The organism is Blastochloris tepida, from assembly GCF_003966715.1.
Classification (GTDB): domain Bacteria; phylum Pseudomonadota; class Alphaproteobacteria; order Rhizobiales; family Xanthobacteraceae; genus Blastochloris; species Blastochloris tepida.
The window spans coordinates 3,448,300-3,678,985 of sequence record NZ_AP018907.1; the positions used below are offsets into that span (position 1 = coordinate 3,448,300).

Consider the following 230,686-nt stretch of genomic DNA (forward strand, 5'->3'; position numbering starts at 1 on the left):
GGCGCGGCCGAAGCCGAGATGCGGCTCGATGCGCTCGGCCATGACGCGGGTGAAGACGTCCGACCATGTGTCGTCGGCGGCGACCCGCACCCCGGCGAGTTCGGCCGCAGCGGCGAGCGCCTCGCGGTTGCCCTCGCTGCCGTCGAGCGTGGCGAGGAGGTCGATGCCGGCGAAATGCGCGAATGCATCAGCAACCGCGAGCCGCTCGGGCGCGGCGAACGGGTCGGCGCTGGCGCCGCGCCAGATGAGACGTTCGGCACCGGCCGCCTGCGCCGCCACCGCCAGCAGCGCCGCGCAGTCCGCCATCAGCGTCTCGTAGCCCTCTCCGGCGCGATACCATTCGAGCATGGTGAACTCGGGATGGTGCAGCGCCGTGCGCTCACGGTTGCGGAACACCCGGGCGAGCGTGAAGAGCCGCGTCTCGCCAGCCGCCAGCAGCTTCTTGCAGGCGAATTCCGGCGAGGTGTGGAGGTGGAGCGGCGCCCGCCGCCCGTCGGTGGCGGCGATCTCGGTGGCGAAGGCGTGCAGGTGCAGCTCGTTGCCGGGCGAGACCTGCAGCGCCGGGGTCTCGACCTCGACGAAATCCTGCCCGGCGAACCACGCCCGGAGCGCAGCGATGATGCGGTTGCGGCCAAGCAGGACCGGCCGGCGATCGGCATGGCGGCGGGGATCCCACCAGCGGGAAGGAGTGGACATTGCGCGCGACCTCGGGCAGATGAAGCCCGGCCCCTATCATATCCAGCCGCGCTGCGCCGCTTTCGAAGCCGCGCCGGTGCGCAGCCCGAGGAATTCCCGTGAGAGTCATCGCCAGTTCCGTCCGCAAGGGCAACATTCTCGAAATCGACGGCAAGCTTTATGCCGTGATCTCCGCCGAGAGCTTCTTTCCCGGCAAGGGCACGCCGACGACCCAGATCGACATGCGCCGGATCAGCGACGGGGTGAAGACCACCCAGCGCTACAAGACCACCGAGCAGGTCGAGCGCGCCCATGTCGAGGATCGTCCCTATACCTTCCTCTACGAGGACGGCGACGGCTTCCACTTTATGAACAAGGAGACCTACGACCAGATCGCGGTCTCCAAGGACGTGATCGGCGACCAGTCGGTCTATCTCCAGCCGGAGATGGAGTGCATGCTGTCGGTGTTCGAGGGCAATGCGGTGGCGATCGACCTGCCCCAGCGCGTGACGTTGGAGGTCGTCGAGACCCAGGCGGTGGTGAAGGGTCAGACCGCGTCCTCGTCCTACAAGCCGGCGATCCTCTCCAACGGCGTCAAGACCCTGGTGCCGCCGCACATCGAAGCCGGCACCCGCATCGTGGTGATGACCGCCGACGGCGCCTACTGCGAGCGCGCCAAGGACTGATACGGTTTCCGGCGGGTGCCGCCGCGCGACGTTTTCCGGCTATCCCGCCCGCACCGGGCGGGATTTGCGGCGCGGCGCCGGGGTCGCCTTGGAAAGGGCCTTCGCGCCGGATTTGGACGGGGACTTGGGCAGCTTCTCGGCGATGCCCATCGCCTGCTCGCGCCGGGTCATCTCCGACCATACGTCCTTCGGGGTGATGCCGGCGTCGGCCCACATCACCACGAGGTTGTACATCAGGTCGGCGCTCTCGCGGATCACCGCCTCGCGGTTCTCCAGCACCGCCTCGAAGCTGACCTCGGCCGCCTCCTCCACCACCTTCTTGGCGATCTTGATGCGCCCGCTGTTGAGCAGCTTGGCCGTGCGCGAACGGCCGTTGCCGCCCGCCTGCGCGGCACGGACGGCCTGGAAGAGGCGATCGATTGAATCGGCCATGCGCGGGCGAATCTGAGCGGACAAGACGAAGCCTGAGAGAACGGTCCGGCCGGCGGGCTGTCAACACGCTTGCGGCCGGCGACAGTCCCTGTCGGGTGATCGCCGGGTGTTGCCACTCCGGGTCTTGCCCTGATGGACCTTGCCACCGCCGCCGGCAGGGTCACATTGATAGAAACCAGCCGGCAGCGACCCGCCGGCTGTCCCGCCTGCCCAACCGGCCTCCCCGATGAACCTGATCCGTCTCTACGGCCGCACCATTTCCGCGCTCGGCCCCGAGCTGCGGCTCGGCATCATTCTCACCGGCGCCAATCTGGCGCTGGCCTGCGCCCAGTTCGCCGAGCCGATCCTCTATGGCCGCATCATCGACACGCTGATCGGCGCCCAGAGCGCCGGCCGGCCGCCGGCCTTCGCCGACATCACGCCGTGGCTTCTGGCCTGGGCCGGCTTCGCGCTGTTCACGGTGGTGGCGGGCGTCCTGATCGCGCTGCATGCCGACCGCCTCGCCCACCGCCGCCGGCTCGGCATCGTCACCACCTATTTCGAGCACGTGCTGCAACTGCCGCTCGCCTATCACGGCGCCACCCATTCCGGCCGGCTGATGAAGGTCATGCTGGAGGGCGCTGACACGCTGTGGAGCCTGTGGCTGTCGTTCTTCCGCGAGACCTTCGCGGCCATGGCCGCGCTTATCGTGATGATGCCGGTGGCGCTGTGGATGAACTGGCGGCTGGCGTCGCTGCTGATCGGGCTGGCGGTGCTGTTCTCGGCCCTCACCTCCTATGTGATGCGCAAGACCGAGGGCATGCAGGCGGTGGTCGAGGATTTTCATTCCGACCTCGCCGAGCGCGCCTCCGACACGCTCGGCAATGTCGCGCTGGTGCAGTCCTTCACCCGCATCGAGGCCGAGGTGCGCGGCCTGCGCGACGTCGCCGCCAACGTGCTGCGCGCCCAGATGCCGGTGCTGTCGTGGTGGGCGGTGGTGTCGGTGGCCACCCGCGCCTCGACCACGCTCACAGTGCTCGCCATCTTCCTGTTCGGCACATGGCTGCATCTGCAGGGGCTGACCTCGATCGGCGAGATCGTCACCTTCGTCAATTTCGCCGGCATGCTGATCGGGCGGCTCGAACAATCGGTGAGCTTCGTCAACCACATGGTGATGGACGCACCGCAGCTTCGGCAGTTCTTCGAGGTGATGGACACCGCTCCCGCGGTGCGCGACCGCCCCGGCGCCCGCGCGCTCGAGAAGCCGAAAGGCGCGGTCGCCTTCCACGACGTGTCGTTCTCCTATGACGGCAAGCGCCCGGCGCTGGCCGACGTCAGCTTCTCGGCCGAGCCCGGCGAGACCGTCGCCCTGGTCGGCTCGACCGGCGCCGGCAAGTCGACGGCGCTCGCTCTGCTCCACCGCGCCTACGACCCGCAGTCGGGCGCCATCACCATCGACGGCATCGACATCCGCGACATCACGCTGGCGTCGCTGCGCCATTCCATCGGCGTGGTGTTCCAGGAGGCGCTGCTGTTCAACCGGACGATCCGCGAGAACCTGCTGGCCGGCAAGGCGGACGCCACCGAGGAGGAAATCCGCATCGCCTGCGAGCGCGCCCAGGCCGCCGAGTTCATCGGCCGCCAGAGCGAGGGCCTCGATTCGATCGCTGGCGAGCGTGGCCGCGCGCTGTCCGGCGGCGAGCGCCAGCGCCTCGCCATCGCCCGCGCGCTGCTGAAGGATCCGCCGATCCTGATCCTCGACGAGGCGACCTCGGCGCTCGATGCCGCCACCGAGCACAAGGTGCAGCTGGCGCTCGATGAGGTGATGCGCGGCCGCACCACCTTCGTCATCGCCCACCGGCTTGCCACGGTGCGCAATGCCGACCGCATCCTGGTGTTCGAGGGCGGGCGCATCGTCGAGGCCGGCAGCTTCGACGAGCTGGTGCGGCTCGGCGGCCGGTTCGCGGCGCTGGCCAAGGCGCAGTTCATGGTGCCGGGTGAGCCGATCGACCTCCGCCCGCCGGTGGAGACTTGATACTGTTTCCGGTTGATCCCTTCGGGATCGAAGGAAACGGATTCCGGCAGACCTCTCGCATCGATCCAGGCAATATCCGTTCACCATGCCGGAGGGTTGCCGCAGCCGGCGCTGCACCCCGGCAAGGCCTTGCGGGTTTGGTCACCATTGCACCGGCACTGTGCCGTTGCGGGACCCCGAACGCGGAAGGATCGGATGACGGCAACCTACACGGCGACCGGCGGGCACGACGGACGGGTCGATTGGGTCGACTACGCCAAGGGTTTTTGCATCGTCTTCGTGGTGATGATGCACGCCACCTATGGCGTCGAGGCCGCGCTCGGCCAGCAGGGCTTCATGCACCCGCTCGTCGAGTTCATGACGCCGTTCCGCATCCCGGACTTCTTCCTGCTGTCGGGCCTGTTCGTCGGGCGGGTGATCGACCGCGACCTGCGGACCTATCTCGACCGCAAGGTGGTGCACTTCGTCTATTTCCTGCTGCTGTGGAGCGCGATCATCTTCCTGGTGAAGGGGCTGCTGTTCGGCGACGCCTCACTGAGGGAGCTGCCGATGGCGCTGGCGATGGCGTTCATCGAGCCGTTCGGCACCTTGTGGTTCATCCACATGCTGCCGATCTTCTTCATCGTCGCCCGCCTCACCCGCCGGCTGCCCATGCCGCTGGTGCTGGGGGTGGCGGCGGTATTGGAGATCGCCCACATCGACACCGGCTATTTTGTGGTCGACCAGTTCTGCGCCCGCATCGTCTATTTCCTCGCCGGCTACTATGCCTGCCGCCAGGTGTTCCAGCTTGCCGCCTGGGCGCAGGGCCATGTCCGCCTCGCTCTGGCCGGGCTCGCGGCCTGGGCGGTGATGGAGGCATTGGCCGTCCATTTCGGCATCTCGGCGCTGCCGGTGGTGTCGCTCGTGCTCGGCATGGCCGGGGCGATGGCGGTGGTCGCGGCCTCGGCGTTGATGGCCGGGCGCGACGTGTTCGCACCCTTGCGCTATTGCGGCCGCAACACGCTGGTCATCTATCTCGCCTTCTTCCTGTTCATGGCCACCAGTCGCGTGGCGCTGATCAAGCTCGGCCTCGTCACCGATGCCGGCTGGCTGTCGGTCATCGTCACGCTGATCGCCGTCACCGGACCGCTGCTGCTGCACCTGGCGGTGAAGAACACCCCGGCGCGCTATCTGTTCGTGCGGCCGGAGGCGTTCAAGCTGGTGCCGGGCCGGCCGAAGCTGCAGCCGGCGGAATAGGGCAGCGCTCCGGGACTGGCCAGGAGCGTCTCGGGGTCTATGATCCGGCACCAAGAGTGAGATCCGGATCGTCTGATGAGCGACGCCCCTGCCCTGAAGCCCGGCGACCATGTCTTTCTGGTCGACGGGTCTTCCTTCGTCTTTCGCGCCTATTTCCAGTCGATGAACCAGGACCGCAAATACAATGCGCGGTCCGACGGTCTGCCGACCGGCGCGGTGCGGCTGTTCTGCACCAAGATTTTCCAGTTCGTGAAGGACGGCGCCCTGGGGGTGAAGCCGACCCACCTCGCCATCATCTTCGACAGGTCGGAGAAGACCTTCCGGACCGAGATCTATCCCGACTACAAGGCCCACCGGCCCGATCCGCCGACCGAGCTGGTGCCGCAGTTCCCGCTGATGCGCAAGGCGGTGACGGCGTTCGGGCTGGAGCCGATCGAGCTGGAGGGCTTCGAGGCCGACGACCTCATCGCCGCCTATGCCCGCGAGGCCACGGCGGCCGGCGCCAAGGTGCTGATCGTGTCCTCCGACAAGGATCTGATGCAGCTGGTCGACGGCTCGGTCGCCTTCTACGATCCCGAATCGGGCATCAAAGGCAAGCCGGGCTACCGGCCCGAGCGCCTCTTGCACGCCGCCGAGGTCGCCGAGCGCTGGGAGGGCACGCCGCCCGGAAAGATCCCCGACGTGCAGGCGCTGGCCGGCGATTCCACCGACAATGTGCCGGGCGCGCCGGGCATCGGCATCAAGACCGCGGCCCAGCTCATCGCCGAATATGGCGATCTCGACACGCTGCTGGCGCGCGCCCACGAGATCAAGCAGCCCAAGCGCCGGGCCACCCTGACCGACCCCGAGATCATCGAGAAGATTCGTATCTCCAAGCGGCTGGTGACGCTGGACGTCAACGCGCCGCTGCCGGTGCCGATCGAGCGCCTGCGGCTGGTCGCGCCCGAACCCAAACCGCTGATCGGCTTCTTCAAGGCGCTCGACCTGACCACGCTGACCAAGCGGGCCGGCGAGATCTATGAGGTCGACCCCAGCGAGATCGAACCGGACCCCGACCTCGCGCCGGGCGGGCCGACCTCCGACCGGCTGCTGGCGCTGCTCGGCGCCGGACCGGCGACCGGGGAGGATACCGGCGAGACGGCGGGAAGCGTCCCGGCCGCGAGATCCGCGGCACGGGCCGCGCCGGCACGCCCGCCCGAGATCGCCGCGGCGCTCACCCCGGCGGCGCTGGCCAAGGCGCGCGCCGCCGCCATCCGCGCGGTGCCGTTTGAGCCGTCCCGCCATGAGACGGTGGCCGACCTTGCCGCGCTCGATGCCTGGATCGCCCGAATTCGCGATGCCGGGGCGGTGGCGCTGGCCGCGGCGCTGTCCGCCGCCGACCCGATGCGGGCCGAGTTGGTCGGGCTGGCGCTGGCGGTCGAGCCCGGGCGGGCGGCCTATGTGCCGCTCGGCCACGTCTCCGGCGAGGGTCTGTTCGGCGATGGCCGCACCGCCGGCCAGATCGAGCCCAAAGCTCTGCTCGACCGGCTCGGGCCGGTGCTGGCGGACGCGTCGGTGCGCAAGATCGGCCACGACATCAAGGGGCTGTGCGTGGTGCTGGAGCGCGCCGGCATCGAGTGCGCCGCGGTCGAGGACGTGATGACGGTGTCCTACGTGCTCGACGCCGGCCGCGCCGCGCACGACCTCGCATCGCTCGCCGGCCACTGGCTCGGCTTCGAGCCGAAGAGCCGCCAGGAGGTCACCGGCACCGGCAAGGCGGCGGTGGCGCTGGAGCGCGCGGCCATCGACGACGCGAAAGCCTACGCCGCGGGCAGCGCCGATGCGGCGCTCCGGCTGTGGCGGGTGCTGGAGCCGCGCCTCGTCGCCGAGGGCATGAGCCGGGTTTATGCCCGGCTGGAGCGGCCGCTGCTGCCGGTGCTGGCGCGCATGGAGACGCGCGGCATCGCCATCGACCGGCAGGTGCTGTCGCGGCTGTCCGGCGAGTTCGCCCAGAAGGCGGCGGCGCTGGAGGCCGAGATCCACCGGCTGGCCGGCGAGAGCTTCAATGTCGGCTCGCCCAAGCAGATCGGCGACATCCTGTTCGGCAAGATGGGCCTGCCCGGCGCCACCAGGACGCCGACCGGGGCGTGGTCGACCAAGGCCACCATTCTCGACGACCTCGCCGAGCAGGGATACGAGCTGCCGGCGCGCATCCTCGACTGGCGCCAGCTCACCAAGCTGAAATCAACCTACACCGACGCGCTGCCGGCCTACGTCAATCCGGCGACCAGGCGCGTGCACACCTCGTTTGCGCTCGCCGCCACCACCACCGGCCGGCTGTCGTCGTCCGAGCCCAATCTGCAGAACATTCCGGTGCGCACCGAGGACGGCCGCAAGATCCGCAAGGCCTTCGTCGCCGCCGAGGGCTGCCGACTGGTGTCGGCCGACTATTCGCAGATCGAGCTGCGCCTGCTCGCCCACGTCGCCGACATCCCCCAGCTGATCCAGGCCTTCGCCGACGGCATCGATATTCACGCCTTGACCGCGTCGGAGATGTTCGGCGTGCCGGTAGCCGGCATGCCGCCGGAGGTGCGCAGGCGCGCCAAGGCGATCAATTTCGGCATCATCTACGGCATCTCGGCGTTCGGCCTCGCCAACCAGCTCGGCATCGGCCGCGAGGAGGCCGGCGCCTATATCCGCAGGTATTTCGAGCGCTTCCCCGGCATCCGCGACTATATGGAGGCGACCAAGGCGTTCTGCCGCGCCCACGGCTACGTCGCCACGCTGTTCGGCCGGCGCGCGCACTATCCCGACATCAAGGCGTCGAACGCCTCTGTGCGGGCGTTCAACGAGCGCGCCGCCATCAACGCGCCGCTGCAGGGCTCGGCCGCCGACATCATCCGCCGGGCGATGATCCGCATCGAGCCGGCGCTGGCCGAGGCGAAACTGTCGTCGAAAATGCTGCTGCAGGTGCACGACGAACTGGTGTTCGAGGTGCCGGTGGCCGAGGTTGAGCGGATGATCCCGGTCGTCTGCCGAGTGATGACGGACGCGGCGCTGCCGGCGGTGGCGCTGAAGGTGCCGCTCAAGGTCGATGCCCGCGCCGCCGCCAATTGGGACGAGGCGCATTGACGCGGTTTCCGGCGGATCGCCCGGAAGCCCTATGAATCGCACGTCCGCGCCCGCCGGCCCGAGTTGACAGCGGATGCGCGGATGGCGGAGCTTGCGGTTCGATCGTGTCCGGGCGGGCGAGCCCGCTTCGTGCGACGTGACAGACCAAGGACAGTTGCCCCCATGCATGGCGGTTCCGGCACGTTCGTGCCGCACGTGATCTTCGGCCTCGATCCGCTCTGGGTCTCGACCGCCGTTCTCGCCACCACCTACGCACTGATCATCAGCGAGAAGGTCAACCGCTCCATCGTCGCGCTGCTCGGCGCCGGCCTGATGATCGTGGTCGGCATCCTCGATCAGGCCGAGGCGGTGCGCGGCATCGACTTCAACACCATCGGCCTGCTGACCGGCATGATGATCCTGGTGTCGATCTCGCGCCGCTCCGGCATGTTCCAGTATGTCGCGGTGTGGGCGGCAAAGAAGGCCCACGCCAGCCCGTGGGGCATCCTGCTGCTGTTGCAGGTGGTCACGGCCGTGCTGTCGGCGCTGCTCGACAACGTCACCACCGTGCTGCTGATCGTGCCGGTGACGCTCGCCGTCACCCGCGAATTGAAGGTGCCGGCCTATCCGTTCCTGTTCGCCGAGATCTTCGCCTCGAACATCGGTGGCACCGCGACGCTGATCGGCGACCCGCCCAACATCCTGATCGGCTCGCTGGTCGGGCTCGACTTCAACGCCTTCATCTATCACCTCGCGCCGGTGGCGGCCGTGGTGCTCATGGTGCAGGTGGTGATGATCCATCTCCTGTGGGGGCGTTCGCTCGCCGCCGCGCCGGCCGATCGCGCCCACGTCATGGCGATGCGCGAGATCGAGACCATCGAGGACTGGACGCTGCTGAAGCAGTCGCTCGGGGTTCTCGCCCTCACCATCCTCGGCTTCGTCTCCGCCCGCTTCATCGACATGGAGCCAGCCTCGATCGCGCTGGGCGGCGCCGCCATATTGATGCTGCTCGACAATTGGCACCACCACGGCGAGAAGGCGGCGACCAACATCCACAAGACGTTCTCCGACGTCGAGTGGATCACCATCTTCTTCTTTCTCGGCCTGTTCGTGGTGGTGCACGGCGTCGAGGTCGGCGGCCTGCTCGGCCTGCTCGGTCATGAGCTGGTGGCGCTCACCGGCGGGGATCTGGCGCTGACCGGCTATGCCATCCTGTGGACCTCGGCGGTGCTGTCGGCGATCATCGACAACATCCCGTTCGTCGCCACCATGATTCCGCTGGTCAAGACCATGGCCCCGGCCTTCGGCGGGCCCGAGCACATCGAGCCCCTGTGGTGGTGCCTGTCGCTCGGGGCGTGCCTGGGCGGCAATGGCACGCTGATCGGCGCCTCGGCCAATCTCACCGTCGCCGGCATCGGCGAGCGCAACGGCGTGCCGTTCCGGTTTGTCACCTTCACGCTCTACGCCTTCCCGATGATGCTGGTATCGATCGCCATCGCCCACCTCTATGTGTGGCTGCGGTATTTTTGACACGCTTGACGCGCGGCCGCGGGGGCCGGCGCGTCTTGGGCTTGCCTCCGCCACCCGAAGCGGCAAGTCTTGAGAAGACGGAGGTTCCCCCCGATGGACGCGCTCTTTATCGGCCACACCTATATTGACGTCACCCTGCTGTCGAAGGTGATCCCGACCGGCGACCAGAAGGAGGTGGCGGACGACTACGCCGTCTCGTTCGGGGGCAATGCGGTCACCGCCGCCTTCTGCTGCTCGCGGCTCGGCATTCCCGCCGACCTGCTGTGCACGCTGTCGGACGACTGGCTCGGCCACATGTTCCTGGACATGGCCCACAAGTACGGCGTCACCGTCCATGGCCGCCGGGTCCAGCACGGCTCGCTGTCCTTCGTCATCCCGAAGGAAGGCAAGCGCGCCATCCTGCGCGCCCGCGACGACGTCTATCTCGAGCGCTTCCCGGCCCTGAAGCTCGACGGCTGCCGGGTGCTCCATCTCGACGGGCACCAGTCCGACGCGGCGCTGCACTACGCCAAGGTGTGCCGCAAGCTCGGCATCCCCACCTCGCTCGACGGCGGCAATCTGCGCCCGAACCTGGAGGAACTGATCGGCTATATCGACATCGCGGTGGTCGCCGAGGCGCTGTGCGCCCAGATGAACATGAACCCCGAGGAGATGCTGGCCTACCTCAAGCGCCGCGGCGTCAAGATCGCCGGCGTCACCATGGGCGAGCGCGGCATGCTCTGGTTCGACGAGGCGGGGAAGGTCCAGACCCTGCCGGCGCTGCAGGTACCGATGGACAAGGTGATCGACACCTCCGGCGCCGGCGACATCTTTCACGGCACCTATGTCTATTCGTTCCTCGCCTATCCCGGCGCGCGCTGGGAGGAGCACTTCATCCGCGCCCGCGCCGCCTCGGCCAATGCGGTGCAGCGGCTCGGCAATGAATCGAAGCTGCCGACCGAGGCCGACATCATGCACATGCGCGCGCTCTACGAGGACGACGCGGCCCCGCTCGCCCCCGCCGCCCAGTGAGGCGGCGTCAGGGCGGTCCGGCTGCCAGCGGTCCCTCTGTCGCCAGGGCTACGGCATTCACGGATCTGATTCTGTGCCGAGCCATCAATGGCTTAATGGACAGGCTGCGGATGTCTCATCGAGAACGCGGTGGATCGGCAGTTACCGGGGGCCGCAGGATTGAACTCGTCATGCCCGCGCTTGCAGCCAAGCTTGCGCAGGCTGCATGAATTTGCCTGCGCGGGCATCCACGTCTTGAAAACCTATTTGAAAACAAAGACGTGGATGGCCGGGACAAGCCCGGCCATGACGACGGCGGGCTTGTGCCAGACGCCGCAGGCGCAAGTCACGCCGAAAGAGATCGCGTTTCGGCTCGATCTCTCTCGGCCCAGGCGATTCAGATCCGTGAATCCCGTAGGTCACCAGGGCGGGGCCTAATCGATGCTCTCGTTGGGGTAGACGCCCCACAGCCGGTCCTGCTGCACCCAGCCGTCGAACCCCTGGCCGCTGATGCGGCACCAGCCGGCGCGACAGGCGCGCACATTGCCCAGCACCCCCGGCTCCAGGCGGGCGGCGATTCGCGCCTCCGCCGAGCGGTCGGCCCGCAGGGTCACCGTCTCCTTGGACACCCACGGCGCCACCATCGCCGTGCGGCGGCCCGACAGCAGCGAGTGGTAGACCCAGCCCTCCTGGCCGTCGACGTCGCGGATCCGGCGCCACGTCTCGAACTCGGCGACGATCTCCACCGGCAGATGCGACCGGGTGAACACCCAGGTCACGTCATGGTCGCGCGACGGCCCGCCGCGGACATTCACGCGGTCGGTCTTGAGGCTGACGAAGCGCGGGACGGGCAGACCGGAATAGGTGCCAAGGTTGGTTTCCGCAGCCGGCCGGGCCGGCGCCGACGCCTTGGTCGCGACCATGCCGGCCGCAGCGGCAGCCAGCGCTCCGATCAGCACCACAACCAGCCAGCGCATCGATGGACACCCCCCTTTGCGTGCGGCGGGCGCCCCCGCTCCGTCCTGCCACCGAAAACGCCCTTCGGACAGGCACTTCGGCGAGGTCGTTGCCGGGATCGGACCCCGAGGGTTTCGTCCGGAAACCGTGGCGGGCCCCGGACCCGGATGGCACCGGTTCGGCAAGCTGCCTTGAGTTTCCGAACCCGTCTGCTAGGAAGGGTCTGCCGCCGCCGACGGCGACAGTCGGCTCGGCCGGTTAATTTTGCCTTAATGGGCTCCGGAAGATCCCCGATGCCGGCCAAGAAAAAACCTCTGGTTATCGTAACGCGAACCCTGCCGGCGGTCATCGAGACCCGCCTGCGCGAGCTGTTCGACGCCCGCCTGAACGAGGACGACCACCCGATGACGCCGGCCGAGTTGGCCGAGGCGGTGCGGGAGGCCGACGTCCTGGTGCCGACGGTCACCGACCGGATTGATTCGGCGGTGCTGTCCCATGCCGGGCCGAACCTGAAGCTGATCGCCAGCTTCGGCACCGGCGTCGACCATATCGACGTGCAGGTGGCGATGTCGCGCGGCATCACCGTCACCAACACCCCCGGCGTCCTCACCGACGACACCGCCGACATGACGATGGCGCTGATCCTCGCCGTGCCGCGGCGCCTCGCCGAAGGGTTCGAGGTGCTGAAGCAGGGCGAATGGGCCGGCTGGTCGCCGACCTGGATGCTCGGCCGCCGCATCACCGGCAAACGGCTCGGCATCCTCGGCATGGGCCGCATCGGCCAGGCGGTGGCGCGCCGCGCCCGCGCCTTCGGCATGCAGATCCACTACCACGACCGCCGCCGGCTGCCGGCGACGATCGAGGAGGCGCTGGAGGCCACCTACTGGGAGAGCCTCGACCAGATGCTGGCGCGGGTCGACATCGTGTCGGTCAACTGTCCGCACACGCCCGCCACCTATCACCTGCTGTCGGCGCGGCGGCTGAAGCTGCTGAAGAAGGACGCCTACATCGTCAACACCGCGCGCGGCGAGGTGATCGACGAGGCGGCGCTGATCCGCATGATCGAGGCCGGCGATCTGGCCGGCGCCGCGCTCGACGTGTTCGAGAACGAGCCCGAGGTGAACCCCCGGCTGATCAAGCTGGCGCGCGCCGGCCGAATCGTCATCCTACCGCACATGGGATCGGCGACGCTGGAAGGCCGCCTCGACATGGGCGAGAAGGTGATCGTCAACATCAAGAGCTTCATCGACGGCCACCGCCCGCCCGACCGCGTGCTGCTGAGCATGCTGTGAGGCGGTCTCCGGCCTGACCGGGCTGGTTTTCCGCATGTCGGTCGCCGGAAATTCCCGTTCCGACCCCAGATTTTCGGGGGGAATGTCCGGCACCGCGCCAGATCGAGCGGGAGGCCCGATGAAGAAGACGCTTGCCGACATCCCGCCGCGCACCGGCACCATCTACCCGCCGCCGTTCGACCGGGTGACGGCGGGGCGGGCGAAGTTCGCGCTGGGCGACGCCTTCGGCCTCTCCCAGTTCGGCGTCAATCTCACCGAGCTTGCGCCCGGCGCCGCCTCGGCGCTGCGCCATTGGCACTCGGACGAGGACGAGTTCGTCTATGTGCTCGACGGCGAGCTGGTCCTGATCGACGAGACAGGGGAAGAGGTGCTGCGGCCGGGCGACTTCGTCGGCTTCAAGGCCGGGGTCGCCAACGGGCACCACTTCGTCAACCGGTCGGACCGGCCCGCGCGCTATCTCGAGGTCGGCACCCGGGCAACCGAGCGCGACCACGTCAGCTATCCCGACGACGACTTCGCGATTCATCCGGTGGACGGCAAGCGCGTCCTGTTCCGCAAGGACGGCTCGCGCTGCTGAGACGTTTCCGGCTGATCCCTTCGGGATACCGGAAACAGTCTTGCCGAAAACCCCTTGTTCGATAATGGGATTTTCGGCGAACAGCATACGGTTCTTCGGCTTGATCAGCCGGAAACCGCATCAGAAGCGGTAGTTGAGGCCGACACGCAGCAGATCCACGCCGCTCTTGTAGGTGGAGGGCTCGGAGCCGGCGCCGACATCGCGGAAGCTGCCGAAATCCAGCCGCAGATATTCGACGCGCGCCGACAGATTGCCGGCCAGCGCCGTCTCGGCGCCGCCGCCCGCCACCCAGCCGGTGCGCGCCACCGCCATCACGTCGCCGGCCGCGGCCGTGCTCTGGTCGAGTGCGAGGCCGCCGGTGCCGTAGAACAGGATGCCGCCGAGGTCCTGGCCGGCGCGGCCGCGCAGCGAACTCCAGCCGCCGCCGAACTCGCTGCGATAGGTCTGGCCGTCCCAGATGCTGCGGACGGCCTCGGGAGTCGCGTTCGTGGTGTCGAGGCTGGTGTCGCCCTCGACGCCGACCATCAGCCCGCCGAACTGGAGATCGTAGCCGGCGCGGCTGCTGCCCTGGAACGCCCAGCCGGTGGCACGGCCGGTGATCGCCGGCTCGTCCTGGTTTTCCGGCACCGCCTGACCCGTCTGGGTTGCTTGGCTGGTTCGGCTTGATTGGGTGGCTTGCGCTGTCTGGACTCGCTCGTCCGCCGGGCGTTGCTGCAGCCCGGCCGCCTGCCCGACATCCGCGGCTGCGGCCAGCAGAACGGCCGCAGAAAGACTTGTTTTCAGAAGGCGTGTCTTCAGAAGACGTGTCTTAAAAAAACTCGGCCTCGAAAGGCTTGATTTCACAAGGCTTGGTCTGACCATGTCGGCTTCCCCCTGCCTCGCCTGACGCATACCCAAGCGCACTCCGCCCGCCCGGCATACCCGTGGGCGGAGCCGTTACCCTTGGCATGAAAAGCCGGCATTTTTTCGACCGCAATCGGGATCGCCATACTCACGCCCACGCTTCACCCCGAAATGTTCCGTTATTGTTCTTGCGCGGGCCGACAACCGCACGCTACTCTGAAGCGAAGGCGGGGGAGCGGGCATGGTCCAGCGCGTGGCGACGGTGGCGTTCCAGGGCGTCGAGGCGGTGCCGGTCGACGTCCAGGTCCAGGTCGCGCCGGGCCTGCCGGCCTTCACCCTGGTCGGCCTCGCCGACAAGGCGGTGTCGGAGGCGCGCGAGCGGGTGCGCGCGGCGCTGATCGCCTCGGGCCTCGCGCTGCCGGCGCGGCGCATCACCGTCAACCTCGCGCCGGCCGATCTGCCCAAGGAAGGCTCGCACTACGACCTGCCGATCGCGCTGGCGCTGATGGCGGCGATCGGCGCAATTCCGTCGGACGCGCTCGACGGCTTCTCGGTGGTGGGGGAGCTGGCGCTCGACGGCCGGATCGCCCCGGTGGCCGGCGTGCTGCCGGCGGCGATCGCCGCCAATGCGAGCGGCCGCGGCCTGATCTGCCCCGGCGCCTGCGGGCCGGAGGCGGCGTGGGCCAGCCCCGACATGGAGATCCTGGCGCCCGCCTCGCTGATCCAGCTCGCCAACCACTTCAAGGGCACGCAGGTGCTGGCGCGGCCCCGCCCGCAGGTGGTCTCGCCCACCACGCCGCTGTCGGATCTCGCCGACATCAAGGGCCAGGAGAGCGCCAAGCGGGCGCTGGAGATCGCCGCGGCCGGCGGCCACAATCTCCTCATGCTGTAGGCGTCAAGACCCATCAAAAGCACCTACACCGGCGAGAGGCGATATTCGCGCGGGGTTTTCTCGTATTGGCTGCCCACCGGACAACAGCATTCCAGCGGTTGCGGGCGGGGACGTGCCTGCTTAAATCGGATGCGGGTTCCTGACGAGGCGTCATTATGTTTGGGTTCAAGAGCAAAAAACAGCGGATGGCTGAGTTATTTCAAAATTTCGCTCTCGCTGAGATGCAGGGCGAGCGCCTGAAGCGGTTTGAAGAGACAATGGTTGCTCAAGGTTATCAGCCTCCATGTGGAGAGCGAAGAGACCAGAAACTCTGTGGCGCGGTCGCTGCTTTGTTCGCGCGGCAGGTAAACTTGGGCCAAGCAGTCCCCCCGTTGACGCCCCTATCTGATCACGACTTTGCGGTTGTATGGGTGGCGCTTGTGGCAACGGACATGGCCTCCCAACTCACTGGTGCCGACATGGAATTATCGATGGTGGCAATGCCGGTTTGGCTCTGTACCCCACATGTGTTGTCGACATCGGAGGATGTTGTCCGGCTGATTAAAAGGCCGATGAATGCACACAATCGCATGATGCAGGCGCCCGGATCGCAGAAGATTTCAGAAGACGTAGCTAGTCGATTTTACGACTGGTCTATCAAGGGCTACAAGGAACCTATTGATGTGACCAGGAGCCGTCTTGCTGACTATGTTGAAATCCTTCGAGATTTCCGAGAATAACAGGACGGCATCTAAAAAGACAGATGCTGAGACACGGTCACAAGGAAAATCGCCCGCAGCCTAGGGTGTGAGTGGTGCGTAGTGGTGGGACAGCCCTATGGGGTCATCACCCGATGAGTACCCTTCTCGTCCTCGGCGAGCGGCGATGCCGGTACGGGGGACTTGGCGCAGCGACGAAATTCGAGTGGACGTCTCACATGCCGGCGCCGAAACATTGCCGGGGGCCATTTCCTACAGGGTCCCATCCACGGTTCCCCCCGGCGCTCTCTTACGCTCACGAACGAGCGTGAAATGATGCCGAGGTCCGCGACACTGTGCCGGCTGAACGGGTGTGAAATCTCTGTCGATCAGACCATGCCTATGTGACTGATAAGGTGGCATTTTTAGCGTTCTTCACCGTTCACGGCCCATAATGAAAATGAACAGTGAAATGTCGCTCCGGGCGTAAGCACGAGGTGCTTCCTCGGGCGTCCTGAAGCCCCTGAAGGGTACCTGCCGAGGGCGGGGGTCGGACCCGCTCGTTCCCGGCTGGCGGTGGCCCTAGAACTCGCTGTCGGCCTCGTCAGTGTCATCGATGGGGTCGAAGGCGTCGATGCCGGCTTCGCTGGCACGGGCGGCTTCCACGCATCGCTGCCAATCCGACGCCGTGATGAGCTTCTTGGCGATGGCCATGTTCTTCAGCTTCGACATCTTGCCGGTGGACACCTCCATCGCCTTGGCGATGTCGGCGTCTCTCGCGTACTGGCACGACCTTACGAGCGTCACGACCCGCGCCAACTCGGCGTCCTCGCTCTCCTTCCAGCGCCACCGCAACACGCCCTTGGTGTTCTCCTCCAGCCACGCCGTCGTCTCGACGATGGTGTCGTTTCGGACACCCCGGAACTTCGTGAACGCCAGATCGAACGCGGCGGTGTGCCGGGAGGCAACGCCGTGGTTCTGCTTCAAGCCGACGATCACCTCGAAGGTCGTGGCGATCTTGGACGACCCCCGGTAGCTCTCGCCGCCCTTGTTGGAGTGGTGGACCAGGATGGTGGCGATACCGGCCTGCTTCATGCGCAGCAGGAAAGTCAGCACCGGCTGCATCGCTGCCGCGTCGTTCTCATCGTCCACCCCGGCGAGCACTGAGAAGTTATCGAGAATGACGAGGTCGGCCTTCATGCATCGGGCACGGGAGAAGACCACGTCCTGGCCTTCCTCGTCGGCGATGTCGGGGAATGGTGCGTTCGGGTCCTGATGGCTGCGCACCAACAGCCGCAGGTTCTTCGCCGCAGCGTCGGCGTCCAGGCCCTCCACGGCGTCCTTCAACGCCACGAGGCGATCCTTCAAATCCTGAAGGGCCATCTCGCCGTCAATGTAGAGGACGCGGAAGGGACGCGGCGCTTTCCAGCCGAGGAACTTGCCGCCGCCGGCTGCCGCGAGTGCGATGGACAGGCCCACCATGGTCTTGCCGACGCCGGGTGCGGCCCAGAGCATCATGCTCTCGCCCTGCTTCATCAGCGGGTCGAGGATGTAGTCGCGGACGGGGAGGTCCGCGCTCAGTAATTCACCGAGGGACAGGGAGCGAAGGCGAGCGCCATCGTTTGCCCGACGGTCATTCCGTTCGGTCATGTTCACCTATTGAAGGATGGGAGATGTTCGCCAAGCGGCCAGCCAAGCCCTGTCGAGGGCAAGGCGGTGCGCGTTGGCCTGTTACGTCACCTATCGCGGCACCAAGTTGAGCGCGTCAGGAGCGTCGGGAGACGCGACAGCAGGGGTGAGGGACACGGTGCGCGATAGTCAATTGTCGCCCCTATTTCCGTTACCGGCCTGACTTTAATGGTCATGCCGGCTGCGGGAGCATCGTCAAAGACGTCCATCAGGCGACGAGCCCGGTCCTTTGTACTTGGAAGCTGCCCAGATCACGAGAACCTGAACTAGGATTAAGCCGATGACGATGGGGTCCACGATTGTGTTGCCTCTTGAGAAGCGGAAAGCCTGCCGTATGAGACGATAACACGGCGGAGAATGGCCCGGCCCTCGGTGAACCGGTGGAGCTGCATCGCGTAGTCGGCGTCGTCCTGGGTGAAGGGAACCGGCTTTGCCTTGCCTTCGGCGGTGGCCTTGGTGGCCTCGCGATAGGCTTGGCGGATGTGGGTGGGGTGGTTGTTGTCAACGGCGTTGCCACCGCCCCAATCTCAAATCCCGCTGTACGGCCCGCAACGAGTCCGTGGCTGGCGCCTGTCGTTTCCTGCTCCCAACCTAGGGCTTGACCATAAGGCCTCTCCTGGAGCCGCTACGGGCCGTCCAGAGCCCTCAGGGGTTTTCAGGGAACACGATGTGCCAGACGGCGGTGGGTGCGGCCACGATGTCGTTGAACCCGGACGCATTCAGGTCGTCGGATGCCGGCAACAGGATCGCCGGCAAGCCCACATCATCGGCGACACGACGCGCCTTGAGGTCGTCGGCCACGAGGCCGCGAACGGGATCGGTCATCAGGCCCAAAACCCAAGGTTCGGTTCGCGCCAGGAAGCTCCAGGCCGTCTCATAGCCGGCCGGGAGGGACGGCGAGAGGAGAGCAGCGGGGAGCGTCAGTGACGGAAGAACGGGCGGGGTCGTCTCGTAAGCGATCATAGCATGTCCTCTGTTGTCCTGGCGGTTAACACCAGACGGAAGGACATTGATACGATCAACCGAGCCAGAAAAAGTTAGGTGTGGCCTGGATTTTGGGGAGATGGCGGGTTAGACATCCTGTCGTTCTGGCGAAGAAGCCTGCCAAATCGGGAGAGGCCGTCAGATGTCAGGCAATTTAACATTCAACCCATGAACCTGGACTAAGCCGCTTGGGTTCTGACACGCTCCACAAGCTGCGACGCTCCCGCATCGTTCGGCACGGTCCTACTATCCGGAAGGGCTGCGGCGCGGTCTGATGGGCTTGACCCAGAGGAATTCTCTGGGTCAGTAGGTCTGCGCATCATACAGTCGTGCCGGGGGGAGGGCAGTAATGGCGGGGATGATTGGCCTAGTATCTGTCGTGGGGATGGTCTTGCTCATACCAGAATGGCCATGGTGGAAAGCAGCCGCGCTTGGAGTCGTGGTCGGGCTCGTGGGGAGCTTTCTCGTTGGATACGCTCAGGGGCGTATGATGCGATAGGCCAAAGTCAATCGCGGCGCCATTTCCCTTGTCCATGAGGACACCGATTGAACGCAGATCAATCTTCATCGACCCACATGAACATGATGGAGGTAAACCCTCCATGCTTCCAATTCATGTCCATCACCCCTCGTCGATAATCGACAATCACGCTCGAAAAGCACTCTCGGAGGCGTAGGTTGGCCTTGGCTTGATCGAAGGGTTCCGCAGTTAACGCCGACTCCAGTTCGTCAACTCGCCGAATTAAGAGGGCGGGGGTTGATGCTGATGCCAGTTCGATAAGTTTGGCCTTCTCCGCTTCGCATTGTTCAATATCCCGTTCCAATTCGCGAATGGTCCGAACGATCTCCGCAGAGGTTCCCTTACGCAAAGCCATAACCAGTCGCCGAACCTCTTCCCGCTTGCGGTCAATTTCGTCTTCCAGCCCCGATATTGAAGCATCGAGATACGCTCCATCGCCCCCCGAAGTTGGGCAAGTCCCGCAAAGGAAGCTTGCATGTTGGCGTAGGGCCTCTTCAACAAAGTCCAGCTTCACTGAACGATACTGACAGCCGTTGCCAGACTTCGCCGCGTCGCAGACGAGGTAGGGGCGGCCAGCTTTCTTGCTCGCTCCCTTGGTTACGCGTGTCATCGTGGCACCGCATACGGGGCATTTAGCCAATCCCCCAAGTACATTTCGGACGACGCCAGACTGTGCATGCCTCCCCCTCAGTGGCGCCGAGGTGCCAGACTGGAGCGCTTTCACGCGCTGGTACAGTTCCTCTTCGATCACGGCGGGATAATAGTTCGGCACGGGGTCGAGCGGCTTGCGCCTCTTCCTATAGTCTCCCGCGTCCTCAACGATGTGTGGCACGAGTGTGCCGATCACGGCGGGGTTGCTGATGATCTTGGCAACATAGGAGCGATGCCAGCGGGTCGCCGGTTGACGCTTGCCGTCGCCCCAGGTGGGCACTCCATCGCGATTGAGTGCCTCTGTGATGGCGTGTTGTCCCTGCCCGGCTGCCAAGGCTGCAAAAATGCGCCGGACAACCTCTGCCCGATCCGGGATGATGTCGAAGCCGCTCCTATCCGCCCTGGGCTCAAGCCATGCTGGACAACGGGTGGTGAGGATCTTTTCCCCTACGTCCCGGCGTTTGCGTGACCATGCCTCCTTGAGCCGCCGCGCCTTAGTCTGGCTCTCCTCATGGGCTCGCATCATGACGAGCAGGCTTTCCATGATCCGGAAGGGGTTCGCCTTCACGATCTCCAGTGTCCATTCGCGGCCATCCGCGAGGGTCACGATTGTGATGCCGGCGTTGATGATCTCCTGGAAGATCGGCAGTGCCTCCCAGGGGTCCATCCGGCTGATGCGATCGAAACTCTCGACCAGCAGATAGCTCCCTGGCTCAACAGTTCCGGTCTGAACGGCCAACCGAAAATCAGCGAGGCTGCCACGTTCAGCGTTGCGGCCACGAAAAGCGGACACGCCGAGGTCTCGAAAGGTAAGGTCTTGGTCGAGTGTCAGCCCGTGACGGTCGGCGTACAGCTTCGCGGCTTCCGTCTGCCGACGGAAACTGTCGCCTTTCATCTGCTCGGGGGTGGAGAACCGGAGATAGGAGTAGGCTTTCGGCATGGCGTCCTCGGAGCATGACCATAACGACGGGTCTCCAGAACTACAACATGCTGCTGATCGGCCCGCCCGGCGCCGGCAAGTCGATGCTGGCGGCCCGCCTGCCCTCGATCCTGCCGCCGCTCGCCCCGGCCGAGCTGCTCGACGTGTCGATGGTGATGAGCGTCGCCGGCGAGCTTTCGGGCGGCGCGCTCACCGACCGCCGGCCGTTCCGGGCGCCGCACCATTCGGCCTCGATGGCGGCGCTGGTCGGCGGCGGCCTCAGAGCCCGCCCCGGCGAGGTGTCGCTCGCCCACAAGGGCGTGCTGTTCCTCGACGAGCTGCCGGAGTTCCAGCCGCAGGTGCTGGATTCGCTGCGCCAGCCGATCGAGACCGGCGAGGTGGTGATCGCCCGCGCCAATCACCGCGTCACCTACCCCGCCCGCTTCATGCTGGTGGCGGCGATGAACCCCTGCCGCTGCGGCGAGGCCGACACGCCCGGCTACACCTGCCGGCGCGGCCCCAATGCCCGCTGCAAGGCCGAGTATCAGAGCCGGCTGTCCGGCCCGCTGCTCGACCGCATCGACCTCACCATCCAGGTGGCGGCGGTCACCGCCGCCGATCTGGTGCAGCCGGCCCCGGCCGAGGGCAGCAAAGAGGTGGCGGCGCGGGTGGCGGCGGCACGGGCGCGGCAGGCCGAGCGCTTCGCCGCGCTCGGGCAGCCGCACCTCCTCACCAATGCCGAGGCGGCCGGTCCGCTGCTCGATGAGATCACCCGCCCCGACGCCGCCGGGATGACGCTGCTGCGCGAGGCGGCCGAGAGCCTGCGGCTCACCGCCCGCGGCTATCACCGGGTGCTGAAGGTGGCCCGCACCATCGCCGATCTCGACGGCGCCGAGACGGTCGGCCGCCGGCATCTGGCCGAGGCGCTGTCCTATCGGGCTGCGGCCGACCGGGCGGCGCAGGCAGCGTGATCCGGGTTTCCGGCCGATCCCCTCGGAACGACCGCCGGCCGTTTACCGCGCCCTAACCATCAGGCCAGGTTCGCCCGCCGAAACCGGGCCGGCCTGCCGTTTCGACACCTCCGGGCAAGCTTCCCCCGTCACCGTTACGGGAACGCTGGCGCAGTCGCGGCAGAGCCGGGTACCGGTTCTGCGAACGAGAATGTGATAAGCCAAAAACTCGACAAACCAAGAACTTGACAAAGCAGGAACTTGGAGCGAACGCCGGATCCGAACGGCGGACGCTCCAGAAGGCCCGAGGTCTGCCATGCTCGATACCCCCGATGCCGCCTACGCCCTGGCCGGCGTGACCGCGCTTGTGGCCCTGGCGCTGCTGCTGGGGATCGGCCTGCTGGCGGCCTCGCGCGCCGCGCTGAGCCGCCGCGCCGCGGTCCAGGAGCAGACCATCGCCGGCCTGACCCAGCGTCTGGCGGTGGCCGAGCACGCCGCGAGGGCCGCGACGGCCGAGGGCGACGAGGCCCCGGCGGCGCCCGCTGCCGGCCCCGCCGCGCCCGAGCTGATCCTCGCCCAGCTCGCCGATGCCCGCGAGCGCGCCGAGGCGGCGAGCCGCGCCAAGAGCCGGTTCCTCGCCATCGTCAGCCACGAGGTGCGCACGCCGCTCAACGGCATTCTCGGCATGGCCGACCTCCTGCTCGACACCGCCCTCACCCCCGAGCAGCGCAGCTACACCGCGGCGGTGAAGACCTCCGGCGAGGCGCTGCTCAGCCTGATCGAGGAGATCCTCGACTTCTCCAAGATCGAGGCCGGCCGGCTCGACCTGCAGGAGACCGCCTTCGATCCGGGGCGGCTGGTGGTCGAGGTGGTCGAGCTTCTGGCGCCGCGCGCCCAGGCCAAGGAGATCGAGCTCGTGGCCGACCTCGACGACGCCCTGCCGCGCCGCGTGCTGGGCGATCCGATCCGCCTGCGTCAGGTGCTGCTCAATCTGATCGGCAATGCGGTGAAATTCACCGAGGCCGGCGGGGTGAGCGTGGCGGTGGCGCGCGCCGATGACGGCAAGCTGGCGTTCAAGGTCGCCGACACCGGCCCCGGCATCCCGGTGCAGGACCGTGCCCGCATCTTCGCCGAGTTCGAGCAGGCCGACGTCACCGCCACCCGCCGCCACGGCGGCGCCGGGCTCGGCCTCGCCATCGCCGAGCGCATCGTGCGCGGCATGGGCGGCTCGATCGCGCTGGAGAGCGAGGCCGGCCGCGGCTCCAGCTTCGCGTTTGCGCTGGCGCTGCCGGCGCTCGCCGAGGCCGACCCGGCGGCGTGGCCGGACCTCACCGGCCAGACCTGTCTGGTGATCAGCGATTCGCCGGTGCTGGGGCCGATCCTGCGCACCCGCCTCGCCGCGTGGGGCGCCACCGCCACCCTGGCCCCCGACGCCATGACCGCCGGCCTGGTGCTGCGGGAGCGCACCTGGGACGCGGTGATCGTCGATCGCGGCATCGGGCTGGAGGCGGCGATGGCGCTGGGCGCCGCCGCGCGCTCCCGGGCCAGCCGCCGCGTCGTGCTGCTGAGCCCGGCCGAGCGCGGCGACCTCGCCGGCCTGCAGCAGGCGGGCTACGACGTCTATCTGGTCAAGCCGGTGCGGCCGGGCTCGCTCGCCGAGCGGCTGCGGCCGGGCCTGCCGGACGTGACGGCCCCGGCCATCCAGCCGGCCGATGCCCTGCCCGGGCTGGCGCCGCCGGAGCCGGAAGTCCGGCTGTCGGTGCTGGTGGCCGAGGACAACGACATCAACGCCTTCCTGGCGCGGGTGATGCTGACCAAGCTCGGCCACCGCGTCGAGGTGGTGGGCGACGGCGAGGCGGCGGTGGCGGCGGTGGTCGAGGCGCACGCCGCCGGTGCGCCGTTCGATCTGGTGCTGATGGACGTGCAGCTGCCGCGGCTCGACGGGCTGGAGGCGGCTCGCCGCATCCGGGCGCTGGGCGAGGCCGGGCAGGTGCGCATCATCGCGCTCACCGCCAACGCCTTCGCCGAGGACCGGCGCGAGGCCGAAAGCGCCGGCATGGACGGCTTCCTCACCAAGCCGCTCGACGCCGACGCGCTGAAGGCGGCGCTGGCCGCGGCCGGCGGCGCCCGGCCTGCCGAAGTGGCGTGAGACGGCATCCCCGCCCCGCCGCCGCGGACTGCGCGCGCAGGTCGGGCCGCCCCGGCCGGCCGTACCCCGCGCGGTTGTCACGGAACTGTCCGACACTTATGTTCTAACCGTCGCATTGAGATGCTTCAGTGACGGTTCGCCGTGATTCGCCCGATTGCGTGTCGGGGCGGCCGGTCAACAATGGCCGATCAAGAACTGTCGGCACGTCCACGGCAGCCGTGGCGAAACGCCGGGTGGGGAGACGTCATGCCGAAGCGCGCGCAGGGGGTTGGGGCGCAAGGATCTCTTGGGACGCAAGGATCTCTTGGGGCGCAAGGAACTGGAGCGAAAAGATTTGGCGCGAGCCGGCTCGCCCCCCTTGGCCCCAAGGCGATCATGGCGAAATTCCTGCCGCTTCATCAGGCCAGCGCCGGCTTTATCCCGCTGCTGCGCGCCTATAGCGGCATCCGCCACCGCGACACCCGCCAGCATCCCTCGGGCACCGCCACCCTCGGCCGCATCGGCCCGCTGGAGGTGCGGCTGGCGCGCAATTCGGCCGATGTCCGCCAGGCCCAGAAGCTGCGCTACAAGGTGTTCTACGACGAGATGTCGGCCATCCCCGACGCCGCCACCCGGCTGGCGCGGCGCGATGTCGACGGCTTCGACGCGGTGTGCGACCACCTCTTGGTGTTGGACCACGACGCCACCACCAATGTGCTCGGCCGCCAGCAGCCGAAGGTTGTGGGCACCTACCGGCTGCTGCGCCAGTGCGTCGCCACCCGCCATGGCGGCTTCTATTCGGCGGCCGAGTTCGACATCGGCAGCCTGATGCGCCGCCACAGCACCCTCAATTTCCTCGAACTCGGCCGCTCCTGCGTGCTCAAGCCCTACCGCAACAAGCGCACGGTGGAGCTTCTGTGGCACGGCATCTGGGCCTATGTGCTGCGCCACGATATCGACGCGCTGATCGGCTGCGCCTCGCTGGAGGGCACCGATCCCGACGCGCTGGCGCTGCAATTGTCCTTCCTGCACCACCACGCCCGGGCGCCGGAGGAATGGCGGGCCAGCGCCCTGCCGCAGCGCTATGTCGAGATGAACCGCATGCCCAAGGAGGCGATCGACGCCAAGGCGGCGCTCCATGAGCTGCCGCCGCTGGTGAAGGGCTATCTGCGGCTCGGCGGCTATGTCGGCGACGGCGCGGTCATCGACCATCAGTTCGGCACCACCGACGTGCTGATCATCCTGCCGCGCACCGCCATCAGCCCGCGCTACATCGAGCATTTCGGCGCCAGCGCCAACCGCCACGCGGCCTGAGCGCGGGACCACGGTCTTCGCGGCCCTGAATCTGCCGAGGCGGAGAGATCGAGCCGGCAGGCGCTCTTTCAGCAAGAGCTGCGCCGGCCGTGTCTGCCGCAACTCCACCGTCGTCATGGCCGGGCTCGTCCCGGCCATCCATGTCTTTGTTTGAATATACGTTTTAAGTCGTGGATGGCCGGGACGAGCCCGGCCATGACGGCGGCGGGTCAGCGGCAAGGGCCGCCGTCTCAGCCGTTGCCGCGCACGATGTCCTCGCCGGCGGCCGACCAGTCCAGCATGCTGCCGTTATAGACCTTGAGGCCGGGCCGGCCGGCGGCCATGGCGCGCACGAAGGCCATGCGGGCGCGGGCGCCCGAGCGGCACATCAGCACCACGGTGCGCCCGTCGTTCGGCAGCAGGTCGATCGAGAACCTGGTCAGCGGCACATTGACCGCGCCGGGCACGTGGCCCGACTCGAACTCGCCGGCCTCGCGCACGTCGACCAGCGCCACCGTGCCGGCGTCGAGCTCGCCCTTCAGCGCCTCGCGCTCGATCGCCTCGGGCTTCGGGCCGAACCCGAAGATGGCGCCCACCTCTGACAGAAATCCCATGTGACCCCTCTCCTGTCTGATCGAAATCCGGCCGGACCCGCTTGGTTCCCGATTTCAGGCCGGAACCCGGGTCAGCCGCGTGCCGCGCGCCAGCTCGACCAGCCGGTGGGTGAGCGCGCTGTCGGGATCGGCGAGCGGCGCCAGGATGCTGAAATGGTTGGCGCCCGGCGCCACCACCACCTGGGCCGCGACCTCGCGCTCGCTCCAGGCGGCGACCAGCTCGCGGCTCTGGCGGTGATATTCGCTGCTCTCGTCCTCGCCGACCCAGGCGTCGAAGGTGCGCCCGGCAGCGACCTGCCAGTTGATCGGCGACAGCCGGTGCGCCTCGTTCTCGTCGAGCCGCAGCTTGGCATTGATGCTGGTGGAGACCAGCGGCCGCAGGTCGAACACCCCGGACAGCGCCACCCCGGCCGAGACCAGATCGGGCGGCAGCGTCGAATCGATGGAGTTCCAGTCGGTCGCCACCAGACAGGCGGCGAGGTGGCCGCCCGAGCCGTGGCCCACCACCACCACCGCGCGGCCGATGCGCCGGTGCAGCGCGATCGCCGCGGCCCGCACCTGGCCGATGATGTTGAGCACGGTGACCTCCGGGCAGAGGTCGTAGCCGGCGACCGCGAACGCCAGCCCGCGGGCATTGACGCCGCCGGCGAGGTGGCTGAAGTCCGCCGCCCCGTGCGACTGCCAGCCGCCGCCATGGATGAACAGCACCGCGGCGCCCACCGAATCGATCGCCGGCCGGAACAAATCGAGCGTCTGGCGCGGCGAGGGGCCGTATTTCAGCCCGAGCTGGGCGCGGCCGTGGCCGGCGCGGTAGGCGGCGGCATCGCGCTCCCACGCGGCCAGAATTTCGGCATGCTCCGGAACCCGGGCGCGATTGTCGTATTCTGCTTCGAAATCGAGCGTCACCATCTCACCGACCGGCCCTGGAAGGAGGCGCAGGAGGAACCTGGAGCCACGCGTGGGGCGCGCCTGCCGGTCCCGCATCCGCGGCCTCGTTGCACGACAAACCGCGCCGCCATGGCGTCGAGTCTCCCCTGGGTCGCCCCCGAGTCGTCCCCGAGCGTCATGCGCGTCGCGCACGGTGCCATCCTGCCGCGGATCGCAATTCGATCCCAGTCCGGCACCGCCGCGCCACCATAGCGGGCGGCGCGCGAGGAGGCTATGGTGCGCGCCATGCAGATCGACGGCAAACCCTGGCGCACCATCTGGCGCGACCAAGCGGGCGGGGTCGGGATCATCGACCAGACCTGCCTGCCCCACAGTTTCGAGACCCTCACGCTCGCCTCGCTCCAGGATGCGGCGGTGGCGATCCGCACCATGCAGGTGCGCGGCGCGCCGCTGATCGGGGCGGCCGCCGCCTACGGGCTGGCGCTGGGCCTCGACGAGGATCCCACCGACATCGGCCTGGAGCGCGCTCACCGCGCGCTGGCCGAGACGCGGCCGACCGCGATCAATCTGCGCTGGGCGCTGGGGCGGGTGGTCGATTCGGTCTGCGCGCTGCTGCCGGAGGCGCGCGCCGAGCGGGCGTTCGCCGAGGCCGACGCCATCGCCGAGGAGGATGTGGCCATCAATGCCGCGCTCGGCCGCTTCGGCGCCGAGCTGATCAAGGAAATCGCGGCGAAGAAGCCGGGCCGGACGGTCAACATCCTCACCCATTGCAATGCCGGCTGGCTCGCCACCGTCGACTGGGGCACCGCCACCGCGCCGATCTATCAGGCGTTCCAGGCCGGCATCCCGCTCCATGTGTGGGTGGACGAGACCCGCCCGCGCAACCAGGGCGCCTTCCTCACCGCCTGGGAGCTGAACCATGCCGGCGTGCCGCACACCGTGATCGCCGACAATGCCGGCGGCCACCTGATGCAGCACGGCCAGGTCGATCTGGTGATCGTCGGCACCGACCGTACCACCCGCACCGGCGACGTCTGCAACAAGATCGGCACCTATCTCAAGGCGCTGGCGGCGCACGATTGCGGCGTGCCGTTCTATGTGGCGCTGCCGTCCTCGACCATCGACTGGACGCTCACCGACGGCCGCAAGATCCCGATCGAGGAGCGCTCGGGCACTGAGGTCAGCCACATTTCCGGCCGCACGGCGGATGGCCGCATCGTCGAGGTGCAGCTGACGCCGGACGGCTCGGGCGTCGCCAATCCCGGCTTCGACGTCACGCCCGCCCGGCTCATCACCGGCCTGATCACCGAGCGCGGCATCGCCCCGGCCTCGGCCGAGGGGCTCGCCGCGCTGTTTCCCGAGCGGGCCAAGTCGCGGGCGGCGTGAGGCGGTTTCCGGCGGGGTCGTTTCCGGCGGATCGGCTCGGAACACCGGCGAGCCGGGACCCGTCTCGGTTTGCCACCGGAAACCGGACACGCCGGGGCGTTCTGGGTACCCCTCACCCCCGACCCCTCCCCACCGCTCGCGAAGCTCGCGGGGGGAGGGGAGAAGCGGGATGCCTCTTCTCCCCTCCCCCCATGAACGTAGTGAATGGTGGGGAGGGGTCGGGGGTGGGGGGCATCTTCCAAGCGCGCGCAGCGAAGCCGGAAACCAGAAATTGGCCGGAAACCGTATGAGGTGGCCACCGGAATTCCGACCCGCCGACGATGAAAGCGCCTCGCCGCCGGGAGCCGTTGGAGTGGGGTTGGCCCGGACGCTTTCGGTTTTGGACGACATCCGGTTGGGGCGGACGGCAGCCTTCGCCGCCGTCGCCCCCACCCCAGCTTCACTCACCCGCCGATATTGTAGGCGGCAAGCGCGGCCATGTTGACGATGTCGGTGTCCTTGGCCGACAGCGGCAGCACCTGCACCGACTTTTCGAGCCCCACCAGCAGCGGTCCGATCACCGTGGCGCCGCCCAGCTCCTGCAGCATGCGGGTCGAGATGCCGGCGGCGTGGATCGCCGGCATCACCAGCACATTGGCTGGGCCCGACAGGCGGCAGAACGGGTAGGTGCCCATCAAGGTGCGGTTCAGTGCCACCTCGGCGCTCATCTCGCCGTCATATTCGAAATCGACGCCCCAGGAATCGAGGATCCGCACCGCCTCGATCACCTGCGCCGAGCGCTCGCCGTGCGGGTGGCCGAAGGTCGAGAAGGCGAGCAGCGCCACGCGCGGCTCGGTGCCGAGCCGGCGGGCGGCGGCCGCCGCCTGCACCGCGATCTCGGCGAGATCGGCGGCGGAGGGCATCTCGGTCACCGCGGTGTCGGCGACCAGCAGGTTGCGGCCGCGCGCCAGCACCATGGACAGGCCTATCAGCCGCGCCCCCGGCTTGGTGTCGATCACCTGCCGCACATATTCCAGCACCACCGAGAAATTGCGGGTGACGCCCGACACCATGGCGTCGGCGTCGCCCAGCGCCACCATCGACGAGGCGAAGTGGTTGCGGTCGTTGTTGATCATGCGCTGGCAATCGCGCAGCAGATAGCCCTGGCGCTGCAGCCGCTCATAGAGGTGCTGGGCGTAGGCGCCGCTGCGCGCCGACAGCGCGGCATTGACGATCTCGATGCCCTCCGGCAGTTCGAGGCCAATCTCCTTCACCGCCGCCTTGATCTTGTCCTCGCGGCCGACCAGCACGGCGGTGCCGAGCCGCTGGTTGACGAAGCTCGCCGCGGCGCGGATCACCTGCTGTTCCTCGCCCTCGGCGAACACCACGCGGCGGGGGCGGCGGCGCAGCCGTTCGAACACCCGGTGCAGCACGCCGGCCACCGGATCGCGCCGCTGCTGCAGCTGCTGGCGGTAGCCCTCCATGTCGACGATCGGCCGGCGGGCGACGCCGGTCTTCATCGCCGCATTGGCCACCGCGGTCGGCACGGCGTGGATCAGGCGCGGGTCGAACGGCACCGGGATGATGTAGTCGGGGCCGAAGATCGGCCGCTGGCCGTAGGCGGCGGCGACCTCGTCGGGCACGTCCTCGCGCGCCAGCGCCGCCAGCGCCCGCACCGCTGCGAGCTTCATCTCCATGTTGATGGTCGAGGCCCGCACATCGAGCGCGCCGCGGAAGATGTAGGGGAAGCCCAGGACGTTGTTGACCTGGTTGGGATAGTCCGAGCGGCCGGTGGCGATGATGGCGTCACTGCGCACCGCCGCCACCTCCTCCGGCGTGATCTCCGGGTCCGGATTGGCCATGGCGAAGATGATCGGGTTCGGCGCCATCGACGCCACCATCTCGGGGGTGAGCGCGCCCTTCACGGAGAGGCCGAAGAACACGTCGGCCCCCACCAGCGCCTCGGCCAGCGTGCGCGCCTCGGTCTGGGCGGCGTGGGCCGATTTCCACTGGTTCATGCCCGAGGTGCGGCCCTGATAGATCACGCCCTTGGTGTCGCACAGGATGACGTTGTTGGAGGCGAAACCCAGCGCCTTCAGCACCTCGACGCAGGCGATGGCCGCGGCGCCGGCGCCATTGACCACCAGCTTGGTGCTCTTGATGTCGCGTTCCGTCAGGTGCAGCGCGTTGATCAGCCCGGCATTGGCGATGATCGCGGTGCCGTGCTGGTCGTCGTGGAACACCGGAATGTCCATCAGCTCCTTGAGCTTCTGCTCGATGATGAAGCACTCCGGCGCCTTGATGTCCTCCAAATTGATGCCGCCGAAGGAGGGGCCGAGATACTTCACCGCATTGATGAACTCGTCCGGATCTTCGGTGTCGACCTCGATGTCGATGGCATCGACGTCGGCGAAGCGCTTGAACAGCACCGCCTTGCCTTCCATCACCGGCTTCGACGCCAGCGCGCCGAGATTGCCCAGCCCGAGGATGGCGGTGCCGTTGGAGATCACCGCCACCATGTTGCCGCGGGCGGTGTAGTCGTAGGCGCGCGCCGGGTCCTCGGCGATCGCCAGCACCGGCACCGCCACGCCCGGCGAATAGGCGAGCGACAGGTCGAGCTGGGTGGCCATCGGCTTGGTCGGCGTGATCTCGAGCTTGCCGGGCCGCCCCATCTGGTGGAAGTGCAGTGCCTCCTGGTCGGTGAATGTCGGGCGCGGACGGCGCTTGCTGGTCTTGGGCGGCATCGAAAAATCCTAGCGAATCTCTTGGCGGGGAGGGCCGGCACCGTAGGAGGTTCGTTCCGCTCCCTCAAGCGAAGGCGCAACCGGCCTCGCGGTGCATCGTGGCTAGGTTTTGGGTCTTAAAGCCGCGGCGGCAATGGCACGGGCTCGACAATCGGCAGAACGGGCGATTGCGCTTTCGTATTATACGGTTTCCGGTTGATCCCTTCGGGATACCGGAAACGGTCTCGCCGAAAATCCTTGTTCGATAACGGGGTTTTCGGCGATCGGGATACGGTTTTCCGGCCCTGTAGGCCGGAAACCGTATTACCCACAGCCGGCCGGCGCCGGTCGCGTGAATCCGCCTCCCCGCTCTGATAGCGTCCCGGCATGACCAGACCGGCCAACACCAAACCGGACAATACCACAGCCGAAGACACCGGCGGCGCGGAGGCGGCGGACGAGCGCGTCACGCCGCTGATGGCGCAGTATATCGAGATCAAGACCGCCAATCCGGACTGTCTGCTGTTCTACCGGATGGGCGATTTCTACGAACTGTTCTTCGAGGACGCGGAAGTTGCCTCGCGCGCGCTCGGCATCGCGCTCACCAAGCGCGGCAAGCACAAGGGCGCCGACATCCCGATGGCCGGCGTGCCGGTCGAGCGCGCCGGCGACTATCTGCAGCGGCTGATCGCGCAAGGCTTCCGCGTCGCGGTATGCGAGCAGACCGAGGACCCGGCCGAGGCGCGAAAGCGCGGGTCGAAGTCGGTGGTCAGGCGCGACGTGGTGCGCCTCGTCACCCCCGGCACGCTGACCGAGGAGCAGCTTCTCGATTCCCGCCGCAACAACTGGCTCCTGGGGGTCGCCCGCGCCCGGCCGTCGTCGGGCGAGGCGAACTTCGGCCTCGCCTGGGCCGACATATCCACCGGCGCCTTCCACGTCGCCGAGGTCGGCGCGGGCCGGCTCGCCGCGGAAGTGGCAAGGCTCGATCCCGGCGAGATCGTCCTCCCTGATACTCTTTATTCCGACACCGAGCTTGCCGAGTTCTGGCGCGAGCAGCGGGCGGTGACCCCGCTCGGCCGCGACGCCTTCGACGCCATGACCGCCGAGCGGCGGCTGTCCGCCTTCTTCGGCGTCGCCACGCCCGAGGCGTTCGGCGCGTTCTCGCGCCTGGAGCTGACGGCGGCGGCCGCCATCGCAACCTATATCGAGCGCACCCAGTTCGGACAGCGCCCGCCGCTCGCTCCGCCCCAGCGCGAGGCGCTGGGGCAGACCATGGCGATCGACGCCGCGACCCGCGTCAATCTCGAACTGCTGCGCGCGCTGTCGGGCGCCCGCCAGGGCAGCCTGATCGCCGCCATCGACCGCACCGTCACCGCCGCCGGTGCCCGCCTTCTGGCCGACCGGGTGTCGAGCCCGCTGGCCGAGCCAGCCGCCATCAACGCCCGGCTCGACGCCGTGGCCTGGGCGGTCGAGGCGGCCGACCTGCGGCTCGGCCTGCGCACCCTGCTGGAGAGCGCGCCCGACATCGAGCGCGCTTTGGCCCGCCTCGCGCTCGGTCGCGGCGGCCCGCGCGATCTCGCGGCGCTTGCCCGCGGCCTCGGCGTCGCGTCCGAACTGGCCGGCCGGGTCGCCGCCGCCGCGCCGCCGGCCGAGATCGCTCTCGCTGTGCGCGACCTCACCGCGCCCGATCCTGCCCTTTCCGCCGCCATCACCGCGGCGCTCGCCGACGAGCTGCCGCTGCTCAAGCGCGACGGCGGCTTCGTGCGTGCGGGCTACGATCCCGACCTCGATGCCCTGCGGCGGCTGTCGGAGGATTCGCGCAAGGTGATCGCCGAGACCCAGGCGCGCTATGCCGAGGAGACCGGCGTCAAGTCGCTGAAAGTGCGCCACAACGCCCAGCTGGGTTACGTCGTCGAGGTCGCGGCCCAGCACGGCGACAGGCTGCTCGGGGCCCCGTTCAACGCCACCTTCGTCCACCGCCAGACGCTCGCCGGGGCGCTGCGCTTCTCCACCGTCGAGTTGAGCGAGCTTGAATCGCGGATCGCCACCGCCGCCGACCGGGCGCTGGCGATCGAGCTGGCGATCTTCGAGCGGCTGGTGGCGCAGGTGCAGGCCGAGGGCGACGCCATCAAGGCGGCGGCGCGGGCGCTGGCCGTGCTCGACGTGACGGCCGCACTCGCCACCCTGGCCGCCGCCGAGGACTGGACGCGGCCGGTGGTGGATTCGTCGCTGGCGTTTCGCGTCGAGGGCGGCCGCCACCCGGTGGTCGAGCAGGCGCTGCGCCGCGGCGGCGGGCCGTTCGTCGCCAATGACTGCGATCTGTCGCCGCCGACGCCCGCCGGGGAGGCCGGCCGCATCTGGCTGGTCACCGGCCCCAACATGGCCGGCAAATCCACGTTTCTCCGCCAGAACGCGCTGATCGCGGTGCTGGCGCAGACCGGCGCGTTCGTGCCGGCGAAGCGCGCCCATGTCGGCGTCATCGACCGGCTGTTCTCGCGGGTCGGCGCCGCCGACGACCTCGCCCGCGGCCGTTCGACCTTCATGGTCGAGATGGTCGAGACCGCGGCCATCCTCAACCAATCGGGGCCGCGGGCGCTGGTGATCCTCGACGAGATCGGCCGCGGCACGGCGACCTTCGACGGCCTCTCCATCGCCTGGGCGAGCCTGGAGCACCTGCACGAGACCAATCGCTGCCGGGCGCTGTTCGCCACCCACTTCCACGAACTGACCGCGCTGTCGGCGCGGCTGAAGCGGCTCACCAACGCCACGGTGCGGGTGAAGGAGTGGCACGGCGAGGTGATCTTCCTGCACGAGGTGGCCGAAGGCGTCGCCGACCGCTCCTACGGCATCCAGGTCGCCAAGCTCGCCGGCCTGCCCGCCTCGGTGGTGGCGCGTGCCAAGACCGTGCTGGCCGAGCTGGAGAAAGGCGACCGCGGCGCCCCCATCCACCGCCTCGCCGACGACCTGCCGCTGTTCGCCGCCGTGCGGCCCAAGGCCGCCGAAGCGCCCGCGCCGGCCCCCGACCCGGTGGCCGAGCTTTTGGCCGGGCTCGACCCCGACGACCTGACGCCGAAGGCGGCGCTGGAGGCGCTTTACCGTCTCAAGGCGGCGGCCCGCAGCCCGTCGTGACGCCCCCGGTATCTCCGGATGACAGCGCCGCTGCGGTCCGCTATCCCCGTGCCATGCCGCGAAGCCCAGCCCGCAGCCGTGTCCAGCGTCCGCGCCCGTTCGAGGCGATCTTCGACGAGGCGGCGTTCGCCGCCGATCTCGACGCCATCGCCACCCGCCTCCGGGACGACCCCGCCGGGCTCAAGATGGCGGTGGTGCAGCGCGCCAAGCAGCTCTTGGCCGACGGCCGCCGTCAGGCCGAGATCTGGCTGACCGAGGACGGCGAGGGCCGCGCCTGCGCCGCCCGCCTCAGCGACCTGGAAGACGGCCTGATTCGCGCTCTCTACGAGCATGTCGGCTCGGCCCTCTACGGCTCGGACGAGCACTCCACCTCCGAGCACATGGCGGTGGTGGCGACCGGCGGCTATGGCCGCGGCCTGCTGGCGCCGGGCTCGGACATCGACCTGCTGTTCCTCCTGCCCTACAAGCAGACCGCCTGGGGCGAGAGCGTCGCCGAGTCGATCCTCTACACGCTGTGGGACATCGGCCAGAAGGTCGGCCACGCCACCCGCTCGATCGACGAATGCATCCGCCAGGCCAAGGCCGACATCACCATCCGCACCGCCGTGCTGGAGGCCCGCTTCGTCTGCGGCGACCGCGCGCTCTACGACGATCTGGTCGCCCGCTTCGACCGCGAGGTGGTGTCCGGCACCGCGTCGGACTATGTCGCCGCCAAGCTCGCCGAGCGCGACGAGCGCCACCGCCGGGTCGGCGCCTCGCGCTATCTGGTCGAGCCCAACGTCAAGGACGGCAAGGGCGGCCTGCGCGACCTGCACACGCTGTTCTGGATCGCCAAATACGTCTACCGCGTGCGCGAGCCGGCGGGCCTGCTGCAGCAGGGCGTGTTCTCCAAGGCCGAATACGCCACCTTCCGCCGCGCCGAGGACTTCCTGTGGTCGGTACGCTGCCATTTGCACTTCCTCACCGGGCGGGCGGAGGAGCGGCTGTCCTTCGACGTCCAGCGCGAGATGGCGCTGCGGCTCGGCTACACCGAGCATCCCGGCCAGCGCGACGTCGAGCGCTTCATGAAGCACTACTTCCTGATCGCCAAGGACGTCGGCGATCTCACCCGCATCGTCTGCTCGCAGCTCGAGGAGAACGAGGCGAAGTCGCTGCCGGTGCTCAACCGCTTCGTCCAGCGGCTGATCCCCCGCCGCCGCCGCAGCCTCGGCGAGACCGGCGACTTCATCGTCGACCACAACCGCATCAGCATCGTCGATGACGAGGTGTTCGAGCGCGACCCGGTCAATCTGATCCGGCTGTTCTGGCTCGCCGACCGCCACGACCTCGCCTTTCATCCCGATCCGATGCGGCTGATCACCCGCCAGCTTCGGCTGGTCGACGACGCGCTGCGCGCGAACGAGGAGGCCAATCGCCTCTTCCGCGACATCCTGGTGTCGAAGAACGATCCCGAGACCGTGCTGCGGCGGATGGACGAGGTGGGGCTGCTCGGCAAATTCGTGCCGGAGTTCGGCCGCATCGTCGCGCTGATGCAGTTCTCGATGTACCACCACTACACGGTGGACGAGCATCTGATCCGCTGCATCGGCGTGCTGTCGACCATCGAGCGCGGCACCGATCCCTCGCTTGGCCTCGCTAACGAGCTGTTCGCCGGCATCCAGAACCGCGAGCTGCTCTATATCGCGCTGTTCCTGCACGACATCGCCAAGGGCCGCGCCGAGGACCACTCGATCCTGGGGGCGCGGGTGGCGCGGCGCTTCTGCCCGCGGCTCGGCCTCACCCCGGCCGAGACCGACACCGTGGCCTGGCTGGTCGAGCATCATTTGACGATGTCCACCATCGCCCAGTCGCGCGATCTGTCCGACCGCAAGACCGTCGAGACCTTCGCCGGGGTGGTGCAGAGCCTGGAGCGGCTGAAGATGCTCACCGTGCTCACCACCGCCGACATCCATGCGGTGGGGCCGGGGGTGTGGAATTCCTGGAAGGCGCAGCTTCTGCGCACGCTCTATTACGAGACCGAGCCGGTGCTGACCGGCGGCTTCTCCGAGGTCAACCGCAGCGAGCGCGTCGCCGCCGCCCAGGATCTGTTCCGCGCGGCGCTGCCGGAGTGGACCTCGACCGAGATCGAGGCCTACATCGCCCGCCACTATCCGCACTATTGGCTCAAGGTCGATCTCGCCCGCAAGCTGTCGCACGCCCTCTTCGTGCGAGAGTCGGAGGCTGCCGGCCGGCTGCCGGCCACCAAGTTCGACCTCGCCGGCCGGCCCGGCGTGGTCGAGGTGACCGTGCTGGCCGTGGACCATCCGCGGCTGTTGTCGGTGATCGCCGGCGCCTGCGCCGCGGCCGGCGCCAACATCGTCGATGCCCAGATCTACACCACCACCGACGGGCTGGCGCTCGACACCATCGCCATCTCGCGCGAATTCCCGGACGAAACCGACGAGACCCGCCGCGTCGGCCGGGTGTGCGACGCCATCGAGAAGGCGCTGACCGGCGACGTGCCGCTGACCGCGGCGATGGTGCGCCGCGCCGCGCCCAAGACGCGCCAGAAGGCGTTCGACGTGCCGCCCGAGGTGACGCTCAACAATCAGTGGTCCAACCGCTTCACGGTGATCGAGGTCACCGGGCTCGACCGGCCGGGCCTGCTGCACGATCTCACCGCCACTTTGTCGCGGCTCAACCTCAATATCGGCTCGGCCCACATCGTCACCTTCGGCGAGAAGGTGGTGGACGTGTTCTACGTCACCGACCTCACCGGCGCGCCGATCACCAGCGCCCAGCGTCAGGCGGCGATCAAGCGGGCGCTGATCTCGGTGCTGGCGCCGCCGGCCGGCGACGAAGGGTCCGCGCGCACCCGCACGATGTGACGCGATCTGCGCTCACCCGGCGCCTTCTTCCCTCTCCCACCCGGGGCGCGCTTGCGCGTGCTCGGGCGCAGGCACTTGCGGGAGAGGGCGCCGAGCGATCGATGGATCGCGAGGCGGGTGAGGGTAAATCTTCCTGCGTTCACCGGTACATACCCCTCACCCGGCTCGACCTCGCATTGCTCGGTCTCGCCACCCTCTCCCGCAAGGGGAGAGGGAAGGAACGCAGCGCCCGGCCGGCGGATGCTCTAAGTTCTTGTCTTATCGCATTTTCTTTCGCAAAGCCGGTATCCACTTTTGCGGAAAATGCTCTATCGCCGGCCCTCCAGCGCCGACAGCAATTCGGGCGTCGGATAGCCGTCGGCGGGCAGGCCGAGCTGCATCTGCGCGGCGCGCACCGCCGCGCGCGTGCCCTGGCCGAAGCGGCCGTCCGGCGCGTCGCGGGTGAAGCCGGCGCTGCGCAGCAGGCCCTGCAAATGGCGCATCTGCTCGGTGGTGAGCGGGGTCACGGTGGCGCGGCCGCGCGACATGGCCGGCGCGCCGTCGAGGCGCGCGGCGAAGTAGGCGGCGGTGGTGGAATAGACCATCGCCTTGTTCCAGCCGAGATAGGCCTTGAAGTTGGGATAGGCGAGGAAGGCCGGGCCGTTCCGGCCCATCGGCAGCAGCAGCGCGGCCGGCGGGCCGCCCGCCGCCAGCGCGCCGCCGGCGGGGGTGCGCACGCCCATGCGCGACCACGCCGCGCGCGGCAGCATGTTCTCGAGGTCGGCCTGCGACCAGTCCATGTCGGCCGGCACCGACACCTCCTCCAGCCACGGCTCGCCGCGCCGCCAGCCCAGCCCGCGCAGGAAGTTGGCGCCGGTGGCGAAGGCGTCGGGCACCGAGCGCATGACATTGATGCGGCCGTCGCCGTCGCCGTCGCCGTCGGCGGCGTAGCGGTAGAGGTCGGTCGGCGTGAACATCAGGTGGCCGAGCTCGCCCGCCCAGTCGCCGAGCATCTCGGACGGCTTGAGGTCGCCGCGCGCGACGATGCGCAAGAGGTCGATCAGCTCGGGGCGGAAATAGTCGGCGCGGCGGCAGTCATAGGCCAGCGTCGCCACCGCGGTGGGAGCGTGGTACTTGCCCATGTCCGAGCCGAAATCGGTCTCGAGCCCCCAGAACGCCACCAGCACCTCGCCCGGCACGCCATAGGTCGCCTCGATGCGCGACAGCACGCCCGAATACTGCGCCAGATATTTTTTGCCGCGCACCATGCGGTCGTTCGACACCATGCGGCCGGCGAAGGTGAGGAGCGTCTGCTGGAACACGCCCTGGCCCTGGTCGCGGCGGATGATGGCGGGGTCGTAGGCGACGCCGGCGAGCCCGGCCTCGATGGCCGAATTGGGCACGCCCTCGGCCCGCGCCTGGGCCTTCACCCCTTCCAGCCAGCTTTCGAAACTGCCGGAGGTGCGGCACGGCACGCCTGCGGCCGCGGCCGGCGCCGGGGCAAGGCTCCAGGTCAAGCCCGAAGCGAGGAAGGCTGCCACCGTGGCCGCCGCCGCGGCCCGCGCCGCCCGGCGCCCGATGCCGTCCGCGGGATGTCTTGCCGCCGAATGTCCTGCGGCCGAATTTCCTGCCGTCAAGTTCCTGCCCGCCAGTGCCCGCCCGGCCATGCCGTCCTCCGTCGCCCGTGAATCACTTCGGCGCATCATACGGGATCCGGCTGCAGGAGCATTTTCCGCGCGTGCGGGAACCCGTCTCGGGACCAATCCTCGGGGTCAATAATACAATCACGACAAGGTTATTTATATAAAACCTGAAACTGGACGTATATTATGCCGATCAGGGAGGACATCATGGTTCAGGCCGCACACCAGCACGCCACGCACGCGCAGTTCGAGCCCGCCCGCACCCCGGGCCGGGGCCGCGTCTACGACTCGATCACCGACACCATCGGCGACACGCCGCTGGTGCGGCTCAACCGCCTGCCGCAGATCAAGGGCGTGAAGGCCACCGTCCTGGCCAAGCTCGAATTCTTCAACCCGATCTCCTCGGTCAAGGACCGCATCGGCGTGGCGATGATCGACGCGCTGGAGGCGCAGGGCATCCTCACGCCCGACACCGTGCTGGTGGAGCCGACGTCGGGCAACACCGGCATCGCGCTGGCGTTCGTCGCCGCCGCCCGCGGCTATCGCCTGATCCTGGTGATGCCGGAATCGATGTCGATCGAGCGCCGCAAGATGCTGGCGCTGCTCGGCGCCGAGCTGGTGCTCACCGAGGCCGCCAAGGGCATGAAGGGCGCCGTCGCCCGCGCCGAGGAGCTGGTGAAGGAGCTGCCGCGCGCCATCATTCCGCAGCAGTTCAAGAACCCGGCGAACCCGGACATCCACCGCCGCACCACCGCCGAGGAGATCTGGAACGATACGCAGGGCAAGGTCGATGTGGTGATCGCCGGCGTCGGCACCGGCGGCACCATCACCGGCGTCGGCCAGGTGCTGAAGGCGCGAAAGCCCGGCGTCCGCGTCATCGCCGTCGAGCCGGAGGATTCGCCGGTGCTGTCCGGCGGCCAGCCGGGCCCGCACAAGATCCAGGGCATCGGCGCCGGCTTCGTGCCCGACGTGCTCGACCGCGGCGTCATCGACGAGGTGGTCACCGTCGGCAACCAGACGGCGTTCGACACCGCCCGGGCGCTGGCGCGCTACGAGGGCATTCCGGTCGGCATCTCGTCGGGCGCGGCGGTGGCCGCGGCGCTCGAGGTCGGCGCGCGGCCCGAGTTCGCCGGCAAGACCATCGTCGTGATCATCCCCTCCTTCGCCGAGCGCTATCTGTCGACGGCGCTGTTCGATGGGCTCTGAAGCATTTTCCGCAAAAGTGGGCACCGGTTTTGCGAAAGAAAATGCGACAGGCGAAGAGACCGGAACGCCCGGCTGTTCCGGGCGGGCGGTGACGGTCTGATCCCATTCGCGCCGCCGGTCGCTGAACGCCGGCCGGCGGCCGAAATTCCCCTTCTGCGGGGAGTCCCCTCGGGGTTACAGTGACGGCGATTCGAGGCGTGGCCTCGACAGGCGGGATTCTCGCGCTCGGCGGCGGGAGCGGGCGTCTTGCCGGCAGTCGGTCTTGCGGACATGCGCGGAACGGATGGCGATCCGGGCCGCGCGGTTCTGCGGGATCGCTGGCGTCGCATGAATTCCCCGAGGTGATGCGGATGGCGGAACGAGGTCGGACCGCGCATGGGTGCCGTCGCCTGCTGTCGGGAGCGGCGGCCGTCGCGGCCGTTTCTCTGTCGGCCGGGGCGCCGGGGATCGCGCGTGCCGACACGTTGCGCGAGCAGGCCTCCACTTTGGTGGCCCAGCTCGGCCCGCATCAGATGCTGGCCGCTGCCCTCACCTGCGGCGCGTCGCTGTTCGCCATCCTGTTGGCGCTGCAGTATGTGCGCCTGCGCCGGCGCACCCGCAAGGAGCGCGCCGCCACCCGCGCCCAGCTCGCCACGCTGCGCGCCGAGACCGACCGCGTCCGCACGCTGCTGCAGCTCGACCGTCAGGTCATCGCCGTGTGGGGCGGCGGCGAGGATCCCGAGATTTCCGGCGACATCGAGATCGTCGGCGCCGCCCAGCCGCTGCGCGTGCTGGCGTTCGGCGCGTGGCTCGCGGCCGAGCAGGCGGGCGCGCTGGAGACCGCGGTCGAGCGGCTGCGCGAGCGCGGCGAGGCCTTCTCCATGATCCTCGCCACCCATGCCGGCCGCCACATCGAGGCCGACGGCCGCGCCATCGGCGGCTGCGCCGTGCTGCGCCTGCGCGAGGCCACCGGCGCGCGCGGCGAGGCGGCGGATCTGGCCGAGCGGCTGCGCCGTGCCGAGCGCGACGCCACCATTCTGCGCAGTCTGGTCGAGAGCCTGCAGGTGCCGATGTGGGTGCGCGACGCCGCCGGCCGCCTGACCTGGGCCAACGCCGCCTATGCCGCCGCCGTCGATGCCGGCACGGCGGAGGCGGCGGTCGGGCGCGGCATCGAGCTGCTCGACCGCGCCGACCGGCAGGCCGCGGCCCAGGCCTGCGCCAAGCAGGGCCGGTTCGAGAAGCGCCTCGCCGCCATCGTCGCCGGCGAGCGGCGCCAGCTCGACGTGGTCGAGATCGTCAACCGCAGCGGCGTGTGCGCCGGCATCGCCCTCGATGCCACCGAGGCCGAGCAGGTGCGCACCGGCCTGCAGCAGACCATCACCGCCCACCGCCGCATTCTCGACAGCCTCGCCACCGGCGTCGCCATCTTCGATTCGTCGAAGCGGCTGGTGTTCTACAATCCCGCCTATCAGCGCCTGTTCGGCCTCGACCGCGCCTTCCTCGACGAGCACCCGGCCGATGCCGACGTGCTCGACCGCCTGCGCTCCGAGCGCAAGCTGCCCGAGCAGGCCGACTTCCGCAAATGGCGCGACAACTTCCTCACCGCCTACCAGTCGCTGGAGCCGCAGGAGCAGGGCTGGCATCTGCCGGGCGGGCGCATGCTGCGCGTCGTCATCAATCCCAATCCCGATGGCGGCCTGACCTATCTGTTCGACGACATCACCGAGCGCATCGATCTGCAGAGCCGCATCAACCAGCTCTCCGGCCTGCATCGCGAGACGCTCGACAATCTCGCCGAGGCGGTGGCGGTGTTCGGCTCGGACGGCCGGCTCAAGCTGCACAACCCGTCCTTCACCCGGCTGTGGCGGCTGTCGCCGGATTCGCTGGCGGCGCATCCGCACATCGAGGTCATCGCCGCGTGGTGTCAGGCGATGTGCAACGAGGATGTCTGGCCGGTGCTGCGCGCCACGGTCACCGCCATCGGCGGCCGCCACGAGCCGGTGGCGCGCCGCATCGAGCGCGCCGACGGCAGCGTGCTCGACGCCACCGCCGCCAAGCTGCCGGACGGCTCGACCCTGGTGACGTTCCGCGACGTGACCGACTCTGTGTCGGTCGAACGCGTGCTGACCGAGAAGAACGAGGCGCTGGAGCAGGCCGACGCGCTGAAGACGCGCTTCATCCACCACGTCTCCTACGAGCTGCGCACGCCGCTCACCAACATCATCGGCTTCGCCCAGTTGCTCGGCGATCCGGCGATCGGGCCGCTCAACGCCAAGCAGCACGATTATGTCGGCCACATCACCGGCTCGAGCGCGGCGCTGCTCGCCATCATCGATGACATTCTCGATCTCGCCACCATCGATGCCGGGGCGATGAATTTCGAGCCGTCCGAGATCGACATCCGCGAGACCATGCGGGCGGCGAGCGATGGCGTGCAGGACCGCATCGCCGAGAAGGGCCTCAAGCTGGTGCTCGACGTGCCCCCCGGTGCCGGCACCATGCAGGCGGACGGCAAGCGCCTGCGGCAGGTGCTCTACAATCTCCTGTCCAACGCCGTGGGCTTCTCGCCGCCCGGCGGCACCGTCACGCTGTCGGTGCGCGTCGAGGCCGATGCCGTCGAGTTCCGCGTCGCCGACAAGGGGCCGGGCATTCCCGACGAGCTGAAGGACAAGGTGTTCGAGCGGTTCGAGTCGTTCGCCAATGGCGACAGCCAGCATCGCGGCGCCGGGCTCGGCCTGTCGATCGTGCGCTCGCTGGTGGCGCTGCACGGCGGCGAGGTCCGCATCGAAAGCGCGCCGGGGCGCGGCACCGCGGTGGCGGTGCGCTTCCCGGTCAAGCCCGTGACCGCCCCGGAATAGGTGGCAAATGACCGACGTGCCCGCCGGGTCCGCCTGGGATGTGGAATTGCCCGACGAGCGCGCGACGCTCCGGCTGGCGCGCGATCTGGCGGCGGCGCTGCGGCCCGGCGATCTCGTCACGCTGGCCGGCGATCTCGGCGCCGGCAAGTCGACGCTGGCGCGCGCGGTGATCCGCACGCTCGCCGGCGACGAGACGCTGGAGGTGCCGAGCCCGACCTACACGCTGATGCAGATCTACGATCACCTGCCGGTGCCGGTGGTGCATGCCGATCTCTACCGCGTGCGCAGCGCCGACGAGCTGGAGGAGATCGGCTTCGAGGAGGCGGCGGAAGGCGCCGCCGTGCTGGTCGAATGGCCGGAGCGCGCGGCCTCCGTGCTCGCCGCCGACCGGCTGGAGATCGTGATGGCGCTGGCGCCGAGCCGCGGCCCCGATGCGCGCCATGCCCGCCTCGTCGGCCACGGGGCGTTCGCGGCCCGGCTGAAGCGCATGCGCGAGATCCGGGTCTTTCTTCATGGTGCGGGCTGGGGCGATGCGGTGCGCCGGCCGCTTGCCGGCGACGCATCGAGCCGGCGCTACGAGCGGCTGAGCGAGCCCGGCCGCCACGCCGTGCTGATGGATGCGCCCGCCCGGCCGGACGGGCCGCCGGTGCGGGGCGGCCTGCCCTACAGCCGCGTCGCCCATCTCGCCGAGACCGTGACGCCGTTCGTCGCCATGGCGCGCGCTCTGCGCGAGCGCGGCCTGTCGGCGCCCGACATCCTGGCCGCCGACCTAACGAAGGGCCTGCTCATCGTCGAGGATCTGGGCGACGGGCGGGTGGTGGAGGGCGCGCCGCCGCAGCCGATCGTCGCGCGCTATCGCGCCGCCATCGAGCTGCTCGCGGCGCTGCACGCCACGCCGCTGCCGCCGCGCGTGCCGGTGGCCGTGCGCCTCGACCACGTCCTGCCGCGCTACGATTTCGACGCCTTCCTGATCGAGGTCGAGCTGCTGATCGACTGGTACCTGCCGTTTCGCGCCGTCGCGCTGGAGCCGGGGGAGCGCGAAGCGTTCACGGCGCTGTGGCGCGATGCGCTCGGCGCGGTGATCGGCGCCGCGGACGACGAATCGACGAATGACGAGGCGGCGAAGAGCGACTCGGCGAAACCCGACACGACGAAGTCAGGCATGACGAAGCCGGGAATGACGAAGTCCGAGATGACTTGGGTGCTGCGCGATTTCCACTCGCCCAATCTGATCTGGCTGGAGGGCCGCGAGGGTCTGGCGCGGGTCGGCGTCATCGATTTCCAGGATGCGGTGATCGGCCCCGCCGCCTACGACGTCGCCTCGCTCGCCCAGGATGCCCGCGTCGATGTCGCCGAGGATGTCGAGCTTGCGCTGCTCGGCCATTACGTCGCGCTGCGCCGCCGCGGCGATTCCGCCTTCGACGCGAAGCGCTTCGCCCGCGACTATGCGGTGCTGGGCGCGCAGCGCGCCACCAAGATTCTCGGCATCTTCGCCCGCCTCGCCAAGCGCGACGGCAAGCCGCTCTATCTCGCCCATATGCCGCGGGTGGCGCGCTATCTCGGGCGCTGCCTCGCCCATCCGGATCTGGCGCCGCTCAAGGCGTGGTACGCCGCGCATGTTCCGCTCGACGATCTGCCGCTCGACGGTCTCCCCGGCGGTGCGGCGCGATGACCGTGGCCCTGCCGACATCGGCGATGGTGCTGGCGGCGGGCCTCGGCCTGCGCATGCGCCCGCTCACCCTCACCACGCCCAAGCCGCTGATCGAGGTTGCGGGCCGCACTTTGATCGACCACGTGCTCGACCGTCTGGCCGAGGCCGCAATCGAGCGTGCGGTGGTCAATGTCCATCATCTCGCCGACCGCATGGAAGCGCATCTGAAGGGCCGCCGCCGGCCGCGCATCATCCTGTCGGACGAGCGCGCCGAGCTGCTCGACTCGGGCGGCGGCGTCGTCAAGGCGCTGCCGCATCTCGGCCAGCGCTTCTTCGTCACCAACGCCGATTCGTTCTGGATCGACGAGGCCGGCGCCAATCTTCGGGCGCTGGCGGATGCGTTCGATCCCTCGACCACCGACATTCTGATGCTGGTGGTGCCGCGCGAGGCCGCGGTCGGCTTCGATGGCGCGGGCGACTTCTTCCTGCAGCCGGACGGCCGGCTGGCGCGGCGCGGCAGTGCGCCCACCGCCCCCTTCGTCTATGCCGGCTGCTGCCTGATGGAGGCGCGGCTGTTCGCCGGGGCGCCTGCCGGGCCGTTCTCGCTCAACCGCATCTTCGATGCGGCGCTGGCGCAGGGCCGCCTGCACGGCCGCGTGCTCGACGGGCTGTGGCTGCATGTCGGCACGCCGCCGGCCATCGCGCTGGCCGAGGCGGCGATCGCCGGCCGCCGCCGCGCCGCGTCGTGAGCGGGCGCGTCGGTCGGCGACATTGGCAGCGAAGCCGATCTATCCTAGCATTCCGACATGTCTGACGGCCTGGACCAAGCTCAAGCAGCCTTCCACGTTTCGGCCATCTGGGACGAGGAGGCCGGCGTGTTCTTCTCGCAGTCGGATATTCCCGGCCTGCACGGCGAGGCGGAGACGTTCGAGGCGTTCGTGACGCTCGTTCACGCGCTGGCGCCGGAGATGATCGCCGACAATACGGCGCTCGGCGGCAAGCCGGTGGCGATCCAGATCGTTGCACGCCGCGACGTGGTGCTGAGCGCCGCCTGAGCATGACCAAGGATTTCTATGCAGAACTGGCGCGCCTGCTGCGGGATGCCGGCTGGCAACCCGTGCCGGGTGGCAAGGGATCGCATGAGAAATGGCGCCATAGGGACACCGGCCGCACCTTGATCGTGCCGCGCACCAAGAGCCGGCACACGGCGAACGAAATCTTGAAGGACGCGGGACTCCCCAAGGCGTTTTGAGCACCGGCCGCCATACCCGCGGCGTCATCCCGGCAAGCGGCCTCGAGACCCGGAATCGTTCGCAGGGTGGACGGACTCTCGCCGCCCGCCTCCCACCTTGCCAAGTAGGCGGAATCGCCGGAATCTCGGCCGGCCGTGAAGCGTCCGGCGCAATCATCCGGTTTCCGGCACGCCGTTTCCGCGATCCCGAAGGGATCAACCGGAAACCGCATCAAAGCGGAGTTCGACCCCTTCCGTGAGCCCGCGCGTCTTCACCATTCCCCCCGGTGCGCCGTTCCTCGCCACCTTCGCCGCGGCGCTGCTGGAGGGCCGGCTGGTGGCGGACTTTCCCGATGCCGGCGATCCGGCCGCGCTCGCCCGCGCCACGCTCTATCTGCCCACCCGGCGCGCCTGCCGGCTGGCCGAATCGGCGCTGCTGGAGGCGCGCGGCGGCCGCGCCACGCTGCTGCCGCGGCTGGTGCCGCTCGGCGAGGTCGGCGAGGACGAGATCGATTTCGGCGCGGCCGATGACGGCATCCCCGACCTGCCGGATGCGATCGCGCCGCTCGCCCGCCGCCTGCTGCTGGCGCGCCTCGTGACGAAGCTTGCCGTAAGCCCGGAGCTGCGGCTCGACGGCACGGCGGGGCTCGCGACCGCGCCGGCCGCGGCGCTGGCGCTCGCCGACGAGCTTGCCCGGCTGATCGACCGCATGGCCACCGGCCGCGTGCCGTGGTCGCGGCTCGACGGGCTGGTGCCCGAGGAGCTCGACCGCTACTGGCAGATTTCGGTGCGCTTCCTCAAGGCGGTGGCGCAGGATCTGTGGCCGGCGATCCTGGCCGAGCGCGGCCTGATCGACCCGGCGGCGCGGCGCGACCTCCTGGCGGCGCGCGAAGCCGCGCGGATCGCCGCCGGCGCCCCCGGCCCAGTGATCGTCGCCGGCTCGACCGGCTCGATCCCGGCGACCCGCGATCTCATCGCCGCCGTCGCCCGCCATCCTTTGGGCGCGGTGGTGCTGCCGGGCCTCGATACGACCCTCGACGAGGCCGCCTGGGGCCTGCTCGATCCCGGCGACGACGGCGAGCCGCTGCCGACCCATCCGCAGTTTGGCCTCGCCCAGACGCTTGCCGCCATCGGCATCGGCCGCGACGCGGTGGAACCCCTCGCCGAGCCCGCTTCGCCCGGCCGCGAGCGGCTGCTGTCGCGGGCGCTGCGCCCGGCCGCCACCACCGAGCAGTGGGCGGTGCCCGAACCCGGGCTCGACCCGAAAGCCGCCCTCGACAGCGTGATGCTGGCGGTCGCCGCCGAGCCGCAGGAGGAGGCGCTGGCCGCGGCCCTCGCGCTGCGCGAGGTGCTGGAAACGCCGGGCCGTCACGCCGCGCTGATCACCCCGGACCGGGCGCTGGCGCGCCGCGTCGCCGCCGACCTCACCCGCTGGGGCATCGCGGTGGACGACTCGGCCGGCGTGCCGCTCGCCGACACCGCCGCCGGCCTGCTCGCCCGCCTCGTCGCCGAGGCGGCGGCGTCCGATCTCGCGCCGGTGCGGCTGATGGCGCTGCTCAACCAGCCGGCGGTGGCGTTCGGCCTGCCGGCGCCGGCCTTCGCGAAGGAGCGCGAGGCGCTGGAGGTCGCGGTGCTGCGCGGCCCCCGCCCCGGCGCCGGGGTCAATGGTCTGCGGCTGGCGCTGGCCGAGATGCGCACCTCGCCCGAGGCCCGGCGGCGCAACCTCGCGCCCTGGCTGTTCGAGCAGGCCGAGGCGCTGGCGGGGCGGCTTGGCGCCGCGCTTGGCGCGTTCCTGGCGCTCGGCGGCGGCGCGGTGCGGCCGCTTCGGGTGCTGGTCGATGCCCACCGCGCGGCGATCGAAGCCGTCACCGCGGGGCCGGACGGCGCGGCGGGGCTTGTGGGCGACGACGCCGAGGCGCTGGACGAGCTGTTTACGGCGCTTCTGGAGGCGGCCGACGACGCCGCGCCGATGTCCTTAGCCGACTACGCAGAAGCGGTTCCGGCGCTGATGAGCGGCATTGCCGTGCGCGCGGCGTTCGACGAGGGCGCGCGGGTGCGCATTCTCGGCCCGCTCGAAGCCCGCATGGTGCCGCTCGACCGGGTGGTGATCGCCGGCCTCGACGAAGGCCGCTGGCCGCCCGACACCTCCAACGATCCCTGGCTCAGCCGGCCGATGCGGCGGGCGCTGGGGCTCGATCTGCCGGAACGGCGCATCGGTCTCGCCGCCCACGATTTCGTTCAGGCGTTCGGCGCGCCGGAGGTGGTGCTGACGCGGGCCCGCAAGGCCGGCGGCGCGCCCACCGTGCCGGCGCGCTTCCTGCAGCGGCTTGCCGCGGTGTCGGGCAAGGCGTGGACGGAGGTCGAGGCGCGCGGCGAAACGCTGCTGGCGCTGGCCCGGCTGGTCGATGCCGCGCCGCCCGCGAAGCCGGTCGCCCGGCCGATGCCGGCGCCGCCGCTGGCGCTGCGGCCGGCCCGGCTGTCGGTGACCGAGATCGAGGATTGGGTGCGCGACCCCTACACCATCTTCGCCCGCCACGTGCTGAAGCTGCGCCCGCTCGATCCGCTGGAGGCCGATGTCGCCGCCCCCGCCCGCGGCACCATCGTGCACGAGGCGCTGGCAGCCTTCCTGAAAGCCTATCCCGACAACCTGCCGCCCGACGCCCTGGCGCGGCTGCTCGCGTTCGGGCGCGATGCGTTCGCCCGCATCGACGGCTTCCCCGAGCTTCGGGCGGTGTGGTGGCCGCGTTTCGTGCGGGTGGCGCGCTGGCTGGTGGCCGAGGAGATGGCGCGCCGCGCCGAGACGCAGGTGACGAGCCTCGTCGAGATTTCCGGCAGCTATGTGGTGCCCGGCACGGCGTTCACGCTCACCGGCCGCGCCGACCGCATCGATCTTTCCGCCACCGGCGCGGTGGTGATCGACTACAAGACCGGCCAGCCGCCCTCGAACCCGCAGGTCGCCTCCGGCCTCGCGCCGCAATTGCCGCTGGAGGCGGCGATGGTGACCGGCGGCGGCTTCGCCGACATCGCCGCCGGCACGCCGGTCGAGGCGATGATCTATGTGCGGGTGTCGGGCGGCGAGCCGCCGGGTGCCTGGCTGCCGGTCAAGCCGCAGGACGTGGCATTGGCCGATCTCGCGCCGCAGGCGGTGGCCGGGCTCGCCCGGCTGGTGGCGCGCTTTTGCGATCCCGCCCAGGGCTACGTCGCGCACGTGCGCCCGAAATTCGCCGGCCGCCACGGCGACTACGACCACCTCGCCCGCGTCGCCGAATGGTCGGCGACCGGCGGTGGCGGCACCGAGGAGGGCGAGGCGTGAGCGGCTTCGTCATCCCCGAAAAGACCCGGCTCGACCAGACCGCGGCCTCCGATCCCGCCCGCTCGGCCTGGGTCGATGCCAATGCCGGCTCCGGCAAGACGCACGTGCTGGCGCGCCGGGTGGTGCGGCTCCTGCTGCGCGGGGTGCCGCCGGGCCGGCTTTTGTGCCTCACTTATACCAAGGCCGCCGCCGCCAATATGGCGAACCGCGTGCTGAAGGATTTGGCGAAGTTCGCCACGGCGCCGGACGACGAACTCGACCGGCTGATCGTCGAGACCGATGGCGGCGTGCCGGGCGAGGCCCGCCGCGCCCGGGCGCGGCGGCTGTTCGCCGAGGCGCTGGAGACGCCGGGCGGGCTCAAGGTGCAGACCATCCACGCCTTCTGCGACCGGGTGCTGCACCAGTTCCCGTTCGAGGCCGGGGTGCCGGCCGGCTTCTCGGTGCTCGACGAGCGCCAGGCCGGCGAGCTTCTGGCCGAGGCCCGCGCCCGGGTGATGGTCGAGGCCGCGGCCGACGTCGACGGCGATCTCGGCCGGGCGCTGGAGAGCGCGATTGCCGCCGCCTCCGACGACGGGCTGAAGAGCGCGCTCGACGAGGCGGTCAAGAACCGCCACGCCATCGCCGAATGGCTGGCGTCGGCCGGCGGCATCACCGGCGCGGTGGCGCAGATCGCCGCCGCCCTCGGCCTCAGCCCCGGCGACACCGTGGCGGCGATCGAGGCCGACATGCTGGCAAGCCCGCTGATCGCGCGCGGCGACTGGCCGGCGCTGGCCGCGCTGTTTGCGGCCGGCGGCGTCAAGGACCAGCAGTTAGCCGGCTATCTTGAGACCGCTGCCGCAGCCGAGAACGGCGACGTGGCGCTCGCTTCCTATCTGCGCGTGTTCCTGACCGACAAGGACGAGCCGCGCAGCGACAAGGTGTTTCCGTCGAAGCGCATCCGCGACGGCCACCCGGCGTTTGCCCAGGCGCTGACGGCCGAGCGCGACCGGCTGGTGGCGCTGCTCGACCGCCGCCGCGCCGCCGTGGCCAGCGAGCGCAGCGCCGCGCTGCTCGTGCTCGCCGCCGCGGTCATCGCCCGCTATGAAACAGCCAAGGCGCGCCGGGCCTTGCTCGATTTCGAGGACATGGTCGGCCGCACCCGCGACCTGCTGCACCATGTCGGCGCGAGCTGGGTGCTCTACAAGCTCGACCGCGGCATCGACCACGTGCTGGTCGACGAGGCGCAGGACACCTCCGCCGCGCAATGGGCGATCATCCAGGCGCTGGCGGCCGAGTTCTTTGCCGGCAAAGGAGCGAGCGAGCGGTCGCGCACGGTGTTCGCGGTCGGCGACGCCAAGCAGTCGATCTACGGCTTCCAGGGGGCGGCGCCGGCCATGTTCGGCGCCATGCAGCGCCACTTCACGCGGGCGGCCGGCGAAAGCGGCCTCACCGCCGTGCGGCTCGACGTGTCGTTCCGCTCGGCCCAGCCGGTGCTCGATGCGGTGGACACCGTGTTCGCCAACCCCGCGGCGCGCGCCGGGCTTTCGATCGCCGACGATGCGGCGCTGGTCCACCAGTCGGTGCGGGCCGGCGCGCCGGGCGTGGTCGAGCTGTGGCCGCTGCTTGAGCCGGACACCGCCGCCGAGGCCGGCGAGGCGTGGGACCTGCCGCTCGACGCCGCGACCGAGGCGAGCCCGCAGGTGCGGCTCGCCCGCAATATTGCCGCGAGCGTCGCTTCCTGGACCGGCGGAGCCCGCCGCAAGGCAAACGGTGCGCCGATCCTGCCCGGCGACATCCTGATCCTGGTGCGCCGGCGCGGCGTGCTGTTCGAGGCGGTGCTGAAGGCGCTGAAGGATCTCGGCCTGCCGGTGGCCGGCGCCGACCGGCTGGTGCTGGCCGAGCACATCGCGGTGATGGACCTGATGGCGCTCGGCGACGCGCTGCTTACCGCCCATGACGATCTTGCCCTCGCCTGCGTGCTGAAGAGCCCGCTGTTCGGCTTCACCGACGACGAGCTGGTGCCGCTCGCCAATCCGCGCACCGGCACGCTGGCCGACGCCCTGGCCGCCAGCACCGACCTTAAAGCGCGCGACGCGGCGGCCCGGCTCGCCCTTTGGCGCGACGAGGCCCGCGCCTTGCGGCCGTTCGACTTCTACGCCCGCGTGCTCGGCCGCGACGGCGGCCGGCGGGCGATGCTGGCAAGGCTCGGGCCCGAGGCCGCCGACCCGCTCGACGAGTTCCTGGGGCTGGCGCTCAATGACGAGGCGGTGGGGGTGCCGGCGCTGGCCGGCTTTCTGGCGCGGGTGCGCGCCGCCGGCGCCGAGATCAAGCGCGACATGGAGGTGGCGTCCGCCGCCGTGCGGGTGATGACGGTGCATGGCGCCAAGGGCCTGGAGGCGCCGGTGGTGATCCTCGCCGACACGGTGGCGCGGCCGGAGGGCTCAAAAGACCCGCGCCTCCTGCCGCTCGCCCGTCCCGGCGCGCCGGAGGGGGCGCCGCGCCCGCTGCTGTGGGTGCCGGTGAAGGCCGGCGAGCCGGTGGCGGCCGCGGCGGCGCGCGCCGTGGTGCGGGCCGAGGCTGCGGACGAATACCGCCGCCTGCTCTATGTGGCGCTGACCCGCGCCGCCGACGTGCTGGTGGTGGCCGGCGCCCGCGGCAAGGCCAAGCAGCCGGACGGCTGCTGGCACGATCTGGTGACGGCGGCGCTGGAGCATGCCGCAACCAAGGAGCCGGCCGACGGCTGGGACGGCACGGTGTGGCGCTGGAGCCGCTGGCCGCAGCCGGAGGCCCCGGCGGCGGTGGCGGCGGCGTCCGCGCCCCCGGCCCGGCCTGATTGGCTCGACCGGCCGGCGCCCATGCCGCCCGCCCGGCCGGGGCGGCTCAGCCCCTCGCGCCGCGGCCCGCCGCAGGATGAAGCCGCCGTCGCCCGCGGCCTCCTCGTCCATCGCCTGCTGCAGATTCTGCCCGATATCGAGCCGGCCGGCCGCGCGTCGGCCGCCGCCGTCATCGCATCCCGCGCCGGCCTCGACGAGAGGGCCGCGGCGGCGCCGATCGCCGACACGCTGGCGCTGATCGCCGATCCCCGGCTCGCCCGCCTGTTCGGCCCCGGCAGTCGCGCCGAGGTGCCGATCGCCGGCAGGGTGGCGCAGGCCGGCATGGCGGAGACGGTGAGCGGCCGCATCGACCGGCTGTGGATCGGCGACGACACGATTTTGTTTGCCGACTTCAAGACCGGCACAATGGTGCCGGAAAGCGCCGAGGCGGCGTCTCCCGCCCACCTCCGCCAGCTTGCGCTCTATCGCGCCTTGTTGGCGGATCTCTTTCCCGGCCGGCCGGTCGCCGGCTGGCTGGTGTTCACCGCCGGCCCCGCCGTCCTGCCGGTGCCGGACACGCTGCTGGAGGCGGCGCTGGCCCGCCTCGGCATCGCGCCGGGCCTGCCTTGACGCTCTCCCGGCCGGTCCCTAGTTTCACGTAATCACTGCCCCGCCTTCGATTGAAAGGACCGATCATGGCCGTCGCCAAGGTGACCGACGCGAGTTTCGACCAGGATGTGCTGCAGGCGACCGACGCCGTGCTCGTCGACTTCTGGGCGGAATGGTGCGGGCCGTGCCGGATGATCGCGCCGGTTCTCGACGAGATCGCCGCCGAGATGGGCGGCAAGCTGCGGATCGTGAAGCTGAACGTCGACGAGAACCCGGCCACCGCCGCCAAATACGGCGTGATGTCGATCCCGACCTTGATGCTGTTCAAGAACGGCGAGCTCGCCTCGCGCCAGGTCGGCGCCGCGCCGAAGGCCAAGCTGGTGCAGTGGGTGCAGTCGGCGGTGTGAGCGGCGGCTGAGGCCCCGTCCCCGTCGTCCCGGGCAAGGGCCGCAGGCCCGCGACCCGGGACCGTTCGCCGGAAATGCAAGAAGTGTGTGGGCGGAATAGCGCAGCGCATTCCGCCCTTTTTTGCGGCATCGGCGGATCACGCCTTCGGCTGATCCGCCCTACGCGCTGGCAGCGCCGCCCCTTGGCAAGGCGCGAGAATTGCCTTGCCGCTGCCGGTAGCCTTGCGGCAAAATCTGGTCGTAATGACTAGAAAGTCGGGCCATGACCCAGCCGGCAGGCTCCAAGCCTTCAACACGCTCCAAAACGTCCAGACGCTCCAAGACCGGGGCCGGCGGCCGGACGCCGCCGCCCGCCGGCAACCGCTGGCGCCTTCAGGACGCGAAGGCCCGGCTGAGCGAGGTGGTGCGCGAGGCCCAGGAGCATGGCCCGCAGCGGGTGACCCTGCACGGCCGCGACGCCGTGGTGGTGGTCAGCGCCGCCGAGTTCGACCGGATGCAGCGCCCCGTCACCGGCCATGACATCGTTCGGGCTCTGCAGGCCTCGCCCCTCGCCGAAATCGAGTTCGAGCGGCTGTCGTTCGACGCCCCCGTCCGAGACGTCGAGCTGTGAGGGGCTGGCTGCTCGACACCAACGTCATTTCCGAGTTGCGAAAGGCGCGGGCCGATCCGGGCGTGCTGGCGTTCGTCGAAGCCCAGCCGGGCGAGCTTCTCTATGTGACCGAAATCACCTTCGGCGAAATCCGCTACGGCATCGAGCGGCTCGACGCCCCATCGCAGCGGACCGACCTCAATCTCTGGCTTGATCGCACCGTCCGGCCGCTGTTCGCCGGCCGCATCCTGCCGGTGTCCGAAGATGTCATCGTCCGCTGGAAGACGATGGTGGTCGACGGCCAGAAGCGCGGCCACACCTTCGGCCAGCCCGATCTGTTCATCGCGGCGATCGCCGCCCTGGAGGATTTGGTCGTGGTGTCGCGCGACACCCTGCATTTTGTCGAAGCCGGGGTGCCGGTTTTCGATCCCTGGCGCGGCAAGCTCCATGCCGCCGGAAAGGTCCGTGCCCTGAAATCCCCGGTCAGGGCCGAGGATGTGGCCAAGATCCTCTCGGCAAGAGCGACTCGGCGATAGCAAGGGCGCAATAGCGAAGCGTATTGCGCCACCCTTGGGCACCGCCATCGGCGGATCACGCCTTCGGCTGATCCGCCCGACGCGTTACGGGTCGGCACCGCGCATCGTGTCCCTCAAGGCCCCTCACGCCCCGTTCGCCAGCTCCCCCGCCAGCGCCTTGTCGATCAGCGCCACGGTCTCGGGCAGGCCGTAGATCGCCACGAACGAGCCGAAGCGCGGCCCCTTCTCCTGGCCGAGCAAAAGGCGGTAGATGGCGGCGAACCATTCCTGCGACACGCCGGGGCGCTCCGGCGTCGCGCCCTTGGCCTTGAGGTCGTGGTAGCGCGGGATGGCGCGGCCGATGTCGTAGACCTGCACCTGGATGTCCTCGGCCGGGGTGCCCGGCGGCAGCGCCGCCAGCGCGGCCCGCAGCGCCTCCAGCGCCGCCCGCTCCACCTCGTCGGCGACGGCGAACTTCTTCGCCGGCTTCACGAAGTCGTGGTAGTAGCGCACCGCGTAGCCGACCAGCTCGTCGAGCTTGGGGTGGGTGGCCGGCCCCGAGCCCGGCGCGTAGCGCTGGATGAAGCCCCACAGCACCGCCTTGTCCTCGGCGTGCGACACGCTGGCCAGATTCAGCAGCATCGAGAACGAGATCGGCACGTCCATCTTCGGCGGAGTGCCGGAATGGATGTGCCACACCGGGTTGGCGAGCTTCGTCTTGTCGTCCTGGCCCGGATACTTGTCGAGGAAGGTCAGATAGTCGTCCACCGTCTTGGGGATGACGTCGAAATAGAGCCGTTTTGCCGCCTTCGGCTGCTGGAACATGTAGAGCGCCAGGCTCTCCGGGCTGGCATAGGTCAGCCACTCCTCAATGGTCAGGCCGTTGCCCTTGGACTTCGAGATCTTCTGGCCCTTCTCGTCGAGGAACAGCTCGTAATTGAACCCTTCCGGCGGCGTGCCGCCGAGCGCCCGGCAGATCTCGCCCGACAGCTTGACCGAGTCGATGAGGTCCTTGCCGGCCATCTCGTAGTCGATGCCGAACGCGGTCCAGCGCATCGCCCAGTCCGGCTTCCATTGCAGCTTGCAGTGGCCGCCGGTGACCGGCACCGTGACGCGTTCGCCCGTCTCGGGGTCGTCGTACGAGATGGTGCCGGCGGTCACGTCGCGCGCGACGATCGGCACCTGCAGCACCACATTGGTGCGCGGGCAGATCGGCAGGAACGGCGAATAGCTCTGCGCCCGCTCTTCGCGAAGCGAAGGCAGCATGATCGCCATCACCTGATCGAACCGCTCCAGCACGGTGAGCAGCGTCGCGTCGAAGCGGCCCGACGTGTAGCAGTCGGTGGCCGAGACGAACTCGTAGTCGAAGCCGAAGGCATCGAGGAACGCGCGCAGGCGCGCATTGTTGTGGGCGCCGAACGAGGGGTGGGTGCCGAACGGGTCGGGCACCTGGGTCAGCGGCTTGCCGAGCGCGGTCGCCACCAGCTCCTTGTTCGGGATGTTGTCCGGCACCTTGCGCAGGCCGTCCATGTCGTCGGAGAAGGCGATCAGCCGGGTCGGCACCCGGTCGTCGGTGAGCACGCGGAAGGCGTGGCGCACCATGGTGGTGCGCGCCACCTCGCCGAAGGTGCCGATGTGCGGCAGGCCCGAGGGGCCGTAGCCGGTCTCGAACAGCACGGCCTCGCCGTCTGTCTTCGGCCGCCGCTTCAGCCGCTCGACCACCTTGCGCGCCTCCTCGAACGGCCAGGCGGTGGCGGATTCGGCGAGCGCCTTCAGGGCGGCGGTGTCGATGGTCATGACAAATCTCGAATGATGGGGCGCGGCAGATAAACCGCGCTCTCCTTGAAGCGTCAATCAGGCCGGTGCCCGGGCGGGAACGCCGGAGCGGATGACCGCGCTCAGAAGAAGCCGATCGGGAAATAGCGGAGATAGAGGTCGGTATAGACCCCCCTCTCCCACAGCTTCTGCAGCGCCCAGTCGAAGGCGCGCCGCAGCGGCTCGTTGCCGGAGCGCACGGCAATGCCGACGCCCTCGCCGAAATAGCGGCTCTCCAGGAACGGCCCGCCGCGGAAGGCGCAGCAATTGGCCGAGTCGCTGCCATTGAGCCAGAACGCCAGCGCGATGCCGTCGCCGAACAGCAGATCGACCTGACGCGCCTTCAGCGCCTCCTTGGCGGCATCGAGCGTGGGGAAGGTCTTGAGGCTGGTCTCGGCGAAGAACGCCCGCAGATAGGCCTCGTGCGCCGTGCCGGCCACCACCGCCACCGCGCGGCCGGTGATGGTCTCCGGCCGGATGTCCTTGAGGTCGAAATCGCTGCGGGCGACGAAGCGCGCCGGCGAGCGGTAGTAGCGGTCGGTGAAATCGGCCCGCGCCCGGGTCTGCGGGGTGATGGCGATCGAGGCGATCACCGCGTCGCCGCGGTTCTCGTTCAGCGCATCGAGCAGCGTGTCGAAGCGGCGCATCTGCACCGTGCAGGCGACCTTCAGCTCCTCGCAGATGGCGCGGGCGAGATCGACATTGAAGCCGGTGGGATTTCCGTCCCCACCCTTGAAGTTGAACGGCGGATAGTCCTCCTCGGTGAGGAAGCGGATCAGCGCCAGACGCCCCAGCTCCGGCTTCTCCGGCCGGTGCTTGGGGTCCCAGAAGCTCGGCACGCGGACAGCGGGGTCCGCCGCAGCGGGCGGCGCCGCCGGCGCGGCCTGCACCGATGCCGCGAGCAGCGCCGCCGCAACCAGCCAGCCCGCGCGCATTCCTCGCATCGACATCGCGCCACGCGCTCCGCGTTTGTCCGCAGTTTTCATGGGCCGCACGCTTACAGACGATTGTGGCGGGCGCAAGCGGGCGGGGACGCGGTGTCGGCGGAAAATTCCAGGGCGTGGCCTCGGCAGGCGCGGCTGGCCGGCCTGCCGGTGGAGCTCGTGCCGATGATCGGCACGCTGCCACTCGCCACCCTGTTCGATGCCGCGGACCGCGCCGAGCGGATCGGCGTCGGCGGCGATGAGGTGCTGGTTGCCGCCGGCATCATCGGCCGCGAGGCCTATCTGCGCCGGCTCGCCGCCTGGCTCGGCCTGCAATTCGCGGCACTCGACGGCGAGGACGACCGCCCCGGCGACCTGATCCCGCCGCCGCAGGCGCTGGCGGCGGGGTTCGTGGCGCTCCGGCGCACGCCCTCGGGCCTTCTCATCGCCGCGGCGCCGCAGGGGCGGCGGATCCGCGACCTCGTGCAACTGGCGCGCACGCTGCCCGCCACCGGCAACACCCTCCACCTGACCTCGCCCGAGCGGCTTGAGGCGTATGTGCTGCGGCACGCCGGGCGGCGGCTGGCCGAGGCCGCGGCCTTCGACCTCAAGCGGCGGGCGCCGGACCTGTCGGCGGCGGTGCGCCGCGGGCGGCGCCATCTGCCGGCGGCGATCGGCGGCGGGATCATTCTTGCCGCGCTGCTGGCGGCGGGTGCGGCCGGCGCGGTGACGCAGATCGTGCTGTCGTTCGTCTTTCTCGGCTGGATCGCCCTGCGCGTCCTGGCGCTGATGCACGCCGACAACGCCCGCCCGCCGCGCCTCACCTGTCCCGACAGCGACCTGCCGCGCTACACCATCGTCGTGCCGCTCTACCGCGAGGCGCCGATGGTGGCGCCGCTGCTCGCCGCCCTCGGCGCCCTCGACTATCCGCGCGAGAAGCTCGACATCCTGCTGGTGATCGAGGCCGACGACGCCGAGACCCGGGCCGCGATCGAGAAGGCGGGGGCGGCGCCGCACGTCCGGGTGGTGGTGTCGCCGGCACCGGGCCCGCGCACCAAGCCCAAGGCGCTCAATGCCGCGCTGGCGTTCGCGCGCGGCGAGCATCTCGTGGTCTACGACGCCGAGGACCGGCCGGAGCCCGGCCAGTTGCGCCACGCCGTCGCGGCCTTCCGCGAAGGCGGGCCGGCGCTGGCCTGCGTGCAGGCGCGGCTCGCCATCGAGAATGCCCGCGACGGCTGGCTCACCCGTCTGTTTGCCGGCGAATATGCCGGCCAGTTCGACGTGCTGCTGCCGATGGTGACCGCCCATCACCTGCCACTGCCGCTCGGCGGCACCTCGAACCATTTCCGGGCCGACGTGCTGCGCCGGGTCGGCGGCTGGGATGCCTTCAACGTCACCGAGGACGCCGATCTCGGCATCCGTCTGGCGCGGTTCGGCTGGCAGACCGGGCTGATCGCCTCGACCACCTGGGAGGAGGCGCCGCGCCGCCTGCCGGCCTGGCTCCGGCAGCGCACCCGCTGGTTCAAGGGCTGGATGCAGACCTGGCTGGTGCACATGCGCCGGCCGCGCCGGCTGCTCGGCGAGCTGGGCCTCACCGGCTTTCTCGCCTTTCAGCTGATGATCGGCGGCAGCGTGCTGTCGGCGCTGGTGCATCCGCTGTTCGTGCTGGTGCTGGCGCTGCACGCGGCCGAAGGGTTCGCCACCGCCAGCGGGGGCGTCGGCGTCCTGCTCGCCGGGCTCACCGTCGCCACGCTGACGTTCGGCTATCTCACCTCGGCGGCGCTGGCGCTGGCCGGTCTGGGGCGGCGGCGGCTTCTGTCCATCGGCTGGGTGGCCGCCACCATGCCGGTCTATTGGCTGCTGCTGTCGGCCGCGGCGTGGCGGGCGGCGTGGCAGCTCGCCGTCGATCCGTTCCACTGGGAGAAGACCGAGCACGGCCTCGCGCTGACCTCGGTGCGGCAGGCCGGCGCGCCCGAAGATGAGCGCAAACGCGACGGGCGCCGGATCGGCGGCGACGTGTTGGCCGGAAAAGCCGGTTGAAGATCACGCCTGCGCGGCGGCCCGGCCGTTGCGGCCGGCCACGGACTCGACATTGCCGATGAACAGCTTCGCGCTCGCCTCCCAGCTGTGGGCCAAAGCGTAGTCGCGGCAGCGCTGGCGCGGGATGTCGAGTGCGGCGAGGCAGGCGCGCCGCAAATCCTCGTCGAGCACGCCGACCGGCGCGTCGCCGATGGCGTCGAGCGGGCCCGGCACCGGAAAGGCGGCGACCGGCGTCCCGGCCGCCAGCGCCTCCAGCATCACATTGCCGAACACGTCGGTGCGGCTCGGGAACACCAGCACGTCGGCGCAGGCATAGTGCGCCGCCAGCTCCTCGCCGTCCTTGGCGCCGACGAACCGCACCTCGGGATAGCGCCGCTCCAGCGCCGCGCGCGAGGGGCCGTCGCCCACCACCAGCTTCGAGCCCGGCAGATCGAGTTCGAGGAAGGCCTCGACGTTCTTCTCGACCGCGACGCGGCCGACATAGAGGAACACCGGCCGCTTCAGCCCGAGATCGACGCCGGGGCGCGGCCGGAACAGGTCGGCATCGACGCCGCGGGTCCAGCGCATGACATTGCGGAAGCCGCGCGCCCGCAGATCCTTCTCGAAGCTCGCCGTCACCACCATCACGCCCGCGCCGGCATTGTGGAACCAGCGCAGCGCGGCATAGGTGAGGCCCTGCGGCACCGGCGCGCGGGCAGCGATGTATTCGGGAAACTTGGTGAGATAGCTGGTGGTGAACGGCCGCCCCGCCTCCAGGCAGGCGCCGCGGGCGAGGAAGCCGAGCGGACCTTCGGTGGTGACGTGCACATGGTCGGCACCCGAGTCGCGGATGCGCCGCGCCACCGCCGACGGCCGCGCCAGCGACAGCGGAATTTCCGGATAGAAGGGCAGCGGAACCGTGGAGAATTCCTGCGGGGTCAGGAACTCGAAGGTGACGCCCAACCGGGCTGCGGCGGCGCTGGTCTGCTGGAGGGCCCGAACGACGCCGTTGCGCTGCGGTTGCCACGCATCCGTCGCAACCAGGATCTTCATCGGGCCGTCCCTCGCATCCGACTCGTCGGCTCCGGTGTGGCTGACGCCGATGCCGTGGTCAACCCGATGCGCGTGCGTCATTCAAGTCCGCAGGAACCGCAAGCCGGTGCACGGAACCCGTCAGACGTGCCCACGCGGATCGCCACCGTGCACGGGCCTCTTTCGCTGGTGCAGCAGCCTGTCCGCTTCGTTCGCCGGCAAACCAGCGAACGTCGCGGGCAGGACACTGGCCTTTGTTTTCCGTGGCCTGCTTGTCCGCTTCGCTCGCTGGCAATCCAGCGAACGAAGCGGGCAGGGCACTAGGCGGCCGCCCGCGCCGGCACCGCGGCCGCCTCGGTCTCGGCTTCCTCGTCCGGCTCGGCCGCCGCCGCCCGCGTCGTCCAGGTGATGATCTCGAAGCGGCCGTCGGCGTGCTCGGCCACCGCGGTGCAGCTTTCCACCCAGTCGCCGCAATTGATGTAGTGGGTGCCATGCTGGTCCGTGATGGCCGCATGGTGGATATGTCCGCAGATCACGCCGTCGACCTGATGGCGCTGGGCCTCGCCGGCCAGCGTCGCCTCGAAGTCGCCGATGTAGTTGACGGCGTTCTTGACCTTCAGCTTGGCCCACTGCGACAGCGACCAGTAATTGAGGCCGAACATGCGGCGCACGCGGTTGAGATAGGTGTTGACGCCGAGCGCGAAGACATAGGCCCAGTCGCCCAGGAAGGCGAGCCAGCGGGCGTGGCGCACCACCATGTCGAACACGTCGCCATGGATCACCAGATAGCGCCGGCCGTCGGCGGCCTCGTGGATCGCGGTCTCCTGCACCTCGATGCCGCCGAAATGCGTGCCGTAATAGTCGCGCAGGAACTCGTCGTGATTGCCCGGCAGATAGATGATGCGCGCGCCCTTGCGGCCCTTGCGCAGCAGCTTCTGCACCACGTCATTGTGCGCCTGCGGCCAGTACCAGCCGCTGCGCAGCCGCCAGCCGTCGATGATGTCGCCGACCAGATAGATGGTGTCGGCGTCGTGGTGGCGAATGAAATCGAGAAGCAGGTCCGCCTGGCATCCCTTCGTCCCGAGATGGACGTCGGAGATGAACAGCGACCGGAAGTGCCGCGCGTCTGCCATGGCGTCTCACGCACTCTGCGCCCCGTCGCCCGGGGCCTGATTTGCGGACACATAGCGTGACTCGCATCACGGATTTATGACGTTGCTGCGATGCAACGGTCAGTCGCTGTCATCACGATATGGAATTGCCGGCCCGAAACGTTGCATAGGCGCAACAGCTGCGGCCGAATTATCACGCATTCGCCGGCTCGAACTTGCACGCCCGGAATGGGCGACGCAAGATCGCCGGGCTCGCGGCACGGCCGCTCCCCAACGACTTGGTTCCCATCATGAAACTCTGCCGCCACGGTCCTCGCGGCCGCGAGAAGCCCGGTCTTGTCGCGCCCGACGGCACCATCCGCGATCTCTCCGGCGTCATGGAGGAATTGACGGGCGTGGCGGATCTCGCCGGCGCGGCGCTGGCGCCGCGCAACCTCGCCAAGCTGAAGAAGCTCAAGCCGGAGCAGCTGCCCAAGGTGTCGAGCCGCGCGCGCATCGGCGCCTGCGTCGGCGGCACCCGCAACTTCATCGGCGTCGGGCTGAACTATGCCGACCACGCCGCCGAGACGCATGCCGAGGTGCCGAAGGAGCCGATCCTGTTCAACAAGGCGCCCTCCTGCATCAACGGCCCCGACGACGACGTGATGATCCCGAAGGATTCCAAGAAGACCGACTGGGAGGTCGAGCTCGCCGTCGTCATCGGCACCAGGGCACGCTATGTCGACGAGAAGGACGCGCTGAAGTTCGTCGCCGGCTTCTGCATCTGCAACGACGTCTCCGAGCGCAGCTTCCAGACCGAGCGCTCGGGCCAGTGGATGAAGGGCAAGGGCTGCGAGACGTTCGGGCCGCTCGGGCCGTGGCTCGTCACCCCCGACGAGATCAAGGACGTGCAGAACCTCGACATGTGGCTCGACGTCAATGGCGAGCGCATGCAGACCGGCTCCACCCGCACCATGGTGTTCGGCGTGTCGACGCTGGTCTCCTATGTCAGCCAGTTCCTGGTGCTGGAGCCCGGCGACGTCATCACCACCGGCACGCCGCCCGGCGTCGGCATGGCCAAGAAGCCGCCGAAATATCTGCGCCCCGGCGACGTCATCACGCTCGGCGTCCAGGGGCTCGGCATGCAGTGCCAGAAGGTGGTGGCGTGCGCGTGAGGTGAGGGGCGCCGCCGGCCTGTCGCCTTCGGCGCTCGCCGGGGACGACCGCGTGCCAACGTCGCGGCGAAACTCACGCCGCCGCCTCGGCCTTCGTCTCCGCCGCCCCCGGATCGCCCACCCGGAACCACAGCGCCGCGAACGCCGGCAGGAACACCAGCGTCAGCACCGTCGCCATGGTCAGGCCGCCGATCATCGCGTAGGCCATCGGCCCCCAGAACACGTTGGTGGTGAGCGGGATGAAGGCCAGCACCGCCGCCAGCGCGGTGAGCACCACCGGCCGGGCGCGCCGCACCGTCGCCTCCAGGATCGCCTCGCTTATGCTGGAACCGTTCGCCAGATCCTGGTCGATCTGATCGACCAGGATCAACGTGTTGCGCATGATCATGCCGCCCAGCGCGATGACGCCGAGAATGGCGACGAAGCCGAACGGCTCGCGGGCGATCAGCAGCGCCGCCACCGCGCCGATCAGCCCGAGCGGGAAGGTGACGAACACCAGCACGGTGCGCGAGAAGCTCTGCACCTGGATCATGATCAGCACCAGCATGGTGACGACCATCAGCGGGAACACCGCGAACAACGCACCATTGGCGCGCACGCTCTCCTCATAGGCGCCGCCGGCCTCGATGCGCACGCCGGGCGGCAGCGGCTTCATCTCGGCCGGCAGCCGCTTGAGGAGATCGGCGGTGACGTCCGGCCCCTGCACACCGGGCGCGACGTCGGCGCGCACGGTGAGCACCATTTCGCGGTTGCGCTTCCAGATGATCGGGTCTTCCGCGCCATAGGCGACGCGCGCCACCTGGCTCACCGGAATCGCCCGGCCGTCGCGCGTCGCCACCACCAGATCGCCGATGCGGTCGAGCGCCATCCGGTCCTCGGGGGCGGCGCGCAGCATCACCGAAACCTGCCGCGTGCCGTCGCGCACCTGCGTCGCCTCATAGCCGGACAGCAGCATCTGCAGCGCCAGCGCCACGTCGCTGGTGTCGAGCCCGAGCAGCCGCGCGCGGTCCTGATCGACCTTGAGCTCGATGGTCTTGGCGCGCTCGCCCCACTCGAGATCGACGTCGCGGGTGCGGCGGTCGGCACGCATGACGTTGCGCAGATCCTCGGCGGTGCGGCGGATGTCAGCAAGCTCGGTGCCGGAGACGCGCAACTGCACCGGATAGCCGACCGGCGGGCCGAGCTCGAGCCGGCTGACGCGCAGCGTCGCCGCGCCCTCCGCCTGTCCGGCCTGCTGCAGCAGCTTGGCGTGCACGCGCTCGCGCGCCGCCTCGTCCCGGGTCTGGATCAGCACCAGCGCGTAGTTCGGATTGGGCAGCGTCGGATTGAAGGCGAGGAAGAAGCGCGGCGCGCCGGCACCGATGAAGGTGGTGTACCACGCGACATCCGGATCGTCGGCGATCAGCGCCTCGATCTTCTTCGCCTCGGCGTCGGCCAGCGCGAACGAGGCGCCCTCCGGCCCGCGCAGCTCGGCCAACAGCTCGGGGCGCGTCGAGGATGGGAAGAACTGCTGCGGCAACAGCTTCAAGCCGATGCCCGCGCCGACCAGCAGCAGCAGCGTCGCCGCCACCACCATGCGCTTGCGGCGCATCGCCAAGCGGATGATGCGGCGCAGCCGCTCGTAAGCCGGCGTGCGATAGATGGCGTGCTCGTCATGGCCGAACCGCTTCGCCTTCGCCTCCAGCGATTTCGGCAGCAGATGCAGGCCGAGGAACGGCGTGAAGATCACCGCCACGAACCAGGAGATGATCAGCGCGATCGCGATCACCTTGAAGATGCCGCCGGCATATTCGCCGGTCGAGGAGGCCGCCAAGCCCACCGGCAGGAAGCCGGCGGCCGTGACCAGCGTGCCGAACAGCATCGGGAACGCGGTCGACTCCCAGGCGAAGGTGGCGGCCTTCGCGCGCTCCCAGCCCTGCTCGATCTTCACCACCATCATCTCGATGGCGATGATGGCATCGTCGACCAAAAGGCCCAGCGACAGGATCAGCGCGCCGAGCGACACGCGCTGCAGGTCGATGCCGAGGGCGAGCATCGCGGTGAAGGTGCCGGCGAGCGTCAGCGGCACGGCAAGCGCGACGATGACGCCGGTCCGCAACCCCAGCGACAGAAACGACACGACGAGGACGATCGACACCGCGACGGCGAACTTGAACAGGAACTCGGAGATCGCCTCCTCGACCACCTCGGCCTGGTTGGTGACTTGGCTAAGCTCAAAGCCCACCGGCAGCTCGCGCCGCAGCGCTTCGGCCGCGACGGCGAGATGCTCGCCGAGCGCGATGACGTTGGCGCCCTTCTTCATCGCCACCGCGAGCCCCAGCGCCCGCTCGCCGGTCTTGCGCACGCGAAAGCTCGGCGGATCCTCAAGCCCCGCCGAGACCTCGGCGATGTCGCCCAGCCGGAAGGCGCGGCCGTTCGCCGCCACCGGCACGGCCTTCACGGCCTCGACGCCTTCCAGCGCGCCGGTGACGCGAAGCGTCACGCGCTCGCTTCTCGTGTCGTAGAAGCCGGCCGGCACCACCGCATTCTGGCGCGACAGCGCATCAACGATCGTCTGGGGGGTGAGGCCGAGCTGCGCCAGCTTGGCGTTGGAGATGTCGACGAAGATGCGCCGCGCCTGCTCGCCGATCAGCTCGACCTTCTCGACATCGGGCACGCGCAACAGGCCCATGCGCACGCGCTCGGCGGCCGCGACGAGATCGGCCTCCTTCGCCTCCGGCGCGGTGAGCGTGAACACCGCGATATAGACATCGGAATATTCGTCGTTGAAGGAGGGGCCGATCACGCCCGCCGGCAGGTCGCTTTTGATGTCGCCGACCTTCTTGCGCACCTGATACCACAGCTCGCCGACATCGGCGGGCGGCGTGTCGTCGCGCAGCACCACCTGCAGCGCCACGAATCCGGGGCGGGTGTAGGTCTTGACGTAATCGAGCCAAGGCAGCGTCTGCAGCCGCCGCTCGATCGGATCGGCGACCTGGCGGTTCATCTCGTCGGCGGTGGCGCCCGGCCACACCGCGGTGACCACCATCACCTTGACGGTGAAGCTCGGATCCTCGTTGCGGCCGAGCTTGGTGTAGGACCACGCGCCGGTCACCGCCAGCACGACGATGAAGAACAGCACCAGCGCCTGATGGCGCACCGCCCAGGCCGACAGGTTGAAGCGGGACATGCGGATCTCAGTTCAGCTCGGAGGTGCGGATCGGCATGGTGGCGTCGAGCCGGTGGACGCCGAGCACCACCACCTTGTCGCCCGGCTTGAGATCGCCGCGCACGGCGGCGCGCTCGGCCCCGAGCCGCGCGATCGACACCTCGCGCTCGACGAGACGGCCCTTGGCCTCGTCGGCCACCCACACCATCGCCTGATCGCCGCGCCACCACACGGCGGTCGACGCCACCTCAGCGATCGCCGGACCGCCCTGCGGCGTCGGCGCCGGGGTGACGGTCACCTGCGCGGTGATGCCGAGCGGCAGGCCGTCGCCGGCCGCGTCGAGCGCGAAGCGGGCGAGGAAGGTGCGGGTCACCGGGTCGGCCTCGGGCGACAGCTCGCGCAGCCGTGCGGTGACGGTGCGGCCCGGCATCGCCCAGAACGTCACCCTGGCCTCGCCCGTGCCCAGCGCCGGCAGGCGGCTTTCGGGCACCGCGACCACCGCCTCGCGGGCGGTGCCGGTGGCGAGCGTCAGGATGGCGTGGCCCTCGGCCACCACCTGCCCGGGCTCGGCCGAAACGCTCATCACCACGCCGTCGGCCTCGGCCTTCAGCTCGGTATAGGCCAGCCGGTTGGCGGCGATCTCGCGCTGGCTCGTCGCGGCGTCGAGCCGTTCGCGGGCGGCGCGGGCGGTGGTCACCGCCTGATCGAGCGCGGCCTGCGAGGCGTGGCCCTTGGCGGCAAGGTCGCGGGTGCGGGCTTCCTGGGCGGTGGCGCGCTCCATCTCGGCCTGGGCGGCGCGCACATCGGCCTCGGCGGCGCGCAGCGCCAGCCGGTAGTCCTCGGCTTCCAGGCGGGCCAGCACGGCGCCGGCCGCAACCCGCGCGCCGGAATCGACCAGCCGCTCGGCGATCTTGCCGGGCACGCGGAAGGCCATCGGCGTCTCGTGGCGGGCGCGCACCGTACCGGTGAGGGTGACGGCGGTTTCCAGCGGCACGAGCCGGACGGCCTCGACCCGAACGGTGCGCGGCGGCTCCGCCGTCTGCTTGGCCTTGCCGTCGGTGCAGCCGGCCGTCGCGAACGCAACACCAAGCGCGACGGCGGGCGCCAGCCAGAATTTCGGGTTCGCCGAGATCAGGGGCTTCGCAGGGATCAGGCGCGGCGGCATGACAGAGAGCCTCCCTCATCGAGCGGCCAGTTTATATGACAAGTGACGATTGTCAATAAACGTCACTTCTCATATATGGGACAGGTCGCGGCAGCCGCCGATACCGCGTTGACGCCCTTCCGGGCGCTCAGCAGAGTGTCGGCGAGACGGTTCCCGAAGGTCGGGTGCGCGAACGTGGCGTGCCGGGAGCCGGGTTTCTTCCCTCGCCCCTTGCGGGAGAGGGAAGAGGGGAGGGCGGTCAGCCGAAGACCGCAGGAGGAGGTTGGCGGTGGGCCGATCCGTTGCATCGCGTCACGACGACCAAAGCGCGCCGCTGCGCTCGGGCGGCGACACGCCCGAGGCGCGCGACACCCGCGCCCGCATCGTCGAGACCGCCGAGCGGCTGTTCCGGCTCTATGGCTACCAGAAGACCACGGTGGCCGACATCGCCCGCGAGCTCGGCATGTCGCCGGCCAATGTCTACCGCTTCTTCCCCTCCAAGGGCGCGATCAATGAGGAGGTGGCGGCAAGCCTCGTCAACCGCCTGCTCGTGACCGCCCGCGCCATCGCCGCCCGCCCGGAGCCGGCGACCGCCCGGCTCGCCAGCGTCGTGCGCACCGTCCACGTCCAGAGCTGCGCGCTGTTCCTCGACGACCGCAAGATGCACGACATGGTGGCGGTGGCGATGGATGAGAACTGGAGCGTGGTGCAGGACTATATCGATGCGTTCGTCGCCATCGTCGGCGCGATCCTGGCCGAGGGCGCGAGCCGCGGCGAGTTCGCCCCCGATGCCGCCGCCAGCGCCAAGCCGGCGTTCGGCGCCTTCGCGGCGTTCTTCCACCCGCAGCTCATCGAGCAGTGCCTGCGCGAGCGCGAGGAGGGCGACCTCGACCAGATGCTGCGGCTGGTGGTGCGGGGGCTCGGCGGCGATCCGGCGCGCATCCCGCCGGGGTGATACAGCTTCGTCGTCCCGGGCAAGCGGCGAAAGCCGCGCGACCCGGGACCGTAGACAAGAAGAAGCGCGAAATCCCCTCACGGTCCCGGCTCTCGCTGACGCTCGGCCGGGACGACGCGGAGGCCCCTTATACGGTTTCCGGTTGATCCCTTCGGGATACCGGAAACGGTCTCGCCGAAAATCCCTCGTTCGGTAACGGGATTTTCGGCGATCGGAATACGGCTCGAAGGCTTGATCAGCCGGAAACCGTATTATTCCATCACCGCCGCCTTGAGGATGCACACCATGGTGGCGTGGGCCGGCTCCGCCCCGGCATTGCGCACCACGTGGCGGCGGTCGCAGCGGTAGCGCAGCGTCTCGCCGGGGCCGGCGCGCTCGACGACGTCGCCGATCTCCACCTCCATCACGCCCGAGATCACCGACAGGCACTCGACCGAGCCGCGCTGGTGGCCGTCCGACTCCAGCACGCCGCCCGGCTCGGCGACGAGGTCGTACCACTGCAGCCATTCGACGGTCTTGATCCAGCCGATGATGGCGAGCCGCACCTTGCCGTCCTCGGACACCAGGAGCGGCGTGTCGCCCCGGCTCAGCGTCTCGATGAAGGGCTGCTCCTCGGAGGAGGCGAGGAAGCGCTCGATCGACACGTCGAGCGCCTGACTGAGGCGCCAGATGGTGGCGAGCGTCGGGTTGGTCTCGTTGCGCTCGATCTGGCTGATGATCGATTTCGCCACGCCGGACTGCTCGGCGAGGTCGGACAGCGACAGGTTATAGGCCTTGCGCAGGCGCTGGACGGTCTTGCCGAGCTGGCCGGTGAGCTGCTGCGCCCCCTCGTCAAGCCCCGTGCGGAAAGAACCCCGTCCCGGCATGTCTCATCCTCCGGCCCGGCCCAGACCACGCCACAGGACTAGCGGGCGGGGCGCGGCGGCGCAACCGAGGGCCTGATACGGTTTCCGGCTGATCAAGCCTTCGAGTCGTATTCCGATCGCCGAAAATCCCGTTATCGAACAAGGGGTTTTCGGCGAGATCGTTTCCGGTATCCCGAAGGGATCAACCGGAAACCGTATGACCGGCCGGAAACCGTATTACCACCACGCATGAAAATGGTGCGTCGGCCCGCGGCCGCGGCCGATGGTCAGCCGGTCGCCGGCGGCGATGGCCCTGGTCACATAGTCCTTGGCGGCCATGACCGCCGCGTCGAGCGCCAGCCCCTTGGCGAGGCCGGCGGCAATCGCCGACGACAGCGTGCAGCCGGTGCCGTGGGTGTTGGCGGTGGCGATGCGGGCCAGCGCCAGCCGCACGACGCTGTCCGGCCGGATCAGCAGGTCGACCGCATCGGGCCCGGCGAAATGGCCGCCCTTGATCAGCACCGCGCGCGGCCCCATCGCCAAAATCGCCTGACCCTGCGCCGCCATCGCCGCCTCGTCGGCCGCCACCGCCGTCTCAAGCAGGGCGGCTGCCTCGTGCAGATTGGGCGTCGCCACCAGCGCCCGCGGCAAGAGCTGGCTTTTCAACGCCTCGATCGCCTCGGGCGTGATCAGCTTATCGCCGGAGGTGGCGACCATCACCGGGTCGAGCACGACGTTTGCGGCCTGCCAGCGGTCGAGCCCGGCCGCCACCGCGGCGATGGTCTCCGGGCGCGACAGCATGCCGATTTTCACCGCGCCGACCGCAAGATCCGAGAATACGCTGTCGATCTGGGCGGTGACGAAGTCCGGCGGCACGTCGAAGATGCCCTGCACGCCCAGCGTATTCTGGGCGGTGAGCGCGGTGATGACGCTGGCGCCGAACACGCCGAGCGCCGATAACGTCTTCAGGTCCGCCTGGATGCCGGCGCCGCCGCCGGAATCCGAGCCCGCAATGGTGACGGCGATCGCGGTCATCGTGCCCCCCGCGCCTCTTCGACCGCCTTGTCGACCGCTTGGCGGATCGCCGCCACCGCGGCCGCCGGATCGGCGGCCTTCGCCACCGCCGAGATCACCGCCACGCCGTCGGCGCCGGCCCGGATGACATCGCCGGCATTGCCGGCGTCGATGCCGGCGATCGCCACGACCGGAAGACCGGCCTTGCGCGCCTTCAGGGCTGCGATGCGCAAGGCCAAGCCGGCAAGCCCCAGAGGCGGCTCGGGATTGTTCTTGCTGAGGGTGGCGAACACGCCGCCCACCGCCGCGTAATCGACCGCGCCCGGCGGCAGGGCCGCGACGTGTGCGGCGGTCTTGACGGTCTGGCCGATGATGGCGCGCGGGCCGAGCAGGCGGCGCGCCGTCGCCGGGTCCATGTCGTCCTGGCCGAGATGGACGCCGTCGGCGCCGGCCGCCATCGCCACGTCCACCCGGTCATTGACCAAGAGCGGCACTCCGAGCGGCGCCAGCGCCGCCGTCATCGCCCGGGCCAGCTCGATCGCCGGGCGAATGGCGCCGCGCTTGTCGCGAAGCTGGATCAGCGTCGCCCCGCTCTGCGCCGCGGCGCGCGCCAGCGCCACCGGCTCGTGGCCGAAGGTCTGGTCGGGGTCGATGAGAACGTAGACGGAAGGATCGAGCTTCATGCCGCAAGTCTCTTTGCCTCAAGTCTCATGCTGCGGCTTTCACTGCCGCAAATCTCAGGGCTTCACGTCGAGCGGGCCGGCGGTCCTGGCGCGGGTCGTCAGCGTATGGCGGTCGAGGAGATAGACGGCATCGATCAGTCGCGGCACGAAGGTGCCGGGGCCGCGCGCCCCGGCGGCCGCCACCTCGCCGGCAATGCCGAGCGCCAGCAGGCCGACGCCGGCCGCGACGAACGGATCGTCCTCCACCGCGAGGCAGGCGGCGATCAGCGCGGTGCCGGCGCAGCCGATCGCGGTCGCCCGCGCCATCAGCGGATGGCCATTGGCGATGGCGAGCCGCTTGGTGCCGTCGGTGACGATGTCGGTCGGCCCGGTCATCGCCAGCACGGTGAGATTGTCGAGGGCGAAGCGGTCGAACGCCGCCGATTCGACGTCCTCAATGTCCTGGCCGGTCAGGGCCGCCACCTCGGCGCGGTTGGCGCGCACCAGCTCCGGCTCGCGGGCCGCGAGATCGCGGGCGAACGCCGCCCGCGCCGCCGAGCGGTCGCAGAACACCGGGTCGAGCACCCAGGGGGTGCGGTTCTCGTCAGCCTCGTCGAGCGCGATCAGCGCCGCCTGCCGCCGTGCCGCGTCGAGCGTGCCGAGATTGACCAGCACGGCATCCGCGCCCGACACGAAGGCCGCGACCTCGTCGGCCGAGATGGTCAGCGACGGCACCGCGCCGATCGCCAGCAGCATGTTGGCGGTCAGCACCTGGGCGGCGGTGTTGGTGATGCAATGGACGCGCGGGGCGCGCTCGCGCACGCGGTCGAGAATGTCGGCGGCGGTGTCCGCCAGCGGCCGAGAACTCATGCGCGCCTTTCCGCCCGCATCGGACCGGCCGCGGGGCGGCGGTGCCCGGTCGTCATCCCGAAATCCCTCCGCCGGCAACGCCTCGTCGCGGGTGCGGCGGGCCGCGGCGGTTCGGCCGGCGGGGTTCCGCGCGGCCCCATAGTCCCTAGTGGTCCGATGGGGCGGGCGCAAGTCGACTCGGGCGCAAGTCGACCAAGGTGAAGGGCGGCCAGATCGGGCCTCGACCGAAGGGACTCCGAACAGGCGGGGTCGGGATTGCGCCGCTTGCGCTGGCGGGCCGGCTGTGGTGCTGTCGCGCAACTCGCTGGAGCCTTCCGATGATCCCGTTCTTCGTTCAGATCAAGTGCCACCTCGGCCGAGCCTATGACGTCGCCAACGCCCTCGCCGATGCCGAGATCGCCTCGGAGATCTATTCCACCGCCGGCGACTATGACCTGCTGGTGAAATTCTACGTCCCGGCCGGCACCGACATCGGCCACTTCGTCAATGAGAAGGTGCAGCTCATTCCGGGCATCCAGGACACCAAGACCATCATCACCTTCAAGGCGTTCACCGGCGCCCGCTGACTTCCGCCCGCCGGCTGCCGCAGACAAGCCTTGCGCCCCGCAAGGTCTCGGGCCGGGAGCGGCCGCCCGGCAAAGACCTGCGACGCAGGCTGCGGCATCGCTGTCGTAAAAATGACGTCCAACTGTCTTGCGGGTGACGTATTCGCTCTCCATATTGGCATCATCGGCGGCGCATTAAGTTGCGACGCTGGTGTACGGCCACGCTGAGGGCAGATGACGCCGGATGTACGCGCATCAGCCTTAGCGTTGGCCGTTTTCATTTGTGAGGGTTGAGGGGTTTCGCCTCGTTTGGCCGGGTCATCCCGGCCATTCGCGTCTTTGGGCGCCGAGAACTTGCCCTCGGACGCTTCGGCGCCCACTTCTCCATCGACACCGATGGAGACCGCGTTGACCAATCCTGACCTCTCCGATCCCGACCACTCCGAGTCCGCCCCGGCGCCGAACCCGCTCATCGCCGCGTGGTCCACGCCGTTCGGCGTGCCGCCGTTCGCCGAGATTCGCCCCGAGCATTTCCCGCCGGCCTTCGAGGCCGCGCTCGAAGCCCACCGCGCCGAGATCGAATCGCTCGCCGCCGATCCCGCGCCGCCCAGCTTCGAGACCACGCTGCTCGGCCTGGAGACCAGCGGCCGGCTGCTCACCCGCGTCGCCCAGGTGTTCTTCAATCTGTGCGGCGCCGACACCAATCCGGCGCTGCAGGCGATCGAGCGCGACATCGCGCCGAGGCTCGCCGCCCATCATGCCGCGATCTTCACCGACGCCCGGCTGTTTCAGCGCATCGACGCGCTGGAGGCCGGCAAGGACCGGCTGGATGCGGAAGCCCAGCGCCTGCTGCAGCGCACCCGCCTCGCCTTCATCCGCGCCGGCGCAAGGCTCGACCCCGCCGGCAAGGCCCGCATGGCCGAAATCGTCGAGCGGTTGGCGACGCTCGGCACCCAATTCGCCCAGAACCTGCTGGCCGACGAGGCGGCCTGGACGCTGGTGCTGGACACCGAGGACGACCGCGCCGGCCTGCCCGATTTCGTGATCGACGCAGCATTGCGGGCCGGGGCAGAGCGCGGCCATCCCGGCAAGGCGGTGATCACGCTGTCGCGCTCCTCGATCGAGCCGTTCCTCACCTTCTCCGCCCGCCGCGATTTGCGCCGGCAGGCTTATGAGGCCTGGACCCGCCGCGGCGAAATGGGCGGCGCGACCGACAACCGCGCGCTGATCGCCGAGATGGTGGCGCTGCGGCTGGAGCGGGCGCGCCTGCTCGGCTACCCGACCTTCGCCGCCTACAAGCTCGACGACACCATGGCCAAGACTCCCGAAGCCGTGCGCGGCCTGCTGGAGGAGGTGTGGGCGCCGGCCAAGGCGCGGGCGCTGCGCGAGCTCTGCGACCTGCAGCGCCTCGCCGAGCAGGAGGGCTTCAACGGCACCATCGCCGGCTGGGACTGGCGGCACTACGCCGAGAAGCTGCGCAAGGCCCGCTTCGACCTCGATGAGGCGGCAACCAAGCCCTACCTGCCGCTCGATCAGGTGATCGCGGCGGCCTTCGACACCGCCTCCCGCCTGTTCGGCCTCGTCTTCACCGAGCGGACCGACGTGCCGGTCTATCACCCCGACGTGCGCGCCTTCGAGGTCAGCCGGGATGGCCGGCATGTGGCGCTGTTCCTCGGCGACTATTTCGCACGGCCCTCGAAGCGCTCGGGCGCCTGGATGTCGAGCTTCCGCACGCAGGAAAAGCTGGCCGGCGACATTCGCCCGATCATCGTCAATGTGATGAACTTCGCCAAGGGCGAGCCGGCGCTGCTGTCCTTCGACGACGCCCGCACGCTGTTCCACGAGTTCGGCCACGCCCTGCACGGCATGCTGTCGGACGTGACCTATCCCAGCCTCGCCGGCACCGACGTCGCCACCGATTTCGTCGAGCTGCCCTCGCAGCTCTACGAGCACTGGCTGTCGCGGCCGGAGGTGCTGGGAAGGTTCGCCCGCCATCACGCGACCGGCCAGCCGATGCCCGAGGAGATGATCGCCCGCATCAAGGCGGCGCAGACCTTCAACCAGGGCTACGCCACCGTGGAATACGTCGCTTCCGCACTGGTCGACCTCGCCTTCCACGAGATGGCCGACACCTCAAACCTCGATCCGCTCGCCTTCGAGGCGAAGGAGCTCGCCCGCATCGGCATGCCGGCGGAGATCTCCATGCGCCACCGCACGCCGCACTTCGCCCATGTGTTCGCGGGCGACGGCTATTCGGCCGGCTACTATTCCTATCTGTGGAGCGAGGTGCTGGACGCCGACGCGTTCGCGGCGTTCGAGGAGACCGGCAACGTGTTCGACCCGGCCACCGCTGAGCGGCTCTCCCGCTTCATCTACGCCGCCGGCAACCGGCGCGACCCGGCCGAGGCCTATATCGCCTTCCGCGGCCGGCTGCCGACCACCGCGGCGCTGCTGAAGAAACGCGGGCTGGCCGACGCGGCGTGATGGAAGATCGTCGTCCCGGGCAAGCGCGCACAGCGCGCGGGACCCGGGACCGCGAGCCGAGCGAGGCGATCCACACTGACGACGGTCCCGGGTCCTCGCTCCGCTCGGCCCGGGACGACGAGGCGGCCTGAGGCCCCACTTCAACAGCGGAATTTCGTAAGCTACTGGCCTGACGTAATTTTTGGCGAAATTCGAGGCGGCGTGGCACTACGCCTCGGGCGGCCGCGGCGTTTCAGGGCCGGTTTCGGCGCCGGCTCGGGGTCCGGCGGTTTAGCCTGTCGCGCCCGGGGCGGCAGCGCGATGCGGACACGCCGGAAGAGATCGCTCACCGCCGGTGTCGCGTCGGTGCGCACCAGCCAATCGACCTCGCGGTGACGGAGCCGGACCTGTTGGAGCCGGTCGAGTTCGCGCAGCAGCGCCGCCCATTCCAAAACCCCGTCGTTGTAGAGTTCGTCGAGTTCCGCGCGCATCAACAGCGCCAGGAACGAGCAGAACACGTGGCCCCGGATTGCCGCGTCGGAGGAATGGAAGATCGGCCGGGTGCGCATCACCGCCTTGGCGCGCAGGAACTGTTCCTCGACCTGGAGCAGATCACGATAGCGCAGCACCGCCTGCAGCGGGGTGATCCTGGCGTTGGTGCGCAGCACGAAGATGCCGTCGAAGCGAGCCTCCTCGGCGAGCTTGCCGGGGTCGATCTCGAAGGCCGGCTGACCTTCGGCCTTTTTCGATTTGCGCAGGAAGCGCCGGTACGCCGAGTTGCCGATCAGCGTCTTGTCGCCCTTCTTCAGCTGCGCTTCGAGCCCGGCCACGATCGCTTGGCGATCGGCACGGTCCTTCTCGGCCTCCGCCTCGTTGCGGCATACGATGTACCGAATGCCGGCAACGGTGACCTCCTTGACGAACAACTGGGTCTCGCCGCGCTGGCGTTCGATCAGCAGCGGCACGAAGGGGCGCTCGTCGGCCAGCACCACCGTCTTCACGACGGTGTCGGTGCGCTCGCGGGCGCCGAGGATGTATTCGAGCTTGCGCTCCTCGAGCCCGGCGATGGTCGAAGCCGAGATCATGCCACGGTCGGCGACCACGCACACCCGGCCAATGCGGAAGCGGCCGCGCAGCCGGTCCACCACCGGCAGCAGCGTCGTGACGTCGGCGGTGTTGCCCGGCCACATCTCCGTACAGATTGGCCAGCCGGCACCATCGACCACCAGGGCCAGGATCATCTGGTTGAGGTCGGGCCGGTAATCCTTCGAATAGCCGCGCTCGCCGAGCGTCTCGCCGCCCTCGCCGTAGAACGACAGGCTGGTGGTGTCCATGAACACCACCGACAGGTCGGAGAACAGGTCACGGCGGCGCGCGAACAGCCGTTCCTCGATCTCATCCTTGACACACCTCGGCGCGAGCTCGCCCTCAGCAGCCTTCGCGACCTCCTCGCCGAGCCAGGCCATCGCCCGGTAGAAGTGATGGAGGTCGAGCCCGTCGGTGCCGGGGATGTCGTAGTCGGCCATCCAGGATGCGCAATCGCGGTCGGAGCCGGACACGAACAGCCGGTGCAGGGTAGCGGCGAACACCGCGCGCTCGACCGCGAACTCGAAGGCCCGCTCCTTCAGGAGATCCTCAAGGACGGCGTCGATGCCGAGGCGCTGCCAGACCCGCCCGAACACCAATGGGCCGCCGATGCGTTTGGCGCCGGCCGAGAGCTGGCCCTCAGTGTCCTCGTCGAGCGCTCGCAGCAGCAGGACTTGGTCGGTGAACTTCGCCCCCGACGCCAGGAGCGAGGCCAGGGCACCGGAGGTGGCGAGGTCGTCGACGCGGCCGAGGGTGGCGATGACGGACTGGCGGACGGCGCCGTCGACGCGCTTGCTCTCAACGATCTGGACGTAGGCGCGTCCGCCGGAGCCTTTGAGACGGAAGAACATGGCGGCCTCCGAGGCTGACACTACGGGATCAGACTCGGAGCCATCAATCAAGCTATTTCTAGCGTTCGGCGTGGCACTACGTTTTGCGAAATCGCCGACTCCGCCCCAGCAAAATCAACGGCTTATGACGAAATCGGCCGTTTCACTGTTCAACTCGGGTGAGGAGAAGCGGATCACTCCGTCTCCGGCCGGGCGCGCAGGCGCTTGACCGTGCCGGATTTCGCCTTGGCTTCCAGGCGCCGCTTGACCGAGCCGGCGGTGGGCCGCGTCGCCCGCCGCCGCTTGGGCTCCACCGCCGCCTGCCGGATCAGCTCGACCAGCCGGGCCAGCGCGTCGGCGCGGTTGGCCTCCTGGGTGCGGAAGCGCTGGGCGTTCAGCACCACCACGCCGTCCTTGGTGGCGCGCCGGCCGGCGAGCCGCAGCAGCCTTGTGATCACCGGCGCCGGCAGCGACGGCGAGCGCAGCGCATCGAAGCGCAGCTCGACCGCGGTCGCCACCTTGTTGACGTTCTGGCCACCCGGCCCGGCCGCCCGCACGAAGCTCTCCTCGATCTCGCGCGGATCGAGCGAAATGGTGGGGGTGACCGGGATCATCGGCGCAAAGATCGATCGCAATCGGGGTCAGTCGAGGAACGGGTTGGTCGCGCGCTCCTCGCCGATGCTGGTGGCCGGGCCGTGGCCGGGCAGGCAGACGAGATCGTCGCCGAGCGCGAACAGCTTGGTCTTGATGCCGGCGATCAGCTGGGCGTGGTCGCCATAGGGGAAGTCGGTGCGGCCGATCGAGCCGCGGAACAGCACGTCGCCGACCAGCGCGAAACCGTCCCTGGCATCGACCAGCACCACGCTGCCCGGGCTGTGGCCCGGCACGTGCAGGACGTCGAACACCAATTCGCCGACGCTGACGGTGTCGCCGTCCTCGAGATAGCGGTTCGGCGTCACCGGCCGGGCGCCGGTGAGCCCGTACATGTTGCCCTGGGTGGTGAGGGCGTCGAGCAGGAACTGGTCGGCCTGATGCGGCCCCTCCACCGGCACGCCGAGGGATTCGGCCAGCTCGGCGGCGCCGCCGGCATGGTCGATATGGCCGTGGGTGAGCAGGATCTTGTCCACCGTGACGCCAAGCTCGGCCAGCGCCTCGCGGATGGTGTCGAGATCGCCGCCGGGATCGACCACGGCGGCGCGGCCGGTCGCGGTACACATCACGATCGAGCAGTTCTGCTCGAACGGCGTCACCGGCACCACCGCAACCTTGAGGGCGGGCGTCGAGTCGGAGGAGGTCATCGGGCGCCTTTCTGCGACGGAGGAAGCCCTCTCGTGTCGCAGTCCGGCGGCCCGGCGGTCAAGGGCGATTCGGCGGCCGGGACTGCGCGCTCACTCCGGCTCGGGCGGCACGATCAGGCCGCGCGGGGTGACCACCACCGTACGGCCGTCGCGCTTCTCGATCGCCACGACCCGGCCGAGGCCGGGCAGCGGCGAGCCGACGCCGACCTCGAACGTGCCGCGCCGGCCTTCCACCCGTGCCGTGCCGTCGGCGGCGTCGCGCAGCACCCAGCCGGTGGCGACCGGCCGCTTCGGCGGCGCCGGCTCGACCGGGCGGATCGGCTGGGCCGGCGGCTCGACGCTCGGTCGCAGCGACAGCGAGGCGGTGACGATGCTGGGCGCGGGCAACGCGGCGGTAAGCGCGGCCTTGGTGGCGGCGGCGATGCGGCCGTCGAGGCCGGAATCGAGCGTGGCCAGTTGGCTCGCCACGCTCGCCTGCGCCTGCTCGGTGCGTTCGAGCCGCTCGACGATCTGGCCGAGCCGGGCGTCGGTCGCCTGCGCCTGGCTGTCGGCCGCGGCAACGCGGGCCTGCACCTCGGCCAGCGCCGTGGCCAGCGCGGCCATGTCGGCGCCCGCGCGCGGCTGGCTGAGGATGGTCCAGGTCAGGGCGCCGGTGGAGATTGCGAGCGCCAGCGTGGCGGCGATGAGGGCGATCCGCCCTTCGGTCGGCGCGCGGCGGCGCCGGGTGTCCGACGACGCGGCCGCCCGCCTCGCCCGGCCGGGCGGCGGCAGGCGGAGCTCGACCATCGGGGCGGTCAGCACCGGCGGCGCGGAGGGCTGGGGCGGCAGGCCCGGCGCGGTCTCGTCGGAAGCGGGCGAGGTGGCTGGCGCCTCGGCCGGCGCCACCGCGCGAAGCCCGACATAGCCCTCCTCGGACACCACCGGCGTCACCGTCCCGGCCTCGGCCGCAGGTAGAATCTGGATGTACTCCTTGTACATGCCCCGCCGCTTGGTCATGGCGCCCTTCCACCGGAAACGTTCACCTTCAAGTAACCTTTTTCCCCTTACCAATTGGTTACCGGACCGGTGACGAACGCCTGTTCGACCGCGGAAAAGACGGGCATCCATACGGGGTCCGGCCCACAGGGCCGGAGAGCCGTATGCCGCCGCCGAAAAATCCCTTCCAGATCAAGGATTTTTCGGCGATACCGTTTCCGGTGTCCCGAAGGGATCAACCGCAAACCGCTCCAGGGCATATGACCGCCCCCGTCCTGTCCGCCGAAGAGCTCGAGCGCTATGCGCGCCATATCGTGCTGCGCGAGGTCGGCGGCCCCGGCCAGCAGGCGCTGAAGCGGGCGCGGGTGCTGGTGATCGGCGCGGGCGGCCTCGGCTCGCCTCTGCTGCTCTATCTGGCCGCGGCCGGCGTCGGCACGCTCGGCATCGTCGATGACGACGCGGTGTCGCTGTCCAATCTGCAGCGGCAGGTGCTGCACGGCACCGACGATCTCGGCCGGGCCAAGACCGACAGCGCCGCGGCGGCGCTCGCCCGCATCAACCCGCACGTCGCGGTGATCCCGTTCGCCGAGCGGCTCGATGCGAACAATGCCCGCGATCTGGTGCGCGGCTGGGACGTGGTGGCCGACGGCTCGGACAATTTCGCCACCCGCTACGCGGTGTCGGACGCCTGCTGCCTGGAGCGGCGGCCGCTGGTGAGCGCCGCGCTCGGCACGTTCGATGCCACCCTCACCACGCTGCGGCCGTTCGAGGCGCGACCGGACGGCGAGCCGAACCCCACCTATCGCTGCCTGTTCCCGAGCCCGCCGCCGCCCGGCGCGGTGCCGAGCTGCCATGAGGCCGGCGTGCTCGGCGCTCTCGCCGGGGTTGCCGGCAGCCTGATGGCGCTGGAGGTGATCCGGGCGATCGTCGGCTTCGGCGAGCCGCTGGTCGGCCGGCTCCTGATGATCGACGCCCGCGCGATGCGCTTCGAGACGCTGGCCTATCGCTGGGATCCCGACAACCCGCTCACCGGGCGGGCGGCGGAACGCTGACTCATGCCGCTTCCGGCTCGATCAGCCGGAAACCTTGCGAGATCTTTTTTCCTCGATCGCGTCCCAGATGCGCGCGGCGAGGTCCGGCCCGCCGAGCGCCTTGATGGCGCGGATGCCCGTTGGAGACGTCACGTTGATCTCGGTGAGGAAGCCGTCGATCACGTCGATGCCGACGAACAGCAGCCCGCGGTCTTTAAGCGCCGGGCCGATGGTGGCGCAGATCTCGCGCTCGCGCTCCGTCAGCTCGGTCGCCGCCGCCGCCCCGCCGCGCACCATGTTGGAGCGGATGTCGTCGGGCTGCGGCACGCGGTTGACCGCGCCCGCCGCCTCGCCATCGACCAGGATGATGCGCTTGTCGCCCTCCGCCACCCTGGGCAGGAAGGCCTGCGTCACCCACGGCTCGCGGAAGGTGGCGGAGAACAGGTCGTAGAACGAGCCGAAATTGGGGTCGCGCGCCCCGAGGCGGAACACCGCGGCGCCGCCATGGCCGTAGAGCGGCTTCATAACCACCTCGCCGTGACGGTCGCGGAAGGCGGCGATCTCGTCGCGGTCGCGGCTGATCAGGGTCGGCGGCATCAACTCGGGAAACTCGGTGACGAACATCTTCTCGGGCGCGTTGCGCACCGAGGCCGGGTCGTTCACCACCAGCGTCGCCGGATGGATGCGCTCCAGAAGGTGGGTGGCGCTGATGTAAGCGAGATCGAAGGGCGGATCCTGGCGCATCAATATGACGTCGAGGGTCGAAAGCTCGATGCGCTCCGCCGCGCCCAGCGTGAAATGGTCGCCCGCGACGTCGCGCACCGCCAGAGGCTGCACCGTGGCGAACACCCGGCCGTCGACCAGCGCCAGCCGGTCCGGCGTGTAGTAGTGGAGGGCATGGCCGCGGGCCTGCGCCTCCAGCAGCAGCGCGAAGGTGGAATCGCCGCGGATGCTGATCCGCTCGATCGGGTCCATCTGCACGGCGACGCGAAGGCTCATCGTCTCATCCATCACAATCGAAGGCGGCGGGGATATGCCGCGGCATGGCGTTGGGCGCCACCAGCACCACGTCGAAGCGCACGTTGAGCTGGGCATGGTCGGGCCGGCGCGCCAGCCACAGCGAGGCGGCAGCCGCGATGCGGCGGCGCTGGCGGAGGTCGAGCGCATAGGCGGCATCGTCGAGGTGGCGGCGCGCCTTGACCTCGACGAAGATCAGCGTCCGGCGGTCGCGCGCGACGATGTCGACCTCGCCGCAGGACGAGCGCCAGCGCCGGGCGAGAATGCGGAAGCCCTTGCCGATCAGCAGCACGGCGGCGACGCTCTCGGCCGACAGGCCGAAGCGGTGGGCGATCAGCCGCTCCGGCGTGGGCTGGCGGGCGTCCGGCGCGACGGGCTCAGGGTCGGGTTCCACCGCCGCGGCCGGGGGGGCGGGCGGCATCTGCGCGCGTTTCGCCTGTTCGCGCTCGGCGGCGAGCTTGGCCTTGATGTCGCCGGGCTTGACCAGCGTGCGCGGCGGCTTGATCGGTCGGTGCTCAGCCATGCTTGTGCCCCTTGGTCAGATCGAGCGCCCGCTGATAGACCGCGCGCCGCGGCAGGCCGAGGGCGGCCGCCACCTCGGCCACCGCATCCTTGAGCGAGGCCGAGGCCAGCGCCGACACCAGCGCCGAATCGATGTCGGCCTCGGCCGGGGCCGCCGCCGGCAGTGGCGGGCCGACCACCACCACGATCTCGCCCCTGGGCTCCTCGCCGGCGGTGGCGGCGGCAAGCTCCGCCAGCGTGCCGCGGCGGACTTCCTCGTGCAGCTTGGTCAGCTCCCGGCACACCGCCGCCGGCCGGCCGCCGCCCAGCGCCGTCGCCATGTCGGCCAAGCTGTCGGCGAGGCGGGGGCCGGTCTCGAACATCACCAGGCTCGCCGGCACCGCGGCAAGCTCGCCGAGCCGCGCCAACCGGCCGACCTGCTTGGGCGGCAGGAAGCCCTCGAACAGGAAGCGGTCGGTCGGCAGGCCCGACACCACCATCGCCGCCAGCAGCGCCGAGGGCCCCGGCACCGCCTCGACGTGGACACCCGCAGCGATCGCCTCGCGCACCAGCCGGAAGCCGGGATCCGAGACCAAAGGCGTGCCGGCGTCCGAGATCAGCGCCACCGAACCGCCCTCGGCGAGGCGGGCGATCAGGCGCGGGCGCATCTCGGCGGCGTTGTGCTCGTGATAGGGCAATAGCGGTACGCGGATGCCATAGCGCGCCAGCAGCCGGCTGCTCACCCGCGTGTCCTCGCAGGCGATCACATCCGCCCCCGCCAGCGTCTCCAGCGCCCGCAGCGTGATATCGCCGAGATTGCCGATCGGCGTCGCCACCACGTGCAGGCCGGCCCGCGCCTTGGGCGCGGCGAGCCGCGCGCCGGCGATCAGGTATGAGCGGTCCTCGCCGCCCTGCTCGGCGCCGCCGGTCCGATGCCGCTTGTCCACAAGCCCCGTCACCTTTACGGATGTCTCCCAGGCGTCGTTTTGACAGAAATCTGTGGTGATCGCACCCTGAGAACGGGAATCGCCAATCGCGGAGCAGTGGGAATGCGCACGCCGAAGCGCGCTGAGCCAGAAACGCTACCGTGCACGATGCCGGGCACGGTATCGCCAACGCTATCGCGCCGCACCGCGCTGCGGCTGGCCGGCCTGGGCGCGGGCGCCGGGGTGTCGGCAACGCTCGGCGGCTGCCAGAGCGCCAACATGTTCGGCGATGCGCCGCCGGCCGGGCCAGCCGAGAGCAAGCCGTCGATGTCGATCGGCACCGGCTCGGTGCGGGTCGGGCTGATCCTGCCGCTGACGGCGAGCGGCAATGCCGGTTCCGCGGCGCAGTCGCTCAAGAACGCCGCCGAGCTGGCGATCGCCGAATTCAACGCGCCCGACATCTCGCTGATCGTCAAGGACGACGGCGGCTCGGCCCAGGGCGGCCAGCAGGCGGCCGAGCAGGCGATCTCGGAAGGCTGCGAGATCATCCTCGGCCCGCTGTTCGCGGTGGCGGTGCGCCCGGCCGGGCAGATCGCCCGCCAGCGCGGGGTGCCGGTGATCGCGTTTTCCACCGACGCCCAGGTGGCCTCGCGCGGCGTCCATCTCCTGAGCTTCCTGCCGGCCTCCGACGTCGACCGCATCGTCGGCTACGCCGCCGAGCAGCGCCGCAAGTCGTTCGCCGCCCTGCTGCCGGACACCGCCTACGGGCAGGTGGTGGAGGCCGAGTTCCAGCAGGCGGTGGCCAAGAACAACGGCCGGGTGCTCGGGCTCGCCCGCTACGCCGCCGGCAACCCGGCCGGCGCGGTGGCCCAGGTCAGCGCCGTGGCCCGGCAGGCCGACTGCGTGTTCGTGCCCGACGGCCACACCGCGGCGGCGGCGGTGGTCAACCAGCTGCGCGCCACCGGGCTCGACACCAACCGCACGGTGCTGATCGGCACCGGCCTGTGGGACGACCCGGCGGTGCACCGCGACCCGGCGTTCAACGGCGCGTGGTATGCCGCGCCCGACAATACCGGCTTCCGCGGCTTCGCCCAGCGCTACCGCGCCAAGTTCGGATCCGAGCCGGTGCGCACCGCCTCGCTGTCCTATGACGCGGTGTCGCTGGTGGCGGCGTTGGTGAAGACGCAAGGCGCGCAGCGCTTCTCGGAAGGCGTGCTGACCAACCCGTCCGGCTTCTCCGGCATCGACGGCATCTTCCGCTTCAAGTCGGACGGCACGTCCGAGCGCGGTCTCGCCGTGCACCAGATCGGCAACGGTTCCTCGCGCATCATCTCGCCCTCGCCGCGCTCGTTCACGACGGCGTAATCGCACCACGGCGTAGAGGCGAGAGTCTTTTCTTCCCCTCTCCCCTTGCGGGCTACGGTATTCATGGATCTGATTCTGTGCTGAGCCATCAATGGCTTAATGGACAGGCTGCGGATGTCTCATCGAGAACGCGGTGGATCGGCAGTTACCGGAGGCCGCAGGATTGAACTCGTCATGCCCGCGCTTGTCGCGGGCATCCACGTCTTGAAAACCTATTTGAAAACAAAGACGTGGATGGCCGGGACAAGCCCGGCCATGACGACGGCGGGCTTGTGCCAGACGCCGCAGGCGCAAGTCACGCCGAAAGAGATCGCGTTTCGGCTCGATCTCTCTCGGCCCAGGCGATTCAAATCCGTGAACGCCGTAGCTCCCGCAAGGGGAGAGGGAAGGCGCGCGGCTCCCGGCCAGCGGTTGGCCCGTGCCGATCAGCCGGGCTCCCCATCAACCGAACCGGGATCACGCCGCGAGGTCGGCCACCACCGCATCGAGGATCGGCAGGCCGGCGGCGGTGACGCGCAGGCGGTCGCCGGTCCGCTCGATGAAGCCGAACCCGGCGAGGTCGGCGATGCGCGCGGGGTCGAGACTGCGGCCGGACATCGCGGCGAAGCGATTCAGGTCGATGCCCTCGGCAAGCCGCAGCCCCATCAGCAGGAATTCGTCGCCGATCTCGTCGCGGCTCAGCGCCTCGTCGGTGACCGCGCCGCTCTGCCCGGCCTCGATCCGCGCGAGCCACGCCGCCGGATCGCGCTCGGCGGCGAGTGCGCGGCGGCGGCCCTCGACCATGAGCCGGCCGTGGGCGCCGGGGCCGAAGCCGGCATATTCGCCCGAGCGCCAGTAGATCAGATTGTGGCGGCTCTCGGCGCCGGGCCGGGCGTGGTTGGAGACCTCGTAGGCCGGCAGGCCCGCCTCAAAGGTCAGCGCCTGGGTGAGGTCGAACAGCGCGCGCGCAAGCTCGGGATCGGGCGTCGCGAGCCGGCCCGCCGCCTGCAGCGCGAAGAACGGCGTGCCCTCCTCGATGGTGAGCTGATAGGCCGACAGGTGCTCGGTGCCGAAGGCGAGCGCGCGGGTCAGCTCCGCCTGCCAGTCGGCCACCGTCTGGCCGGGGCGGGCATAGATCAGGTCGAACGACACGCGCGCGAAGGTGTTTTGCGCCACCTCGAGCGCCGCCAGCGCCTCGGCGGCGGTGTGCATGCGGCCCAGCGCCTTGAGGTCGGCGTCGTTCAGCGCCTGCACGCCGAGCGAGACGCGGTTGACGCCGGCATCGCGATAGCCACGGAAGCGCTCGGCCTCCACCGAGGTCGGGTTGGCCTCGATGGTGATCTCGATGTCGTCGGCGAGCGACCACTGCTCGGCCACCGCCTCCAGCACCGCCGCCACGGTGGCCGGCTGCATCAGCGAGGGCGTGCCGCCGCCGAGGAAGATCGAGCGCACGGTGCGCGGGCCGATGCGCTGGGCGGTGGCGGCGATCTCGTGGGTGACGGCGCGGGCGTAGCGGGCCTCGTCGGTGCCCGGCGGGCGCACGAAGCTGTTGAAGTCGCAATAGGGGCATTTGGCCAGGCAGAACGGCCAATGCACATAGACGGCGAAGCCGGGGTCCGCGTCATCGTCGCACAAGACACGTCTCCGCCAGTTTCAGAAAGGCGCGGGCGCGATGCGACAGGCCGCGCCCGGCGTCCCAGTCGATGCCGTGCTTCTCGGCGGCGTCCATCTCGCCGAATGTCCGCGTCTCGCCTTCGGGGCGAAAGATCGGATCATACCCGAAGCCGAGCGTGCCGCGCGGCGGCCAGACGATGTCACCGTCGATCGTGCCCTCGACCGCCTCGACATGGCCGTCCGGCCAGGCGAGGCAGAGCGCGGCGACGAAGCGGGCGATGCGCTGGCCGGGCGCCACCGCGCCGCGGGCGGCGAGTTCCGCCTCGACGCGCGCCATCGCCGGCAGAAAATCCTTTCCCGAGCCCGCCCAGCGCGCCGAGAACACGCCCGGCGCGCCGTGCAGCGCCCACACCGCCAGCCCCGAATCATCGGCCAGCGCCGGCAGGTTCGACGCGCGCGCCGCGGCCTCGGCCTTGATGCGGGCGTTCTCGGCGAACGTGGTGCCGGTCTCGTCGGGCTCGGGCAGACCCAGCTCGCCGGCCGAGACCGGCTCGACAGCGAACGGCGCGAGCAGCTCGCGGATCTCGCGCAGCTTGCCGGAATTGTGGGTGGCGACGACGAGCTTCCCGCCCTCCAGCCGGCGCGCCATCAGCCCACCGCCAGCTTCTGCAGCGCGACGAGCTCGCCCACGCCCTTGCGGGCCAGCCCCAGCATCGCCATCAAATCGGCCTCGCTGAACGGATCCTTCTCGGCCGTGCCCTGGATCTCGACGAGGCCGCCCTCGCCGGTCAGCACGAAATTGGCATCGGTGTGGGCGTTGGAGTCCTCGGCATAATCGAGGTCGAGCACCGGCACGCCGGCATGGATGCCGCAGGACACCGCCGCCACGTGATCCTTCAGCGGGATGCGCGGGATCATGTTGCGCGCCTTCATCCAGGCGAAACAGTCGTGGAGCGCCACCCAGGCGCCGGTGATGGCGGCGGTGCGGGTGCCGCCATCGGCCTGCAGCACGTCGCAATCGACGGTGATCTGGCGCTCGCCCATCGCCGGCAGGTCGACCACCGCCCGCAGCGCCCGGCCGACGAGGCGCTGGATCTCCTGGGTGCGGCCGGACGGGCGGCCGGTCGAGGATTCGCGGCGCGTGCGCTCATGGGTGGCGCGCGGCAGCATGCCGTATTCGGCGGTGATCCAGCCGCGGCCCTGGCCCTTCAGCCACGGCGGCAGCTTGTCTTCCAGGGTCGCAGCGACCAGGACATGCGTCTCGCCGAACTTCACGAGGCACGAGCCCTCGGCATAGCGGGCGACGCCGCGCTCCAGGGAGACCGCGCGCATCTGATCGGGGGCGCGGTGGGACGGACGCATGGGAACTCTCCTGAAGACGGGTCTGGACCGGGGCCGCGACGGGCTGTTGCCTGACGGGCTCTTGCCTCAAGCGGGCCGGGCCGTTCTATGCGGCGGTGTCTGCCCCGGCAAGCCGGCTTCGACGTTCGGCACCGACTTGCAGAGTCGACCTTGCAGAGTCGACCTGCAGCGTCGACTTGCAGAGTCAACTTGCGGCCGGCGCCCGCCGGCAACAGATTACGGGCGAAGGAGAACCGGCCGTGCCGCTTGACCGTCCCGTCGTCGTGCCTCCCGTCGCGCTGGCCCAGCTCGACCAGCGCTCGCGCGAGATCTTCAAGCAGATCGTCGAGAGCTACCTCGCCACCGGCGAGCCGGTCGGCTCGCGCAACATCGCCCGGCTGATCACCACGCCGCTGTCGCCGGCCTCGGTGCGCAACGTCATGGCCGATCTGGAGCAGGCCGGGCTGATCTTTGCCCCGCACGTCTCGGCCGGCCGGCTGCCGACCGAGAGCGGCCTGCGCTTCTTCGTCGATGCGCTGCTCGAGGTCGGCGACCTGCCGGCCTCCGAGCGCGCCTCGATCGAGGCCCAGGTGGCGGGCGAGGGCCGCACCATGTCCGGCATCCTGGCCGAGGCCTCGGCGCTGCTGTCGGGCCTGTCGCGCGGCGCCGGCGTGGTGCTGGTGGCCAAGACCGACCCGCGCATCAAGCACATCGAGTTCGTCGGGCTCGACCCTGGCAAGGCGCTTCTGGTGCTGGTGTCGGACGACGGGCAGGTGGAGAACCGCGTGGTGCCGCTGCCGCCGGGCCTGCCGGCCTCGGCGCTGGTCGAGGCGTCGAACTTCCTGGCCTCGCGCATCCGCGGCCGCACTTTGGCCGAGGCGCGCGCGGAGCTTTCGGCCGCGCTCACCGCCAGCCAGGCCGAGCTCGACCAGTTGACGCAGCGTCTGGTGCAGGCCGGCCTCGCCTCCTGGTCGGGCGGCGCGGTCGGCGAGCGGCGCCTGATCGTGCGCGGACAGGCCAATCTGCTGGAGGATCTGAGGGCGCTGGAGGATCTGGAGCGCATCCGCACCCTGTTCGACGATCTGGAGGCCCAGCGCGGCGTCATCGACCTTCTCAACCGCGCCGAGGCCGCCGACGGCGTGCGCATCTTCATCGGCTCGGAGAACAAGCTGTTCTCGCTGTCGGGCTCCTCTACCATCGCCGCGCCCTATCGCGACGCCGAGGGCCGAATCGTCGGCGTTCTGGGGGTGATCGGCCCGACCCGGCTGAACTATGCCCGCATCATCCCGATGGTCGACTACACCGCCAAGGTGGTGAGCCGGCTGCTCGGCGCGCCGCCGCGCGATCCCGCTTCGGCTTGATTTTTCGCACTTTCCCGCCGATATCCGGCTCGACCTTTCCGACATCCAAGGCAGGATCGCCGTCATGACGACGTCCGGACACCCCTTGAATCCCGACCAGACCCCCGAGGCCGCCGATCCCGCGGCGCAGAACACTGCGGCACAAGAGACCGCCGCCCAGCCGAACCCGGCGGACGCGGCCGCCGCCTCGCCCGTCGCCGACGCCTCGGCGCTGGCGGCCGAGGCCGCCGACCTGCGCGACAAGCTGCTGCGCACGCTGGCCGAGATGGAAAACCTGCGCCGGCGCACCGAGCGCGAGGTTGCCGACGCCAAGAGCTACGCCATCGCCGCCTTCGCCCGCGACGTGCTGAACGTCGCCGACAATATGGAGCGGGCGCTCGCCGCCGTGCCGGCGGAGGCCGTGGCGCACGATGCCGCGCTCAAGACGCTGGTCGAGGGCGTGCAGCTCACCGAGCGCGAGCTGGCCAAGACGCTCGACAAGCACGGCGTGCGCCGGGTCGAGGCGGCCGGCGGCAAGTTCGATCCCAACCTGCATCAGGCGATGTTCGAGGTGCCCAATCCGGACGTGCCGACCGGCACCGTGGTGCAGGTGGTGCAGACCGGCTACGTGCTGGGCGAGCGCATCCTGCGGCCGGCGCTGGTCGGCGTCGCCAAGGGCGGGCCGAAGCAGGCCCCCGCCGCCCCGGCCGCGGATGGCGGCGCGGCCTGAACGAGACGCGCCCCGCCGTCCCGTGTCCGGGACGGATCAGCGCGGGGCGCGCTTGGCGAGGATGCGCTGCAAAGTGCGGCGGTGCATGTTGAGCCGGCGCGCGGTCTCCGACACGTTGCGGCCGCACAGCTCGTAGACGCGCTGGATGTGCTCCCAGCGCACCCGGTCGGCCGACATCGGATTCTCCGGCGGCTCCGGCTTGCGGCTGGCATTGGCGAGCAGCGCCGCGGCGACGTCGTCGGCGTCGGCGGGCTTGGCCAGATAGTCGATGGCGCCGGCCTTCACCGCATTCACCGCGGTGGCGATGTTGCCGTAGCCGGTCAGCACGATGCCGTGGGCGTCGGGGCGCTTCTCCTTCAGCTTGGCGATGACGTCGAGGCCGTTGCCGTCGCCGAGCCGCATGTCGACCACCGCGAAGGCCGGCGCGCCATGATCGAGGAAGGCCAGCCCGTCGGCCACCGATTCGGCGGTCGAGACCGAGAAGCCGCGCGCCTCCATCGCCCGCGCCAGGCGCTGCAGGAACGCCTTGTCGTCATCGACGATGAGCAGCGACCTGTCGTCCGGCAGAGAATTCTCTGCCACCTCGCCCGCGCTTGCGTCGGTCATACTCTTCCGCTCCCCGGATCAAGGCCCTCGCGCGGCGTCCGAAATCACCCGCCGGAAACCGCGTCATTCGGTTTCCGGTTGATCCCTTCGGGATACCGGAAACAGGCTCGCCGAAAATCCCTTGTTCGGTAACAGGATTTTCGGCGAACGGCATACGGTTCTCCGGCCTTGCAGGCCGGAAACCGCATTCCTCAAGATATATCCTGCAGTTCGCTCGACAAGGCCGCCGCCTCGGCCGCCGCCTCGTCGAGGGCTGCGCGCAGCCAGCCGATGCGGACGATGGCGCCGTGCTCGGGCGGCACGCGGTTGGCGATGGTGAGCATGGCGCCCGAGCGCTCCAGCAGCGTCTTGGCGATGAAGAAGCCGAGGCCGAGGCCCGACTGGTCGCCGGCCGCGGCCTTGCGCCGGTCGGGCGAGCGGGCGGTGACGTAGGGCTCGCCGAGCTTGCCGAGCAGGTCCGGCGCGAAGCCCGGCCCATCGTCGACCACCGTCACCACCACGTCGCGCGGCGTCCAGCGGATGGAGATCACCACCTCGCGCTCGGCATAGTCGACGGCGTTCTCGATGATGTTGCCGAGGCCGTAGAGCAGGCCGGGATTGCGCAGCAGCACCGGCTCGCTCGACCGGTCGGCGAGGCGCTCGATGCGCACGCTGACGCCGATCAGCCGGTGGGGCGCGGCCACCTCCTCCAGCAGGAGCGAGATCGGCATGCGGTCGAACGGCGCCTCGTCGGTGCCGAGCGAGGTGAGCTTGCGCAGGATGTCGCGGCAGCGGTTGCTCTGCTCGCGCAGGAGGCGCACGTCGTCGCCGTGGGGGGTGCCGGCCGGCAGCTCGCGCTCCAGCTCCTTGGCCACGGTGGCGATGGTGGCGAGCGGCGTGCCGAGCTCGTGCGCCGCCGCCGCCGCCAGACCGTCGAGGGCGGAGAGATGCTGCTCGCGCGCCAGCACCAGTTCGGCGGCGGTGAGCGCGTCGGTGAGCTGGCGGGTCTCCTCGGCCACCTGCCAGCCATAGACGCCGACGAACGACATGCCGAGCAGGATCGCCAGCCACACGCCGGCCTGATAGAGCGGCGGCAGCCGCAGCGGGCTGTCCGGCGCCCAGGGCAGCGGCTGGTGGACCGCCGCCACCACCAGCGCGCAGACCAGCGCCAGGAAGCCGAGATAGACGGTGGTGGAGGGCGGCAGCGCGCTGGCCGAGATCAGCACGGGGCCGAGAAACAGCAGCGCGAACGGGTTCTCCAGCCCGCCGCTGAGATAGAGCAGCAGCGCCAGCTGAACGATGTCGAAGGCGAGGATGGCCGCCGCCTCGGTGTTGGTGAGGCGGTGGGCGTGGGGATATTTCAGGCGCAGCGCGATGTTGAGCCAGATCGAGATGCCGACCGCCGCCAGCGCCCAGCCCACCGGCATCGGATAGCCGAAGCCGTGATAGACCACGACGATGACCATGGCCTGGCCGGCCACCGCCAGCCAGCGCAAGGTGAGCAGCGTATCGAGGCGCAGGCTGCGCCGTTCCAGGCGTTGGGTGCTGGCGAGAAGCTTCGGCATGGCGCCACTATATCGGCGGGGCCGGGCGGCGCGAATCCAAATTGCGCCGGCTCCAAATTGCGCCGGCGCCGCCGCCTCGCCTGCCCGGCCGATCTCGTATAGGCTCGGCCGGCCCTGACCCGCCCGCCGATGATTGTCCCGCCCCCGCCCCGCCTTCAGCCCCGTCCCCGGCCATGACCACTGCGGCCATGACCACTGCGGCCATCGCCGCCCGCGGCCTCGTCAAGCGCTACCGCGCCACGCTGGCGGTCGGCGGCATCGATTTCGACATCGCGGCCGGCTCGGTGACCGGGCTGCTCGGCGGCAATGGCGCCGGCAAGACCACCACCATCGCCATGATCATGGGGCTGGTGCGCCCGACTGAGGGCCGCGTCGCCGTGCTCGGCGCCGACATGGCGCATGAGCGCCACCGGGTGCTGCACCGGATGAATTTCGAAAGCCCCTATGTGGACATGCCGCACCGGCTGACCGTGCAGCAGAACCTCTCGGTGTTCGCCCGGCTCTATGGGGTGGCGGACGTCGCCGCGCGGATCGGCCGGCTCGCCGCCGATCTCGACCTCGACGGGCTGCTCGACCGGCCGTGCGGCAAGCTGTCGGCCGGCCAGAAGACGCGGGTGGCGCTGGCCAAGGCGCTGATCAACGATCCCGAGGTGCTGCTGCTCGACGAGCCGACCGCCTCGCTCGACCCCGACACCGCCGACTGGATCCGCTCGCGCCTGCAGGACTACTGCCGGCGGCGCGGCGCCACCATCCTGCTCGCCTCGCACAATATGGGCGAGGTCGAGCGGCTGTGCGACCGGGTGATCATGATGAAGGGCGGGCTGATCGTCGATGACGACACGCCGCCGCGGCTGCTCGCCCGCTACGGCCGCAGCAATCTGGAGGAGGTGTTCCTCGACGTCGCCCGCGGCCGCGGCGCGGCCGGCGCGGAGGCCGGGGCATGATGAACACCTCGACGAGCGCGGGGGCCGTGCGGTTCTCGCCGCGGCGGGTCGGCGCCATGGTGCTACGCTACTGGTATCTGCTGCGCTCGTCCTGGCCGCGGCTCCTGGAGCTCGTCTACTGGCCGGCGGTGCAGCTTCTCACCTGGGGCTTCATCCAGCTCTATGTGGCGGACAATGCCACCTTCTTCGCCCGCGCCGGCGGCGCCTTCATCGGCGCGGTGCTGTTGTGGGACATCCTGATGCGCGGCCAGCTCGGCTTCTCGGTGTCGTTCCTGGAGGAGATGTGGGCGCGCAACATGGGCAACCTGCTCATGAGCCCGCTCACCACCGCCGAGTTCGTGGCGAGCCTGATGATCATGAGCATCGTGCGGCTGGCGGTGGGCATGGTGCCGGTCAGCGTGATGGCGATCTTCTTCTTCGACTTCAACCTCTACGCGATGGGCTTCGCGCTTGCGGCGTTCTTCGCCAATCTGATCCTCACCAGCTGGTCGGTGGGGCTGGTGGTGTCCGGCCTCGTGCTGCGCAACGGCCTGGGCGCCGAGGGGCTGGCCTGGACCATCATGTTCCTGTTCATGCCGCTCGCCTGCGTCTACTACCCGGTCGCGGTGCTGCCGGACTGGCTGCAGCAGGTGGCCTGGGTGCTGCCGCCGACCTATGTGTTCGAAGGCATGCGGACGCTGCTGATCGACCATGTGTTCCGCGCCGACCTGATGCTGCAGGCGCTTGCCCTCAACGCCGTGCTGTTCGCCGCCGCAGCATGGGCGTTTTCGCGGCTGGTCGAGTCCGCCCGCGACCAAGGGTCGCTGATCGCCGCCGGCGAATGACGCCATCCTGGCTGAAAGGCGGATTGTCTTATTTGCAACAATCCGACTAAGCTGAAGGCCATGGTTGTTCGCGGCCGCGGGAGAGCAATTTGCTACCTCCACGGCGAGGGGAACAGCCGGGCGTTTGGTTGCCGTGCAGCACGCTTTCCGTAACCACAGGTTGCCGACCGGGTGGACGGGACGGTTTCGCCGAAACCGGTCCGGCCAGGAGGCAATGCTGCAGGACGGGAAGCCGCAAGACCGAGAGCCGCAAGACCGAGAGCCACAAGACCGAGAGCCGCAGGACGGGAAGCCGCGAGGCGGGACGCCATAACAGGAAGGTGGATGCCGTGCCCTACTATCATCTGTTCGAGCTGACCCACGCGGCGCTGTCACCCTACCGGGCCGCCGCCGATGTGGCCCGCCTCTATTTCAAGAGCCCGATCAACCCGCTGTCGCAGACGCCGGTGGGAAAGACCATCGCCGCCTCATGCGAGATGTTCGAGCGGATGACCCGCCGCTACGGCAAGCCGGAGTGGGGACTCGAAACCACCGAGATCAACGGCCAGACCGTGCCGGTGCGCATCCAATCGGTGTGGGAGCGGCCGTTCTGCCGGCTGCTGCATTTCGAGCGCGGAGTCAGCCACTGCCAGCGCCGCGACCCGAAGGTGCTGCTGGTGGCGCCGATGTCCGGCCATTACGCCACGCTGCTGCGCGGCACGGTCGAGACGCTGCTGCCCAACCACGACATCTACATCACCGACTGGGAGGACGCCCGGGTGGTGCCGCTCGCCGCCGGTACCTTCGACCTCGACGACTATATCGACTACATCAAAGAGATGCTGCACGCGCTGGGCGGCGACACCCATGTGATGGCGGTGTGCCAGCCCTCGGTGCCGGTGTTCGCCGCGGTGTCGCGGATGGAGGCCGAGAACGACCCCTACATCCCGCTGTCGATGATCCTGATGGGCGGGCCGATCGACACCCGCTCCAACCCGACCGCGGTCAACAAGCTGGCCCACGACAAGGACATCGGCTGGTTCCGGCGCAACGTCATCACCCAGGTGCCGTTCCCGCACGCCGGCTTCATGCGCCAAGTCTATCCCGGCTTCCTGCAGGTCAGCGGCTTCATGACCATGAATCTCGACCGGCATGTCGACGCCCACCGCGAGCTCTACATGCACATGGTGCGCGGCGACGGCGACAGCGCCGCCAAGCACAAGGAATTCTACGACGAATACATGGCGGTGATGGACCTGACCGCCGAATTCTACCTGCAGACGGTGGAAACCGTGTTCATCAAGCACGCGCTGCCGCTCGGCACCATGGCCCACCGCGGCGTGCCGGTGGACCCGACCCAGATCCGCAACGTCGCGCTGATGACGGTCGAGGGCGAGAAGGACGACATCACCGGCGGCGGCCAGACCGAGGCGGCCCACCGGCTGGCCAGCTCGATCCCGAACACCAAGCGCCAGCATTACGTTCAGCCGGGCGTCGGCCATTACGGCGTGTTCAACGGCTCGCGCTTCCGCAAGGAGATTGCGCCGCGCATCGCCGCCTTCATGCGGGAGAACGAGCGCCGCAGCGAACCGGTTTCTTCGGCCAAGGCGGTCGCCGCCGAGGCGGCTGCCCCCAAGCCGGTCCCGAGCAAGCCTGCAGTCACCAAGCCCGTCCCCGGCAAGCTCGCGGCAAAGCCGGCCGCGACAAGGCCCGGCGTGCACAAGTCGGCGTCGCAGCAGCTCATCGAGACCTTCAGCGCCACCGGCATCGACATCCGGCCGCGGAGCGAGGTCGAGGGCAGCGCGGCCGAGGGTGCGGCGCCGGTCTTTCTCACCGCGCCGAGCGGCACGCCCGACGACCTGACCCGCATTTCCGGCGTCGGGCCGCGGCTGGCGCAGCTGCTGAACGAGGCCGGGGTGTGGCACTTCTGGCAGCTCGCGCGCTTCACCGACGCCGAGCTGAAGGAGCTCGATGTCCGGCTGCCCCACTACAAGGGCCGGGCGGCGCGCGACAAATGGGTGGCCCAGGCCTCCCGGCTGGCGGACAAGCAGGCCGCGCCCGCCGGCTGACCTTCGGCGCCGCGAACGACGAAGGATGCCCGCACTCGCTGCGGGCATTTTTCGTTTCTGCCGGACGCCCCGCATCCTGTCCCACCCTCGTCATGGCCGGGCTGGTTACGACAGAGACCGACACATGTCGGTCATCCGTCATGGCCGGGCTTGTCCCGGCCATCCACGTCTTTGTTTTTAAATGAGTTTTCAGATCGTCGATGCCCCGCAGGCAAGTTCATCCAGCTTGCTCAAGCTCGGCTCCAGGCGGTGGCATGACGGGACACAGCCTGCGACCATTGGTTTCGTCGAAACGGTATAAGCCGCCAGAAATTGCCGGCCCGACCGGCGAGGCAACCCCACGCCAAAGCACGTCATCGCCGCGGAAAATCGCGCATCCGGACCTCCGTCAGGATATAGTTTCGCGTAAATGATGCGGCTCCCGGCTGATCGCGCGGGAGAGTCCTGTTCTCGCCGCCAGAAATTCCGGCTTCGACTTGGGATTGACGAAGATCCTGTTTCCCTGAACGCGCGAAAGCCGAAGGAATTCCGGACTCCGGTCGCGATCAGAGATTTTCGGTGGGATCGTGTCGTGATTAACGAACTGATCTCCTGGAATTCGTATGATCGGGGGCGATGATGATTCGCCGCGGTTCCGCCTCATCCCCGACCATTCCGACGCTCATCCTGCGTCATGCCGGAGAGAGCGTCATCGTCGCGGTCCGGCGCTCCGCCCGCGCCCAGCGCTATACGCTGCGGCTGCGGGCCGCCGAGCGCGACGCGGTGCTGACCGTGCCCAAGCGCGGCTCGATGGCCGAGGCCGCGGTGTTCGCCGAGCGCCACGCCGCGTGGCTGATGGCGCGGCTGAGCCGGCTGCCGCCGCAGGTTTCCTTTCTCGACGGGGCGAGCGTGCCGCTGCGCGGCGTGGTCCATCGCATCGAGCACCGGCCGGGCATGCGCGGCACGGCCTGGACCGAGGACGGCGCCGACGGCACGCCGCGGCTGGTGGTGGCCGGCGAGGCGCCGCACGTGCCCCGCCGGGTGCACGATTTCCTGGTGCGGCAGGCGCGCGCCGACCTGACCGAGGCCAGCACCCGGCATGCCGCCGCCGTCGGCCGCGAGATCTCGCGCATCACCCTCCGCGATGTCCGCTCGCGCTGGGGCTCATGCTCCGCCTCGGGCCGGCTGTCCTTCTCCTGGCGGATCGTCATGGCCCCGCCTTGGGTCATCGACTATCTGGCGGCGCACGAGGTGGCGCACCTCGTCCATCTCGACCATTCGCACCGGTTCTGGTCGCTGGTCGCCGAGCTCTGCCCGGGCTACGCCGCCGCGCGCCAATGGCTGCGCCGGCACGGCGCCGAGCTTCACCGCTACGGCAAATAGCCGTGCGCCAGCAGCGCCCGCAGCCCCTCGCGATAGGTGGGATAGCGCAACTGGTAGCCGAGGTCCTGGCGCAGCCGCGCATTCCTCACCCGCTTCGATTCGCCCCAGAACGAGCGGGCCATCGGCGACAGCGTCGGCCACGCCGCCTCCCAGTCCTGCTCGGGCGGCGGCGGCACGCCGAGCAGGTCAGCGGCAAAGGCGGTGACATCCTGCGGCGGCGCCGGCTCGTCGTCGGTGACGTTGAGCGGGCCTGTCACATTGGGCCGGGCGAGGCTCGCCGCCACCGCCCCGGCGATGTCGTCGACATGGATGCGGTTGAACACCTGGCCGGGCTTGACGATGCGCTTGGCGGTGCCGCTGCGGACCTGTTCCAGCGCGTTCTGGCCGGGGCCGTAGATGCCCGAGAGCCGCATCATCACCACCGGCACGCCGCGCGCCGCCCCGAACTCCGCCCAGGCGCCCTCGACCCCGAGCCGCGCCGCCGAGCGCGGCGAGACCGGCCGGCACGGCGTCGTCTCGTCGACCCAGCCGCCGCCGGCATCGCCATAGACGCCGACGGTCGAAAGATAGCCGACCCAGGCGAGGCGGCTCGCCGCATCGAGGTCTTTGCTGTGGCAGGCCAGCAGCGGATCGGCACCATCGGCGCGGGGCGGCGCCGAGATCAGCAGCGCAACGGCGTCGCGCAGCGCCGCAGCGAGCCGATCCGACGCCGCAGTGCCGTCGAACGGCGTCGCAACGACCTGATCGCCGGTCAGCGCCGCAGCGCGGGCGGGATCGCGCACCGTCACCACGATGCGCTCGAACCGTCCGGCGACCTCCTGCACGATGCGGGTGGCGGAATAGCCGAGACCGATGACGACGAGCGTGGCCATGGGCGTCCTCAAGTCCTTGCGAAATATTGCCATTCGGCACGAACCCCGGCATCCGGCTCGACTGCGGCGCGCACCGCTGCTTCCGCCGCCGCGGCCTCGGGATCGAGCCGGCCGAGCGCCCAGACCGCAGCGCCCCGCACCAGCGGCTCGGCATCGTCGAGCAGCCGAAGCGCCTCGGCCGCAAGCGCCAGTTCGCCGGAATTACCTATGGCGATCAGCACGTTGCGCGCGAAGCGCGCCCGCCCGATGCGCTTAACCGGGCTCTTGGCGAACAGCGCCCGGAACGCCGCGTCGTCCAGCCGGACGAGCTCGGCGAGCGGCGGCGCCTTGAGCGCCTCGCGCGCGGCCAGCCGCAGCGTGCGGCCCTCCACCGCGAACTTGTTCCACGGGCAGGCGGCAAGGCAGGCGTCGCAGCCATAGATGCGGTTGCCGATCGCGACGCGAAATTCGTGCGGGATCAATCCCTTGTTCTCGATGGTCAAATACGAGATGCAGCGTCTGGCATCGAGCAGGTAGGGCCGCGGGAAAGCCTGTGTGGGGCAGGCGTCGAGGCAGGCCTTGCAGGAGCCGCAATGATCGCGCTCCGGGCTATCGGCCGGCAGCTTCAGCGTGGTGAAGATGGCCCCCAGAAACAGCCAGGAGCCGAAATCGCGAGCAACCACATTGGTATGCTTGCCCTGCCAGCCGAGCCCGGCGGCCTGGGCGAGCGGCTTCTCCATCACCGGGGCGGTATCGACGAACACCTTCACGTCGCCGCCGGCGCTGGCGACCAGCCACTGCGCCAGCCGCTTCTGCGCCCCCTTGATGACGTCGTGATAGTCGTCGCCCTGGGCATAGACCGAGATGGCGCCGCGCGCCGGCCGGGCGGTGGCGGCGCGCGGATCCTCGGCCGGGCCGTAATTGACGCCGAGCATGATCACCGAGGCAACGTCGGGCCACACGAGGCGCGGCGCCGGCCGGCGGTTGGCGGTGGCCGCCATCCAGTCCATCGTGCCGTGGAAGCCGGCGGCCAGCCAAGCGGCGAGGCGCGCCCCGGACTCCGTTGCGGCGTCCGGTCCGGTGACGCGCACCAAATCGAAGCCCTCGGCGCAGGCCCGGGCAATCAGCGCCGCCTTCAGCGCGTCGGCGGTCAGAAATCGAGGTCGGCGTAGGTGGGAGACGCCGGCATGCCGGCCATCGCGTCGGCCAGGATCGGACGGAACGAGGGCCGCGATTTCATCTTGGCGTACCACTGCTTTGCCGCCTCGTCCTCGTGCCAGGGCACGTCCCCGAGATAGTCGACGCTGGAGAGCTGCGCCGCCGCCGCGATGTCGGCATAGGTCAGCCGCTCGCCGGCAAGCCAATTCCGGCCACGCAGCAGCCAGCCGATATATTGCAGATGATACTTGATGTTGGCCTTCGCCGCGCGGATCGTCGTCATGTCCGGCGGGCCGCCGCCCTGAGCCAGCGTCATCATGCGCTTGTCGATGCGCTCGACAACCAGCGGCCCCGCCACTTCATCGTAGAATTTGTCGAAGAACCACGCCATCAGCCGGCGTACCTCGATGCGCTCGTCGATCTCCACCGGCAGCAGCCGCCGGTCGCCGAGCGTCTCGCCGATGGCCTCGTCGAGATACTCGGCCACCAACGAAGCACCGGGCACGGCGCGGCCGTCATCGTCCCGCAGCACCGGCAGCGTGCCGGCCGGGTTGAGGATCAGGAACGCCTCGCGCCGATCCCAGGGACGTTCCTCGATCAGGCGGACGTCCACGCCGTATTCGCCCAGGGCAAGCCGGACGAAACGCGACAGGGGACAAAACGGCAGATGGAAAAGTTCGGGCATGACCTCGGATTGCCGAGCAATGAGGCATCGGAAGGGCCGATGTCATAGCCCGCCGGACCGGCTGCCGGCAACCGGCTTGACCCAACAGGTGTTGCCGAAACGGCTTGGCGCGGCTGCAAATTCGCCGTCAGACCGGCAAATGACTCAGAGCTTCCGCAGCGCCACTTCCTCGATCAGGTGGTTGGCGCCCTTCTTGAGGATCAGATCGGCGCGCTGGCGGGTGGGCAGGATGTTCTCGCGCAGATTGGTGAGATTGATCCGCCGCCAGATCGACAGCGCGGTCGCCGTCGCCTCGTCGTCGGACAGGTCGGCGTAGCGGCGGAAATAGGATTGCGGATCGCGGAAGGCAGTCGAGCGCAGCGCCAGGAAGCGGTCGACATACCAGCGCTCCAGCACGTCCTCGTCGGCATCGATATAGACCGAGAAATCGAAATAGTCGGAGACGAACGGGATCGCCTTGCCGTCCTTGGGCAGCATCTCGCCGGTCTGCAGCACGTTGAGACCCTCGACAATCAGCACGTCCGGCCGGTCGATCTCGGTATAGGCGCCCGGCACGATGTCATAGACGAGGTGCGAATAGATCGGCGCCCGCACCGGATTGCGGCCGGCCTTGACGTCGGACAGGAAGCGCAGGAGCGCCGGCATGTCGTAGGATTCGGGGAAGCCCTTGCGTTCCATCAGCGCCTCGGCCTCCAGCACAGCATTGGGGTAGAGGAAGCCGTCGGTGGTGATGAGGTCGACCTTGGGCGCCGGAGCCATGCGCGCCAGCAGCGCCTGCAGCACGCGGGCGGTGGTCGACTTGCCGACCGCCACCGAGCCGCCGATGCCGATGACGTAGGGCATCTTGGCGTCCTCGACGCCGAGAAAGCGCTGCTGGGCGCGGAACAGCTTCTGGGTGGCAGAGACATAGAGGCCGAGCAGGCGGGAGATGGGGAGATAGATCATCTCCACCTCCTTGACCGACAGCCGGTCATTGACCGACTGCAGCTTCGCCACCTCGGCCTTGGTCAGCGTCATCGGCACATCGGCGCGCAGCTTGGCCCATTCGGAACGCGTGAAGACGCGGTAGGGCGACAGGCCGTCGTCAACCCGGGTGTCCATTCAGCGCGTCCCGTTCCTGGTCCTGGAGCAGTCCTTCGCAGGATTAAAACCGGCTCTGCGAAGGAGAATGCGACGATTCAAGACGTCATGCGGTTTCCGAAGGATCGGCGCGTGACCCTGGGCACCCGCTTCGCCGGAGATGCCCGCCCGAGGCGGAATTTCCAGCGACCGGACTGCGAAACCCGGCTTTCCGGCCGGATTCCCTCTCACTCCTTCACGCGGGACGCCTTCTCGGCGAGGCCCGATCGTCCGGTACGTTTGGCCAGCTCAACCTCGACCTCGGCGAGGGACACCTCGCGCGCCGCCAGCAGGACGGCAAGATGATACAAGAGATCGGCGGTCTCGGCGATCACCCGCTCGCGCGGACCGGAGACGGCGGCCAGCGCCAATTCGACGCCCTCCTCGCCGAGCTTCTTCGCCACCTCGCCCACGCCCTTCGCCAGCAGCTTGGCTGTGTAGGACTGGGAAGGATCGGCGCGACCACGCTCGGCCACGATATCAGTGAGGTCCTCGAGGCTGACGCGCGCCGTCATGTCCGCCATCTCTTCCCCGCTCATCGCCGCCTCACGGATCGAGCCGCACCGGCAGCCCGGCCTCGGCCATGCGGGTCTTGACCTCGCGGATGGTCAACTCGCCGAAATGGAACAGCGAAGCGGCGAGCACGGCCGAAGCATGGCCGTCGCGAACCGCATCGACGAAATGCTGCGGCGCGCCGGCACCGCCCGAGGCGATCACCGGCACATGGACGCGATCGGCCACCGCGCGGGTCAGCGCCACATCGAAGCCGGCCTTGGTGCCGTCGCAATCCATCGAGGTGAGCAGGATCTCTCCGGCACCGAGGCTCACCACCTCCTCGGCATAGGCCAGCGCGTCGAGCCCGGTCGGGTTGCGGCCGCCATGGGTGAAGATCTCCCATTTCGGCGGCGCGCCTGGCTTTGAGACCCGCTTGGCGTCGATGGCGACAACGATGCACTGGTCGCCGAACTTCTCGGCCGCCTCGCGCACGAAATCTCGGCGGTTCACGGCGGCGGTGTTGATCGACACCTTGTCGGCCCCGGCGAGCAGCAGCGTGCGGATGTCCTCCACCGTGCGCACACCGCCGCCCACGGTGAGCGGCATGAAGCAGGCCTCGGCGGTGCGCTGGACCACGTCGAGCAGGATGCCGCGCCTCTCGTGGCTGGCGGTGATGTCGAGAAAGGTCAGCTCGTCGGCGCCGGCCGCGTCATAGGCGATGGCGCAGGCCACCGGGTCGCCCGCGTCGCGCAGATCGACGAACTGGACGCCCTTGACGACGCGGCCGTCCTTGACGTCGAGGCAGGGAATGACGCGAACCTTGAACACGGGCTTGCTCAGCTGAGGGGCGGCGGGCCGCCCGCGAACGTCGCGAACAGGATTAGCACGGGCGCACCCCCCGAAGCCATTCGCCCAAAGCGGGGGTCCGGCCGATGGTTGCGCGCGAATGCATTGCTCAGGCCGCTGCCGGCGATCCGGCCGCCGATCCCCGTGCTTGGGCGACCAGCGCCAGCGCCTCGGCCGGATCGAGCCGGCCGTCATAGAGCGCGCGCCCGGCGATGGCACCGGCGATGCCGGCGCCTTCCTCGGACAGCAGGCGGCGCACATCGTCGAGCGAGGCAAGTCCGCCCGAGGCGATGACCGGGATCGAGATCGCCCGCGCCAGCGCCGCGGTGGCGCCGATGTTCAGCCCCTTCAACAGGCCGTCGCGGCCGATGTCGGTGTAGATGATGGCGGCGACCCCCGCATCCTCGAAGCGCTTGGCGGTGTCGAGCACCGTGGCGTCCGAATCCTCGGCCCAGCCCTCGACCGCGATGAAGCCGTCCTTGGCGTCGAGCCCGACCGCGATCTGGCCGGGGAAGGCGCGCGCCGCCTCGCGCACCAGCTCGGGATCCTTGATCGCGGCGGTGCCGATCACCACGCGGGCGATGCCGCGCTCGAGCCACGCCTCGATGGTGGCCATGTTGCGGATGCCGCCGCCGAGCTGCACCGGGATCTGGATGCTCTGCAGGATGGCGCCCACTGCAGCGGCATTGACCGGCCGGCCGGCGAAGGCGCCGTCGAGATCGACGACGTGCAGCCAGGAGAAGCCGGCTTCGGCGAAGCTGCGGGCCTGGGCGGCGGGATCGGCGTTGAACACGGTGGCGCGGGCCATGTCGCCCTGTTCGAGGCGGACGCACTGGCCGGCTTTGAGGTCGATGGCAGGATAGAGGATCACGGAGACCAGCCGAGGAAGTTGGCGAGCAGAGCGAGGCCGAGGCGCTGGCTCTTCTCGGGGTGGAACTGGGTGCCGGCCATGGAATCCCGGGCGACGATCGCGGTGACCGGGCCGCCATACTCGGCGGTGGCGACGAGATCGGCCGGGTCGGCCGGCGTCAAATGGTAGCTGTGCACGAAATAGGCGTGCAGGCCGGACGGGCCGGTGGGGATGCCGGCGAGCAGCGGATGGGCGCGCCGCACCTCCAGCGTGTTCCAGCCCATGTGCGGGATCTTGAGCGCGGGGTCGGACGGCTGGATGCGGTCGACCTCGCCCTCGATCCAGCCGAGGCCGGGGGTGACCTGATATTCGCGCCCGCGCTCGGCCATCAGCTGCATGCCGACGCAGATGCCGAGGAACGGCCGGCCGCGGCGGCGGACGGTGTCCTCCAGCGCCTCGATCATGCCGGGAATGGCGTCGAGCCCGGCGCGGCAGTCGGCGAACGCGCCGACGCCCGGCAGCACCACCCGGTCGGCGCGGCGCACCGCCTCGGGGTCGGCGGTGACCACCACATCCTGGTCGAGCCCCGCCTCCTGGGCGGCGCGCTCCACCGCCTTCCTGGCCGAGTGCAGATTGCCCGAGCCGTAATCGACGATCGCCACGCTCATCGCGCCACCATACCGGCCGGGGTGGCGATGACGCCGGCCGTGGCCGGGCGCGGAGCCTGTGGCGGTGAGGCTGCGCCGTTCCAGCCGGCGAAGAAGCGCCGCTCGGCGTCGTCCCGGGTCGGCGCCGAGATCACCGCCACCGGCTTGAAGCCGCGCCGCCCCAGCGTCCAGCGGCGCAGGCCCGCCGCCTCCAGCCCGACGATGACGCTCATCGCCGCGCTGGCAACCATCCCCCACGCCGGCAGGTCGGCGGCCTGGAAGGCAACCGTCACCAGCGTCAGGATGACGACATAGAGCACCAGCGCCAGCCACGCCCGGCGCGCCGCCAGCCAGATCAGCGGAAACAGCAGGGCCGCCCAGGACAGTCCGTCCCGGACGAACACGATGCGGTCCGCCTGATCGAGCGGGCCGCGGCCGCGCGGCGGGGGCTCGTGAACCGTCCAGATTGCCATGGTCTTTCTCTCAGCGTCGGAGACGCAACGATCGGAACTCAATCCCCGAGCCGCCCCTTGGTCGAGGGCACGGCGCCGCCCAGCGACGGATCCACCGCCACCGCCACCTTCAGCGCCCGGGCCAGCGCCTTGAAGCAGCTCTCGGCAATGTGATGGGCGTTGTCGCCATAGAGCGTCTCGACGTGCAGCGTCAGCGCAGCGTGGGTGGCGAAGGCCTGGAAGAACTCCCGCACCAGCTCGGTGTCGAAACTGCCGATCTTGGCGGTGGGAAATACGGTGCGCCACACCAGCATCGGCCGGCCGGAAATGTCGATGACCACCCGGGTCAGCGCCTCGTCCATCGGCAGGTGGACGTCGGCGTAGCGGCCGATGCCGGCCATGTCGCCCAGCGCCTTCTTCACCGCCTGACCCAGCGCGATGCCGACATCCTCGACGGTGTGGTGGTCGTCGATGTGCAGGTCGCCCTCGGCGGCGATGGCGAGGTCGATGCGGCCGTGGCGGGCCACCTGGTCCAGCATGTGATCGAGGAAGCCGACGCCGGTCGCGATCTGCGACGCGCCGGTGCCGTCGAGGTCAAGCTCGATCCTGATCCTGGTTTCGCGCGTCGTGCGCTCGATAGCGGCGGTGCGCATGCTCCCGGCCCAACGCTCCGGTTCAACTGTCAAATCGCGCTGTCTCTAGCAGGCCGGGCCGGCGCGCGCCACTGCGCGGGCACCGCCCCGGTTTGCAGCGCTCCGCCGGCATGCCTACATAGGCACCGACACGTTGGAGCCTCCCTCCCGAAAGCATAGAGACGATGAGCGAACACAACGCCGTGCCGGTGTGGCACGGCACCACCATCCTGACCGTCCGCAAGGGCGGGATGGTGGCCGTCGGCGGCGACGGCCAGGTCAGCCTGGGCCAGACCGTGATCAAGGCGAACGCCAGGAAGGTGCGCCGCATCGGCAAGGGCGATGTGATCGGCGGCTTCGCCGGGGCCACCGCCGACGCCTTCACTTTGTTCGAGCGGCTGGAGGCCAAGCTCGACCAGTATCCCGGCCAGCTGGTGCGGGCCTGCGTCGAGCTTGCCAAGGACTGGCGCACCGACCGCTATCTGCGCCGGCTGGAAGCGATGATGATCGTCGCCGACCGCGAGGCGACGCTGGTGCTGTCGGGCACCGGAGACGTGCTGGAGCCCGAAAACGGCGTCATGGGCATCGGCTCGGGCGGCAATTACGCCCTGGCCGCGGCCCGCGCTTTGGTCGACACCGAGCTTTCGGCCGAGGCGATCGTGAAGAAGTCGCTCGGCATCGCCGCCGACATCTGCGTCTATACGAACCGCGAGATCGTGGTGGAGACTCTCGATGGCGCCCGCTGATCCCCGTCCCGATCCGCTGATGAAAGCCACCTTCTCGCCCCGCGAGATCGTCTCCGAGCTCGACCGCTTCATCGTCGGCCAGAAGGACGCCAAGCGGGCGGTGGCGATCGCGCTGCGCAACCGCTGGCGGCGCCTGCAGCTCGACGACAAGCTGCGCGAGGAGGTGCTGCCCAAGAACATCCTGATGATCGGCCCGACCGGCGTCGGCAAGACCGAGATCGCCCGCCGCCTCGCGCGCCTCGCCGGTGCGCCGTTCCTCAAGGTCGAGGCGACCAAGTTCACCGAGGTCGGCTATGTCGGCCGCGACGTCGAGCAGATCGTGCGAGATCTTCTGGAGGTCGGCATCTCGCTGGTGCGCGAGGAGAAGCGCAAGGCGGTGCAGGCGCGCGCCCATATCGCCGCCGAGGACCGGGTTCTCGACGCCCTGGTCGGCCCCGGCGCCACCCCTTCCACCCGCGAATCCTTCCGCCGCCGGCTGCGCAGCGGCGAACTCGACGACAAGGAGATCGAGATCGAGGTGCAGGCGGGCGGCGCCGGCATGCCCATGTTCGACATCCCCGGCATGCCCGGCGCCCAGATGGGCGCGGTGTCGCTGAACGACTTCTTCTCGCGGATGACCGGACGCACCCGCACCCGCCGCACCACGGTGGTCGAAGCCTATGCGCCGCTCCTGGCCGAGGAATCCGACAAGATGCTCGACCAGGACAGCATCGTGCAGGACGCGATCCGGCAGGTGGAGAACAACGGCATCGTGTTCCTCGACGAGATCGACAAGATCTGCGCCCGCGAGGGGGTGCGGGTCGGCGACGTCTCGCGCGAAGGCGTGCAGCGCGACCTGCTGCCGCTGATCGAGGGCACCACCGTCTCCACCAAGCACGGCGCGGTGAAGACCGACCACATCCTGTTCGTCGCCTCGGGTGCCTTCCACGTCGCCAAGCCCTCGGACCTCCTGCCCGAGCTGCAGGGCCGCCTGCCGATCCGCGTCGAGCTGTCGGCGCTGACCCGCGAGGACATGAAGCGCATCCTCACCGAGCCCGAAGCCTCGCTGATCAAGCAGACCATCGCGCTGATGGCGACCGAGGGCGTGACGCTGGTGTTCACCCCCGACGCCATCGACGCGATCGCGGATGCCGCGGTCAGCGTCAATTCGGCGGTCGAGAACATCGGAGCGCGGCGGCTGCAGACGGTGGTCGAGCGGGTGCTGGACGAGATCAGCTTCTCGGCGCCGGACCGCTCGGGCGAGACGGTGACGATCGACGCGCCCTATGTGCAGGCCGCGGTGGGCGATCTCGCCAAGAACGCCGACCTGTCACGGTTCATTCTTTGATGCGGTTTCCGGATGGTCCCTTCGGGGTCCCGGAAACGGCCTCACCGAAAATCCTTTGTTTGCGAAGGGATTTTCGGCGATCGGGATACGGCTCGAAGGCTTGATCGGCCGGAAACCGTATGAGCCGACCGCCCGACGATTGACACGACAGGCGCCGGCGTGTTGAACCGCCGCCGGATGCCTGCCCCTTTTGGATACCTGCTCTCACGCAGCGCCGGGCATGCCGGTGCCGCGACAGCCGTTGCGCTGTGCGGCTGAAGAGATGGATTTGCCATGGCTGCCGAAACGAGATCGCCCGCGGCGACGCGCCGGACCTTCGCCATCATCTCGCACCCGGACGCCGGCAAGACCACGCTGACCGAGAAGCTCTTGCTGTTCGGCGGCGCCATCCAGATGGCCGGCCACGTGCGCGCCCGCGGCCAGAACCGCCGCACCCGCTCGGACTGGCTGGAGATCGAGCGCGCCCGCGGCATCTCGGTGTCGTCGTCGGTGATGACGTTCGAGCGCGACGGCATCACCTTCAACCTGCTCGACACCCCCGGCCACGCCGACTTCTCCGAGGACACCTATCGCACGCTCTCGGCGGTGGACGCCGCGGTGATGGTGATCGACGCCGCCAAGGGCATCGAGAGCCAGACGCGCAAGCTGTTCGAGGTCTGCCGGCTGCGCGACATCCCGATCGTCACCTTCATCAACAAGATCGACCGCGAGGGCCAGGACCCGCTCGCTCTGCTCGACGAGATCTCGTCCGGCCTCGCGCTCGACCTGACGCTGTGGACGTGGCCGATCGGCATGGGAGTCGATTTCCGCGGCCTCTACGACATCCGCGGCAAGCGGCTGATGATGCCCCGTGAGGTGCGCACCGACCCGTGCGGCCGCTCGGTCGAGGTCAAGGAGCCCGGAGAGGTCATCGAGATCCCGGAGGTCGAGAGCCGCATCGCCGGCCCGGCGCTGGAGGAGATGGCGCTGTGCCTGGAGGATCTGCCGAAGTTCGACCGCGCGTCGTTCCTGGAAGGACACCTGTCGCCGGTGATCTTCGGCAGCGCGCTCCGGGACTTCGGCGTCGGCGAGCTGCTCGATTTCCTGGCGCAGCATGGCCCGGGCGCCCTGCCGCGCGCCGCCAATGTACGGACGGTCGAGCCGGACGAGCCCGCCGTCAGCGGCTTCGTCTTCAAGGTCCAGTCCAATATGGACCGCAACCACCGCGACCGCGTCGCCTTCGTCCGCCTGTGCTCAGGCCGCTTCAGGGCCGGCATGAAGCTCTACCACGTGCGCGAGAAGCGGCCGGTTGCCATCAACGCGCCGATGTTCTTCTTCGCCCAGCAGCGCGAGACCGCCGACGAGGCCTATCCCGGCGACATCATCGGCATCCCCAACCACGGCCTGCTCCGGGTCGGCGACACGCTGACCGAGGGCGAGGCGTTCCATTTCGAGGGCATCCCGAACTTCGCGCCCGAGGTGCTGCGCCGGGTGATCTTCTCCGACTCGTTGCGCGCCAAGCAGCTGCACAAGGCGCTGTCGGACATGGCCGAGGAGGGGGTCGCCCAGATCTTCCGGCCGGTGAACGGCGCCTGGCCGATCCTCGGCGCGGTCGGCACGCTGCAGCTCGAAGTGCTGGCCTCGCGGCTCGACCAGGAATACGGCCTGCCGATCAAGCTGGAGAACGCGCCCTACGAGATGGCGCGCTGGGTGAAGAGCGAGAAGCCTGAAGAACTCAAGCGCTTCGTCGAGGCCAACCGCTCCAACATCGCCGAGGACAAGGACGAGGCGCTGACCTTCCTCGCCAAGAACGCCTGGACGCTCAACCGCACCATGGAGGAGTGGCCGGACATCCGCTTCCTCGCGGTGCGCGAGCGCAACTGAGCGAGTCTCATACGGTTTCCGGTTGATCCCTTCGGGATACCGGAAACGGTCTCGCCGAAAATCCCTTGTTCGGTAACGGGATTTTCGGCGATCGGAATACGTTTCTCCGGCTTGATCAGCCGGAAACCGTATCACACCCGCCGCCGCACCCGCACATAAAGCGCGCCCTCGCCGCCATGGACGACGTGGGCGGTCTCGAACCCCACCACCAGCGGCCTGAGCTCGGCCGAGCCCATCCACAGCGGCACCTCGCGGCGCAGCACCCCGCGCTCGTGACCGAAATGGGACACGGCGCCGGGCGCGCCCTTGCCGGTGATCACCAGCACGATGCGGGCGCCGTGCGCCTGGGCCTGGAGCAGGAAGCGGGCGAGCCGGTCGTGCGCCTCGCGGCGGGTGAGTCCGTGCAGGTCGATTCGCGCATCGATCTCGACCACGCCGCGCACCAGCCGCAGCCGGGTGCGCCGTTCCAGCGGCGCCAGTGGCGGGGCGGGCTTGCGGGCCGGTTCGGGCGAGGGAGCCGCCTTGGGGACCGCCCGGCCGGGGCGGGCCGCCGGACGCACGGCAGGCTGGCCGGCGTCCGGCGCTTCGGCGCTGGATTCAGATGCGATTTCCGGCTCGGCGACCGGCCGGCGGCGCACCTTGCGGCCGCGCAACGGCTTGATGTCGCGGATGACGTGCTCCCACAGCGCGCGGTCGGCGTCGGTGAGCGGACCGCGGGGGCGCCGCGGGCTCATCGGGCCGGCGGCCCGCCCGTGGCCGGCTCGACCCCGCGCGGCAGCAGCATGACGAAACGGCCGGCATGGCGGATGCGCCCGGCAATGGCCGCGGCCTCCTTGCCGGCGCCGAAATAGATGTCGGCGCGGGCCGGCCCGACGATCGCCGTGCCGGTATCTTGGGCGATCATCAGCCGGCGGAACGGCTCGGCGGTGCCGGGGGCCGACACCGGCAAGGCGGCCTCGATCCAGAACGGCGTGCCATAGACATGAAGCGTGCGGTCGACGGCGATCGAGCGGCCCGGCGTCAGCGGCAGCCCCTGGGCGCCGATGGCATGCTCCTCGGGCGCCAGATCGGCCTCGCGGAAAAAGACATAGGAGCGGTTCATCCGCATCAATTCGCGGCCCTCGGCCGGATTGGCCTCGATATAGGCGCGGATGCGGTCGAGCGTCATTTCCTCTTTCGGCACGATGCCACGGGCGATCAGGATGCGGCCGACCGGCGTGTAGTCGTGGCCGTTGCGGGCGGCGAAGGCGTAGCGCTTCAACCGGCCGTCGGGCAGCCGCACCTGGGCCGAGCCCTGGATCTGGCAGAAGAAGGCATCGACCGGATCCTTCAGCCACACCAGGGCGTAGCGCTTGGCGTCGACCGCCCCGTCCTCGATCGCCGCGCGGTCGAGCCACGGCTCAGCCGGGCGGCCGTCGCTGCGGCCGGCCAGCAGGCGTTTCAGCTCGGCCGGCACAGCGAGCAGCGGCGTGGCATAGGCCGCGGACGGCGTGAGCGCGCCCTCGACGATCGGCTCATAGTAGCCGGTGAGGAAGCCCTCGCCGCCGCCGGCCGGCTGGATGCGATAGGCGCCGAAACCGTCCTCGAAGAAACGCCGCGCCGCCGCGGCATCGGCGGCCGGGTGGGCGAGCGCCCGGGCGCACGCCGCCTTCAGGCCCTGGCTCATCGGCTGCGCGGCGCGGCTCGGCGCTGCGGCTCTGGTCACCGCTCGGCAACTGGCGAGGAAGGTGCGGAAGGCGGCCAGATGGTCGTCGCCGGCCCAGCCTTCGAGGTCGGCGAACGCCACCGGCTCCAGCGTCGCCCCGGCGAGGCGGATGGCGGCGGGTGGCGCGGCCATGGCCGACCCCGGCACCACGGCGGCACCGAGGGTCAGGGCTCCACTCAGGGCTCCGAGCAATGACAGCAGCGCGGCCACGGCGGGGGTTCCGGCATTGACGCTGAGGTCAGGCGGCCTCGGTGGCGATGAGCTTCCAGTTCGGATCGCGCGAGGTCAGATCGCGGGCGAAGGTCCAGATGTCGGTGACGTCGGTGACCTGATCGGGATTGCCGTCGACCACCGCGCCGGCCTTGTCCCGGGTCACGGTGACGAGTTGCGACACGAAGCGGACGGTGACGTGGACGGTGCGGTCCTTGACCTCGGCGCCCACCACTTCGGCCTTGTCGATCGACACGAAGCGCGAATCGACGGTCTCGCCGCGGGCCTCGCGGTCGGCGATGGCGGCGATGAAGCCGTCATAGACGTCCTTGGCGAGCAGGTCGCGCAGCGTGCGCCGGTCGCCATTGGCGAACGCCGTGACGATCATCTCATAGGCCGCGCGCGCGCCGCCCAGGAAATGCTGCACGTCGAAACTGCGGTCGGCGGTGAGGATGTCGTCGAGGCCGCGTTCCAGCGCCGAGCCTGGCTCGGCGATGCCATCCCAGCGGCCGGGCGGCAGCGGTTCATCCTCGCGGCGCTCGGTGCCGGGCACGCGCCGGGGCAGCGGCACCACGTTCTCGCCGGTCTGCGCCCTCATATCGCGGGCCACCTCGCCCGGCGGTCGCTCGTGCCCGGTCTTCTGGCCCAGCACGCTGCGCAGCCGCAGGAAGATGAACAGGGCGAGCGCCAGGAAAATGATCGTGTAGATGTCCAACACTGTCTCTGCCTCATCGGCGGGGGCGTGACCTTCTGGATGAACCCCCGGCACGCGGCGCCGAGATCCGGCAGCCAGATGTCGAAGGGCGTTCAGTCCCAGACTCGATTTGGATGCGATCCCGATTCGGACCCGGTCTCGCGTCCTCTTGCCCGTACCGGATGTCCGCGGTGTGCGAACGGCCGGATAGGGCCGGAAAAACGGCGCGCAGCGTACACTCCCGGCTGCCGCGTGATCCCCCATCTATGCCGGAATCGGCGGCAATCCAGACGTCGCCGCACCCTTTTGCCACATGTCGCAAGGGATGGGCGAGATGGATCGGCGAGATCAGTTGACGAACCGCTGATCCAACCATGGCCGAAACGCCTGAACTGAAGAGCGGAATCTCGGCCGACAAAATATGAAATTCCGGTGACGGCGCCGGATTTCGTATCAATCTAAACGATGTCTGGCGGTGCGCCAATGATCGGCGGCCGTTATGCTTGCCGCCAGGGGCTTCGTCATGGTAGCGACCACCGCAACGGCGGGGCTGTCCGTCGCGACCGAACGGAGTTCATTATGAATACCACGGCTAACGGGGCACCGACCGAGTCGAAGGCGCCGGGCCTGAACGTGCTTGCGCAGTTCATCAAGGATTTCTCGTTCGAGAATCCCCATGCGCCGCAGTCGCTCGTGCCTCCTCCGCAGCCGCCCTCCATCAATGTTCAGATCAACGTCACGGCAAATCCGTTGAGCGGCACGGACTACAACGTCGACCTCAAGATCGAGGGCAAGGCGCAGCACGAGAACACCGTGCTGTTCTCGTTCGACCTGAGCTATGGCGGCGTGTTCCGCGTCCAGAACATCGCGCCGGAAGCCGTTCACCCGGTGGTGCTGATCGAATGCCCGCGGCTGCTGTTCCCGTTCGCACGGCAAATCATCGCCGATGCGGTGCGCAATGGCGGCTTCCCGCCGCTGCTGCTGGAGCCGGTTGATTTCGCCGCGCTGTACCGCCAGCGCCTCGCCGAGTTGCAGGCCGCTTCGCCGACCCCGCCGCCGGCCGCCTGAGCGGCGCGGCAGCAGCCTGTGGGAAGTGTCCAATGGCCGGGATTCGTCCCGGCCATTTGCGTTTCAGTCCCGGTTTCATGCGGCTTCCGGCTCAATCAGCCGAAAACCGTATCAATCACCCTTCTTCTCCGGCGTCGCGGCCGGCACCACCGTCGTGGTGTCGGAGAGATCCTCCTCATAGAGGCGCCAGATGGCGTGCTCGCCCAGCGTCGCCACAAACGCATGGTGCGCTTCGACCTCAGTGCTGGTCAGCCGCGGCGGCAACGGCGCCGGGCGGGTGCGCACCCCGGCGGTGTCGCGCCGCAGGGTGGCGGTGCGGGCCACGTCCAGCACCAGATTGGCCTGCCGGGCGCCGACCAGCTCGACATAGACCTCCGCCAGCAGCTCGGCGTCGAGCAGCGCGCCGTGCTTGATGCGGTTCGAATTGTCGATGCCGAAGCGGGTGCACAGCGCATCCAGCGTGTTGGAGGCGCCGGGAAACTTGCGCCGCGCCAGCATCACCGTATCGACCACCCGCTCACGGCCGATCAGCGGCCGGCCAAGCCGCCTCAGCTCGGCGTCGAGGAAGCCGAGATCGAAGGAGGCGTTGTGCGCCACCAGATGGGCGTCGGCGACGAATTCGAGAAAGCCGTCGGCGACCTCGGCGAAGCGCGGCTTGTCGCGCAGGAACTCGGTCGTCAGGCCATGGATCTCGACCGCGCCCTGCGGCACCTCGCGCTCGGGATTGATGTAGGTGTGAAACGTGCGCCCGGTCGGCCAGCGGTTCTCCAGCTCGACGCAGCCGATCTCGACCAGCCGATCGCCGCTCAACGGGTCGAGCCCCGTGGTCTCGGTATCGAAGACGATCTCGCGCAATCCGGTCTCCGCCTCAGTTTCCGCCGGCCATCAGGCTGGCGGACCGCAGGATGCCGTGCACCTGGGTGCGGGCGGCGGCGAAGCCGCGGCTGGTATCGACCAGGAAGTGCGCACGCCGCCGCTTCTCGGCATCCGGCATCTGCTTGGACAGGATGGCGGCGAATTTTGCCGCCGTCATCCCCTCGCGCCCCAACACTCGGTCGCGCTGCACAACCTCGGGCGCGGTGACCACCACCACCGCATCGACGCGGGCCTCGCCGCCGGTCTCGAACAGCAGCGGAATGTCGAGCACGACGATCCGGCGGCCGGCCTGGCGCGCCTGGGCGACGAACGCCTCGGCATCGGCGCGCACCAGCGGGTGGATGATACGTTCGAGATCGGCCAACGCCACAGGATTGTCGAGCACGCGGGCGGCCAGCGCCACGCGATCGACCCCGGCCGCCGAGGTCGTGCCAGGAAAGCGCGCCTCGATCGCCGGCACGGCGGCCTCGCGATAGAGCCGGTGGACGGCGGCATCGGCATCGTGCACCGGCACGCCCGCCTCGACGAACATGGCGGCGGTCGCCGACTTGCCCATGCCGATCGAGCCGGTGAGGCCGAGCACGATCATCGCTCCGCCTCCGCGGTGGCGGCGGCCGGCGCGATCTTTGCCCTGATGTCGGCCTCGATCAGCGCCCGCAGCTCGGGCGTCACCTGCGGCGTCACCCCGAACCAGCGCCGGAAGCCCGGCACCGCCTGATGCAGCAGCATGCCGAGCCCGTCGATCGCGGCGTGGCCGCGGGCGCGGGCGGCAGCGAGAAGCCCGGTCTCCAGCGGCACATAGACGATGTCGGCTACCATCGCCGGCGGCGGCAGCGGGTCGAGATCGATGGCGAGGCGCGGCTGGCCGGCCATGCCGAGCGAGGTGGTGTTGACCAGGAGGTCGGCACCGGTGAGCAACGCCGGCAGGCTCTCCCATCCGGCGGGCTTCACCCGGGAACCGAGGACGGAGGCAAGCTGTTCGGCGCGCTCGAGCGAGCGATTCACCACGCTGACGCGATCGATTCGGCGCTGCAACAATCCATAGACGATGCCGCGCGCCGCGCCGCCGGCGCCCAGCACCACGGCGTGGCCGGCGCGGCCCTCCCAGCCGGGCAGGCGGGCGTCGAGATCGGCGAGAAAGCCCATGACATCGGTATTAGCGCCGTGAAGCCGGCCATTCTCGATCCACACGGTGTTGACGGCGCCGAGCGCGCGGGCCGCCTCGTCGGCCTCATCGACGGTGGCAAACGCCGCCTCCTTGTGCGGCAGGGTGACATTGCCGCCGACATAGCCGTGACCGGCCAAATTGCGCAGGAAGGCCGGAAAGTCGGCAGGCAGTACATCCTCGCGGCCATAGCTGCCGGCAAGGCCATGCTGCTGGAGCCAATAGCCGTGGATCAGCGGCGAGCGGCTGTGCGCCACCGGATGGCCGATGATGCAGGCGCGCGGCTCCATGGTCAGCCCTCCAGTGCGCCGAGATTGCGCAGCGCCGCCAGCACGGCCAGAAGCGGCAATCCAAGAATGGTGGCGTGATCGCCAACGATCCGCTCGAACAAATGAATGCCGAGCCCCTCCAGCCGATAGCCGCCGACCGTTTCGGTGACGGAGGGACCGGCCGCGTCGAGATAGAGATCGAGGAAGTGGTCATCGAACCAGCGCATCACGAGCTCGGCCCGGTCGACGCCGCGCCACAGCACCTTGCCATCCCGCGCGAGAGCCGCCGCACTGTGGAGATGATGTGTATTCCCGCGCAAAAGCCCAAGGATCTCATGGGCTTCGGCGACTGTCGCGGCCTTGTGGATAAGATCGGGGCCGAAGCTCATGGTCTGGTCGGCGCCGAGCACCAGCCGGCCGGGCGCCTTGGCTGCTGCTGCGAGCGCCTTGGCCGCGGCCAGATCGAGCGCCAGCGCCGCGCCCTCGGACCCCGCGACCGCGCGCTCATCGATATCGGCGGGGGCAATCTCCACCGGAATCGCCGCAGCCTGCAGCAGGTCGCGGCGCGCCGTGCTGCGCGAGGCGAGGATCAGAGGTTCGGTCAGCCGCCACAGCGCCATCGGTTCAGTCGTGTCCGATCTGTTCGCGCCGCCGGTCATTGATCAGCGAGACGATGGCCGCCGCCGTCTCCTCGATCGAGCGGCGAGTGACGTCGATCAGCGGCCAATTGTAGCGGGAGGCGAGCTTCTTGGTGAAGGCGAGTTCCTCGGCGATGACCTGGCGGTCGATATAGGTGTCGCCGGCCTGCGAGGCGTTGAGGCCGAGAATGCGATTCTGCCGGATCTGCGAGATGCGCTCGGGGCTTGCCACCAGTGCCACGATCAGCGGCCGCGTCAGGGTTTCAAGCTGGGAGGGCGGCGGAATCGGCGGCACCAGCGGCACATTGGCGGTCTTGATGCCGCGATTGGCGAGGTAGATCGCCGTCGGCGTCTTGGAGGTGCGCGAGATGCCCACCAGCACGACGTCGGCCTCGTCGAGATCGTCGACGATCTGGCCGTCGTCATGCATCATGGTGAAATTCATCGCATCGATGCGCTTGAAATAGTGCGCATCCAGCGTGTGCTGGGCGCCGACCCGCGAGGCGGTCTCGGCGCCGAGATAGGATTGGAACAGGCTGAGCACCGGCTGCAGCACCGACATGCAGGGAATGCCGAAATCCCGGCACTTCTCCTCCAGCCGGTTCGACAGGTCGCGATCGACCAAAGTGTAGAGCACGATGCCGGGCGCGGTCTCGATCTCGGCGATCGCCCGGTCGAGCTGCTTCTGGGTGCGCACCAGCGGATAGACGTGCTCGACCTGCGAGAACGGCGCATAGCGTGCCGAGGCGGCGCGGCCCACCGTGATCAGGGTCTCGCCGGTGGCATCCGACACCAGATGGAGATGAAAGTAGCTTTCCTGCGGCTCGTCGATCGGCACGGGGGAACACCTGTGGACAGATCGGGAGAAGGCCACGGCCAAGCGGCCGACGCAAGCGGGCGGCGGGATAAAGCCTGAGATTGCTCCACAGGCCAGCCCGCGGGAGACGCGACAGCAGGGGGCTGTGAACCGCGGCGGCCCGCACAATGGCCCGCTACGGCATTATCCGGTGCCACCAAGGGCTTGCCCGCCAGCATGAGGCATGCGAACGAGGGCTTCCATCCGATGGCGCGCTGTGGACGGACTGTTGATCGCGACGTATGAGTCCAAACAGCCCCCCAAACTGACTCAACAGACTCTTCTAAAAGGATATTTGTTTTGAGTGAGCCCGTGGGACGAACCGCCAAGCCTCTGATGCGCGTGCTGTCCGGAGAGCGGATCTGGCCGCCGCCGATGTGGCTGATGCGGCAGGCCGGACGCTATCTGCCGGAGTACCGCGCGACGCGGGACAAGGCCGGTTCCTTCCTGTCGCTCTGCTACAATGCGGAGCTCGCCACCGAAGTGACCCTGCAGCCGATCCGCCGCTTTGGCTTCGACGCCGCCATCCTGTTCTCCGACATCCTGGTGGTGCCGCACGCGCTCGGCCAGTCGGTGCGCTTCGAGGCCGGCGAGGGGCCGCGGCTCGACCCGGTGGCGACGGCCGAGGCGCTGGCCGGCATCCGCGAGGAGATCGACCTCGAACTTCTCGCGCCGGTTCTGGAAACGGTGGAGCGGGTGGCCGCGGCGCTGCCGCCGCAGACGACGTTCCTCGGCTTCTGCGGCGCGCCCTGGACGGTGGCGACCTACATGGTGGCCGGCCAGGGGACCGAGGACCAGGGGCCGGCGCGCCAGCTGGCCTATAACGACCCCGCGCTGTTCGGCACGATCATCGACCGGCTGGTGCAGGCGTCGATCACCTATCTGGTGGCGCAGCTCAAGCGCGGGGTGGACGCGGTGCAGGTGTTCGACACCTGGGCCGGCATCCTGCCCGATGCCGAGTTCGACCGCTGGGTGATCGCGCCCACCAAGGCGATCGTCGATGGCGTGCGGGCCCAGGTGCCGGGCGCGCGAATCATCGGTTTCCCGCGCGGCGCGGGAGCGCGCCTCAAGCGCTATGCGATCGAGACCGGCGTCGATGCGGTCGGGCTCGACTGGACGGCGGATGGTGCCTATGTCCGCGCCGAGGTGCAGACCAAGGTGGCGGTGCAGGGCAATGTCGACCCGCTGGTGCTGATCGCCGGCGGCGAGGCGCTCGATCGCGCGGTCGACAATGCCATCGCCGCCTTCGGTCACGGCCCGTGGATCTTCAATCTCGGACACGGCATCACGCCCAATGCGCCGATTGCGCATGTCGAGCGGATGATCGCCCGGGTGCGCGCCAGCACGGGACCTGCGTGATGGCGGCAATGTCGACGGCGAAGGTGGTGCAGCGGGCGGTGATGGCGCTGGTCATCACCGCCGCGCTGGCGGCAATGCTGGTCTATGGTGCAAGCCCGACCGCGGTGCTGTGGCTGAAGTCGCTGCACATCATGGCGGTGATCGCCTGGATGGCCGGGATGTTCTATCTGCCGCGGCTGTTCGTCTATCACACCACCGTGCCCGTCGGCTCGCAGGCGTCGGAGACGTTCAAGGTGATGGAGCGCAAGCTTCTGCGCTACATCATGAACCCGGCGATGGTGGTGAGCTGGGCCGTCGGCCTGTGGCTGGCCTGGGACATCTATCACTTCGAGGGCGGCTGGCTGTGGGCCAAGATCGTGGCGGTGGTGCTGCTGTCGACGGCGCACGGCTATTTCGCCATGGGCGTGCGGCACTTCGCCGAGGACCGCAACACACGGTCGGAACGGCACTGGCGGATCGTCAATGAGGTTCCGACGCTGCTGATGGTCGCCATCGTCATCTTCGTGGTGGTCAAAGGGTTCTGACCGCTTTTGGCCGCGGGCGGTATCACGGGGCTTGCGCCGCCCGCGGCAATCGCTTACATCGCTTGCGTTCTCCCAACGTAGGCGGGCGCGAGAGCCGAATCGGCCGGCGTCTCTTCAAGCCGGCGACGCGCCATGTCGACGAGCCCTCGGCCGACCGGCCGTCCCGGCTTGCTTCCAAGACCTACGATTTTTCCTTCCCCTGCCGACAGAAACCGGTTGTGCGGTCTGTCAGGATTTCTCGCAATGCGCGAAGTGAAACTTCAGGATCTGAAGTCCAAGACTCCCATTGAACTCCTGGCGTTTGCCGAGGAGATGCAGGTCGAGAACGCGAGCACCATGCGCAAGCAGGAGCAGATGTTCGCGATTCTGAAACAGCTTGCCTCCCGCGACATCGACATCATCGGCGAAGGCGTGGTCGAGGTGCTGCCCGACGGCTTCGGCTTCCTGCGCTCGCCGGATGCGAACTACCTGCCCGGCCCGGACGACATCTATGTGTCGCCGTCGCAGATCCGCAAATTCTCGCTGCGCACCGGCGACACGGTCGAGGGCCGCATCCGCAGTCCCAAGGAGGGTGAGCGCTATTTCGCCCTGCTCCAGGTCAACACCATCAATTTCGAGGACCCGGAGAAGACCCGCCACAAGGTCAATTTCGACAATCTGACGCCGCTCTATCCCGACGAGCGGCTGCGCATGGAGGTCGACAACCCGACCACCAAGGATCTGTCGCCGCGGGTCATCGATATCGTGGCGCCGCTTGGCAAGGGCCAGCGCGCGCTGATCGTTGCGCCGCCGCGCACCGGCAAGACGGTGCTGCTGCAGAACATCGCCCACTCGATCACCACGAATCACCCCGAGTGCTACCTGATCGTGCTCTTGATCGACGAGCGGCCGGAGGAAGTCACCGACATGCAGCGCTCGGTGAAGGGCGAGGTGATCTCCTCGACCTTCGACGAGCCGGCCTCGCGCCATGTCCAGGTCGCCGAGATGGTGATCGAGAAGGCCAAGCGGCTGGTCGAGCATTCCCGCGACGTGGTGATCCTGCTTGATTCGATCACCCGCCTGGGCCGCGCCTACAACACGGTGGTGCCGTCCTCCGGCAAGGTGCTGACCGGCGGCGTCGACGCCAACGCCCTGCAGCGGCCGAAGCGTTTCTTCGGCGCCGCCCGCAATATCGAGGAAGGCGGCTCGCTGACCATCATCGCCACCGCGCTGATCGATACCGGCAGCCGCATGGACGAGGTGATCTTCGAAGAGTTCAAGGGCACCGGCAACTCGGAAATCATCCTCGACCGCAAGGTGGCCGACAAGCGCACCTTCCCGTCGATGGACATCACCCGGTCCGGCACCCGCAAGGAAGAGCTGCTGGTGCCCAATGACGTGCTGAAGAAGATGTACGTGCTGCGGCGCATCCTGACGCCAATGGGCACGGTCGACGCCATCGAGTTCCTGATCGACAAGCTGCGCCAGACCAAGAGCAACCAGGAATTCTTCGATTCGATGAACACCTGAGCCGGCGAAGACCTCGAAGGGGTCATCGGTTCGGATTGGGGATGAACGGGCGGCTTGGCCGCCCGTTTGCGTTTCGGGCCAGATGAGTTCGGGCCGCGTGTCGGTTAAAGTGCGGCTGCGGCCGTGGGGCGTGCCGCCGCCGCGGCGAGTTGCTCCGGCGTCGTCACCGGCAGCGAGCAGCGCTCGCCGGCACAGACCAGCGCCATCGTCCCACCGTCTGCGGCGAGAGAATGGGCCGGGTGGCGGGCCGGCAGCGCGGTGGCTGCAGGCGCGCGCAGAACGATTCGGTTGAGAAATGGCAACTGTAAAGCCGCCGTGGCAAAGGCCGCGTTGTCCGGCCCGACGCAGACGATCTCGGTGCCGTGGAGGCGCAGATCGATGGCATTCAGCAGCGCGGCGTGGGCGAACAGATTGGCGGCGGCGAGCGGGCTCAAGGTCGCGATCAGCCGGTCGGCCTGCTCGCGGTAGCGATCCTCGCCGGTCAGCACGGAAAGGCGTATCAGGTTCTGGGCGGTGATGCCCTGGGCATTGGGCGAGGCGTCGTCCTCGCTGGGGCGCAGGCGCAGCACCACGGCTTCGGCATCATCGGCGGCGAGGAAATAGGAGCCGTCGGGCGCGAGGTGGTGATCGTCGAGTGCCGCCTGCCAAGCCTGCGCCCGACCGAGATAGGCTGGCTCGCCGGTCGCCTCGTGGAGCGCCAGTGCGGCCTTGATCATCATCGCATGGTCGGAGGCGAGGCCCGGGAGGGTCAGACGGCCGGCGCGCCAGGCGTGGCCGAGTCGGTCGCCGCGACTCATGGTGCCGGCGACGAATTGGAAGGCGCGGGCGGCACGGTCGATCCAGCCGGGCTCGCCGAGCAGCGCGCCGGCATCGGCCAATGCTGCGATCATCAGCCCGTTCCAATCGGCGAGAATCTTGTCGTCGAGGCCGGGACGCGGGCGGCGGTTGCGGACAGCGAGAAGCGTGGCGCGCAGCGATTCGAGTCGGATCCGGTTCGATTCCGACAAATCCGGCGCGTCAAGCTGATGGAGGACGTTGGTGCCCTCCCAATTGCCGGCGGCGGTGACGCCATAGGCGGCGGCGAACAGGGCGCCGTCGCCGGGGCCGAGGTGGCCCAAAATCTCATCCAGCGTCCAGGTGTAGAATTTGCCCTCGGCACCCTCCGAATCGGCATCCAGGCTCGCGGCGAACGCGCTCCCCGCAATGGTCATCTCGCGGTCGAGCCAAGCGACGATGCCGGTCGCGCGGTCGCGATAGAGCGGGTTGCCGGTGCGGGCGTGCGCGAGCGTCAGCAGCGTCAGGAGCTGGGCATTGTCGTACAGCATCTTCTCGAAATGCGGCACGTGCCAGCGGTCGTCGACCGAATAGCGGGCGAAGCCGCCGCCGAGATGGTCCCAGATGCCGCCCAGCGACATGCGGGTCAGCGTGGTCTCTACCGGCGCAAAGAACGTGTCGTCGCCGGTGCGCAGGCCGGCCCGCCACAGCAGTTCGAGCACCGGGGCTTGCGGGAATTTCGGCGCGGTGCGCGGGCCGCCAAGCTCCGGATCGAACAGGGCGGCGATCTGGCGGGCCACTTCGTCGAGCTCGCGGCGGCCGAGATCGACGGCGTCGGTGGCGGCGCGCCGGGTGAGCAGTGCGCGGCCGATGGCGGCGGCATTGCCGGCGACGCGCTCGGGCTCCTCCTCGAAGACGCGGGCGATCTCGCGGCAGATTTCGACGAAGGACGGCCGGCCGTAGCGCGCGACCTTGGGGAAATAGGTGCCGCCCCACACCGGGGCGCCGCCGGGGGTGAGGAACATGGTCAGCGGCCAGCCGCCGGGCTCGCCCAGCGCATGCAGCGCCGACATATAGAGGTGATCGACGTCGGGGCGCTCCTCGCGATCGACCTTGATGTTGACGAACAGCGCGTTCATCACCGTGGCGGTCGCCGGATCCTCGAAGCTCTCGTGCGCCATCACGTGGCACCAGTGGCAGGCGGCATAACCGATCGACAACAGGATCGGCCGGCCGGTGCGCTGGGCCTCGGCCAGCGCCGCTGGCCCCCACGGCCACCACTGGACCGGATTGTCCTTGTGTTGGAGAAGGTAGGGGCTGGTTTCGCGGGCCAGGCGGTTCTCGGGCATCGCGGGCGGGTTCTCCCTGTCGGCGTCGGTTTCGGGGGTGCCGGCCGGACGCCAGCCGGGGCGACTCCAGTTGAAATGGGCCGGTTGCGACGCCCGGACAGGGCGGACCGGAGAATTTGCCGGATGAGCAATTGATGAGTGGAGCGGACACCATCTTTGCGCTGTCGTCGGGCCGGCCGCCGGCCGGGGTAGCGGTGGTGCGCGTGTCGGGGGCTGGGGCGCGATTCGCGCTCGAAACCCTGGCCGGGGCGGTTGGGGAGCCGCGCCGTATGGGGTTGGTGACGCTTCGCGACCCGACGACAAAGGAGGCGCTCGACCGGGCGCTGACGGTCTATTTTCCCGGGCCGGCCAGCGCGACGGGCGAGGATATTGCGGAATTCCACCTGCATGGCGGGCGGGCGGTGGTGGCGGACGTGCTCGCCGCGCTGGGCCGTCTCGACGGCCTGCGGCTGGCCGAGCCCGGCGAGTTCACCCGGCGGGCGTTCGCCAATGGGGTCATGGACTTGGCGGCGGTCGAAGGGCTCGCCGACCTGATCGCGGCCGAGACCAGCGGCCAGCGCCGACAGGCCCTGGCGCAGGCGTCCGGCGCGCTGGGGGCGGCGGTGGCGGGCTGGCGCGAGCGGCTGGTCGGGATCATGGCACTGGTCGAGGCGTCGATCGATTTTTCGGACGAAGGCGACGTGCCGACGAACCTCGTTGCATCGGCGCAGACGGACGTTGCGGCGCTGCAGCGCGACGTTGCGGCGGCGTTGGACGGCGCACGGCGCGGCGAGCGGATGCGCAGCGGTCTGGTGGTGGTGATCGCCGGGCCGCCGAACGCCGGCAAGTCGAGTCTGCTCAATGCGCTGGCGCGGCGCGAGGTGGCGATCGTGTCGGCGGTGCCGGGGACGACGCGCGACGCGATCGAGGTCCATCTCGACCTCGACGGGCTGCCGGTGACGGTGATCGACACGGCGGGCTTGCGCGAAGGCGCCGATCCGGTGGAGAAGGAGGGCATCCGCCGGGCGCGCGAGCGCATGGCGCTGGCCGATCTGGTGCTTTGGCTGGAGCCGGCGGACGCACCGGGGGAGGCGGCACCGGAGGTTTTGGCGCCGCTTTGGCGGGTCGCCACCAAGTGCGACCTGGCCGAGCCCCCACCGTCCGATTCGGACTCGAAACGGGATGCCGTCCGCCATCGGGTTTCGGCGCGGAGCGGCGCCGGGCTCGACGGGCTGGTCGTCGACCTCACGGCGGCGGCGGCCGAGCTGATCGGCGGCGAGCCGCCCTTGGTGACGCGGGCGCGGCAGGCCCAGGCGCTCGACGCGGCGCTGGCGGCGCTGGGCGAGGCCAATCGGCGCGCCGATTCGCATCCGGAATTGATCGCCGAGGATTTGCGCCGCGCCGCCGCTGCGCTCGGAGAGGTGATCGGCATGGTCGATGTCGAGGACGTGCTGGACGCGATCTTCCGGCAGTTCTGCGTCGGCAAGTAAGGACGGGTTTCACGTGAAACGCCACGCGACTCTCGGTGTTTCACGTGAAACACCGTTAACCGAGTTTAAGACTGAATTTGACGGACAGTCGGATAGGGCATGACCAGGACCGAGAGTTTCGACGTCATCGTGGTGGGGGGCGGCCATGCCGGCTGCGAGGCCGCCGCCGCCGCGGCCCGCCTCGGCGCGCGCACCGCGCTGGTCACCCACCGCTTCGCCACCATCGGTGCCATGAGCTGCAATCCGGCGATCGGCGGCCTCGGCAAGGGCCATCTGGTCCGCGAGATCGATGCGCTCGACGGGCTGATGGGGCGGGTCGCCGATCTCGGCGGCATCCAATTCCGGGTGCTGAACCGGCGCAAGGGCCCGGCGGTGCGCGGCCCGCGCGCCCAGGCCGACCGCAAGCTCTACGCCGCGGCGATGCAGGCAGCGATTCGGGCCCAGAACAATCTCACGGTGATCGAGGCCGAGATCGACGATCTGGCGGTGGCGGACGGCCGGGTTACGGCGGCGGTGACCGCCGATGGCCGCGTGCTGCCGGGCGGGGCGGTGGTGCTGACCACCGGCACCTTTCTGAACGGGCTGATCCATATCGGCGAGACCCAGATCCCGGCCGGCCGGGTCGGCGAACCGCCGGCGCGTGGCCTGTCGCGAACCCTGGCGCGACTCGGCCTGACGCTCGCCCGGCTCAAGACCGGCACGCCGCCGCGGCTCGACGGCCGCACCATCGACTGGGCGAGCCTGGAGATGCAGTCGGGCGACGAGCCACCGGAGCCATTCTCGGTGCTGACCGAGCATCTGCCCAATCCGCAGGTCCAATGCGGCATCACCCGCACCACCGAGGCGACGCACGCGGCGATCCGCGCCAATCTGGACCGCTCGCCGATGTATTCCGGCCAGATCGAAAGCCGCGGCCCGCGCTACTGTCCGTCGATCGAGGACAAGGTGGTGCGGTTCGGCGACCGCGACGGCCACCAGATCTTCCTGGAGCCCGAGGGGCTCGACGATCCGACCGTCTATCCCAACGGCATCTCGACCTCGCTGCCGGAGGACGTGCAGCGCGCCGTGGTGGCGTCGATTCCGGGCCTGGAGCGTGCCACCATCCTGCGGCCCGGCTACGCCATCGAATACGACCATATCGACCCGCGCGAGCTGGAGCCGACGCTGGAGACCAAGCGGGTGGGGGGCCTGTTCCTGGCCGGCCAGATCAACGGGACCACCGGCTATGAGGAGGCGGCGGCGCAAGGGCTGATCGCCGGGCTGAATGCGGCGCGGCGCGCGGGCGGCGCGGGCGGCGTGGTGTTCGACCGGGCCGAGGCCTATCTCGGGGTGATGGTCGACGATCTGGTGACGCGCGGCGTCACCGAGCCCTACCGCATGTTCACCTCGCGCGCCGAGTACCGGCTGACGCTGCGCGCCGACAATGCCGACCAGCGGCTGACCGGGCGCGGCGTGGCGCTGGGCTGCGTCGGGGCGGAGCGGGCGCGCCAGTTCACCGCCAAGCGCGCCGCGCTCGATGCGGCGACCGCGCTCGCGCGATCGCTGACGGTGACGCCGGACGAGGCGGACCGATTCGGACTCGTTTTGAATCGGGACGGCAAGCGACGCTCGGCGTTCGAGCTGCTGTCCTATCCGGACATCGAATTCGAAAGCGTGGCGCGGATCTGGCCGCAGCTGGCGGCGCTCGATCCGGCGATCGCCCGGCAGCTGGAGATCGACGCCACCTATGCCGTCTATCTCGACCGGCAGGCCGCCGACATCGCCGCTTTCCGGCGCGATGAGGCGCTGACGCTGCCGGCCGACCTGGACTATGCCGGCATTCCCGGCCTGTCGGTGGAGCTGCGCCAGCGGCTGTCGCGGGTGCGGCCGCACACGGTGGGGCAGGCCGGGCGGATTGAGGGCATGACGCCGGCTGCGCTGGCGCTGCTGTGCGTGCGGGCGCGCCGGGATGGCGGCGGGCGGTCCGGTGGACCAGCGGTGGACAATTCGCCGGCAGCCGGGGGACAGGCTGTGGACGGGCTGTGAACGAGTCGGATCCGCAATGAACCGGCAGCGCCAGGCGGGGTTGGCGCAAGCCTCTGAATGGACGTGCAAACCAACAACATTTCCGTCATCGCCGGACAGTCCCGGCGAGCCTGGTACGCCGCTCCAGCACTTGATGTCCTCCGTGCCGGTACCGTTGCCGGCGTTGTGAACGTCGTGTCGAGATCGCCGGGCCAAGCCCGGCGATGGCGGCGGGGAGAGCGCCTAAGCCTCCGCTGGCGCCGGAGGTTTCCGCAATCAGTTGGCCCGTCGTTGGGCCGGAATGGCTCCGGTCATCGCCGGGCTTGGCCCGGCGATCCGGACTCCCTGGCGACCCTCTGTGTGGCCTTTCCAACCGGCGCCGGGGCCGGGTGACGCCCGATCGAGGTGACCGGGACAAGCGCGGCCATGACGGCGGCGAGGGGCCGAGGGCGCGAGGCGGTTAGGGCGGGGGATGGGCGGAAGCCGCCGGGACCGAGCGCTGTGGCCGGCGGCGGGGGTCGGCGCCGGCGGAATCACTGTTACCGAATCCTGCACACCCTTGCGGGGTCCGGCGAAGCGGGGTCATTGTCAGGTCCATGGCGACGAATCACTTGCAGAGACCCGCGGCGCGCCGGCCGGCGCAGTCGCAGAGAGCCGGACAGCACCCGGCGCCGGCCGGGCAGGACCGCCCCGGAGCGGACCTCGCCGAGGCGCTGGCGGCGGATCGGGCGCGGGCGCTCGACCTCCTGCCTGTTTCACGTGAAAACGCCGAGCGGCTCGACCGCTTCGTGGCGCTGCTGCTGAAGTGGCAGCCGGCGCAGAATCTGGTGTCGGCGGCGACGCTGCCGAACGTCTGGACCCGCCACATCGCCGACTCGCTGCAGCTTGCCGCGCATCTGCCGCCGGGGGCGCGCGTGGTGGCCGATCTCGGCTCCGGCGCCGGTTTCCCCGGTCTGGTGCTGGCCATTGCGCTGGCCGAGCGGGAGGGCGCGCGGGTGCATCTGGTCGAGAGCAACCAGCGCAAGGCGGCGTTTCTGCGCGAGGCCGCCCGCGTCACCGGCGCGCCGGCCACCGTCCATGCCGCGCGGATCGAGGCGGCGCTGCCGGAAATCGCCGGACCGGTCGATGTGGTGACCGCCCGGGCGCTGGCGCCGCTGCCCGATCTCATCGCCCTGGCATATCCCTTGTTGAAAACCGGGGCGATCGGCCTCTTTCTCAAGGGACAAGATGTAGAACGAGAATTGACCGAGATCTCTAAATCTTGGACACTTCAGACGGCTTCCGCACCCAGCCTCACCGAGGCCGGCGGGTGCATTCTTCGCGTCGACAGGGCGGAACCCCTGGTTCCGCGAGGCTCCTCCAGGACGCAACCATGACCGGATCTGTCAAACCCAGGGTCATCGCCATCGCCAATCAGAAGGGCGGTGTCGGCAAGACCACCACGGCGATCAATCTCGGCACGGCGCTGGCCGCGGTGAACGAGACGGTGCTGATCATCGATCTCGATCCGCAGGGCAACGCCTCGACCGGGCTCGGCATCGACCGCAAGGCGCGCCGGGTCTCGACCTATGACGTGCTGGCCGAGAACCTGCCGCTGGCCAACGCCATTCTCGACACCGCCGTGCCGCGGCTGGCCATCGCCCCCTCCACCATGGACCTCTCCGGGCTCGAGCTGGAGATCGCCGCCTCGCGCGACCGGGCGTTCCGGCTGCGCAAGGCAATCGAGGGGCTGGCCGGCGAGTTCGGCCATTTTTCCTATGTGCTGGTCGACTGTCCGCCATCGCTGAACCTGCTGACGGTCAACGCCATGGCAGCGGCCGACGCCATTCTGGTGCCGCTGCAGTGCGAGTTCTTCGCGCTCGAAGGCCTGTCGCAACTGCTCAGGACGGTCGAACAGGTGCGCTCCACCCTCAATCCGACCCTGTCGCTGCAGGGGGTGGTGCTGACCATGTACGACGCGCGCAACAATCTGTCCGCCCAGGTGGTGGCCGACGTGCGCGCCTTCCTGAAGGACAAGGTCTACGACACCGTCATCCCGCGCAATGTCCGGGTGTCGGAGGCGCCGTCCTACGGCAAGCCGGTGCTGCTGTACGACCTCAAATGCACCGGCGCCCAGGCCTATCTGCGGCTGGCCTCCGAGATCATCCAGCGCGAGCGCAATCTGCGCGCGGCGTGATGCCGGACCGCCGGCGCCCGCGAATGGATTCGGGCACGAAATCGTGCCGGGACCACGGGCCGGATGTCGCCTGATGCGGTTTCCGGTTGATCCCTTCGGGATACCGGAAACAGCCTCGCCGAAAACCCCTTGTTCGATAACGGGTTTTTCGGCGATCGGAATACGGCTCGAAGGCTTGATCAGCCGGAAACCGTATGAACCCCCCGAATATGTTTGGCCGAGTACCCTGGAGATCGAGTGTGACCATGGCAGACGATTCGGCGCGGTCGCGGTTGGGTCGCGGGCTGGCAGCCCTGATCGGCGACGTCGGCGAGGAAAGCTCGGGGACCGAGCGCGGCCGCCACAGCCAACGGCGGGTGCCGATCGAGTTCATCCGCGCCAATCCGCGCAATCCGCGGCGGACGTTCCGCGAGGAGGAGCTGGAGGAACTGGCCGCCTCGATCCGCGAGAAGGGCATCATCCAGCCGATCGTGGTGCGGGCGGTTCCGGGCCAGCCCGACGCCTATGAGATCATCGCCGGCGAGCGGCGCTGGCGCGCCGCCCAGCGCGCCGCCCAGCACGAGATGCCGGTGATCCTGGTCGAGGCCAGCGACCAGGAGGCGATGGAGATCGCCATCATCGAGAACGTCCAGCGCGCCGACCTCAACCCGCTGGAAGAGGCGATGGGCTATGACGCGCTGATCAGCCAGTTCAGCTACAGCCCGTCCGACCTTGCCCGGACCATCGGCAAGAGCCGCTCGCACGTCGCCAACACGCTGCGCCTGCTCAAGCTGCCCGACACCATCAAGGCGACGCTGGCCGAGGGCAAGCTCACCGCCGGCCACGCACGCGCGCTGCTGGCGCACGACGACCCGGAGGGGCTGGCGCAGGAGATTCTGGACCGGAATCTGTCGGTGCGGCAGGCCGAGGCGCTGGCCCAGACCAGCGCCGAGAAGGCCGGCCGGCCGCCCAAGAGCCGGGCGCGCGGCGACAAGGATTCCGACACCCGCGCGCTGGAGAAGCAGCTGTCCGACGCGCTCGGGCTGAAGGTGTCGATCGACCATCGCGGCGACGGCGGGGAGCTGCGTATCCGTTACCGTAGCCTGGAGCAGCTCGACGATGTCTGCCGGCGCCTGACCGGCGTGTGATTATATTTCGTCTTATTTTTCAGTGATTTAAGACCTTCGCCGCCGGCGGGCGGCATTGGTCGCGAGCGACAAGAGCGCGCGCGAGCAGATCGCTTCCGCCAGCGCCGACTGCTTGCGGGCCTCGGCCGCCGCCTTGCCGAGATCGATCACCGCCGCGCTGAGGCCGTCGGCGCTCCAGGCCTCGAGCGCCCGTTCGATCAGCGGCTTGCGGCGGAAATGCACCGGCGGCCGCGCGCCCTCCACCACATTGCGAACGCTGGCGCCGCCCTCGATGGCGAGCCGCCAGCGGTGAAGCTGTACCGCGGCGCGGATGGCGGCGGCCAGCAGCGCCTGCGGCGAGGTGCCGGCGCCGACGAGGCGTGCCGTGGCGGCATCCGAAGTGGCGGCATCGCCGGCAAAGGCGGTGTCGATCGCCTCGTCGAAGCCGGTGGCCGAGGCGTCGCCGACGATCGCCTCCACATCCTCGATGGTGACGCGGCCCTGGCCGTGGGCGTAGAGCGCGAGCTTCCGCACCTCGCCGCGCGAGGCCAGCCGGTCGCTGCCGAGCAGGGAGACCAGCAACTCGCGCGCCTCGCGGTCGATGGCGAGATCGGCCGCCCGCAGCTCCTCGTCGATCAGCCGGTCGAGGTCGCGCCCGGCATCGGCGTAGCAGGCGATCGCCAGGCCGCGCGGCGAGCGCTCGACCAACTCGCGCAGGCCCTGGCCGCGCTTGAGATCGCCGGCTTCCAGCAGGATCAGCGTGTCGGCGGGCGGCGAGGCCAGCAGCGGCTCGACCGCGGCGGTGATATTGCGGCCGCCGACACGTACCCGGATCACCCGCCGGCCGCCGAACATGCCGATGGTGTAGGCCTCGTCGGCGAGGCGGGCCGGATCGGCGGAGATCGCGTCGCCATCGAGCCGCACCAGCGCGAACGGATCGGTGTTGCCGGCCAGCGCGGTGGCGGCGGCCTTGGCGGCGCGCTCGGCCACCAACCCGGCATCCGGGCCGAACAGCAGCACCACCGGGCGGGCCGGGTCGATGCGGCTGAGAAGCGTGTCGGCCTCGTTGGGCTTGACGGCAACCATGGTGGGGCCAACGGACCATGACATCCGGCCGATCGGCCGGATGTCACCTCAGTGTGTGCCGAATTTCTTGCCGGCGGTCTTGTCGGCGGGCGAGGGCGGCGGCGGCGGGGTGGGCGCGGTGAAATAGGCGGCGAGGCGCTCGCGGATGCGCGACGCGACCTCCTTGGCGGCGCGGTTCTCGGCGTCGCGTTTGGCGCGGTCGCGGGCGTAGATCTGGGCGCCGCGGTCGATCGACGCCTGGGCGAAGGCGCGGTCCTTGAGCACCACCCTGTCCTCGGTCACGTCCTGCAGGCGGAAGGTGGCGTTGAGGGTGATCAGCTCCACCGTGGCGCGGCCGGTGGTCGGATCGACGGTCATCGACTGGGTATTCTCGGTCAGATCGACCTCCAGCCGGTAGGGGGCGAGGGGCGAACTGCCGGCGCCGCCGCCAAGCTCGAAGATCAGGGCGTTGCGCACCTGCTGCCCGACCCGCCCCTCGATCGCCTTGACGTCGACATTGGCAAGCTGGGTGGAAACGCCGGTGTTCGGCGTGCGCTCGGCATAGAGCGGGGTGAAGCAGCCGCCGGCCAGCAGGCCGAGGCCGATCACCGCCAGCACGGTGCGGCGTGGCAAGCGGTGGCGGGCGCGCTCCTGCGCGCGAGCGGGATCTTGGTCAGGCAACGACATTGACGATCCTCTGCGGCACCACGATCACCTTCTTCGGCGGCTTGCCCTCCAGCACGCGCTGGATGACATCGAGCGCCAGCACCGCGGCCTCGACCTCGGCAGCGCCGGCTTCGCGCGACACGGTGACGTCGGCGCGCTTCTTGCCGTTCACCTGCACCGGCAGGGTGATCGTATCACGGGCGAGCAGCTGAGGCTCGACCACCGGCCACGGCGCCACTGCGACCAGATCGTCGTGGCCCAGCACCGCCCAGCATTCTTCCGCCAGATGCGGCATCATCGGGGCGAACAGCTTGACCAGGATCTCGGCGGCCTCGCGCGCCGCGGCCTTGACGTCGGGCGCGGCGGCGGCCGCCTCGTCAAGGTCGCCGATCGCGCCGGTGAGGCCGTTGGCGAGCTCGTAGACACGGGCGACCGCGCGGTTGAAGCGCAGCCGCTCGATGTCGTTCTCGATCTCGGCCAGCGCGCCATGGGCGAGGCGGCGGATGTCGAGCGCGGGGCCGGCGGCGTCCGCAGGCGCCGGCGTGCCGACCGGGGCGGCCAGCTCGGCGAGGTCGCCGACGAGGCGCCACAGTCGCTGGACGAAGCGCGCCGCGCCCTCGACGCCCGAGTCGGTCCACTGGATGTCGCGCTCGGGCGGGGTGTCCGACAGCATGAACCAGCGGGCGGTGTCGGCGCCATAGCCGGCGATGATGGTGTCGGGATCGACGACGTTCTTCTTCGACTTCGACATCGACTCGACGGCGCCGATGGTCACCGGCTCGCCGGTCTTGACGTGGCTCGCCGTGCCGTCGCGGATCATCACCTCCTCGGGGAACAGCCAGCGGCCGTCGGCGCCCTTGTAGGTCTCGTGCGTCACCATGCCCTGCGTGAACAGGCCGGCGAACGGCTCGTCCAGGCCGAGATGGCCGGTGAGCTTCATGGCGCGGGCGAAGAAGCGCGAATAGAGCAGGTGCAGGATCGCGTGCTCGACGCCGCCGATATACTGGTCGACCGGCAGCCAGCGATCGACCACCGCGCGCTTGGTGGGCGTGGCCGCCCGCGGCGAGGTGAAGCGCGCGAAATACCAGGACGAATCGACGAACGTGTCCATGGTGTCGGTTTCGCGCCGCGCCGGCTTGCCGCACTGCGGGCAGGGCACGTGCTTCCAGGTCGGGTGACGGTCGAGCGGGTTGCCCGGCACGTCGAAGGTGACGTCGTCGGGCAGCTTCACCGGCAGGTCGGCGGCCGGCACCGGCACCACGCCGCAGCTCTCGCAATGGATCACCGGGATCGGGCAGCCCCAGTAGCGCTGGCGCGAAATGCCCCAGTCGCGCAGGCGGAAATTGACCTGGCGCTGGCCGACCGGGCGGCCGTCGCGCATCTCGCCTTCCAGCCGGCGGGCGACCTCCTCCTTCGCCTCGTCGACCGTCAGGCCGTCGAGGAAGCGCGAATTGATCAGCCGGCCGTCGGCGTCGTGGGCCTCGCTGCCCACCGTATAGGTGGCGGCGTCCGCGCCTTCCGGCAGCACCACGGGGGTGACGGGCAGGCCATAGGCGCGGGCGAAGTCGAGGTCGCGCTGGTCGTGCGCCGGGCAGCCGAAGATGGCGCCGGTGCCGTAATCCATCAAAATGAAGTTGGCGACATAGACCGGCAGCTCCCAGCTCGGATCGAACGGGTGGCGCGCCCGGATGCCGGTGTCGAAGCCCTTCTTCTCGATGGTGGCGAGGGCCGCGGCGCTGGTGCCGACGCGGCGGCATTCCTCGGCGAAGGCCGCAAGCTCCGGATTGGTCGCAGCCGCGGCCTTGGCCAGCGGATGATCGGGCGACAGCGCGAGGAAGCTCGCGCCGAACAGCGTGTCGGCGCGAGTGGTGAAGATCTCAAGCTCGGTCTGGCCCGCGGGCGCGCCGGGCGCCAGATCGAACCGCACCAGCATGCCCTCGGAGCGGCCGATCCAGTTCTTCTGCATCAGCCGGACCTTCTCCGGCCAGCGCTCGAGGCCGTCGAGCGCCGACAGAAGGTCTTCGGAAAAGGCGGTGATGCGGAAGAACCACTGGGTCAGTTCGCGCTGCTCGACCAGCGCGCCTGAGCGCCAGCCGCGGCCCTCGATCACCTGCTCGTTGGCGAGCACGGTGCAGTCCACCGGATCCCAGTTGACCTTGGCGCTCTTTCGCTCGACCAGCCCGGCCTTCAGGAAATCCAGGAACAGCGCCTGCTGCTGGTGGTAATATTCCACGTCGCAGGTGGCGAACTCGCGATCCCAGTCCAGCGACAGGCCCATGCTCTTGAGCTGGGCCTTCATGGTGGCGATGTTGGCGTAGGTCCAGGCGGCGGGGTGGGTGTTGTGCTGCATCGCCGCGTTCTCGGCCGGCATGCCGAAGGCGTCCCAGCCCATCGGGTGCAGCACGGCGAAGCCCTTGGCGCGCTTGTAGCGGGCCACCACGTCGCCCATGGTGTAGTTGCGCACGTGCCCCATATGGATGCGCCCCGACGGATAGGGGAACATCTCGAGCACGTAGTAGCTCGGCCGCGGATCGGATTCGTCGAGTTTGAAGATGCCGCGCTCGTCCCAGGCGGCGCGCCACTTCGGCTCGACCTCGCGGGCGTTGTAGCGCTCGGGTGTTTTTGTCATCGTGGATGTCGGATCGATATCGGATCGCTCGGCCGGTCAAACGCGCGGCCGCCCCGTGGCTGAGGCCGGGGCGGAGCCGGCGGGACTAGGACACGATCGTCCGGCGAGGTCAACGGCCTCGCACCGTGCGGGCACGCACGAGGGGCCGGGCGGCAGCGCGCGAAAGGCCGAGCGGCAGTCTTGGGCTGCGGCAGTCTTGGGCGGAGGCGGCATGACGGCGGCGGCGAACACCCTGGCGATGGCGTCTCAGGCGGCCCGGCCGGCAACGCCGCAGGCGTTCCTCGCCTGGGCGGCGGGCCGCGAGGGCCGGTTCGAATTCGCAGCGGGGCGAATCATGATGATGGGCTTGGCCACGCGCGCCCACGCCCTCGCCTCGACGCGGCTGGCCGTAGCGCTGCTGGCGCGGCTCGACATCCGTCTCTGGTCGGTGACGGCCGCAGGACTTGCAGTCCGCGTTCGTGAAAGCGTGCGCTATCCCGACGTGCTGGTCGAGCCGGCGGGCGGCGACGGCGCGGCGCTCTATACCGATCAGCCGGCGCTGATCGTCGAGGTGCTGTCGCCCTCCTCGCTGGCGCTCGACTTCACCACCAAGGCCCGCGAATACACCTCGCTGCCCTCGCTCAAGATCTATGTGGTGGCGAGCGCCGACGAGCCGCGCCTGTGGCTGTGGCGGCGCGGGGCTGACGGCGCGTTTCCGCTCGATCCGGAGGAGATCGCCGGGGCGGACGCGGTGCTGCCGCTGCCCGAATTCGCGACGGACCTGCCCCTTGCCGAAGCCTATCGCGGTGTCCGATAGAGGCAGGTCCGATTCGCACCTGAAACGATCATGTCCGCCGCCGACAATCTCAGCTTCGTCCGCTCCGAAATCGCCAAGGCCGCCCGCGCCGCCGGGCGCGAGCCCGAATCCGTCACGCTCGTCGTGGTGTCCAAGACCTTCGAGGCTGCGGACATCCGGCCGGTGATCGCGGCCGGCCAGCGCGTGTTCGGCGAGAACCGCGTCCAGGAGGCCAGGGGCAAATGGCCGGCGCTCAAGGCCGAAGTCCCCGATATCGAGCTGCACCTGATCGGGCCGCTGCAGACCAACAAGGTGAAGGACGCGCTCGACCTGTTCGACGTCATCCATTCGCTCGACCGGCCGTCGCTTGCCGCCGAACTGGCCAAGGAATTCGCCAAACGGGAGGGGCGGCGGCCGCGCCTTCTCGTCCAGGTCAATACCGGCGCCGAGCCGCAGAAGGCCGGCGTGCTGCCGGAGGAGGCCGACGCCTTCATCGCCCGCTGCCGCGGCGATCATGGGCTGGCGATCGACGGGCTGATGTGCATCCCGCCGTTCGACGAGAACCCGGCGCCGCATTTCGCGCTGCTGGCCAAGATCGCCGCCCGCAACGGGCTCGATCAGCTGTCGATGGGCATGAGCGCCGACTTCGCCACCGCCATCGCCTTCGGCGCCACTTATGTGCGGGTGGGCTCGGCGATCTTCGGCCACCGCGCCTGAACAGAAGCGTCCGGGCCAACCCCACCCCAACGGCGCCCGCCGGCGAGGCGCTTTCATCGCCGGCGGGTCGGGCTTCCGGTGTCAGGCTGATACGGCTTCCGGCCAATTTCTGGATTCTGGCTTCGCCGCGCCCCCTCGAAGCCCCCCACCCCCGACCCCTCCCCACCGCTCGCGAAGCTCGCGGGGGGAGGGGAGAAAAGGGGGCGCCTCTTCTCCCCTCCCCCCATGAACGTAGTGAATGGTGGGGAGGGGTCGGGGGTGGGGGGGCGGTCTCGTCGAAAACCCCTTGTCCAAGCCGGATTTTCGGCGATCGGAATACGGCTCGAAGGCTTGATCAGTCGGAAGCCGTATTATCCTGTGCCCGTCCGACCGCGCGCCTTTTCCGGTCATCCGCCGCGCCGGATCGGCGGCGCGGCGTGCTGGGCTATCTGCACGATGCTATCTGCATTCCTGGGCGACGCGGTCGAGGGCCTGGCTGAGCCCGGCCAGCGAATAGCGGTCTGTCGACTGGTTGCCGCGCCGCGAGGTGCCGGTGATCGTCAGATCCGACCCGCGCCGCATGGCGTCGACCAGACGCTGCTCCTCGGCCGGGTTCTTGATCCAGACATTATCGTCCTTGGCGGTCATGGCGAACACGACATTGCCGATCTTCAGCGTGGCGTCGCTGCCGTCCTTGAGCGGGAAGCCGACCATCGCCGAGACCTCGTTGCGCACGCCCTCGCCCGGCCGGTGGCTGATGAACAGGAAGCCCGGATCGCGCTTGAGCGAGGCCGGCTGACGGTCCTTGGGCTGCGACAGCGCATAGCAGATGCGGGACTTCGGATTCTGGCTGGCATAGGCCGCCCAGTCGCCGAAACGCCCGAGAAGCTCCGGCACGCTGCCCGAGCTCGACGACGCGCCGGACTGGGCCACCTTCATCCTGGCCGGGGTCGTCCGGTCCGAGCCCATGCCGGCGGGGTTGGTGTCGACCAGACCGAGTCCGGCGAGGTCCGCCGGGAGCGCAGGCGTCCGGGTCGTTTGGGTGGTCTCTGGCGGGACGGGGTTGGACGGCTGGAGGGCGAGCGTCTGCCAAGCCGGCACAAGTCCAAACACCGCGGCAAGCGCCGCCGTTGCGATCCGCATCTTCGCCATGTCGTATCCCGTTGAATCCCCAAATACCCCGGCCGGCGCGCCGCACGCAGCGCGAATCGCATCCGACCCCAGTCCTGCGCCCGCCGATAGACGCTGAGAAGGCCAAAAGAATGGCGTGATGCGGTTTCCGGAAGGTCCGTTCGGGATCCTGGAAGCGGCTTCACCGGCAAGTCATTGATAAAACGTCAATTTTTCGGCAATCTCGCTGCGCGGCGCGAGCCCAGGCGAACCAGCGGCGCCGCGGCGCGTTGCCGGAATCGGCGGTTCGGCCGCGGCGCGTTCCGGCCGGCCGCCGCGGCACCGCGAGCCGGGAGCGTGTTCTCGACCAGGGGCTTTATCTTTGCACCGGCCGGCCTATCTTCGTTTGTGCCGCTTGATACGCGAACGCTGCGGGGAGTTGGGGTGACGTCGCAGGAGGAACTGGCGGATCTGGTCGCTGCGGTCGCCGAACGGCGCGACAGCGCCGCGTTTACGCGGCTGTTCGATCACTTCGCGCCGCGCGTGAACAGCTACCTGCTGCGCCTCGGCGCCAGCCCGGCACTGGCCGAGGAATTGACGCAGGAGGTGATGGTCACGCTGTGGCGCAAGGCCGCCCAGTTCGACCGCGCCAAGTCGTCCGTCGGCACGTGGCTCTATCGCATCGCCCGCAACCGCCGCATCGACATGGCGCGCCGCGACCGCTCCGAGCCGCTCGACAGCGAAGAGGCCAACGAGGTCGCCTCCGAGGAGCCGGGCGCCGACGACGCGCTCGATTCGCTGCAGCGCGAGGACAGCGTCCGCGCCGCCATGGCCGATCTGCCGCCCGAGCAGCTGGCGCTGATCCGCCTCGCCTTCTTCGAGAACCTGTCGCACAGCGACATCGCCGACCGGCTCGGCCTGCCGCTCGGTACGGTCAAGTCGCGCATCCGCCTCGCCTTCACCCGCCTGCGCCGGCAATTGGAGGCGGGCGGCGTCGATGCGGCGGTGTGACCCGGCGCGCCGGGTGATCGCTTCCGGATTCAGGAACGGGCCGCCTCGGCCACGCTAATCTCGCGCCACATGAGTGCCCGATTCGCCGAAGTCCTGGTGCCGGTCGCGGTGGCCGAGCCCTATTCCTATGCCGTGCCGGACGGGCTCGACCTCACAGTGGGTGACCTCGTCACGGTGCCGCTCGGGCCGCGCCGGGTCACCGGCGTGGTGTGGCAGCTCGCCGAGGCGCCGCGCTACGCCCGGCCCGGCCGGCTGAAGCCGGTCGAGGCGCGGCTCGATGCCGAACCCCTCCGGCCCGAACTCATGGCCTTCGTCGATTGGGTCGCCGGCTACACATTGTCGCCGCGCGGCATGGTGCTGCGCATGGCGCTGCGGCCGGGCGAGACGCTGGGGCCGCCGCGCCCGCGCATTGGCGTCCGCCGCACCGGCCCGGCGCCGGCCCGCATGACGGCGCAGCGGGCGCGGGTGCTGGCGGCGCTGGAGGGCGGGCTCTGCCATGCCAAGAACGAGCTCGCCCGCGAGGCCGGGGTGTCGGCGGCGGTGATCGACGGGCTGGTCGACGAGGGGGCGCTGGAGGCGGTGGCGCTGCCGCCAGAGCCGGCCGCCCGGCGCCCGGACCCCGACCATCCCACCGTCGATCTGTCGCCGGCCCAAGGCGCGGCGGCGGCGGCGCTCAAGGGGGCGGCCGGTGCGGGCTTCGCCGTCTTCCTGCTCGACGGCGTCACCGGCTCCGGCAAGACCGAGGTCTATTTCGAGGCGGTGGCCGAGGTGCTGCGGCGCGGCCGGCAGGTGCTGCTGCTGCTGCCGGAGATCGCGCTGACCACGGCGTTTCTCGACCGCTTCGCCCGCCGCTTCGGGGTGCCGCCGGCCGAATGGCACTCGGAGGTGGCGCCGCGCCGGCGCGAGCGGATCTGGCGCGGCGTGGCCTCGGGCGAGGTGGCGGTGGTGGCCGGCGCCCGCTCGGCACTGTTCCTGCCCTTCCGCGACCTCGGCCTGATCGTGGTCGATGAGGAGCACGACGGCTCCTACAAGCAGGAGGAGGGCGTCGCCTACAACGCCCGCGACATGGCGGTGGTGCGCGCCCGAATCGGCCGGGTGCCGGTGGTGCTGGCCTCGGCCACGCCCTCGGTCGAGACCGAGGTGAACGCAAGGCGCGGCCGCTATCACCGCCTTGCCCTGCCGACCCGGGTGGGCGGCGCGGCGCTGCCGAAGATCGCCGCCATCGACATGACCCGCGACGGGCCGGGGCGCGGCCGCTGGATCGCGCCGAAGCTCGCCGCCGCGGTCGAGACCACGATCGGCCGCGGCGAGCAGGCGCTCTTGTTCCTCAACCGGCGCGGCTATGCGCCGCTGACGCTGTGCCGGGCCTGCGGCCACCGGCTGGGCTGTCCGTCCTGCGACGCCTGGCTGGTCGAGCATCGCGCCCGCCGCCGCCTCGTCTGCCACCATTGCGGCTTCTCGATGCCGCGCCCGCCGGCCTGCCCGCATTGCGGGACGCAGGAGACGTTCGTCGCGGTCGGCCCCGGCGTCGAGCGCCTCGCCGAGGAGGCGGCCGCGCTGTTTCCCGACGCCCGGCTGTCGATCCTGTCGTCGGACCTGATCGAGGGCGTCGAGCGGCTGCGCGCCGAGATCGCGGCGATCGAGCGCGGCGAGGTCGATCTCATCATCGGCACCCAGCTCGTCGCCAAGGGGCACCATTTCCCGCGCCTGACGCTGGCCGGAGTGATCGACGGCGACCTCGGGCTCGGCCATGGCGACCCGCGCGCCGCCGAGCGCACGTTCCAGCTCTTCTATCAGGTGGTCGGCCGGGCGGGGCGCGAATCAGGCAGCGGTCAGGGGCTGATCCAGACCTATCAGCCCAAGCATCCGGTGATGACGGCGCTCATCGCCGGCGACCGCGAGCTGTTCTACGACACCGAGATCGCCGCCCGCGAGCGCGCCGGCCTGCCGCCGTTCGGTCGGCTCGCCACGCTGCTGGTGTCGGCGGCCGAGGCGCCGGCGGCCGAGGCCTATGCCCGCGCGCTCGCCGCCGCGGCGCCGCTCGAGGCGGGGGTGCGGGTGCTCGGCCCGGCCGAGGCGCCGATCGCGGTGCTGCGCGGCCGCCACCGGGTGCGGCTCCTGGTGCGGGCGGCGCGGACGGTGCGGGTGCCGGACTATCTGCGGGCGTGGTTGGCGCGCGTGCCGCCGCCCAAGGGCAGCGTCGGCCTCGCCATCGACGTCGATCCGCAAAGCTTTGTCTGAGCCGGTGGGTCCAGATGGTTGCGTTCGAAACGGCGCCTACCTCGTGCTCAGCCGATGTGCCAACGATCGCAATGATTTTTTGGGCACACGGTCGTGTTGCAGGCCCGGGGCAGTCGTGCTAATCAGCCGCCGGCCTGACGGGTTGGGTTTCGGCTGTCCTGACCCTCGGCTGAGTTCCTTTGGAATCCAAGGGCTTTCGGTGCGCCGCTCGGCGCTGGCGGCGCTCTTGTGAACTAGCCCGAGACGCGACGTGCAAGGCGAAGAACCGATCGTATCCGGCATGGCAGGTCGCTACGCGACCGCTCTGTTCGAACTTGCGCTGGAGGCCGGCTCGCTTGATGCCGTCTCCGCCGACCTCGACCGCTTCGAAGCGCTGCTCAACGACTGTGACGACCTGCAGCATCTTGTCTCGAGCCCGGTGTTCGGCTCGGACGAGCAGCTCAAGGCCATCACCGCCGTTCTGGAGAAGGCCGAAATCGGCGGGCTGGCCGGCAAGTTTCTGAAAACCATTACCGCCAATCGCCGCCTGTTCGCGGTGCAGGGCATCCTGCGCGCCTACCGCGCCCGGGTCGCCCGCCACAAGGGCGAGGTGCGGGCGCAGGTGACGGTGGTCGAGCCGCTGTCGGACGCCCACCGCACCGCGCTGGCGGAGACGCTCAACACCGTGACCGGCAAGGATGTCGCCATCGACGTGACCGTCGATCCGGCGCTGATCGGCGGTCTCGTCGTCAAACTCGGCAGCCGCATGGTCGATGCGTCGCTGCGCACCAAACTGAACGCGATCAGGCACGCGATGAAAGAGGTCGGCTGATGGACATCCGCGCCGCTGAAATTTCTGCGATTCTCAAGCAGCAGATCAAAGGCTTTGGCCAGGAGGCGGAAGTCTCGGAAGTCGGGCAGGTGTTGTCGGTCGGCGACGGCATTGCCCGCGTCTATGGCCTCGACAACGTCCAGGCCGGCGAGATGGTCGAGTTCGGCAACGGCATCCGCGGGATGGCGCTGAACCTCGAAATCGACAATGTCGGCGTCGTGATCTTCGGCAATGACCGCGAGATCAAGGAAGGCGACACCGTCAAGCGCACCCGCGCCATCGTCGACGTGCCGGTCGGCAAGGGTCTGCTCGGCCGCGTGGTCGACGCCCTCGGCAACCCGATCGACGGCAAGGGCCCGATCCAGGCCACCGAGCGCCGCCGCGTCGACGTCAAGGCGCCTGGCATCATTCCGCGCAAGTCGGTGCACGAGCCGATGGCCACCGGCCTCAAGGCGATCGACGCCCTGATCCCGATCGGCCGCGGCCAGCGCGAGCTGGTGATCGGCGACCGCCAGACCGGCAAGACCGCGATCCTGCTCGACACCATTCTGAACCAGAAGCCGCTGAACAAGTCGGACGATGAGCACGTCAAGCTCTATTGCGTGTACGTCGCCGTCGGCCAGAAGCGCTCCACCGTCGCCCAGTTCGTGAAGGCGCTGGAGGAGAACGGCGCGCTCGAATATTCGATCGTCATCGCCGCCACCGCCTCCGACCCGGCGCCGATGCAGTTCCTGGCGCCGTTCGCCGGCTGCGCCATGGGCGAGTTCTTCCGCGACAACGGCATGCACGCGGTGATCTTCTATGACGACCTGTCCAAGCAGGCCGTCGCCTACCGCCAGATGTCGCTGCTGCTGCGCCGCCCGCCGGGCCGCGAAGCCTATCCGGGCGACGTGTTCTATCTCCACTCGCGCCTGCTCGAGCGCGCTGCCAAGATGAACGACGACAACGGCGCCGGCTCGCTGACCGCGCTGCCGGTCATCGAGACCCAGGCCAACGACGTCTCCGCCTACATCCCGACCAACGTGATCTCGATCACCGACGGCCAGATCTTCCTGGAGACCGACCTGTTCTACCAGGGCATCCGCCCGGCGCTGAACGTCGGCCTGTCGGTGTCGCGCGTCGGCTCGGCCGCCCAGACCAAGGCGATGAAGGCGGTGGCCGGCAAGATCAAGGGCGAGCTGGCGCAATACCGCGAAATGGCGGCGTTCGCCCAGTTCGGCTCCGACCTCGACACCGCCACCCAGCGCCTGCTCAACCGCGGCGCCCGCCTCACCGAGCTCCTCAAGCAGCCGCAGTTCTCGCCGCTGAAGATGGAAGAGCAGGTGGCGGTGATCTTCGCCGGCACCTCGGGCTATCTCGACCCGCTGCCGGTGGCCAAGGTGCGCGCTTTCGAGGAGGGGCTGCTCAGCTACCTCTACAGCCAGCATCCGGACATTCTGGAGACCATCCGCACCAGCCGCGCGCTCGCCGACGACACCCGCGCCAAGCTGAAGGCGGCGTGCGACAGCTTCGCCAAGACCTTCGCCTGATCGCGGGCGGCACCACCAAGAGCAGGATGCGACCCGCGCCATGGCGAGCCTGAAGGAACTGCGCAACCGGATCGCCTCGGTCAAGGCGACCCAGAAGATCACCAAGGCCATGCAGATGGTGGCGGCGGCCAAGCTCCGCCGCGCCCAGGCTGCCGCCGTGGCGGCGCGGCCGTTCGCCGAGCGCATGGAGCAGGTGCTCGGCAATATCGCCGGCGCGGTCTCCGACCTGTCGAATGCGCCGAAGCTCCTGGCCGGCACCGGCTCCCAGCAGCGCCATCTGCTGCTGGTCTGCACCTCCGAACGCGGCCTGTGCGGCCCGTTCAACTCCTCCATCGTCCGCTTGGCGCGCGAGCGCGCGCTGGCGCTGATGGCGGACGGCAAGGAGGTCACCTTCTTCTGCGTCGGCCGCAAGGGCGCCGACCAGCTTCGCCGCCAGTTCGACCGGCAGATCATCAAGACCGTCGAGCTGCGCGGCGTGCGCACGCTGGGCTACGGCAATGCTGAGCCGATCGCGCGCGAGATCATCGATCTGTTCGATGAGGGCCGGTTCGACGTCTGCACGCTGTTCTTCTCGCGCTTCCGCTCGGTGATCAACCAGATCCCGACCGCGACGCAGATCATCCCGGCCACGCTGCCGGAGGTCGACGGCGCCGCGGCGCGGGCGGTCTATGACTACGAGCCCGACGAGAACGAGATCCTCGCCGAGCTTCTGCCGCGCAACATCGCCGTGCAGATCTTCCGGGCGCTGCTGGAGAATGCCGCTTCCGAACAGGGCGCGCGCATGACGGCGATGGACGCCGCCACCCGCAATGCCGGCGAGATGATCAAGAAGCAGACGCTGACCTACAACCGCACCCGTCAGGCGATGATCACGAAGGAGCTGATCGAGATCATCTCCGGCGCCGAAGCGCTGTAGGACCGGGGCGGCGCGAACCATGGCCTACACCACCACGGCGACGACCAAGGGCGGACGCGAGGGGCGGGCGATCCTCGACGGCGGAAGCCTCGCGCTGGCGATGGCGTTCCCCAAGGCGCTCGGCGGCTCCGGCGACGGCCACAATCCCGAGCAGCTGTTCGCGCTCGGCTACTCGTCGTGCTTCGGTCAGGCCATCGTGGCGCTGGCCAAGAAACACGATGTCGACGGTTCCGCGGCGCGGGTCACCGTCGACGTCACCATCGACAAGGACGCGACCAGCTTCGCGCTCGCCGTCGAGATCAAGGTCCAGATTCCGGGCGCCGACAAGGCGAAGGTTCAGGCCCTGGTCGAGGACGCCCATTCCATCTGCCCCTATTCCAAGGCGACGCGCGGGAACATTCCCGTCACGCTGACCGTCATTTGAGCATTCCGGAGACCCCTATGGCTGACAGCAAGGTCGGACGCATCACCCAAGTCATCGGCGCCGTCGTTGACGTGCAGTTCGAGGGCCATCTGCCGGCCATTCTGAACGCGCTCGAGACCGACAACCAGGGCCACCGCCTCGTGCTGGAAGTCGCCCAGCATCTCGGCGAATCGACGGTGCGCACCATCGCCATGGACTCGACCGAAGGTCTGGTGCGCGGCCAGGAGGTCAAGGACTCCGGCCTGCCGATCGCCGTTCCGGTCGGTCCCGGCACGCTCGGCCGCATCATGAACGTGGTCGGCGACGCGGTCGACGAGGCCGGCCCGGTGCCGTTCACCGAGACCCGGCCGATCCACGCGCCCGCGCCCTCCTACACCGAGCAGTCGACCGAAGCCGAAATTCTCGTCACCGGCATCAAGGTGGTGGATCTGCTCGCGCCCTACGCCAAGGGCGGCAAGGTCGGCCTGTTCGGCGGCGCCGGCGTCGGCAAGACCGTGCTGATCCAGGAGCTGATCAACAACGTCGCCAAGGCCCATGGCGGCTATTCGGTGTTCGCCGGCGTCGGCGAGCGCACCCGCGAGGGCAACGACCTCTATCACGAGTTCATCGAGTCCGGCGTCAACAAGGATCCGAAGGCCAACAATGGCGACACCACCGGCTCCAAGTGCGCCCTGGTGTACGGCCAGATGAACGAGCCGCCGGGCGCGCGCGCCCGCGTCGGCCTCACCGGCCTCACCGTCGCCGAATACTTCCGCGACCAGGGCCAGGACGTGCTGTTCTTCGTCGACAACATCTTCCGCTTCACCCAGGCGGGTTCGGAAGTGTCGGCGCTGCTCGGCCGCATCCCCTCGGCGGTGGGCTATCAGCCGACGCTCGCCACCGACATGGGCGCGCTGCAGGAGCGCATCACCACCACCACCAAGGGCTCGATCACCTCGGTGCAGGCGATCTACGTGCCGGCCGACGACCTGACCGACCCGGCGCCGGCCACCTCGTTCGCCCATCTCGACGCCACCACGGTGCTGTCGCGCTCGATCGCGGAAAAGGGCATCTATCCGGCGGTCGACCCGCTCGACTCGACCTCGCGCATGCTCGACCCGCGCGTCGTCGGCGAGGAGCACTATCAGGTGGCCCGTCAGGTGCAGCAGATCCTCCAGCGCTACAAGGCGCTGCAGGACATCATCGCCATCCTGGGCATGGACGAGCTGTCGGAAGAGGACAAGCTGACGGTGGCGCGCGCCCGCAAGATCGAGCGCTTCCTGTCGCAGCCCTTCCACGTCGCCGAGGTGTTCACCGGCTCGCCGGGCGTGTTCGTGTCGATGGAAGACACGATCCGCGGCTTCAAGGGCCTGTGCGAAGGCAAGTACGACTACCTGCCCGAGCCGGCCTTCTACATGGTCGGCACCATCGAGCAGGCGGTCGAGAAGGGCAAGAAGCTCGCCGCCGAGGCCGCCTAAGCGGTCCGATGGCGCCCGCGGCCTGCGGCCGCGGCCATCCCTGAGGTGCCCGCCGAACCGCCGCGCAAGCGGCGTCCGGCGGGATCGGACCGGCGCCGGATCTCCCGGCCCGACCGGTCACGCGAGCTGCGCCCGGCAGCTCAAGAACCGAGAGCTTGAGACATGGCCGAGTTTCCCTTCGAGCTGGTGAGCCCCGAGAAGCTGGTGTTTTCCGGGCAGGTCGAGCACGTCGTGGTCCCGGGTGCGGACGGCGAGTTCGGCGTGATGGCCGGCCACGCGCCGGTGATCTCGACCCTGAAGCCCGGCCGCCTGACCATCTTCGCCGCCGGCCAGCCGGCCCGTCATCTGTTCGTGCGCGGCGGCTTCGCCGAGGCGCGCCCCGATGGCCTGACGGTGCTGGCGGAACTGGCGATCCCGCTCGAGGAGCTGGACGCCGCGCGCCTCGCCCAGGAAATCCAGGACGCCGAGGAAGACGTGGCCGACGCCACTGTCGAGGCCGTGCGCCTGACGGCGCAGGAGCGGCTCGAGCGGCTGCGGGAATTCCAGGCGGCGCTGATCCAGAGCGGCGGTTTCGGCGGATCGCACAGCGGGCATTGAGCCGGCGGACGACATCTTTTCGAAAGTTCGCGAAATCCGGCCGCTGGGCCGGATTTCTGCGTTTTGGCGCGCTTGATCGGCCGGAAGCCGGATCAGGCCTCGGTCATCCGCACCATGTAGCGCGCGCCGTCGCCATAGAGGGCGAGCTTGGCCCGCAGATGCGGGCTCGAGATTTCGCGGAAGCCGTGGCGCGCCCACACCGCCTCTGCGCCATAGACGGCGGTCAGCGCCAGTTGCGCCAGCGCGCGGCGGCGGGCGGTCGCGACCAGCAGCGCCACCGCCTCCCCGGCCAGCGCCCGGCCGCGCGCGGCGGGCAGCAGCGCGATGTCGTGGATGTAGAGCACGTCGCAGGGCGCGGGCAGCGCGCCATAGACGGCATCCAGCGCCACCACCTCGCCCGCCCGCCACGGCAGGGCCACCGCATAGCCGGCGACGGTGCCGCCCTCGCCTTCAAGCGCGAAATTGCAGTCGGGTGCGAGCGCCAGCTTGTCGGCGAAGGTCTCGCGCCGCTCGGGAAAGGTGGGGTGAACCACTGCGGCCACCGCCATCAGCGCATCGAGGTCGGCCGGGGCGAGCGGCCGCCAGCGGTAGGGCTCAGCCGGCAAGGTGGGCGAACTCCGCGACGATGCGCTCATAGACCGGCCGCTTGAACGGCACGATCAGCTCGGGCAGGCGCTCCAGCCGTTCCCAGCGCCAAGCGCTGAACTCGGGCGGGTGGGCGCCGCCGGCCGGCCGGGCGATATCGATCTCGGACTCGTCGCCGGTGAAGCGCAGCGCGAACCATTTCTGGGTCTGGCCGCGATATTTGCCCTTCCAGGCGAGGCCCACGAGGTCGGGCGGCAAATCGTAGGTGAACCAGTCGCGCGCCTCGGCGAGGGGGGCCACCGAGCGGACGTTGGTCTCCTCAAAGAGCTCGCGCAGCGCCGCCGGATACGGATCCTCGCCGGCATCGATGCCGCCCTGCGGCATCTGCCAGGGGTGGGCGTGATCGGTGTGCTCGGGACCGTCGGTGCGCTGGCCGACGAACACCAGCCCCTGGGCATTGAGCAGCACCACGCCGACGCAGGGGCGGTAGGGCAAGTCTTCGGGGCGGGTGGTCTTGGAGCGGGTCATGACAAACGGGCCGGCGGCGCGATCGGTGTGGTCGGTATACGTCCGTTTCCGCCGCAAGGGAACGGAAGGGTCATTCGGTTTCCGCTTGATCCCTTCGGGCGCCGGAAACCGCCTCACGCCCCCTTCTTGCCGCGTGCGACGGTGGCGCTCAGCGGCACCAGCAGATAGCCGCGGGTTTCGACCTCCTTGGCCCAGCGCGCAACGCGGTCGATCGACACCGGCAAAGCGGTGGCGAAGCCGACGGCGCTGCCGCGTTCGCCGGCCATGCGCTCCAGCCGCATCAGCGCATTGTCGATGGCGACCGGAGAGGCTGCGGCATCGAGCACGACGTCGGCGCGGGCAAAGGTGGTGCCGAGGCCGCCGGCGATCTCCCGCGTCACGCTGCGCTGGGAGGAGCCGTCGTCGAGGAACATCAGGCCGCGCCTGGTGACCTCGCGCATCACCGGCGCCAGCGCGCTCTCCGACGAGGTGAAGCGCGCGCCCATATAGGTCGCGACGCCGATGAAGCCGGGAAACCGCGCCAGGAACCAGTGCAGCCGGTCGACATTCTGGTCGCTGGTGAGGGTGGTCAGCAGCGTCTGCGGCCCGGGGTCGTTGTCGGGATAGTCGAACGGCTCCATCGGCACCTGCAGCAGCACCTCGTGGCCCTGGGTGCGGGCGCGGGCGACGACGCGGTCGAGGTCGGTGCCATAGGGCGCGAAGGCCAGCGTCACCTCGGGCGGCAGCTTGGCGATCGCCTCGCTGGTGCCGTTGGCGCTGATGCCGAGCCCGCCGACGACGATGGCAATACGCGGCATCGCCGACTTGCCGGGGGCGATGGCGGGGGCCGGACGGGCGTAGGTCTCGAACGGGCGGGTGCCGTCGGCGGCGATGCGCGGCACGGCGCCGTGGCGGGCCTTTTCGACCAGCCGCGGGTCGGGCGCGGGCGCCAGCCGGTCGCCGGCCACCGGGACGTCGTTGATCTTGCCGCTGCGGCCGTCGATGACGGCAACGGAGGGCCCGTCGGGCGCGCTCGATGCCCCCTCGCCGGCCGGGCCTTCGGCGCCCGGCGCCGCCCCGGCCGCGGCGTTGGCGGTGGATTGGGGCGACGACGGCACGCCGGCGGGCGCGCCGGAAGGCGTCGCCGCGGGGGCGGTGCCCTCGATGCGGGTGCGAGCGATCGGCTCGCCGCCCAAGGGGTCGTCGACCACGCCGATCCAGCCGATGGCGGCGGCGACCACGAGGCCGGCGGCGACGGTGATCACCGGCAGCGGCCGAACCCGCGCCAGTCCCTTGCCGAAGGCGCGTAAGCGCGCACCGGCGGACCGCTTCGCCGCCTCCTGCGCGGTGCCGAGAGGCCGCTGAAGATCATCGACCGACATGCGTGTCCCGCTGACTGTGCTGGCGAAGTCGAAGCCGCAGAAATCGAATCATGCGGCAGTCTATCACGCCGGCTTGGCACCACCGGCGCGCCGCATCGACGGTCGAGCCGGATCGGCCGATCCGTCGTTTCTATCCGCCCCCGGCGATCGCCGGTCCCGTCGACAAATCCGCGCCCGTCACGCCGGTGGGGGCCAGACAAAACGCACAAGCCAAAACGCGCAACACGAAACCGCTCGGCCGAAGGCCGGCCCCCGCCGTCGCGGCGGACGCCCAAAACAGAACCGCCCGGCTGTTGGCCGGGCGGTTCTCGTCATCGGGGATGGGCAGTCCGCCGCGCGGGCGCCGTCAGTTCGGCACGCCGCTCTTCGGGTTCGGCGGGAAGGCGGCGTTGGTGATGGTGCCGCGCAGCAGGTCGATGGCCATGCCGAGCTGCTTGTCCTCCTTCGGATCGGTCGGCACGTAGGCCGGCGAGCCGGTCCGCTCGTCTTCCTTGTCGTTCTTGAGGTGGCCGCGCAGCGAGGACTCGCCCCGCGGCTCGACCCCGCCGGCGGCCTTGGCCTTCTGCTCCTCGGGGAAGTCCTGGATCAGCTCGATGTCCGGGTCGATGCCCTTGGCCTGGATCGAGCGGCCCGACGGCGTGTAGTAGCGCGCGGTGGTGAGGCGGATCGCGCCATTGGCGCCGAGCGGCATGATGGTCTGCACCGAGCCCTTGCCGAACGACCGCGAGCCGAGAATGGTCGCCCGCTTGTGGTCCTGCAGCGCGCCCGCGACGATCTCGGACGCCGAGGCCGAGCCGCCATTGATCAGCACGATGATCGGCTTGCCCTTGGTGAGGTCGCCGCCGCGGGCGTTGCGCCGCTGCGTCTCGTCGCTGTTGCGGCCACGGGTCGAGACGATCTCGCCGCGGTCGAGGAAGGCGTCCGACACGTCGACCGCGGCATCGAGCAGGCCGCCCGGATTGTTGCGCAGGTCGATGATGAAGCCCTTGAGCTTGTCGGCCGGGATCTTCTTGGCGAGATCGTCGATCGCCTTCTTCAGCGCATCGGCGGTCTGCTCGGTGAAGGAGGACAGGCGGATATAGCCGATGTCCTTGTCCTCGCCTTCCTTGCCCTCTTCGCGCCAGCGCACCACGCGGATGTGGATGGTGTCGCGCACCAGTTTGATCTCGAGCGGCTTCTCGGCGCCCTTGCGGGTGATGCGCAGCGTGATCGGCGTGTTGACCGGGCCGCGCATCTTCTCGACCGCCTGCTGCAAAGTGAGGCCCTGCACCTGCTCGCCGTCGAGATGGGTGATCAGGTCGCCGGCCTGGACGCCGGCCCGGGCGGCCGGGGTGTCGTCGATCGGCGCCACCACCTTGACCAGACCGTCCTCCATCGACACCTCGATGCCGAGCCCGCCGAACTCGCCGCGGGTCTGGATCTGCATGTCCTTGAAGGTCTTGGCGTCCATGTAGCTCGAATGCGGATCGAGCGAGGTCAGCATGCCGTTGATGGCCGCCTCGATCAGCTTCGTCTCGTCCGGCTTCTCGACATAGTCGGAGCGGATGCGCTCGAACACGTCGCCGAACAGATTGAGCTGGCGATAGGTGTCGCTCGTCGCCGACGACTTGGCGAACGCACCGAATTGGGTCACCCCCGGTTGGATGACCGAGACTGCAAGCACGGCACCGGCCGCTGCACCGAGGAAGAACAGGGGCGTTCTGCGCATCATCCGCGAACCTTTTCGCTTTCCGTCGCCATCCACCAGGGACCGGGGTCGATTGCCGTTCCGTCCTTGCGGAACTCAACATACAGGGTCGGCTGACTCGTCCCGATTGAAACCAGGGCGGCAGCCTGAGGACCGCCACCCATCACGCCGACAGGCTCGCCAGTCAAGACGAATTGCCCGAGCTGCGCGGTGATCCGGTCCATTCCCGCCAAGAGGATATGGTAACCACCGCCGGCATTGATGATCAAGAGTTGGCCATAGGACCGGAACGGCCCGGCGAACACCACCCAACCGTCGCAGGGCGAGGTCACCTGGGCGTTGGCGCGGGTGCCGACCGACAGGCCGCGCTCGACGCCGCCCACCGCGTCGCGGTCGCCGAATTCGCGCAGCCGCACGCCGTTCACCGGCAGCGGCAGAAGGCCCTTGGCCTGATCGAACGGCATGGCCGGCGACAGCCGGCCCGGGTCCTTCAGAGCCGCCAGCGCGTTGCCCGGCCGCGCGCCGGGCGCTGCGGCGCCGGATTTGGCGGCCGCCTCGGCCGCCTTGGCGGCCGGACCCGCCTCCATGGAGGAGATCAATTTTTCGAGCGTCTCGGCCTGGCGGGCAAGATCGCGCGCCCGCTGGCGCTGCGCCTCCAGCGCCTGCTCGCTCTCGCGCTCGCGCTTCTGGCGTTCCTCCACCAGCGCGCTCAGCCGGGTGTGCTCCTCGGCCAGCGAGGCGCGCGACGCCTCCAGCGTCTTGGTCTCCTCGGCGATCTCGCGCCGCAGCCGCACCATTTCGGCGAGGTCGCTCGCCAGCGCCTGGGTCTCCAGCCGCAGCTCGGGCAGGAACGAGCCGACCAGCATGGCGCTGCGCACCGCCTCCAGCACGTCCTCCGGCTTGGCAATCAGCGCCGGCGGCGGGGTGCGGCCCATGCGCTGCAGCACCGCCAGGAGGTCGGCCAGCAGACGGCGGCGGCCCTCCAGCGCCGAGCGGATGCGTGCCGCCTCATTGTCGAGCAGCGGCAGCCTTGCCTCGGAGGAGGCGATCCTGCCCTCGACCGCCCGCACCCGGGCGGCGGTGTCGATCAGCGTCTGGGTCAGCGCCCGGCGGTCGTCGCGGATGGCGTCGATCTCGGCGCGGATGCGGGCCTCGGCCTCGGCGGCGCGGCGGCGGTCCTCGCGCAGGGCGTCGAGTTCGCGCGCCTTCTCTTCGCGGCTCGCACCCGCAGCCTCCCGGCCCGGCGCATCCTGCGCCAGCGCGCCTCGGGAGAGCGCGGCAGGCGGCAGGACGGCAAGGGCGGCAAACACTGCAATCTCCGGGATGGACGGTCGGGCGCGGCGCATCGGCTCTGGAATCGTGGACCGCCCGGATACACCCCGGATCGGGCGAAGATGGGGCAGAGTTCAACCGGACCGGAGGCGATTGCCAAGAGGTTCGTCCAAGGGCTGCCGGCGAAATTTCATCATACGGTTTCCGGGTGGCCCGCCGATGCCGTCAGGACGCGTTTCCGGTTTCCTGAACCGGATCAGCCGGAAGCCGTCTCGGTTTGTCATCGCAAACCCCACCCCAGATCTGTCGACCATCATCCCGGTCCAAAGTGTCGACCATCTTCCCGGTTGAACATCGAAGCCCCCCACCCCCGACCCCTCCCCACCGCTCGCGAAGCTCGCGGGGGGAGGGGAGAAGCGGGATGCCTCTTCTCCCCTCCCCCCATGAACGCAGTGAATGGTGGGGAGGGGTCGGGGGTGGGGGGCTTCGCGGAGCGCGCGGCGAAGCCGGAAACCAGAGCGTTCTCCGCAAAACCAGTGTCCACCCGTGCGGAAAATGTTCTAGGCGCGGTGATAGGGGTGGCCGGCCAGCAGGGTCATCGCCCGGTAGACCTGCTCGGCCAGCAGGATGCGCACCATCTGGTGCGGCCAGGTCATCGCCCCGAACGACAGGACGAGGCCGGCGCGGGCGCGAAGCTCGTCGGCCATGCCGTCCGGGCCGCCGATGACGAAGACGAGATCGCTGCGCCCGCCGTCGCGCTCGCGGGCGATATGGTCGGCGAAGGCCGGGCTGGTGAGGGATCTGCCGCGCTCGTCGAGCGCGATCAGCGCGCACCCGCCCGGCATCGCCGCGGCGAGGCGGCCGGCTTCGTCGGTCTTGCGGGCGTCGGGCCGGCGGGCGGCACTCTCGGCGATCTCGCCAAGCTCGACCGGCGCGAGGCCCAGCGCACGGCCCATCCCGCGGGCGCGATCGAGATATCGCGCCTCCAGGTCGCGTTCCGGGCCTGCCTTGAGACGGCCGACGGCCAGAGTGAGCAGCCGCACGGCCGTTCGGACGCCGGTCAGGAGGCGCGGGTGCGGCTGTCCGGGCGCACGCCCGACCACATCTTCTCGATATTGTAGAAGCCACGTACCTCGGGCCGGAAGACATGGACGATGACATCGCCCGTGTCGATCAGCACCCAGTCGCAGTGCGGCAGGCCTTCGACCTTCACGCCCTGCACGCCGTGGCTCTTGAGATGTTCGAGGATGTGTTCGGCAATGGCGCCGACATGCCGTTGCGAGCGGCCTGAGCTGACCACCATCCAGTCGGCAATCGTCGTCTTGCCGGCCAGATCAATGGTGACGGTGTCTTCCGCCTTGTCGTCGTCGAGGCGGGCGAGCACCAGCGCGAGGATCTCCTCAGGAGCGGGACGCGCCGTGGAGATCGCGGCGGTCGGGACAACGTCCGAGACCGCGGACAGGGTCTGGGTGGACAGGGATCCTTACCTCGTTCACTGCCGTACCGAACGCTCGGCACGCGCGCACAATACGGCATTCGCCCCAGCGGTATCAATAGGTGTCATGCGGCCGCTTCCTGCGTTGCCCGCCGCCGCAGCGCGGTCGAGGACAGCGGCGACTTCAGCCCGTGCAGGAACACCCAGGCCGGCGGCGCGGTGCGCGGCAGGCGGCTTGCCTGCGCCTCGGGCAGCCGCCAGCGCGCCAGGGCGACGGCGGCGGGCGCAGCGGTCGGGGCGCGGCTGCCGCCGCGGTCCACTACCGCGATCGGCACCAGCCGGGCGATGGCACGCCAGCGCTGCCAGCGGTGGAAGCTGCCGAGATTGTCGGCGCCGATGATCCAGACGAAACGCACGCCGGGGCAGCGCCGTACCAGCCAAGCGATGGTGTCGTAGGAATAGCGGGTGCCGATTGCTGCCTCGAAGCCGGTGACGTCGATGCGCGGATGCCGGGCCAGCCGCCGGGCGGCGGCCATCCGGGCGTCGAGCGGCGGCAGGCCGGCGGTGTCCTTCAGTGGGTTGCCGGGCGTCACCAGCCACCACACCCGGTCGAGCCCCAGCCGCTTCATCGCCAGCAGGCTCACGGCGCGGTGGGCGGCGTGGGGCGGGTCGAACGAGCCGCCGAACAGGCCGATCGTCAGGCCCGGCGCGTGCGGCGGCAGGCGGACGGGCCGATCAAGCCCGGGTCTGGCCATGCCCGCGCACTTTGTACTTGAAGCTGGTGAGCTGCTCGACGCCGACCGGGCCGCGGGCGTGCAGCTTGCCGGTGGCGATGCCGATCTCGGCGCCGAAGCCGAACTCGCCGCCATCGGCGAACTGGGTCGAGGCGTTGACCAGCACGATCGCCGAATCGACCTCGGCCAGGAAGCGCTCGGCCGCCGCCGCGTCCTCGGTGAGGATGGCATCGGTGTGGTGGGAGCCGTAGCGCTCGATATGGGCGATGGCGGCGTCGAGCCCGTCCACCACCTTGGCCGAGATGATGGCGTCGAGATACTCGGTCGACCAGTCGGCCTCAGTGGCCGGCGTCACCCGCGGATCGACCGCCTGCACCGTCTCGTCGCCGCGCACGGCACAGCCGGCCTCCAGCAGCATGGCGATCAGCGGCTTGAGGTGGGTGGCGACGACGGCGCGGTCGACCAGCAGCGTCTCGGCGGCGCCGCAGATGCCGGTGCGGCGCATCTTGGCGTTCAGCACCACCGTCTTCGCGATGTCGAGGTCGGCCGCGGCGTGGACATAGACGTGGCAGATCCCTTCGAGGTGGGCGAACACCGGCACGCGCGCCTCCGCCTGCACCCGCGCCACCAGCCCCTTGCCGCCGCGCGGCACGATGACGTCGATCGCGCCGCCGAGGCCGGCGAGCATGGCGCCGACCGCGGCGCGGTCGCGGGTGGGAACGATCTGGATGGCGTCGGCGGGAAGGCCGGCCTCCTCGAGCCCCTGCGCCAGCGCGCGGTGGATCGCCGCCGCCGAGCGGAAGCTCTCCGAGCCGCCGCGCAGGATCGCGGCATTGCCGGCCTTGAGGCACAGCGCGCCGGCATCGGCCGTCACGTTCGGCCGGCTCTCATAGATCACGCCGATCACGCCGATCGGCACCCGCACCCGCTCGAAGGCGAGCCCGTTGGGGCGGGTCCAGGCGGCGAGCACGCTGCCGATGGGATCGGGCAGCCCCGCCACCACGTCGAGCCCGGCCGCCATCGCCTCGATGCGGGCCGGCGTCAGCTCCAGCCGGTCGAGGAACGAGCCCGTGGTGCCGTTCGCCCGCGCCTGGGCCATGTCCTCGGCATTGGCGGCGAGAATGTCCGGGGTGGCGGCACGCAGCGCCTGGGCCATGGCGCGAAGCGCCGCATCCTTCTGCGCGGCCGGCGCCAGCGCCAGGATCTTGGCGGCGGCGCGGGCGCGGGCGCCGATGTCGAGCATCAGGCCATCGAGATCGGCGCGGGCGGCCGCTGCGGTCATGGTGGGCGCGGTGTTGGCAGGGGCAGTCATGGCTGGGATCCGTCGTCCTCGGCCAGCATAGGCCGGCGGGGCCGCTGTCCTAGCACGCGCCGCGAGTCAGCGGGAGGGCAGGCGCACCGGCGGGAGGAATCACGCCCGAAACGCACCGGGCGAGCCCCCATCTGGCGGGCTCGCCCGGCCGTCCCACATTCGACTGACGGACCTGTGGGGTGCTTGGTTATCGCGTCAGACGGTTTCCTTACGGTCCCTTCGGGATCGCGGAACCCGTCCTCACACGACGTCAGTTCAGTAGCCCGGCGTCCAGCCGCGCGGCGGCCGGTCACCCGGGAAGCGTTCGCGCGGCATCGGCGCGTACTGCATCGAATGCGGCGCGTTGTCCGGCCAGTAGAGCGAGCCCGAACCGACCGGGCCATATTGATACGGCCTGTTGATCGGCCCGGTCGGCGGATCGAGATCGCCCGGATCGGGGCGCGTCGCGCCGGCGCCCGGCGGCTCGCCCGGCAGATCGAGCGCCCGCAACTCGCCGCCCTCCGCCCAGGCGGCGCTCGACAGTGCCAGAACCGTCGCCATCCCGAGAAGGAACTTTTTCATGGGGGTTCTCCATTGAACAGCGTGATCGAATATTGAATCCGACGCTGATACTCGCTGCTGACGAATGGCTGAGACTTGACAGAGCCGAGCCTTTATCTGTCAGCGATGGTGAATAAATGAACGAGCAGCCGGGACGTTCCGCGGCTGCAGGCATTCACTCTTCAATGCTTTGTGACAACGCTCACCGTTGCGACCGCGACTTTGCTAAACGTATCGCATTCTGAAATTTTGCTACGTTTACTGACGAGCTTCTGCCACAATGCGGACGCACTTGCCCGTCCTTGCCCGCGCCGTCCGTGTCGGCCATCTCAGGCGACGAGCGGCGGCTGCGCCGCCCGGTGGAGTGCGTCGGCTTCCCGATTGATCCCGGTCAGGGCGGCGGTGAGCTCGGCATAGACCTCGTCGCGGATGGTGACGGTGCCGTAGTTCGAGTTCTCGCCGTCGGGGCGGCCCTCGGCCGGCTGGTCGGCGTGCTCGAACCAGTGATAGCCGACCAGCGCCGGCTGCTGGACGGCCGCGGTCACGAAGCGGCGCAGCATTGCGGCGCGCTCGGCCTGGGTCGCCACCCGCGGCGACGCGCCGCGGGTGTTGGGCAGGCCGGCATCGTCGCCGCGCACCGAGAATTCGCCGATCAGGAGCGGCCGGCCGGCCGGGGCATAGGTGGCGATCGCCGCGACCGGATCGGCGACGTAGCAGTTGAACGACACCACATCGAGGTGGCGGCCGGCCTCGGCGATCACCTCGGCCTGCGGCGGGAAGTGGAAGCGGCAGCCGAGCGCCAGATGGTTGGGTGCCACGGCGCGCAGCACGGCGGTGGTGATCGCGAAATAGCGCCGGGCGATCTCGGCCGAGAACGCATCGCAGTCGGCGACGAACGCCGCGCGGTCGGGGTCGAGCCGGTTCAGCCGCGCCTCGTGCGCGGGGTCGCGGTCGTAGATCGCCGGGCGCGGATAGGGCTGCTCGACCGGCGCGGTGCGGGTCTCCAGCGCCTCGAACCCGTTCAGACGGGTGCGCCAGATGGCGTCGAAGCCGGCGAAGTCGGGATAGCGGCGGCGCAGGTGCGCCACCGCCGCCCGCCGGCCGGGGCGCTCCGGCGGCAGGTTGAGGAAGAGCGTCAAGAGCTCGTCGCGGCCGCGCCAGTCCGGCCCCCAGCGCAGCTCGTTGTCGGCGAACCAGCCGAGCACGGAGGGGTCGTCGCGGCGCGGGCCGCACAGCGCCTCGGCGCGCCGGCGCGCGAAGGGCTCGAAGCCGGGGTCGAACACGTCGGGGAAGGCGTCGCCCCACGGCAGCGCCGGACCGGCAAAGCTGAAGGCGAACTTCTGGCCGAGATCGAGCAGCGGCGTCAGCGCCAAGGGGGCGGGGCCGGACGCGGCCACCGCCTCGTCGGACCATGCGCCGACGGTATTGAGGCCCCAGGCGGCGAGCCGCGCCGCCGCCGCCGCCCGCCAAGCCTCGGCGCTGCCATACTTCTCCAGGCAGGCCTCGGCATAGGGGACACGCTCGGTATTGCCGGCGCGGTCGGGGTCGATCCGCACATTGTTCACGCCCTTCGACAGCACGAGGCCGCCTTCGGGGTCGACCAGCCACCACACGCCGTCGAGGCAGGCCGTGCCAAAGAAGCCGGTCGCGGCGACGCGGCCATCGCGCCGGCCGCCCCAGCGAGTCGGGGCTGTGGTGAAGGTCTCGGTCATTTCAAGTCCGTTCTGAAGCTCGGCTTCAAGCCGCCGGCCGTGGGTATAGAGTGGCGGCTTCGCCGGGAGCGATGCCGAAACGGGAGGTCACCATGACGCTGAGGGCCGACGTCCACCATCCGGTGCCGCGCGACTTCATCTGGGGCACCTCGACCGCCGCCTTCCAGATCGAGGGTGCGGCGCGCGAGGACGGACGGGGCATGAGCGTGTGGGACACGTTCTGCGCCGCCGGCAAGGTGGCCAACCGCGACACCGGCGACGTCGCCTGCGACCACTACCACCGCTATCCCGAGGACATCGCGCTGATGCGCGAGCTGGGAATCGCCGCCTACCGCTTCTCGGTGGCGTGGCCGCGCATCCTGCCGCACGGGCGCGGCGCGGTGAACGAGCCGGGGCTCGCCTTCTACGACCGGCTGATCGACGCGGTGCTGGAGGCCGGCATCGAGCCGTGGCTGTGCCTCTATCATTGGGATCTGCCGCAGTCGCTCGCCGACCGCGGCGGCTGGCTCACCCGCGACAGCGCCGGCTGGTTCGCCGACTACGCCACGGTGGTGGCGCGGCGCTATGGCGACCGGGTCAAGCGCTGGGTGACGATCAACGAGCCCTCGGTGTTCACGCTGTTCGGCTATGGCCTGGGCGACAGCGCGCCGGGCGTGTCGGGTCCGATGGCGCTGCGGCGGGCGACCCACCACGTCAACCTCGCCCACGGCGCGGCGGTGGACGTGGTGCGGGCGCACGTTGCCGGGGCTTCGATCGGCTGCGTCCACAGTCGCCAGCAGTGCATCCCGGCCTCCGACTCGGAGGCCGATGCCAAGGCGGCGGCGCTGTTCGGCGCCCACTGGAACGACGCCTTCCCCGATCCGCAGATTCTCGGCAGCTACCCGGCGCTGATCGCCGAGGACATGGAGCCGCTCGTCGCCGCCGGCGACATGGCGCGGATCTGCCGGCCGGTCGATTTCTTCGGCCTCAACCACTATTCGCCGAATTATTGTCAGGCGGCGCCGTGGTCGCCGCTCGGCTACGGTTTCGGGCCGGCGCCGGCGGGCACGCCCAAGACGCCGATCGATTGGCCGATCGTGCCCGACGCCTTCCGCGGCGTGCTGGTCGAGGCGGCGGCCAAATACCGCCTGCCGGTCTATGTCACCGAGAACGGCATGGGCGGCCACGACGCGCCCGATGCGGCCGGCGCGGTGCACGACCCCGAGCGCATCGCCTATCTCGACGCCTATCTCGGGGCGATGCGGGCGGCGATCGCCGAGGGCGCCGACATCCGCGGCTATTTCGTGTGGTCGCTGGTCGACAATTTCGAGTGGGGCGCCGGCTACGCCTCGCGCTTCGGCATTGTCCATATCGACTATGCGACGCTCAAGCGCACGCCCAAGACCTCGTTCCGCTGGTTCGCGGACCTGATCCGCGCGGCGAGGGGGTGAAGCGCGCCCTCAGCCGCCATTGGCGGGGGCGCCATTGCCCTCGCTGCCGCCAGTCTCCTTCTCGCCGCCGGCCTCGTTGAAGCCGTTGTCCAACTCGCCGCCGGGCGGTCCCGCGGCGTCGATGGCGATCAACAGCGTGGCGACGCGGTGGGCGGAGGAGCGCCAGTCGGCGAGCCGGTTGTAATTGTCCACCAGCCAGTTGAAGGCGGCCTGCACGGTGACGAAGGCGGCGGCCGCCTGGGTCAGCTCGCCCAGCGTCATGGTGCCGTAGAGATATTTCGGCACGCACAGCAGCCAGCCGACCACCGGCGCCAGCAGCACGTTCGACTGCTGCACCAGCGTGGTCTGGGTGAGCTGCCAAGCCAGCTCGCGCCAGCGGCGCAGCGCCCCGATGATGCCGGTCCAGATGGCGCGCCGCTCGCACGGGTCGGCCTCGAGGCCCGCCCCGCTCTGGCCGCGCAGCAGGTCGGCGGCGGCGCGGAAGCGGGCCTCGGCCTGGTTCTTCTGCTCGATGACCCGCGGCAGCTTGCGGCCGACCACCACCATCACCGAGGTGAAGACGGTGGAATAGATGATCACCGCGATCACCAGATAGGCCGGAATGGTCCAGGTCGTGCCGAACAGCTTGAGGTCGAGCGAGCCGCCGACGCTCCACAGCACGCCGAAGAAGGTGAGGGCGGTCAGCACCGAGGCGACCATCGCCATCACCAGATCGACCGGGGCGTCGGTGGCAAGGCGAATGTCCTCGGCGATGCGGTATTCGGGGTTCTCCGAGCCGGAATTGACGTGGCCGATGCGCTGGAAGCGGTTGTCCGACAGCCAGTAGCCGACGACATGGCGGGTCACCGCCGCGCGCCAGTTGCGCTGCATCGTCATGCGGCCCCAGACCGCCATGGCGGACAGCGTCACCGACAGCGCCACCAGCGGCACGAACAGCTTGGCCTGGAACAGCACCGCCTCGGCGTCGCGCCGCTCCAGCGCGTCGAAGAAGGCGCCGTTCCAGAAATTGAGCAGGATCTGCACGCCAAGCTGGGCCAGCACCAGCACCACAAGCGCCGCGCACAGGCTCCACGCCACCCAGGCGCGTCGGCCGCGCCAGAAACACAGAGCGGTGCGCCAGAAGCGGGCGGCGAGAATCTTGCGCTCGGCCCAGGTTTCGGCGGGAGGGGCGGACATCTGCATGCGACTCGAAAACGGCGCGTGACCCTAGAGCATTCTCTCCGCGGGTGGGTAACGGATTCGCCAATGGCAGCGTTATACGGTTTCCGGCTGATCAAGCCTTCGAGCCGTATGCTCGTCGCCGAAAAATCCCTTCCGGATCAAGGATCTTTCGGCGAGATCGTTTCCGGTATCCCGAAGGGATCAACCGGAAACCGTATCAAACCGGATGCGCCGGTGGCCCGTCCGACGGGTTCGGTCCGGCCGGTCTGCGACGCGCTTTCAGCGGGTGGCGAGCAGCCCCAACGCCAGCCCGGCCCAGGTGGCGGCCAGACACAGCAGCACCGACAGGCCGATATAGGTACCGGCCCACAGGAATTCACCCTCGCGCAGCAGGTTCAGCGTCTGCAGGCTGAACGAGGAGAAGGTGGTGAAGCCGCCGCAGATGCCGAACATCAGGAACAGGCGGACGCTGGCCGGCAGATAGAGCCGGCCCTCGGGCAAAGCGAAGGCGGCGAAGAGGCCGATGGCGAAGGAGCCCACGACATTGACCAGCAGCGTGCCCCAAGGGAAGCTTTCGCCGACCAGCCGCGCCGCCAGGCCGGAGCACCAATAGCGCGCCACGCTGCCCAGCGCGCCGCCGACCGCCACCAGAACCCACTCCATTCCGTCCGACCCACTCCGAATTCGTGCACGCAAGGGGCGTCAGGCCAGCCCGGCGCGCTCCTTCAGCCCGTCCCGGCCATATTGCAGCACCTGCACCTTCTCCAACGTGATCAGGCCGCTCGGCATCATCGCGTCGAGCGTCGGCAGGAACGCCCGGATCTTCTCTTCGGTGTCGACGATCTCGACGATCATCGGCAGGTCGAACGACAGACGCAGGATCTTGGCGGTGTGAAGGCAGCTCGACTGGCCGAAACCCATCGGCCCGCGCAGCACGGTGGCGCCGGCAAGGCGGGCCTCGCGCGCCTTCAGCACGATCGCCTCATGCAGCGGCTGGTGGCCAAACCGGTCGTTCTCCCCGAAGAAGATGCGCAGCAGCATGGCATCTTGCGGGATTTGCGCGGTGTGGCTGGTGGTGATCTGGGTAGTGTCCTGGGTCATGGCCAAGCCTCCCGCCCGCAGCGGAATGGCGGCCGCAGGCGAAACCGCATCATAGCATCGTGGGAGACCGAACGCGGAGAAGCGAAGCCCGGCAGGGGTCGTTGCCGAGGCTTCGCCATCCGAGGTGGTCGGCTACGCGAGACCCAATGCCGACCATGCCACATGTTCAGCAAGCGGTTTGCCAGATGGGCGCCCACAATCAATAGAGAAGATCGCAGAGCTGGCCCCTATATATCGGCCCGCGGCCGGATACCGCTGCGTCCGGCGTCGCAGACTGCAAATCGCTGTTCGCAGGATGCAATCGGGCGGCGGGTGCGGGCCGGATGCGCGGCCAAGATCCAACGCTCAGGATCCGTCGTTCAGGATCCGGTGTTCGGGATCCGGCGTTCAGGATCTGGCGAACGAGCGCGACGGCGTGGTGCGGCGGCGCTGCATGCGCTGCAGGGACGGCAGCACGAGCTGGCGCGGCAGGAACTTGGCGAGCGAGGCCACCTTGTTGCCGAAGCCCGGCACCACCAGCCGCCGTCCCGCGGTGAAGCCGCGATAGCCGGCGCGCGCCACCTCCTCGGCCGACAGCATCATGAATTTCGGCATCTCGGCCAGCGACATGCCGGCGCGGTCCTGGAAGCCGGTCGGCACCGGCCCGGGGCACAGCGCGGTGGCGGTGGCGCCGCTGCCGGCGAGCTCCTGCGCCAGCGCCTCGGTGAAGGAGATCACATAGGCCTTGGTGGCGTAATAGACCGCCATGCCCGGCCCCGGCAGGAAGCCGGCCACCGAGGCGACGTTGAGCACGCCGCCCTTGTGGCGCACCACGCTGGGCAGGAAGCGCAGCGTGAGGTCGGTGAGGGCGCGGACATTGAGGTCGATCATCCGCAGCTGCTCGGCACGGTCGAGCGTGCCGGCCTGCCCGACCAGGCCGAAGCCGGCATTGTTGACCACGATCGCCGGCTCGAAGCCCTTGGCGGTGAGCTGGGTCGACAGCAGCCCGGAACTCTCGGCGCGGGTCAGGTCATAGGGCAGCACCAGCGGCCGCGGCTTGCCGGTGTTCTCGATGGCGTCGGCGAGCGCCACCAGCCCGGCCTCCGAACGCGCCACCAACGCCAGACGGTGGCCCTCGGCGGCGAAAATGCGGGCCAGCGCGGCGCCGATTCCCGTCGAGGCGCCCGTTACCAGCACCACCGGCTGTCGCTGCATGGCCCGCTCCCCCGTCGCCCGCTCCGCCGCGCAGCCTATGAGATTCGGCCCTCTCGGCGAAACACCGTATCATACCGCCTGCTGGGGTGCGCGCCTGGGTATCGCGTCCTCGGGGATCGCCCGACGATCCCCGGCGGCATTGTCGAAGGTCCGTTGGCGGCGGGGCTTGGCGGTCCGGCAGCGAGAGCCCTGCCCCGCGGATGCCCTAAGTTCTTGAGTTGTCGCATTCTCTTTCGCAAAACCGGTTCCCGCTTTTGCGGAGAATGCTTCAATCCTCGCTCGGCGCCTCGGCCTCGGCGACCGCCCGCTTGAGGGCGATGCGGTCGCGCGAGGGCACGTTCAGCAGGTCGGCGGCGCGCCAGACGACATTGTCCTCCAGCTCGTCGACCCGCCCGTCGGCATAGACCACCTCCCACATCATCTCGACCACGCGGCGGCGCTCCTCGTCGTCGAGCGCGCGGTTGAGCACCGAGGTGAAGGCGTAGAGATCGACGGCCTCGCGGTCCTTGTCGATCGCTGCGGCGATCAGCCGGGCGGTGGCGTCGGCGTCGAGGCTGAAGCGCTGGCGCAGCACCTCGGCGAGGCGCTGGCGCTCGGCCGCGTTCATGTCGCCGTCGACCGAGACGAGGTGGACCAGCAGCGCCGTCGCCGCCAGCCGGTAGTCGGAATCCGAAAACTCCTGGGGGTCCGCCGCCTCGCCGGCCAGCTGGCCGACCAGACGCACCAATGACCGCAACATCGCGCCGCTCCCTGCCGGTTGGTCAGCTCGCCGCCAGCCCTGCCGGGACCGCGCCGTGATGACGTGAAAACATCGAACTCCGGAAGGCCGCCTCGCGGCCTCCGGCACCGCACCCCGCCGGAAACCCCTGCTCGACCGAAGGGTTCCCGGCAACCGGGGGTGACATCCGGCCCTGCCGGCCGGGTTTCACGGACCCCGTTCGTGCCAGCGTTGCCGCCGGCCCGCTCCGCGCCCGCAAGCCGCCCTCGCCGCGGGCAAGCTCGCTCACTTCGGAAACAGGCTCCCTCACTTCGGGAACACGTAGATGAAAACCCGAAGCTGGTCCTGCGGCGTGGTCAGCGGATCGGTCTGGTATTCTTCGACATAGACCTCTCCCACGTCGAGGCGCTTTTCGTCGAGGAGATTGGTCATCGCATCATAGGTTCGATCCATGGTGTCGAACGCGCCGCGATGGGTGAAGCGCACCGCCCGGCCGGACGGCGTCCTGCGGATGCCGAGCCGGTCATCGGCCGGGGCGTCCGCCGTCTCCGGCGCGCCGGCGACCGGGATGCCGGCCTCGAAATCGAAGCCGGCATCGTCGGCGCGCAGATAGACCACGACCGGCTTGCCGTCGGCGGTGAGCTTGCGCTCGGCGAGCCCGGCCTGCACCGTCTCGAAGGCCTGCCGCAGCGCCTCGAAGCCGTTCTCCCAGCCCGCGCCGCCCTTGATCGACAGGATCCGCCGCTCGGCGAACTCCACCTCCTCGCCGAACGGATCGCCCGGCTGGGCGGGCAGTTCGTTGGCCTGCGGCGGCGGCGCGGCCGGCTGCCCGGCCTCCATTGGCGCGGATGGCGGCGCAGAAGGCGGCGTTTCGGCAAGAACGGGCGCCGTGCCCAGCACAAGCGCGGCAAGCACGGCCGGCACAGATGATTTCATGACGATATCCCCCGCATCATGATCAACATTACCATGCCCGGATGGCGCGTCATGTGCTCGGCGCGCGCCAGGGTCTTTCCGCGCCAGGGTCCTTGCCGCATCAGGGCCTTGCCGCATCGAGGCCGAGGCCGCGGCGGCGACTCGCAAAGCCCGCCATCATCCGCCATATAGAAACATCGCGCGTCACCCCGAGGTTCGTCGTGGCCGTCCTGGCTGATCGCCCCTTTTTCAAGATGAACGGCGCCGGCAATGCCATCGTCGTCGTCGATCTGCGCGCCGAGCGCGTCGAGATCCCGGCCGGCGAGGTGCGGGCGGTGGCCGCCCGCGTGCCGTTCGACCAGATGATGGTGCTGCTGCCCGCCCGCACGCCGGGCACCGACGCCTATGTGCGGATCTTCAACCAGGACGGCTCCGAATCGGGGGCCTGCGGCAACGGCACCCGCTGCATCGCAGACGTCCTGTTCGCCGAAACCGGCAAGGACGCGCTGCTGTTCGAGACCCGCGCCGGCCTTTTGCCGGTGACGCGGGCCGAGGGCGGGCTGATCACCGTCGACATGGGGCCGCCGCGCCTCAAGTGGGACGAGATCCCGCTGGCCGAGCCGTTCGCCGACACCCGCGCGATCGAGCTGCAGATCGGGCCGATCGACGCGCCGATCCTGCATTCGCCGGCGGTGGTCAATATGGGCAACCCGCACGCCATCTTCTGGGTCGAGGATGTCGCGGCCTATGACCTCGCCCGCATCGGGCCGCTGCTCGAGAACCACCCGATCTTTCCCGAGCGGGCCAACATCTCGCTCGCCCAGGTGATCGACCGCGGCCATATCCGCCTGCGGGTCTGGGAACGCGGCACCGGCCTGACGCTGGCCTGCGGCTCGGCGGCCTGCGCGGCGGTGGTGGCCGCCGCCCGCACCCGGCGCACCGGCCGCGCGGCCACCGTGACGCTGCCCGGCGGCGACCTCCATATCGACTGGCGCGAGAAGGACGACCACGTGCTGATGACCGGCCCGGTCGAGCACGAGTTTGCGGGCCGGCTCAATCCGCACTGGTTCGAGGCGGCAGCCTGATGTCTGTCGAAATCGTCACCTTCGGCTGCCGGCTCAACACCGTGGAATCGGAGGCGATGCGCCGCGCTGCCGACGAGGCCGGGCTGAAGGACGCCGTCATCGTCAACACCTGCGCGGTGACGGCCGAGGCGGTGCGTCAGGCCCGCCAGTCGATCCGCCGGCTCAAGCGCGAGAATCCGGACGCCCGCATCGTCGTCACCGGCTGCGCCGCCCAGACCGAGCCCGAGACCTTCGCCGATATGCCCGAGGTGGCGCGGGTTATCGGCAATGGCGACAAGACGGCCGCCGATGCGTGGGCCGCCACCCGCTCCGCGCTCGATCTCGGCGCGGGCGAGACCGAGAAGGTGGCGGTCAACGATATCTTCGCGGTGAAGGAGACCGCCGCCCATCTGATCGACGGGCTGGATGGCCGCACAAGGGCGTTTGTCCAGGTGCAGAACGGCTGCGACCACCGCTGCACCTTCTGCATCATCCCGTATGGCCGCGGCGCCTCGCGCTCGGTGGCGATGGGCGAGGCGGTGGCGGCGGTGCGCCATCTGGTCGAGACCGGCCATGCCGAGGTGGTGCTGACCGGCGTCGACCTCACCTCCTATGGCGCGGACCTGCCCGGCGCGCCGAAGCTCGGCACGCTGGTCAAGGCCATCCTGAAGCACGTGCCGGAGCTGAAGCGGCTGCGACTGTCGTCGATCGATTCGGTCGAGGCCGACCGCGATCTGGTCGATGCGCTGGCCAACGAGGCGCGGCTGATGCCGCATCTGCACCTCTCGCTGCAGGCCGGCGACGACATGGTGCTGAAGCGCATGAAGCGCCGCCACCGCGCCGCCGACGCCGTGGCGTTCTGCGACCTGCTGCGGTCCTTGCGGCCCGACATGGTGTTCGGCGCCGATCTGATCGCGGGATTTCCGACCGAGACCGACGAGATGGCCGAGAACACGCTTCGCCATGTCGAGGACTGCGGCCTGACCTTCCTCCACGTCTTCCCGTTCTCACCCCGCGCCGGCACCCCGGCGGCGCGCATGCCCTTGGTCGAGCGCGAGACGGTGAAGGCGCGGGCGGCGCGGCTGAGAGCCAAGGGCGAGGCGCTGCTGACGCGGCATCTGGAGAGCCAGATCGGCGCCCGCCACGCGGTGCTGGTCGAATCCGACGGGCTCGGCCGCACGCCGCAATTCACCCAGGTCCAGCTTGCCGCGCCGGCCGAGCCCGGCGCGCTGGTCGAGGTGACGATCGCCGGCCATGACGGCAAGCGGCTGATCGGCGGATAGGAACTACGAGTCCGAGCGGGTCGGCTCTCTTCCCTCTCCCCGTGTGGGCTACGGCATTCACGGATCTGAATCGCCTGGGCCGAGAGAGATCGAGCCGAGACGCGATCTCTTTCGGCGTGACTTGCGCCTGCGGCGTCTGGCACAAGCCCGCCGTCGTCATGGCCGGGCTTGTCCCGGCCATCCACGTCTTTGTTTTAAAATAGGTTTTCAAGACGTGGATGCCCGCGACAAGCGCGGGCATGACGAGTTCAATCCTGCGGCCCCCGGTAACTGCCGATCCACCGCGTTCTCGATGAGACATCCGCAGCCTGTCCATTAAGCCATTGATGGCTCAGCACAGAATCGGATCCATGAATACCGTAGCCCCTTGTGGGAGAGGGTCGCGCACCCCTCGGCCGGCGACGGTTCCGATTCGATCCCGCCGAAGCCCGACCAACGCAAAAGCGGGGTGTCGGCAAAGGCCGCGGATATCACTCGCCCTGGATCATGCCGAGCGCGGTCATGTAGAGCTCGACGATCGCCTCGTGCTCCTGGCGCTCGTCGCGGTCCTGCTTGCGCAGTTTGAGGATGGTCTTCAGCGCCTTGACGTCGAAGCCGTTGGCCTTGGCCTCGGCGAACACGTCCTTGATGTCGTCGGCGATCGCCTTCTTCTCTTCCTCCAGCCGCTCGATCCGCTCGACGATGGCCTTGAGCTGGTCCTTGGCGAAATTGGTGGCTTCGTCTTCGATATCGGTCTTCTTGAGTCTGGATGTGGCCATCGATGGTCCCTCTTTCCGGACAGGGATCGCCCTGCGGCGCCGGCCGGTCAAGCCGTGCTCCCCGCTGTCCACAGTGGCCCGGCGCGCCGGGCGGGCGATCGTCCTATACTCGAACCGGACGGCAGGATCGCGCGACCGATGATCCGGGCGTGACGCGAACCAAGGGGGAAAGCCATGGAACTGGTGCTGCTCGGCCTCATCGTGCTGGCCGCGGTGGTCGCGGTCGTCATCTACAACCGGCTGGTCGCGCTGCGGCAATCGGTCGCCAATGCCGGCGGCGACATCGATGTCCAGCTCCGCCAGCGCTACGACCTGGTGCCGCAGCTGGTCGAAACCGTGAAGGGCTACGCCCAGCACGAATCGGCCGTGCTGGAGAAACTCACCCAGGCGCGCGCCGCGGTGGCGCAGGCCGCCACGCCGGCCGACCGGCTGGCGGCCGAGGCCGGGCTCGGCCGCGCCATCGGCGGGCTGTTCGCGGTGGCCGAGGCCTATCCCGACCTCAAGGCCAGCGCCAATTTCCAGATGCTGCAGACCCAGCTCATGGACATCGAGAACAAAATCGCCGCGGCGCGGCGCTTCCTCAACAATTCGGTGCGCGAATACAACGCCGCGCTGGAGCAGTTCCCGGCGATCTTCTTCGCCGCCCGGCTCGGCTTCCAGCCGGCGGCGTTCTACGACCTGCCTGCCGACCGCGCCGCCGAGATGGCCGAGCCGGCCAAGGTCTCGTTCAAGTGAGCCAGCCGCAGCTGCCGCCGGGCGTGCTGGGTCTGAGGACCTGGATCTGGCGCAACAATAGCCGCAGCCTCATGCTGCTCGCCGCCTTTCCGGCGCTGCTGATCGGCGTTACCTGGGTGCTGTGCGTCGCCTTCACGCTGATCATGGGCACCGAGATGATGGGCGACGACGGCCTGACGGCCTCGGTGCGGGCCGGCGGCGACTTGGCGAAGGCGGCGATCCCCGGCGTGCTGGTGGCAAGCGCGGTGTGGTTTGCCATCGCCTATCTGATCCAGCGGCCGGCGATCCTGGCGCTGGCCGGCGCCCATCTCGACGACACCTCGCTTGAGGCGCGCCGCGTCCGCCGGCTGCTCGAGCCGCTGGCGATCTCGCGCGGCCTGCCGACGCCGCACGTGGCGCTGATCGACTCCGACGGCCTCAACGCCTTCGCCGCCGGCTGGAGCGAGCGGGATTCGGTGGTGGGCGTCACCCGCGGCCTCGTCGCCACGCTCGACGACGCCGAGCTGGAGGCGGTGCTGGCGCACGAGATGACCCATGTCATCAACCGCGACTCGCGGCTTCTGATCGTGTCGATCGTGTTCGTCGGGGTGTTCGCGCTGGCCTGCGAGCTGGCGATGCGCAGCCTGCGCTACGCGCCGCGCTCGGACAACCGCGACGGCAACCGGTTTCTGCTGTTCCTGCTGGTGGCCACCGGCATCCTGTGGCTCGGCCGCATCGGCGCACTGGCGCTGCGCTTCGCGCTGTCGCGGCGGCGCGAGTTCATGGCCGATGCCGGCGCCCTCGAACTGACCAAGAACCCCGACGCGCTGGTGTCGGCGCTGACCAGGATTTCGCAGAAGCCCGGGATCGGCGAGGTCGCCGACGAGGTGCAGCAGATGTTCATCTTCGATCCGCCGGACGGCTGGGAGCTGTTCTCCACCCATCCCGACATCGAGGACCGCATCGCCGCCATCCGCGCGGTGGGCTGATGCGGTTTCCGGCTGATCAAGCCGGATAACCGCATTCCGATCGCCGAAAACCCCGTTATCGAGACTTTCTTTCAGAACTGGGGTTTTCGGCGAGGCCGGTTCCGGTATCCCGAAGGGATCGACCGGAAACCGTACGATACGAAAATCCGGCCGCTTGGGCCGGATTTCGTCGTCCGATTGTCGAAAATGCTGTTTTTGACCAAGCCGTCTCGCCGCGCCGGTTTCCGGGAGACCGCGGTTCGGTCTCCCGGAAACCGCGTCACGCGCCGATGCCGTGGCCCTTCAGCTGCTCGGCGATCTCGTCGAGGATGGCGGGATCGTCGATGGTCGCCGGCATGGTCCAGGCGTCGCCGTCGGCGATCTTCTTCATGGTGCCGCGCAGGATCTTGCCCGAGCGGGTCTTGGGCAGGCGGTTGACACAGATCGCGATCTTGAACGCCGCCACCGGTCCGATCTTGTCGCGCACCAGCTTGACGATCTCGGTCTCGATCTCGATCGGCGACTTGGTGACGCCGGCCTTCAGCACCACGAAGCCGCACGGCACCTCGCCCTTCAGCTCGTCCTTGATGCCGATCACCGCGCACTCGGCCACCGCCTGGTGCGAGGCCAGCACCTCCTCCATGCCGCCGGTCGACAGCCGGTGGCCGGCGACGTTGATGATGTCGTCGGTGCGGCCCATGATGTAGACGTAGCCGTCATCGTCGATGAAGCCGGCGTCCGCGGTCTTGTAGAAGCCCGGGAACTCGTGGAGGTAGCTCTCCGCGAAGCGGTCGTCCTGCTGCCACAGCGTCGGCAGGCAGCCGGGCGGCAGCGGCAGCTTGACCACGATCGAGCCCATCTTGTTGGGCGGCAGCTCGTGGCAGGCCTCGTCGACGATGCGCACGTCGTAGCCCGGCATCGGCACGGTCGGCGAGCCCGGCTTGATCGGCAGCAGGCCGAGTCCCACCGGATTGCCGGCGATCGCCCACGAGGTCTCGGTCTGCCACCAGTGGTCGACCACCGGCACGCCGAGAATGCGTTCCGCCCACAGCACGGTGTCGGGGTCGGCGCGCTCGCCGGCCAGGAACAGCGTGTGCATGCTCTTGACGTCGTAATTGGCCAGCAGCTTGGCCTCGGGGTCTTCCTTCTTGATGGCGCGGAAGGCGGTCGGCGCGGTGAACAGCACCGTGATCTTGTATTCGTCGACCATGCGCCAGAACGCGCCGGCATCCGGCGTGCCGACCGGCTTGCCCTCATAGATGACGGTGGTGCAGCCGGCGAGCAGCGGCGCGTAGATGATGTAGGAGTGCCCGACCACCCAGCCGACGTCCGAGGCCGCCCAGTACACCTGGCCCGGATGGACGTTGTAGAGGTTGGCCATGGTCCAGTGCAGCGCCACCATGTGGCCGCCATTGTCGCGGACCACGCCCTTGGGAATGCCGGTGGTGCCGGAAGTGTAGAGAATATAGAGCGGATCGGTGGCCTTGAGCGGCACGCAATCGGCCTTCTTGCCGGCGGCCTCGGCCTTGGCGACCTCCGCGGCCCAATCGTAGTCGCGGCCCTCGATCAGATTGGCGGTGCTCTGCGGCCGGGCGAAGATGATGCAGGCTTCCGGCTTGTGGGCGGCGAGCCCGATCGCGTCGTCGAGCAGCGGCTTGTAGGGCACCACGCGGTTGGGCTCGATGCCGCAGGAGGCCGCCAGGATCAGCTTGGGCTTGGCGTCGTTGATGCGGGTGGCGAGCTCCTTGGAGGCGAAGCCGCCGAACACCACCGAGTGAATGACGCCGAGCCGGGCGCAGGCATACATGGCGATCGCCGCTTCCGGGATCATCGGCATGTAGACGATGACGCGGTCGCCCTTCTCGACGCCGAACTCCTTCAGCACCGCGGCGAAGGTGGCCACCTTGTGCTGCAGTTCCGCATACGAGATGCGGGCCTTGGTGCCGGTGACCGGCGAATCGTAGATGATCGCGGTCTGCTCGCCGCGGCCGGCCGCGACGTGGCGGTCGATGGCGTTGTAGCAGGTGTTGCAGACGCCGTCGGTGAACCAGCGGCCATAGACGCCGGCATTGGGGTCGAACACCGTCTTGGGCGCCTCGTACCAGTCGATGGCCTTGGCCGCCTCGCCCCAGAAGCGCTGGGGATCGGCCTTCCAGGCGGCATAGACTTCGGCATAGCGGCTGGTTGCGGCGGGCGCCCCGATCGGCGCGCTGGTCGTGGCAGTCATGGCGGCTCCCTCTCGCTCGGCCCTGTGGACAGGCCTTGCCCCGATTGTGGCCGGAACCATACAGGGCGCAAGAGCAAGCGCTATCGGACAAAGGGTGAAGAGGGTGGTATCGGGCCGCCCGCGTCAAAGTGCCCGCGCAAAGACTGGGCTCGAGGCTTGTGGCCGGAGGTTTGGGGTCGGGCCGCGCCGTCGACATCCCGCCCACCGACGCCGAGATCGCCCAGGTGGTGGCAGCCCGGTGGGCGGCGCGGTGGCGGTGTTCCTCGCCGCCTATGGCTGCCCGGCCGGCGCGCCCAAAGGCTGAGCCGGCAGATTGGGATCGTGCTTGCCGAGGCCGTGCCGGGCCAGCACCGCCCACGCCTCCTCGGCGTCGTCCGCCCACTCGATCAGCGCCACGTCGTCCTCGCCGATCAGCCCGTTCTCGACCAGCACCGGCAGCTCGATCAGCCGGGTCCAGAACGCCCGGTCGATCAGCACGATCGGCGCCGCCCCCATCTTGCCGGTCTGGCGCAAAGTGAGAATTTCGAACAGCTCGTCCAGCGTGCCGAAGCCGCCGGGGAACGCCACCAGCGCGTTGGCCCGCATGGCGAAATGCATCTTGCGCATCGCGAAGTAGTGGAAGCGGAAGGTCAAGGCCGGCGTGGTGTAGGGGTTCGGGCGCTGCTCGTGCGGCAGCAGGATGTTGAAGCCGATCGACGGCGCGCCGGCCTCGAACGCGCCGCGGTTGGCGGCCTCCATCAGGCCGGGGCCGCCGCCGGTGGTGATGACGTTGTCGCGGACGCCGTGGCCGTGGTCGAGCGCCCCGCCGCGTTCCGAGACGATGCGGCCGAAGGCGCGGGCGGTGGCGTACCACGCCGCGTGGCGGCCGGGGCCGTCCTGGCGCACGCGGGCGCTGCCGAAGGCGACGATGGTGGAGCGGATGTTCTCGCGCCGCAGCGTCTCCTCGACCTTGCTGTATTCGAGCAGGAAGCGCGCCCCGCGCATCGAGTCGCCGAGCAGGAATTCGCGGTCGAGCGCGGCGAGCCGGTAGGAGGGCGAGGACAGCGCCGGATCGGGCGAATCGGAGACGGGGTCGGTCACGGCGAGACTGGCGGGGAGGGAGCGGCCGGGAGGGCCGGAGCGCCGGCGAGGGCCGGCTGAAAAACCGAACCGCCGGCGCAGGCCGGCGGTTCAACAGCTCGATTCTATACGGATCAGTGTACGCTGAGGGTATCGCCCCTGAGCTTCTCGATCGCGTCCTTGATGGCCAGCTTGCGTCGCTTCAGTTCGGCGATTTGGAGATCGTCGGAAGCCGGTTGGGCCAGTTTCTCCTCGATCTCACGCGCAATGCTTTGATGGCGCTTCTCGAGTTCCGCAAGGTGAGCCTGAATGGACATGAACTCCGTTCTCCCTTGTAGGGGCAAGCGAAAAAAGTCTGCCACGGCATTCGGAGCAAGTCGACTACCGATCGGTGCTGCACTGCAGCATGGCGGTACCGCGTGGTCGATCGTTCCGCCTTGCGGGCCACGCAAGGCGGGGTGATACTGACGCCGATGCCCGGCCCGCGGGGTGGCCGGCGCAAAGCTGCAGCCTCATGACAAATCAGGAAGAATCAGAACTGCGTGCGCAGCTCTCCCGGCTCAAGCAGGAGCACCGCGATCTCGATGCCGCGATTGCGGCGCTGGAGGCGATGGCAGGCTTCGACCGGCTGCAGGTTCAGCGGCTGAAGAAGCGCAAGCTGTCGATCAAGGATCGCATCATCGAGGTCGAGGACCAGTTGTTTCCGGACATCATCGCCTGAAGCAATCTTCGCCAGAGCGGCGAGCGATCTTGCGAACAGCAATACGACAACTCTGGAACTTGCCGCACGCGGACGGACACTTGCGGTCCGGACGAGGCGTGATCTTCGAACCCGGACCACCGGAGCGCGCCAATTGGCCGGGGCGGACGCCCCGGCCGGCCGTTCTGGGACGATTCGACGCGCCGCCGCCGCGCGGCGAATCTCGTCGAATCCTGTCTCTGCCATGCGGTTTCCGGTCGATCCCTTCGGGATTCCGGAAACGATCTCGCCGAAAACCCCAGCCCTTCAAGAGATTCTCGATAATGGGATTTTCGGCGAGCGGAATACGGTTGTCCGGCTTGATCAGCCGGAAACCGTATCACATCTGCCGCAGCAGCGCCTCGGCGCTCGACTGGTTGGCCTGGGACGGCACGTCCTCGATCAGCAGCGTCTTCACCACGCCGTCCTCGACCAGCATGGCGTAGCGCTTGGAGCGGATGCCGAGCCCGAACGCCGCGCCGTCGAGATCGAGCCCCGCCGCCTTGGCGAAGTCGGCATTGCCGTCGGCCAGGAACATGATCTTGCCCGCCGCGCCGCTCGCCTTCTCCCAGGCGTCCATGACGAACGGATCGTTCACCGCGGTGACCATGACGGCGTCGACGCCCTTGGCCTTGAAGTCGGCGGCGTGGGCCAGATAGCCCGGCAGATGGTTCTTGTGGCAGGTGGGGGTGAAGGCGCCGGGCACCGCGAACAGCACGATCCGCTTGCCGGCGAACAGTTCGCCGGTGGCCTTGGCCACCGGGCCGTCCTCGGTGGGCACGCGGAAGGTGACGTCGGGCAGGCGGTCTCCGACCTTCAGGGTCATGGCCGTGGCTCCTCGATGGGCAGGCTTGTCGATTGGGAAAGGCACAGGAAGGCGCGGACGGAAGTCGCCTCCCGCCCGCTTGTTGCAGTTCTAGGGAGCAGAAGCGTTCAGTCGAGGGGCGCGGTGGTCTCGATGGCGCCTTCGCCCGACACCAGCGTGAAGGTGAGGCGGGCGCCGGCCGGATCGACCCCCGCCGGCACGCCGTCGAGCTCGAATTCGAAGCGCAGCGTTCCATCGGCCGCCGGAACGCCCGCACCCGGCACCGGCAGCGCCCAGTCGGCGGTCGGTCCCTCGACGAACAGCTCGGCCTGCGGCGCGGCGCGGGCATCGACCCGCACCCGCCAGGGCTTGGCGCTGCGGTCGACGGCAAGGCGCGTGATGGCGAGGCCGGCGTCGGCGCCAAGCGCGACCGGGCGCGGCACGCGGGCATCATGCGCGGCAAGCAGGCCGCCAGCGCCGGCCGCGGCCGCCACCTTCACCTGCGGCGACACCGGCAGGCTGAGCGACGCCTCGGCCGGGACGCAGACCGTGCCGCACACCGCGTAGGAGACGTCGACTGCCAGGATCGCCGGCCGCGCCGGATCCTGCGGGTGGATGGTGAGCGGAAACACCACCGCGCCGCCATAGCCGATCGCCACGCCGCCGCCGGTCTCGAACCGCCGCGGCGCCGGCCAGCCGACCTCGACCGAGCGGACATTGGTCGAGCGCGCGAAATCGAACCGCGGCGGCAGGCCGGCATCGCCCGGATAGCGCCAGAAGGTTTTCCAGCCGGGATCGAGCCGCAGCTCCACGCCGGCCCGCAGTGCCGCGCCGTCGCCCCGGACGCCGGCCGCGATCAGCCGCGCCGCCGAATTCGGGCCGGCCACCCAGGCCGTCTCGGCCGCATGCGCCTTTGAGGCCGTCCAGGGGAGGCCACAGACGAGGCCCATTCCCAGCAGCACGGCCGCGGCCACGCGCCCGATGCCGCCCGTCCACGAGATCCGGCGATGCCGCCCGTCCAACCCCGCAACCAAGGCCACACGCATCCCCGCCGCCTTTTACGGTTTCCGGCTGATCCTTTCGGGATGCCGGAAACGGTGCTCACGTCCCTCGGAAGTAGCGCACCACCGCCGGCGCCGGCCAGCCACGATGTCGTGAGACGCGCTCCGCTCCGGCCGGCGATCACATCCGCGCTGACGGGAGGCGCGGCCGGCCTTCGAACGTTTGCAAAGCAGGCCGAAGCGGCTACCATTTGCACATGAAAATCGTGCGATCCAGCCGCAGCGACCGGCCCGGCGGGTATCTGGATGGCCAGATGCTTATCGCCATGCCGTCGATGCGCGATGAGCGGTTCGAGCGGTCGGTGATCTACATGTGCGCCCATTCGGCCGAAGGGGCGATGGGCATCGTCGTCAACCAGCTCGCACCCGACATCCAGTTCTCCGACCTCCTCGTGCAGCTCGAGATCGTGCCGAAGGCCGAGCTGATCCAGCTTCCCAAGACGGTCGGCGCCATCCGCGTGCTGCGCGGCGGCCCGGTCGAGACCGGCCGCGGCTTCGTGCTGCACAGCGCCGATTTCTTCATCGAGAACTCGACGCTGCCGATCGACGACGGCATCTGCCTGACCGCGACGCTCGACATCCTCAAGGCGATCGCCCACGGCGAGGGGCCGAACAACGCCGTGCTGGCGCTGGGCTATGCCGGCTGGGCGCCGGGCCAGCTCGAATCCGAGATCCAGGCCAATGGCTGGCTGCACTGCGCCGCCGACCCCGATCTGATCTTCGGCAGCGAGACCGAGGCCAAGTATCAGCAGGCGCTGCGCAAGATCGGCGTCGGCATCGGCAATCTGGCGAGCGAGGCCGGCCACGCGTGATCCTCGCGCATGGCGTCGCCGCATCGTCGTCCCGGGCGAACGGCGCAGCCGTGAGACCCGGGACCGGCCTCCCGAAAGATCACATCATCCTGCGGACGATCCCGGGTCGCGCGCCTGCGGCGCTTGCCCGGGATGACACGGCTTCTCGTATGGTTTCCGGTTGATCCCTTCGGGACACCGGAAACGGTCTCGCCGAAAAATCCTTGATCGGATGGGGATTTTTCGGCGATCGGAATACGGTTCTCCGGCCTGCAGGCCGGAAACCGTATCACCGCCCCGCTGCGGCGCGCTGGCTCTCGGCCGGAATCGGCGAGATCAGGCGGCGCGCCTCCTCGGCGCTGAGCGGCTCGCCGAAGGCGAAGCCCTGGGCGAACTCGCAGCCGAGCTGGGCCAGCTCGACCGCATCCGACTCGGTCTCCGCGCCTTCCGCCACCACCTCCATGCCGAGGTCGTGGGCCATGGCGACGATCGAGCGCAGCAGCACCGGCCGCGTGCCGCGCTCGGAGGCGCGCACGAACTGCTGGTCGATCTTGACCGTGTCGAACGGAAAGCGCTGCAGATAGGCCAGCGACGAATGGCCGGTGCCGAAATCGTCGAGCGACAGGCCGGCGCCGAGCTCGCGGATGCGCAGCAGCATCTGCGCCGCGTATTCCGGATTCTCCATCACCAGCGATTCGGTGAGTTCCAGCTTCAGCGTGTCGGGAATCACCACGTTGCGGGCGAGCACGCCCTTGATGTCCTGGATCAGATCGTGGCGCAGAAGCTGGCGCGACGACACATTGACCGACACGAACACCGGCGGGTCGAGCCGGAGCACGCGCTGCCAGCTTCCGAGCTGGCGGGCGGCGCGGTCCATCACGAACAGGCCGAGGTCGATGATCAGCCCGGTCTCCTCGGCGATCGGGATGAACTCGCTCGGGGCCAGCTTGCCGAGCTTGGGATGGTTCCAGCGCGCCAGCGCCTCGAAGCCGGCCACCGTGCGATCCTCCAGCCGCACGATCGGCTGGTAGAGAATGGCGATCTCGTCGCGCTCCAGCGCCCGCCGCAGGTCCGATTCGAGGCCGAGCCGGTCGGTCTTCTGGGTGCGCAGCGCCGGCCGGAACACCTCGATGCGGTCGCCGCCGGTGCGCTTGGCCACCTGCATGGCGAGCTCGGCGTCCTTCAGCGCCTCCTCGCGCCGGCCGTGGTCGGCGTCGATCAGCGCCAGCCCGATCGAGGCGGTGAGGAAGATCTCGCGGTTGGCGAAGGTGATCGGCGTGCGCAGCGTCCGGCGGATGGTGTCGGCGAAGGCGGTGATGCGCTCCGGCTCGCGCTCGGACAGCAGGATGATGCCGTACTGGTCGCCCGACAGCCGCGCCAGCGTGTCCTGCGGCTTGAGCAGGCGCGACAGCCGCCGCGCGATGGTGAGCAGGATCGAATCGCCGATCGACACGCCGGCCGACAGGTTGATCTGCTTGAAGCGGTCGATGTCGAGCAGGATGATCGCCGGCCGCATGGTCTCGTCAAGGCGGGCGAAGCCCAGCGCCGCCTCCAGCCGGTCGAGGAACAGCGCGCGGTTGGGCAGGCCGGTGAGATTGTCGTGCACCGCGTCGTGCAGCAGCCGCTCCTCGGCGGTCTTGTTCTCGGTGATGTCGACCATGGTGCCGATGCAGCGCACCACCTCGCCGTCCGAGCCGATCACCGGCCGGGCGCGCAGCGAGAACCACAGATAATGGCCGTCCTGGCTGCGCATCCGCAGCTGCTGGTGGATGCGGCCGCGCCGGTGCTCGACCAGACTGTCGAGCGCGGTGCGGAAGCGGTCGCGGTCGGCCGGGTGCAGCGTCTCCAGCCAGCCGGCGGCGTCGGTCTCGAGCGAGCCGCGCTTGAGGCCGAGAAGCTGCTCGGCCTCGGGGCTGGTGTAGATGGCATCGCGGCCGACATCCCAGTCCCACACCATGTCGCCCGCGCCGGCCAGCGCCAGCGCGCGGCGCTCGATGTCGCCGACCGGGCCGGCGAGGCCGCCGCCGGAGAAGGCGTGCTGCATCACCGTGAAGCCGATCAGCATGACGATCAGCACCAGCCCGCCGAGCAGCGCCGGCGCCACCAGCTCGTTGGTGAAGATGCCGGTGATGGTGAAGCCGGCGGCGAACACCCAAACCAGGAACAGCGTCCAGGTCGGGATCAGCAGCACCGCGCGGTCGTAGCCGTGGGTCGACAGGTACACGACCAGGAAGAAGCCGATCACCGCGACGCCGAGCATCGACATGCGGGCGACGCCCGCGCCCATCGGCGGATCGAACAGGGCGAGCGTCACCAGCCCGCCGAGAGTGATCAGCCAGCCCAGCACAATGTGGCCGTAGCGCACGTGCCAGCGGCTGAGATTGAGATAGGCGAACAGGAACACCACCAGCGTCGAGGCCAGGATGGCCTCGCCGCAGGCGCGCCACACCTGCTGGACCTCGGTGGAGAGGTCGAACACCCGCGCCCAGAACCCGAAAGTGGTGCCGATCTGCGCCAGCACCGCCCAGCCGAGCAGCGCCGCGGCCGGGAACATCGCCGAGCCCTTGACCACGAACAGGATGGTGAGGAACAGCGCGAGCAGGCCGGCGATGCCGATGACGATGCCGTAATAGAGCGTGAAGGAATTGACCTTGGTCTTGTAGGCCTCCGGCTCCCACAGATAGAGCTGCGGGATGCGCGGCGTCTTGAGTTCGGCGACCAGCGTCACCGTGGCGCCGGGATCGAGCGTCACCAGGAAGGTGTCGGAGCCGGGATCGCTCTGCTGCTCGGGTCGGAAGCCCTGGCTCGGCGTCATGCTGACGATGCGAACCGAGCCGAGATCGGGCCAGATCAGCCCCGAATCGACCATTCGGAAATGCGGCGCGACGATCAGCCGGTCGAGCTGCTCGTCGGTATTGTTGGCCAGCGCGAACACCAGCCAGTGCGATTCCGCCCCCGGCTCGCGCGCTCGCACCTCGATGCGCCGCACGATGCCGTCCGGCCCCGGCGCGGTCGACACCTGGATGCGGTCGCCCTCGACGGTGTGCCGCTCGACCGCCGGCAGCAGGTCGATCGCCGGCACGTTCTGGCGCACCACCACCGCATCGAGGGCCCAGGCGCCATGGCCGGCGAGCATGGCCCACAGGGCCACGACCGCGACCAGCGCGGCACGAATGACAGGCAAAAATCTAACCTCCGGCAAGAATCCGACCTCCGGAAAGAGTCCGACCTCCCGACCGGCGGCGGCGCCGCGGCTGGCAGCAGTGGTAAAGACGCGCAAGGACATTCTCAAGGCGGACTCGATTTCCTTACGGAAGCAGGACGATCTTGCCGATGTGGGTGCTTCCCTCCATGCGGGCGTGGGCGGCGGCAGCCTCACGCAAGGGAAAGCTCGAATCCATCACCGGACGCAGCTTGCCGGCGGCGACCAGCGGCCAGACGTGGCTCGCCACCGACTGCGCCAGCGCGCTCTTGAAGGTATCGGTCCGCGAGCGCAGCGTCGAGCCGGTGTGGGTGAGGCGTTTCAGCATCAGGCGGCGGAAGTCGACGGTGGCCTTGAAGCCGTTCTGGAAGGCGATCTGGACGATGCGGCCGTCCGGCGCCGCCGCCTCGAAGTTGCGCTCGATATAGTCGCCGCCGATCATGTCGAGGATCACGTCGGCGCCGCGCCCGCCGGCGAACGCCTTGACCTCGGCCACGAAATCGCTGGTGCGGTAGTTGATCGCCCGGTCGGCGCCGAGCTTGAGGCAGGCGATGCACTTGTCGTCGCTGCCGCAGGTGACGACGACCCGGGCGCCCATCGCCTTGGCGAGCTGGATCGCCGTGGTGCCGATGCCGCTGGCCCCGCCATGGACCAGCAGCACCTCGCCGGCGGTGAGGCCGCCGCGCTCGAACACATTGTGCCAGACCGTGAACGCCGTCTCCGGCAGCGCCGCAGCCTCCGCGGCGGTCAGCCCCTCCGGAATCGGCAGCGCGTGGCCGGCCTCGGCGAGGCAGTAGTCGGCATAGCCGCCGCCCGAGACCAGGGCGCACACGGCATCGCCAATCTTCCATTCGCCAGCGCCCTCGCCCAGCGCCGCGACGGTGCCGGCGATCTCCAGCCCCGGAATGTCCGGCGCGCCGGGCGGCGGCGGATAGAGCCCCTTGCGTTGCATGATGTCGGGCCGGTTGACGCCGGCGGCCGCGACCCGGACCAGGATCCGGCCCGGACCCGGCGCGGGCACCGGCCGCTCGACCGGCACCAGCGCCTCCGGCCCGCCCGGCTCGGGAATGGCGATGGCGGTCATGGCGGCAGGCAGCGCGGGAGCGGTCATGGCAAGCCTCGAACTCGTTGCGTCGCCTTGGGGTAGCCCCGCGCCGGGGCGCTGGCAACGGCGACATGCTGGCTCACCGGCGGCACCGCTCCCGCCGGCCGGCAACGGGCGTTAATCTGTGCGACCGGATTGCGGAGGCACGCATCCGGGCACGATTGGCCGGCGATCACAGGAGAGTCCGAAAATGGCGTTGCGCGACGATGACGAGCCCAGGCGCAAGGTGGTCCACGACATCGGCCAGCCGCTCGATGCGCTGTCGGTGGGCGACCTGGAGGAGCGCATCGAGCTTCTGCGCGCCGAAATCGCCCGGCTGGAGGCGGCATTGGCGGCGCGGCAGGCCAGCCGGGCCGCCGCCTTCGACGTCTTCAAGCTCCCAGGCTGACGGGCGAAGCGGCGGCTGGACTGGCCGCGGTCGCGAAAATGCGGCGCATTTGCTTAACCCGTCATTAAGTATCCCAGCGTATGACTGTGGATGTCCAGATTCTGGACGTCGAGTGGCTCCTGTCCACTCTGTTTGACGCCTCCCTGTTAAGACTTCGGAGCCGCCGCTGGCGGCTCTTTTTTTGCCGTGTCAGGCGGCAATGGATACCATTTTCACCATTCAGGAGAGCCGGGCTTTACGCCGCGCTCGTTGCCGTGCTTCAAGATCGCGGGCTTGGAACAAAGGCCGCGATCGATGAGCGAGACCGAACTTTCGCCGCAACCCGTCGTGCTGGCCGAGCGTCTGCTCGGGACGGAGGCGTTTGCGCAGCTGTTCAAGGAAGGCATGAATCTCGTCGAGTCGACGGCGGCCTATCTCGACGGCCCCGGCCGGCAGGATTCGCGCTCGCTCGACCGCGCCGCCTCGCTCGCCTATGCCACCGAGAGCATGCGGCTCACCACCCGGCTGATGCAGCTCGCCTCCTGGCTGCTGCTGCAGCGCGCGGTCAATGACGGCGAGCTGACCACCGAGCAGGCCAAGAGCGAAAAGAACAAAGTGCGATTTTCCGGCGCCGCCCTGCCGGAGGACGAGCTCATGTCCCAGTTGCCCGAGCGGCTGCGCGAGCTGATCGACGCCTCGGTCGCCCTGCAGGACAAGGTGACCCGGCTCGACGCCCTGCTCTACAGCGACCGCCGCGAGCTTCCCGCCGCCGACAATCCGGTCGAGCGCCAGCTCGGCCTGCTCAAGGCCGCCTTCGAGCGGCCGGAGTGACCTATTTTTAGTCCCGCCTCCTCGACTTGACCCGATGACGTCATGGCCGCGCTCGTCGCGGGCACTACGAGCGAATTGCCAGGCAATCGGTGCTGGCCAGGTTCAGCGCTGTAGGGCGGAATAGCGCAGCGTATTCCGCCATTTGACCATCACCGCCCGGCCTGATCGGCGGAATACGCTGCGCTATTCCGCCCTACGCTTGCTCGCCGGTTCACGAGAGCCCGGCAAAGCGTCGCGCCCCGGCCGCGCGGGAGCCTTTGGTGCGCTGGCCATATTCCGAAGATTTCAGGAACGCCAAAAAGCCCGGCGCCGCAGGGCACCGGGCCATTTGATTTCGGAAGCCTTGCGGTGTCAGGCCTTGAAGCCGAACCCGGCGAACTTCTTCTGGAACCGCGACACGCGGCCGCCGCGGTCGAGCAGCTGCTGCTGACCACCGGTCCAGGCCGGATGGGTGTTGGGATCGATGTCGAGGTTCAGGGTATCGCCGGGGTTGCCCCAGGTCGAGCGGGTGTCGTAGGTCGTGCCGTCGGTCATCACGACCTTGATGACGTGATAGTCGGGATGGATGTCGGGCTTCATGGACGCGTCCTCGAAGGTCGGCCGCACGGGCCGCCGAGCCGGGAACCGGCGGAATTCGGAAGGCGCGGCATTAGCCGAGACTGGCGCCGCTGGCAAGGGCTTCCGTTGCTGAGGCCGTCCGCTACCGGCGCGCCGAACGTTGCACCGGCCGGCGCATCGCGCCAATGTGCGCCCGCCGGCCCGGACAGAGACACCGGAACGACAGGTCCGGAACGAACAGTGGGAGTAGACGCGTGAGCCAGCCTGGCCCCGAAGCCGTTCAACGCCGCGGCCGGCTGAAGCCGCTCGGCGCCCTCCTTCCCTTCGTCGGGCGCTACAAGGGCCGCGTCGCCGCCGCCCTGGCGGCGCTGGTGGTGGCGACGCTGGCGACGCTGGCGGTGCCGATCGCCGTGCGCCGCATGATCGACCACGGCTTCGCGTCGGAGAATGCCGGCTTCATCGACCAGTATTTCTCGATGATGCTGGTGGTGGTGGGCGTGCTCGCCGCGGCCTCCGCCGTCCGCTACTACCTCGTCACCACGCTCGGCGAGCGCATCGTCGCCGACCTGCGCGCCGAGCTGTTCGGCCATCTGATGGCGCTCGATGCCGCCTTCTACGACACCGCCAAGACCGGCGAGCTGACCTCGCGGCTCACCGCCGACACCACCCAGATGAAATCGGCGGTCTCCACCGCCGCCTCGATCGCGCTGCGCAACGTCATGATGTTCATCGGCGCGGTGGCGATGATGGTGGTGACGAGCCCGGCTCTGTCCGCCCTCGTGCTGGTGGCGATCCCGGTGATCGTGCTGCCGCTGGTGGCGTTCGGCCGCTCGGTGCGCAAGAAGTCGCGCCTCGCCCAGGACACGCTGGCCGATGCCTCCGCCTTCGCCGCCGAGTCGATCACCGCGGTGCGCACGCTGCAGGCCTTCACCGGCGAGGACAAGGCGCGGAGCACCTTCGACACCGCGGTGGAGGCGGCGTTTCGCGCCGCGCGCGGCGCCACCCGCGCCCGCGCCGCCCTCACCTTCATCGGCATCTTCCTGGTGTTCGCCTCCATCGTCGCGGTGCTGTGGTCGGGCGCCCAGGAGGTGCTGACCGGCCGCATGACGCCGGGCACGCTCGGCCAGTTCGTGCTGTTCGCGGTGTTCGCCGCCTCCGCGCTCGGCCAGCTGTCCGAGGTGTGGGGCGAGGTGGCGCAGGCGGCCGGCGCCGCCGAGCGCATCACCGAGCTTCTGTCGATCAAGCCCGCCATCCGCCAGCCCGAGCGCCCGGTGGCGCTGCCCAAGCCGGCGCTCGGCGTGGTGGCGTTCGACGCTGTGCGCTTCGCCTATCCCACCCGCGCCGACGCGCCGGTGCTCGACGGCATCTCCTTCACCGTGCGGCCGGGCGAACGGGTGGCGCTGGTCGGCCCCTCCGGCGCCGGCAAGAGCACGGTGTTCCACCTGCTGCTGCGCGCCTACGATCCCTTGAGCGGCACGGTGAAGCTCGACGGCGTCGCCCTCACCGACGCCGACCCCAGGGACGTGCGCCGCCACATCGCGCTGGTGCCGCAGGACGTCGACATCTTCGCCGCCACCGTGGCCGAGAACATCCGCATCGGCCGGCCCGACGCCAGCGACGACGAGGTGCGCCGCGCCGCCGACCTCGCCGCCGCCGACGAGTTCGTCGCCAAGCTGCCGAAGGGCTACGACACGCTGATCGGCGAGCGCGGCATCACGCTGTCGGGCGGCCAGCGCCAGCGCATCGCCATCGCCCGCGCCATCCTCAAGGACGCGCGCGTGCTGCTGCTGGACGAGGCCACCTCCTCGCTCGACGCCGAGAGCGAGACCCTGGTGCAGACCGCGCTGGGGCGGCTGATGGAGGGCCGCACCACGCTGGTGATCGCCCACCGGCTCGCCACCACGCTGTCGGCCGACCGGATTCTGGTCATGGACGGCGGCCGCATCGTCGAGGAGGGCCGCCACGGCGAGTTGGTGGGCCGCGGCGGCCTCTATGCCCGCCTCGCCAAGCTGCAGTTCAACGCCGCGGCCGAGTGAGCGGCGCCACGCCGGACGGGGCGGCTCAAGCTGTGATACGGTTTCCCGGCGATCGCTCGACACCCTCTCCCACACGGGGAGAGGGAAGGGGCGGCTCCCGGCCGGCGACCTTTCCGGCCTGATCGGCCGGAAACCGTATCAACTCGGCGGACTCAACTCGGCGGACTCAAATCGGTGGACTTGGCATGACCGGCTTCTTCGAACGGCTCGCCCGCGGCCTGGAGGCGGCGCAAGGCACGATGGGCTCCGAGGAGCTCGCCCGCACCAACGGCTTCGCCCTCACCCACTCCTCGAGCTGCCCGGTGGCGGTGGTTCGCCGCCGGCGGGCCAATGGCGAGGTCGTCGTCGACATCGCCATCTCCGAGCGCACCGTGACCATGACGCCAGACGAGTTCGCCCGCTTCGCCGCGGAGCTTTCGGCCTTCCGCGACGTGGTGCAGGGCGCGGCGATCGCCGCCGGTCGCGGCGGGGCGAAGGGCTGATGGCCCACTGGCTCTACAAGTCCGAGCCGTTCAAATGGTCCTGGCAGGATCAGGTCGCGGCCGGCGCGAAGGGCACCGCCTGGGACGGCGTGCGCAACCACGCCGCGAAGCTCAATCTGCTGAACATGCAGGTGGGCGATCGCGGCTTCTTCTACCACTCCAACGAGGGCAAGGAGATCGTCGGCATCGTCGAGGTCATCCGTGCCGCCTATCCGGACCCGACCGCCGAGCCCGGCTCGCCCTGGGTGGTGGTGGATCTGAAGGCGGTCGAGCCGCTGCCGCATCCGGTGCCGCTCGCCGCGATCAAGGCCACCCCGGCGCTCGCCGGCATGGCGCTGCTGAAATATTCGCGCCTCTCGGTGCAGCCGGTGACCGACGCCGAATGGGCGCTGATCTGCCGGATGGGCGGGCTTGCGGGGTGATCACCCCGGCATCTCCACCCGCTCATAAAGGTCGCCGAGGCGAAGGCTGATGCCGGCGGCCCCGAGCGCGATCACCGCGTCAGGATCGTTGAGGTCTTCGTCGATCCATTCTCCGTCCGCGCTGCGGTGGTAGTGCTTGGCGCTGACCGCGTCGGGGTCGATCAGCACGATGTGGCGCAGCGCCGGGTGGCGGCGGTATTCCTCCAGCTTGGTGAAGCGGTCGATCTTGCGGGTGGAGGGCGACAGCACCTCGAACACCGCCACCGGATGGCGCGCCTCGTAGGAGGTGCGCTCCGGCGCGGCGCAGTCGATGGTGGCGTCCGGCCGGCGGGCGGAGGAAATCTTCGTGCGCAGCGCGGTGTCGGCGCTCGCCACCCGGCAGGGTTTTCCACGCAGCAGCGCCCACAACAGGCCGAGCAGGTTGGTGGTGATCACGTCGTGCACGTTCGACGCCCCGGTCATTGCCCTGAGCGGCACCGGCCGGCCGTCGACCAGCTCGTAGCGTTCGTCCTGGTCGAGCTGCCAGACCAGGAACTCGTCGACCGTCATCTCGCGCGGCAGCGGATCGCCCATCGCCATCTCGCACCAAACCTTGCGCATCATGATATGCCGGCCGGCATGACCTTGCCAGAAATCACCTCGCCAGCACCGATGCCGCCCGCGACCGACCCCACCGCCTTCGTCCGCGCCAACAGCCGCCTGATGCCGGTGGCGCTGGTGCCGGAAATCCGCCTCCACCTCGCCGACGCGGTGGTGCCGCTGTGGCAGGCGACCGAGGCCGAGCTCGACCGCATGATGCTGCCGCCGCCATTCTGGGCGTTCGCCTGGGCCGGCGGGCAGGCGCTGGCGCGCTACGTGCTCGACCATCCCGACAGCGTCGCCGGCCGGCGTGTGCTGGATCTCGCCTCCGGCTCCGGCCTCGTCGCCATCGCCGCGGCCAAGGCCGGCGCGACGGTCACCGCCGCCGAGATCGACGGCTTCGCGGCGGCGGCCATCGCCCTCAATGCCGCGGCCAACGGCGTCGGGATCGCGGTCGAGACCGCCGATCTTCTGGACGCGCCGGAGGTCGCGGCGTTCGAGGTCGTGCTGGTGGGCGACGCCTTCTACGAGCGCGACCTCGCCGCGCGGGCGCTGGCCTTTCTCGACCGGCAGGCGGCGTCGGGCGCCCGGGTGTTGATCGGCGATCCCGGCCGCTGCTATCTGCCGCAGGCACGGCTCGCGCGCCTCGCGCACTATGAGGTGCCGGTGACGCGCGATATCGAGGATCGCGAGATCAAGCCGACGGCGGTCTACGCGCTCGGGGCTTGAACCGGCAACGGCGGCGGGACGCAGAATGTCGGTTCCGCCACCGCCCGGAGCCGTCGCGAGACCGCGTACGGGAGCGCGAACGGAACCGCGACCAAAGTGCGAGGTCCTACCGCTTGTCGCAGTTGCGCCGATCGGTGAAATATGCGCCTGAAACTAGTCGAGCACGCGGTCTGAGCCGCGGCCCTTGTCCTGGGGAGACACATGTCCGAGAAGGTTTACGACGTCACAGCCGAGTGGTCGTCCCGCGCCTATATCGACGACGCCAAGTATCTGGAGATGTACGCGGCCTCGCTGAAGGATCCTGTCGCCTTCTGGGGCGAGCAAGGCAAGCGCATCCACTGGTTTACGCCCTACACCAAGGTGAAGAATACCTCGTTCGACCCGCACAACGTGTCGATCAAGTGGTATGAGGACGGCGTGACCAACGTCTCCTACAACTGTCTCGACCGTCATCTTGCGACGCGCGGCGATCAGGTGGCGATCATCTGGGAAGGCGACAATCCCAACGAAGACCGCAAGATCACCTATCGCGAGCTCTATGAGGAGGTCTGCCGCTTCGCCAACGTGCTGAAGGCGCGCGGCGTCAAGAAGGGCGATCGCGTCACCATCTATCTGCCGATGATTCCCGAGGCGGCCTACGCCATGCTGGCCTGCGCCCGCATCGGCGCCGTCCATTCGGTGGTGTTCGGCGGCTTCTCGCCCGACAGCCTCGCCGGCCGCATCGAGGATGCCGGCTCGACCGTCGTCGTCACCGCCGACGAGGGCCTGCGCGGCGGCCGCAAGGTGCCGCTGAAGCTCAATGCCGACGCCGCCGCCGACCGCGCCGGCGGGGTGGAGAGCATGATCGTGGTGCGCCGCACCGGCGGCTCGGTGCCGATGCGCTCCGGCCGCGACGTCTATTATGACGAGGTCGCCAAGAACATGCCGGCCGAGTGCGCGCCGGCCGAGATGAACGCCGAGGATCCGCTGTTCATCCTCTACACCTCCGGCTCGACCGGCAAGCCGAAGGGCGTGCTGCACACCACCGGCGGCTATCTCGTCTATGCCGCGATGACCCACCAGTATGTGTTCGACTATCACGACGGCGACATCTACTGGTGCACCGCCGACGTGGGCTGGGTCACCGGCCACAGCTACATCGTCTATGGCCCGCTCGCCAACGGCGCCACCACCCTGATGTTCGAGGGCGTGCCGAACTACCCGACCATCGGCCGGTTCTGGGAAGTGATCGACAAGCACAAGGTCAACATCTTCTACACCGCGCCGACCGCCATCCGCTCGCTGATGCAGGCGGGCGAGGAGCCGGTGAAGAAGACCTCGCGCGCCAGCTTGCGCCTGCTCGGCTCGGTCGGCGAGCCGATCAATCCGGAAGCCTGGGAGTGGTACCACCGCGTGGTCGGCGACGACCGCTGCCCGATCGTCGACACCTGGTGGCAGACCGAGACCGGCGGCATCCTCATCACCCCGCTGCCCGGCGCCACCAAGCTCAAGCCCGGCTCGGCGACCCGGCCGTTCTTCGGCGTGGTGCCGGAGGTGGTCGACGCCAACGGCCAGGTGCTGGACGGCGCCTGCGAAGGCAATCTGGTGCTCGCCGACTCCTGGCCCGGCCAGATGCGCACGGTCTATGGCGACCATGACCGCTTCGTGCAGACCTACTTCTCGACCTATGCCGGCAAGTATTTCACCGGCGACGGCTGCCGCCGCGACGCCGACGGCTTCTACTGGATCACCGGCCGCGTCGACGACGTCATCAACGTGTCCGGCCACCGCATGGGCACCGCCGAGGTCGAATCGGCGCTGGTGGCGCACCCCAAGGTGTCGGAGGCCGCCGTCGTCGGCTATCCGCACGACATCAAGGGCCAGGGCATCTACGCCTATGTGACGCTGATGAGCGGCATCGAGCCGTCGGAGGAGCTGCGCAAGGAGCTGGTCAACTGGGTGAGGAAGGAGATCGGCCCGATCGCCTCGCCCGACCTGATCCAGTTCGCGCCCGGCCTGCCCAAGACCCGCTCGGGCAAGATCATGCGCCGCATCCTGCGCAAGATCGCCGAGGACGAGTTCGGCAATCTCGGCGACACCTCGACGCTGGCCGACCCCGGCGTGGTCGACGATCTGATCGGCAATCGCCAGAACCGCCGCGGCGCGGCGGCTTGAAACGGTTTCCGGGAGATCACTTCGTGATCCCGGAAACGGACTCGCCGAAAATCCTTATTCGAGAACGGGATTTTCGGCGATCGGAATACGGTTCTCCGGCCTTGCAGGCCGGAAACCGTATGGGATGAACGTCGTCCCGGGCAAGCAGCGCAGTTGCGCGAGCCAGGACTGTGATGGGCAATACGAAACAATCGCGGCGCGCCCCACGCGCCGCGATTTTCATTTTGAGTCGCATTTTATTCACCTTGTTTCCAAAAACAGGCGTCCCAACCCCTTGTTGGACCCCGCCTTTCCAAGCCCCGGAAATCGCTTGGCAAAGATTTCCGGCGACCCTTCCGCTGCCGGCCGGAGCCGGGGGTGGGAGAGTGCGTCATGGGTTTGGAGTCTTCGGGGCCGGCCGCCGCGCGCCTGGCCGCAGCGGCCGCCATCGTCGCAATCAGCGTCGTCGCAACGGGTCTCGGTGCCGGGCCGGCACAGGCCGCGCGCGAGGTGGTGGCGTTCAAGGCCGAGGCGTTGCCGGGCACTATCGTGGTGAAGACGTCCGAGCGCCGGCTCTATTACGTGGTCGGCGCCGGCCGGGCGATCCGCTATCCGGTGGCGGTGGGCATGGCCGGCCGGCAGTGGACCGGCGCCACCTATATCGACGGCAAGCACCTGCAGCCGGCCTGGTCGCCGCCGGCCGAGGTCAAGCGCCACAAGCCGTCGTTGCCCAATCTGATCGCCGGCGGCGCGCCCGGCAACCCGATGGGCGCGGCGGCGCTCACCCTGTCGGGCGGCGAATACGCCATCCACGGCACCTCGGCCTCGATGCGCCGCTCGATCGGCTCGGCCGCCTCGTTCGGCTGCATCCGCATGCTGAACGAGGACGTGCTCGACCTCTACAGTCAGGTCGGCGTCGGCACCCGGGTGGTGGTGGAGCGGTGAGGCGCCTTGACCTGATACGGTTTCCGGTTGATCCCTTCGGGATGCCGGAAACAGTCTCGCCGAAAAATCCTTGATCCGGAAAGGAATTTTCGGCGATCGGAATACGGCTCTCCGGCTTGATCAGCCGGAACCCGTATGACACTCGTCGCCCCGGACAAGCGGCGCCAGCCGCGCGATCCGGGGCTGTGACCAAGATAGGTACTTTTCTGCTGACGATCCCGGCTCGGCGCTGCGCGCCGTCCGGGATGACAGGATGGGATCGGCTATTTCGGCTTGTCGAGGGCGTAGCGCATCATCAGCGGATACTGCATGGCGCTGAACACCACGGTGAGCGGCAGGATGCCGAACACCTTGAACGCCACCCAGAAGTCGGTGGTCTGGGTGCGCCAGATCACCTCGTTGAGGACGGCCAGCACCAGCAGGAACAGCGCCCAGCGCACCGTGAGCTTCTTCCAGCCTTCCTCGGTGAGGTTGATCACGCCGTCGAACACCAGCGCCAGGAACGACTTGCGGAACACCAGCCCGACCAGCAGCAGCGAGCCGAACAGCGTGTTGAGGATGGTCGGCTTGAGCTTGATGAACAGGTCGTCCTGCAGCACGATGGTCAGGCCGCCGAACACGAGGACCACCGCCGCCGAGATCAGCGGCATGATGGCGAGCCGCCGGGCCAGGATCCAGCTCAGGCCAAGCGCCACGATCACCGCCACCATGAACACCGCCGTCGCCGTGAAGATGCCGTAGCGGGCATTGGCGAAGAAGAACAAGGCGAGCGGCCCCATTTCGAGCGCGATCTTGAGCGCCGGGTGGAGCGTGGCGCGTTCCGGCTGGATTTCGGCTGTCGTCATCTGTCAGGCCTCCAGACCCACCAGCGCACGGGCGAAGTCGCGCGCAGCGAACGGTTCGAGATCGTCGACGCCCTCGCCGACGCCGATGAAGTGAACGGGCAGGCCGAACTTGGCGGCCAGCGCCACGAGAATGCCGCCGCGGGCGGTGCCGTCGAGCTTGGTCATCACCAGTCCGGTGACCCCGGCGGTCTTCTGGAACGCCTCGACCTGCGAAATGGCATTCTGACCGACGGTGGCGTCCAACACCAGCAACACGGCGTGGGGCGCGCTGTCGTCCTGCTTCTTGAGCACCCGGATCACTTTTTCGAGTTCGGCCATCAGCGCCGCCTTATTCTGCAGGCGGCCGGCGGTATCGACCATCAGGATGTCTGCGCCCCCCTCGCGCGCCTTGACCAGCGCGTCGAAGGCGAGCCCGGCCGAATCCGCGCCCTGGGCGCCGGACACCACCTCGGCGCCGGTGCGCTGGCCCCACACCTTGAGCTGGTCGATCGCCGCGGCGCGGAAGGTGTCGCCGGCCGCCAGCACCACCTTGCGGCCCTCGGCGGAGAACTTGGCGGCGAGCTTGCCGATGGTGGTGGTCTTGCCCGAGCCGTTGACCCCGACCATCAGCAGCACGAACGGCTTCGCCTCGCTGTCGATGACCAGCGGCTTCGCCGCCGGCTCTAGCACCGCCTCGATCTCGGCGGCCAGCACCGTCTTCACCTCCTCGGGCGAGACGTCGCGCTCGTAGCGCTCCCGGCGCAGCGCCCCGGCGATGCGGGCCGCCGTGTCGAGGCCGAGGTCGGCCTGGATCAGCAGATCCTCCAGCTCCTCCAGCGTGCCGGCGTCGAGCTTGCGCTTGGTGAACAGGTCGCCGATGCCGCTCGACAGCGCCGACGCGGTGCGGGCGAGGCCGCCCTTCAGCCGCTGCCACCAGCTCAGCCGGCGCTTGGGAGCCGGCTTGGGTTCGGCCGGCGCGGGTTCCGGCGTCTTGGTCTCCGGCGCCTTGGCTTCGGCCGACTTGACCTCCGGCGTCTTGGGTTCCGCCGGTTCGGCCTCCAGCGGTTCGGCCTCCAGCGCGGCGGCCGGCGTCGCTTCGGTGGATTCGGGCTCGATGGGCTCCGGCTCCGTGGACTCGGGCGCAGCAGGTTCGGGCTCGGCCAAGGCGGCCTCCGGCGTCGGGGGCTCCGATGCGGCCGGCTCGAGCACGACCGGCGCGAGTGCGACCGGCTCGGCGTCAACGGGGGCGGCCGGCGCCGGTTCGGGCGCGACCGTGGCCGGCGCGGCCGGGACGGCCTCGACCGGTTCCAGTTCGCTCGGCGTCGGTTCGGACGGGGTCGGTTCGGGCTGCTTGGTTTCCGTCTCGACCGCCGCACGGCGACCGAACAGGCGTCCGAAGAAGCCGGGCTTGTCTTGAGTCATGTCTGCCTTCGCACGTTGACGGGGGCTCCGCACCTCGATAGCCCGAACCGGATGACGGGAGAAGAGTTGCAGGCGCGGCTGCTCTACCGCGACGGCATGATGCTGGTGCTCGACAAGCCGGCGGGCCTGCCCGTCCACGCCGGCCCCAAGGGCGGCCAGAGCCTGGAACAGCTGTTCGACGCGCTGCGTTTCGGCCTGCCGCGCGCGCCCGCGCTCGCCCACCGTCTCGACAAGGACACCTCCGGCTGCCTGGTGCTCGGCCGCCACCGCAAGGCGCTGGCCCGGCTCGGCGCGCTGTTCAAGGCCGGGCGGATCGCCAAGACCTACTGGGCGGTGGTCGAGGGCGGCCCCGAGGCGGACGAGGGGCTTATCGACCTGCCGCTCGCCACCAGGGAGCCCGGCCGCGGCTGGTGGATGAAGGTCGATGCCGCCGGCCTGCCGTCGCAGACCCGCTTCCGGGTGCGCGGCCGGTCGCCGTCAGGCTTGACGTGGCTGGAGCTGGAGCCGCTCACCGGCCGCACCCACCAGCTCCGCGTCCATTGCGCGGCGATGGGCTTCCCGATCCTCGGCGATGCGGTTTACGGCCGGGGAGCATTCTCCGCAAAAGTGGATACCGGTTTTGCGGCAGAGAATGCGACCAACGAAAGAACCAGAGCATTCTCCGCAAAAGTGGATACCGGTTTTGCGCAAGAGACTGCGACAAACCAAAAAACCTTCGGCCCACCGCTGCACCTCCACGCCCGCACCGTCTCGGTGCCGTTCAAGTCCGGCGAGGCGCCGATCAGCGTCACCGCGCCGGTGCCGCCCCACATGCGCGAGGCGCTCGCCGCCTGCGGCGCAGCGGTCTGATACGGTTTCCGGTTGATCCCTTCGGGATACCGGAAACGGTCTCGCCGAAAAATCCTTGAGTTGGAAGGGATTTTTCGGCGATCGGAATACGGCTCGAAGGCTTGATCAGCCGGAAACCGTATGATCTGCACGGCTTCCGAAACACACATTCGCAACGACGTCCGCCGGGACGGGAAGCCGAGCCGGTCACCTGGAAGCCGGCGTCAGCCTGGGGGGAATGTGTCTCTTGCCGAAACGAAAAAGCCTCCGGCCCATGGCCGGAGGCTTCTTGTTTCGAACGTCCCGGCGGCACGTGCCGCCCGCGGCCGCCGCTCAGCGGCGGGTATTGTCCTGCAGCAGGGCGACCTCGAACCGGGCGACCGGCAGCGGCTGGATCGCCGGGCCGGCGAAGCGGTCGGCGGTCAGGTCCGGGTCGGCCTTGCGGGTGAATTTGAGGTCGAGCGCGCCGCGGCTGCCGCGCAGCAGCGAGCCCGACGCCCTGGCATCCGGGTGGCGCATGTCGACGCGGACCGTGTCGAACCGGGCGGCGACGATCAGGCGGGGCAGGCCCGGCCCTTCGGTGCGCGGCGCCGTCAGGCGGGGCATGGGTTCACGCGCCGCCGAGCGCTGGGCGGGGGCCGCCGGGCGGCTCGCCGCCGGCTGGGCGGCCGGCGCGGCGGCAACCGCGCGCGGCAGGGCGATGTCGTCGGCGCCGGCATAGGCCAGCACCGGCATCCGGTCCTGAGCCTGCCGGTCCTGCGCCTGTTGCGCCGCGCCGATGCCGGCGGTGATCTCCGGCGGCAGGCCGCCGCGGGCGATGCTGGCCGTGGTCTCGGGGCTGGCCGGACGCGTGTCGGCCGAGGCCAGCGCGAAGCCGGCCGGCGCCGAGCCGGATCCCGGGCGCGGCCGCGGCAGCGGCGCGTCGGGCGCCGGCGTGCCGCGCGACGCGGCGGCCACCTGTGCGGCCGGGGCTTCGCGGCCGCTCGGGCCGGCGACCCAGCGCATCGAATCGCCGGCCGTCTCGGCTTGAGCCACGGTGACCGCGCCGGCGCGATCCGGCCGCACCGGCGGCAGCGGCACGCCCGGAGCCGGAACCGGCGCCTGCGCGACGGTGGTCGACGCCGGAGCGGCCTGCGGCTTGGCAGGAGTCTGGGCCTGAGTCTGGGTCTGTGTTTGGGCCTTGGCCGGCGCCGCGTCGGTCTCCTCGCGGTCGCCGCCGAGCCAGGCGAACAGGCTGCGGCGGGGGGCGGCGGCGGCCGACGCCTGGGCGGTGGCCCCGCCCCGCGAGCGGTAGATCAACCGCCCGTCATTGGTCATGTCGGCGTCTTCGTCGGACTCGCCGCGAGACGCCACCAGGGTGCGGCCGCGGACGGCGCCGCCGCGCCGCTCGAGATCGCGCATCGCGACCTCATAGCCGGACAGCGGCCGGCCATCGGCCGGCAGATGGACGGTCTTGCCGTCCGGGAACACGCGGGCGAGCTGCTCGCGGCTCATGCGCGGCCAGTGGCGAACGCTGGCGGTATCGAGATGGACGAAGGGCGAGCCGGAGGTCGGATAGAAGCCGACGCCGCCGCGCTGCAGGCGCAGGCCGGCCTCACGGACCGCCGACAGGCTGATGCCGGGAATGAACAGGTCGATCGCCTTGCCCACGGTGTGCTGGGAGAACTGGGCGACGCCGCGGCTGCGCGAGCGCAGCATGGAGTTGGTGGCCGGCGAACGATAGCCGGAGATGACCTCGACCGGAGCGCTGGCGCCGACGTCGCGATAAACTTCCCACACGATGTCGAACAAATGGGGGTCCATCTGCGTTGACTCGTTGCGGCGCCAGTCGCGCATGAACCAGTTGAGTTTTTTCAGCGCGTCTTCGTCGTAGCGGCCGTCACGCTTGAAGGTGATGGTCAGCGACTCGCTCGTATGCGTGTGGTGGAACGAGATCGTGCGCGTGTCGCCATTGGCGACCGCGTCCTGGGTGCCCCGGACGCCGCCGGCCACGAGAGTGGCTGCGAGGGCGGCGACGGTGAGGCTGTGCCGTGCGCGGCGGATGAAGTCGATGCGAAGGTCAAAGCGGGAGCTGTACCGTAAACTCACTGAGCCGGTCCCCGATGCGTAGACAGGATGTGAGGCGGGCGCGTCCCATTACCGCGTTCGCCAGGGTGAACATCGTCTTAATCGGGTCAGGTTAATGGCGACTTAGCACCCGTGCCCCGATGTGCTGGGGCTTGGGTAAGGGTTGAACGTGGCAAAAATCGGCCGCGCCAAGAATCGCGCCGGAATTCTGGTTAATATCAGTGGTTAAACGGAGGTGAAGGTAGCCGATCACCCGGCGGCCGGGCGGTGCTTACCGCTCGACCGGTAGGGCGGCGGATCAGCCGCCGCGCATCGGCCGGATGCCGAACAACTGCTCCAGAAACGTCGGCGGCGGACCGGCCGGGCGTACCACCGGCGGCGGCAGCGCCACCGGCCGCGCCGAGGGCGGCGGGGAGAAGCGGCGAACCTGACCTTCCAGCCCGAGCAGCGCCTTCACCTGGGCATTGTAGCTGTAGACGTCGTCGCGAACCACCAGCGCCCCGCTCTCGTCCACCATCGTGGTGAAATAGGCCACGTGGACCGGGAAGCGGTTGCGGAACTGGATGATGTTCTCCTCGCGGCCGAACATCGATTCGATGCGGGCCGGCGACCAGTGCTCGCCCGGCAGGCCGAGGGAGAACACCACCTCGCCGAACTTCAGCGGTTCGTTCACCCGAATGCAGCCATGGCTGAACGTGCGCACCTCGCGCGCGAACAGGTGGCGCGTCGGCGTGTCGTGCAGATAGACGTGGTGCCGGTTGGGGAACATGAACTTGATGCGGCCGAGCGCATTGCGCTCGCCCGGCGGCTGGCGGAACGAGATCGAGTTGGGATCGGCGCCATAGACCTCGTAGGGGTCGACCGGGCGGCCATTGACCAGCACCTCCAGGCCCTGGCGGGTGATCGCCTCGGGGTCGGAGGCGAGCAGCGGCAGCATCTCGTTCCTCACGATCGAGGGCGGCACGTTCCAGGCCGGGTTGATCACCACATATTCCATGTCGTCGGTGAACACCGGCGTCGGGGTCGAGGGCTTGCCGGTGATCACCCGCGTGCGGTGGATCATCTGGCCGTTGCGCCAGATGCGCACGGTGAACTCGGGAATGTTCACCATGATGTGGGTGGCGCCGAGATCGCGCGGCAGCCAGCGCCAGCGCTCCATATTGGCGATGATGTCGTTGACGGTGGCCTTGCCGCCGCCATTGAGCGCGGCCAGCGTCTGCGCCCCGACCACGCCATCGGCGTTGAGGTCGTGGTCCTCCTGGAACGCCTTCAGCGCCGCGACCAGTTCGGGGCCGTAGACGGTGTCGGCGTTGTCGCCGGCGACGCCGAGCCTCGCCCGCAGCGCGGGCACGCGCGGATCGCGCATTCCCGGCCGCAGCACCGGCCCGCTGGGAATGCGGGCGGTCTCCTCGGCGGCCGTGGCGCTGCGCATCTCGGCCAGGATCTTCTTCAGCGCCCGGTAGCCGTCATGCGGCGGATTGTAGGCGGCGAGCACCGCGCCGGGGTCGGCGGCCTGGGCCAGGGCGGAGATCACCTCCTCGGCCTTGGGGATGGTGCGGCGCGGGGTGACCAGCGGATGCACGCGCCCGGGGTCGAACCGGCCGGACATGGCGTGGCGGGCGTAGGTCACCGCGGCGTTCGAATATTTCAGGTCGGCGGCGGCCAGCGTCGCCGCCGTCGCATCCGGGCCGGGGTCGGCGGGCAGCGCATAGTCGGCTGGGTCGAGCCCCTCGGCCGCGGCGCCGGTCAGCACCCGGCCCGCCGAAGCGGCGCGCGCCTGCAGCTTGCCGTGTTCGATCCACACCGGCCGGAAGCCGCGCGCCTCATAGGCCTGCGCCAGCGTCTCGCGCAGCCGCCGGTCCTCGGCGCTGCCGCCGCGCTCGGTGAGGAGCGCCCGCAGCGCCGCGGTCACCGCCGCCTCCTCGATCACCGCCGTGGCGGCCGGCGGTGCGGCGGGAGGCGAAGCCTCCTTGGCGGTTTCCTTCACGGTTTCCTTGGCTGTCTCCCTGGCCGGGGCAACAGCCGGCGCGGCCGCAGGAGCCGCAGCCGGCGGCGCGTCCCGGGTCACATCCTTCGCCGTCTCCTTGGAGGGTGTGCCGGCGGGCGGGCCGATGTCGGCCAGGCCGGGCGGCGGCACATCGGCCGACTCGGGCACCGGCACCAGCGCGTCGATGGCGGGCGGTGCGGGCGCGGCGGTCTCGACCGTGGGCGCCGCAGCCGGTGCCTGGGGCGCCTCGGCCGCGGCCGGCCGCAGCTCGGGCTTCGTCTCGCCGGATTTCGTATCGTCAGGCTTCGTATCGTCAGGCTTGGGACCGTCGGAGGTGGCCGCGCCGGACCGGGTGTCGGCGCCGCTGCCGGACCGCAATTGCGAGTCGTCCTCGGGATCGTCCTCCGGATCGGGCTCGATCCCGACCGCCGGCTCGTCCGGATCGACCGGCACGGCCTCGGGGTCCGTTCCATCGAGCGCCGCGTCGGTACCGGGCATCGTCTGGGCGGGCGCAGCTTGGTTCGGCGCAGCTTGGGTCGGCGCAGCCTGGGTGGCCTCGGCTGCAGGCCCTTCGGTGGCGGCGGCCTCGTACGCCAGCAGCGCAGCCAGCGCCACGCCTGCCAGAAACCGGGCGGAACCCGCACCCATGGACCCTGCTCCCATCGATCAGCGCACCTCGATCCGATTCGTTCGGACCTGATCTGATTTGCCGGACGCCGGCAACTCACCACGCCGTCATCCGGGCTTTTTTCCGGACGTGTTACGCCGGCACCACGCCTGGGGCATCGGAGGCCGCGGCTTTGGCCCCGGCCGGATCGGTGCCGCCGGCCAAGGCGCCGGCGGCGAGAGCGTCGGCATCGAGGCCGAGCTCCTTCAGCCGCCGGTAGAGCGTCGAGCGGCCGATCTTCAGCCGGCGCGCCACCTCGGTCATCTGGCCGCGATAGCGGCGGACGGCGTGGCGGATGGCAGCAGCCTCGACCTCGGCAAGCTCGACGACATGGCCGTCCGCGCCGGTCAGCGGCAGGATGGAGCCGCCGGCCGCCGGCCGTCCGATCGAAAGCGGCGCGCCAGCCGCATGGCTGTCGGGTGCATCCAGCCCGCCGCAGACGAAGTCGGTCGGCGCCAGCGCCGGTGCGGCCTCGACGCGCGCGGCGATCTGCGGAAACTCGGCCGGCGTCAGCTCGTCGGTCTCGGCCAGCACCACGGCGCGGAACACCGCATTCTCAAGCTGGCGGACATTGCCCGGCCAGGGGTGCTCGGCCAGCAGCCGCAGCGCGTCGGCCGAGACGGTGCGGATGCGCTTGCCCTCCTCGGCGGCGAAGCGCACCGCGAAATGGCGCACGAGATCGGCAATGTCCTCGCGCCGTGCCCGGAGCGGCGGCAGCGCCAGCGGAAACACCGCCAGCCGGTAATAGAGGTCTTCGCGGAAGCGGCCGGCCTTCACCTCGGTGAGCAGGTCGCGGTTGGTGGCCGACATCACCCGCACGTCGACCTTCACCGTGCGCCGGCTGCCCACCGGATCGACCTCGCCGGTCTGCAGCACCCGCAACAGCTTCACCTGCGCGTCCGGCGACAGTTCGCCGATCTCGTCGAGGAACAGCGTGCCGCCGTTGGCCTCCACGAACTTGCCGGTGTGGCGGTCGAAGGCGCCGGTGAACGCCCCCTTCTCGTGCCCGAACAGGATCGACTCGACCAGGGTCTCCGGCATGGCGCCGCAATTGACGGCGACGAACGGCTTGGCGCGCCGGGTCCCCGAGCCATGGATGGCGCGGGCCACCAGCTCCTTGCCGGTGCCCGATTCGCCCTCGATCAGCACCGGAATGGCCGAGGCCGCCGCCTTGTTGGCGAGCTTGAGCACCGCCGCCATGCGCGTCGAGCGGCTCAGCACGTCGGAAAAGGTCAGCGTGCCCTCGCGCGCCCGCTTGAAGCGGCGGATCTCGTTCTGCAGCGCCCGGGTCGCCAGCGCGTTCCTGAGCGACACCGAAAGCCGCTCGATGCCGACCGGCTTGACCACGAAATCGACCGCGCCGGCCCGCATCGCCGAGACCACCGCGTCGATCGAGCCGTTGGCGGTCTGCACGATCACCGGCACCTCGCTGCCGCCGTCGCGCAGGCGGGTCAGCACCGCCATGCCGTCGAGATCGGGCATCACCAGATCGAGCAGCACCGCGTCGAACGCCGACCCGGCCAGCGCCTTGAGCGCCGCCTCGCCGCTGTCCGCCGCCACCGCGTCGAACCCCAGCCGGCGCACCATGGCGTCCAGCAGCCGCCGCTGCACCGGATCGTCGTCGACGACCAGAATCACGCCACCCATACCGTCCCCGACCCGATCTGTGCCAATTTGGGGCGACCGTGGCCGGGGAACGTTAACGCAGCGCTAACAAATTCGCGCAGGACAGGGTTTTTCGCCGCCTCTGCCTCGCAGAAACGCGCGAACATGCTGAATGAATTCCAAATTCTGCAAAGTTTTGCTCCCGCGCGCCGGCCTCGGCCGCGCGCCGGGCCGGCCATCGGCGAAACTCCGCTTGGCGGCCAGCCATTCTGCGATATCTCTGCAGGTCCGGGCCTGCCCCATCCGCGCCATGAACGGCGTGTCGGGTCGGGGCTTCCCTGCATCGGATCGAGCCGCTTCATGACCTCAGCCGCGACACATGCCGCCCCGTCCCATGCCGCCCCGTCCCGCTCCGCCGCGCCCGCCTCGGCGCTGCCCGAATGGGATCTGTCGGACCTCTATCCCGGCATGACGTCCCCGGAGGTGGCGGCCGATCTCAAGGAGGCCGAATCGGCCTGCGCCGCCTTCGCCGAGACTTGGCGCGGCAAGCTCGGCGAGATCGCCGCCGCCGCCGATGCCGGCCCCCGGCTTGCCGAGGCGGTGCGCCAGTACGAGGCGATCGAGGAGCTGCTCGGCCGGCTGATCTCCTATGCCGGCCTGGTCTATGCCGGCGACAATTCCGACCCCGCACGCGCGAAGTTCTATGGCGACGTCCAGGAGCGGGTGACCAACGCCTCGTCGCATCTGCTGTTCTTCGAGCTGGAGCTAAACCGGCTCGACGACGCGCTGGTCGATGCCGCGCTGGCCGACCCGGCGCTCCAGCGCTGGCGGCCGTGGTTCACCGACATCCGCAAGGAGCGGCCCTACCAGCTCGAGGACCGGCTGGAGCAGCTGTTCCTGGAGAAGTCGGTGTCCGGCCGCACCGCCTGGAACCGGCTGTTCAACGAGACGGTGTCGGCGCTGCGCTTCAAGGTCGAGGGGCGCGAGCTGACGCTGGAGCCGACCCTGAACCTGCTGCTGGAGCCGGTGGAGCCCGCCCGCAAGGCCGCCGCCGAGGCGCTGGCCACCACCTTCCGCGAGCACCTGCGCACCTTCACCCTGATCACCAACGTCCTGGCCAAGGACAAGGAGATCACCGACCGCTGGCGCGGCTTCAAGGACGTCGCCGACAGCCGCCACCTCGCCAACCGGGTCGAGCGCGAGGTGGTGGAGGCGCTGGTGTCGGCGGTGCGCGACGCCTATCCGCGGCTGTCGCACCGCTACTATGCGCTGAAGGCGCGCTGGTTCGGCAAGGATGCGCTCGACCATTGGGACCGCAACGCGCCGCTGCCAAAGGTCGAGCAGCGCACCTATGCGTGGTCCGAGGCGCGCTCAACCGTGCTCGACGCCTATCGCGGCTTCTCGCCCAAGCTCGCCGAGATCGCCCAGCGGTTCTTCGACCGGCGGTGGATCGACGCCCCGGTGCGGCCGGGCAAGGCGCCAGGCGCCTTCTCGCACCCCACCGTGCCCTCGGTGCACCCCTACGTGCTGATGAACTACCAGAACAAGCCGCGCGACGTGATGACGCTCGCCCACGAGCTCGGCCACGGCGTCCATCAGGTGCTGGCCGCGCCCAACGGCCCGCTGATGGCGCCGACCCCGCTGACGCTGGCGGAGACCGCCTCGGTGTTCGGCGAGATGCTGACCTTCAAGGCAATCCTCGCCGCCACCCCCGACCGCGCCCAGCGTAAGGCGCTGATCGCCTCGAAGGTCGAGGACATGCTCAACACCGTGGTGCGGCAGATCGCCTTCTACAGCTTCGAGCGCAAGGTGCACGAGGCGCGCAAGGAGGGCGAGCTGACGGCGGACGAGATCGGCCGGTTCTGGCTGGAAGTGCAGAGCGAGAGCCTCGGCCCGGCGATCCGTCTCGGCCCCGGCTACGAGACGTTCTGGACCTATATCGGCCACTTCATCCACGCGCCGTTCTACGTCTACGCCTATGCGTTCGGCGATTGCCTCGTGAACTCGCTCTATGCCGTCTATGAGCGGGCGCCGGAGGGCTTCGCCGGGCGCTATCTCGACCTGCTGGCGGCCGGCGGCACCAAACACCATTCCGAGCTGCTCGCTCCGTTCGGGCTCGACGCCCGCGAGCCGGCGTTCTGGCAGACCGGGCTGACGGTGATCGAGCGCATGATCGGCGAGCTGGAGGCGCTGGAAGGGTAAGGCACGACAGCGCGCTTCCGCTGTGATACATTTTGTACAACTGCGGAGGCGGAGATGAAGGTTGAGATCAAGAAGATCGGCAACTCGACGGGCGTGATCCTGCCTCGAGAGTTGCTCTCCCGACTGGACCTGCAGCGCGGGGATTGGCTGTCCGTTGCCGAAGGCCCCGGCAAGGTCATCCGGCTTTCTCCCTATGATCCCGATTTCGAGGAGACGGTCCAGATCGCCGATCAGGTGATGAACGAGTATCGCGACACCCTGAAAGTCCTTGCCAAATGAGCGAGGAGGGGGTCGCCGAGCCCAGATGGCTGACCGTCGAGCAGGTGACGGTGATCCACGGCATGCAATTGGCCAAATTCGGCGGCCCGGCAGGACTGCGTGATGCCGGCGCGCTCGAATCCGCGGTGGCGCGTCCTCAGAATAAGTTTGCCTATGGCGAGACGGATCTGGCCGCCCTCGCCGCCGCCTACGCTTTCGGCATCGCGCGCAACCATCCGTTTGTCGACGGCAACAAGCGGGCGGCCTTCATGGCGATGATGGTGTTCCTTCGCAAGAATGGCCTTCCCTTCGCCCCGGACCCCGCCGAGGCGGCGGCCGCCATCCTGGCGCTGGCCGCGGGCGAGGTCGGCGAGGCGGGGCTCGCCCGCTGGATCGGCGACCGGCTCGCGGCGCCGCGCGAGCCTGCACCCCCGCGTACACCGGTCGCAGGCGAGGGGTAGCGGCCAACCGTTGATTTGACGCGCAACCTGGAGGATTCTGGCGCCCCGCGGGAAGGTCCCGGGAGGGTTCCATGCCGTCCGACCGCCCGAATCCCTGGCCAGCCACGCCCTGGGACTTCGCCTTCGCCGCCGCGGCGGCGGCGAACGTGGCCGCCTGCGGCTTCGCCAGCCGGTGCGCGGCGATGATGCTGGGCGCCGACACTGCGCCGGCCGGCGAGACGCTGGCCTGGACCACCGCCAACCGGGTCCGCCTCGACCTGCCGACCGTATCCTTGCGCGACTTCTCGACCGGTGCGGCCGGCCGGCCGGTGCTGGTGGTGGCGCCGTTCGCGCTGCATACCGCGGTGATCGCCGACCTCGCCCCCGGCCACAGCCTGATGGAGCGCCTCGCCTGCGAGGGCGTGGCCCGGCTGATGCTGACCGAGTGGAAGTCGGCAACCCCGGCGATGAGCGACTTCACGCTCGACACCTATCTCGCCGACCTCAATGTCGTGGTCGACGAGTGCGGGCCGCCGGTCGATCTGATCGGCCTGTGCCAGGGCGGCAATCTGGCGCTGATCTATGCTGCCCGCTTTCCGGACAAGGTGCGGGCGGTGGTGCCGGTCGCCGCCCCCGTCGATACCGCGGTCGGCGAGAGCGCGCTGGCGGCGTGGGCCAAGGCGACGCCGCTCGCCACATTCGCCGAGATCGTCCGCCAGGGCGGCGGGCGCATGCGCGGCCGGTCGATGCGCAATGTCTGGCCGAGCATCGCCGGCGAGCTCGATGCCCATGCCCGCCGCGACCTCGAACTCGATCCCGGCGACGACCGGCCGCAGGCGCGCGCGGCGCTGGCGCGCTACGTGGCCTGGGACCGGGTGCTGGTCGACATGCCCGGTGGCTACTACCTCCAGATGGTGGACTGGCTGTTCCAGCGCAATCTGCTGGCCGCGGGCGGGGTGCCGGCGCTCGGGCGCATGGTGGGGCTGTCGCGCCTGCGCCATCCGCTGTTCCTGGTGGCGGGGCAGGACGACATCATCGCGCCCGCCGGGCAGGTGTTTGCGGCGGCGCGGCTGGCCGGCACAGCCGGGTCCGCCGCGGTCTGCCGGCTGTGGCAGGGCGGCCATCTCAGCCTGTTCCTGGGGGCGCGCAACCTCGCCACCGGCTGGCCGGAGGTGGCGCGCTGGCTTGCTGCGACAGATCTTGCCGCCACCGATCTTGCCGCGACCGATCTCGCGGCCGCCACCGGGCGCCGCCGCGCCGCCGGCACATCGCGAGCGCGCCCGCCGCGGCTTCGTGCGCCGCGCACCGTGCTCCGGGCGGAGTCCGAAGCGGCCGAGTAGCCGTGGAAATGCAGCCGTGGAAATCGCGCAGATCGCGCCTATATCGGCGGAACCGGGCCGTTCGCGGCGAGACCGGCGTTTGGCCGAGACCATGACCGACAGCGAACAGAACCGATTCTCCGCCCGCGCCACCCGCTATGCGCGGGTGGGCGTGAATGTCGGCGGCATGGCCGCCAGGATGGTGGGGTCGCGGCTGCTCGGCCGGTCCGACCGGCAGGTCAACGCCGAGGATCTCGCCGCCGTGCTGGGCGGGCTCAAGGGGCCGATCATGAAGGTCGCCCAGTTCATGTCGACCATTCCCGATCTGGTGCCGCCGGAATACGCCGCCGAGCTGCAGAAGCTGCAGAGCGAGGCGCCGCCGATGGGCTGGACCTTCGTCAGGCGGCGCATGGCGGCCGAGCTCGGCCCCGACTGGCAGGCGCGGTTCGGCAGCTTCGACCACCGGCCGGCGGCGGCAGCCTCGCTCGGCCAGGTGCACAGGGCGGCCGCGCTCGGCGGCGAGCCGCTGGCCTGCAAGCTGCAGTATCCGGACATGCAGTCGGCGGTGGAAGCCGACCTCGCCCAGCTCGACATCGCCTTCGCCATCCAGCGCCGGGTCGATCCGGCGATCGATACCCGCGAGATGGCCCGCGAACTGGGCGAACGGCTGCGCGAGGAGCTCGACTATCGCCGCGAGGCCCGCCACGTCCGGCTCTACCGCCACATGGCGGCCGGCCTCGGCGACGTGCGGGTGCCGGGGGTGTGGCCGGACCTGTCCACCGGGCGGCTGCTCACCCTCGACTGGCTCGACGGCCGGCGCCTGCTCGACTTCGTCGGACACGACCTGGAGACCCGCAACCGGCTGGCCATCGCCATGTACCGGGCGTGGTGGATGCCGTTCAGCCGGTTCGCCGTCATCCATGGCGACCCGCACCTCGGCAACTACACGGTGTTCGAAGAAGACGGGGTGCCGGGCGGCATCAACCTGCTCGACTATGGCTGCATCCGCATCTTCCCGCCGGCCTTCGTCGGCGGCGTGGTCGATCTCTATCGCGGCCTGCGGGACCGGGACGACGAGCGCACCGTCCATGCCTACGAGCAGTGGGGCTTCAAGGGCCTCAAGCGCGAGATCGTCGACGTGCTCAACATCTGGGCGCGCTTCATCTACGGCCCGGTGCTGGAGGACCGCGTGCGCACCATCGCCGACGGCGTCGCGCCGGGCGAGTACGGCCGCAAGGAGGCGTTCTCGGTGCACCGCGCTCTGCGCGAGCTCGGGCCGGTGACCGTGCCGCGCGAGTTCGTGTTCATGGATCGCGCGGCGATCGGGCTGGGCGGGGTGTTCCTGCGCCTGCGGGCGGAGGTCAATTTCCACCGGCTGTTCGAGGACGCCTTCGCCGGGTTCTCGGTGGAGAAGGTGGCGGCGAACCAGGCTGCGGCGCTGGCGGTGGCCGGCCTGCCGCCGCCGGTGCCGGGCGGATAAGACGGCGCCCGGCCGATCAGACCGGTGCGGTGCGCAGCCGAACCGGGCCGTGGACGGCCGGCACGGTGGGCGGCGATTCGGTCCGGCCCAGCCAGCGGCGGATGTCGCCCGCCGCATAGGGCTTCTGCAGGAAGGCGGTGCCGCGGAACATGCCCGGCAGATCGCGGCGCACCGCGCCGCTGATGAACATGAAGGGCCGCCCGGTCTGCACCATCGCCGCGGCGAGTTCGAAGGTCTTGCCGTCGCGGACGTCGATGTCGAGCAGGGCGGCATCGCAGCCGCCGAGCAGTTTTCGCGCGTCCGACACGGTATCGACCGGGCCGATCACCTCGTGCCCCGATGCGGCGACGATGGCGTCGAGGTCGCACGCAATCAGCGCATTATCTTCGACAATCAGAACTCGCAACATGGTCGGCTTCGACTTTCCTGTGCGGCCTCGCATTAGAAAAAGAGAACTCAACGTCGGAACAGCAAATTGGTTCCCCCGGGTGCGGCAAATATTTTTGAGATTGACGAAAGTATAAATCGCGGGCGCGCAAAAGGTTGCGAATACTGCCGCTATCGTGGTTTACCAATACCGCGATTCGAGGATTACTACAACATGTAAAGATTAACGAAGCGTGAACGTTTTCGGTGATATGCCTATCGATAAGGTTGAGATCCGGTCAACGGCGGCGCCAATACGCGCGCCGACGCAACCGCCGGCAGTGCGGAGCGGCAATTTTGCGCAACGGCGCCGTCGCGGTTTCGCTTGCGGCGCGCCGGTATTTGAGGGCATGTGAAGCCTCTCTGCCATACCGAGCCCGCGCCGGGAGAAGAAGTTTCAGGTGCGATCTTGGCCGAACCCTTGGCCGAGTTCGATGCGAGGCTGTATTGTCGAGATCGATTCAGGATGCAGCCATGCCTGACGCGAGGCGTTTGCGGGATATTCTTCGACAGGAAGCTTCGCAAACCGGTGCCGGCCGGCGCGGGGCGGCCGGCAGCCGGCCGAACAATCGCGCCTCTTCAATCCGGGTTGCATCGCAGCTAAGATTAAACCAGTCCCGCCCGTGCCCGATCGAGGTCGCATGCCCTATCTGATGCCGAACGTCGCGTCCACCGGCGAACCCGCCAGCCTTGATGATCCGGCGATCGACGGCGTCGCCTTCGCCCCCAAGGTCGATACGCTGCAGATGCGCAAGGCCATCCTGGCCAAGCTCACCTATGCGGTGGGCAAGGATCCGGCGGCCGCCAAGCTGCACGACTGGCTGCGCGCCACCAGCCTCGCCGTCCGCGACCACGTGGTCGATCGCTGGATCGCCTCGGTGCGCGAGGCCTACCGCACCGGCCGCAAACGGGTCTATTACCTGTCGCTCGAATTCATGATCGGCCGGCAGCTGCGCGACGTGTCGTGCAATCTGCAGCTCGACGCGGTGGTGCGCGAGGCGCTGGCCGAGATCGGGGTCGACTACGAGGCGATGGCCGAGCTGGAGCCCGACGCCGCGCTCGGCAATGGCGGCCTCGGCCGGCTCGCCGCCTGCTACATGGAAAGCATGGCGACGCTCGCCATCGCCGCGCATGGCTACGGCATCCGCTACGACCACGGCCTGTTCCGCCAGAAGATCGCCGACGGCTGGCAGGTCGAGCTGCCGGAGGACTGGCTGGCGTTCGGCAATCCCTGGGAGTTCGAGCGCCGCGAGGTCGCCTATGAGATCGGCTTCGGCGGCACGGTCGAGGCCAGCGAGGGCTGGGACGGCGCGGTGCGCCATACCTGGAAGCCGGGCGACCGGGTGCTGGCCATCGCCTACGACACGCCGATCGTCGGCTGGCGCGGCGCGCGGGTGAACACGCTGCGCCTGTGGCGGGCGCGCGCCGCCGACCCGATCCATCTCGAAGCCTTCAACCGCGGCGACCATGTCGGCGCGGTGGCCGACCGCACCCGCGCCGAGAGCATCTCGCGCGTGCTCTATCCGTCCGACTCGACCCAGGCCGGCCAGGAGCTGCGGCTGCGCCAGGAGTTCTTCTTCACCTCGGCCTCGCTGCAGGATCTGGTGCGCCGCCACGTCCAGCAGTTCGGCGACATCCGCAGCCTGCCCGACAAGGCCACCATCCAGCTCAACGACACCCACCCCGCCATCGCGGTGGCCGAGCTGATGCGCATCCTGCTCGACGTGCACGCGCTGGGCTGGGACGAGGCCTGGGCCATCACCCGCACCACCATCAACTACACCAACCACACGCTTTTGCCCGAGGCGCTGGAGATGTGGCCGGTGTCGCTGATGGAGCGGCTGCTGCCGCGCCACATGCAGATCATCTATGCCATCAACGCCAAGCTGATCGCCGATGCCCGCAAGCGGCCGGACTGCACCGACGGCATGCTGTCGGCGATCTCGCTGATCGACGAATGGCACGGCCGCGGCGTGCGCATGGGCAACCTCGCCTTCGTCGGCTCGCACAAGATCAACGGCGTCTCGGCGCTGCACAGCGAGCTGATGAAGAAGACGGTCTTCAAGGATCTGGGGGCGCTCTATCCCGAGCGCATCACCAACAAGACCAACGGCATCACGCCGCGGCGCTGGCTGATGCAGTCCAATCCCGGCCTCGCCCGGCTGGTGCGCGACACCATCGGCGAGGGGCCGCTCGACGATCTGGAGAAGCTGTCGCAGCTTGCACCCTATGCCGAGGACGCCGCGTTCCGCGAGCGCTTCATGCAGGTCAAGCGCGCCAACAAGGAGCGGCTGGCCGCGCTGATCCTCGAACAGATCGGCGTGCGCGTCGATCCGGCGGCGCTGTTCGACGTCCACGTCAAGCGCATCCATGAATACAAGCGCCAGCTTTTGAATGTTCTGGAGACCATCGCGCTCTATGACGCGATCCGCGCCCGGCCGAACGAGGACTGGGTGCCGCGTGTCAAGCTCTTCGCCGGCAAGGCGGCGTCGAGCTACACAACGGCCAAGTACATCATCAAGCTGATCAACGATGTCGCCAAGGTGGTCAATTCGGACCCGGCGACGCGCGGCCTGCTGAAGGTGGCCTTCCTGCCGAACTACAATGTCAGCCTGGCGCAGGTGATCATTCCGGCCGCCGATCTCTCCGAGCAGATCTCGACCGCCGGCATGGAGGCTTCGGGCACCGGCAACATGAAGTTCGCGCTCAATGGCGCGTTGACCATCGGAACACTCGACGGCGCCAACATCGAGCTTCGCGATCACATCGGCGGCGAGAACATTTTCATCTTCGGACTGACCGCCGAGGAGGTCGAAGTCGTTCGCCGCAAGGGATACAATCCAAGCGAAACGATCGCCGACAATCCGGCGCTCGCCGCTGTCATGGAATCGTTATATGCTGGCGTCTATTCGCCCGACGATCCGTCGCGCCATCGCGGCACCGTCGACGCGCTACGAAATCACGACTATTTTCTTGTCACTGCCGACTTCCAGGCTTATGCGGAAACCCAACGGAAGATCGCTGCCCTGTGGCGCAATTCGAGCGATTGGGCCCGCAAGGCGGTGATCAATACGGCCCGATCGGGCTGGTTCTCCTCCGACCGGGCAATCCGGGACTATGCCGAGGAGATCTGGGGTGTGCCGACACGCTGACCGCAGGCGCGGCCGGCGTCACGGACGTGGCGTCACGCGATCGGTCCTGGCGCGCAGGGCGCGGTCAAGCGGGACGGCAGTTCCAGCCGAACGGCCGCGCGCCCGCGAGGCCGCTGCGAACCATGGGATAGCGGGTCAGGAATTCTGGGGTCAGACATTCTGACCGGAGCGGACACAGCCGGGGGGGATATGGCCGGGAGTTTCACGGGCGGTGGCGCTGCGGGCAGTGGCGCCGCGGGTGCGGGGACAAAGGGCGCGGGCACTGCTGCGGGCGGCGGCGCGCGCCTCGCGGTGTCCGACATCGCCGCCATCGCCGGGGGCATCCATCCCGATCCGTTCGCCGTCCTCGGCCTGCAGGAGGCCGGGCGCGAGCGCATGGTGCGGGCCTTCGTGCCGGGTGCGGATGCCGTCGAGGTGATCGATGACGCCGGCACGGTGCTGGGCGCGCTGGAGAAGCGCACGCCGCACGAGGTGTTCGAGGGCTCGATCGGCCCCGGCCCGCGCATCCGCTACCGGCTGCGCGCCCGGAATGCCGGCGGCACCTGGGAGTTCTTCGACCCCTACGCCTTCGGCCCGGTGCTCGGTCCGCTCGACGACTATTACGTTGCCGAGGGCTCGCACCTGCGGCTGTTCGACAAGCTCGGCGCCCATCCCATCGTGCACGAGGGGGTGGAGGGCGTGCATTTCGCGGTGTGGGCGCCCAACGCCCAGCGCGTCTCGGTGGTCGGCGACTTCAACCAGTGGGACGGCCGCCGCCATCTGATGCGGCGCCGCGTCGACACCGGCGTCTACGAGATCTTCATTCCGGGCCTCGCCGCCGGCACCATCTACAAGTTCGAGATCCTGGGCCCGGACGGCAATCTGCAGCCGCTCAAGGCCGATCCGATGGCCTTCCAGTCGGAGCTGCGTCCCAACACCGCCTCGGTGGTGGCCGGGCCGCTCGATATCGCGTGGACGGACGCCGACTACATGGCCGCGCGCGCCAAGCGCGATCCGCGTCGCGCGCCGATGACGATCTACGAGGCGCATCTCGGCTCCTGGCAGCGCGGCCCGAACGGCGAGTTCCTGAGCTATGACGATCTCGCCCGCCAACTCATCCCCTATGTCGCCGATCTCGGCTTCACCCATATCGAGCTTCTGCCGGTCTCCGAGCATCCGCTCGATGCGTCCTGGGGCTACCAGCCGACCGGGCTGTTCGCGCCGACCGCCCGCCACGGCGACCCGGCCGGCTTCGCCCGCTTCGTCGATGCCGCCCACCGGGCTGGCATCGGCATCATCCTCGACTGGGTGCCGGCGCACTTCCCCACCGACGCCCACGGCCTGCGCCGGTTCGACGGCACCGCGCTCTACGAGCACGAAGATCCGCGCCGCGGCTTCCATCCCGACTGGAACACCGCGATCTACAATTTCGGCCGCACCGAGGTCGAGAGCTTCCTCATCAACAACGCGCTGTTCTGGCTGGAGCGCTACCATATCGACGGGCTCAGGGTCGATGCGGTGGCCTCGATGCTCTATCTCGACTATTCGCGCCGCAACGGCGAATGGCTGCCCAACAAGTATGGCGGCAAGGAGAATCTCGAGGCCATCGCCTTCCTCAAGCGGCTGAACGAGATCGTCTACGCCCAGCATCCGGGCGTGCTGATGATCGCCGAGGAATCGACCGCCTGGGCCGGCGTCTCCCACCCGGTGTTCGCCGGCGGGCTGGGCTTCGGCTTCAAGTGGAACATGGGCTTCATGAACGACACGCTGCGCTTCATGTCGCGCGAGTCGATCCATCGCCGCTGGCACCACGACGACATCACCTTCGGTCTGCTCTACGCCTTCTCCGAGAACTTCATCCTGCCGCTGTCCCATGACGAGGTAGTGCACGGCAAGGCGTCGCTGCTGCACAAGATGTCGGGCGACGACTGGCAGCGCTTCGCCAGCTTGCGCGCCTATTACGCGCTGATGTGGGGCTATCCCGGCAAGAAGCTGCTGTTCATGGGGCAGGAGTTCGCCCAGCGCGACGAGTGGAGCGAATCCCGGGCGCTCGACTGGGGGGTGATCCAGCACGCCCCGCACGCCGGCATGCAGCGGCTGGTGCGCGATCTCAACCGGATGCACAGCTTGAAGCCGGCGCTGCACGAGCGCGACTGCGAGCCCGAGGGCTTCCGTTGGCTGATCGTCGACGACCGCGAGAACTCGGTGTTCGCCTGGGCCCGCCAGTCGGGCGACGGCGCGAACGTCGTCGCGGTGATCGCCAATCTCACGCCGCTGCCGCGCCACGGCTATCGCGTGCCGATGCCGCGCACCGGACGCTGGATCGAGCGGCTGAACACCGACGCGCGCGATTATGGCGGCTGCGGCGTCGGCAATGGCGGCGCCGTGCAGGCGACCAGCGATGCATTTGGCAGCGTGTCGGCGACGCTGACTTTGCCGCCTCTGGCCACCCTGTATCTCGAGTGGGAACGTCCATGATCTCCCCCGGCCAAGCCTCTCCCGGGCGTCCTGTCCTGTCGACCGCCGTCCGCGCCCATCGTCCCGGCTCGGGGCCGCTCGCCCGCGACACCATGGCCTTCGTGCTGGCGGGCGGGCGCGGCTCGCGGCTGATGGAGCTGACCGACCGGCGCGCCAAGCCGGCGGTCTATTTCGGCGGCACGTGGCGCATCATCGATTTCGCGCTGTCGAACGCGCTGAATTCCGGCATCCGCCGCATCTGCGTCGCCACCCAGTACAAGGCGCACAGCCTGATCCGCCATCTGCAGTCGGGCTGGAACTTCTTCCGCCAGGAACGCAAGGAAGGCTTCGACATCCTGCCCGCCAGCCAGCGCGTGGCGGAGGACATGTGGTACGTCGGCACGGCCGACGCAGTCTATCAGAACATCGACATCATCGAGGGCTACGCGCCCGAATACGTCATCATCCTGGCCGGCGACCACATCTACAAGATGGACTACGAGCCGATGCTGCGCCAGCTCGTCGACCAGAAGGCCGACGTGGTGGTGAGCTGCCTCGAGGTGCCGCGCATGGAGGCCACCGGCTTCGGCGTGATGCATGTCGACGAGAACGACCGCATCATCGACTTCGTCGAGAAGCCGAAGGACCCGCCGGGCATGCCCGACAAGCCGGACATGGCGCTGGCCTCGATGGGCATCTATGTGTTCGAGACGCGCTTCATGCTCGAGGAGCTGCGCCGCGACGCCGCCGATCCCGGCTCCTCGCACGATTTCGGCAAGAACATCATTCCGAACCTGGTGAAGAACGGCAAGGCGCTGGCCCACCGCTTCACCTCGTCGTGCGTGCGCTCGCACAACGAGCCGGAGGCCTATTGGCGCGACGTCGGCACGCTCGATGCCTATCACGAGGCCAATATCGACCTCACGGCGGTGATCCCGAGCCTCGACATCTTCGAGCGCGACTGGCCGATCTGGACCTATGCCGAGATCGCTCCGCCCGCCAAGTTCGTCCATGACCTCGAGGGCCGGCGCGGTCTGGCGGTGTCGTCGCTGGTGTTGGCCGGCTGCATCGTGTCGGGCGGCGCGCTGAGCAATTCGGTGCTGTTCGCCGGCGTCCGCGTCAATTCGTTCTCGCACATCGAGACCTCGGTGGTGCTGCCGGACGTCGACATCGGCCGGCGCGCCCGGCTGCGTAACACCATCATCGATCGCGGCGTGCGCATCCCGCCCGGCCTCGTCGTCGGCGAGGATCCCGAGCTCGACGCCAAGCGCTTCCGCCGCACCGAGAAGGGCATCGTGCTGATCACCCAGACCATGATCGACAGGCTGTCCGAATGAGCGACACAGCCCCGCCCAAGGGTCGCAAGACCGCCGCGTTCCGCCCCCGCAAGCCGGCGAAGCCGGCCGCCGAGGTTTCCGCAGCGTCGCCGGTTGCGGCCCCGGTGCCGGCACCCGTTCCGTCTGCGCCGCCGGCCGCGGCCGCCCCGGCCCAAACGACTCCGGCTCAAGTGACTTTAGACCAAGTGACTTCGGTCCAAATGCCCCCGGCTCCGGTGGCGGCCGAGCCTGTGGTGCCGCGCGTCATCCGCCCGGCGCCGTCCGGGCCGCGGCCGCTGCAGGTGCTGGCGGTTGCCTCCGAGGTGTTTCCGCTGATCAAGACCGGCGGCCTCGCTGATGTCGTCGGCGGCCTGCCGCCGGCGCTCGCCCATCACGGCGTCGAGGTCCGCACTCTGGTGCCGGGCTATCCGAGCGTGCTGCGGGCGCTGGAGGGCACCACGGTCGTCGCCGAGTACGGCTATTTCTTCGGCGCGTTCTGCAAGCTGCTGGCCGGCCGCGCCGCCGGGCTCGACCTGTTCGTGCTGGAGGCGCCGCAACTGTTCTGGCGCGAGGGCAACCCCTATTCGGCGCCGGACGGCCAGCCCTGGCCGGACAATCCGGTGCGCTTCGCCGCGCTCGCCCATATGGGCTATCTGATCTCGCGCGGCGATTTCGGCCCCTACGTGCCGGACGTGCTGCACGTCCATGACTGGCAGGCGGCGCTGGCGCCGGCCTATCTGCACTATGGCGGCCGCACCAAGCCGCGCTCGGTGCTGACCATCCACAACCTCGCCTTCCAGGGCCAGTTCTCGCGCGATCTGCTCTATGCCATCGGTCTGCCGGGCCACGCCTATTCGATGGACGGCGTCGAGTATTACGGCGGCATCGGGTATCTCAAGGCCGGCATCCGCTTCGCCGACCGCGTCACCACGGTGAGCCCGCGCTACGCCGCCGAGATCTGCCAGCCCGGCGCCGGCATGGGGCTCGACGGCACGCTGCGCCAGAAGGGTCTGGCGCTGTCGGGCATCGTCAACGGCATCGACGTCGACACCTGGAACCCGGCCGACGATCCGGCGCTCGCCGCCAGCTACACCGCCGACACGCTGGAGCTGCGCGCCCGCAACAAGGCGGCGCTCGAGGGGCGCTTCAACCTCGAGGCCGGCGACGGGCCGCTGATCGGCATGATCACCCGGTTGTCGTGGCAGAAGGGCATGGACATCGTCATCGAGACGCTGCCCTCGATCATCGCCGCCGGCTGCCGCGTCGTCGTGCTCGGCACCGGCGATGCGCCGCTGGAGGCGGGCCTTGCCAAGGCGGCGGCCGCCTATCCCGGCAAGATCGGCGTGTTCGCCGGCTATGACGAGAACCTTGCCCATCTGGTGCAGGGCGGCGCCGACGCCATCCTGGTGCCCTCGCGCTTCGAGCCGTGCGGCCTCACCCAGCTCTACGGCCTGCGCTATGGCTGCCTGCCGATCGTGTCGCGGGTCGGCGGCCTGTTCGACACGGTGATCGACGCCAATGCCGCCGCGCGCGAGCAGGGCGTCGCCACCGGCATCCAGTTCGAGCCGGTGACCCGCGAGGCGCTGGAGGCGGCGATCGCGCGCTTCGTCGCGCTCTATGCCGACACCTCGGCGTGGCGGGCGATGCAGCGGCAGGCCATGTCGCTCGATCTGTCGTGGACCCGCCGGGCCGGCGCCTATGCCGCGCTGTTCCGGTCGCTGGTGGAAGTGGACAGCGCATGACGCCAAAGCGTCCCCCATCGCCGGGCCTGCCGCCCGGGCGTCTCGGGGCGACGTTCGACGCCGATGCGGCGGGCGTTCATTTCGCCGTCCAGTCCCATCACGCCAGCCGCGTCACGCTCTGCCTGTTCGACGCCGAGGGCCGCGAGGAGATCGGCCGGGTGCCGATGGCGCGCGACGGCGACATCCACCACGCCTATGTCGCCGGGCTCAAGGAGGGCGCGCGCTACGGCCTGCGCGCCGAGGGCCCGTTCGACCCGCACCGCGGCTTCTTCTTCAATCCCGCCAAGCTCTTGGTCGATCCCTACGCCGTCGAGCTCGACCGCCGGGTGGTGCTGGCGCCGTCGATGCGCGCCCATGCCGACGAGATCGGCACGATCTCGGAGGTCGACAGCGCGAACGACGTGCCGAAGGCGGTGCTGCGCGCGCCGCCCGGGCCGCTGCGCACGCCGCGGCCGGTGATCGCGCCCGAGCGGCGGGTGATCTACGAGGTGCTGGTGCGCGGCTTCACCATGCGCCACCCCGATGTGCCGCTGGCCAAGCGCGGCACCATCGCCGCGCTGGCGGAGCCGGCGATCCTCGATCATCTCAAGACCCTCGGCGTCACCACCATCGAGCTGATGCCGATCACCGCCTGGATCGACGAGCGCCACCTCGTCCCGCTCGGCCTCACCAATGCCTGGGGCTACAGCCCGATCGCCTTTATGGCGCCCGATCCGCGCCTCGCCCCCGGCGGGCTCAAGGAGATCCGCCAGACCGTCGAGGCGCTGCACGCGGCGGGCTTCGAGGTGCTGCTCGACATGGTGTTCAACCACACCGGCGAGAGCGACATCCTCGGCCCCAGCCTGTCGCTGCGCGGACTCGACGGGCCGACCTATTTCCGGCTCGCCGACGATGGCGAACTGGTCAACGACACCGGCTGCGGCAACACGCTGGCCTGCGACCGCCCCGCCACGCTGCGCCTCGTTGTCGACAGCCTGCGCCACTGGGTGCTGCAGGCCGGCGTCGACGGCTTCCGCTTCGACCTCGCCGCCACGCTCGGCCGCCGCGCCGACGGCTTCGACCCCAACCATCCGCTGCTTGCCGCCATCGCCGCCGACGACGTGCTGGGCGAGCGCGTGCTGATCGCCGAGCCGTGGGATGTCGGTCCCGGCGGCTACCAGCTCGGGCGGTTCCCCAAGCCCTTCCACGAGTGGAACGACCGGTTCCGCGACGATGTGCGCCGGTTCTGGCGCGGCGATGCCGGCCTGACCGGCCTGCTCGCGACGCGGCTCGCGGGATCGTCCGACGTCTTCCAGTCGAGCGGGCGCGGCCCGGCGTCCGGCATCAACTTCATCGCCTGCCACGACGGCTTCTCGCTCGCCGACACCGTCGCCTATGAGAGGAAGCACAATCTCGCCAATGGCGAGGGCAACCGCGACGGCACCGACGCCAACAATTCCTGGAACAATGGCGTCGAGGGGCCGACCGACGATCCGGCGATCCTCGCCCGCCGCCGGCGCGACGTGCGGGCGCTGCTGGCGACGCTGTTCGTGTCGCGCGGCACGCCGATGATCACGGCCGGCGACGAGTTCGGCCGCACCCAGGGCGGCAACAACAATGCCTACGCCCAGGACAATGCCACGACCTGGCTCGACTGGCAGAGCGCCGACCGCGAGCTGATCGCCTTCACCGCCCGGCTGGCGGCGGCGCGCAGCGCCCACCCTGCGCTGCGCGAGAACCGCTTTCTCACCGGCCGCGCCATCGAGCCCGGCGGCGCGCCGGACGTGATCTGGCTCGCGCCCTCCGGCCTCGCCATGACCACGCCGGAGTGGCAGGCCTCCGACAACCGGGTGCTCGGCCTGATGCTCGCCACCGCCGACGGGCTGGAGCCGGCGAGCCGCGTCGTGCTGTGGATCAATGGCGGCTCCAGCGATGTCGCCGTCGTGCTGCCCGATGCCGAGCGGGAGCGGGTGTGGCGCGAGCTGTTCGACAGCGCCGCCGCCGCCGATGCGTCAGCCCCCGACGTCGAGGGGCTCTCCACCACCACGGTCGCCGCGCGTTCGGTGCGGCTGTTCGCGGCGGTCGCGGATGCGGCTCCGGCGCCGGTACGGGCCCGCCGCCGCGCCGGGGTCGATCCCAACGTGCTGGGCGAATTGGCCGAGGCGGCCGGCGTCGAGCGCGACTGGTGGGGCCTCGACGGCATCGGCCGGCGCGCCTCGCCCGACACGCTGCGCGCCATCCTCGCCGGCATGGGATTTGCCGTCGCCTCCACCGCCCAGGCCCGCGAGAGCCTCGCTTTTCTGCACGCCCGCGCCGCGGGCGCGCCGCGCCACGCGGCGCCCTGCCACCTGCCGCCGGCGCTGGCCGACGACCACAAGCTCTACGGCCTCGCCGCCCACCTCTACGCGCTGCGCCACGACGGCGATGCCGGCATCGGCGATTTCGAGACGCTGGGCCGCATCGCCGAGAGCGCCGGCCGGATGGGCGCAGCCCTGGTCGGCGTCAATCCGTTCCACGCGCTGTTCGCCACCGACCGCAGCCGGGCGAGCCCCTACCACCCCTGCGACCGGCGCTTCCTCGATCCGCTCTATATCGACGTGGCGTGCCTGCCGCGGATGTTCGAGTCCGAGGCGGCGCAGGCCGCGCTCGACGCCCATGCCGGGGCCATCGCCGCGCTGGCCGGCGGGCGCCACGTCGACTATCCGGCGGTGGCGCGGATCAAGGACGCGGTGCTGCGGGCGGCGTTCGAGACCTTCGACCAGCGCGCCGAGACCGGGCGGCTGCCGCAGGCGCTGGCGGTCGAATACACCCGGTTCGTCGCCGAGGGCGGCGAGGCGCTGGCCGGCTTCGCGCTGTTCCAGGCGATCGCCCGCGCCGCCGGCACCACCGACCGGGCGCGCTGGCCGGCCGGGCTCGACTCGATCACGGGCCCCGGCATCGCCCAGGCGCGGCGCGACCATGCCCGCGAGATCCGCTTCGTGCTGTTCGAGCAGTGGCTGGCCGACCGCCAGCTTGCCCGCGCCGCCGCCCGCGGCAAGGCGTCGGGCCTCACGCTTGGCCTCTATCGCGACCTCGCGGTGGGCTCGGCGCCCGACGGGGCCGAGACCTGGACGGCGCCCGCCGATTTCGTGTCGGGCGTCTCGGTCGGCGCGCCGCCCGATCCATTCTCGGCAGCCGGCCAGAACTGGTGCGTGCCGCCGCTCAACCCGTTCCGCCTTGCCGAGACCGGCTGCGCCGCCTTCCGCGGCCTCGTTGCCGCCAACATGCGCCACGCCGGGGCGCTGCGCATCGACCACGCGATGAGCCTGACGCGGCTGTTCTTCGTGCCGGACGGCGCGACGCCGCTGGAGGGCACCTATGTGCGCTATCCGTTCGAGGACATGCTCGGCGTGCTGTCCGACGAAAGCCGCGCCGCCCACTGCCTGATGGTCGGCGAGGATCTCGGCACCGTGCCGTGGGGCTTCCGCGAGCGCACCACCGAGGCCGACATGCTCGGCATGCGCATCCTGCTGTTCGAGCGCGACGGCGCCGACTTCCGGCTGCCAGCCCGCTATTCGCGCACCTCGGTAGCGAGCTTCGGCACCCACGATCTGCCGACCTTCGGCGGCTGGCTCAAAGGCCGCGACATCGAGGTCGATTTCGCGCTCGGCCGCATCGACGCGACCGGTGCCGAGCGGCGGCGGCAGGAGCGGCGGACCGAGTTCGCGCGGCTTGCCAGCATGTTGGTCGCCGCCGGCTGGCCGACCGAGCCGGCGTGGTTCGAGGCCGATACGCCGCCGCCGGCCCTGCTGGCGGCGCTGCATGGCGGGCTCGCCAGCGCGGCCTCGGGCCTGGTGCTGGTGCAGGCCGACGACGTCGCGGGCGAGCTCGACGCGCTCAACGTGCCGGGCACCGACCGCGAACAGCCGAACTGGTGCCGCCGCATCGGCCTCAGCGTCGAGGCGCTGGAAGCCTCACCGGCCATGCAGGCGGTGGTCGCGGCCCTCAAGGGGCGCCTCGCCCCGGGCAATGCCGCGGCCGGCGACGGCGGCTGGCCGCCGGGCCGGTGAGGGAGTCGCAGACCGGACGCGTCGGCGATTATCCTTGGGCGGCGTTCCGGGCCGCGAGCAGGGTGGCGTTATTCTGGCGTCGAACGCGGCTGTATATTTCGGGTTCAATCCGTGATCCCGCCGGGCGCATGGATGCGCGAGGGGATCTCGAATGGGGAGCATGAGCATGGCGGAAAGCAAGAAGTCGGGTTCCAGGAAGTCGGCGAAGGCGGTGTCTGCAGCCGAAGCGACGAAGGCCGCCGCAGCACCGGCGCCCGCCAAGGCGGCGAAGCCGAAAGCGGCTGCAGCCAAGCGCACCACGAAGGCGGCGCCTGCCGCCGCGGCGCCGATGGTGGAACCCGCGCCGCTTGTCCCGGTCGCCGAAGCGCAGGTCATCGAAGCGCAGATCGTCGAGGAGAAGGTGGTCGAGGAGAAGGTGGTCGAAACAGCGGCGGCCGATGCGCCCAATCTCGCGCCCGCGGCCGAGGCCGCGCCGCGCCTTGAGGCCGCATCCGGCGCCACGGCGCCGCAGGCGGTCACGCCCGAAGAGAAGGCGGCGATGATCGCCGACGCCGCCTATTACCGGGCGCAGCGCCGCCACTTTGCGCCGGGCTACGAGCAGGAGGACTGGTACGCCGCCGAGCAGGAGATCGAAGCCCTGCTCGCCAAACGCGGGGTGGCCTGAGGCACGGCTCTGGGATCTGCGGTTCGCGGCGCAGCGGAGCTGGTATCATACGGTTTCCGGTTGATCCCTTCGGGATAGCGGAAACGGTCTCGCCGAAAAATCCTTGATCCGGAAGGGATTTTCCGGCGAACGGCATACGGCTCGAAGGCTTGATCAGCCGGAAACCGTATCAGATCCGCTCGCCGCGCAGGAGCCGCGGCACCTCGCCGCCGAAGCCCGAGGCCTCGCGCACGAAGACCTGCTTGAGGCCCGGCATGCGGTCCACCACGCCGAGCCCGATGCCGCGCACCAGCCGCAGCGGGTCGAAATCGTTCGAGAACAGGCGGATCAGCGCGTCGGTGGCGGCGGCCATGGTGAAGGTGTCGAACCGCCGCCAGCGCGCATAGCGCTCCAGCACGTCCGGCCCGCCGATGTCGAGCCCGAGCCGCGCGGCATCGACGATCGATTCGGCCAGGGCCGCGACATCGCGCAGGCCGAGATTGAGGCCCTGGCCGGCGATGGGGTGGACGATGTGGGCGGCATCGCCCACCAGGACCAGCCGGCCCCTGTAGAACTCGCGGGCGATCATCAGCCGCAGCGGGAAGGCCTGCGGCGGCTCGAGAAGCGTGAGCGCGCCGAGATGGTGGCCGAGCCGGCGCGCCACCTCGTCGAGGAACAGCTCCGCCGGCAGCCGGCAGTAGCGCGCCGCCGCCTCGCTCGTCTCGGTCCACACGATCGAGCCGCGCTGCCCGGTCATCGGCAGGAAGGCGAACGGCCCGGAGGGCAGGAAATGCTCTTCGGCCCGGCCCTCATGGTCGCGCTCGCAGCCCAGCGTCGCGACAATGCCGGACTGGCCGTAGTCGCGATTGAAGATGCCGATCCCCGCCCGCTCGCGCAGGTGCGAGCGGCCGCCGTCGGCGGCGACGAGGAGGCGCGCGGTGACGCGACTGCCGTCGTTCAGATGCGCGGTGATCGCCTCGCCGGTGTCCTTGCCGGTGTCCTGCGCGCGCGCCACCGGCCGCGCCAGCAGCGTCAGGCCGGCGTCCCGGCACGCCGCGGCAAGTGCGTCGTGCAGCACGCGGTTCTCGATGATGTAGGCGGACGGCTCGCCCGGCTCGACCTCGCCGGCGAAGGTCAGGAGCGCCGGCCGCACGGCATCGCCGGTGCGGCTGTCGGTGATCGTCATCTCGCGAATCGGCTGGGCGCTCGCGGCAAGGCGCGCCCACACCCCCAGCGCCTCCAGCAGCCGCCGGCCGGCGGCGGCGATGGCCGAGGCCCGCCCGTCGCCGGCGGAGGGGCGGGCCAGCACGGGATCGCACACCAGAACCGCCGCCTGCGGCCCCAGGCCCTGTCGAAGCGCCAGCGCCAGCGCCAGCGCGGCATAACCGCCGCCGGCGATGGCGATGTCCGCGTGTTGCGTGGTCTTCGCAGTCTCCACCATGCGTCCTGCGTAGCCCTCCGGCCCGGGCGGCGCAAGGCGGGCCCGCGTCAGCGCGCTTGCTCGCCGGCCATGCTGACGCCAGTGTTCCCTTGACGCCGACCGCCGGCCTGATCGGCCGGACCCCGCCAAGGATCGAACCCCCGGAGTGAAGGCATGTCCGCCGTTGTGCAGGAACTGCTCGATATTCTCGACCTCGAACGGCTCGAGGTGAATCTGTTCCGCGGCCGCAGCCCGCAGGTCGGCTGGCAGCGGGTGTTCGGCGGCCAAGTGATCGGCCAGTCGCTGGTGGCGGCGTGTCGCACCGTCGAGGACCGGATGCCGCACTCGCTGCACGCCTATTTCCTGCTGCCCGGCGATCCGGCGGTGCCGATCATCTATCGCGTGGCGCGCATCCGCGACGGCAAGAGCTTCACCACGCGGCAGGTCAACGCCATCCAGCACGGCCAGACCATCTTCGCCACCATGGTGTCGTTCCACGCCGACGAGGAGGGCTTCACCCACCAGATGGCGATGCCGGTGGTGCCGCCGCCGCTCGACCTGCCGAGCGAGATGGACATCAAGCAGCGGGTGCTGCCGATGATGCCCGATCCGGTGCGCGCCTATTACGAGCGCGAGCGGCCGATCGAGCTTCGCCCGGTCGAGTTCGGCCGCTATCTCGGCCAGCGGCAGGCGGAGGGCCGCTTCCACATCTGGCTGCGCATCACCGACACGCTGCCGGACGATCCGGTGCTGCACCGCTGCATCCTCGCCTACGCCTCCGACCTGACGCTGCTCGATGCGGCGCTGATTCCGCACGGGCGCACGGTGTTCGAGAAGGACATCCTGCCCGCCTCGCTCGACCATGCGCTGTGGTTCCACCGGTCGTTCCGCATCGACGACTGGCTGCTCTACGCCCATGACAGCCCGAACGCCTCGGGCGGGCGCGGCCTTGCCCGCGGCCTGGTGTTCAGCCGCGACGGCCAGCTCGTCGCCTCGGTGGCGCAGGAAGGCCTGGTGCGCCAGCGCCGGACGGACTGAAACGGCTTCCGGTTGATCCGTTCGCCGCTCGGAAACCGGATGAATTGCGGCTGCCTAGTTTTTAGGCGGGCGACTCGGTCTTCGGCACCCCAAAGCGAGTGCATTTGCTTATTTTTTAAGCAAATGCCACCGGCAGGCCGTCAAGGCATAGCTCTCCAAACCGGTTTCCTCTTGAATGTCAGCGCGCTGCGCGCCGCGCCGCGCTTGGCACGAGGTTTGATTCTCCCCTCGCGGGTTTGCCACGGGGGAAACGCGCCTTCGTGCGGTAGCACCCGACACGATAGTCACCCGGCCGCGATTTCGGCGGCTGGCAACAGCGGGAAACATCGACCGATGAAAATCGTCACGGCGATCATCAAGCCGTTCAAGCTGGACGAGGTGCGCGATGCCCTCACCGGCATTGGCGTGCACGGCCTGACCGTCACCGAGGTGAAGGGCTACGGCCGCCAGAAGGGGCACACGGAAATATATCGGGGAGCCGAATACGCGGTCAGCTTCCTGCCCAAGCTCAAGATCGAGGTGGCCGTCCCCACCAGCCAGGTCGACAAGGTCATCGACGCCATCACCGGGGCGGCCAAGACCGGCCAGATCGGCGACGGCAAGATCTTTGTCTATTCGCTCGATCACGCCGTGCGCATCCGCACCGGCGAGACCGACACCGACGCTCTGTGAGCTTCGTCCTGCAAGGAGTTGATTGAAATGACGGTCTCCATGCTGCGTCGGGCGCTTCCGGCTCTCGCCGTGATGCTCCTGACAGCCGGTCCGGCGCTGGCCGACGGACCGAAGGTGGACAAGGGCGATACCGCCTGGATGCTGATTTCCACCATCCTCGTCCTGCTGATGACCATTCCGGGCTTGGCGCTGTTCTATGGCGGTCTGGTCCGCTCCAAGAACATGCTGTCGGTGCTGATGCAGGTCTTCTACTGCGTCTGCGTCGCCTGCGTGATGTGGGCGCTGTTCGGCTATTCGATGACCTTCACCGGCGACAACCCCTACTTCGGCGGGTTCTCGAAGGTGCTGCTGTCGGGCGTGACCACCGAATCGCTCGCCGCCACCTTCTCGGTCGGCGTGGCGATCCCCGAACTGGTCTATGCCGCCTTCCAGATGACCTTCGCCGCCATCACCGTGGCGCTCATCGTCGGCGCCTTCGCCGAGCGCATGAAGTTCGCGGCCGTGGCGCTGTTCGTGCCGCTGTGGCTGATCTTCATCTACTTCCCGATCGCCCACATGGTCTGGTACTGGGCCGGCCCGGACGCGGTCGCCGCGGCTGCGCAGGCCGTCCACGACGCCGCCGATGAAACCGCCAAGGCTGCCGCCCAGGCCAAGCTCGACGAGGTCCTCGCCGACTCCGGCCTGATCTACCAGTTCGGCGCCATCGACTTCGCCGGCGGCACCGTGGTGCACATCAATGCCGGTATCGCCGGCTTCGTGGCGTGCCTCCTGGTCGGCCGCCGCATCGGCTACGGCCGCGAGCTGATGTCCCCGAACTCGCTGGCGATGACCATGATCGGCGGCGCGCTGCTGTGGGTCGGCTGGTTCGGCTTCAACGCCGGCTCGAACCTCGAGTCGAACGCCTATGCCGGCCTCGCGGTGATGAACACCTTCGTCGCCACCGCGGCGGCGGCGCTGGCCTGGATGTTCGTCGAATGGGCGGTCAAGGGTAAAGCCTCGCTGCTCGGCATCGTCACCGGCGCGGTCGCCGGCCTCGTCGCCGTCACCCCGGCCGCCGGCTTCGCCGGTCCGATGGGCTCGATCGTGCTCGGCGTCATCGCCGGCGTGATCTGCTTCATCTTCTGCTCGGGCGTGAAGAACGCGCTGGGCTATGACGATGCGCTGGACGTGTTCGGCGTGCACTGCGTCGGCGGCATCGTCGGCGCCATCCTGACCGGCGTGCTGGTCGACCCCAGCCTCGGCGGCGCCGGCATCGTCGACTACACGGCCTGCGACCCCGACGGCGTCTGCAAGACCGCGGCCTACGACATGACCACCCAGGTCTGGGCCCAGACCAAGGCGGTGCTGGTGTCGCTCGGCTGGTCGGGCTTCGGCTCGCTGGTCCTGCTCAAGCTGATCGACTGGACCGTCGGTCTGCGCGTCACCGCCGACAAGGAGCGCGAGGGCCTCGACCTCGTCGATCACGGCGAGCGCGCCTACAATCTCTGATCAATCCGCCGCGGCCCTGCCGCATCGGAGAGGAACGGCCCCGGCCCCGCGCCGGGGCCGTTTCCGTTGGGCCGGTTGGTTCCCTTGCCACGCCTTGGTTTCGTCGCCCGGCTTGCACTGCTGGCGTGTATCTTGATAAATTCAGTTGCAACACATCGGGGGCACAATGGCTAACAAGGACACCTTTAAGTTCAGTACGTTTCTATGGTTGGTTGCGGGGCTTCTGATTCCGTTCTGGCCAATTAGCCTACCACTCTGCTGGTTCTTCGCGTACCGCTCTTACAAGTCCGGCACGGAGCCTGTTGGAAGCATGTCGGATCTGACGGCGGCGATCGAATTGCACAAGCAGGGCTTGGTCTCCAACGAAGAGTTGGAAGTTGTAAAGCGCCGGACGATCGGATCGCGGTGAACGCGGCTGATCCGTGGCGCGCCTACAATCTCTGATCATTTCTGCCGCGGCCCTGCCGCAGCGGAGAGGAACGGCCCCGGCCCCGCGCCGGGGCCGTTTCCGTTTTGGCGGTCGTCCTCCGGTTGGCGGCCGGGGATGGTTAAACGAGTCTTTACCGCGCGCCCGCTAGCGTAGCCGCACTGTCGCGCCTCCCGTGGCGCGATGCTGTGCGGCCGTCACGGAGGTGGGCATGCAGTTGATCCGGCGCCGGTGGCTGGCGGATCTCCTGGTCGAGGAGGTGATCCCGGCGTTGCGCCGGTTTGCGTCGCAGCTCGCCGGCCTGACGATTCTGTCGGCCGTGCTGGCGATGACCCTCGCTTTGGCCACCTGGTCGGTCAACGACCCGTCGATCAACCACGCCACCAGCGTCCCGGCGCGGAACCTGCTCGGCACGCCGGGCGCCGTCGTCGCCGATCTGGTGATGCAGCTCGTCGGCGTTGCCGCCCTGGCGCTGCTGATTCCCGTCGCCGTGCTGGGCTGGCGGCTGGTGTCGGGCCGGTCCTCGTCGCGCGAGCGGCTGCGGCTCGTCCTGTGGCTCGCGGGCACGGTGCTGGCGACCGCCGCGGCGGCCTGCCTGCCGGCGCCGGCCACCTGGCCGCTGCCCTCGGGCCTCGGCGGCATCGTCGGCGATGCTATGCTGCGCGCGATCGCCTGGATCGCCGGGCCGCTCGACGCGGCGAGCCGCCCAGTGGTGGCGACGCCGCTGTCGATCGCCGCCCTCGCCGCCGTGCTCGCCGCCTCGGGCCTCGGCTTCGGCCGCGCCGCCGATCATGCCGCCGCGCCGGCCGAGGAGCGATTCGTCGCCGAGGAGCGCGACACCGCGTCCGTCTCGCTCGGCTATCTCGCCCACTGGTTCTATGCCGGCCGCGCCGCGCTGATGCGCCGGCTGCGCCGCCGTCCGCCGCCGCCCGCACTGCGGCCCGCGCCATGGCTGCCGCCGGCCGAGGAGCGGCGCGAGCCGGAGCCGCCCCGCCCGCCGGTGTGGGCCGATGACGGCGAACCTGCCGCTGCTGCCGCCGCCGCCGTCCCGCCGCCGGCACGTTCCCCCGAGGTGCTGGCGCCGAGCCGCGGGCCGGCGCGCGGCATCAAGACCGGCCGCACCCGCCCGGCTGCGGACGCGCCGCCGGCGCACGCACCCGAGGCGAAATTCGAGCTGCCGCCGGTCAATCTGCTCGCCGCGCCGAAGGGCTCCGGCCAGCCGGCGCTGAGCCCGGCGGCGCTACAGGACACCTCGCGCCTGCTCGAAGGCGTGCTCGACGATTTCGGCGTGCGCGGCGGCATCATCGGAGCCCATCCCGGCCCGGTGGTGACGCTCTACGAGCTGGAGCCGGCGCCCGGCATCAAGTCGAGCCGCGTCATCGGCCTCGCCGAGGACATCGCCCGCTCGATGAGCGCGATCTCCGCCCGTGTCGCGGTGGTGCCCGGCCGCAACGTGATCGGCATCGAGCTGCCCAATCCCAAGCGCGAGAAGGTGCTGTTGCGCGAGCTCCTGGCCTCGCCCTCCTTCGCCGAGACCAAGGACCGCCTGCCGTTGTGTCTGGGCAAGACCATCGGCGGCGAGCCGGTGGTGGTCGATCTCGCCCGCATGCCGCATCTCCTGATCGCCGGCACCACCGGCTCGGGCAAGTCGGTGGCGATCAACACCATGATTCTCAGCCTGCTCTACCGGCATCCGCCCAAGGAATGCCGGCTGATCATGGTCGATCCCAAGATGCTGGAACTGTCGGTCTATGACGGCATCCCGCATCTGCTGACACCGGTGGTCACCGACCCCAAGAAGGCGGTGGTGGCGCTGAAATGGGCGGTCCGCGAGATGGAGGACCGCTACAAGAAGATGTCCAAGCTCGGCGTGCGCAACATCGACGGCTTCAACGCCCGCGTCGCCGAGGCCGCCGCCAAGGGCCAGCGCATCGTGCGCACGGTGCAGACCGGCTTCGACAAGGAGACCGGCGAGGCGATCTACGAGCGCGAGGAGATGGATTGCGGGCCGCTGCCGTTCATCGTCGTCATCGTCGACGAGATGGCCGACCTGATGCTGGTGGCCGGCAAGGACATCGAGGGCGCGATCCAGCGCCTCGCCCAGATGGCGCGTGCCGCCGGCATCCATCTGGTGATGGCCACCCAGCGCCCCTCGGTCGACGTCATCACCGGCACCATCAAGGCCAATTTCCCGACCCGCATCTCCTTCCAGGTCACCTCGAAGATCGACAGCCGCACCATCCTCGGCGAGCAGGGCGCCGAGCAGCTGCTCGGCCAGGGCGACATGCTCTACATGGCCGGCGGCGGGCGCATCAGCCGCGTCCACGGCCCGTTCGTCTCCGACGCCGAGGTCGAGCGCATCGTCGCCCACCTCAAGGCGCAGGGCGCGCCGGACTATCTCGATGCCGTCACGGCGGCGGACGACGAGGAGGGCGAGGACGGCGCGGTGTTCGACAAGACGGCGATGGGCGGCGAAGGCGGCGGCGACCTCTATTCCCAGGCGGTGGAGGTGGTGGTGCGCGACCGCAAGGCCTCGACCTCCTACATCCAGCGCCGGCTGCAGATCGGCTACAATCGCGCCGCCTCGCTGATGGAGCGGATGGAGAAGGAAGGCATCGTCGGCCCCGCCAACCATGCCGGCAAGCGCGAGATCCTGATCGAAGCCGACAACGACAGCGGCTATTGATAGGGTCTCCGGCCGACAGGACCGGACAATCGTGCGAGTCGGGCCACCCGTTCTCGGGTCGGCGCACGTCCCCGCTTCGGAGCGCCGGTGGGGGCGAGCGGGCCGCGGCCAGGGGCCGCATTCTCGCCATGGCCGGGGTTTAGCAGGGCGCGTGTTTTTCCCTTCGGAGGATTTGCGATGCGTTACGGGCTTGTCGTGGCGGCGGCCGGGTTGGTGGCGATGGCTCTGCCCGCACTGGCCGAGCCTTCGGCGCCGGCCGGCGGGCAGCCGCCCGCTCCGCCGCTGGCCGTGAGCCCGGTGCAACCGGCGCCCGCCCCCGGCGCCGAGGCCATCCCCGCCATCGCGCCGGCCACCGGCAGCGGGCCGATGGTTCCGGTTCCGGTGCGCGCGACTGGCCCGGCCAAGGGATCGATCGCCGCGCTCGACCCGCCGACCCGCGATCTGGTGCAGAAGATCAACGCCGCCTTCAACGCGCTCACCGTCGCCTCGGGCGACTTCGTCCAGGTGGCGCCGGACGGCTCGCGCACCCAGGGCCATTTCTATCTGCAGAAGCCCGGCAAGGTGCGCTTCGACTACGCCCCGCCGAGCCCGATCGAATTCATCTCCGACGGCGGCTCGATCGCGGTGCGCGACCGCAAGCTGGCCACCCAGGAGATCACGCCGCTGTCGCAGACGCCGCTGCGCTTCCTGCTCGCCGAGAAGGTCGACCTGCTGCGCGATACGCCGGTGATCGCCGTCCAGAAGGACGAGCTGTTCGTCTCGGTGGTGTTGGAAGAGCGTCATCCGGTCGCAGGCACTCACCGGTTGATGCTGATGTTCGGCGCGCAGGACTACCAACTGAAGCAGTGGACCGTGACCGATCCGCAGGGATTCGACACCACAGTCGCGATCTACAACGTCGACACAACCAAGCGGCCGAGTGCTGATCTATTCCGCATCAACTATGAGCGCGTACTCCAGTAGGGGACGCGGCCGAATGTCGCGCTCCGGAAGGCCCGGTTTTGCTGGTTCAGCCCTTGTTTGCGCCGCGGGATATGCCATCTTCTGAACAGGCCACACGCCGAGCGGTGCGAACCTCCGACGCACCGGCAGCGGCCACGTCGGTGCCCTCCCGATGCGTGCCCCAAGCAAATGCGCCCGGTCTTCCCCGAGACCGGGCGCATTTTAATTTTGCCCCCGCTCGATTTCGTCTCACCTGACCTTCGCTCCGAGCGCGGCGATCAGCCCGTCTCTGTCCGTCCGCGTGTGCCCTCATGCGTCTCACCATTGCCACCTGGAACATCAATTCGGTCCGCCTGCGCCTCGATCTGGTCGGCCGGCTCGCCGCCGAGCAGAATCCGGACATCATCTGCCTGCAGGAGACCAAGTGCCCGGACGACAAGTTCCCGCTGCGGGCGATGGCCGAGATGGGCTATCCGCACGCGGCGCTGAACGGCCAGAAGGGCTGGCACGGCGTGGCGATGCTGTCGAAGCTGCCGTTCGAGAGCATCGAGCGGCGGGCGTTCTGCGACAAGAACGACTGCCGCCACATCGCGGTGACGCTCGGGGCCGCGGCCGGCCTCGATTCGCCGGTCGAGCTGCACGGCTTCTATATTCCGGCCGGCGGCGACGAGCCCGACCCCGACGTGAACCCCAAATTCGCCCATAAGCTCGCCTTCCTCGACGAGCTTGCGGCGTGCGACCGGCTCGCCGCGCAGGGCCGCAGCGGGCGGGCCATCCTGGTCGGCGATCTCAATGTCGCGCCGCTGGAGCACGACGTGTGGAGCCACAAGCAGCTGCTCAACGTGGTCAGCCACACCCCGGTCGAGGTCGAGAAACTCACCGCCTGGCAGGCGGCTGGCGATTGGGTCGATGTCATGCGCCGCCAGGTGCCGGCCGCCGAGAAGCTCTACACGTGGTGGAGCTACCGCGCCGCCGACTGGACGGTGTCCAATCGCGGCCGCCGGCTCGATCATGTGTGGGCGAGCGCGCCGCTGGCGCCGGGCTTCGTCGCGATGTCGGTCTTGACCGAGGCGCGAAGCTGGCCGCGGCCGTCGGACCACGTGCCGGTGCTGGCGACGTTCGATCTGTAGTCTCTGCGAGCCGTCGTTCGTGAGTGAGGTTATACGGTTTCCGGCTGATCAAGCCGGAGAACCGTATTCCGATAGCCGAAAAATCCTTTTCAGGTCAAGGATTTATCGGCGAGACTGGTTCCGGTATCCCGAAGGGATCAACCGGAAACCGTATTACGCCCAGATCGCCATCGGCAGGCCGAAGGCGTCATGCTCGGGCGGATCGGGGAAGGGCTGTGCCAGCCCGGCCCGCAGGCGGCGGGCGGTGAGCGCGCAGGCGAGCGCGTCGAGCAGATCGTCCGCGCCGGCACCGGGCGGCGGCTCCGCCATCGCCGCGTCCGGCAGGCCGCCCGCGGCGAGCAGCCGGCGGCGCAGGTCGAGGCCCGGACCATAGGGCCGGCCCTTCACCTTCTTGGGCTCAGCGAGCGCCGCCGCGCCGTTCAGCCGCCAGAACGCCACCTCGGGATGGGTCTCGAACACCCGGCGCGCCAAGGCCGGGTCGGCGTGCAGCAGCGCGTCGAGCTCGCGGACCTTGGCAAACACGCAGAAGGCCTGGATGGCGACGCCGCGCGGCGGGTCGGAGGTGGCCCGCGCCACCGCCGAGGCGCGGCGGTGGGCGGCGGCAAGCTCGGCCGCCGTCAGCGGCCACGCCGTCTCGGCATAGACGGCCTTGCGCGAGGGCATGGCGAATACGGAAGACTGCCGGCCGCCCAAGAGCGGCCGCACGGCGTTCTCGGCGGCTCGGCCGCCACGGCCACCGCGCTCGGGCAGGCCGATCGGAATATCCACGGCGATCACCGCCGGCCGCTCGGGGGCCTCGATCACCTCGGCGAAGGTGTTGACCGTCCTGAGTCGCACCGCGCCGCCCTCGGGCCGCACGAAAGCGGCGATCCAGCCGCCCGGACAGCCATCGACGCCGGCGAGCCAGACCTCGTCCATCGGCCGGGCCGGGCCGTCAGGCGCTCACAGCCAGGGGCGGCTGGCGGCGGTGTCGGTCTCGAACTTCTCGATGCGGTCGGCCTTGACCATGGTCAGGCCGATGTCGTCGAGGCCGTTGAGCAGGCAGTGCTTGCGGAACGGGTCGATGTCGAAGCGGATGACGCCGCCGTCGGGGCCGCGGATTTCCTGCTTCTCGAGATCAATGGTCAGCGTCGCGTTGGCGCCGCGCTCGGCGTCGTCGAACAGCTTCTCCAGCTCCTCGGGGCTGACCTTGATCGGCAGAATGCCGTTCTTGAAGCAGTTGTTGTAGAAGATGTCGGCGAAGCTCGTCGAGATGATGCAGCGGATGCCGAAGTCGAGCAGCGCCCAGGGCGCGTGCTCGCGGCTGGAGCCGCAGCCGAAATTGTCGCCGGCCACCAGAATCCTGGCACTGCGATAGGCCGGCTGGTTCAGCACGAAGTCCGGATTGTCGCTGCCGTCGTCCCGGTAGCGCGCCTCCGAGAACAGGCCCTTGCCGAGGCCGGTGCGCTTGATGGTCTTCAGATACTGCTTGGGGATGATCATGTCGGTGTCGACATTGACCACCCTGAGCGGCGCGGCGACGCCCGTGAGCACCGTGAACCTGTCCATCGAACCCTCCGAGCCACGTCGGTTGTTCCGGCCAAGGGGCCGAAGATCGTGCCGGCGGTTTGCCAGAACGGGGGTGCCGTTTCAAGGCATTCCAGGGTTTCTCGGGTCTTGCGGCGGCTTTGGGATGGCGAGACCGTTTCCGGTATCCCGAAGGGATCGACCGCAAACCGTATCAGCTTGCGTGGCGCTCGATCTCGGCCATGTCGTCGTCCGACAGCCCGACATGGTGGCCGATCTCGTGCACCAGCACGTGGGTGACGATGCTGCCCAGCGTCTCCTCGTGCTCGGCCCAATAGTCGAGGATCGGCCGCCGGTAGAGCCAGATCATGTTGGGCAGCCGGCCGGTCGGCGCCACCGCCTCGTCCTGGGCGAGGCCCAGGCCCTGGAACAGGCCGAGCAGGTCGAACGGGCTCTCAAGCTCCATCTCGTCCAGCACCTCGTCGGTGGGGAAGTCGGCGACCTGGATCACCACCCCCTCGCACAGCGCCCGGAACGCCGCCGGCAGGCGGGCGAAGGCGGCCTCGGCCAGCGCCGTCATCTCGTCGAGCGAGGGCGCCTGACGGGTCGCCCAGGCCAGGGACATCGAACTCGCATCCGCCATCATTGCCGCCATGTTCAAGGGTCGGGAGCCGAACCTTATCTGGAAGACGTCATCTGCGGGGCTTCATCTGGAGGCTCGGCTGTCCGGATGTAAGCTAAGTTTTTGTACGGATGAGGCGGATCGACTCACCCCGCGCCGGGCCGTTGGCCGGCAATCAATCGCCTGCGATGCCAGCGCGTTTCGGCTGAGGCTCGGCCTTGCCCATTGCCGCGCTTCGGCGTCCGGCTCCACCGGAAGGACGGGCGGCCAAGCCTGTTGCAGTCGGAACCATGCCCGGCAGGGGACGTTGGGGCGGCGTCGATGGGCACGCGCTGCGGCGCGGTCCACCCCCACCCCCAGGAGAACCAGATGTCGAACAAGCTCTTCGCGGCCGCTCTGGCCGCCCTTGCGCTCGCCTCCGGTCCTACTCTTGCCCAATCGTCGATGTCACCCTCGGCGTCCGCCCCCCTGGCGCCCGGCGCCGGCCAGGGCCAGCCCGGAGCGCTGACCTTCCACCAGTCGCCGCAACCCGGCCACCTCATGGCCTCCGAGCTGATGGAGGCGAACATCTATGGCACCGACGGCAAGGTGATCGGCGACATCAAGGATATCGTGGTCGACCCGTCCGGCCGCATCCAGGACGTCGTGTTCGGCGTCGGCGGCTTCCTCGGCGTCGGCGAGAAGAACGTCGCGGTGCCGCTGATGGCGCTGCAGGTCTCCGAGATGTCGGACGGCAGCGCCGCACGGCAGAGCGGCACCGGCTGGAACAGCCGCCACCGCATCACGCTCAACGCCACCCGCGATCAGCTCAAGAACGCGCCCGAGTTCCGCGCCCAGCGCCCGGCCAATACCGGCTGGCTGATGAGCCCGCCCGGATCGGGCAGCACGCCGCGCTGATCCCGCGAGGCGCAACCCAACGACCCGCACCGCAACGAAGGCCGGAGCCCGCGGCTCCGGCCTTTTCTCGTAAGACCGCCCATCGCCCCTCGGGCGGCAACTCTCGGCCGCGAAATCCGATCAGCGGATCTGGGCGGCGAAGCCGTCCATGATCTTGGCCAGCGCCGCGTCGAGCTCGGTGACGCCGCCGGCATCGTGGGTGGACAGCGTCACCTCCACCGTCTTGTAGACGTTGAGCCATTCGGGGTGATGGTCCATCCGCTCGGCGACCAGCGCCACCCGCGTCATCCAGCCGAACGCCTCGCTGAAATCGCGGAACACGAAGCGCTTGGTGATGGCGTCGCGGTCCTCGGCCTCGCGCCAGGTGGGCAGCGCCTGCAGCGCCTGCTCGCGTTTCGGTCCGGTCAGCTTCTCGCGCATGATCTCTCCTTGGATCGACGAATTCATACGGTTTCCGGTGGATCCCTTCGGGATACCGGAAACGATCTCGCCGAAAATCCCGTGTTCATTAGCGGGATTTTCGGCGATCGGAATACGGGTTTCCGGCCTGCAGGCCGGAAACCGTATCACAGCAACGGATAGGCGGCCTCGACGACATAGGGTCCGCCGCCGACCGAGGCCCGCGACGAGAACAGCACGAAGCGTCCGACCCGGATCGGCGGGCTGCGATAGAGGCCCCGCGTCGCCAGATAGTCGGCGACGACGCGCGGCGAGGTATCGCGCAGGCGGGCCAGCGTCACGTGCGGCCGGTAGTTGCGGCTTTCGGCCGGCAGGCCAATGCGCTGCATCAGCCGCTCGTGCTCGGCCTGCAGCTCCATCAGCAGCGGCGGCGCCTCCACCGGCACATAGACCGCGCGCGGCTTGTTGCCGCCGAAGGCGTCGAGCCCGACCAGCGAGACCTCGAAGCTCCGGCGGCTGATGCCGGCCAGCATCTGCGTCACCTCGCCGGCGGTGCGGTCGTCGACATCGCCGATGAAGCGCAGCGTGATGTGGAAATCGCCGGGCTCGACCCAGCGGGCGCCGGGCAGGCCGCCGCGCAGCAGCATCAGCGAGGCGCCGATCTCGGCCGGGATCTCCAGTCCCGTGAAGAGACGCGGCATCGCTTCCTCCTCGCCCTCGCGGCCGGTGGCCGCACCCTCGTTTGCCGGACCATTCGGGGCGGGTCAACCGCGCACGGGCGCGGGCGTCTCAGTCGCGGCGCCGCGCTTGGCGCGGATGCGCGCAATCAGCGCCTCGGCCGCCGGCACCATCCGCTCGGCGATCAGCCCCACCCCCTCGGCAGTGGGGTGGATGCCGTCGCCGAGATTGCGCTTGGCGTCGCCGGCCACCCCCTCCAGGAGGAAGGGATAGAGCACCGCGCCGTGCTGGCGGGCGAGGTCGGGATAGATGGCGTCGAAGGCGCGGGCATAGGTCTCGCCCATGTTGCGCGGCGCGTACATGCCGGCGAGCAGCACCGGCAGGCCCTTGGCCTCGAGCCGGGTGAGGATGGTGTCGAGCGCCTTGCGCGTCACCGCCGGGTCGATGCCGCGCAGCGCGTCATTGGCGCCGAGTGCCACGATCACCCCCTCGGTGTCGTCGCCGATCGACCAATCCAGCCGCTCCAGCCCGCCCGAGGCGGTATCGCCGGACACGCCGGCATTGGCGATCACCACCTTGTGACCGCGCGCCTGAAGCCGCGCCTGGAGCTGCGCCGGCAGGGCCGCATCCGCCGGCAGGCCGTAGCCGGCGGTCAGGCTGTCGCCCAGCGCCACGAGGCGGATCGGGCGGTCCTCGGCGGTGGCGGAGTGGGGAGGAAACGCGATGGCGGCCATGGCGGCGGCTCCGAGCCCGATCAGCAGCGCCCGGCGCGCAACGTCGGGCCGGTGCTGGTGGGGCGCGGCCAGCTTCCCATATTGTGCCGGCGCGGGGCGCGCGCCCGCTCGGAACCGGATCGGCATGACGAAGACCTCAATCGCGACCAATACCTCGACAACGGCCAACACCTCGAAGACGCAGGACTCGACGAGACTTCAAGCATCGGCACCGGCGGTCGCCCTGGCGGGGGTGGATTTGTGGCTGGGCCGGGGCGCGGCCCGGGTCCACGTGCTGAAGGACGTCGACCTCGCCATAGATCGGGGCGAGGCGGTGGGATTGGTAGGGCCGTCCGGCTCGGGCAAGTCAACCCTGCTGATGGTGATGGCCGGGCTGGAGAAGGCCGATTCCGGCCGGGTCGAGGTGGCGGGCGAGAACCTGATGGACCTCGGCGAGGATGCGCTTGCCCGCTTCCGTGGCCGCCACATCGGCATCGTCTTCCAGTCCTTCCACCTGATCCCGACCATGACGGCGCTGGAGAATGTCGCGGTGCCTCTGGAGCTGGCCGGCATCGCCGATGCCTTCGACCGCGCCCGGCAGGAGCTGGCCACCGTCGGCCTGAGCGACCGGCTCGGCCACTATCCCGCCCAGCTCTCCGGCGGCGAGCAGCAGCGCGTCGCCCTGGCGCGGGCGCTGGCGCCCAACCCGCCGATCCTGGTCGCCGACGAGCCGACCGGCAATCTCGACGAGGGCACCGGCGCGGCGATCGCCGAACTGCTGTTCGAGCAGCAGCGCGAGCGCGGCGCCACCTTGATCGTCGTCACCCACGATCTCGCTCTGGCGCGGCGCTGCGACCGCACGGTGCGCATCCGCTCCGGCCGCATCGAGGCCGAGGCCGGCGCTTTGGCGCCGGCGTGAGGGGCGGCGGATGAGCGCGTTCGTTCCGGCCGCCGGCGGCGGTTTCCAGGCTTTGCTTCAGTCCCTGCGGCTGGCGTTCCGGCTCGCACTGCGCGAGCTGCGCGGCGGCATCGAAGGCTTTCGCATCTTCCTCGCCTGCATCGCGCTCGGCGTCACCGCCATTGCCGGCGTCGGCTCGGTGTCGAAGGCGCTGACCGACGGCATCGCCCGCGAGGGCCGCACCATTCTCGGCGCCGACGTGTCGTTCTCGCTGATCCATCGCGAGGCCAGCGCCGCCGAGCAGACGTTCTTCGCCGAGACCGGGACGGCCGATCTCGTCGTCACCATGCGCGGCATGGCCCGAAGGGCCGCCGACAGTGCCGACGGCGCCTCGACGCTGGTCGAGATGAAGGCGGTCGGCGCCACCTATCCGCGGCTCGGGGCGCTCAAGCTCGACCCACCGCTCGCCACCGCCGACCTGCTTGCCCGCTGGGACGGCGCGTTCGGCGCCGCCGCCGATCCAGCGCTGCTGAGCCGGCTCGGCCTCAAGCTCGGCGAGCGTCTGGTGGTGGGGGCCGCGACCTTCGAGGTCCGCGCGCTGGTGGTGCAGGAGCCCGACCGGCTGGCCGGCGGCATCGGCTTCGGCCCCCGCCTCTTGATCGGCGAGGACGGCCTGCGCGCCACCGGCCTGGTCCAGCCGGGCAGCCTCGTGCGCTGGACCTACCGGCTGCTGCTGCCCGAGGCGAGCGATGCCGCGGCCCGCGCGGTGGCTTCAGCCGCGGCCGAGCGCTTCCCCCAGGCCGGCTGGGAGGTGCGCACCCGCGCCAATGCCTCGCCGCAGTTGGAGCGCCAGATCGAGCGCTTCACCCAGTTCCTCACCTTCGTCGGGCTGACCGCGCTGATCGTCGGCGGCGTCGGGGTGGCGAGCGCGGTGAAGAGCTACATGGACCGGAAGCGTGAGGTCATCGCCATCTTCAAGACGCTGGGCGCCACCGGCGGGCGGGTGTTCGCCATCTATCTCGCCCAGGTGCTGCTGCTGGGCGGGCTCGGCGTCGTCATCGGTCTTGGCGTCGGCGCCGGCCTGCCGTTCGTCGTCTCGGGCGTGTTCGGCGCGCTGATCCCGATCCCGCTGGCGCCGGCGCTCTATCCCGGCGTGCTGGGGCTCGCCGCGCTCTATGGCCTCGTCACCGCGCTGGCCTTCGCGCTGTGGCCGCTCGGCCGCGCCCATGACGTGCCGGTGTCGGCCCTGTTCCGCGACATGGTGGCGCCGGAGCGTCGCTGGCCGCGCCGCCGCTACATCGCGCTGACGGGGCTGGCGGTGGCGGCGCTGGCGGCGCTGGCGATCCTCACCTCCGGCGATCCGACGCTGGCCGCCGCCTATGTCGGGGCAGCCGGCGCGGTGTTCCTGCTGCTGCGCCTCGTCGCCTCCGGCATCATGGCGCTGGCCCGCCGCCTGCCGCCGGTGCGCTCGACCGAGCTGCGCCTCGCGCTCGCCAACATCCACCGGCCCGGCGCGGTCACCCCCTCGGTGGTGCTGTCGCTGGGGCTCGGGCTGGCACTCTTGGTGACGCTGGCGCAGATCGATTCGAACCTGCGCCGCCAGTTCACCGCCTCGCTGCCCGAGCGGGCGCCGAGCTTCTTCTTCGTCGACATTCCGAGCGCCGAGGCCGGCCGGTTCGACGGCTTCATCCGGGAACTGGTGCCGGACGGCAAGCTGACCCGCGTGCCGATGCTGCGCGGCCGGCTGGTCTCGCTCGGCGGCCGGCCGGTGGAGACCATCGAGGCGCCGCAGAACGTCGCCTGGGTGCTGTCGGGCGACCGCGGCATCACCTATGCCGACACGCCGCCCGAGGGCTCGCGGGTGGTGGAGGGTGCGTGGTGGCCGGCGGACTATGCCGGGCCGCCGCTGGTGTCGATGGAGAAGCGCATCGCCGATGCGTTCGGGCTCAAGGTCGGCGACTGGATCGTCGTCAATGTGCTCGGCCGCAACA

At 69.6% G+C, this 230,686-nt stretch carries 192 protein-coding genes and 3 pseudogenes (2 of these 195 running past the window's edge); 99 read left to right on the plus strand and 96 right to left on the minus strand.

Annotation, left to right across the window (positions count from 1 at the left end; translation table 11 throughout):
* Positions 1–696, minus strand: partial view of an EF-P lysine aminoacylase EpmA gene (gene epmA, locus BLTE_RS15655; RefSeq protein ID WP_126401563.1) — the 5' portion only. Its footprint begins 366 nt before the window's first position; only the first 696 of its 1,062 coding nucleotides appear in the window; it begins with the start codon at positions 694–696; its stop codon lies beyond the left edge, outside the window.
* Positions 697–794: 98 nt separating this feature from the next.
* Between epmA and efp the strand changes: the two genes are divergently transcribed.
* Positions 795–1,361: an elongation factor P gene (gene efp, locus BLTE_RS15660; protein ID WP_126401564.1), complete on the plus strand. Its 567-nt coding sequence runs from the start codon at positions 795–797 to the stop codon at positions 1,359–1,361.
* A 39-nt stretch (positions 1,362–1,400) separates the two neighbouring features.
* Here the strand turns inward: efp and hisE are convergent, their stop codons facing one another.
* On the minus strand, positions 1,401–1,793 hold the full coding sequence (gene hisE / locus BLTE_RS15665; protein ID WP_126401565.1) for a phosphoribosyl-ATP diphosphatase: 393 nt from the start codon (positions 1,791–1,793) through the stop codon (positions 1,401–1,403).
* 226 nt (positions 1,794–2,019) lie between these two features.
* Here hisE and BLTE_RS15670 point away from each other — a divergent pair, with 226 nt between their 5' ends.
* From BLTE_RS15670 to BLTE_RS15690, 5 genes are all read left to right on the plus strand, one after another.
* Positions 2,020–3,807 carry a glucan ABC transporter ATP-binding protein/ permease gene (locus BLTE_RS15670; RefSeq protein WP_126401566.1) on the plus strand — a complete coding sequence of 596 codons (1,788 nt, stop codon included), beginning with the start codon at positions 2,020–2,022 and terminating at the stop codon, positions 3,805–3,807.
* A 195-nt stretch (positions 3,808–4,002) separates the two neighbouring features.
* Positions 4,003–5,043 (plus strand): acyltransferase family protein, encoded by a 1,041-nt coding sequence (locus tag BLTE_RS15675; RefSeq protein ID WP_126401567.1) that lies wholly within the window; start codon positions 4,003–4,005, stop codon positions 5,041–5,043.
* A gap of 75 nt (positions 5,044–5,118) precedes the next feature.
* The gene (gene polA / locus BLTE_RS15680; protein WP_126401568.1) at positions 5,119–8,154 is read left to right on the plus strand and encodes a DNA polymerase I; all 3,036 of its coding nucleotides are present in this window, start codon (positions 5,119–5,121) and stop codon (positions 8,152–8,154) included.
* Between the two features lie 162 nt (positions 8,155–8,316).
* Entirely contained in the window at positions 8,317–9,663 is a 1,347-nt protein-coding gene (locus tag BLTE_RS15685; protein ID WP_126401569.1) for an ArsB/NhaD family transporter, read from the plus strand.
* Positions 9,664–9,756: 93 nt separating this feature from the next.
* A complete protein-coding gene (locus BLTE_RS15690; protein WP_126401570.1) occupies positions 9,757–10,674 on the plus strand; it encodes a sugar kinase in 918 nt (305 codons plus the stop codon).
* A gap of 413 nt (positions 10,675–11,087) precedes the next feature.
* Here BLTE_RS15690 and BLTE_RS15695 read toward each other — a convergent pair whose 3' ends face one another.
* Positions 11,088–11,630: an SH3 domain-containing protein gene (locus BLTE_RS15695; protein ID WP_126401571.1), complete on the minus strand. Its 543-nt coding sequence runs from the start codon at positions 11,628–11,630 to the stop codon at positions 11,088–11,090.
* Positions 11,631–11,903: 273 nt separating this feature from the next.
* On the opposite strand from BLTE_RS15695, the gene BLTE_RS15700 reads away from it, so the two are divergent.
* Both BLTE_RS15700 and BLTE_RS15705 read left to right on the plus strand, forming a co-directional pair.
* Entirely contained in the window at positions 11,904–12,902 is a 999-nt protein-coding gene (locus BLTE_RS15700; protein ID WP_126401572.1) for a 2-hydroxyacid dehydrogenase, read from the plus strand.
* 118 nt (positions 12,903–13,020) lie between these two features.
* Positions 13,021–13,479 (plus strand): cupin domain-containing protein, encoded by a 459-nt coding sequence (locus BLTE_RS15705; protein WP_126401573.1) that lies wholly within the window; start codon positions 13,021–13,023, stop codon positions 13,477–13,479.
* A gap of 120 nt (positions 13,480–13,599) precedes the next feature.
* On the opposite strand, the gene BLTE_RS15710 is transcribed toward BLTE_RS15705, so the two are convergent.
* Complete coding sequence (locus BLTE_RS15710; protein ID WP_126401574.1) at positions 13,600–14,370, minus strand: outer membrane protein; 771 nt, start codon at positions 14,368–14,370, stop codon at positions 13,600–13,602.
* A 193-nt stretch (positions 14,371–14,563) separates the two neighbouring features.
* On the opposite strand from BLTE_RS15710, the pseudogene BLTE_RS15715 reads away from it, so the two are divergent.
* Together BLTE_RS15715 and BLTE_RS15720 are read left to right on the plus strand one after the other, a co-directional pair.
* Positions 14,564–15,211, plus strand: a pseudogene (locus BLTE_RS15715) (magnesium chelatase domain-containing protein); the annotation flags it as partial.
* A gap of 158 nt (positions 15,212–15,369) precedes the next feature.
* On the plus strand, positions 15,370–15,933 hold the full coding sequence (locus BLTE_RS15720; RefSeq protein WP_126401575.1) for a hypothetical protein: 564 nt from the start codon (positions 15,370–15,372) through the stop codon (positions 15,931–15,933).
* Between the two features lie 540 nt (positions 15,934–16,473).
* Here the strand turns inward: BLTE_RS15720 and BLTE_RS15725 are convergent.
* The 3 genes from BLTE_RS15725 to BLTE_RS15735 form a co-directional block, all read right to left on the minus strand.
* Complete coding sequence (locus tag BLTE_RS15725) at positions 16,474–17,541, minus strand: AAA family ATPase (protein ID WP_126401576.1); 1,068 nt, start codon at positions 17,539–17,541, stop codon at positions 16,474–16,476.
* 684 nt (positions 17,542–18,225) lie between these two features.
* The gene (locus tag BLTE_RS15730; protein ID WP_126401577.1) at positions 18,226–18,543 is read right to left on the minus strand and encodes a hypothetical protein; all 318 of its coding nucleotides are present in this window, start codon (positions 18,541–18,543) and stop codon (positions 18,226–18,228) included.
* Between the two features lie 578 nt (positions 18,544–19,121).
* Positions 19,122–20,675 carry a recombinase family protein gene (locus BLTE_RS15735; RefSeq protein ID WP_126401578.1) on the minus strand — a complete coding sequence of 518 codons (1,554 nt, stop codon included), beginning with the start codon at positions 20,673–20,675 and terminating at the stop codon, positions 19,122–19,124.
* A gap of 41 nt (positions 20,676–20,716) precedes the next feature.
* Here BLTE_RS15735 and BLTE_RS15740 point away from each other — a divergent pair.
* The 3 genes and pseudogenes from BLTE_RS15740 to olsB all read left to right on the plus strand — a co-directional run.
* A pseudogene (locus BLTE_RS15740) lies at positions 20,717–21,625 on the plus strand (YifB family Mg chelatase-like AAA ATPase); the annotation flags it as partial.
* 295 nt (positions 21,626–21,920) lie between these two features.
* Complete coding sequence (locus BLTE_RS15745) at positions 21,921–23,753, plus strand: response regulator (protein WP_126401580.1); 1,833 nt, start codon at positions 21,921–21,923, stop codon at positions 23,751–23,753.
* Between the two features lie 375 nt (positions 23,754–24,128).
* On the plus strand, positions 24,129–25,046 hold the full coding sequence (olsB, locus tag BLTE_RS15750) for a l-ornithine N(alpha)-acyltransferase (RefSeq protein WP_126401581.1): 918 nt from the start codon (positions 24,129–24,131) through the stop codon (positions 25,044–25,046).
* 230 nt (positions 25,047–25,276) lie between these two features.
* Here the strand turns inward: olsB and BLTE_RS15755 are convergent, their stop codons facing one another.
* Both BLTE_RS15755 and BLTE_RS15760 read right to left on the minus strand, forming a co-directional pair.
* Positions 25,277–25,639, minus strand: coding sequence for a rhodanese-like domain-containing protein (locus BLTE_RS15755; protein ID WP_126401582.1), 363 nt, complete (start codon positions 25,637–25,639; stop codon positions 25,277–25,279).
* Positions 25,640–25,693: 54 nt separating this feature from the next.
* On the minus strand, positions 25,694–26,548 hold the full coding sequence (locus BLTE_RS15760) for an alpha/beta hydrolase (RefSeq protein WP_126401583.1): 855 nt from the start codon (positions 26,546–26,548) through the stop codon (positions 25,694–25,696).
* A 264-nt stretch (positions 26,549–26,812) separates the two neighbouring features.
* On the opposite strand from BLTE_RS15760, the gene mtnA reads away from it, so the two are divergent.
* Complete coding sequence (mtnA, locus tag BLTE_RS15765) at positions 26,813–27,913, plus strand: S-methyl-5-thioribose-1-phosphate isomerase (protein WP_126402251.1); 1,101 nt, start codon at positions 26,813–26,815, stop codon at positions 27,911–27,913.
* Between the two features lie 443 nt (positions 27,914–28,356).
* Here the strand turns inward: mtnA and BLTE_RS15770 are convergent, their stop codons facing one another.
* Complete coding sequence (locus BLTE_RS15770; RefSeq protein WP_126401584.1) at positions 28,357–30,636, minus strand: NADP-dependent malic enzyme; 2,280 nt, start codon at positions 30,634–30,636, stop codon at positions 28,357–28,359.
* A 366-nt stretch (positions 30,637–31,002) separates the two neighbouring features.
* On the opposite strand from BLTE_RS15770, the gene mutS reads away from it, so the two are divergent.
* Both mutS and BLTE_RS15780 read left to right on the plus strand, forming a co-directional pair.
* Positions 31,003–33,744, plus strand: coding sequence for a DNA mismatch repair protein MutS (gene mutS, locus BLTE_RS15775; RefSeq protein WP_126401585.1), 2,742 nt, complete (start codon positions 31,003–31,005; stop codon positions 33,742–33,744).
* A 53-nt stretch (positions 33,745–33,797) separates the two neighbouring features.
* Positions 33,798–36,611, plus strand: coding sequence for a [protein-PII] uridylyltransferase (locus tag BLTE_RS15780; protein ID WP_126401586.1), 2,814 nt, complete (start codon positions 33,798–33,800; stop codon positions 36,609–36,611).
* A gap of 308 nt (positions 36,612–36,919) precedes the next feature.
* Here BLTE_RS15780 and BLTE_RS15785 read toward each other — a convergent pair whose 3' ends face one another.
* A complete protein-coding gene (locus tag BLTE_RS15785) occupies positions 36,920–38,131 on the minus strand; it encodes a lytic murein transglycosylase (protein WP_244600019.1) in 1,212 nt (403 codons plus the stop codon).
* A 309-nt stretch (positions 38,132–38,440) separates the two neighbouring features.
* On the opposite strand from BLTE_RS15785, the gene cysK reads away from it, so the two are divergent.
* The 11 genes from cysK (at position 38,441) to BLTE_RS15840 (ending at position 53,404) form a co-directional block, all read left to right on the plus strand.
* On the plus strand, positions 38,441–39,439 hold the full coding sequence (gene cysK, locus BLTE_RS15790) for a cysteine synthase A (protein ID WP_126401588.1): 999 nt from the start codon (positions 38,441–38,443) through the stop codon (positions 39,437–39,439).
* Positions 39,440–39,903: 464 nt separating this feature from the next.
* On the plus strand, positions 39,904–42,276 hold the full coding sequence (locus BLTE_RS15795; protein ID WP_244600020.1) for a sensor histidine kinase: 2,373 nt from the start codon (positions 39,904–39,906) through the stop codon (positions 42,274–42,276).
* A 7-nt stretch (positions 42,277–42,283) separates the two neighbouring features.
* Positions 42,284–43,948, plus strand: a complete 1,665-nt coding sequence (gene tsaE, locus BLTE_RS15800; protein ID WP_126401589.1) for a tRNA (adenosine(37)-N6)-threonylcarbamoyltransferase complex ATPase subunit type 1 TsaE — start codon at positions 42,284–42,286, stop codon at positions 43,946–43,948.
* Entirely contained in the window at positions 43,945–44,676 is a 732-nt protein-coding gene (locus BLTE_RS15805; RefSeq protein WP_126401590.1) for a nucleotidyltransferase family protein, read from the plus strand. The genes tsaE and BLTE_RS15805 overlap by 4 nt, the downstream gene beginning before the upstream one ends.
* A 57-nt stretch (positions 44,677–44,733) precedes the next feature.
* Positions 44,734–44,982, plus strand: coding sequence for a DUF1902 domain-containing protein (locus BLTE_RS15810; RefSeq protein WP_126401591.1), 249 nt, complete (start codon positions 44,734–44,736; stop codon positions 44,980–44,982).
* Positions 44,983–44,984: 2 nt separating this feature from the next.
* On the plus strand, positions 44,985–45,179 hold the full coding sequence (locus tag BLTE_RS15815) for a type II toxin-antitoxin system HicA family toxin (RefSeq protein ID WP_126401592.1): 195 nt from the start codon (positions 44,985–44,987) through the stop codon (positions 45,177–45,179).
* Between the two features lie 235 nt (positions 45,180–45,414).
* Entirely contained in the window at positions 45,415–48,471 is a 3,057-nt protein-coding gene (gene addB / locus BLTE_RS15820) for a double-strand break repair protein AddB (RefSeq protein ID WP_126401593.1), read from the plus strand.
* Positions 48,468–51,893, plus strand: coding sequence for a double-strand break repair helicase AddA (gene addA / locus BLTE_RS15825; protein WP_244600021.1), 3,426 nt, complete (start codon positions 48,468–48,470; stop codon positions 51,891–51,893). Before addB ends, addA begins: the two co-directional genes overlap by 4 nt.
* A gap of 65 nt (positions 51,894–51,958) precedes the next feature.
* A complete protein-coding gene (gene trxA, locus BLTE_RS15830; RefSeq protein WP_126401595.1) occupies positions 51,959–52,279 on the plus strand; it encodes a thioredoxin TrxA in 321 nt (106 codons plus the stop codon).
* Positions 52,280–52,541: 262 nt separating this feature from the next.
* On the plus strand, positions 52,542–52,889 hold the full coding sequence (locus BLTE_RS18760) for a type II toxin-antitoxin system Phd/YefM family antitoxin (protein ID WP_126401596.1): 348 nt from the start codon (positions 52,542–52,544) through the stop codon (positions 52,887–52,889).
* Positions 52,886–53,404, plus strand: coding sequence for a type II toxin-antitoxin system VapC family toxin (locus BLTE_RS15840; RefSeq protein ID WP_126401597.1), 519 nt, complete (start codon positions 52,886–52,888; stop codon positions 53,402–53,404). Before BLTE_RS18760 ends, BLTE_RS15840 begins: the two co-directional genes overlap by 4 nt.
* Before the next feature lie 123 nt (positions 53,405–53,527).
* On the opposite strand, the gene BLTE_RS15845 is transcribed toward BLTE_RS15840, so the two are convergent.
* Together BLTE_RS15845 and BLTE_RS15850 are read right to left on the minus strand one after the other, a co-directional pair.
* Positions 53,528–55,180: a lysine--tRNA ligase gene (locus tag BLTE_RS15845; protein WP_126401598.1), complete on the minus strand. Its 1,653-nt coding sequence runs from the start codon at positions 55,178–55,180 to the stop codon at positions 53,528–53,530.
* A 101-nt stretch (positions 55,181–55,281) separates the two neighbouring features.
* Complete coding sequence (locus BLTE_RS15850) at positions 55,282–56,142, minus strand: transporter substrate-binding domain-containing protein (protein WP_126402253.1); 861 nt, start codon at positions 56,140–56,142, stop codon at positions 55,282–55,284.
* A gap of 93 nt (positions 56,143–56,235) precedes the next feature.
* On the opposite strand from BLTE_RS15850, the gene BLTE_RS15855 reads away from it, so the two are divergent.
* Positions 56,236–58,161, plus strand: a complete 1,926-nt coding sequence (locus tag BLTE_RS15855; protein WP_126401599.1) for a glycosyltransferase — start codon at positions 56,236–56,238, stop codon at positions 58,159–58,161.
* A 3-nt stretch (positions 58,162–58,164) separates the two neighbouring features.
* Here BLTE_RS15855 and BLTE_RS15860 read toward each other — a convergent pair whose 3' ends face one another.
* Positions 58,165–59,193: a glycosyltransferase family 4 protein gene (locus BLTE_RS15860; protein WP_126401600.1), complete on the minus strand. Its 1,029-nt coding sequence runs from the start codon at positions 59,191–59,193 to the stop codon at positions 58,165–58,167.
* 299 nt (positions 59,194–59,492) lie between these two features.
* The gene (locus tag BLTE_RS15865) at positions 59,493–60,305 is read right to left on the minus strand and encodes a UDP-2,3-diacylglucosamine diphosphatase (protein WP_126401601.1); all 813 of its coding nucleotides are present in this window, start codon (positions 60,303–60,305) and stop codon (positions 59,493–59,495) included.
* A gap of 269 nt (positions 60,306–60,574) precedes the next feature.
* On the opposite strand from BLTE_RS15865, the gene BLTE_RS15870 reads away from it, so the two are divergent.
* Entirely contained in the window at positions 60,575–61,438 is an 864-nt protein-coding gene (locus BLTE_RS15870) for a fumarylacetoacetate hydrolase family protein (protein WP_126401602.1), read from the plus strand.
* A gap of 73 nt (positions 61,439–61,511) precedes the next feature.
* Here BLTE_RS15870 and BLTE_RS15875 read toward each other — a convergent pair whose 3' ends face one another.
* Positions 61,512–64,607, minus strand: a complete 3,096-nt coding sequence (locus BLTE_RS15875; RefSeq protein ID WP_126401603.1) for an efflux RND transporter permease subunit — start codon at positions 64,605–64,607, stop codon at positions 61,512–61,514.
* Positions 64,608–64,614: 7 nt separating this feature from the next.
* Positions 64,615–65,751 carry an efflux RND transporter periplasmic adaptor subunit gene (locus BLTE_RS15880; RefSeq protein ID WP_126401604.1) on the minus strand — a complete coding sequence of 379 codons (1,137 nt, stop codon included), beginning with the start codon at positions 65,749–65,751 and terminating at the stop codon, positions 64,615–64,617.
* Positions 65,752–66,019: 268 nt separating this feature from the next.
* On the opposite strand from BLTE_RS15880, the gene BLTE_RS15885 reads away from it, so the two are divergent.
* Complete coding sequence (locus BLTE_RS15885; protein ID WP_160140647.1) at positions 66,020–66,685, plus strand: TetR/AcrR family transcriptional regulator; 666 nt, start codon at positions 66,020–66,022, stop codon at positions 66,683–66,685.
* A gap of 251 nt (positions 66,686–66,936) precedes the next feature.
* Here BLTE_RS15885 and BLTE_RS15890 read toward each other — a convergent pair whose 3' ends face one another.
* From BLTE_RS15890 to thiM, 4 genes are all read right to left on the minus strand, one after another.
* Complete coding sequence (locus BLTE_RS15890; RefSeq protein WP_126401606.1) at positions 66,937–67,551, minus strand: helix-turn-helix domain-containing protein; 615 nt, start codon at positions 67,549–67,551, stop codon at positions 66,937–66,939.
* Positions 67,552–67,767: 216 nt separating this feature from the next.
* Positions 67,768–68,565: a bifunctional hydroxymethylpyrimidine kinase/phosphomethylpyrimidine kinase gene (thiD, locus tag BLTE_RS15895; protein ID WP_126401607.1), complete on the minus strand. Its 798-nt coding sequence runs from the start codon at positions 68,563–68,565 to the stop codon at positions 67,768–67,770.
* A complete protein-coding gene (gene thiE / locus BLTE_RS15900) occupies positions 68,562–69,227 on the minus strand; it encodes a thiamine phosphate synthase (RefSeq protein ID WP_126401608.1) in 666 nt (221 codons plus the stop codon). The genes thiD and thiE overlap by 4 nt, the downstream gene beginning before the upstream one ends.
* 54 nt (positions 69,228–69,281) lie before the next feature.
* Positions 69,282–70,076 carry a hydroxyethylthiazole kinase gene (gene thiM, locus BLTE_RS15905; protein ID WP_126401609.1) on the minus strand — a complete coding sequence of 265 codons (795 nt, stop codon included), beginning with the start codon at positions 70,074–70,076 and terminating at the stop codon, positions 69,282–69,284.
* Positions 70,077–70,393: 317 nt separating this feature from the next.
* Here thiM and BLTE_RS15910 point away from each other — a divergent pair, with 317 nt between their 5' ends.
* Both BLTE_RS15910 and BLTE_RS15915 read left to right on the plus strand, forming a co-directional pair.
* Positions 70,394–70,642: an Lrp/AsnC ligand binding domain-containing protein gene (locus tag BLTE_RS15910; RefSeq protein WP_126401610.1), complete on the plus strand. Its 249-nt coding sequence runs from the start codon at positions 70,394–70,396 to the stop codon at positions 70,640–70,642.
* A 375-nt stretch (positions 70,643–71,017) separates the two neighbouring features.
* Positions 71,018–73,105, plus strand: a complete 2,088-nt coding sequence (locus BLTE_RS15915) for a M3 family metallopeptidase (protein ID WP_126401611.1) — start codon at positions 71,018–71,020, stop codon at positions 73,103–73,105.
* A 290-nt stretch (positions 73,106–73,395) separates the two neighbouring features.
* Here BLTE_RS15915 and BLTE_RS15920 read toward each other — a convergent pair.
* The 4 genes and pseudogenes from BLTE_RS15920 to BLTE_RS15935 all read right to left on the minus strand — a co-directional run.
* Positions 73,396–75,021 (minus strand): annotated as a pseudogene (locus tag BLTE_RS15920) (IS1634 family transposase); the annotation flags it as partial.
* A gap of 173 nt (positions 75,022–75,194) precedes the next feature.
* On the minus strand, positions 75,195–75,614 hold the full coding sequence (arfB, locus tag BLTE_RS15925; RefSeq protein ID WP_126401612.1) for an alternative ribosome rescue aminoacyl-tRNA hydrolase ArfB: 420 nt from the start codon (positions 75,612–75,614) through the stop codon (positions 75,195–75,197).
* Between the two features lie 27 nt (positions 75,615–75,641).
* The gene (locus BLTE_RS15930; protein ID WP_126401613.1) at positions 75,642–76,298 is read right to left on the minus strand and encodes an MBL fold metallo-hydrolase; all 657 of its coding nucleotides are present in this window, start codon (positions 76,296–76,298) and stop codon (positions 75,642–75,644) included.
* 90 nt (positions 76,299–76,388) lie between these two features.
* Positions 76,389–77,294, minus strand: coding sequence for a hypothetical protein (locus tag BLTE_RS15935; protein ID WP_126401614.1), 906 nt, complete (start codon positions 77,292–77,294; stop codon positions 76,389–76,391).
* 239 nt (positions 77,295–77,533) lie between these two features.
* On the opposite strand from BLTE_RS15935, the gene BLTE_RS15940 reads away from it, so the two are divergent.
* Entirely contained in the window at positions 77,534–78,325 is a 792-nt protein-coding gene (locus BLTE_RS15940; RefSeq protein ID WP_126401615.1) for a HesA/MoeB/ThiF family protein, read from the plus strand.
* A gap of 21 nt (positions 78,326–78,346) precedes the next feature.
* Here the strand turns inward: BLTE_RS15940 and gshB are convergent, their stop codons facing one another.
* The 3 genes from gshB to rsmI are packed head-to-tail and all read right to left on the minus strand — an operon-like array spanning position 78,347 to position 80,781.
* A complete protein-coding gene (gene gshB, locus BLTE_RS15945; RefSeq protein WP_126401616.1) occupies positions 78,347–79,303 on the minus strand; it encodes a glutathione synthase in 957 nt (318 codons plus the stop codon).
* A 4-nt stretch (positions 79,304–79,307) separates the two neighbouring features.
* Positions 79,308–79,844 (minus strand): YraN family protein, encoded by a 537-nt coding sequence (locus BLTE_RS15950; RefSeq protein WP_342211498.1) that lies wholly within the window; start codon positions 79,842–79,844, stop codon positions 79,308–79,310.
* Entirely contained in the window at positions 79,837–80,781 is a 945-nt protein-coding gene (gene rsmI / locus BLTE_RS15955) for a 16S rRNA (cytidine(1402)-2'-O)-methyltransferase (protein ID WP_244600022.1), read from the minus strand. Before rsmI ends, BLTE_RS15950 begins: the two co-directional genes overlap by 8 nt.
* Positions 80,782–80,916: 135 nt before the next feature.
* Here rsmI and BLTE_RS15960 point away from each other — a divergent pair, with 135 nt between their 5' ends.
* On the plus strand, positions 80,917–82,113 hold the full coding sequence (locus BLTE_RS15960) for a penicillin-binding protein activator (protein WP_126401617.1): 1,197 nt from the start codon (positions 80,917–80,919) through the stop codon (positions 82,111–82,113).
* A 456-nt stretch (positions 82,114–82,569) separates the two neighbouring features.
* On the opposite strand, the gene hemW is transcribed toward BLTE_RS15960, so the two are convergent.
* Genes hemW through rph form a run of 3 tightly spaced genes read right to left on the minus strand, consistent with a single transcriptional unit; the run spans position 82,570 to position 85,068 of the window.
* The gene (gene hemW / locus BLTE_RS15965; protein ID WP_126401618.1) at positions 82,570–83,727 is read right to left on the minus strand and encodes a radical SAM family heme chaperone HemW; all 1,158 of its coding nucleotides are present in this window, start codon (positions 83,725–83,727) and stop codon (positions 82,570–82,572) included.
* Positions 83,714–84,355 carry an RdgB/HAM1 family non-canonical purine NTP pyrophosphatase gene (rdgB, locus tag BLTE_RS15970; RefSeq protein WP_126401619.1) on the minus strand — a complete coding sequence of 214 codons (642 nt, stop codon included), beginning with the start codon at positions 84,353–84,355 and terminating at the stop codon, positions 83,714–83,716. Before rdgB ends, hemW begins: the two co-directional genes overlap by 14 nt.
* Positions 84,355–85,068, minus strand: a complete 714-nt coding sequence (gene rph / locus BLTE_RS15975; RefSeq protein WP_126401620.1) for a ribonuclease PH — start codon at positions 85,066–85,068, stop codon at positions 84,355–84,357. The genes rdgB and rph overlap by 1 nt, the downstream gene beginning before the upstream one ends.
* 239 nt (positions 85,069–85,307) lie before the next feature.
* On the opposite strand from rph, the gene hrcA reads away from it, so the two are divergent.
* Together hrcA and grpE are read left to right on the plus strand one after the other, a co-directional pair.
* The gene (hrcA, locus tag BLTE_RS15980; protein WP_126401621.1) at positions 85,308–86,408 is read left to right on the plus strand and encodes a heat-inducible transcriptional repressor HrcA; all 1,101 of its coding nucleotides are present in this window, start codon (positions 85,308–85,310) and stop codon (positions 86,406–86,408) included.
* A gap of 64 nt (positions 86,409–86,472) precedes the next feature.
* Positions 86,473–87,117: a nucleotide exchange factor GrpE gene (grpE, locus tag BLTE_RS15985; RefSeq protein ID WP_126401622.1), complete on the plus strand. Its 645-nt coding sequence runs from the start codon at positions 86,473–86,475 to the stop codon at positions 87,115–87,117.
* Between the two features lie 36 nt (positions 87,118–87,153).
* On the opposite strand, the gene BLTE_RS15990 is transcribed toward grpE, so the two are convergent.
* Positions 87,154–87,723 (minus strand): ActR/PrrA/RegA family redox response regulator transcription factor, encoded by a 570-nt coding sequence (locus BLTE_RS15990; RefSeq protein WP_126401623.1) that lies wholly within the window; start codon positions 87,721–87,723, stop codon positions 87,154–87,156.
* A 191-nt stretch (positions 87,724–87,914) separates the two neighbouring features.
* Complete coding sequence (locus tag BLTE_RS15995) at positions 87,915–89,267, minus strand: ActS/PrrB/RegB family redox-sensitive histidine kinase (RefSeq protein ID WP_126401624.1); 1,353 nt, start codon at positions 89,265–89,267, stop codon at positions 87,915–87,917.
* Between the two features lie 188 nt (positions 89,268–89,455).
* Here BLTE_RS15995 and BLTE_RS16000 point away from each other — a divergent pair, with 188 nt between their 5' ends.
* The 4 genes from BLTE_RS16000 (at position 89,456) to BLTE_RS16015 (ending at position 94,445) form a co-directional block, all read left to right on the plus strand.
* Positions 89,456–90,211 carry an ABC transporter ATP-binding protein gene (locus BLTE_RS16000; RefSeq protein WP_126401625.1) on the plus strand — a complete coding sequence of 252 codons (756 nt, stop codon included), beginning with the start codon at positions 89,456–89,458 and terminating at the stop codon, positions 90,209–90,211.
* Positions 90,208–91,035 carry an ABC transporter permease gene (locus BLTE_RS16005; RefSeq protein WP_244600023.1) on the plus strand — a complete coding sequence of 276 codons (828 nt, stop codon included), beginning with the start codon at positions 90,208–90,210 and terminating at the stop codon, positions 91,033–91,035. The genes BLTE_RS16000 and BLTE_RS16005 overlap by 4 nt, the downstream gene beginning before the upstream one ends.
* Before the next feature lie 329 nt (positions 91,036–91,364).
* A complete protein-coding gene (gene phaZ / locus BLTE_RS16010) occupies positions 91,365–93,083 on the plus strand; it encodes a polyhydroxyalkanoate depolymerase (protein ID WP_126401626.1) in 1,719 nt (572 codons plus the stop codon).
* Positions 93,084–93,698: 615 nt separating this feature from the next.
* Positions 93,699–94,445: a M48 family metallopeptidase gene (locus BLTE_RS16015; protein ID WP_126401627.1), complete on the plus strand. Its 747-nt coding sequence runs from the start codon at positions 93,699–93,701 to the stop codon at positions 94,443–94,445.
* Here BLTE_RS16015 and BLTE_RS16020 read toward each other — a convergent pair.
* The 10 genes from BLTE_RS16020 to hisB all read right to left on the minus strand — a co-directional run bounded on the left by BLTE_RS16020 (position 94,433) and on the right by hisB (position 102,201).
* On the minus strand, positions 94,433–95,317 hold the full coding sequence (locus BLTE_RS16020; protein ID WP_126401628.1) for an SDR family oxidoreductase: 885 nt from the start codon (positions 95,315–95,317) through the stop codon (positions 94,433–94,435). The genes BLTE_RS16015 and BLTE_RS16020 overlap by 13 nt on opposite strands.
* 8 nt (positions 95,318–95,325) lie before the next feature.
* The gene (queG, locus tag BLTE_RS16025; protein ID WP_126402257.1) at positions 95,326–96,450 is read right to left on the minus strand and encodes a tRNA epoxyqueuosine(34) reductase QueG; all 1,125 of its coding nucleotides are present in this window, start codon (positions 96,448–96,450) and stop codon (positions 95,326–95,328) included.
* Positions 96,447–97,139 (minus strand): glutathione S-transferase family protein, encoded by a 693-nt coding sequence (locus tag BLTE_RS16030; protein ID WP_126401629.1) that lies wholly within the window; start codon positions 97,137–97,139, stop codon positions 96,447–96,449. The genes queG and BLTE_RS16030 overlap by 4 nt, the downstream gene beginning before the upstream one ends.
* Before the next feature lie 144 nt (positions 97,140–97,283).
* Positions 97,284–98,240, minus strand: coding sequence for a type I pantothenate kinase (gene coaA, locus BLTE_RS16035; protein ID WP_126401630.1), 957 nt, complete (start codon positions 98,238–98,240; stop codon positions 97,284–97,286).
* A 206-nt stretch (positions 98,241–98,446) separates the two neighbouring features.
* A complete protein-coding gene (locus BLTE_RS16040) occupies positions 98,447–98,797 on the minus strand; it encodes a phosphoribosyl-ATP diphosphatase (RefSeq protein WP_244600024.1) in 351 nt (116 codons plus the stop codon).
* Between the two features lie 7 nt (positions 98,798–98,804).
* Positions 98,805–99,581, minus strand: coding sequence for an imidazole glycerol phosphate synthase subunit HisF (hisF, locus tag BLTE_RS16045; RefSeq protein ID WP_126401631.1), 777 nt, complete (start codon positions 99,579–99,581; stop codon positions 98,805–98,807).
* A gap of 127 nt (positions 99,582–99,708) precedes the next feature.
* Positions 99,709–100,470, minus strand: coding sequence for a 1-(5-phosphoribosyl)-5-[(5-phosphoribosylamino)methylideneamino]imidazole-4-carboxamide isomerase (gene hisA / locus BLTE_RS16050; RefSeq protein WP_126401632.1), 762 nt, complete (start codon positions 100,468–100,470; stop codon positions 99,709–99,711).
* A complete protein-coding gene (hisH, locus tag BLTE_RS16055) occupies positions 100,467–101,117 on the minus strand; it encodes an imidazole glycerol phosphate synthase subunit HisH (RefSeq protein WP_126401633.1) in 651 nt (216 codons plus the stop codon). The genes hisA and hisH overlap by 4 nt, the downstream gene beginning before the upstream one ends.
* Positions 101,114–101,569, minus strand: coding sequence for a DUF2628 domain-containing protein (locus tag BLTE_RS16060; protein WP_126401634.1), 456 nt, complete (start codon positions 101,567–101,569; stop codon positions 101,114–101,116). Before BLTE_RS16060 ends, hisH begins: the two co-directional genes overlap by 4 nt.
* A 38-nt stretch (positions 101,570–101,607) precedes the next feature.
* Entirely contained in the window at positions 101,608–102,201 is a 594-nt protein-coding gene (gene hisB, locus BLTE_RS16065) for an imidazoleglycerol-phosphate dehydratase HisB (protein ID WP_126401635.1), read from the minus strand.
* Between the two features lie 164 nt (positions 102,202–102,365).
* On the opposite strand from hisB, the gene hslV reads away from it, so the two are divergent.
* From hslV to BLTE_RS16080, 3 genes are all read left to right on the plus strand, one after another.
* Positions 102,366–102,926: an ATP-dependent protease subunit HslV gene (gene hslV / locus BLTE_RS16070; protein ID WP_126401636.1), complete on the plus strand. Its 561-nt coding sequence runs from the start codon at positions 102,366–102,368 to the stop codon at positions 102,924–102,926.
* A gap of 19 nt (positions 102,927–102,945) precedes the next feature.
* A complete protein-coding gene (gene hslU, locus BLTE_RS16075; RefSeq protein ID WP_126402259.1) occupies positions 102,946–104,253 on the plus strand; it encodes an ATP-dependent protease ATPase subunit HslU in 1,308 nt (435 codons plus the stop codon).
* Between the two features lie 273 nt (positions 104,254–104,526).
* Positions 104,527–106,116 (plus strand): peptide chain release factor 3, encoded by a 1,590-nt coding sequence (locus tag BLTE_RS16080; RefSeq protein WP_126401637.1) that lies wholly within the window; start codon positions 104,527–104,529, stop codon positions 106,114–106,116.
* Between the two features lie 131 nt (positions 106,117–106,247).
* On the opposite strand, the gene BLTE_RS16085 is transcribed toward BLTE_RS16080, so the two are convergent.
* From BLTE_RS16085 to BLTE_RS16095, 3 genes are all read right to left on the minus strand, one after another.
* On the minus strand, positions 106,248–106,850 hold the full coding sequence (locus BLTE_RS16085; RefSeq protein ID WP_126401638.1) for a Smr/MutS family protein: 603 nt from the start codon (positions 106,848–106,850) through the stop codon (positions 106,248–106,250).
* A complete protein-coding gene (mltA, locus tag BLTE_RS16090) occupies positions 106,847–107,953 on the minus strand; it encodes a murein transglycosylase A (RefSeq protein WP_145988195.1) in 1,107 nt (368 codons plus the stop codon). The genes BLTE_RS16085 and mltA overlap by 4 nt, the downstream gene beginning before the upstream one ends.
* 106 nt (positions 107,954–108,059) lie before the next feature.
* Positions 108,060–108,746 (minus strand): Tim44/TimA family putative adaptor protein, encoded by a 687-nt coding sequence (locus BLTE_RS16095; RefSeq protein ID WP_126401640.1) that lies wholly within the window; start codon positions 108,744–108,746, stop codon positions 108,060–108,062.
* A 558-nt stretch (positions 108,747–109,304) separates the two neighbouring features.
* On the opposite strand from BLTE_RS16095, the gene secB reads away from it, so the two are divergent.
* Positions 109,305–109,793 carry a protein-export chaperone SecB gene (gene secB / locus BLTE_RS16100; RefSeq protein ID WP_126402260.1) on the plus strand — a complete coding sequence of 163 codons (489 nt, stop codon included), beginning with the start codon at positions 109,305–109,307 and terminating at the stop codon, positions 109,791–109,793.
* Between the two features lie 111 nt (positions 109,794–109,904).
* Here the strand turns inward: secB and dnaQ are convergent, their stop codons facing one another.
* The 5 genes from dnaQ to BLTE_RS16125 are packed head-to-tail and all read right to left on the minus strand — an operon-like array spanning position 109,905 to position 113,573.
* Positions 109,905–110,648: a DNA polymerase III subunit epsilon gene (dnaQ, locus tag BLTE_RS16105; protein WP_126401641.1), complete on the minus strand. Its 744-nt coding sequence runs from the start codon at positions 110,646–110,648 to the stop codon at positions 109,905–109,907.
* 13 nt (positions 110,649–110,661) lie between these two features.
* A complete protein-coding gene (gene coaE / locus BLTE_RS16110; RefSeq protein WP_126401642.1) occupies positions 110,662–111,258 on the minus strand; it encodes a dephospho-CoA kinase in 597 nt (198 codons plus the stop codon).
* Positions 111,255–112,124 (minus strand): shikimate dehydrogenase, encoded by an 870-nt coding sequence (locus tag BLTE_RS16115; protein WP_126401643.1) that lies wholly within the window; start codon positions 112,122–112,124, stop codon positions 111,255–111,257. The genes coaE and BLTE_RS16115 overlap by 4 nt, the downstream gene beginning before the upstream one ends.
* A 2-nt stretch (positions 112,125–112,126) precedes the next feature.
* Positions 112,127–112,723, minus strand: a complete 597-nt coding sequence (locus tag BLTE_RS16120) for a Maf family protein (protein ID WP_126401644.1) — start codon at positions 112,721–112,723, stop codon at positions 112,127–112,129.
* Positions 112,724–112,727: 4 nt separating this feature from the next.
* Positions 112,728–113,573, minus strand: coding sequence for a pyruvate, water dikinase regulatory protein (locus BLTE_RS16125; protein WP_244600246.1), 846 nt, complete (start codon positions 113,571–113,573; stop codon positions 112,728–112,730).
* Between the two features lie 360 nt (positions 113,574–113,933).
* On the opposite strand from BLTE_RS16125, the gene hemE reads away from it, so the two are divergent.
* The 3 genes from hemE (at position 113,934) to rho (ending at position 116,989) form a co-directional block, all read left to right on the plus strand.
* Complete coding sequence (gene hemE, locus BLTE_RS16130) at positions 113,934–114,956, plus strand: uroporphyrinogen decarboxylase (protein ID WP_126401646.1); 1,023 nt, start codon at positions 113,934–113,936, stop codon at positions 114,954–114,956.
* Positions 114,956–115,480 (plus strand): protoporphyrinogen oxidase HemJ, encoded by a 525-nt coding sequence (hemJ, locus tag BLTE_RS16135; RefSeq protein WP_126401647.1) that lies wholly within the window; start codon positions 114,956–114,958, stop codon positions 115,478–115,480. Before hemE ends, hemJ begins: the two co-directional genes overlap by 1 nt.
* Positions 115,481–115,723: 243 nt before the next feature.
* The gene (gene rho / locus BLTE_RS16140; protein WP_126401648.1) at positions 115,724–116,989 is read left to right on the plus strand and encodes a transcription termination factor Rho; all 1,266 of its coding nucleotides are present in this window, start codon (positions 115,724–115,726) and stop codon (positions 116,987–116,989) included.
* A 104-nt stretch (positions 116,990–117,093) separates the two neighbouring features.
* Here rho and BLTE_RS16145 read toward each other — a convergent pair whose 3' ends face one another.
* Complete coding sequence (locus tag BLTE_RS16145) at positions 117,094–119,112, minus strand: thioredoxin domain-containing protein (protein ID WP_126401649.1); 2,019 nt, start codon at positions 119,110–119,112, stop codon at positions 117,094–117,096.
* 134 nt (positions 119,113–119,246) lie between these two features.
* On the opposite strand from BLTE_RS16145, the gene mnmE reads away from it, so the two are divergent.
* From mnmE to BLTE_RS16170, 5 genes are all read left to right on the plus strand, one after another.
* Complete coding sequence (gene mnmE, locus BLTE_RS16150; RefSeq protein ID WP_126401650.1) at positions 119,247–120,581, plus strand: tRNA uridine-5-carboxymethylaminomethyl(34) synthesis GTPase MnmE; 1,335 nt, start codon at positions 119,247–119,249, stop codon at positions 120,579–120,581.
* A gap of 99 nt (positions 120,582–120,680) precedes the next feature.
* The gene (gene mnmG, locus BLTE_RS16155) at positions 120,681–122,606 is read left to right on the plus strand and encodes a tRNA uridine-5-carboxymethylaminomethyl(34) synthesis enzyme MnmG (RefSeq protein WP_126401651.1); all 1,926 of its coding nucleotides are present in this window, start codon (positions 120,681–120,683) and stop codon (positions 122,604–122,606) included.
* Positions 122,607–123,298: 692 nt separating this feature from the next.
* Positions 123,299–123,961, plus strand: a complete 663-nt coding sequence (gene rsmG, locus BLTE_RS16160) for a 16S rRNA (guanine(527)-N(7))-methyltransferase RsmG (RefSeq protein ID WP_244600247.1) — start codon at positions 123,299–123,301, stop codon at positions 123,959–123,961.
* The gene (locus tag BLTE_RS16165; RefSeq protein WP_126401653.1) at positions 123,958–124,761 is read left to right on the plus strand and encodes a ParA family protein; all 804 of its coding nucleotides are present in this window, start codon (positions 123,958–123,960) and stop codon (positions 124,759–124,761) included. The genes rsmG and BLTE_RS16165 overlap by 4 nt, the downstream gene beginning before the upstream one ends.
* A 245-nt stretch (positions 124,762–125,006) precedes the next feature.
* Positions 125,007–125,888 carry a ParB/RepB/Spo0J family partition protein gene (locus BLTE_RS16170; protein ID WP_126401654.1) on the plus strand — a complete coding sequence of 294 codons (882 nt, stop codon included), beginning with the start codon at positions 125,007–125,009 and terminating at the stop codon, positions 125,886–125,888.
* A 27-nt stretch (positions 125,889–125,915) separates the two neighbouring features.
* On the opposite strand, the gene holA is transcribed toward BLTE_RS16170, so the two are convergent.
* The 3 genes from holA to leuS are packed head-to-tail and all read right to left on the minus strand — an operon-like array spanning position 125,916 to position 130,227.
* Positions 125,916–126,977 (minus strand): DNA polymerase III subunit delta, encoded by a 1,062-nt coding sequence (gene holA / locus BLTE_RS16175; RefSeq protein WP_244600025.1) that lies wholly within the window; start codon positions 126,975–126,977, stop codon positions 125,916–125,918.
* A gap of 24 nt (positions 126,978–127,001) precedes the next feature.
* Positions 127,002–127,619: an LPS assembly lipoprotein LptE gene (lptE, locus tag BLTE_RS16180; protein WP_126401655.1), complete on the minus strand. Its 618-nt coding sequence runs from the start codon at positions 127,617–127,619 to the stop codon at positions 127,002–127,004.
* Positions 127,606–130,227, minus strand: a complete 2,622-nt coding sequence (leuS, locus tag BLTE_RS16185; protein ID WP_126401656.1) for a leucine--tRNA ligase — start codon at positions 130,225–130,227, stop codon at positions 127,606–127,608. Before leuS ends, lptE begins: the two co-directional genes overlap by 14 nt.
* Before the next feature lie 211 nt (positions 130,228–130,438).
* Here leuS and BLTE_RS16190 point away from each other — a divergent pair, with 211 nt between their 5' ends.
* Positions 130,439–131,023 carry a Uma2 family endonuclease gene (locus tag BLTE_RS16190; RefSeq protein WP_126401657.1) on the plus strand — a complete coding sequence of 195 codons (585 nt, stop codon included), beginning with the start codon at positions 130,439–130,441 and terminating at the stop codon, positions 131,021–131,023.
* Between the two features lie 30 nt (positions 131,024–131,053).
* Positions 131,054–131,719 carry a YggS family pyridoxal phosphate-dependent enzyme gene (locus tag BLTE_RS16195; protein WP_126401658.1) on the plus strand — a complete coding sequence of 222 codons (666 nt, stop codon included), beginning with the start codon at positions 131,054–131,056 and terminating at the stop codon, positions 131,717–131,719.
* Between the two features lie 438 nt (positions 131,720–132,157).
* Here the strand turns inward: BLTE_RS16195 and BLTE_RS16200 are convergent, their stop codons facing one another.
* Entirely contained in the window at positions 132,158–132,850 is a 693-nt protein-coding gene (locus BLTE_RS16200; RefSeq protein WP_126401659.1) for an invasion associated locus B family protein, read from the minus strand.
* Between the two features lie 402 nt (positions 132,851–133,252).
* Here BLTE_RS16200 and BLTE_RS16205 point away from each other — a divergent pair, with 402 nt between their 5' ends.
* The 8 genes from BLTE_RS16205 to BLTE_RS16240 all read left to right on the plus strand — a co-directional run bounded on the left by BLTE_RS16205 (position 133,253) and on the right by BLTE_RS16240 (position 141,794).
* Entirely contained in the window at positions 133,253–133,819 is a 567-nt protein-coding gene (locus tag BLTE_RS16205) for a sigma-70 family RNA polymerase sigma factor (RefSeq protein WP_244600026.1), read from the plus strand.
* Positions 133,820–133,888: 69 nt separating this feature from the next.
* Entirely contained in the window at positions 133,889–136,060 is a 2,172-nt protein-coding gene (locus BLTE_RS16210) for a primosomal protein N' (RefSeq protein ID WP_126401660.1), read from the plus strand.
* A gap of 250 nt (positions 136,061–136,310) precedes the next feature.
* Positions 136,311–136,871: a F0F1 ATP synthase subunit delta gene (locus BLTE_RS16215; RefSeq protein WP_126401661.1), complete on the plus strand. Its 561-nt coding sequence runs from the start codon at positions 136,311–136,313 to the stop codon at positions 136,869–136,871.
* Positions 136,871–138,400 carry a F0F1 ATP synthase subunit alpha gene (gene atpA, locus BLTE_RS16220; RefSeq protein ID WP_126401662.1) on the plus strand — a complete coding sequence of 510 codons (1,530 nt, stop codon included), beginning with the start codon at positions 136,871–136,873 and terminating at the stop codon, positions 138,398–138,400. The genes BLTE_RS16215 and atpA overlap by 1 nt, the downstream gene beginning before the upstream one ends.
* 40 nt (positions 138,401–138,440) lie before the next feature.
* Positions 138,441–139,316, plus strand: coding sequence for a F0F1 ATP synthase subunit gamma (locus BLTE_RS16225; protein ID WP_126401663.1), 876 nt, complete (start codon positions 138,441–138,443; stop codon positions 139,314–139,316).
* 19 nt (positions 139,317–139,335) lie between these two features.
* Complete coding sequence (locus tag BLTE_RS16230; protein ID WP_126401664.1) at positions 139,336–139,740, plus strand: organic hydroperoxide resistance protein; 405 nt, start codon at positions 139,336–139,338, stop codon at positions 139,738–139,740.
* Positions 139,741–139,757: 17 nt separating this feature from the next.
* Positions 139,758–141,197: a F0F1 ATP synthase subunit beta gene (gene atpD, locus BLTE_RS16235; protein ID WP_126401665.1), complete on the plus strand. Its 1,440-nt coding sequence runs from the start codon at positions 139,758–139,760 to the stop codon at positions 141,195–141,197.
* A gap of 162 nt (positions 141,198–141,359) precedes the next feature.
* The gene (locus tag BLTE_RS16240; RefSeq protein WP_126401666.1) at positions 141,360–141,794 is read left to right on the plus strand and encodes a F0F1 ATP synthase subunit epsilon; all 435 of its coding nucleotides are present in this window, start codon (positions 141,360–141,362) and stop codon (positions 141,792–141,794) included.
* 92 nt (positions 141,795–141,886) lie between these two features.
* On the opposite strand, the gene BLTE_RS16245 is transcribed toward BLTE_RS16240, so the two are convergent.
* The 11 genes from BLTE_RS16245 to BLTE_RS16295 all read right to left on the minus strand — a co-directional run bounded on the left by BLTE_RS16245 (position 141,887) and on the right by BLTE_RS16295 (position 152,960).
* Complete coding sequence (locus BLTE_RS16245; protein WP_244600027.1) at positions 141,887–142,399, minus strand: GNAT family N-acetyltransferase; 513 nt, start codon at positions 142,397–142,399, stop codon at positions 141,887–141,889.
* A complete protein-coding gene (locus BLTE_RS16250; RefSeq protein ID WP_126401668.1) occupies positions 142,389–142,907 on the minus strand; it encodes an RNA pyrophosphohydrolase in 519 nt (172 codons plus the stop codon). Before BLTE_RS16250 ends, BLTE_RS16245 begins: the two co-directional genes overlap by 11 nt.
* Positions 142,908–143,020: 113 nt before the next feature.
* The gene (locus BLTE_RS16255; RefSeq protein ID WP_126401669.1) at positions 143,021–144,268 is read right to left on the minus strand and encodes a divergent polysaccharide deacetylase family protein; all 1,248 of its coding nucleotides are present in this window, start codon (positions 144,266–144,268) and stop codon (positions 143,021–143,023) included.
* Between the two features lie 346 nt (positions 144,269–144,614).
* Entirely contained in the window at positions 144,615–145,979 is a 1,365-nt protein-coding gene (locus tag BLTE_RS16260; RefSeq protein WP_126401670.1) for a S41 family peptidase, read from the minus strand.
* Positions 145,976–147,265 (minus strand): murein hydrolase activator EnvC family protein, encoded by a 1,290-nt coding sequence (locus BLTE_RS16265; RefSeq protein ID WP_244600028.1) that lies wholly within the window; start codon positions 147,263–147,265, stop codon positions 145,976–145,978. The genes BLTE_RS16260 and BLTE_RS16265 overlap by 4 nt, the downstream gene beginning before the upstream one ends.
* 522 nt (positions 147,266–147,787) lie before the next feature.
* On the minus strand, positions 147,788–148,270 hold the full coding sequence (gene rlmH, locus BLTE_RS16270) for a 23S rRNA (pseudouridine(1915)-N(3))-methyltransferase RlmH (RefSeq protein WP_126401672.1): 483 nt from the start codon (positions 148,268–148,270) through the stop codon (positions 147,788–147,790).
* A gap of 17 nt (positions 148,271–148,287) precedes the next feature.
* The gene (gene rsfS, locus BLTE_RS16275) at positions 148,288–148,689 is read right to left on the minus strand and encodes a ribosome silencing factor (RefSeq protein WP_126401673.1); all 402 of its coding nucleotides are present in this window, start codon (positions 148,687–148,689) and stop codon (positions 148,288–148,290) included.
* Between the two features lie 98 nt (positions 148,690–148,787).
* Positions 148,788–149,417 (minus strand): nicotinate-nucleotide adenylyltransferase, encoded by a 630-nt coding sequence (locus BLTE_RS16280; protein ID WP_126401674.1) that lies wholly within the window; start codon positions 149,415–149,417, stop codon positions 148,788–148,790.
* Positions 149,398–150,678, minus strand: coding sequence for a glutamate-5-semialdehyde dehydrogenase (locus BLTE_RS16285; protein WP_126402263.1), 1,281 nt, complete (start codon positions 150,676–150,678; stop codon positions 149,398–149,400). Before BLTE_RS16285 ends, BLTE_RS16280 begins: the two co-directional genes overlap by 20 nt.
* 285 nt (positions 150,679–150,963) lie before the next feature.
* A complete protein-coding gene (locus BLTE_RS16290; protein WP_126401675.1) occupies positions 150,964–151,269 on the minus strand; it encodes a DUF2790 domain-containing protein in 306 nt (101 codons plus the stop codon).
* Positions 151,270–151,577: 308 nt separating this feature from the next.
* Positions 151,578–152,960 carry an agarase gene (locus BLTE_RS16295; RefSeq protein WP_126401676.1) on the minus strand — a complete coding sequence of 461 codons (1,383 nt, stop codon included), beginning with the start codon at positions 152,958–152,960 and terminating at the stop codon, positions 151,578–151,580.
* 92 nt (positions 152,961–153,052) lie between these two features.
* Between BLTE_RS16295 and BLTE_RS16300 the strand changes: the two genes are divergently transcribed.
* A complete protein-coding gene (locus BLTE_RS16300) occupies positions 153,053–154,390 on the plus strand; it encodes a GH1 family beta-glucosidase (RefSeq protein ID WP_126401677.1) in 1,338 nt (445 codons plus the stop codon).
* 9 nt (positions 154,391–154,399) lie between these two features.
* Here BLTE_RS16300 and BLTE_RS16305 read toward each other — a convergent pair whose 3' ends face one another.
* The 6 genes from BLTE_RS16305 to BLTE_RS16330 form a co-directional block, all read right to left on the minus strand.
* Positions 154,400–155,566 carry an SbmA/BacA-like family transporter gene (locus BLTE_RS16305; RefSeq protein WP_160140648.1) on the minus strand — a complete coding sequence of 389 codons (1,167 nt, stop codon included), beginning with the start codon at positions 155,564–155,566 and terminating at the stop codon, positions 154,400–154,402.
* Between the two features lie 264 nt (positions 155,567–155,830).
* Complete coding sequence (gene crcB, locus BLTE_RS16310; RefSeq protein WP_126401679.1) at positions 155,831–156,214, minus strand: fluoride efflux transporter CrcB; 384 nt, start codon at positions 156,212–156,214, stop codon at positions 155,831–155,833.
* 39 nt (positions 156,215–156,253) lie between these two features.
* Positions 156,254–156,652 (minus strand): DUF190 domain-containing protein, encoded by a 399-nt coding sequence (locus BLTE_RS16315; RefSeq protein ID WP_126401680.1) that lies wholly within the window; start codon positions 156,650–156,652, stop codon positions 156,254–156,256.
* A gap of 387 nt (positions 156,653–157,039) precedes the next feature.
* The gene (locus BLTE_RS16320) at positions 157,040–157,846 is read right to left on the minus strand and encodes an SDR family NAD(P)-dependent oxidoreductase (protein WP_126401681.1); all 807 of its coding nucleotides are present in this window, start codon (positions 157,844–157,846) and stop codon (positions 157,040–157,042) included.
* A gap of 268 nt (positions 157,847–158,114) precedes the next feature.
* Positions 158,115–158,585 carry a tellurite resistance TerB family protein gene (locus BLTE_RS16325; protein WP_126401682.1) on the minus strand — a complete coding sequence of 157 codons (471 nt, stop codon included), beginning with the start codon at positions 158,583–158,585 and terminating at the stop codon, positions 158,115–158,117.
* Between the two features lie 285 nt (positions 158,586–158,870).
* The gene (locus BLTE_RS16330) at positions 158,871–159,500 is read right to left on the minus strand and encodes a GyrI-like domain-containing protein (protein WP_160140649.1); all 630 of its coding nucleotides are present in this window, start codon (positions 159,498–159,500) and stop codon (positions 158,871–158,873) included.
* Positions 159,501–159,700: 200 nt separating this feature from the next.
* Between BLTE_RS16330 and dapF the strand changes: the two genes are divergently transcribed.
* Together dapF and mtaB are read left to right on the plus strand one after the other, a co-directional pair.
* Complete coding sequence (gene dapF / locus BLTE_RS16335; protein ID WP_126401684.1) at positions 159,701–160,564, plus strand: diaminopimelate epimerase; 864 nt, start codon at positions 159,701–159,703, stop codon at positions 160,562–160,564.
* On the plus strand, positions 160,564–161,826 hold the full coding sequence (mtaB, locus tag BLTE_RS16340; RefSeq protein ID WP_126401685.1) for a tRNA (N(6)-L-threonylcarbamoyladenosine(37)-C(2))-methylthiotransferase MtaB: 1,263 nt from the start codon (positions 160,564–160,566) through the stop codon (positions 161,824–161,826). The genes dapF and mtaB overlap by 1 nt, the downstream gene beginning before the upstream one ends.
* Positions 161,827–162,296: 470 nt before the next feature.
* On the opposite strand, the gene BLTE_RS16345 is transcribed toward mtaB, so the two are convergent.
* Positions 162,297–162,584 carry a DUF2312 domain-containing protein gene (locus BLTE_RS16345; protein WP_126401686.1) on the minus strand — a complete coding sequence of 96 codons (288 nt, stop codon included), beginning with the start codon at positions 162,582–162,584 and terminating at the stop codon, positions 162,297–162,299.
* A 174-nt stretch (positions 162,585–162,758) separates the two neighbouring features.
* On the opposite strand from BLTE_RS16345, the gene BLTE_RS16350 reads away from it, so the two are divergent.
* Entirely contained in the window at positions 162,759–163,319 is a 561-nt protein-coding gene (locus BLTE_RS16350) for a LemA family protein (protein WP_126401687.1), read from the plus strand.
* Positions 163,316–164,287, plus strand: a complete 972-nt coding sequence (locus BLTE_RS16355) for a M48 family metallopeptidase (protein ID WP_126401688.1) — start codon at positions 163,316–163,318, stop codon at positions 164,285–164,287. Before BLTE_RS16350 ends, BLTE_RS16355 begins: the two co-directional genes overlap by 4 nt.
* Positions 164,288–164,546: 259 nt before the next feature.
* On the opposite strand, the gene BLTE_RS16360 is transcribed toward BLTE_RS16355, so the two are convergent.
* The 3 genes from BLTE_RS16360 to BLTE_RS16370 all read right to left on the minus strand — a co-directional run bounded on the left by BLTE_RS16360 (position 164,547) and on the right by BLTE_RS16370 (position 167,869).
* Positions 164,547–166,493: a propionyl-CoA synthetase gene (locus BLTE_RS16360; protein WP_126401689.1), complete on the minus strand. Its 1,947-nt coding sequence runs from the start codon at positions 166,491–166,493 to the stop codon at positions 164,547–164,549.
* Between the two features lie 270 nt (positions 166,494–166,763).
* Entirely contained in the window at positions 166,764–167,477 is a 714-nt protein-coding gene (locus BLTE_RS16365; protein WP_126402264.1) for an LOG family protein, read from the minus strand.
* A gap of 209 nt (positions 167,478–167,686) precedes the next feature.
* A complete protein-coding gene (locus BLTE_RS16370; RefSeq protein WP_126401690.1) occupies positions 167,687–167,869 on the minus strand; it encodes a YdcH family protein in 183 nt (60 codons plus the stop codon).
* Positions 167,870–168,066: 197 nt separating this feature from the next.
* Between BLTE_RS16370 and BLTE_RS16375 the strand changes: the two genes are divergently transcribed.
* Complete coding sequence (locus BLTE_RS16375) at positions 168,067–168,273, plus strand: YdcH family protein (RefSeq protein WP_126401691.1); 207 nt, start codon at positions 168,067–168,069, stop codon at positions 168,271–168,273.
* 358 nt (positions 168,274–168,631) lie between these two features.
* Here the strand turns inward: BLTE_RS16375 and BLTE_RS16380 are convergent, their stop codons facing one another.
* Both BLTE_RS16380 and BLTE_RS16385 read right to left on the minus strand, forming a co-directional pair.
* Entirely contained in the window at positions 168,632–169,117 is a 486-nt protein-coding gene (locus BLTE_RS16380; RefSeq protein WP_126401692.1) for a peroxiredoxin, read from the minus strand.
* Between the two features lie 107 nt (positions 169,118–169,224).
* On the minus strand, positions 169,225–170,070 hold the full coding sequence (locus BLTE_RS16385; RefSeq protein ID WP_160140650.1) for a protein-disulfide reductase DsbD domain-containing protein: 846 nt from the start codon (positions 170,068–170,070) through the stop codon (positions 169,225–169,227).
* Positions 170,071–170,354: 284 nt separating this feature from the next.
* Here BLTE_RS16385 and BLTE_RS16390 point away from each other — a divergent pair, with 284 nt between their 5' ends.
* Positions 170,355–170,969, plus strand: coding sequence for a YqgE/AlgH family protein (locus tag BLTE_RS16390; RefSeq protein WP_126401694.1), 615 nt, complete (start codon positions 170,355–170,357; stop codon positions 170,967–170,969).
* Positions 170,970–171,237: 268 nt separating this feature from the next.
* Here the strand turns inward: BLTE_RS16390 and BLTE_RS16395 are convergent, their stop codons facing one another.
* Positions 171,238–174,084 (minus strand): EAL domain-containing protein, encoded by a 2,847-nt coding sequence (locus tag BLTE_RS16395; RefSeq protein ID WP_126402265.1) that lies wholly within the window; start codon positions 174,082–174,084, stop codon positions 171,238–171,240.
* A 172-nt stretch (positions 174,085–174,256) separates the two neighbouring features.
* On the minus strand, positions 174,257–175,261 hold the full coding sequence (locus BLTE_RS16400; RefSeq protein ID WP_126401695.1) for an NAD(P)H-quinone oxidoreductase: 1,005 nt from the start codon (positions 175,259–175,261) through the stop codon (positions 174,257–174,259).
* 184 nt (positions 175,262–175,445) lie between these two features.
* Between BLTE_RS16400 and BLTE_RS16405 the strand changes: the two genes are divergently transcribed.
* Together BLTE_RS16405 and rcdA are read left to right on the plus strand one after the other, a co-directional pair.
* Entirely contained in the window at positions 175,446–175,643 is a 198-nt protein-coding gene (locus tag BLTE_RS16405) for a DUF1192 domain-containing protein (RefSeq protein ID WP_165439202.1), read from the plus strand.
* 294 nt (positions 175,644–175,937) lie between these two features.
* Entirely contained in the window at positions 175,938–176,453 is a 516-nt protein-coding gene (gene rcdA / locus BLTE_RS16410; protein ID WP_126401696.1) for a protease adaptor protein RcdA, read from the plus strand.
* A gap of 351 nt (positions 176,454–176,804) precedes the next feature.
* On the opposite strand, the gene rpmE is transcribed toward rcdA, so the two are convergent.
* The gene (rpmE, locus tag BLTE_RS16415; protein ID WP_126401697.1) at positions 176,805–177,032 is read right to left on the minus strand and encodes a 50S ribosomal protein L31; all 228 of its coding nucleotides are present in this window, start codon (positions 177,030–177,032) and stop codon (positions 176,805–176,807) included.
* A 164-nt stretch (positions 177,033–177,196) separates the two neighbouring features.
* Between rpmE and BLTE_RS16420 the strand changes: the two genes are divergently transcribed.
* The 3 genes from BLTE_RS16420 to BLTE_RS16430 all read left to right on the plus strand — a co-directional run bounded on the left by BLTE_RS16420 (position 177,197) and on the right by BLTE_RS16430 (position 179,951).
* Positions 177,197–179,047, plus strand: coding sequence for an ABC transporter transmembrane domain-containing protein (locus BLTE_RS16420; protein WP_126401698.1), 1,851 nt, complete (start codon positions 177,197–177,199; stop codon positions 179,045–179,047).
* A gap of 185 nt (positions 179,048–179,232) precedes the next feature.
* Positions 179,233–179,529 carry a hypothetical protein gene (locus BLTE_RS16425; RefSeq protein WP_126401699.1) on the plus strand — a complete coding sequence of 99 codons (297 nt, stop codon included), beginning with the start codon at positions 179,233–179,235 and terminating at the stop codon, positions 179,527–179,529.
* The gene (locus tag BLTE_RS16430; RefSeq protein ID WP_126401700.1) at positions 179,529–179,951 is read left to right on the plus strand and encodes an EVE domain-containing protein; all 423 of its coding nucleotides are present in this window, start codon (positions 179,529–179,531) and stop codon (positions 179,949–179,951) included. Before BLTE_RS16425 ends, BLTE_RS16430 begins: the two co-directional genes overlap by 1 nt.
* Here BLTE_RS16430 and BLTE_RS16435 read toward each other — a convergent pair whose 3' ends face one another.
* Positions 179,952–180,554 carry a Uma2 family endonuclease gene (locus tag BLTE_RS16435; protein WP_126401701.1) on the minus strand — a complete coding sequence of 201 codons (603 nt, stop codon included), beginning with the start codon at positions 180,552–180,554 and terminating at the stop codon, positions 179,952–179,954.
* Positions 180,555–180,569: 15 nt separating this feature from the next.
* Here BLTE_RS16435 and BLTE_RS16440 point away from each other — a divergent pair, with 15 nt between their 5' ends.
* The 3 genes from BLTE_RS16440 to BLTE_RS16450 all read left to right on the plus strand — a co-directional run bounded on the left by BLTE_RS16440 (position 180,570) and on the right by BLTE_RS16450 (position 184,337).
* Positions 180,570–181,259 (plus strand): class I SAM-dependent methyltransferase, encoded by a 690-nt coding sequence (locus tag BLTE_RS16440; protein ID WP_244600030.1) that lies wholly within the window; start codon positions 180,570–180,572, stop codon positions 181,257–181,259.
* 201 nt (positions 181,260–181,460) lie between these two features.
* On the plus strand, positions 181,461–183,413 hold the full coding sequence (acs, locus tag BLTE_RS16445; protein ID WP_126401702.1) for an acetate--CoA ligase: 1,953 nt from the start codon (positions 181,461–181,463) through the stop codon (positions 183,411–183,413).
* A gap of 372 nt (positions 183,414–183,785) precedes the next feature.
* On the plus strand, positions 183,786–184,337 hold the full coding sequence (locus tag BLTE_RS16450) for a L,D-transpeptidase (protein WP_126401703.1): 552 nt from the start codon (positions 183,786–183,788) through the stop codon (positions 184,335–184,337).
* A 263-nt stretch (positions 184,338–184,600) separates the two neighbouring features.
* Here the strand turns inward: BLTE_RS16450 and BLTE_RS16455 are convergent, their stop codons facing one another.
* Complete coding sequence (locus tag BLTE_RS16455) at positions 184,601–185,182, minus strand: septation protein A (protein ID WP_126401704.1); 582 nt, start codon at positions 185,180–185,182, stop codon at positions 184,601–184,603.
* A gap of 3 nt (positions 185,183–185,185) precedes the next feature.
* Complete coding sequence (gene ftsY / locus BLTE_RS16460; protein WP_126401705.1) at positions 185,186–186,583, minus strand: signal recognition particle-docking protein FtsY; 1,398 nt, start codon at positions 186,581–186,583, stop codon at positions 185,186–185,188.
* A 51-nt stretch (positions 186,584–186,634) separates the two neighbouring features.
* Between ftsY and BLTE_RS16465 the strand changes: the two genes are divergently transcribed.
* Complete coding sequence (locus tag BLTE_RS16465) at positions 186,635–187,432, plus strand: RluA family pseudouridine synthase (protein WP_126401706.1); 798 nt, start codon at positions 186,635–186,637, stop codon at positions 187,430–187,432.
* Positions 187,433–187,744: 312 nt separating this feature from the next.
* On the opposite strand, the gene mepK is transcribed toward BLTE_RS16465, so the two are convergent.
* The 3 genes from mepK to BLTE_RS16480 all read right to left on the minus strand — a co-directional run bounded on the left by mepK (position 187,745) and on the right by BLTE_RS16480 (position 193,779).
* Positions 187,745–189,499 (minus strand): peptidoglycan L,D-endopeptidase MepK, encoded by a 1,755-nt coding sequence (gene mepK, locus BLTE_RS16470; protein ID WP_126401707.1) that lies wholly within the window; start codon positions 189,497–189,499, stop codon positions 187,745–187,747.
* A gap of 277 nt (positions 189,500–189,776) precedes the next feature.
* On the minus strand, positions 189,777–192,113 hold the full coding sequence (locus BLTE_RS16475) for a L,D-transpeptidase family protein (protein ID WP_160140651.1): 2,337 nt from the start codon (positions 192,111–192,113) through the stop codon (positions 189,777–189,779).
* A 112-nt stretch (positions 192,114–192,225) separates the two neighbouring features.
* Entirely contained in the window at positions 192,226–193,779 is a 1,554-nt protein-coding gene (locus tag BLTE_RS16480) for a sigma-54-dependent transcriptional regulator (protein ID WP_126401709.1), read from the minus strand.
* A 318-nt stretch (positions 193,780–194,097) separates the two neighbouring features.
* On the opposite strand from BLTE_RS16480, the gene BLTE_RS16485 reads away from it, so the two are divergent.
* The 5 genes from BLTE_RS16485 to BLTE_RS16505 all read left to right on the plus strand — a co-directional run bounded on the left by BLTE_RS16485 (position 194,098) and on the right by BLTE_RS16505 (position 199,436).
* The gene (locus BLTE_RS16485) at positions 194,098–195,939 is read left to right on the plus strand and encodes a M3 family oligoendopeptidase (RefSeq protein WP_126401710.1); all 1,842 of its coding nucleotides are present in this window, start codon (positions 194,098–194,100) and stop codon (positions 195,937–195,939) included.
* A gap of 54 nt (positions 195,940–195,993) precedes the next feature.
* A complete protein-coding gene (locus BLTE_RS16490; protein ID WP_126401711.1) occupies positions 195,994–196,218 on the plus strand; it encodes an AbrB/MazE/SpoVT family DNA-binding domain-containing protein in 225 nt (74 codons plus the stop codon).
* Positions 196,215–196,658 (plus strand): type II toxin-antitoxin system death-on-curing family toxin, encoded by a 444-nt coding sequence (locus tag BLTE_RS16495; RefSeq protein ID WP_126401712.1) that lies wholly within the window; start codon positions 196,215–196,217, stop codon positions 196,656–196,658. The genes BLTE_RS16490 and BLTE_RS16495 overlap by 4 nt, the downstream gene beginning before the upstream one ends.
* A gap of 71 nt (positions 196,659–196,729) precedes the next feature.
* A complete protein-coding gene (locus BLTE_RS16500; protein WP_244600031.1) occupies positions 196,730–197,977 on the plus strand; it encodes an alpha/beta fold hydrolase in 1,248 nt (415 codons plus the stop codon).
* A 91-nt stretch (positions 197,978–198,068) separates the two neighbouring features.
* Positions 198,069–199,436, plus strand: coding sequence for an ABC1 kinase family protein (locus BLTE_RS16505; protein ID WP_126401713.1), 1,368 nt, complete (start codon positions 198,069–198,071; stop codon positions 199,434–199,436).
* A 16-nt stretch (positions 199,437–199,452) separates the two neighbouring features.
* Here the strand turns inward: BLTE_RS16505 and BLTE_RS16510 are convergent, their stop codons facing one another.
* Positions 199,453–199,845, minus strand: a complete 393-nt coding sequence (locus BLTE_RS16510) for a response regulator (protein ID WP_126401714.1) — start codon at positions 199,843–199,845, stop codon at positions 199,453–199,455.
* Between the two features lie 763 nt (positions 199,846–200,608).
* On the opposite strand from BLTE_RS16510, the gene BLTE_RS16515 reads away from it, so the two are divergent.
* The 6 genes from BLTE_RS16515 (at position 200,609) to BLTE_RS16540 (ending at position 213,200) form a co-directional block, all read left to right on the plus strand.
* Positions 200,609–203,014, plus strand: a complete 2,406-nt coding sequence (locus BLTE_RS16515; RefSeq protein ID WP_126402269.1) for a glycogen/starch/alpha-glucan phosphorylase — start codon at positions 200,609–200,611, stop codon at positions 203,012–203,014.
* 189 nt (positions 203,015–203,203) lie between these two features.
* On the plus strand, positions 203,204–205,471 hold the full coding sequence (glgB, locus tag BLTE_RS16520; protein WP_126401715.1) for a 1,4-alpha-glucan branching protein GlgB: 2,268 nt from the start codon (positions 203,204–203,206) through the stop codon (positions 205,469–205,471).
* Positions 205,472–205,563: 92 nt separating this feature from the next.
* On the plus strand, positions 205,564–206,787 hold the full coding sequence (glgC, locus tag BLTE_RS16525) for a glucose-1-phosphate adenylyltransferase (RefSeq protein WP_244600249.1): 1,224 nt from the start codon (positions 205,564–205,566) through the stop codon (positions 206,785–206,787).
* Between the two features lie 200 nt (positions 206,788–206,987).
* Positions 206,988–208,508, plus strand: a complete 1,521-nt coding sequence (gene glgA, locus BLTE_RS16530) for a glycogen synthase GlgA (RefSeq protein ID WP_126401717.1) — start codon at positions 206,988–206,990, stop codon at positions 208,506–208,508.
* Complete coding sequence (gene glgX / locus BLTE_RS16535) at positions 208,505–212,536, plus strand: glycogen debranching protein GlgX (RefSeq protein ID WP_126401718.1); 4,032 nt, start codon at positions 208,505–208,507, stop codon at positions 212,534–212,536. The genes glgA and glgX overlap by 4 nt, the downstream gene beginning before the upstream one ends.
* Before the next feature lie 166 nt (positions 212,537–212,702).
* The gene (locus tag BLTE_RS16540; RefSeq protein WP_126401719.1) at positions 212,703–213,200 is read left to right on the plus strand and encodes a DUF2934 domain-containing protein; all 498 of its coding nucleotides are present in this window, start codon (positions 212,703–212,705) and stop codon (positions 213,198–213,200) included.
* A 169-nt stretch (positions 213,201–213,369) separates the two neighbouring features.
* Here the strand turns inward: BLTE_RS16540 and BLTE_RS16545 are convergent, their stop codons facing one another.
* Complete coding sequence (locus tag BLTE_RS16545) at positions 213,370–214,620, minus strand: ubiquinone biosynthesis hydroxylase (protein ID WP_126401720.1); 1,251 nt, start codon at positions 214,618–214,620, stop codon at positions 213,370–213,372.
* A gap of 153 nt (positions 214,621–214,773) precedes the next feature.
* On the opposite strand from BLTE_RS16545, the gene tesB reads away from it, so the two are divergent.
* The 7 genes from tesB (at position 214,774) to BLTE_RS16580 (ending at position 222,982) form a co-directional block, all read left to right on the plus strand.
* Positions 214,774–215,637 carry an acyl-CoA thioesterase II gene (tesB, locus tag BLTE_RS16550; RefSeq protein ID WP_126401721.1) on the plus strand — a complete coding sequence of 288 codons (864 nt, stop codon included), beginning with the start codon at positions 214,774–214,776 and terminating at the stop codon, positions 215,635–215,637.
* A 333-nt stretch (positions 215,638–215,970) separates the two neighbouring features.
* Positions 215,971–216,309 (plus strand): P-II family nitrogen regulator, encoded by a 339-nt coding sequence (locus BLTE_RS16555; protein ID WP_126401722.1) that lies wholly within the window; start codon positions 215,971–215,973, stop codon positions 216,307–216,309.
* 27 nt (positions 216,310–216,336) lie between these two features.
* Positions 216,337–217,797 (plus strand): ammonium transporter, encoded by a 1,461-nt coding sequence (locus BLTE_RS16560; RefSeq protein ID WP_126401723.1) that lies wholly within the window; start codon positions 216,337–216,339, stop codon positions 217,795–217,797.
* Positions 217,798–217,963: 166 nt separating this feature from the next.
* Positions 217,964–218,206, plus strand: coding sequence for a hypothetical protein (locus tag BLTE_RS16565; RefSeq protein ID WP_126401724.1), 243 nt, complete (start codon positions 217,964–217,966; stop codon positions 218,204–218,206).
* A gap of 229 nt (positions 218,207–218,435) precedes the next feature.
* Positions 218,436–220,910, plus strand: a complete 2,475-nt coding sequence (locus BLTE_RS16570) for an FtsK/SpoIIIE family DNA translocase (RefSeq protein ID WP_126401725.1) — start codon at positions 218,436–218,438, stop codon at positions 220,908–220,910.
* Positions 220,911–221,087: 177 nt separating this feature from the next.
* Positions 221,088–221,873, plus strand: coding sequence for an outer-membrane lipoprotein carrier protein LolA (locus BLTE_RS16575; RefSeq protein WP_126401726.1), 786 nt, complete (start codon positions 221,088–221,090; stop codon positions 221,871–221,873).
* A gap of 290 nt (positions 221,874–222,163) precedes the next feature.
* The gene (locus BLTE_RS16580) at positions 222,164–222,982 is read left to right on the plus strand and encodes an exodeoxyribonuclease III (protein ID WP_126401727.1); all 819 of its coding nucleotides are present in this window, start codon (positions 222,164–222,166) and stop codon (positions 222,980–222,982) included.
* Between the two features lie 153 nt (positions 222,983–223,135).
* On the opposite strand, the gene BLTE_RS16585 is transcribed toward BLTE_RS16580, so the two are convergent.
* The 3 genes from BLTE_RS16585 to BLTE_RS16595 form a co-directional block, all read right to left on the minus strand.
* Positions 223,136–223,900 (minus strand): DUF429 domain-containing protein, encoded by a 765-nt coding sequence (locus BLTE_RS16585; RefSeq protein ID WP_126401728.1) that lies wholly within the window; start codon positions 223,898–223,900, stop codon positions 223,136–223,138.
* A gap of 24 nt (positions 223,901–223,924) precedes the next feature.
* Positions 223,925–224,530, minus strand: coding sequence for a 3-isopropylmalate dehydratase small subunit (gene leuD, locus BLTE_RS16590; RefSeq protein WP_126401729.1), 606 nt, complete (start codon positions 224,528–224,530; stop codon positions 223,925–223,927).
* A 172-nt stretch (positions 224,531–224,702) separates the two neighbouring features.
* Entirely contained in the window at positions 224,703–225,113 is a 411-nt protein-coding gene (locus BLTE_RS16595) for a metallopeptidase family protein (protein WP_126401730.1), read from the minus strand.
* Between the two features lie 366 nt (positions 225,114–225,479).
* Between BLTE_RS16595 and BLTE_RS16600 the strand changes: the two genes are divergently transcribed.
* Complete coding sequence (locus tag BLTE_RS16600) at positions 225,480–226,007, plus strand: PRC-barrel domain-containing protein (protein WP_126401731.1); 528 nt, start codon at positions 225,480–225,482, stop codon at positions 226,005–226,007.
* Positions 226,008–226,127: 120 nt separating this feature from the next.
* Here BLTE_RS16600 and BLTE_RS16605 read toward each other — a convergent pair whose 3' ends face one another.
* The 3 genes from BLTE_RS16605 to BLTE_RS16615 form a co-directional block, all read right to left on the minus strand.
* Positions 226,128–226,427 carry a 4a-hydroxytetrahydrobiopterin dehydratase gene (locus tag BLTE_RS16605; RefSeq protein ID WP_126401732.1) on the minus strand — a complete coding sequence of 100 codons (300 nt, stop codon included), beginning with the start codon at positions 226,425–226,427 and terminating at the stop codon, positions 226,128–226,130.
* 146 nt (positions 226,428–226,573) lie between these two features.
* Entirely contained in the window at positions 226,574–227,107 is a 534-nt protein-coding gene (gene thpR / locus BLTE_RS16610) for an RNA 2',3'-cyclic phosphodiesterase (RefSeq protein ID WP_126401733.1), read from the minus strand.
* A 63-nt stretch (positions 227,108–227,170) separates the two neighbouring features.
* A complete protein-coding gene (locus BLTE_RS16615) occupies positions 227,171–227,944 on the minus strand; it encodes an arylesterase (RefSeq protein ID WP_425290279.1) in 774 nt (257 codons plus the stop codon).
* Here BLTE_RS16615 and BLTE_RS16620 point away from each other — a divergent pair.
* Together BLTE_RS16620 and BLTE_RS16625 are read left to right on the plus strand one after the other, a co-directional pair.
* On the plus strand, positions 227,943–228,716 hold the full coding sequence (locus BLTE_RS16620; RefSeq protein WP_126401734.1) for an ABC transporter ATP-binding protein: 774 nt from the start codon (positions 227,943–227,945) through the stop codon (positions 228,714–228,716). The two genes, BLTE_RS16615 and BLTE_RS16620, sit on opposite strands and share 2 nt — an antisense overlap.
* A gap of 10 nt (positions 228,717–228,726) precedes the next feature.
* On the plus strand, positions 228,727–230,686 hold the 5' portion of the coding sequence (locus tag BLTE_RS16625) for an ABC transporter permease (protein ID WP_126401735.1). The gene runs 629 nt beyond the window's last position; only the first 1,960 of its 2,589 coding nucleotides appear in the window; the start codon lies at positions 228,727–228,729; its stop codon lies beyond the right edge, outside the window.

Coding starts and splice junctions, on each gene's coding strand:
- BLTE_RS15735 (WP_126401578.1), bottom strand. CDS start 20,675: ATGCCGAAAGCCTACTCCTATCTCCGGTTCTCCACCCCCGAGCAGATG.
- BLTE_RS16560 (WP_126401723.1), top strand. CDS start 216,337: ATGACGGTCTCCATGCTGCGTCGGGCGCTTCCGGCTCTCGCCGTGATG.
- BLTE_RS16165 (WP_126401653.1), top strand. CDS start 123,958: ATGACCGGATCTGTCAAACCCAGGGTCATCGCCATCGCCAATCAGAAG.
- BLTE_RS16555 (WP_126401722.1), top strand. CDS start 215,971: ATGAAAATCGTCACGGCGATCATCAAGCCGTTCAAGCTGGACGAGGTG.
- BLTE_RS16145 (WP_126401649.1), bottom strand. CDS start 119,112: ATGCCCGAGAACCGCCTGGCCCGCGAAACCAGCCCCTACCTTCTCCAA.
- tesB (WP_126401721.1), top strand. CDS start 214,774: ATGTCCGCCGTTGTGCAGGAACTGCTCGATATTCTCGACCTCGAACGG.
- hemE (WP_126401646.1), top strand. CDS start 113,934: ATGCGCGTGCTGTCCGGAGAGCGGATCTGGCCGCCGCCGATGTGGCTG.
- olsB (WP_126401581.1), top strand. CDS start 24,129: ATGGCGAAATTCCTGCCGCTTCATCAGGCCAGCGCCGGCTTTATCCCG.
- BLTE_RS15915 (WP_126401611.1), top strand. CDS start 71,018: ATGGAGACCGCGTTGACCAATCCTGACCTCTCCGATCCCGACCACTCC.
- secB (WP_126402260.1), top strand. CDS start 109,305: ATGAATACCACGGCTAACGGGGCACCGACCGAGTCGAAGGCGCCGGGC.
- BLTE_RS15670 (WP_126401566.1), top strand. CDS start 2,020: ATGAACCTGATCCGTCTCTACGGCCGCACCATTTCCGCGCTCGGCCCC.
- glgA (WP_126401717.1), top strand. CDS start 206,988: ATGCCCCCGGCTCCGGTGGCGGCCGAGCCTGTGGTGCCGCGCGTCATC.
- BLTE_RS15930 (WP_126401613.1), bottom strand. CDS start 76,298: ATGACCTCCTCCGACTCGACGCCCGCCCTCAAGGTTGCGGTGGTGCCG.
- BLTE_RS16375 (WP_126401691.1), top strand. CDS start 168,067: ATGACAAATCAGGAAGAATCAGAACTGCGTGCGCAGCTCTCCCGGCTC.
- BLTE_RS16485 (WP_126401710.1), top strand. CDS start 194,098: ATGACCTCAGCCGCGACACATGCCGCCCCGTCCCATGCCGCCCCGTCC.
- thiM (WP_126401609.1), bottom strand. CDS start 70,076: ATGAGTTCTCGGCCGCTGGCGGACACCGCCGCCGACATTCTCGACCGC.
- hisE (WP_126401565.1), bottom strand. CDS start 1,793: ATGGCCGATTCAATCGATCGCCTCTTCCAGGCCGTCCGTGCCGCGCAG.
- BLTE_RS16505 (WP_126401713.1), top strand. CDS start 198,069: ATGACCGACAGCGAACAGAACCGATTCTCCGCCCGCGCCACCCGCTAT.
- crcB (WP_126401679.1), bottom strand. CDS start 156,214: ATGGAGTGGGTTCTGGTGGCGGTCGGCGGCGCGCTGGGCAGCGTGGCG.
- BLTE_RS16295 (WP_126401676.1), bottom strand. CDS start 152,960: ATGACCGAGACCTTCACCACAGCCCCGACTCGCTGGGGCGGCCGGCGC.
- BLTE_RS16200 (WP_126401659.1), bottom strand. CDS start 132,850: ATGGCGAAGATGCGGATCGCAACGGCGGCGCTTGCCGCGGTGTTTGGA.
- glgB (WP_126401715.1), top strand. CDS start 203,204: ATGGCCGGGAGTTTCACGGGCGGTGGCGCTGCGGGCAGTGGCGCCGCG.
- BLTE_RS16570 (WP_126401725.1), top strand. CDS start 218,436: ATGCAGTTGATCCGGCGCCGGTGGCTGGCGGATCTCCTGGTCGAGGAG.
- BLTE_RS16190 (WP_126401657.1), top strand. CDS start 130,439: ATGACGGCGGCGGCGAACACCCTGGCGATGGCGTCTCAGGCGGCCCGG.
- BLTE_RS16420 (WP_126401698.1), top strand. CDS start 177,197: ATGTGCGCCCGCCGGCCCGGACAGAGACACCGGAACGACAGGTCCGGA.
- BLTE_RS16015 (WP_126401627.1), top strand. CDS start 93,699: ATGATGATTCGCCGCGGTTCCGCCTCATCCCCGACCATTCCGACGCTC.
- BLTE_RS15780 (WP_126401586.1), top strand. CDS start 33,798: ATGCCGCGAAGCCCAGCCCGCAGCCGTGTCCAGCGTCCGCGCCCGTTC.
- mtaB (WP_126401685.1), top strand. CDS start 160,564: ATGTCTGTCGAAATCGTCACCTTCGGCTGCCGGCTCAACACCGTGGAA.
- BLTE_RS15725 (WP_126401576.1), bottom strand. CDS start 17,541: ATGACCGAACGGAATGACCGTCGGGCAAACGATGGCGCTCGCCTTCGC.
- BLTE_RS16440 (WP_244600030.1), top strand. CDS start 180,570: ATGACCTTGCCAGAAATCACCTCGCCAGCACCGATGCCGCCCGCGACC.
- rcdA (WP_126401696.1), top strand. CDS start 175,938: ATGAGCGAGACCGAACTTTCGCCGCAACCCGTCGTGCTGGCCGAGCGT.
- BLTE_RS16250 (WP_126401668.1), bottom strand. CDS start 142,907: ATGACCCGCTCCAAGACCACCCGCCCCGAAGACTTGCCCTACCGCCCC.
- BLTE_RS16030 (WP_126401629.1), bottom strand. CDS start 97,139: ATGCCCGAACTTTTCCATCTGCCGTTTTGTCCCCTGTCGCGTTTCGTC.
- BLTE_RS15935 (WP_126401614.1), bottom strand. CDS start 77,294: ATGACCAAGCGGCGGGGCATGTACAAGGAGTACATCCAGATTCTACCT.
- hisH (WP_126401633.1), bottom strand. CDS start 101,117: ATGAGCGTGGCGATCGTCGATTACGGCTCGGGCAATCTGCACTCGGCC.
- grpE (WP_126401622.1), top strand. CDS start 86,473: ATGACGACGTCCGGACACCCCTTGAATCCCGACCAGACCCCCGAGGCC.
- leuD (WP_126401729.1), bottom strand. CDS start 224,530: ATGGACAGGTTCACGGTGCTCACGGGCGTCGCCGCGCCGCTCAGGGTG.
- BLTE_RS16285 (WP_126402263.1), bottom strand. CDS start 150,678: ATGACCGCAGCGGCCGCCCGCGCCGATCTCGATGGCCTGATGCTCGAC.
- BLTE_RS15720 (WP_126401575.1), top strand. CDS start 15,370: ATGTTTGGGTTCAAGAGCAAAAAACAGCGGATGGCTGAGTTATTTCAA.
- BLTE_RS16040 (WP_244600024.1), bottom strand. CDS start 98,797: ATGAGCGGGGAAGAGATGGCGGACATGACGGCGCGCGTCAGCCTCGAG.
- thiE (WP_126401608.1), bottom strand. CDS start 69,227: ATGAAGCTCGATCCTTCCGTCTACGTTCTCATCGACCCCGACCAGACC.
- BLTE_RS15690 (WP_126401570.1), top strand. CDS start 9,757: ATGGACGCGCTCTTTATCGGCCACACCTATATTGACGTCACCCTGCTG.
- acs (WP_126401702.1), top strand. CDS start 181,461: ATGTCCGAGAAGGTTTACGACGTCACAGCCGAGTGGTCGTCCCGCGCC.
- mnmG (WP_126401651.1), top strand. CDS start 120,681: ATGACCAGGACCGAGAGTTTCGACGTCATCGTGGTGGGGGGCGGCCAT.
- BLTE_RS15960 (WP_126401617.1), top strand. CDS start 80,917: ATGCCGGGCACGGTATCGCCAACGCTATCGCGCCGCACCGCGCTGCGG.
- atpD (WP_126401665.1), top strand. CDS start 139,758: ATGGCTGACAGCAAGGTCGGACGCATCACCCAAGTCATCGGCGCCGTC.
- BLTE_RS15710 (WP_126401574.1), bottom strand. CDS start 14,370: ATGCGTCAGGCGAGGCAGGGGGAAGCCGACATGGTCAGACCAAGCCTT.
- BLTE_RS15760 (WP_126401583.1), bottom strand. CDS start 26,548: ATGGTGACGCTCGATTTCGAAGCAGAATACGACAATCGCGCCCGGGTT.
- BLTE_RS16120 (WP_126401644.1), bottom strand. CDS start 112,723: ATGGCGCTGTGGCGGCTGACCGAACCTCTGATCCTCGCCTCGCGCAGC.
- BLTE_RS16365 (WP_126402264.1), bottom strand. CDS start 167,477: ATGCGCGGGGCGCGCTTCCTGCTCGAATACAGCAAGGTCGAGGAGACG.
- BLTE_RS16495 (WP_126401712.1), top strand. CDS start 196,215: ATGAGCGAGGAGGGGGTCGCCGAGCCCAGATGGCTGACCGTCGAGCAG.
- hisB (WP_126401635.1), bottom strand. CDS start 102,201: ATGCGCACCGCCGCTATCGAGCGCACGACGCGCGAAACCAGGATCAGG.
- BLTE_RS16240 (WP_126401666.1), top strand. CDS start 141,360: ATGGCCGAGTTTCCCTTCGAGCTGGTGAGCCCCGAGAAGCTGGTGTTT.
- BLTE_RS16325 (WP_126401682.1), bottom strand. CDS start 158,585: ATGTTGCGGTCATTGGTGCGTCTGGTCGGCCAGCTGGCCGGCGAGGCG.
- rpmE (WP_126401697.1), bottom strand. CDS start 177,032: ATGAAGCCCGACATCCATCCCGACTATCACGTCATCAAGGTCGTGATG.
- BLTE_RS16370 (WP_126401690.1), bottom strand. CDS start 167,869: ATGTCCATTCAGGCTCACCTTGCGGAACTCGAGAAGCGCCATCAAAGC.
- BLTE_RS16400 (WP_126401695.1), bottom strand. CDS start 175,261: ATGACCGCTCCCGCGCTGCCTGCCGCCATGACCGCCATCGCCATTCCC.
- BLTE_RS16225 (WP_126401663.1), top strand. CDS start 138,441: ATGGCGAGCCTGAAGGAACTGCGCAACCGGATCGCCTCGGTCAAGGCG.
- BLTE_RS16430 (WP_126401700.1), top strand. CDS start 179,529: ATGGCCCACTGGCTCTACAAGTCCGAGCCGTTCAAATGGTCCTGGCAG.
- BLTE_RS15755 (WP_126401582.1), bottom strand. CDS start 25,639: ATGGGATTTCTGTCAGAGGTGGGCGCCATCTTCGGGTTCGGCCCGAAG.
- BLTE_RS16595 (WP_126401730.1), bottom strand. CDS start 225,113: ATGTCCCTGGCCTGGGCGACCCGTCAGGCGCCCTCGCTCGACGAGATG.
- BLTE_RS16585 (WP_126401728.1), bottom strand. CDS start 223,900: ATGGACGAGGTCTGGCTCGCCGGCGTCGATGGCTGTCCGGGCGGCTGG.
- BLTE_RS15875 (WP_126401603.1), bottom strand. CDS start 64,607: ATGTCCCGCTTCAACCTGTCGGCCTGGGCGGTGCGCCATCAGGCGCTG.
- glgX (WP_126401718.1), top strand. CDS start 208,505: ATGACGCCAAAGCGTCCCCCATCGCCGGGCCTGCCGCCCGGGCGTCTC.
- gshB (WP_126401616.1), bottom strand. CDS start 79,303: ATGAGCCTTCGCGTCGCCGTGCAGATGGACCCGATCGAGCGGATCAGC.
- BLTE_RS18760 (WP_126401596.1), top strand. CDS start 52,542: ATGACCCAGCCGGCAGGCTCCAAGCCTTCAACACGCTCCAAAACGTCC.
- BLTE_RS15860 (WP_126401600.1), bottom strand. CDS start 59,193: ATGAAGATCCTGGTTGCGACGGATGCGTGGCAACCGCAGCGCAACGGC.
- mnmE (WP_126401650.1), top strand. CDS start 119,247: ATGAGTGGAGCGGACACCATCTTTGCGCTGTCGTCGGGCCGGCCGCCG.
- coaE (WP_126401642.1), bottom strand. CDS start 111,258: ATGATCGTGCTCGGCCTCACCGGCTCGATCGGCATGGGCAAGTCGGCG.
- arfB (WP_126401612.1), bottom strand. CDS start 75,614: ATGATCCCGGTCACCCCCACCATTTCGCTCGATCCGCGCGAGATCGAG.
- BLTE_RS15700 (WP_126401572.1), top strand. CDS start 11,904: ATGCCGGCCAAGAAAAAACCTCTGGTTATCGTAACGCGAACCCTGCCG.
- BLTE_RS16390 (WP_126401694.1), top strand. CDS start 170,355: ATGAAAATCGTGCGATCCAGCCGCAGCGACCGGCCCGGCGGGTATCTG.
- hslV (WP_126401636.1), top strand. CDS start 102,366: ATGAGCGAACACAACGCCGTGCCGGTGTGGCACGGCACCACCATCCTG.
- BLTE_RS15865 (WP_126401601.1), bottom strand. CDS start 60,305: ATGGCAGACGCGCGGCACTTCCGGTCGCTGTTCATCTCCGACGTCCAT.
- cysK (WP_126401588.1), top strand. CDS start 38,441: ATGGTTCAGGCCGCACACCAGCACGCCACGCACGCGCAGTTCGAGCCC.
- BLTE_RS16405 (WP_165439202.1), top strand. CDS start 175,446: ATGGCGTTGCGCGACGATGACGAGCCCAGGCGCAAGGTGGTCCACGAC.
- leuS (WP_126401656.1), bottom strand. CDS start 130,227: ATGACAAAAACACCCGAGCGCTACAACGCCCGCGAGGTCGAGCCGAAG.
- BLTE_RS15745 (WP_126401580.1), top strand. CDS start 21,921: ATGCTCGATACCCCCGATGCCGCCTACGCCCTGGCCGGCGTGACCGCG.
- BLTE_RS15815 (WP_126401592.1), top strand. CDS start 44,985: ATGACCAAGGATTTCTATGCAGAACTGGCGCGCCTGCTGCGGGATGCC.
- BLTE_RS16490 (WP_126401711.1), top strand. CDS start 195,994: ATGAAGGTTGAGATCAAGAAGATCGGCAACTCGACGGGCGTGATCCTG.
- BLTE_RS16080 (WP_126401637.1), top strand. CDS start 104,527: ATGGCTGCCGAAACGAGATCGCCCGCGGCGACGCGCCGGACCTTCGCC.
- glgC (WP_244600249.1), top strand. CDS start 205,564: ATGGCCTTCGTGCTGGCGGGCGGGCGCGGCTCGCGGCTGATGGAGCTG.
- BLTE_RS16060 (WP_126401634.1), bottom strand. CDS start 101,569: ATGGCAATCTGGACGGTTCACGAGCCCCCGCCGCGCGGCCGCGGCCCG.
- BLTE_RS15730 (WP_126401577.1), bottom strand. CDS start 18,543: ATGATCGCTTACGAGACGACCCCGCCCGTTCTTCCGTCACTGACGCTC.
- BLTE_RS16085 (WP_126401638.1), bottom strand. CDS start 106,850: ATGAGCCCGCGGCGCCCCCGCGGTCCGCTCACCGACGCCGACCGCGCG.
- BLTE_RS16545 (WP_126401720.1), bottom strand. CDS start 214,620: ATGGTGGAGACTGCGAAGACCACGCAACACGCGGACATCGCCATCGCC.
- BLTE_RS15845 (WP_126401598.1), bottom strand. CDS start 55,180: ATGACCATCGACACCGCCGCCCTGAAGGCGCTCGCCGAATCCGCCACC.
- BLTE_RS16320 (WP_126401681.1), bottom strand. CDS start 157,846: ATGCAGCGACAGCCGGTGGTGCTGGTAACGGGCGCCTCGACGGGAATC.
- BLTE_RS16260 (WP_126401670.1), bottom strand. CDS start 145,979: ATGATGCGCAGAACGCCCCTGTTCTTCCTCGGTGCAGCGGCCGGTGCC.
- mltA (WP_145988195.1), bottom strand. CDS start 107,953: ATGGCCGCGCCACCCGCCGCCATCCGCCTCGCCGGGGCGACGCTGGAG.
- BLTE_RS16020 (WP_126401628.1), bottom strand. CDS start 95,317: ATGGCCACGCTCGTCGTCATCGGTCTCGGCTATTCCGCCACCCGCATC.
- holA (WP_244600025.1), bottom strand. CDS start 126,977: ATGTCATGGTCCGTTGGCCCCACCATGGTTGCCGTCAAGCCCAACGAG.
- rph (WP_126401620.1), bottom strand. CDS start 85,068: ATGCGTCCGTCCCACCGCGCCCCCGATCAGATGCGCGCGGTCTCCCTG.
- mtnA (WP_126402251.1), top strand. CDS start 26,813: ATGCAGATCGACGGCAAACCCTGGCGCACCATCTGGCGCGACCAAGCG.
- BLTE_RS15910 (WP_126401610.1), top strand. CDS start 70,394: ATGATCCCGTTCTTCGTTCAGATCAAGTGCCACCTCGGCCGAGCCTAT.
- tsaE (WP_126401589.1), top strand. CDS start 42,284: ATGACCGACGTGCCCGCCGGGTCCGCCTGGGATGTGGAATTGCCCGAC.
- BLTE_RS16305 (WP_160140648.1), bottom strand. CDS start 155,566: ATGTCCGCCCCTCCCGCCGAAACCTGGGCCGAGCGCAAGATTCTCGCC.
- BLTE_RS15770 (WP_126401584.1), bottom strand. CDS start 30,636: ATGCCGCCCAAGACCAGCAAGCGCCGTCCGCGCCCGACATTCACCGAC.
- mutS (WP_126401585.1), top strand. CDS start 31,003: ATGACCAGACCGGCCAACACCAAACCGGACAATACCACAGCCGAAGAC.
- BLTE_RS16510 (WP_126401714.1), bottom strand. CDS start 199,845: ATGTTGCGAGTTCTGATTGTCGAAGATAATGCGCTGATTGCGTGCGAC.
- BLTE_RS16000 (WP_126401625.1), top strand. CDS start 89,456: ATGACCACTGCGGCCATCGCCGCCCGCGGCCTCGTCAAGCGCTACCGC.
- BLTE_RS16500 (WP_244600031.1), top strand. CDS start 196,730: ATGCCGTCCGACCGCCCGAATCCCTGGCCAGCCACGCCCTGGGACTTC.
- BLTE_RS16605 (WP_126401732.1), bottom strand. CDS start 226,427: ATGCGCGAGAAGCTGACCGGACCGAAACGCGAGCAGGCGCTGCAGGCG.
- rdgB (WP_126401619.1), bottom strand. CDS start 84,355: ATGGCGCGCCGGCTGGAGGGCGGGAAGCTCGTCGTCGCCACCCACAAT.
- BLTE_RS15805 (WP_126401590.1), top strand. CDS start 43,945: ATGACCGTGGCCCTGCCGACATCGGCGATGGTGCTGGCGGCGGGCCTC.
- BLTE_RS16115 (WP_126401643.1), bottom strand. CDS start 112,124: ATGGAGCCGCGCGCCTGCATCATCGGCCATCCGGTGGCGCACAGCCGC.
- thpR (WP_126401733.1), bottom strand. CDS start 227,107: ATGCCGCGTCTCTTCACGGGACTGGAGATCCCGGCCGAGATCGGCGCC.
- BLTE_RS15990 (WP_126401623.1), bottom strand. CDS start 87,723: ATGACCGACGCAAGCGCGGGCGAGGTGGCAGAGAATTCTCTGCCGGAC.
- BLTE_RS16280 (WP_126401674.1), bottom strand. CDS start 149,417: ATGGCCAGACCCGGGCTTGATCGGCCCGTCCGCCTGCCGCCGCACGCG.
- BLTE_RS16315 (WP_126401680.1), bottom strand. CDS start 156,652: ATGACCCAGGACACTACCCAGATCACCACCAGCCACACCGCGCAAATC.
- BLTE_RS15880 (WP_126401604.1), bottom strand. CDS start 65,751: ATGCCGCCGCGCCTGATCCCTGCGAAGCCCCTGATCTCGGCGAACCCG.
- coaA (WP_126401630.1), bottom strand. CDS start 98,240: ATGGACACCCGGGTTGACGACGGCCTGTCGCCCTACCGCGTCTTCACG.
- BLTE_RS16005 (WP_244600023.1), top strand. CDS start 90,208: ATGATGAACACCTCGACGAGCGCGGGGGCCGTGCGGTTCTCGCCGCGG.
- BLTE_RS16255 (WP_126401669.1), bottom strand. CDS start 144,268: ATGTCGGTCGATGATCTTCAGCGGCCTCTCGGCACCGCGCAGGAGGCG.
- atpA (WP_126401662.1), top strand. CDS start 136,871: ATGGACATCCGCGCCGCTGAAATTTCTGCGATTCTCAAGCAGCAGATC.
- rho (WP_126401648.1), top strand. CDS start 115,724: ATGCGCGAAGTGAAACTTCAGGATCTGAAGTCCAAGACTCCCATTGAA.
- BLTE_RS16575 (WP_126401726.1), top strand. CDS start 221,088: ATGCGTTACGGGCTTGTCGTGGCGGCGGCCGGGTTGGTGGCGATGGCT.
- hslU (WP_126402259.1), top strand. CDS start 102,946: ATGAAAGCCACCTTCTCGCCCCGCGAGATCGTCTCCGAGCTCGACCGC.
- hemJ (WP_126401647.1), top strand. CDS start 114,956: ATGGCGGCAATGTCGACGGCGAAGGTGGTGCAGCGGGCGGTGATGGCG.
- BLTE_RS16475 (WP_160140651.1), bottom strand. CDS start 192,113: ATGGGTGCGGGTTCCGCCCGGTTTCTGGCAGGCGTGGCGCTGGCTGCG.
- BLTE_RS15675 (WP_126401567.1), top strand. CDS start 4,003: ATGACGGCAACCTACACGGCGACCGGCGGGCACGACGGACGGGTCGAT.
- BLTE_RS16480 (WP_126401709.1), bottom strand. CDS start 193,779: ATGGGTGGCGTGATTCTGGTCGTCGACGACGATCCGGTGCAGCGGCGG.
- BLTE_RS16465 (WP_126401706.1), top strand. CDS start 186,635: ATGACGGGAGAAGAGTTGCAGGCGCGGCTGCTCTACCGCGACGGCATG.
- BLTE_RS15890 (WP_126401606.1), bottom strand. CDS start 67,551: ATGCCGGGACGGGGTTCTTTCCGCACGGGGCTTGACGAGGGGGCGCAG.
- BLTE_RS16450 (WP_126401703.1), top strand. CDS start 183,786: ATGGGTTTGGAGTCTTCGGGGCCGGCCGCCGCGCGCCTGGCCGCAGCG.
- polA (WP_126401568.1), top strand. CDS start 5,119: ATGAGCGACGCCCCTGCCCTGAAGCCCGGCGACCATGTCTTTCTGGTC.
- BLTE_RS16230 (WP_126401664.1), top strand. CDS start 139,336: ATGGCCTACACCACCACGGCGACGACCAAGGGCGGACGCGAGGGGCGG.
- BLTE_RS15950 (WP_342211498.1), bottom strand. CDS start 79,844: ATGGCTGAGCACCGACCGATCAAGCCGCCGCGCACGCTGGTCAAGCCC.
- ftsY (WP_126401705.1), bottom strand. CDS start 186,583: ATGACTCAAGACAAGCCCGGCTTCTTCGGACGCCTGTTCGGTCGCCGT.
- BLTE_RS16290 (WP_126401675.1), bottom strand. CDS start 151,269: ATGAAAAAGTTCCTTCTCGGGATGGCGACGGTTCTGGCACTGTCGAGC.
- BLTE_RS16540 (WP_126401719.1), top strand. CDS start 212,703: ATGGCGGAAAGCAAGAAGTCGGGTTCCAGGAAGTCGGCGAAGGCGGTG.
- BLTE_RS16425 (WP_126401699.1), top strand. CDS start 179,233: ATGACCGGCTTCTTCGAACGGCTCGCCCGCGGCCTGGAGGCGGCGCAA.
- trxA (WP_126401595.1), top strand. CDS start 51,959: ATGGCCGTCGCCAAGGTGACCGACGCGAGTTTCGACCAGGATGTGCTG.
- BLTE_RS16300 (WP_126401677.1), top strand. CDS start 153,053: ATGACGCTGAGGGCCGACGTCCACCATCCGGTGCCGCGCGACTTCATC.
- BLTE_RS16330 (WP_160140649.1), bottom strand. CDS start 159,500: ATGAAATCATCTGTGCCGGCCGTGCTTGCCGCGCTTGTGCTGGGCACG.
- BLTE_RS16395 (WP_126402265.1), bottom strand. CDS start 174,084: ATGCTCGCCGGCCATGGCGCCTGGGCCCTCGATGCGGTGGTGGTGCGC.
- BLTE_RS16210 (WP_126401660.1), top strand. CDS start 133,889: ATGAGTGCCCGATTCGCCGAAGTCCTGGTGCCGGTCGCGGTGGCCGAG.
- thiD (WP_126401607.1), bottom strand. CDS start 68,565: ATGACCGCGATCGCCGTCACCATTGCGGGCTCGGATTCCGGCGGCGGC.
- BLTE_RS15850 (WP_126402253.1), bottom strand. CDS start 56,142: ATGCGAGGAATGCGCGCGGGCTGGCTGGTTGCGGCGGCGCTGCTCGCG.
- BLTE_RS16615 (WP_425290279.1), bottom strand. CDS start 227,944: ATGCCGATCCGGTTCCGAGCGGGCGCGCGCCCCGCGCCGGCACAATAT.
- BLTE_RS15940 (WP_126401615.1), top strand. CDS start 77,534: ATGACCGCCCCCGTCCTGTCCGCCGAAGAGCTCGAGCGCTATGCGCGC.
- BLTE_RS16565 (WP_126401724.1), top strand. CDS start 217,964: ATGGCTAACAAGGACACCTTTAAGTTCAGTACGTTTCTATGGTTGGTT.
- BLTE_RS16350 (WP_126401687.1), top strand. CDS start 162,759: ATGGAACTGGTGCTGCTCGGCCTCATCGTGCTGGCCGCGGTGGTCGCG.
- BLTE_RS16170 (WP_126401654.1), top strand. CDS start 125,007: ATGGCAGACGATTCGGCGCGGTCGCGGTTGGGTCGCGGGCTGGCAGCC.
- BLTE_RS16380 (WP_126401692.1), bottom strand. CDS start 169,117: ATGACCCTGAAGGTCGGAGACCGCCTGCCCGACGTCACCTTCCGCGTG.
- BLTE_RS16345 (WP_126401686.1), bottom strand. CDS start 162,584: ATGGCCACATCCAGACTCAAGAAGACCGATATCGAAGACGAAGCCACC.
- BLTE_RS16435 (WP_126401701.1), bottom strand. CDS start 180,554: ATGATGCGCAAGGTTTGGTGCGAGATGGCGATGGGCGATCCGCTGCCG.
- BLTE_RS15995 (WP_126401624.1), bottom strand. CDS start 89,267: ATGCCGAAGCTTCTCGCCAGCACCCAACGCCTGGAACGGCGCAGCCTG.
- BLTE_RS16455 (WP_126401704.1), bottom strand. CDS start 185,182: ATGACGACAGCCGAAATCCAGCCGGAACGCGCCACGCTCCACCCGGCG.
- BLTE_RS15810 (WP_126401591.1), top strand. CDS start 44,734: ATGTCTGACGGCCTGGACCAAGCTCAAGCAGCCTTCCACGTTTCGGCC.
- BLTE_RS15695 (WP_126401571.1), bottom strand. CDS start 11,630: ATGCGCTGGCTGGTTGTGGTGCTGATCGGAGCGCTGGCTGCCGCTGCG.
- BLTE_RS16360 (WP_126401689.1), bottom strand. CDS start 166,493: ATGACTGCCACGACCAGCGCGCCGATCGGGGCGCCCGCCGCAACCAGC.
- BLTE_RS15705 (WP_126401573.1), top strand. CDS start 13,021: ATGAAGAAGACGCTTGCCGACATCCCGCCGCGCACCGGCACCATCTAC.
- BLTE_RS16600 (WP_126401731.1), top strand. CDS start 225,480: ATGTCGAACAAGCTCTTCGCGGCCGCTCTGGCCGCCCTTGCGCTCGCC.
- BLTE_RS16515 (WP_126402269.1), top strand. CDS start 200,609: ATGCGCAAGGCCATCCTGGCCAAGCTCACCTATGCGGTGGGCAAGGAT.
- BLTE_RS15685 (WP_126401569.1), top strand. CDS start 8,317: ATGCATGGCGGTTCCGGCACGTTCGTGCCGCACGTGATCTTCGGCCTC.
- BLTE_RS16195 (WP_126401658.1), top strand. CDS start 131,054: ATGTCCGCCGCCGACAATCTCAGCTTCGTCCGCTCCGAAATCGCCAAG.
- BLTE_RS16580 (WP_126401727.1), top strand. CDS start 222,164: ATGCGTCTCACCATTGCCACCTGGAACATCAATTCGGTCCGCCTGCGC.
- BLTE_RS15870 (WP_126401602.1), top strand. CDS start 60,575: ATGAAACTCTGCCGCCACGGTCCTCGCGGCCGCGAGAAGCCCGGTCTT.
- lptE (WP_126401655.1), bottom strand. CDS start 127,619: ATGTCGTTGCCTGACCAAGATCCCGCTCGCGCGCAGGAGCGCGCCCGC.
- BLTE_RS16620 (WP_126401734.1), top strand. CDS start 227,943: ATGACGAAGACCTCAATCGCGACCAATACCTCGACAACGGCCAACACC.